Consider the following 228,625-nt stretch of genomic DNA (forward strand, 5'->3'; position numbering starts at 1 on the left):
CTCGTCAGCGGCATATGCTCCATCTGAATGGATTGTCGTAAATTTCGAGATATTATCTTATTTTTCGGGTATCTCCTTGCAGGGGCGCCTCTGGGACTGGCGTGCGTTCAGAGGTCCGTATTCGCACGTACGGGGCTTTCACGCCCCCGCCGGGTTCTTAAAAACAGGCGAGGTGTGACATTCACACAGCAGAAGGGTTCCTTCATGGGTGAGGCCGCCTACAAGGAGAGGTACCACACACTGATCATCGGCAGCGGCCCGGTCGGGTGCACATTCGCCCGCAAGCTGGTACAAGCCGGCAAGAACGTCCTGATGATCGATGCCGGCGCTCAGCTCTCCGGGCGCTATGGCGAGCACCTCAAGAACAGCTACCTCTACCAGAAGAACATCGACCTGTTCGTCAACGTGATCAAGGGGCATCTGCTCCCGGCGTCGGTGGCGACCAACAAAGAGCCGGTGGTGACGCTGGACCCGTCCGCGTTCTCCTACGACCCGGATCTGTACGACGGGTTCTCGATGCGCAACCAGAACCCCGAGCAGAAGAAGCACGACAACCTCGCGGCGACCGCCTCCACCTACGCCGTCGGCGGCATGGCGACGCACTGGACCTGCGCAGTACCCCGCTTCCACGAGTCGGTGGAGCTGCGGCACAACGGCAAGCCGTACCCGCTCCCGGTAAACAGGCTAGAGGAACTGTACGGGGAAGCCGAGGCGCTGTTGGGCATGAAAACCTCGGTGTTCACTAACTCTGCCCGGCACATCCTGGTCCGGGAGGTGCTGAAGTCTGGTGGCCAGGACGTCGGAAACGTCGAGGAGTTGCCGCTCGCGGTCTCCGACCGGGACGACGGGGCGCAGAGCGCCGCAGTCCACTGGAACGCGTCCGACACAGTGCTGGGAGAGCTCGCGGATCCCGACTACAACAACAAGCGGTCGGCGGAGTGGGGGACGTTCACCCTGCTCCCGGAGCATCAGTGCACTCACCTGAAGGTGTCCGGCACGGACCGGAACCGCAGGGTGGACGGCGCGGTTGTCCGCGCCCTGCGCGATGTGCGGCAGGAAATCGAGCTGCACGCTGACAACTATGTCGTCGCCTGTAACGCGGTGCTCACCCCGCAGCTGCTCTACAACTCCGGCATCCGGCCGGCCGCGCTCGGCCGCTACCTCACCGAACAGCCGATGGCGTTCTGTCAGATCGTGCTGGATCAGAAGATCGTCGACGAGGCCGAGACGTACCTGGCGAACTTCCCGGACGTGCGCAACCGGGTGCACGACTACCGGATGGAGCAGCAGAAGAAGGTGGCCAACGGGGACCGGACCGCCGACCCCGTGCCGATTCCGCCGCTGGAACGCGACCCCAACCTCTGGCTCCGGGTGACGGAGGATCGTCCCTGGCACTGCCAGATCCACCGGGACGCGTTCACCTACGGTGAGGTGCCGCCCGACATCGACCCGCGGCTCATCGTCGACCTGCGGTGGTTCGGGATCACTCGGCCCCGCTTCGAGAACAGGGTGGTCTTCTCGGACAAGATCAAGGACACCTTCGGCATGCCGCAGCCGACCTTCCACTTCAAGCTCGACGGCGCCGAGCGCGAGGCCGCGGACAGGATGAACGAGCACATGCTGCGCACCGCAGCGGCTCTGGGCGGCTTCATGCCCGGCTCCGAGCCCGTCTTCCTCACCCCCGGCCTGCCGCAGCACATCGCGGGCACCACACGGATGGGGACCAATGCGGCCGACAGCGTCGTGGACCGGCACTCCCGCGTCTGGGGCTTCACGAACCTACAGCTCGGCGGCAACGGTTTGCACCCCTACGGCAATGCCGCCAACCCCACCCTGACCAGCGTGGCCACTGCCCTGCATGCGGTCGAGTCCACCATCCAGAACAACACCGGAGCGTGAAGGAGAGCCTCGCATGACATCCGCAACTCCGACCACCACGCCGGATATTCGACTCGGTATCACCCCGACGTGCTGGACCAACGACGATTTCCCGTTGATGGGAGACGACATCGCGTTCGAGCAGTCGCTCAGCGAGATCGCTTTCGCCGGCTTCCAGGGATGCAGCATCGGCCACAAGTTCCCGAAGACCGTTCGCGAGCTGGCCGCTGCGCTGGAGCTGCGCGACCTCAGTATCACCGAGCCGTGGACCAGCACCTTTTTCACGGTGCCCGACGGGGAGGACCGGACGTACCGGGAGTTCCAGGAGCGGCTGGATTTCCTCAGCAAGCTCAACGACTTCGCTGACGCCGGGAAGCTCAGAGTCAGATGTGACACCATCGGCGTGGCCGAATTCGGCAACTCCGTCCATCTGCAGACCCTGAGCCTGAAGAGCAACAGGCGTACCTTCTCCAAGGAGCAGTGGGACGCGCTGGGGACCGGGCTCAACGCGCTGGGTGAGCTTGCCGCGGAGCGGGATTTCAAGGTTGCGTACCACCCGCACATGGGCACGGGTGTCCAGACGCAGGAGGAACTGGTCACCCTCATGCAGAACACCGACGAGCGGTATGTTCACCTGCTGCTCGATGTCGGTCACCTCACGTGGGCCGGCGGGAACCCCGTCGAAGTGATCGAGGGAGACCACGGCCACCGGATCAAGCATGTGCATTTGAAGAACATCCGGCGTGACGTGTTCAATCGACCTTCGATGGCCGCTGGGTCATTCAGAGACTATGTCGAGGCGGGAATCTTCACCGTTCCCGGCGACAAAGAGGGCATGGTCGACTTCCCTTCGATCATCAACGCCCTGAAGCGGCGGAATTACCAGGGATGGCTGGTTGTCGAGGCCGAGCAGGAATTCCAGCGGGACGGGCTCCAGCCCCTGCACTACGCCAGGCTGGCCCGCGGTTATCTGGCGGAGCTGGGCGTTGGGGCGGAATACACCGGTCGGCCGTACAGCGAGCTTGTGGGCCTGCAGCCCTGCGAGTGAGAGGAGCGGGAGCCCATGGTCACCCACACCGAGCCGAAGCTCAACCCTGGGTATTCAGCGGAATTGGGTGATCTGACGGTCTGGTAGCAGAAAGGTGCCGCTGACCTGCAAGGATGCGAGTGTTGAGGTCGTATCCGCTGCGAGAGTCAGGGCAGGGCCCCGGCGAGTGCCTGGATCGTCCGGTTTGATCATGTGATGCCGTAGAGGGCTAGGACGCGGGGGCGCTCGGTGTGGGCTCGTCGTCCGGTGGCGATGTTGACGTAGCCGGCGAGCTTGAGCGCGCTGCGGATCAGGTCGCGGAGGGCAGCGAGTACGGCGGGCGCGTTGTGGGTCCTGACCTGGGACTTGTCCTCGTTGAAGGTGACATCTCGACACCAGTGGACGGTATTTTCCACGGTCCAGTGCCCGCGAGCCCAGGACGCGATCTCGGCTGCGTTCGCTTCCTCGGCGGGCAGGTCGGTGATGGCGTAGACGGTCTCGCTGGACCATTTTTTCGCCCCGTAGAGACGGCGACGGCGCTGGATCCGCAGGACCTGGGCCGCGTGCGGGAAGAGCAGGCCCTCGACGGTGACGACCTGCACGAGCCGCTGCTCGTGACGGCCGTGGCCCCGGGCGTCGTCGCGGTGGATCACGGGGATCTCCTTCCAGGGCAGGGCGTGGAGTTGACGGGCCTGGCCGCGCTGGTTGTTCTTGATGGTCAGCAGGTAGTGAGCGCCGCGTTCGCGCAGGTAGATGGCGTGGTCGCGTTGGGCGTGGAGGGCATCGGCGGTAACGACCACCCCCGCGAGATCCGCGTCGTCGATTCTGTCGAGGAGAGGTGCGAACTCGGGGATTTCGTTGGTCTTCGCGCCGATCTCGCGGGAGGCGAGAGTGACACCGTCGCCGTGACGGACGGCGGACAGGACGAAGACCCGGCTGCAGTCCGGGCGCCTCGCGCCGCGCAGGCACTTGCCGTCCACCGCGATCGCCCGCCGCCGGAGCCGTACCGGCTCGGCGCGGGCGGCCGCCCGGTGGGCCCGGCGCTGTTCACGCTCAGCCCCACCGTCGGGCATTACCGGCTCCGGCCGGTGGGGCTGTGCGGACAGCAGAGGCCGAAGGTAGTCGTAGCTGGCCGCGCCGATCTCACCGGGATCGAGCCGCCCCAGGACGCTGCGCAGGGTCTTCTCGCTCGGCACCCGGTAGCGGCCAAGGAGTGGGTGGTAGGGCAAGCCGAAGGCGGCCAGTTCCTCCGACGTCGCACGTCGGCACCACTCCGCCGCCGCGGTGATCGAGTCGTGGCCGGACGGGGTCATCGCGCAGACCACCAGGGCCAGCAGCGAGGAGAGCCGGTACCGCACTCCGCAAGCCCCTCTCGGATCAGTGACCGATTCGAACTCGGCTACCAGGCAGCGGACTTGCTCCTTGGCGGCGCTCTCGCCGAGGGCTTCCAGGCGGGGCGCATGAGGCACGGGGGCAGCGACAGGGAATGATGGAGGAACGAACACGGCACCTTCGTGGATCTTGCAGCGTAGAGAACTACATGATCCACAGGTGCCGTGTTCACCTGCTTCCCGGGGCCACCACCGAGATCAACACCCCAGGCCGGGACGATCCAGGCACTCGCCGGGGCCCTGAGAGTCAGGGCACCAGTCTGGTGAGCGAGCCTACAGGGTGGGACCGGCGGTTTGTCCGTGGTCGCCGACGGCGAGGGGCTGATCGGGCATGCCGGAGCGGTGCTGCTGCGCCGGCTGGCCGACCGTACGGGGTTGACGAGTGCGCTGGCGGCCGTGCTGCCCGCCGGGACGGGGGCCGGCTGGAGGGATCGGGCGGTGGTGGTGGTCGTGCAGCTTGCCGTGGCGATCGTGTTGGGGGCGGCGAACCTGTCGGACGCTGAGCAGTTGCAGGCCCACCGCCAGGGCTTGTTCGGACCGGCGGTGTCCGACTCGACGACCCGGCGGACGCTGGTGGCGATGGACGAGGAGGTCCTGGCGAAGATCGCTTGGGTGCGGGCCCGGGTGCGACGGCACATCTGGAGCCTGCTGCACCTGCGGCCGGGCGGGTTTCCGTGGCTGACGATCGCCGGGAAGCACCTGCACCGCTGGGTGGTGATCGACATGTTCGCCACGATCATCACGGCGGCATCGAAGAAGGAAGGGCGCCGGGGCGACCTGGAAGAAGTCGTTCGGCTTCCATCCGCTGGCTGCGTGGTGTGCGAACACCGGCGAGTGTCTGGCGATGCTGCTGCGTGCGGGCAACGCCGGCTCGAACACGGTGGCCGACCGCATCCGGGTGCTGCGTGAGGCGCTCGCGCAGGTCCCCGGGGCCTCGACGGCGAAGATCCTGGTGCGCGTGGACGGCGCGGGCGCCACCCATGGCCTGCACGAGCACCTGCGGGATCTGAACACCATGCGGCGCACGGTCCGCTTCACCACCGGCTGGACCATCACCGACGAGGACGAGAAGGCCATCGCCCGCCTGCCCGAGAGGGCCTGGGAGACCTCCCTCAAACAGGACGGCAGCCTTCAGGAAGGCTACTTCGTCGCCGAGTTGACCGGGCTGAACCGCCGGGAGGGCTGGATCAAGGGGATGCGGCTGATCGTCCGCCGGGTCAAGCCGTCCGGCCGGCACACGAAGGACCTCACCACTTTCGAGAAGAAGACCGGCTGGAAGTACTCGATCACCGCCACCAACATCTGCTCACCCTGCACGATCACCCCGGCCTGGCCGACACCGAGCCGGACACCATGCGGTTCCGGCTCTACCACCTCCCGGCCCGCCTCTTGAGGCACGCCCGCCGCCGATGGCTACGGATCGAGCACACCTGGCCCTGGGCGAACGCGTTCACCACCGCCTGGCGACGGCTGACCGATCTCCCGGCCGTCACCTGACATCCATCCGCACCCGCCCCAACGAGAACCGGGGAGGAGAGGACCGCACCACCCCGGGAGACGTGGAACCCCGGCGCACCCCGCAGCGTCACGCGACGGCCCACCCTCGAACGGCAGAGGACATTACGGGCGAACCGCCGAGACGAAAAACGACAAGCCCCAGCTGACGGATCGAGGCCAGACACCATGCGCTTCCGCCTCTACCACCTGCCCGCCCGCCCGGCCCGGCATGCCCGCCGCCGGTGGCTCCGGATCGAGACCACCTCGCCTTGGGCCAGCGCGTTCGCCACCGCCTGGAGCCGGATCTCCAGCCTTCCGACCGCCACCTGACGGCCGGCCCCACCCCGACGAAGACCAGAACGGAGGGCACCAGAACCACCCGGGCCTGTGGAACCCGGCGCAGCCGCAGCGACACGCGACGCACCCCTGACCTCCCCCATGAGGACAAACCAGGGTGAACCGATCACCTCACGGAGGCCCCGTCACGGCTGACGAATCGAAGCCAACTCAGGCGTGAAGGTCCGCGACAGCACCCCCATCCGGATCCGCTCCGGTACGTCTCACCAGCTATGTGATCCCTCGGCACAAGATCGAGATCTTAGACGATCTTTGAACTGGCCGAGCGACGTTGCGCAGCAGTCCTGTCCCCCGTCACGTACGAAAGTCGTCGCCCAGTTAGATGACACAGTCATCACCCACCTGATCTACGGTGGCGGTTTGACGCCGGGCCAGACATTCGGCGGCTCGCGGAGTCCGGCGGGTATCCAGTCATTGCGTGCAGCCCCTGACCTGCACCTGTTTTGGCCCGAGGATTGGAAAGTTGCCGCGCGTAATTGTTCGCGCACGCTTAGCTGTGATTGGAGTGTGGCGCTGTGGCGCCGTATGCGCTTGTGCTGGCAGTCACCCGAACGGCTGACCTGGCTTAGTCCTATCTGTAGCGAAACGACCGATGCCCACAATCCGAATACCCGAGTGAAGTGGGAGATGCGGACCAATCCAGCGACCGGAGAGCGAGTCCCTTCGGTTCTCGCATTGGCTGACGCCGCGCTGAATCCGGAAGCAACACGGCCCGACAGGCCGTGCTCTCACACGCAACCACCGCGCACGTACTCCTGGTGCGGCACCACGGAAAGGTCTACCAGATGTCCTACAAGGTGTTCAGTCTTGCCGATCGTCCCGAGCTCTCTCAGGAGCTCAACTTTGTCAGCGATTGGCCAGAGTTTATCCTTCATGATCCAGTGGACGCAGCTCTCTGCGATCGGCTTCCCTGCGTTTTCCCAGACTTCACGATTGTCGCGGTCGACGAGCAGGACGAGGTGGTGGCCCGAGGGTACAGCGTGCCGTTCCAGCTGAAGGTAGCGAATCGGGGCACCTTGCCGGAGCGGGGCTGGGACGAAGTCGTGCTCTGGGCGTTCTCCGACCATAGTCAGGGTCTCGAACCGGACACGGAGTGCGCCGTGGGCATCACGGTTCGCCGTGACCATCAGGGATGTGGTCTGTCCGGGATCATGCTCGACGCAATGCGGAGCAGGGCGCTCGACCGAGGTTTCTCGGAGTTGGTCGCACCAGTTCGGCCCACCAGGAAGCCGCATGAACCGAGGACTCCTATGGCGGACTACATCAACCGCACCCGGAATGATGGGCTGCCTAGTGACCCATGGCTGAGAACCCATATCCGTGCCGGTGGAGTGATCGACTCGATAGCACCTGCCTCTATGGTGGTCACTGGTTCTCTCGCGGAGTGGCGGAAGTGGACGGGGCTCCCGTTCGACTCCGACGGCCTGATAGATGTACCTGGGGGACTTGCGCCCGCTCGTTGCTCCCTGGATTGCGACTACGCAGTCTATGTCGAACCGAATGTATGGATCCGACACCGCTTGAATGATAGCCATGGTCACCCCACTCCTTCACGAGAAGCCGAATACAGATCACATGACACGGCAAACGCTTGATCCGGAAGATCCCAGACGGCCGGAAACGGAGAAATTTTCCGATCGCACTCGAAAATTTCTAGCACGGAATAGGTGGAGAGTAATCTTCACCGTTGCGATTTCAAGCATTCTCGCGACCCTTGCACTGAACCCGCTCGGTGAATTGAAGCACAAGGCCATTGAAGCCGCTCCATGGGTCGGCATAGGAATCCTGGTCGGCGAGATCATGTTTCTTGGCGGCCTTGTCATGATGGCATCCGGAGTCGGGATCAAAGCCGGTAACCCGTTCAGACTCAAGTCGAATTTCGCCAGAATCTGCCAGTTGGCAAACCACAGTCATCTCTTCATGGCAGGGTTCTGGGTCAATTCACTGGGTGCCGTCGGCTCCGCGGTGGCGATCGTTTTCGGCGTCGTCCTCCATCTTCCTTGGGAATCCTACGGAATCCTGACCTTCGCTGCGGTGGACTTGATGCTGACCATTGCCATCCGGAAGGCAATTCTGGACGGTTTGAAGAAGAGCGGCGAGGAATCTGGCGTTACCCTCGATTCTTCGGTGGCGTGACGGCGTCGCCGTGTGCGGCTGGCTGCCCGGTATGTCCCGTGCCGTGTCGGGACTGGCCGTCGCGTGACGCTGCGGGGCGTCGGGTTCCACGGGCCCCGGGGGTGCTGCGGTCCTCTCCTCTCCGGTGTCGTCGGGGTGGTGGCCGGTCGTCAGGTACGGGCCGGGAGTTCGGTGGCTCGCTTCCAGGCGGCGGTGAACGCTGCCGCCCAGGGCCAGGTGCGGTCAAGGTGGAGGGTGCGGCGGCGGGCGTGGGAGGTGAGGCGGGCGGGCAGGTGGTAGAGCTTCCTGCGGATCGTCTCCGGTTCGGCGGCGGCGAGTTCGGGCTCGTCGTGCAGGAGGAGGAGCCGGGTCCAGGCGTCGAGGTCGGCGGCGAGCGTGGCGGCCAGCACCCAGGCGGCGTTGAACTGCCAGGATTTCGAGGGCAGCAGCCCGAGGCCGACCCGCTTGATCGCTTTGACGCGGTCCTCGACCTCGGCGTGATCGCGGTACAGGGCGTCGACGAACCAGACCTGGCCGGAGCCGGGTACCCCGGAAAGTCCCTGGTGGGAGGGGATGTTCGTGGCGACGATCTGGTAGCGCCAGCCGGTGCGTTTCTCGAAGGCGGTCAGCTTCTTCGCATCCCGGCGCGAGGGCTTGACCCGGCGCACGATCAACCGCATCCCCTCGGGCCAGCCGGTCAGGTCACGGACCCCGGTCAGCTCAGCGACCTGGTAGGACAGCCATTCGCCGTCGGGGCCCTTGATCTCGTGCAGTTGGCCGTCTTGCCGCAGCGCCGCCGTCCACACCTTCTCCGGCAGCCGGGCGATGGCCTTCTCGTCGGCGTCGTTGATGGCCCAGCCGGTCACCCAGCGCACCCGGCGCCGGCTGGTGGTCAGGCTCTGGAGGTGGCCGAGGACGTCGTGGCTGAAGGCCGCGCCGTCGATCCGTATCAGCAGCTTCGACCACAGCGGCAGCGGGAGCTGCCGAAACGCCGAGGCCAGGACACTCTTGTGGTCGTCGACATCGTTCGGCGGCGCGTTGCCGGGTCGCAGCAGCATGGCGACACACTCGCGGGTGTTGGCCACCCACGCTCCCAGCGGCATGCGGCCGAAGCTGCCCTTGAAGGTGCCGGCCGCACCCTCCTTCTTGCTGCTACAGGTCACGATGGTGGCGTCGAGGTCGAGGACGTACCAGCCGGTGAGTTCTCTGCCGCACACCGCGATCCAAGGGAAGCCGCCGGGGCGCAGGGCGAGCAGGGTCCACACCATGCGCCGGACCACGGCGCGCACGCGCTCGATCCGCGCCGCCACCGGACCGTCGATCGCCTCCAGAGTGCGGCGCAGGGTGCTGTCCGAGACCGGCCGCGGGAACAGGCTCTTCCAGTGGTGCTGTAGTTGCTCGGCTTCCAGGATGTTCGTCGCGCCGAGCACGATCGCACAGGCCAGCTGGACCAGCGCCATGCCCCGGTCACGCCAGCCAGGCCCAGTGCCCTTCGGCAGCGCCGCGCTGAGCACGGTGGCCAGGCCGACGCGGTCGGCGACCTTCCGCAGCAGCACCACGCCCGCGTGGCCGGTCAGGTTCTTGCCATCGGCCCGCACGGCAAGCCGGTGATCCCATTCGGTAGCCTGCACCTGTTGGGTGTCTCTTCTCTGCGACGGTTTTGATCTAGGAAATCCAGATCATCGCAGGTGGGAGGCACCCTTCTTCTGTCGGGGCATCAAGTCACGGCCGTAGCTGAATACATGAGGTCAAGGGAAGAAGCCCCGACGGATGGAGCACGATGCGGCAAGCCCGTCAAGCCCCGCGTCCTGGTACCCACGCTGAAGGTCACGCATGACGCGTTCGGGGTGATCGCGCGGGCGACCTGTCTGCCGGGCGGCGGCCTGGCGCAATATCAGAAAGCGGCCCCCTACCTGGCTGATGCCTGGCGTATGACCCGCGTGTCAGCACTGCCGGGAGACAAGCCCGGACACGTCATGCTGCGCGGGGTGCGCGTAGACCCGCTGATCACGCCAACGACTCACGTGCCCACCGACGCCGGGAGTGTCTAATATCAACGACACACCCACTACGGCCAACCGCCCTGGGGAGGTGGCCAATCTCCGGGAAGAAGACTTCACCTTGTCCGAAGAGGGCTGGGGAGAAGTGCTGCTGTCCACGAGCACACCCCGCGTCGGCTCCGGGTGGACCGACACAGGCGAGTCGTTCGATACGCGCGGCCTGAAGAAGCGGGCCCGCAAGCGGCTTGGCCCGGGCCGCTGCGGCTGCTGTTCGACCGGGTCGCCGGGGCGAGCAGGACACCGGCCACGCCGGGGGCGTTCTGGCGCGGCCTGCGGCCGGCCTCCCTGGACGGCACGCTGTTCGACGTGCCCGCCAGCGAGGCCAATGCCGCGGCCTACGGCCGGGTGGCCAACGGGGGTCTTCGAACTTGAGCGGTGCGGGTCGGTGCCTGCACTGACTGTCTGTCACGGTCTGTCATCGGCGGGCTGGTTGCACCCTGAATGCAGGACGCCCGTGGTCCTGGTTGATCATTTCTGTTCTCTACGCAGAAGGATCACCGGGGAGCCACGGGCTTGGTCAACGATACGACGTTGCTGCTGGACCTGGACGGGGTGTCCGTCATCCGGGTCGAGCGGCTTGCGGACGGTACGCGCCGGGTCCATCTGGCCACGGCGGACACCTCGGCCAGGGCATGCCCGGCCTGCGGGGTCTTCGCATCCCGGGTCAAGGGGGCGGCGACCACCCGGCCGCGAGATCTCCCGTACGGAGAGCACGGGTTGGAGTTCTTGTGGCACAAACGCCGCTGGCGGTGCCGGGAGGCGTCCTGTCCGCGGAAGTCGTTCACCGAGCAGATCCCCCAGATACCAGCCGGGGCCCGGCTGACCGAGCGGCTGCGGTGCGCGGCCGGACGCCGGGTCCGCGATGCCGGCTCCACCGTCGTGCAGGCGGCCCGCGACCTCAATCTGTCCTGGCCGGTGGTGATGGATGCCTTCCGCACCGCCGCCGCGGGGGTGATCGAGGCAGAGCTGCCCGAGGTTTCAGTCTTGGGCATCGACGAGACCCGGCGCGGCCGCACCCGCTGGGAGCAGGATCCCGACACCGGGAAGTGGCAACTGACGCGGGACCGCTGGCACACCGGGTTCGTCGACGCGCTCGGCACCGGCGGGCTGCTCGGCCAGGTCGAGGGCCGCACCGTCGCCGACGTCCTGGCCTGGCTCGCCACCACGCCCCTGACCTGGAAACAGCACATCCGCTACGTCGCCATCGACATGTCAGCCACCTACCGGGCCGCGATCCGCACCGGTCTCCCGGACGCCATCGTGGTCGTCGACCACTTCCACGTCGTCCAACTCGCCAACAAGATGCTCTCCCTGGTACGGCGCCGCACCACCGCCCAGGTCCGCGGGCGGCGCGGACGCGCCACCGATCCGGAGTGGAAGGCCAGACGACGTCTGCTACGCAACCGGGAAGACCTCACCGACGAGCAGTTCGCGAAGATGTGGAACCCCCTGCTCGACGAAGGGAAGATCGGACAGATCCTGCTGACCGCGTGGATCGCCAAGGAGAACCTGCGCACCCTCCTCGCCCTGGCCCGCACCGGCGCCGACCGCCACCGCATCGGCCATGCCCGATGGAAGTTCCTGACCTGGTGCGCGGACTCCGACATCCCCGAAGTCCGCACCCTCGCCGCCACCGTCGACCGCTGGTGGCCCGAGATCGCCGCGTTCATCGACACCGGTCACAGCAACGCCAAGAGCGAGGGCATCAACCGCGTGATCAAGCTGGTCGCCCGCAACGCGTTCGGGTTCCGCAACGCCGACAGCCAGCGTCTACGGACACGCTGCGTCACGACACGACGGACCCGCGGACACCTCCGCAGTTGAGTAGGCCCGGGGCGCGGTTCCGGGATTGCTCCCGGTCCGTTTCCCCGAGCCCCTCGCCGAACCCGCCGTACGGATCTCTCCGTAACGGGCTCTCCACGGTCTCTGCCGTCAGGCGTGGTTGGGGATCCAGGGGTTGGGGATCGTGCTACTGCGGTAGCGATACCGGGTGATGGGGATCGCGGCGATCTTCCGCAGTTCGACCTGTCCGCCGGTGACTGGCTTCCAGCGCCCGGTGGGCGTGGTGAGCCGTCGGCGGACGTCCTTCCATCTCCAGTGGTGCCGCTCCATCAGCATGCGGATGATTCGCCACCAGGCGAAGTTGTCCAGCATACTGAAGGTGCTTTTCGCGACAGCGTGCCTGAAGTAGTTGGCCCAGCCGTGCATGACCTGGTTGATTCTGGTCAGCACGTGTTCCAGATCCTGCTGCGACGTCCTGTGTGTCAGGGCACGGATCTTGGCCTTCAGCGACCGGATGGGCCGGTCGGCGATGAAGGTGTAGACGTGCCACTTGTTCGTTCCCCGCTTGCGGCGCCACTGGATGTGGAACCCCAGGAAGTCGAACCCGTCGCTCATGTGCACCACCTGGGTCTTGGCCTGCGAGAGGCGAAGGCCCATGGGGGCGAGCACAGCGGCGACGTCTTCGCGCAGCGCCAGCACGTCGTTGCGGTCGCCGTGGACGACAACGACGAAGTCATCGCAGTAGCGGACCAGCCGCCACGTCGGTGACCCCTTGCGGCGCCGGTAGGCGCGTCGGCTCTCGGTCGACATGCTCCCGCCGTCCTTCCACGGTCCGTGCAGGTGCTCATCGAGCACCGACATCACCACGTTGAAGATCAGCGGGGAGAGGATGCCGCCTTGCGGCGTGCCGGTGTGGGTGTCCTCGAAGTCGCCGAGTTCGGTGAGGATCCCGGCCTTGAGGAACGCCTTGACCAGCGCCAGCACGCGTTTGTCCTTCACCCGCAGCCGCACCCGGCCCATCAGGGCCGCATGCGAGACGTTGTCGAAGGCCGCCTCGATGTCCGCATCCAGCACCCAGCGGTAGCCGCGGGTGCCGAAGTAGTGGATCTCAGCGATCGCGTCCTGGGCCCGCCGCTTGGGCCGAAACCCATAGGAGACCGGCTCGAAGTCGGCCTCGAAGATGGGTTCCAGCACCAGCTTCAGCGCCGCCTGGACGATCCGGTCAGCCACGGTGGGAATGCCGAGGCTGCGGATCTTTCCCGACCCGCCCGGCTTGGGGATCTTGCGTTCCCGCACCGGCAGCGGCCGGAACGTCCCCTCCTTCAGGGACGTCCGCAGGTCGTCCAGGAACCCCGGGACGCCAACACTGTCCTCGACGTCGGTGACCGTGAGGCCGTCGACGCCGGGAGTGCGCGCCCCCTTGTTTCCCGCGACCCGGTCGAACGCCACCAGCAGCGTCGCCGGGTCGTGCACGAAGTTGAACAGGTCGTCGAACCTGCGGCCGGGATCGGCCGCCGCCCAACGGTGAAGCTTGGCCTGCATCCCCGATACCCGCGACCAGGCCCCCTGCGGGATCTGGTCGGGAGCGCCGCTGTTCAGCGGCGCATCTTCCGGCATTGCAGTCTCCTTCCCTTCTCGAAACCGCTGCCGCCCTTCCCCATGCGCACGGGCTCTCCCCGGCTCGGAGTACTACGGCGGCTCCGCCCCACCCCGCCCGTTCGGCAGTCGGTGTGCCTATCCCGGCCGGCGGGCCGGATGCCCGCCACCGGGAACCAGGACAGGGTGGTTCCCACGTTCACTGTGTTTCGCTCGGCGGAGGAGGAGCCCGACTTTGTCCCAGCGGCATCGCCACGGGTACGCCGCAGTCCTTCCCCGTGGCCTTCCAGGCAGCAAGCAGAAACCACCCCAGAAGTTCCCCGCCGCTACCGCGACGGGTACGCACCGCGCCCGGCCCAGATCCACCAGGTTCGAGCCGGTCCAAAGGCTGAAGGACGTATCAACGCCGGTTCCTCGCGTACTCCTTTCCGCCACGCTCGCCGGACCCGCACCATCTGGCAGTACTGGCACGTCCCGACTTTGTCAGGGCTGCTGACTCTGTTGCGCAATTCGTGGCGGGTCATGCGGTGAGCTGGTAGGCGAGGCGTTCGAGTCGGCTGGAGCGGGTGCGCCGGAGAGGGCTGTCGGTCCAGTACGCGTCGAGTCGGATCACGTTGATCGCGGTGGCGGAGAAGGCGTGCTGGAGGCGGACTTTCGGCAGGCCGCGGTAGCGGGCCTGGCGGATGTCGGTGATGTCGAGGGCCTGGTTGATGGTGCCCTCGACGCCTGCCCGCAGGGCGTATTTGTTCTTCCAGGTGTTGGTCTGCTGCTCGGCGCGGGCCCGGGCGAGGTTCTCGTGAAGTTCCTGGGGTCTGAGGGTGAGCATGCGGCGCCCGGGTTTCGAGGTGGTGCACTGCTGTTGGAAGGGGCAGTCGCGGCAGGTCAGGACGCTGAAGGTGATGACGATGGCGTCCTTGCCGTGCTGTTTGACGGGGTTCCAGTGGGAGCTGGTCTTCCCGGCGGGGCAGCGGACCTGGCGGGTCTTCCAGTCGATGGTGAAGGCGTTCTTGGCGAAGCCTTCCGCGGCCTTGGCCTGCGCGGAGTGGTCCAGAAGGACCGGGGTGACCATGCGGATACCGTCCTTCATGGCCTTGGTGATCAGGTCGGCCGACGGGTAGCCGGAATCGAGGTAGTGCTCGGCCGGCTTCACGCCGTGCCCGGCGAGCTTGCGCTGGATCGGCGCGGTCGCCTTCACGTCCGGCACGGTCGCGTCGGTCGTGTGCACGTCGGTAATCAGATTCGGCTGCACCCCTGCTACCGCTTCGGCTTCGGCTTCGGCTTCGGGGAGTGTGCCGCATGTTTCGGTGAGGTGGACCTTGTAGCCCAGCCAAAACAGGTCCTCGCCTTTGGCAGCCCAGCGTGCGTCGGTGTCGTAGGGGGAGGCCAGGCGGAGTTGGCCGGGCGGGACGCCGTCGTCGGCGTCCCGCTTCCTGATCACCTGCCGTCCCCGCGTGTCGCTGCGGATGGTGTAGGTCTGCACGAGGACCTGCCGCAGCAGGCCCACGGCCTCGATCTCACGGATCCATACCGGGGTATCGGCGGCCCAGGCCGCCCGGCATAAAGCGAGGGCGTCCTGACCGAAGACCTGGGCGAGGCGGTCGCGCTTGGTCTGCGAGGACGGCATCCGCCAGCCATCCACCCGGGGCCCGTACCGCTGGGCGAACTCCGCCACATCGATCCGGCCGGCCAGCCACGACGGCGCCGCAGTCGCGAGGGCCTCCAGGGCCGCCCGCACGCTCTCCCCTGCCAGCTCAAGACGGTTCAAGTCCCGCACCGCACTGATCACATGGGTGGAATCAGTACGCTGCCTGCCTCCGTCCCCCACCAGGCCGGCGTCCTTGCAGTGCTCAAGGAGCCGGTCGAAGACCACCCGTTCCATGCCGTTGTCCGCGAGCCGGGCCCGGAACCTGGACAGCACACTCGCGTCGAAACCGGTGTCCGTCAGCTCCATCCCGAGCGCGTACTTCCAGTCGATCGCCCGCACCATCATCGCCGCGGCCTGCCGGTCGGTGAGGTCCTCGCAGTACTGCAGCACCGTGACCAGCGACAACACCCCCGGCGACAGCCCCGGAGCACCCCGCACCCCGAACGCCCCCGCGAACGGCTCATCAGCGAAAATCCCCGCCAGACGGTCCCGGGCCCGTATCGCCAGGCTCCCCTTCGGGAACGCCGCCCGAGCCACCCTCACCGTCTGCTCCGGGATCTCCGGCAGCCCCACCGGCCGCATCGACACCCGCCCCACCTCCACGGCCGCACGGCACGAAAGCGACCCAGAGACGATCATCACCGACCCGGCCCCACCCCCGCAGCGAATTGCGCAGCAGAGTCGCTGCTCCCGCCCTCCCCGGCACCACCCGGATCAGGCTGCCCCCAGCTTCAACGCCCTGCTGCGACAGGACGAAGGCGAAGGTCTCTCACCTCCACTCGAAACAACAGCGCCTCGTGGCGCACCCGCTTAACTTCGAAGACCCGCCAACGGGAGCCGTCCCGGGCCGTTCCCGCAGGTGCGGCTGCTGGCGCTGGTGGAGTGCGGTACCAAGGCGGTGATCGGCGCGGTCTTCGACTCTTTCGCGGTGGGTGAGCGGACCCTGGCCTGGCGCCTGCTGGTGCACCTGCACACCGGGATGCTGCTGATGGCCGACCGGGGCTTTCCCGCCTTCGACCTGTGACAGGCCGCCGCGGACCGGGGGGCCCAACTCCTGTGGCGCGCCTCTGACTCCTTCACGCTGCCAGTGGACCAGGTGCTGGCCGACGGCACCTATCTCTCCCACCTCAACGGTGCGCGCGGGAAGCGGACCACGGTGCGGGTGATCGAATACACGGTGATGACCACAACCCTGGACGCCGACGGCGTCAGCGAAGAGACCTCCGAGCTGTTCCGTCTGAACACTACGCTGCTCGACCCGGCCTCGGCGCCCGCCCGCGAGCTGGCGGAGCTGTACACGGCGCGCTGGACCAGCGAAACGGTCTTCAAGCACATCAAGATCGAGCAGCGTGGTGGGCGCACCGCCACCCTGCGCTCGATGAGCCCCGCCATGGTCGAGCAGGAACTGTGGGCCATGCGCTGCGTCTACCAGGCCGTCCACCTGGCCGCCGAGTCCGCCGACCGCGCGCACCTGCCCGTCTCGCACATCAGCTTCAAGCAGACCCTCGCCGCCGCCCGACGCTCCGTCGGCGCGGACTTCCCCCCTCGGCAGCTGGCCGCCAAGGTCCGTGACGTCCAGGCCGACCTGGTCCGCGAGGCCGTCAAGCCCCGCCCCGGACGCGCCGCACCCCGCGCCACCAAGCGCAGCGGTACCGGCTACCGCACCCTGCGACCCGACGAGCCGGCGACCAGCCACGTCGCACCCACACCGCCAATCTCCAGCTCTTCCCCGAAGACCAACGCCCCGCACCACCGAACAGCACAGCCATCCTTCAGATCAAGGCATCCGGCCAGACGTCATCCCTGTCGCCACAGATGGCATCAGCTGCCTGATCAAGCGACGTTGGGGCCCGGCCCGCGCCACGACCGGCTTTCGGGCAATAACGAATGCTGTCACGCAACACAGTCGTGGGTGGCCGCTCAGATGCGGAGCACCGCTTTGGAGATGGCGAATCCCGTTTCTCCTTCTGCAAGACAAGGGCGGGCTCGAACGCCGACCTCGTAGCCCCAGGCAGTAGCCGGGGCTCCTCGCCAGAGAGCTTGCCCCGAGCGGCCTCCGAGTGAGTGCTGAGTGAGAGCCGGGCGAGGCCGGCTCCGGAACAGGATGCGCGCAGGTCAGAGGCACTGTAGATCCATATGGCGGCATGCACTCCGGAGCCGTGTGCGCAGATTCGAATCCTGCCGGGGGCACCCTGTACGTGGGTGCCCAAAGACCCCGCCATCAGCGGCAAGCTGACCGCGCCGTCCTCAGCCCGGGCAGGTCGACGGTCTCGAAGACCACTCCCCGGCCCCTGAGCTCGGTGACGGCCGTCGATGTCGTCGACCTCGAAGGCCATCTGCGTGAAGGTGCCCGGCGAGGCGCCCGCGGACCGGAAGAGCGCGAAGTCCGAACCGCCGCACCGGTACAGCAGGCCGCCGGGGCGTTCGTCTACGGGGTCGAGGCCGAGCTTCTCGGAATAGAACCGCCGGGCCCTGTCGAGGTCCTGGGCGGGGAGCCTGGTGGCGATGCGGGCGCCGGCGAGTGCGCTCATGTCCTTCGGCCTTCCCTCCGGTCCGTCGTCCGGCGTGCTCCTGCCGGGGAGTGTCCTGAGGCGGTTTCACGGGGTTTCGCGGCGGGGCGGTTCGGGCGGCTCGTGTGGGGCCGGACCTCGGTCGGGCACCCCCCCGGGGCCGGTCACCCGGCAGGTGTCCATCGGGCGGCACCTGCCCCCCGGCCGACCTCGCGACACGCCCGGCGGCGTCTGCGACGCGCGTGTCGCCACCCGATCGCCACGCCGTTTCGATATTCCGTCCTTGAGCCTATTGCAGGCGCCGCGACCTGTGGGAATGGCACGACACGAGAACCACGCGGAATCGTCGGGCCATTTCGCTGCGGTCGTTTGATCACAAGAGCTGGTTGCCTGTCCCCCTGAAGCGCGGCGTCCTCGTCGGGGCAACGAGTCCTGGCCCGCGCCACTCGGAGGGTGGTGAAAATGCGTACCGCACGTCTTCTCGCCGGAAGTGCCCTGGCCCTGGCCGCACTTGGCATCCCGGCTCCCGCGGCAGTCGCCGAAGGGTCCGAGGTCACGGTCAGTCCCGAGGTGGGATATCCCGGATCGACCATCACCGTCAGTACGTCGGGGGTGTGCGACCCGGCAGCGACCTACGCCAAGGGACAGGCGGAGATCGGAGGTCAGATCAACCTGACCGAGAGCGGCAGCGAAGGGGAACTGAAGGGCACGTTCACCGTTCCCGACAACGCGAAGGAAGGCACGTACAGCGTCACGGTCAAGTGCCCTCCCGGGGTCCGGATCGAGTCCGAATTCGAGGTCGCCGGGCGCCCGAACGGTGCGGTGAGCGGTGGATTCGGCGGTGGCGGCGGGATGAACAGCACGGAGATGGCCATCGGGGCCGCGCTCGTTCTCACCGCGACGGCGGGCGGCGTCCTGACACTGCGGCGTCGTCACGGCAACGGCTCGGCGGCCTGAGCGTCCCCCGGCGCCGGCCGACGGGACCCACCGCCTCCGCAACCGAGACCGGAGCCCGGAGCACTATGGGACGCAAGCCCCCCTCCCCCTTCACGTCGACCGGGGTCTTCGGCGTCATGCTGCTGGTCGGCGTCGGCTTGCTGATTCACGGGCTGCGCGGCGAGACGGCTCCCCAGCCGTCCGCCGCCCAGGCCTTCACCGCACCGGTGCCGGGCCCGGCGGTCTCCCACGGGCCGGCCGTCCCGCCCCTTCTGGCCGTCCCGCCTGCCGCCAGGGCGGCCAAGACGCCGCCCGGGTCCCGGCAGCGTTCCGTACCGGTGAGGCTGCGCATCCCCGCCATCCGTGTGGATACCCCGGTGATGAACCTCGCCCTGGGCAAGAACGGCGTGCTGGAGGTGCCGCCGGTGGACAAGGCGCAGATCGCGGGCTGGTACTCCAGAGGGCCGGCGCCGGGCGAGGTCGGCGCGGCCGTCGTGGCCGGGCATGTCGACACCCCCACCGGCCGTGCCGTCTTCTACCGGCTGGGTGCGCTCACCAAAGGCAGCGCCATCCAGGTCACCCGGCTCGACGGGCGCACGGCGCACTTCTCCGTGGACGCCGTCGAGGTGTACTCGAAGCACTCCTTCCCCAGCAAGAAGGTGTACGCCAGCACCACCGTCCCCCAGTTGCGGGTGATCACGTGCGGCGGGGGCTACACCAAGAAGACGGGCTACCTCGGCAATCTCGTCGTCTACGCGACGCTCAAGCGCATGAGCTAGTGCCGCATCGGGCAACGTTCGCCCCGTCGCGGCGCCCGGCACGGCGACTCGAGGCGTTGCCGGATCAACCGAGTAGGCTCACCACGAGGTCGATCCGGCGCCTTGCGATCTTCCCCTCGGCCCGGAGGGCCCGGGGCAGACCCCACCCCCTCGACCGGAGGGCCCGGGGCAGACCCCGTGCACCGGACGCCGCGCCTTGACGGGCAAACCCTGCCTGACGCGGCACCAGCCTTCCGCCCCCGGGAGCCCGGTGGCCGTGGCCGTGGCCGTGGCCGTGGCCGCATGATGGTGTCCTCACACCGCAAGGGCGCACCGGAGGGGCCGCCGTGATCGTCGTACCGATGACAGCCGCGCATGCGGAGGAGGTCCTCGCCGTCTACCGGCTCGGCATCGACGAGGGCGACGCGACCTTCGAGACCCGCGCTCCGGCCTGGGCCGAGTTCGACACGACCAGACTGACGGAGCATCGGTTCGTCGCCCTGCGGGACTCCGTACCGACGCCGGCCGCACCCCGGGCACGCCCGGCGGCCACGGGCGCCGCGGACACCAAGGGGGTCGCCGCCGACCGTGTCGGCCACGTGCTCGGCTGGGTCGCGGCGTCGGCCGTCTCCGACCGCTGCGCCTACGCGGGAGTCGTCGAGCACTCGGTGTACGTCCACCCCGCCGCCCGCGGCCGGGGGGTGGCCCGCGCCCTGCTGCAGCGGCTCGTCGCCTCGACCGAGGCGGCCGGCATCTGGACGATCCAGTCCGGCGTCTTCCCCGAGAACGAGGCCAGCCTCGCCCTCCACCGGAGCGTGGGCTTCCGGGTCATCGGCACCCGCGAACGGATCGGCCGCCACCACGGCGTGTGGCGGGACGTGGTCCTTCTGGAACGCCGCAGTCCCGTCATCCCCTGACCGGACGCGTCGCAGCAGGACGGGTGCGCGGGGCCTGCGGCGCAACTCCTTCGGCCCACCGCCGGCGGCGGCCTCGCCCCGGTCGGGAGGGGTTGGTGGGTACATGTCGCGGAGGTTGTCCACAGGCTGGGGGCGGGGCGAACGGATTGTGGGCGCGGCGGCGCAGAATGGTGGGCATGACTGAGATCACCGAATCCACGGCGTCCGTCGCGCCCGCCGCCGTTCCCATGGCCCCCGCCGGGGAGCGCACGGCGGCGTCCGCGGGCGGGCCCGCGGACATGCCGGCCTGGGAGCAGCGATTCCGCGCGCCCCGGGTCTCGCTGCCCGACTGGGCGGAGGACGCCCCGGACCACGCCCTCTTCGTCTCGAACGCGACGGGGACGTACGAGCTGTACGCCTGGGACCGCGCCACCGGCGGACAGCGCCAGGCGACGCACCGGCCGAACGGGACGACGGACGGGATACTCACCCCGGACGGCGCATGGATCTGGTGGTTCTCGGACACGGACGGCGATGAGTTCGGCGTCTGGATGCGGCAGCCCTTCGGCGGCGGGCCGGACGAACCCGCCGCGCCGGGCCTCGCACCCTCGTACAGCGCGGGCGTCGCCCTCGGCCGGGACGGCACGGCCGTGGTGGGCCGGTCCACGGACGAGGACGGGACGACGATCCACGTCGTGCGGCCCGGCGGGGCACCGGTGGAGATCTACCGGCACCGGGAGTCGGCGGGCGTCGGCGATCTGTCGCACGACGGGACGCTGCTCGCGCTGGAGCACACCGAGCACGGCGACGCGATGCACTCGGCGCTGCGGGTCGTCCGGCTGGACGGCACGACGGTGTGCGAGCTGGACGACACCGAGGGCGGCTCGGAGGAGCTGGGGCTGGAGGTGCTCGGTTTCGCCCCGGTCCAAGGGGACACCCGGCTGCTGGTCGGCCACCAGCGGCGGGGGCGCTGGGAACCCATGCTGTGGGACGTGGCGACGGGCGAGGAGACCGACCTCGCGATCGATCTGCCGGGCGATCTGAGCGCCGAGTGGTATCCGGACGGCTCCGCACTGCTCGTCGCTCACAGCTTCGAGGCGCGCAGCGATCTGTGGCGGTTCGACCCGGCCACGCGCGAGCTGACCCGGGTGGAGACCCCGGCGGGGACGGTCTCGGGCGCGACGGCAAGGCCGGACGGGACGGTGGAGTACGTGTGGTCGTGCGCGGCACAGCCGCCGAAGGTCCGCTCCACGACGGGCCGGGAAGTACTGGATCCGCCGGGTATGAAGGCGCCGGGCTCGGTCGCTGTGGAGGACGTGTGGGTGGAGGGCCCCGGCGGCCGGGTCCACGCGCTGGTGCAGCGGCCCGAGGGCGAGGGGCCGTTCCCCACCGTCTTCGACATACACGGCGGCCCGACCTGGCACGACAGCGACGCCTTCGCGGCCGCCCCGGCGGCGTGGGTGGACCACGGCTATGCGGTGATCCGGGTCAACTACCGGGGCTCGACCGGTTACGGGCGGGCGTGGACCGACGCCCTGAAGCACCGCGTCGGTCTGATCGAGCTGGAGGACATCGCGGCGGTCCGCGAATGGGCCGTGGCCTCCGGCGTGGCCGACCCGGCGAGGCTGGTGCTGTCGGGCGGCTCGTGGGGCGGCTACCTCACCCTGCTCGGACTCGGCACACAGCCCGGTTCCTGGGCCCTGGGCCTGGCTGCGGTGCCCGTCGCGGACTACGTCACGGCGTACCACGACGAGATGGAGGCCCTGAAGGCGATGGACCGCACACTGCTGGGCGGCACACCGGAGGAGGTCCCCGAGCGCTACGAGGCCTCGTCCCCGCTGACGTACGTGGACGCGGTCACGGCTCCGGTGTACATCTCGGCCGGGGTCAACGACCCGCGCTGCCCGATCCGCCAGGTGGAGAACTACGTGGACCGCCTCGCGGCTCGCGGCGCGGTCCACGAGGTGTACCGGTACGACGCGGGTCACGGCTCGCTGGTGGTGGAGGAGCGGATCAAGCAGGTCCGGCTGGAGTTGGCCTTCGCCGAGCGGCACCTGCGGTAGCGGTGGCGCTTCACGGCCGCCACGGGTCCCTGCCGCCCACGGATCCCGGAGGCTGCCCGTTCGGGCAGCCTCCGGGGGCGGCCGGGCACGGCGTCAAACGGGACCCGGGAGAGGGGGAAAGCGGGGCGTTCCGTACCGTGGAGGCGTGTACCGGTTCCTGCTGACGCCCCGCTGGTGGGGGATCAATGTCTTCGTCGCGCTGGCGATCCCTTTCTGCATCTTCATGGGGACCTGGCAGCTCGGCCGGTTCGAGGACCGCGTCGACACCCACCGGGCCGCCGAGCAGGGCCCGGAGCCGGGCGAACGGGCCCCGGCACCGCTCGCGGAGCTGCTGCCCGTGGACAAGAACACCTCTGGGCGGCTCGCCACGGCCGCCGGCCGGTACGGCGAGCAGTTCCTCGTGCCGGGCCGGGAACTGGACGGCCGGCGCGGCTCGTACGTCCTGACGCTGCTCCACACCGACGACGGCAGGGCGCTGCCGGTGGTGCGGGGCTGGCTGCCCACCGGGGCGACGGCACCGCCCGCTCCCGCCGGTGAGGTGACGGTCACGGGAGCGTTGCAGGCCTCGGAGACGCAGGGCAGCGACGGGGTGCGCACTGCGGGCGGCCTGCCGAGCGGGCAGCTCGGCATGATCAGTGCCGCCTCGCTGGTGAACCTCGTCCCGGACGATGTGTACGACGCGTGGATCACGCTCACCACGGCGCCGAACGGGATGCGCCCGGTGCCCGCGGCCGCGCCGCAGGGCAGCGGGCTCGACCTCAAGGCGTTCCAGAACCTCGGCTACACGCTGGAGTGGTTCGCCTTCGCAGGCTTCGTGCTGTTCATGTGGTTCCGCTTCGTGCGCCGCGAGGCGGAGGCGGCCAAGGACCAGGCGCTCGGTCTCGACCCGGTGTGACGCGGCTTCACAGCACGGCGTGACCCGGCCTCCACGGGAGGAAGCGATGCGGTCCGGATGCGTCCCGGCCCACCCGGCGGCACGGCCGGGTGAGCCGCCGGGTACCACCACGCCCCGCAAGGCGGAAGGCTCTCCCGCCCGGCACGCGCCGGTGCACCGTGCATCGCGCATGCCGGTGGCCGGTCAGCGCATCCACGCCGGTGGACCGTCACCGGCGCACGCCAGGTCTCGACCCGGGTGCGGTCAGGACGGGATGAGGACGCCGGTGCGGTGGATCGTGCCGGCGCACGCGTCGGAGATCGTGGCCTCCGCGTTCGGGCCGCCGGGCTCGGGGGTGTGGACCACCGAGATGCTGCCGTCCGCGACGGTCCCGTCGTCGAGCTGGGGCTCGGTGTTCGGAGCCGTGCCCGCGCCGTCGGTCGTGCCCGAAGTGCCGTCCGTGGGCGTGGGGTCGGGCGAGGCACCGGTCGTCGGACAGGTCTCCGAGGGGACGAAGGCGAACTTCACCTCGTACGACGCCTCGGGCTCGAGCACCACGGCGCTGACCTCCTGGGACGGGTCGGGCAGTCCGCTCGCCGCGTCCCCGGTGGTGTGCGTGACCACATTGATCTTCGTGGCGTCCGCGGCGCCCGCCGTACGGAAGCCCACCGCGCCCGCGGCCCCGATCGAGCACTCGCTCGGGGAGACGTTGGAGATGCGGAACGTGCCGTACACCTTGCCGTCGGCCTCGGCGGCACCGGCCTGCGCCGCGCTCACACCGAGCTGACCGGCTTCACAGGCGGGCGTGGAGGCGACGGCGCTGTCGGTCGGGGTGGTCCCCGTGCCACCCGGGGTGCCCTCGGTCGCGGCCGCACCCGGGGTCGGCGACTGCTGGGGGGCGCTCGGCGCACCGGGGACGCTCGGCTGCCGCCCGGCGGGGTCGCCGTTCGCCGCCTGCCCGCCGTCGAGGCGGTCCTGCTCGCCGGTGCCGCCCTGGGCCTGCTCACCGTGCCCGGCGTTCACCGGGTGGTCGTCGAGACCGCCCGAGCTCGCCACGTGCACGAAGGCCGGGACGGCAGTGCCGAGCAGGATCACGGACGCCGCAAGGCCGACCAGGGCCTGGCGCTTGCGCGCGCGCCGCGCCGGCACGGCCCGGCGCAGATGCTCCAGGGCACCGTCGGTGGGTTCGAGGGCGCCGACGGTGTCGTGGAGGAGTCGGCGCAGGGCCGGTTCCTCCCGGTCCTCCGGGGCCTCGTGGCCGGTCCCGGCCGACGTCGGGCCGTCCTGGCCCGGTCCGCCCAGCAGGTCACGGAGCAGGCGGTCCCGGCCCGGCAGGTCGCCGGCGGGAGTGTCCGCGCCGGCGGGCCGGTCGCCCCGGGGTGTGTCACCCCCGAGCCCCTGCTCGCCCGTTCCGTTCCTCGGCCCGTCGTTCACAGTCTCTTTCCCAGTCCGGTCGTTCAACGGCCCGTCCGGCCCGTAAAGCTCAGTCGTGTGCTTCCCGGCCGGTGCTTCACCACCGGACGGGCCCTGCGTGGCACCCTTCCCCGGGAGGTCGTCCCGCGGGGCGCCCTCGCGGCCGTGCTCGTGCCCGCGTCCGTGCCTGGTCATGCCGTGGCCTCCATGGCAACGCGCAAGGCCGCGATGCCTCGTGAGCCGTAGGCCTTCACCGAGCCCAACGATATGCCGAGCGTCTCGGCGACCTGGGCCTCCGTCATGTCGGCGAAGTAGCGCAGCACCAGCACCTCGCGCTGCCGCCGCTGAAGGCCCTTCATGGCCTTGATGAGCGCGTCCCGCTCCAGCTGGTCGTACGCGCCCTCCTCCGCGCTCGCCATGTCGGGCATCGGCTTGGAGAGCAGCTTCAGCCCGAGGATCCGCCGGCGCAGCGCGGACCGGGACAGATTGACGACCGTCTGCCGCAGATAGGCGAGGGTCTTCTCCGGGTCGCGGACGCGGCGGCGCGCCGAGTGGACGCGGATGAACGCCTCCTGGACGACGTCCTCGCAGGACGCGGTGTCGTCCAGCAGCAGGGCCGCGAGACCGAGCAGCGACCGGTAGTGGGCGCGGTAGGTCTCGGTGAGATGGTCGACCGTGGTGCCCGCGGCCACCGCCTCCTCGGCGCTGTCGCGCTGGGACGGTATGGGGGCAGAGTGTGCAGCCGGCATGGGAGCGATCACCGGCATCCCGCCGCCGGTGCCCCTGCCGGGGACCGGCGAAGGGCGGGGACCCCGGAGCGGGAGCACCGTGATGCCGCGTGCCGGAGCCCTGCCGGCGCCCCGGATCGGAGGCGGGCCCGGGGGCCGCGCCGGAGCGAACGCCCTGCCGCGGACCGGGGCCACCGCGGTGATGTCGAGTACTTCTGCCACGCCGGTTGGACTTGCCGACCCCCCTCAGGGTTGTACGCGCACACCACTGCTCGTGACGACGCACCGTATGCCCTCATGCGCTCCCGATCTTCCCCAATGCCCCATTTGTCATGGCTTATCGCGGCACCGCGAAGGGACGACCGCATAGACGCTCCCCGCACAGCAACCGGTTGCACAGTGGCGCAAATGCATCGTCGGACATGCGATCTCCCCGGTTCAAGGGGCACGTCCCGGTTGTTTGATCACAGGGGGTTCACAGATCCTACAAAGAGGCACCGACACTCTGCTCAGAATTCGCGGGCGATCGCCTCTGCCAGTTGAGCGGTGTTCAGGGCCGCGCCCTTGCGGAGGTTGTCCCCGCACACGAAGAGATCCAGGGCCCTCGGGTCGTCCATGGCCCGCCGGACGCGCCCGACCCAGGTCGGATCGGTGCCCACCACATCGGTGGGCGTGGGGAATTCACCGGCCTCGGGGTCGTCGAAGAGCACCACGCCCGGCGCCGTGGCGAGGATGTCGTGGGCTCGCTCGACGGAGACCTCGTGCTCGAAACGCGCGTGCACCGAGACCGAGTGGACTGTGACGACCGGCACACGCACACAGGTCGCGGAGACCCTGAGTTCGGGCAGATCCAGGAGCTTGCGGGTCTCGGCCCGGATCGCGAGTTCCTCGGAGGACCAGCCGTCGCCCTCCAGCGCCCCGGACCAGGGGACCACGTTCAGCGCCGTGGGCGCGGGGAACGGGCCGAGTCCGTCGCCGACCGCCCGGCGCACATCGCCGGGACCGGTGCCCAGTTCGGTGTCCGCGACCAGCGCGAGCTGGGTGCGGAGCGCCTCGACGCCGCACTGTCCGGCACCGCTGACCGCCTGGAGGGCGGAGACCACGAGTTCGTCCACGCAGAACTCGGCGTGCAGCGCGCCCACGGTGACGATCATCGCCAGGGTGGTGCAGCCCGGACTCGCGACGATGCCGCGCGGCCGGAGCCGCACGGCATGCGGATTGATCTCGGGTACGACGAGAGGGACGTCGGGGTCCAGCCGGAACGCGGCCGAGTTGTCCACGACCACCGCCCCCTTGGCGACGGCGACCGGCGCCCACTGGGCGGCGACCGGGGCCGGCACCAGGAACAACGCCACGTCGACCCCCGTCAGCGCCGCCTCGGAAAGGGCGACGACCTCGGTCTCCTCGCCGCGGACGGCCAGCTTGCGGCCGGCCGAACGCGGTGAGGCGACCAGGCGTATCTCGCCCCAGACGTCCGCGCGCTGGGACACGATCTGGAGCATCACCGCGCCGACGGCTCCGGTCGCACCCACGACCGCCAGCGTCGGCTTGCGGTTCATCGCGCGACCGCCGTCGCGCGCCGAGCTGTCACCGGCCGGTGCCTCCGTAGACGACGGCCTCGTCGGAGTCGCTGTCGAGACCGAAGGCGGTGTGGACGGCCCGGACGGCCTCCTTGACGTCGTCGGCGCGGGTCACGACCGAGATCCGGATCTCGGAGGTGGAGATCAGCTCGATGTTCACGCCGGCGTCGGACAGCGCCTCGAAGAAGGAGGCGGTGACACCCGGGTTGGTCTTCATGCCCGCGCCGACGAGCGAGATCTTGGCGATCTGGTCGTCGTAGCGCAGCGATTCGAAACCGATGGCGCTCTTGGTCTTCTCGAGCGCGTCGATCGCCTTGCGGCCCTCGGTCTTCGGGAGGGTGAAGGAGATGTCGGTGAGGCCCGTGGACGCGGCGGAGACGTTCTGCACCACCATGTCGATGTTGATCTCGTTGTCCGCGATGGTGCGGAAGATCGCGGCGGCCTCGCCCGGCTTGTCAGGAACGCCGACGACGGTGATCTTCGCCTCGGAGGTGTCGTGGGCGACTCCGGAGATGATGGCCTGCTCCACCTTGCGGGCTCCTTGCTCGGCGTGCGGTTCGTTGCTGACCCAGGTGCCCCGCAGCCCCGAGAAGGACGAGCGGACGTGGATCGGGATGTTGTAGCGGCGTGCGTACTCGACGCACCGGTGCAGGAGCACCTTGGAACCGGAGCTCGCGAGCTCCAGCATGTCCTCGAACGAGATCCAGTCGATCTTGCGGGCCTTCTTCACCACGCGCGGGTCGGCGGTGAAGACGCCGTCGACGTCGGTGTAGATCTCGCAGACCTCGGCGTCCAGCGCCGCGGCGAGCGCGACGGCGGTGGTGTCCGAGCCGCCGCGACCGAGGGTGGTGATGTCCTTCTTGTCCTGGGACACGCCCTGGAAGCCGGCGACGATCGCGATGTTGCCCTCGTCCAGCGCCGTCCGGATCCGGCCCGGCGTGACGTCGATGATGCGGGCTTTGTTGTGGACCGAGTCGGTGATCACGCCGGCCTGGCTGCCGGTGAACGACTGGGCCTCGTGGCCCAGGTTTTTGATCGCCATCGCCAGCAGGGCCATGGAGATCCGCTCTCCGGCGGTCAGCAGCATGTCGAACTCACGGCCGGCAGGGATCGGGGATACCTGCTCGGCGAGATCGATCAACTCGTCCGTCGTGTCACCCATCGCCGAGACCACGACGACCACCTGGTGGCCGTTCCTCTTGGCATCGACGATCCGCTTGGCGACCCGCTTGATGCCCTCGGCATCGGCAACGGAGGAGCCTCCGTACTTCTGCACGACAAGGCCCACGTGCGCTCCTCGCTCGGTCTCTGGCCGCAGTCATCACTGCGGTCTGCGTCAGTTTAACGAGCAGCCCGGAATCGCCGCCGCCGTATCACATCGCGAGATGTCCCGCTCACGTCGTGATCACCGGCAAGGCCGGGCTGCCCGAGGATGCATCTGCCCAAGGCCTCACGGGGTACGCGGTTCTGTGGGCGGCGTCACATGTTCGCGTGTGCTCCGGCGGTGCCTGCCGCGGGTCCGCGCAGGTGCCGGCCGGGGGTCGGCGCAGGCCTCGGGGAGGGAGGTAGGTGCCGACCGGCCCCCGGTGGCGACGGTGCACACCCCGTACCGGCCGGCGGGTGCCCGCCCCCTCGCGAGGGGAGGCGGGGAAGGGGACGGATCACTGCGCCGCGGGAGCCCTCCGCAACCCGAGCGGTCCCGCGATCTCCTCCGCCATCACGCGCCCCGCCTCCTCGGCGAGGTCGTCCTCGGCGAGGTCCTCGTCGGTGTCCAGCCCGTCCAGTTCCTGCAACGGCTGGTCGAGGCGCACATGGGAGACCAGTGACTGCAGCGCGCGCAGCGTCGCCGAGGCGGTCGGGCCCCAGTTGGAGAAGTAGGAGAACTGCCACCACCACAGCGCCTCGGTCGTGCGGCCCGCGCGGTAGTGGGCGAGGCCGTGGCGCAGGTCGGTGACGATGTCCGCGAGGTTGTCGGAGATCCGGAACGGCACCGGTGCCTTGCGGGGCTCGTAGGGGTCGAAGACCTCGGAGAAGACGTCGACCGGGTCGAGAAGCCGGGCGAACCGCTCGCGCAGGTCGTCCACGTCCACGTCCGGTCCGGTGTCCGTTTCGTAGCGCTCCTCGGGGACGATGTCCGCGTGGGCGCCCAGCCGGCCGCCCGCGAGCAGCAACTGGGAGACCTCCAGCAGCAGGAACGGCACGGCGCTGTCCGGCTCGTCACCCCGCGCCACCTCGGTGGTGGCCACGATGAAGCTCTCGATCGAGTCGGCGATCTGGACCGCGAAGTCGTCCGGGTCCTGCGTGACGGAGTGCAGCGTTGCGTCAGACATCGAGAAGTCGTCTCCCCTCGAAGGCACGCCCGAGCGTGACCTCGTCGGCGTATTCCAGATCGCCGCCAACGGGAAGCCCGCTGGCGAGACGCGTCACCTTCAGCCCCATGGGCTTGACCATGCGCGCCAGGTACGTGGCGGTCGCCTCGCCCTCGAGATTCGGGTCGGTCGCCAGGATCAGCTCGGTGACCGTGCCGTCCGCGAGCCTCGCGAGAAGCTCGCGGATGCGCAGGTCGTCCGGGCCGACGCCTTCGATCGGGCTGATCGCGCCGCCCAGTACGTGGTAGCGACCGCGGAACTCCCGGGTCCGCTCGATCGCGACGACGTCCTTGGGCTCCTCGACCACGCAGATGACCGCCGGTTCGCGGCGCGCGTCCCGACAGATGGTGCACTGCTCCTGCTGCGCGACGTTCCCGCACACCGCGCAGAAGCGGACCTTGTCCTTCACCTCGAGCAGCGCGTGCGCGAGGCGCCGGACGTCGGCCGGCTCGGCCTGGAGGATGTGGAAGGCGATCCGCTGCGCGCTCTTGGGACCGACGCCGGGCAGCCTGCCCAGTTCGTCGATGAGGTCCTGAACCACGCCTTCGTACAACGGAACGCCTCTCTCGGAATTGCTTCGGTGGTTACGGTAGTTGGTCTGGTCCGACCAGGGTCAAGACCGGCGCGGAAAGGGCGTCAGAAGGGGAGTCCGGGGATCCCGCCGCCGCCGAGCCCCTGGGCGAGCGGGCCCAGCTTCTGCTGCTGCAGCTGCTGTGCGTTCTCGTTCGCGGCCTGGACGGCGGCGACCACGAGATCGGCGAGGGTCTCGGTGTCGTCCGGGTCGACTGCCTTGGGGTCGATGACGAGGCCGCGCAGCTCGCCGGAGCCGGTGACGGTCGCCGTCACGAGACCGCCGCCCGCCTGGCCTTCGACCTCCATCACCGCCAGCTCCTCCTGCGCGCGGGCGAGGTCCTGCTGCATCTTCTGGGCCTGCTGAAGCAACTGCTGCATATTGGGCTGGCCACCACCGGGAATCACGGTCACTCCTGGCATTTCGACGTCGATTGTTCGGTAAACCGAGCCTACGTGGTCGGGGGACGGCGCGCCCCGCCCACTGGGCACCAACTCTTTCGAGTGACTTCCGCGCGGGAAGGCGCATCCTTCCCCTACCGGATCAGGACGCTCGTGCGGGCGGAATTACCGGCATTCCGCTCCCCCGGCCCACCGTTCGGCGGTAGGAAGAAGCCTGCACACCAGAACCCCACGTACACCGCACGTCACGCAGGGTTGGCAGGACTGCGCCGACGCCGCGTACCGACGTTGTCCGCAGTCGCCGCCGCAGTCACGCACAGCCGCAGTCACGCACCCGTAGTAACGCAGAGCGCAGAGGAGTGCCCCGGTGAGTCAGCCGGAGATGCAGCCTGGGGGGTCGGCCCGGGAGGAGGACGGGGCCGGGGTCCCGGAGACCGGCGGCGCCCCGGACTCCGGAAGCATCCCGGGTCGCGACCGCGGCCGCGACCTGGCCGGCCGGCCGTTTCCGCTCGGCGACTGGGGCGAGCCGGCGGAACGCCTCGACGAGCTGTACCGCTGGGTGGAGGCCAACGCGCTGCGGACCGCGGACTGGTATCTGGCCGACCGGGTACGCAAACGCCGCGCGGCTCGTGCGCTGCGCGTCGGCACGGCTCTGGGGGTGATCGCGGGGGCGGCGCTGCCCCTGCTGGACCTGACGGGAGTGCTGGCCGACGCTGCGGGTTGGGGGTATCTGTCGTTGCTGCTGGGCGCCGCCTGTGTGGCCTGCGACCGGTACTTCGGCCTGACCTCGGGCTGGACGAGGGACATGGCCGCGGCGCAGGCGGTGCACCGCAGACTCCAGGGCCTTCAGTTCGACTGGGCCTCCGAGAGCGTCCGCGAGGTGCTCGGCCCCACGGAGGGCACGGCGAGCGAGGCGGCGGAGCGCTGTCTCACCGTGCTGCGCCGCTTCTCGGAGGACCTGACGGAACTGGTCCGCGCCGAGACGGCCGACTGGATGCTCGAATTCCGGGCCGGTCCGGCCCCGCTGCTGATGCAGTCGGCACCGGTGCCGTCGCGCCCCGACCACAGCCACCCGTCGGGCCGCTTCCCCCTGCCGCACCCGCCCACCCGGCCGAACATGCCGAGGCAGCGCCCGCCGGAGGCGCGCTAGCCAGTCCGGTTCCTGGGACGGGCACAGGCGTACTGGCCTCCCCATCGAATGCCTCTACTCCCTCAAGGAGCACAAGCAACACCAGGACAAGGAGCGCGAGACCACAGAATCAACCTGGCAAGACGGCGGCCTCGTCTTCACCACCCCTACCGGCCGGCCTCTCGACCCGGCCAACCTCACCCGCCGCTTCCGCAGCTTCCTCAACCGGGCCGGCCTCCGCCGCATCCGCTTCCACGACCTCCGCCACTCGACCGCCACCCTGCTCCTGGAACAGGGCGTCGAACTCGTCGTGATCAAGGAACTCCTCGGCCACGCCCACATCGGCGTCACCGCCGGCGTCTACGCCCACGCCCGACTCCGACTCCAACGCCAAGCCATCGGCACCCTCGGCAACGCCCTCGGCACAACCGACGACGACCCCGACGATCCGCCCTCGACAGCAGTCGGGCGCTGGCGTTGCCGTCAATCCACGCCCTCCGCCAGCGCCCGACCGAGCGATCGTCACCCGCAACGCCCGGGCGAACTCCGCCGTCGTCCCGCCGCGCTCAAACCGCTCGGCCGCCTCCAGCCTCAACCGCTCACGCGCCGCCTGCTCCTGCGGCGTGTACCCACCCACCTGCGCATACCTCATCCCCACGGCATACCGCAGGGATCACGAACCGTCAGCAGTCATGACGGGTCTTCGAATTTAGTGGGGGGTGCGGCGGTGACGGGCGCGCTCGCCGGTCACGCTGTGTGAGGTGGTTGGGGTGCGGGCGCCCTGGACGCAAGGAGCCCGCGGGCCTTCGTGATCATGGTTGTTGTCTAGGCAACCGATCATGAAACCCCACGGGCTTGAACAGCGACGATACCGGCATCAACGAAGCGGCAACGCGACTTCTGGGGCTGGAGGGGGTGAGTGTGACGCAGGTCAAGGACGACGGGGCGGGCGGTTCGACGGTGTACGTGGTCACGAGCGAGGACTCCGCCCGGGCCTGCCCCTCGTGCGGGGTCTTCGCCACCCGGCTGAAGGACTACCGCACCACCCGGCCCCGGCACCTGCCCTGCGGTGGACGCCCTGTGAGTATCCGGTGGCGCAAGGCACGCTGGTACTGCGCCGAACCCGCGTGCGAGCGCGGCTCGTTCACCGAGGCGATCCACGCGGTGCCCGCCGGGATGCGCACCACCACCGCCCTGCGCCGGGCGGCGGGGGCCGCGGTCTGCGACGGATCCCGCACCGTCGTGCAGGCCGGCCGCGACCTGTCCTTGAGCTGGCCCATCGTGCAGCGATGCTTTGAGGACTACGCCGCGACGGTCCTGCCCGAGACGCCGCCCGCGACCGAGGCGGTCGGGATCGACGAGACCCGGCGGGGCAAGCCGGTCTGGGCCCAGAACCCGGCCACGCAGAAGTGGGAACTGGTCGCGGACGCCTGGCACATCGGCTTCGTCGACGCGATCGGCGGGCAAGGACTGTTCGGGCAGGTCGAAGGCCGCAACGCCACCTCGGTCGCCGACTGGCTCAGCTCCCAGCCCGCATCCTGGCGGGCACAGGTGCGCTACGTCGCCATCGACCTGTGTTCCACCTTCCGCGCCGCCGTCCACCGTGCCCTGCCGCACGCGACCGTGGTCGTCGACTGCTTCCACATCGTGCAACTCGCCCAGCGCCACCTCGCCGACCTGCGCCGACGCCTCACCTGGCGGCAGCACGGCCGCCGGGCCCGCAAGGGCGACGGCATCTACACCGTCCGCAAACTCCTGCGCCGCAACAAAGAAGACCTCACCGAAGACCAACGCCTCCTCCTGAAGACCGAGTTGGAGTACATGGGTACCTACGGCCGGCAGATCCACGCGGCCTGGCAGGCCAAGGAACTCCTGCGCGACCTCCTCGGCCTGGCCGTCAGCCGCACCCACCACGCCCCCGACCGCTCCGCGATCTCCGCCGCCCGCCACCGCTTCTTCACCCACGTCGCCGACCACGCCCACCTGCACGAACTCCTCACCCTCGCCGAGACCATCGAGCAGTGGTGGGACGGCATCGAGACCTACCTGACCACCGGCATCACCAACGCCGCCTCCGAAGGCAACAACCGCCTCATCAAGCTCGAAGCGCGTAACGCCTTCGGCTTCCGCAACCGCGCCAACCAGCGCCTACGCTCACGCTGTGCGACCACCCGCCGGAGCCGACGGCAGGCGCACCCCCACTAAATTCGAAGACCCGTCATGACAGCACTACGAGTTCAACCTGAGTAAAGGATCGAGGTCAAGCTCACCAATTCGCGACACACCCGCACGACAGGCATTCCGTATCGCTTTGACAGTCAGAATTGACCATATGGAGGAAGAAGCCGCCCCCCTGATGACGAAACGCCAGAAGATGACTGTCGCGGCGACGGGACTCGGAATTTTCATGGTGTTCACGGACGTCAATATCGTCAATGTGGCGCTGCCCAGCATCCAGGAGGCGTTCACAACAGGCGAGGAGGGAATTCAGTGGGTTGTCGCTGGGTACAGCCTCGGCATGGTCGCCATGCTGATGAGCACCGCCTCGCTGGGTGACCGCTATGGCCGCCGGCGCGGATTTCTCGCCGGGGTTACGGTGTTCACCGTGTCCTCTGCACTCTGTGCACTGGCGACGAGCCTTACGGCACTCACCGCGTTGCGGGTCGTCCAGGGCGTGGGAGCAGCGTTCGTCACCTCCTTGTCGCTCGCCCTACTGAGCGCGGCGTTCCCTGATCCGAAGGAAAAGACGAAGGCGATCGCCGCATGGATGGCCGTGGGGATGGTCGGTGCATCCGCGGCTCCGACGCTGGGCGGTGTCCTGGTCCAGTTCTTCGACTGGGGGAGTGTGTTCGCCGTGAACGTTCCCGTGGGTGCGGCTGTCATCGTGCTCACGGTGATCTACGTCACGGAGTCGCGGGATCCACAGGCGCCCCGGCTGGACTGGTCCGGACAGGTCACTTTCATCCCGGCGGTCGCCTTGCTGGCACTCGCGATCATCCAAGCACCGCGGGCCGGGTGGACGTCTGCGGCGATCTGGGCAGCGTTGCTGGGCGCATCGGCGTGCATGGGGTTGTTCGTCCACTTCGAGCGCCGGACCGCGGTCCCGCTGATCGATCTCAGCCTGTTCGGCGACCCCGTGTACAGGTCGGCCTTGGTGGTCTACTTCCTCGTGATGTCCTGCTTCTTCGGGGTGCTGATCCTGACCACGCAGTACCTCCAGGATGTGCACGACTTCTCCCCACTGCTGGCAGGGATGTTGATCTTCCCCGTCCCGGTGGCCTTCGGGTCAGCCTCGCTGCTCGCGGGCGCGGCCGTGAACAAGTGGGGTCCCCGCCGGCCGACACTGGCCTGTCTGGGAGCCGTAATCGCGGGACTGCTGGTGACCGCCGCGGGCTTGGGGAGCATGCTGCCCGTGGTGGTGGCCGGTCTGGCACTCTTCGGCGCGGGATCTGGCGGTTGTGCCACACCACTGCTGGTCCTCGGCATGACGCATGTCCCCCAGCATCGTGCCGGCATGGCAGCGGGCCTCGTCAATCTACAGCGGTCAATGGGGAGCATTTTCGGTGTTGCCTTCCTGGGGTCGATTCTCGCAGCCTGGCTGAGCCTGTCGCTCCCGGGCAGCCTCACGGCCTACGTGCCTGATCGCGCGGTACGCCAGGCGGTTGCGTCAGCGATCATTGACAGCGCGAACCCGCACGCCCATCCGGCCTTCATCGGGCCTGGCCGCCCGCTGAAGCACCTCCTTCCCGGTCAGGCTCGTGCGATCGTCCGGGCTGCCGACGAGGACTTCATCGGCGGCATCCGGATTGCTCTGGGAACCGCCGTGGTGCTTCTGGCAGGAGCATTCGCCCTCAGTTGGAGGCGCTTCCCCACACAAGGCAGGGCTGATTCAGAGTCCTGATGATCATGTGTCGCTGCAGGTTAACCCGGATGGCTCGTCGTCCAACAGCAGCACGAGGGGCGTCGCTCGTCGAAGTCGACCCACCAGACTTCGCCGCGTTGCATGTGTCCTCCTGGCACGAGACGGCGGGCGAACGCTGCGTGCCCCGAGCGGGGCACGGAAGGGATGCGGCCCCGTCTACACACGTCGTGACCGAGGGGGTGGTGAAGACGGGTGCGGATCCGGATCCGGCCGACGCTGTGGCTGCTGAGCCTGAGGCGGTGCCGGTGCCGGTGGAGCGGGGTGGGCCGGTGGAGTTCGAGCGGGTGGTGCCTGCAAGTGGGAATCTACAGGTCGCGGGCAAGCAGGTCTGGCTCGGTCCGGCCCGGTCGGGGCTGACGGTGACGTTCTGGGCCGACACGCGGGTGATCCACCTGCTGATCGCCGGGTCGAGGGTCAAGTCGGTGCGGTCACACCTGTCGGTTGCCGATCTGGCTCGGCTGGCGACCCGGGGAAGGCGTGCGGCGGGTCCGTCGCCGCTGCCGACGGGTGACGGTGCCGCGTTCGAGGTGGATCGGACGGTGAACAGCCACGAGCTGGTGGGCCTGGGAGGGCGGCAGGTGCTGGCGGCGGAGATCCTCGGTGGTCGCCGGGTGAACGTCCGTATCGACGTGGCCACGTTGTCGTTCTTCGATCCGTCCTCGAGGGAGCTGCTGCGGGTGCGGCCCAACCCGCTCACCAGCGAAGAGGTGCAGCGGTTGAACGGTCTGCGGCCTGCGGGCCTGCCGCCTCGGCCCCGGGTGGAGCCGGTGCGGGTGCAGCGACGGGTCAGCGCGGTCGGCACGGTCATGGTCTGCCGGCAGAGGCTTTCCCTCGGCCTCCCGTACGCAGGCCGGAACATCACCGTGCACGCGGCGGAGTCGACTCTCACGGTCGAGCTGGACGGCCAGGTCCGGGTCATTCGACGCACCACCGACATCCCCGTCCGCCACGTGAAGGCGAACAAGGACTCTGTTGCTTAATTCGGGTTCAGGCGGTGAGTTTGTAGGCGAGGCGCTCGAGGCGACTGGTGCGGACCCGGCGGAGGGGATGGTCGGTCCAGTGGGCGTCGAGCCGGATGATGTTGATCGCGGTGGCAGAGAAGGCGTGCTGGAGGCGGACTTTCTGCAGGCCGCGGTAGCGGGCCCGGCGCAGGCCGGTGATGTCCAGGGCCTGGTTGACGGTGCCCTCGATGCCCGCTATGAGCGCGTACTTGTCCTTCCAGGTCTTGGTCTTCTGCTCCGTGCGGGCTCGCGCGAGGGCCTCGTGGGCTTCCTTCGGGCGGAGGGTGAGCATGCGGGAGCCACGAACTGAGGTGGTGCAGCGTTTCTGCGAGGGGCATGCCCGGCAGTCCCACCGGTCGAACTCGACGACGATGGCGTCCAGTCCGTGCTGGGTGACGGGATGCCAGCCGATGCTGGTGGATCCTTCGGGGCAGCGGACGGTTCGGGTCGTCCAGTCGATGCGGAAGCTGCTCTTGTCGAAGCCTTCGGCGGCTCTGGCCTGCGGGGAGTGGTCGGCCATCAGCGGGGTGACCATGGTGATGCCGTCCTTCGTTGTCCCCTTCGACGGTGACGTACGTGCACTCGGTCCTCAAGTCCGCCCTCGAACACGCTGTCCGCGAAGACGAACTGCCCCGCAACATCGCCCGGAACGTCAAGGCCACCGCACCCCGGCCCAGGCGCTTCCGGCCCCTCACTGCGACAGAAGCCCGCCGGTTCCTCGACGTAGACCGCGGCGACCGGCTCCACGCCCTGCATGAACTCGCCCTCCGCACCGCTCCGCAAGGGCGAACTGCTCGGCTTCCACTGGGAAGACCTCGACCTCACCACCCGAACGGCCAGCATCCGCCGCTCGCTCCAGCGCACCCGCACCTGCGGCCTCACTCATCTGCCCACCAAGACCCGGGCCTCCGAGCGCCGTATCGCGCTCCCGACCGAATGCATCCGTTCCCTCAAGAGGCACCAGGAGCGCCAGGACAAGGAGCGAGAGACCAGCAGGGACGGACTGGAGCGACAGCGGGCTCGTATTCACCACGCCGACTGGCCGGCCTCTCGACCCTGCCAACCTCACCCGCCGCTTCCGCAGCTTCCTCATCCGGGCCGGCTTCCGCCGCATCCGCTTCCACGACCTCCGGCACTCGACCGCCACTCTGCTCCTGGAACAGGGAGTCGACCTCGTCGTGATCAAGGAACTCCTCGGCCACGCCCGCATCGGCGTCACCGCCGGCGCCTACGCCCACGTACGCCTCCGCCTCCAACGCCAGGCGATCGACACCCTGGGCGACGCACTCGGCCTTACCGACGACGACCTCCACGACCCACCCGCCGCAGCCGTCGTCCGCTGACGTTGCCGTCAAACACCCCTGACGCCCCACCGGAAAGTAATCCGGCGGGGCGTCAGACTTACTGATGAAATCCTAGGGCTGCCATCGAATTCTCTTCATTTCAACAGCCACAATCGGGTCACGATGGCGATTTGATTCGCTCGACCTCTCGACGGATCGGGCCAATCCGGGGAACTCGATCCCACCACCATTCCCCATTCGATCGCTCACCGCCATCGAGACGACGAACAGTTTCAGATTCATCAATTTCAGTGAACTGCATGAATCTGGAGTCGACATCATCGAGCGCCCGCCTGAATCCCCCAAGGAAATCCGAGTCGATGTTTTTCATGCCACGAGAGACGAAGCTCCTGAGCACGAGGGCGGCAATCAAGTCATAGACACCCCACACCGTCCTGTCCGAATCGGGTAGCCCAATCTCCGCCTCAATCCTGAGAACGTGATTGCGCCAGCTCTCCAGCAGCTCAACCAGCCCTAGGGCCCGCTCCGGGGCGACTGGAACTGAGACGCCCTCCAGTCGACGGATATCCATATCCGTCAGGAAGCATCCGAGCCATTCGCCTCGTTCGCTTGCATTCATCATTCACCTGCCAGGGTAATACGACGTGAACTTCCACGGCATATCCCAGTTGATAATTACGCGGACGCCATTGTGGTCAAACCTTGACGATTTCTGCCCGTCCAATTGGCGCGGGCCGGCCTGCCGAAGTGTCGTCTCAATTTCGGCAGCGGACGGACGCCCCATCGCCGGGTTCCCGTCACCCGTATGTCCGTTCACGAACTCAACCATCTCGTCGAGACTGTAGTCACTCCCATGGAAGTCCTCGCCACCGAGACGGTCTCCATTCCTGCCGCCGGTTGGAACTCCACAATTTGGACCGGAATTGTGCACCAGGACCGGAGTCTGGCCCGCCAGCACATAGTACGTGTGCTACGCGGCACCGCTCTACCTGCTTCTTCGCAGGTCAGTGCGTGATTTGCGTTCCGCTGGTGTCCGTGGATGTGCGGGGAAATCCGTGGGTGTTGCCGTCGCTACTGCCGTCAGGAGTCGGGCGGCTGGCGCTGGTGCCATTTCTCGCCTCGCCGGTCACCGCGGAGTTTGTCGGGCCACTGTGTACGCGGTGGGGCCGGTAAGCCCTGTCCCTGTGCCGTCGAGCATGTCCAGGACCTCGAAGCCGACGCCCTCCGCGTAGCGTTCAAGCTCCTGGGGGAACAGGACGCGCCTGCGGATCTCGTCTCGGGCCTCGTCGCCCGAGGGGAGCATCCAGTGCCGGTGCATGGTGTTGATCTGGGTCCGCAGGTCCCACGTGTGGCGGATGGTGACGGTCGCGGGTCCCGTCGGGGTGTCGACCGTGGCGGTGGTCGGCTCGGTCCGGGTGATCGGGGCGACGGGGGAACACAACACGAGCAGCGCTCCTGGCCGGGCGTGGGCGGCGAAGGTGGCGAAGACCTGGCTGATCGCCTCGTTGTCGTGCGCGTAGGCGAGGCTGTTGCCCATGCAGGTCACCACATCCATGCGGCTGCCGAGTCGTGCGGTGCGCATGTCGCCGGTGCGGATGTCCAGCCCGGGCCGGGCCTGGTGGGCGTAGTCGACCATGCCGGGCTGGACGTCCACGCCGATGCACTCGAAGCGCTTGGCCAGGATCTCCAGGTCGCGGCCGGTACCGCATCCGAAGTCGACCAGGGTCCGGGCGTCCGGCCGGTGCAGATCGATCAGGGTCTGGCACATTCCGGCGCTCGTGCTGTCGGACTGGACCACGTCGTAGAGTGCCGGATCGCGGTACAGGAGGTTGGTGGCTTCCACGTGCTCGGCTTCCGTGTCGGGCTGGTCACATGAGGCTTCGCAGTCCGACCTCCAGGGCGAGCACATCGCACAGCAGATCGGGGACGACCGGCGCGGAGTCGGCGTTCCTCCCCGCCTCGGCAAGAGCCTTGCCGTCAACGTAGCCAAGGTCCACCAGGATGGACTCCTTCAGCATGTCGTCCAAGACCGGCAAGCCGTAGGAACGTAAACCCTTTTCCAGGACAGCCAGGAAGTTCTCCGGTTCAGCCGGCGCGGCCACCCACTCGGGCAACCCGGCCCGCCGGATCCGCTCGCGGAACAACGCCTTGCCGCGCTTGTGCTCGTGCGGTAGCTGCTCCATGAACCGCACGGTCCGCGGGTGCGCGAGCGGGCTCACCGGCCAGATTCCGGCCCGGAGGAATCCGGGGTTGTGCATCCCGAACGCCATCAGGGTCGGTACGGGCAGCACCGGAATGGGGGCCAGGTGCTCGTTGACTTCGGCGAGCGCTCGGACTGCTTTGTCGCCGAGCCACGGCACGGGGTGCGGCGTCGGCAGTTCGGCCTGTGTCCTGGAGTGGTGGGCATTGATCTCGTCCCCGCCGCTGCCCGTGAACATGACCTCGCACCGCCGGGCGGCTGCCTGCTCGCGCACGACATCGAACGCCTCCTGATAGAAGGCTCCCGCCGGATCGTGCGGCTTGCACAGATCGCGCACGCCTCCGGCACAGAAGGGTGGGTGCTGCATAGCGGGGGTGGCCGTGTCCCGGAAGCCGCAGTGCTCCACAAGAGCCCGACGCCGCTCGTGCTGCTGCCTGCCGGTGCTCCCTCCCACCAGCAGGCCGAAGCTGTACACCTCGGGGAAGCTGGATGCTTTCACGGCCAGGACGACGTTCCCGGAGTCCGCGCCGCCGGACAGCTCAACACCCACACGCCCGGTTGCCGTCGGCGCCTGGCGGATCACGTCGGTCAGCAACTCGTCCAGAGCCATGAGTGGATCAACGCCGGGCCGCAGCGTACGCGGCTCAAGTACGTGTTCGGTGGGGTCGGGGTAGTGGATGCTGAGTCCCGAACGGGTGAACGTGGCCGCAGCCCGTTCAGTGAGGCGGTAGACACCTTCGAAGAGCGTCTCGGACGTGTAGCGGTGCTGCCTCGTCAGCGTGCGGGCGACGACACGCGGCACCAGGCGGTCTGCCCGCAGATGCGGTCGCAGCAGTGTCAGGTCCCACGAGGCGTACAGTTCGCCCGCCTTCTTTGTCAGATAGAGGGGGGCTGTGCCGAAGACGCCCACCGCCAGGCGGGCTTGTCCGGGCTCCATGGTGAGTTCGACGAAGTCGGCGTCGCCCCGCTTGCACTCCTTCACGCGGATCCGTACGCGCGGTGCCTGGTCGTCGTTGACCTCCATGACCAACGTGGACACGTTCGCGGGTTCGATCCAGCTCTGCCCGTTGATCCTACGGCCGCCTTCTGATAGCCACTTGGGCTCCTGGAGATCGTCCAGGCGCAGACGCATCGACAGCATGTCGTCCCTTTCCGATGTCGTGCGGCGGGGCGGGGCCGCGTATGGCCCCGCCCCGCCTGGCGTCAGCCCTGGATCACTTGCTGCAGTGGTCGCCGTTGTTGTCGCCGCCGCCCGGCATCTTGTCGAGCAGCGCGGCCTCGATGGCCGGGACGCCGGTGATCAGGTCTCCGGTGAACAACTCGTCCACGTTCATCGTGTTCTCCCTTACGGTTTTCAGTGGACTCCGCAGCTGGTGCTGCGGAGTTGGACCCGTTCGGCTGCCGGACCCTTGCGAAGAAGGCCGCCGGACGGGGTGCCCACCGCTTCCGGCGGCAGGCCCTCCCTCGTCACAGGTGGGGAGCCTGGATGTGTGACGGGGAGGAGTCAGGTGGGTGTGGATGCGGCGGCCACGCCCAGGACGAAGCCGACCGATCCCGAGATGATGATGATCAGGAGCGGTCCGGCGTAACGGCCGACGACTGCGGCCAACCGATTCACAGCCGCTCTCCACGGCTGCGCTCGTTGACCTCGCGTACTGCGGCGCTCAGCCTTGCAGCCCCGTCCTCCGACGGCGTTGAGCGGTGCTGCGGGCAGAGACACGGCGAGAACCGGTTCGAACCCGGCGGCAGGTCCGCGCCCTCGTAGGTGTCGATCCTCAACACCCCGTCCATGCCCCGCGCCTCGGTCATCCGGGCCAGACGGGCCCGTGCTTCGCTTCTCATCCCTCAGCCCCTCAGACGACGGATACGGCGAGGTCTCGCCGTTCCCTGCTGTCTCTACGCAACCGCACGACCACGCTCAGCGGTACCGTTGCCGCAGCGCCAGGACTTGAAAGCCTTGAAAGTTCGTGAAAGCACGGGGAGTTGAGGGCATGGCCAAGCGTGAACCGAACGCGGCGCTCGGGCGCATGCTCGCCGAAAGCCGTTGGACTCACCGCCAGTTCGCGCGGGCGGTGAACCGCATCGGCACCGAGACCGGAACTCCCCTGCGTTATGACGAGTCGGGGGTGAGCCACTGGCTCGGAGGCACCATCCCTCGCGGTGCGGTGCGTGCATGCATCCTCGAAGCCCTTTCCCGCCGCCTCGGCCGCCCCGTCACCCATGCCGAGGCCGGGCTGCCCGTTCCACGCGATCGCTCCTCCGCAACTGCGGATACCGTGGAAGGAGTGATCGACCTGGGGAGGCTGGATATGGACCCGTCCCGCCGCAGTGTCCTGGGGGCCGGCCTGTTCTCCGTGGCCGTCACCATTCCCGGCTGGCCTGATGTGGTCGGGTGTGCCGATGCCGTCCAGTCCGGCCGCACGACTCGCATCGGCATGAACGAAGTGGACATGGTCATCGCCATGACCGAGCGGGTGTCGGACCTGGACGACGAGTTCGGCGGCCGTCACGCCCGCCCCATGGCGGCCTCCTTCATGGTCAACACCGTGGCCTCCTACCTGCGCGCCGACGCGTCCGAGGACGTACGCAAGGCGATGCTGTCCGCCGCCTCGGACCTGCTCTACCTGACGGGCTACATGGCCGTGGACGAAGGGCTGCACGGTCTCGCGCAGCGCTACTACGTCAAGGCTCTGGAGCTGGCGGGCGCTGCCGAGGACCACCTGACGTACTGCACCACCCTGCGGGGCATGAGCGTCCAGGCAGTCGACCTCGGCCACGGGGCGAAGGCCATGGAACTGGCCGACGCCGCTGCCGCCGCCTCCCCGAAAGCCGGCCCTCGGATGCTGGCCTTCCTCGTCGGCCAGCAGGCGCATGCCGCCGCGCAGACCGGCGACCGTGCGGGCGCGCTTCGCTACATCCGCGAAGCCGAGGCGGCCATGGACCGTGCCGAGTCACGCGGCAAGGCGTTCGGCTCGTACGACCCCTCTTCGCTCAACTACCACGTCAGCCAGGTGCGTTACGAACTCGGTGACAAGGCCGGAGCCGTCGAAGCCATGCAGCAGGCGGACCGGCTCCGCCCCAGCACGTACCAGCGCACACGCGTACACCGCCGCGGCCTGCTGGCCGAACGGCAACTGGAACTCGGCCACCTGGAAGCGGCGTGTGCCACCTGGCACCAGGCCCTCGACGACTATCCCAAGGTGCAGTCCGGCCGCGCCGACGACCGCGTGAAGGCGATGCTCGGTCTCTTGCGCCCTCATCTGAAGAACGCGGCAGCCAGCGGCCTGTACGACCGGGCACGGACGCTCGCGTCACCGCCGCTGGTCACCTGACCCCCGTCGCACCTTCAAGCTCAGCCGCAGAGAGTCAGCCACGACGGCGGGCGCATTGAGGGGCTCCTGGAACAGGGCGTCGAACTCGTCGTGATCAAGGAACTCCTCGGCCACGCCCACATCGGCGTCACCGCCACCGTATACGCGCACGTACGCCTCCGCCTCCAGCGAGACGCCATCGACACCCTCGGCACCGCACTCCACGGCCCGGCGATCACCGAGGCCGTCGGTGTTGACAGTGAAGAACCACCATCCCGTGCCCCCGCGTCCGCTGACGTTGCCGTCAACTACTGCCGCCACCCATCGCAGAAGCCCCGCCCGGACACACCTGACGAGGCTTCAGATTTGTGCAAGCGTACTGCTGTACGGGGCTCAGCACCTGGGCCGGATCGACTCCGGCGGGCCGCTCCGTGACGTTACGGCCGCCTACCGCTCTGAGGTCCATAGTTGGCGGTCAGAGCTGCGGCGTACACGTCCGGAACAGACCGCCCGCCGAAAGCCATCGGAAGATACGACTCCAACGCGCCTGACACGTCCAGGAAGGGTCCAAACTGAGCGCACCATTCACTGCGCGCGGCCGCGTCGGGAAACCCCTGGAACACCGCCACCTCGGGGTCCCTTTCACTCCAGCACCCCCACTTTGCGGATGCTCCGGTCAGCGCGACGACATTCGCCGAGATCGAGATCGACCCCAGGGCGTCGCCGTCCGGCTCGAAGCCGATCGCAGCCCAGTAGTCGTCCTCACTGGCCTCGACGGACAGGGACACCGCCGGGTATCCCAGCCCCTCGGGGACATAGAATTCGTCACAGTCCGGCTCGAGAACTAGCAGATCGATATGGTCGTCTCCGTGCCAACGGGCCATCATGCAGAGCGCTGGCCAGATTTCCGGAGCGAGAACCACATCGAACTCACAGAACAACGAGTCTCCCGCACTCTCCCTGAAAACCTGGTCAGGGAACCTGGCATCAAGATTGAAGGTCACCGCGCTACGGGAGCGGATGGCAAGATACTCGTCACGGTCCGACATGAGCGAACTCTCGCCTAGCATCAGTAGTCCCCCAGTCTGATCTTGATGTCGGCCTTCTTCGATCCCGGCCTGTAGTAGTCCGCTGTCCATCCTTCGACAGTCTTGGCCTTGCCTCGCAGGAAGTACCGTGCCCCATCCTTCTGATATTCAATGTTCGGCCCCCTTTCGAGGCAGGTCCATCCGTTAGCCTCAAGGTTCTCTCCGAATTCCGTAGGACCGACATCCGTCCGCACATTCTTCATGCGGGCCTTGGATTCTGTGATGTCCTCGTATTTCGATGTGGTCCGGCAATTGCTGTTGTGAACCAGGACCGGAGCCTCACCCGCCAGCACATAGTACGTGCGCTCGCCGGGCGGTCGTCACCTGCATTTTCGCTGGTCAGCGAATTCTTGCCGGTCCGTGGGTGTGCGTGGAAGTGCCGTGCTGTGCGCCCGTGTTGCCGTCGGCGTTGCCGTCAGACGGCTACGTGCGTGAGGGCGGTGGAGTGGGCTTTGGCCGGTGTCCTGCCCGGGTTGGGGTCGGGCATGGTCAGGGGCCGTAGGCTCGCCAGTTCCTCGACGCCGCCCGCACGGACGGGCTCCACGCGCTGTACGAACTCGCGCTGCGCACCGGACTCCGCAAGGGCGAACTCCTGGGCCTCCTCTGGGAAGACCTCGACCTCACAACCGGAACGGCCAGCATCCGCCGCTCGCTCCAGCGCACCCGCACCGGCGGCCTCACGTATCTGCCCACCAAGACCCGGGCGTCTGAGCGCCGTATCGCGCTCCCGACCGAATGCCTCTACTCCCTCAAGGAGCACAAACAGCAGCAGGACAAGGAGCGCGGGACAGCAGGGTCAGCCTGGCAGGACAGCGGCCTCGTCTTCACCACCCCTACCGGCCGGCCTCTCGACCCGGCCAACCTCACCCGCCGCTTCCGCAGCTTCCTCGACCGGGCCGGACTCCGACGCATCCGCTTCCACGACCTCCGGCACTCGACCGCCACCCTGCTCCTGGAACAGGGCGTCGACCTCGTCGTGATCAAGGAACTCCTCGGCCACGCCCACATCGGCGTCACCGCCACCGTCTACGCCCACGTAAGGCTCCGCCTCCAGCGAGACGCCATCGACACCCTCAGCACCGCGCTCGACAGCCCGGAGATCACCATGACGGCCAACGGCGACGGCGACGAACCGCCCCCTTGCGCCGCCCTCGTCCGCTGACGTTGCCGTCAACTACTGCCGTCACCCCACGCAGAAGCCCCGCCAGAAACGATCTGGCGGGGCTTCATATTTGCGCCTGTGTTCCCTCATAGGCCCCAGGTGGACTCACGGAACTGCCGCACCTCGGGCGCGCCCGTCACCCACTCGGAGATGCGATTCCCGTCCTCGTCGATTTCACGGTGAGGCTCTACGTACCGCCACGGCTCTTGCGGGTCGAACGGTTCATCGAGCTCATCCAGGAAGATGAGCGAATTCTGGACGTGGATCACATCCCCGTCTCGATACATTGGCCAGCAGGAGATGAAATTACTGGCCGCCGGATCAGTGATCGAAGCAATGAGGCAAGAGGTCACCTTCTCGGAGCGTTCGATTTCCCTCAGCGCACTCTCCCAGCTTCGACAGTATTCATCCACTGACCAGAAGCTCAGGTCCATCAGGAATGTCTCCGTGAAGCTGCCGACCCAGATCCTGCCGACAGCCTCAGATGGTGACGGGGTCGCACCCTCCGAAACCGAATCATCGATCACCTCGATCGAGAATCCACTATTCCTTGAGGTAGTTGAGATCTGGGTCATAGGTTCCGATCCGTTGCCCTCTGCGGTTGAACATCTTCCAGCCGTCCGTCACGTTATGGCCATCGACATCAGGCGTGATGTAGTTCTTCCCGTTGGAGAAGACGACCTGGCCATGGGAATTGAACGGCGCCTTCTGCGCGGGAATTCTTGTTCTGTACCCGAGTGCACCTGCCCTATCGGCCACGGTCCCGGCATACAGCTCTCGATTCTGCCGACTGCGCTCAGCCACCGAGTCCGGGTGGTAGGGGTCGCCCTTGAGTGCAGGGGAAGAGGTATATCCCTCCGGAAGGTCACAGTTGCTGTTGTGAACGAGTACCGGCGTGGCGCCCGCCAGCACATAGTACGTGTGGAAGCGGGGTCGCCGTCAGCTGCAACTTCGCTGGTCAGGCTCCGGTTTGACAGCCGTTCCACGTCCGTGCGTGTGCACTGAAGTCCGCCGGTGTTGCCGTCACTACTGCCGTCAGTGGTCTACACCGCCTGGGGAATTCCAGGAATTCCGAATGCGTGTCAAGCGGCTTTGTCGTGCGGGGTGAGGCTGATGGTCAGGTCGGCGCCGAGAGCCTGAGCCAGGCGGCGCAGGAGGGGAAGCGTTGGAACGGTCCCGCCGCCTTCGAAGCGGGAGATCTGCGGCTGTTTCATCCCGCACCGCTCGGCCAGCTCGGCTTGGGACAGCCCGAGCTCGATGCGCCGGTCGTGGACGAGTTGCCCGAGCTCACGGGCGAGCGCGGTAGGCGGGTCCTGCATGGTTCCTCCCCGCCTCAGGCCGCTGGGGCGACGATGGTGACGGTGGGCTCGTCTCCGCCAGCGAGGTGCACGTCCACCGTGAGGTCCAGCGCGCGGGCCAGGCGCATGATGACCGCGATGGGCGGCAGCTCGGTGGCCGTCTCGATGCCTTCGATGTCATCGACATCGACGTGCATGCGCTCGGCGAGGTCGGCCTCGCTCAGACCCAGCTGCTTACGCCGGTCGTAGACGGCCTTGCCCAACGTCATGGCGAGACCGGCCTCTTCGTAGACCCGGTCGTACTCGGGGTCAGCGTCCAGGTGCTCGCCCAGCAGCTGGCGGTGGCGACGGGTCCTCCATTCGCTGTGGTTCATCGGCTCTCCTTGAGGTTGCGGCTGTAGAGGTCGTGCTCGGCGGCGGCTTCATGCTCTGCCTCGCACCATCGCTGTGCGGCGTGGGCGCGGTCCACTTCGGCCTGCTCACGCATCTTGGTCTTGCGGAACACGGTGAGCAGCACGACGCGTCGGCCGGGCGCCAGCCAGTAGGTGATCCGCTGATGAGCATCGCCGAGGCGGAAGCGCAGCTCGCGGAGCTTGCCGCCCAGGTGGCGGGAGTGCGGTTCGTCGAGCGTGGTGGGCTGCTCGGCGAGCAGGTCGGCGACGCGTTCGGCCTGCTTGTAGTGATGGGCGGGAATGCTCTCCAGCCACAGCCGTACCTCCGGCTCGATCTCGATCGAGTAGCGCCCGCCGTCCATAGCGCCGATGATATATGGCACGGAGTGCGAGAGCGCGACTTCGTAGCTCAGGTCATGTGCCGTTGCCGCGATCGCAGCCACTCCGGCGTCGCACGCCCCCATGGTCCCCCTCATCCTGATGCGGCGGCGGTGCCGCAAACCAGCGGCAACCGGCCGGGGCGGCGCAGGGCCGGCTCCTTCCGGCGGGATCGGGCCCGAGCGGGAGAGGCAGCGTGCGGCCGGGCTGGTGCGTCGCCCAGTCTGGCGGCGCGGGGACCGGGGCGGAGGGGTCGGTCTGCCACGGGCGGCCGGGAGCTCGCTCCCCGCCGGGGGCGACGCCGGCCGCCGCCCTCGGTGACCGGCGAGGGATGTTGAGGGTCGGCCCCCTGGTCGGCCCTTGCCTGCGATCCGGCCGTAGGACGGTCGTAGGCGATAGCTTGCTGCGCGAGGAGCCCGGCTCGTTCGTCCCGGCGATCTGGCCGGTTGCCGCTCCCGCAGCCCGGCTGCCGCGTCGGCTCGGTGCGCGCCCAGTAGCACCTGATCGCGGGAGTCAACGGTGGGGTTTGTCGGCGACGGCAGCCAGCCTTGGCAGGCGGGGGCCGCCTTGAACCTCGTAGAGCTCCCGTACCCCGCAATCGTTCCGACCGCCTCGCGCCCGTCGCAGGCGTTCACCACGCCGAGCGGCTCGGCGGACGTCACCGCCCCGGCGGCCGGGCGGTCGGCGCTGGAGCGCCGCGCGAGGCTGACCGGCAGGCTGGCGAAGCTCGCCGCCGCCGGACACCTCGCACCCCTCGCACAGCAGATCGGCACGCTCGGCGGCTGCGCGCATCCGATCCGCCTCACCGGACACCGCACCCGACTCGACAGCGCGACGGGCGAGATCCTCGACCACATCGATTCCGGGCAGCTCCCGGCGGGCGAGCTGCTGGTCCGCTGCGGCAACCGCCGCGCCACCCGCTGTCCGGCCTGCTCGACCGTCTACCGGTACGACACCTACCAGCTCATCGCCGCCGGACTGCGCGGGGGCAGGACGGTCCCGGCGAGCGTGGCCGCGCACCCGCGCGTGTTCGCCACCCTGACCGCGCCCGGCTTCGGGCCCGTCCACAACCAGCCCGACTCCGGCCGCTGCCACTGCGGCCACACCCACCCCGACGACAACCCGCTCCTCGGCACCCCGCTCGACCCAGAGCGCTACGACTACGCGGGCGCGGTCCTGTGGAACGCGCACGCCCCGGCCCTGTGGGCACGCTTCACCACCCACCTGCGACGCGAGATCGCCAAAGCCTCCGGGCTCACCCAGCGCAGCCTGCGCTACCACGCGACGCTGTCGTACGCCAAGGTCGCCGAGTACCAGAAACGCGGCCAAGTCCACTTCCACGCCGTCATCCGCCTCGACGGACCCACCGGCCCCACCAGCACACCACCCGCCTGGGCAACCACCGAGCTCCTCAACCAGGCCGTCCGTGCCGCCGCCGCGCGCACCCGCGTCCACCACGCAGGTAAGCCCCAGGACGAAGGCCGCAGTGGGTGGTTGGTGTTCCGGTTCGGGCGGCAGGTCGATGTCCGGGCGATCCACGGCACCGACTTCACCGGAGACGGCCCAGTCACAGAGCGGCACGTCGCCGCCTACATCGCCAAGTACGCCACCAAGGGCGCCGAGACCACCACCGGCACCCTCGACCGCCGCCTCCGCCTCCTCGCCGAACTCGTCACCCACGACATCACCGACCACGCCCGCCGCATGATCCACACCGCCTGGCACCTCGCCACCAGGCCCCAGCACGCCCACCTCCGCCTGCGGCAATGGGCCCACATGCTCGGCTTCCGAGGCCACGTCTCCACCCGCACCCGCCACTACTCCACCGCCCTCGCCCACCTCCGAGCCGAACGCGCCGCCTGGCGAACGGGCCAGCCCGACGCCCAAACCCCCGCCCAGGCGTCGGCGTCGGCGGAGACGCAGGCCGGCCAGACAGGCGGCAGTCCAGTCAGCGACCGCGCCGGACACTCCACTGACCTGGCCGCCGGTCACCGACCCGGTCACGGTCATTCCACCGGTCACCGTCCCGGTCGCCGCGATATCGCCGCACGGCCCGACGGTTCGGACACCACGCTCGTCATCTCCCACTGGCAGTACGCCGGAACCGGCCTCCTGCCCGAACTCGAACACCTCGCCGACCTCCTGGCCGCGAAACGGCAGACCCGACCCGAGCAACCGACCCGAACCCGACGCTCGAAGCGCTCCGGCGACCGCGCCGGTCACCCGGTCGGTCACTCCACTGATCGGCTGACCAGTGCTGTCCGGGCGGGGGCCGTCGCGTGACCGCCGGCACGGAACTCCTCACCGTCCCCCAGGTCATGGCTCGCCTCCAGCTCGGCTGCTCTGCCGTCTACGACCTCGTCCGCACCCGGCAGCTCGCCTCCATCACCCTCGGCCGCGCCCGCCGCATCCCCACACACGCGCTCACCGACTTCATCCGCACCCGCCTCGACCAGGAAGCCGCCTGATGACCACGCCCCGAGACAGCAGCCCCTCCCGCCGCGTGCGCGCCAACGGCGATGGAACCGTCTACCAGCGCAAGGACGGCCGCTGGGAAGCCGCCGGATACGTCCTCGCCCCCGGCAACACCCGCAAGCGCATCCGCGTCTACGGCACCACCCGCAAAGACGCACTCGCCAAGCTCACCGAGAAGACCGCCTCCAGCAACCGCGGCCTCCCCGTCCTCTCCGCGCAGGGCAGCGTGGCCGCGTACCTGACGTACTGGCTGGAGAACGTCGCCCTCCACCACCTGCGCGAAACCACCCACACCCGCTACACCACCTGCGTCGACCGGTACCTCGTCCCCGGCCTGGGCAAGAAGAAGCTGGCCAAGCTCACCGCCAAGGACGTCCGCACCTGGCTCAACCAGCTCCGCACCATCTGCCAGTGCTGCACGCGCGGCATCGACGCCCGCCGGGACCAGCCCCGCTGCTGCGCCGCCGGCCAGTGCTGCCACAAGCCGCTCTCCCCGCTGACGCTCACCTACATCCACTCGGTGCTCAAGTCCGCCCTGGAGCACGCCGTCCGTGAAGAAGAGATCCCGCGCAACGTCGCCCGCAACGTCCGCACCGGCACCCCACGACCCCGCCGCTTCGAACCCCTCACCGCCGACGAAGCCCGCCACCTCCTCACCGCAGCGCGCGGACACAGGCTGCACGCGCTGTTCGAACTCGCCCTCCACACCGGACTCCGCAAGGGCGAACTCCTCGGCCTGCGCTGGGAAGACCTCGACCTCGACGCCGGCACCGCCGCAATCCGCCGAACCTTGCAGCGCACCAGCGCAGGCGGGCTCACCACGCTGCCCACCAAGACCCGGGCCTCCGAGCGCCGCATCGCCCTCCCCACCCGCTGCGTCCAGTCACTGAAGCTCCACGACGAACAGCAGAAGACCGAGCGTGAGGCCGCGGGCACCGCGTGGCAGCACGACGGGTACGCGTTCACCACTGCGCAGGGCCGACCGATCGACCCGACCAACCTCACCCGCACCTTCACCACGCTCCTCCGCAAGGCCGGCCTCCGCCGCATACGCTTCCACGACCTCCGACACTCCACCGCCACCCTGCTCCTGGAACAGGGAGTCGAACTCGTCGTGATCAAGGAACTCCTCGGCCACGCCCACATCGGCGTCGCCGCCACCGTCTACGCCCACATACGCCTCCGCCTCCAGCGCCAGGCCATAGACACCCTCGGCACCGCCCTTGACACCTGGCATCGACGAGTCGACCTGCGACAACGGCGATGACCCGCCGATGTGCGGAGCCACCGTCCGCTGACGTTGCCGTCAACTACTGCCGTCACCCCACTCACAACCCCCGCCAAGACGCATCCGGCGGGGGTTCGAGTTTGCTAACGCCATTCACCACAAAGGCTTCGGCATGAGCATCACTCACCCAGCAACCAATGTACCAGTGGCGCAACCTCAGATAGTTTCAGAATTGGCCAAATTCGACCTTTCCAGACAAAACCATGAACTACGTCGCCCTGGATGAGAAGGTAACAATGGGACCATCTTCGGAACCGATAACCCGAACATCGAAACTCCGGTGAGGAAATTCGGCAGACAACGCAGCACTCCACGTTTTTGCAACACATGCGGCAAAGAATTCCTGCGCCCGCCAGTCCTCTTCAACATCATCCGAATCGACAATCTGCCAGACTCGCAACTGATTCAGCGTCGCCTCAATTTTTCGGATGTTACCGGAGAGGCTCTCACGCCAGGATTTAAAATTCGACTCTTCGTAAGCACGATCCCACAGCACACATCCCTCCACTTCGACAAAACGCGGCCAGAAGATCCGAGAGAATGCCACCATCACCCCTAGATCGCCATGACCTTTCACATAGTCTAGGTAATCAACTCCCCCTCCCCATTCCTCCACCCAGGACTTAATTCCGGGGTAATCCATCGGGTCATTCAAGGTTAGCTCCTCGCGTCACTTGCATAGAGGGTCAGTCATTCGAACCACGCAGAGAGATGGTGGCAACCAACAGAGATCCAGAAATTCAGAGACCTCAGGCGCCCGCCATGTTACTGCGAGCGCCTGAGGTGGTGCACTTCTACCAGTATTCAATTATCTATGGTCGGCTTGTATTTCAGCCATCCATATCTGACTTGGCCTACCGGCAGCCGCATAGCTCTTCCTCGGGGCGTAGAGGCCGCGGCATCTTCTCCCAGTTGCGAAAAACCTGGCCCGTTTTTGGATTGACATGCTTTGCCATATCGAGAATATGCGGGGCCGGTATTCCGGCATGCGATGCCGAGTTAGGATCAAGGTCCGCGCGCTGAGAAATTATACCTTCCTCATCATAACGCGCATACGCAGTAACCGTCCCATCCTCTTTCTGACGGAAAAGCGTTTCCCCGGGGTTAGCAGTCTTGGGAAAGCGACCGCTGACCTGCCGCGCACCCGAGAGGCTCAATCCCCCTGTATTGCAGTTGTGAACGAGTACCGGAGTCTCGCCCGCCAGCACATAGTACGTGTGAACGTCCGCAACAGTGAGGTTGTACGTGTCCTGATAAGCACCGTAAGTGCGGGTCGCCGTTATGGAGACCGTGGCGCCGTCGTCGGTGCGCAGCGTCATGCCCGGCTCGAGGTCCCCGGCGTCGAGCCAGGCCTGCTCCGATTCGGACCAGAAGGGGTGGTGGTCCGTCGTGGCGACGATCTCTGCGCCGTCTTCCGTGGAGACCGTCAGGTCCACGTAGGACTTGTCGTCCTCCGTCAGGATCGTGGCGGTGACCGTCTTGAGTGCCGTCTGCCCTGATACGGGGTCGGTGGCAACAACCTTGTCGCCGACTTCCAGATCCTCGATGGGCTTGGTCTCGCCATCCTCCATCAGGACTTCGGTGCCCGCGACGAAGCTGTGCTTGCGAGCGCTGCAGGGAGGCGCGGACATGATCCAGTCAAGGAACTTGCCGCCCTTACGGCTGGCAGCAATGCCGTCCCCGAGCACGGGGACCAGGGCGACCAGGCTCCAGCCGGCCTCGCTCCAGTTGCCCTCCGTGGCATAGAGGACGGCGTTGCCGACGTCAGCGGCGGCTCCGAGCCCGGGAGTGAAGCCGGCCGCGTCGAGGGCGCGATGGGCCTCGGCCCTGTTCCAGTCCCTCTCCTGCTTCGGAACCCACTGGCAGCCGACGCCGTCCTTTCGGCTGGCGCACTTCATCTGCTCCTGCTGGATCCTGACGTGTCTCTCGTTGACGCCGCCGCCGTACCTGGTCTTGACCGTGACCGTGGTGCGCCTGTTGTTGCCCGTCGAGATCTGCGTCTTCGTGGAGTTGTAGATCCATGTGCCGTTGGGGCCCATGGTCATGTAGTCCCTGGTGTAGCCGCCCTTTCCATCGCTGCAGCCGCGCTCACAGTCAGTGATCGGACGCAATCCCGTTGGGTCGGAGTACGACACCGGGCTGCCGTTGGCGTACGTGTATCCGTTCATCTGCATCGGGTCGGTCATGTCGATGAGCGGGTCGGCGCTGATGAAGCGGCCGGTGGTGGAGTCGTACTCGCGGGCGCCGATGTGGGTCAGGCCCGTGGCGGGGTCGTCGATGCCGACTCCCAGGTAGGTGCGGCGGTCGGGCCAGTCGGCGGGCTCGGTGCCGCGGGGGTTGCCGTACGGGTCGTACTTGCGGCGCAGGATTCCCTGGCCGGCTGTCTGGTCGACGGAGTTCGTGGCCGTGTTGTGGTGGTCGGCGAGCAGGACGGTCAGCTTGTGGCCCGTGGTCTTGCCGCCCGTGCTGCGGACCGTGGTCGGGGCGCCCGGGTGGCTGTAGTAGCGGCGGGCGTCCATGGCCTGGCCGGAGGCGTTGACGGTGATCTCGGCTTCGCCGAGGTAGAGGGTGCGGGTGGTGCCGTCGTCCTCGATCAGGCGGTTGCCCGAGGCGTCGTACAGGTAGGTGACGTTGGGTGTGCCGTTGTCGTCCGTGTCGACCGACGTGAGCTTGTTGCGGCGGTCCCACGTCAGGGCCTGGGTGTCGCCGCCGATCACCCGCTGGGTGGTGTTGCCGAAGCTGTCGTAGGCGTAGGTCTGCTGCGAGTTCACCGTCGAGCCGGGCTCGCGCACGGTCGACTCGACCTTGGTGAGGGTGTGGGGCTGGACCGTGGGTGCGGGCTGGGAGCCGCCGATGGTGGTGCCGTGGGTGTAGGTGTGGATGTCGTCCAGGTCCGGGTCGGCGAGGTCGTGGACGGTCATCCGCGTGCGGTTGCCGATCGCGTCGAACGCGTACGACTGCCAGTAGCCGCCGCCGTCGATGCCCGGGGACACCTCGGCGCGGTCGGGGCCCGAGCCCTGGGCGCCCGACGCGGTCGGGCAGCCCGTGGTGCCCGTCCAGGCGTGGACCAGGCGGCCCATCGGATCGTAGGCGAAGCACTGGCGGTCCACGCGTGACGACGACTGGGTGTCGGTGATCGAGGTGATGTTGCCGACGGTGTCGTAGCCGTACGTCAGTGCCGAGATCCGGGACGGGTTGAGCGTCTCGCGGTCCGTGACCGACTGGTGGATGCGGCCGGTGTTGGCGTTGTAGATGTTGGTCGTCCACACACGCCGCGGCGCCTCCCCGGAGACCGTGCGCAGCACCTCTCCGTAGGGGCTGTAGCGGGTGTCGGCCGTGTACCAGGCGAGTCCCGACGTGGTGACCGGTGCACCCTCGCCGTCGTAGCGGGTGATCACCTTCTCCGCCGCCAGACCACCGGGCGTCGCCGGGAGCTGGACCGACTGGAGCCTGCCCGTCTCGGTGTAGGAGTGGGTGTAGGCGTAGGTGCCCGCCAGGCCCGTCGTCACCGACGTCGACGGGATCGTGGTCTTCGAGCCCGTCGGCCGGTACTCGCTGTCGTAACCGGTCACCTCGCTCGTGAACGCGGCACCGTTGTGATAGCGGGTGGAGGCGACCGGGTGGCCCTTGGCTCCCGGCAGCGAGTCGAACGTCCACTTGGCCACGAGGGACCCGGTCGGTGAATCGTCGCGGAGCTCGGTCTGCCGGCCGAGGACGTCGTAGAGCGTGTGCTGCTCGCGGCCCTGGCCGTCCTTCGACCAGACCCGCTGGTCGAGGGCGTTGTAGCCGAACGTCGCCGATCCCATGTCCGGGTCCGTCGACGCCGTCAGCCGGCCGCGCGCGTCGTAGGTGTACGTCCAGTCGTTGCCCTCGGCGTCCGTGACCTGGGCGAGCTTGCCGCGCGGGTCGTACACGTACGAGGTGTCGGTCTCGGTCGTGAGGTCGGTCGCGGTGAAGTGCTGGATCAGGGAGGTCCGGCCCAGCGCGTCCGTCCAGGTCTTCGCCGCGCGGCTGCCTGACAGCGGCGTCGTGCCGTCGGCCGACATGCCCGTGCGGGTCAGCGTCCAGTCACCGGAGTACTGGACCGTGGCCGAGTGCTGCGGCACGTCCTCGTGGAGCGTCGTCGTGCGGATCGCCCGGCCGAGGCCGTCGTACGCCGTCTCCGTGGAGTTCGGCACCTCGAACACGGTTTCCGGGAAGAAGAGCAGCGCCTCCGGCTCGCCCTCCGCGAGGTAGCCGTTGTTGGTCTGGCGGACCGTGCCGCCCGCGTTGTACAGGGTGTCGGTGACGATCCGGCCGCCGCCGAGCGCCTCCGCCTGGGTCTGGCGCGGCCGCAGCAGACCGTCGTAGATCGCGACCGTGTCCTCGTAGGTGCCGTTGTCGCGCAGGGTGCGGGTGGTGACGGTCGGCGGCTTGTTGTCCGCGATCTGGTACGTGAAGAGTGCCGACGCGCTGTCCGTGCCCTGGGTGCGCGACGGGGACCAGACACCGGTGACTCGACCGAGGTTGTCGTAACTGCTGCTGGTCTTGCGGCCGTTGGGGTCGGTGACGGACAGCACGGTGCCGCGGGCGGGGTCCGAGTCCGAAGTGGAGGTGTGTCCCAACGCGTTGGTCGCCGTGACCTCGAAGGCCGGCCCGGTGACGGGGCTGTAGGCGGTGGTGGTGGAGTTGCCCGCGGCATCGGTGACCTTGGTGACGCGGCCCAGCGCGTCGTACGTCGTCCGCTGGGAGGTGACCCAGCCGGTTCCGGCGGCGTCGACCGTGTCGGCCTGGAACGGCAGGCCCTTGACCGGGTTGGTGCCGAAGGCACCCAGCGCGTCGTACGAGGTGCGGACGTCGGAGACGACCTGGTCGCCGGTCGCGGAAGCGGCCGCGGCGCAGTCGCCCACTGTCGTGCGGGACCGCTCGGGCAGACCGATCAGGTGCTTGCCGATGTTGTGGACGTACGAGGTCGTCGCGCATGTCCGGTCGCCCGTGGTCCAGCCGCCCGAGCCGTCGGGGGTGAGGCTGCGGGTGTACGTGGTGACCGGGAGGTCGTGGGTGGACTCGTACGTCGTCGTCGCCCGTACCGTCCGGGTGGCACCACCGCTGACCGTCTGGATCGAGTCCGTCCGGGTCGTGCCCGTGCGGTACGCCTCCAGCGCGGGCAGGCCCTCCCGTGCCCGGGAGGCGGTCTTCCTGCTGTACGGCCAGGTCAGTTCGCGCGCGACGACGCTGCCGCCAGCCTTGGTGTAGGTGATGGTCTCCGCGACCCGGCCCTGGTGGGCCGGCAGATCCTCGCCCAGGGTCTCGGTGCCCGTGGAGTCCTTCACGGTGACCGCGGTGCGGCCGGCGTCGCCGGACATGCCGCGGAAGTAGCGGGTACGGGTCTGGGACTGCTCGGTCGCGTCGGACTGGCCCGCGTTGGCGGTGACGCCCTTTTTCACGACCACGCCGGCGTAGCCGCGCCACTGGTCGTACGTGCGCAGCTCCGACTTGGTGAACTCGTCGGTGCCCTTGGCCCAGGCGGCGCCGCCCTCGTAGGTGTAGTCGGTGACCACGTCGGGCTGCCGCGCGACCCGGTCCTTCTCGGTGACGCTGTCGACGACGTACTTGTTGAACCACTCCAGCGGCGGTGTCTCCAGGTCCGGGTCGGGCGACCAGTGGACCGGGAAGCAACGGGAGGTATTGGCGGAGGGTGCGGGGTGGGTCGTGCCGACGGGGCACGGGTCGGAGTAGTCGACGTGTATCTCGGCACCCGTCTCCGTGCGGATGGTCTCCACCCGCAGTCGGTCGAAGTCCGGGGTCTGGTCGGTGGTTCCCTTCGCGACACGGTTGGGCATGTCGACGACGTTCGCCAGGAACGAGACCGGCGGGAGCGAGCTGCTCAGCTGATTGCCGTCCTCGTCCCGGGCGGTGCCGTAGCCGGTGCGGGTGATCGACTCCAGCCAGAGCGGCGGATGGGTGTCGGTGCGCTGCTTGGGGAACGACTGGTGCAGGTTCCAGCGGTCGACCAGGGACATCGACGTCGTGCCGGGAGTGCGCTGGCCGTAGGTGGTCACCGCCGTCAGCCGCATCCGGCTCCAGAAGGTGGGGGCGGAGACGTAGCAGTTGGCGGCGCCGGCCTTGCAGTGCAGCGTGGAGGGGGTGTCCCACCACGGCTGCTTGTCCTCGTAGTTCTTGGACTCGAACTCGGTGTCCGAGCAGTCCGTGGCGCCTTCCCTGGTGCAGCGCTCGTCGGCGGTGAAGACGACCTTGCCGGCGGGGGTGCCGGTCAGGTTGTCGGAGCGCAGTCCGTAGAGGATCTGGGTCGGATGGCCGCCGCGGACGTAGGGGACCGCCTGCTTGAACTTCTCGTTCTTGGCGTAGCGGTTGGTCTCCTGCTTCCAGTCGACGACCATGGCGTTGCCGTGGACGTCCTCGACGTAGTCGAGGTTCCAGCGCCAGGCCTGGGTGCAGGAGGAGTCGGCGTACGCGGTGGCGTGGCACGGTTCGCCGTCGTGGTTGCCGAAGACCGGCACGGTGAAGGCGGAGTTGGTGGCCGTGGCCCGCCCCGGCAGGGCGTTGCGGCCGAACCAGTAGCGGGTGCCGTCGCGGGTCGTGACGACCCAGTACTCACCGTCGTACTCGCCGGTCTGGGACGCCTTCGCGCTGCCGTCCTTGGCCTTGTACTCGACCCTGGCGCCGTCGTCGTTGGCGGCGACCCATGCACCGCTGGCATCGTCGTGGACCAGCTCGGTCGACGAGCCGCCCAGCGACATCACGAGGTTCTCGCTCGCCCAGCACAGGTCGGACTTCTTCTTGTCGGCGGTGTTGTCGTTGTTCGGGCTGTTCTTCCGGTCTTCCGGGCTTCTCTGCACTTCACTCTCATGGGTGAAGGCGGGTATGTGGCTCGTCAAAGGGCCTCCGAGATGGATGGGATGGGTCAGGGGTGGTGGCGGCGCCGGCGGCCGCCGGGCAGATCCCCCGGCGTCGGTAAGATCAGCGCTCTCATGGGGGGTGCGATGCGAACATCGGGGCTGGGCGGCAAGGGGCAGAAGTACGCGCTGGCCTCGGATGAGGTCGACAGCGATTTCTGGGGTTTCGCTCACGAGGCCGAGGGGCTGTTCACGCCCCTGCCGGATGAGGAAAAAGCGCGCCGAGTGCACCTCGCGGGTTGCCTCCCGCAGGGTGGCCTACTGAGGTGCGTTGACCACGTCGGCAGTCGTCGTGCCGTGGCGGGAAACGCCTGGGTCGAGCTCCTCGACGGCGACGGTGCCACCATGGGGTCCTACTTCGTCAACGACGTCACCGTCATCGACGTCAAGCCCTCCGCCAGCGGTGTCGGCCTCGTCGACCTCACGGTGACGCTTTGGTGTGAGAACGCCCTGCCCGGAGCGGAACGACTGTGGGAGCTGGTCCGCACCGGGCACCTGAACCACACCGGAATGTGGCACGAACTCGCACCCGAGGACCGACACGCGTGGCTGTCGGTGGCCCTGTGGTCCCGGGAGTACCAATGCCAGGGGAAGCCCGATGCGCCTGCGGGCCAGGTGTTCACCTTGGACGGCCGACACATCGTTGGCAGGGACACCTTCTACTGCGCGATCGGTGAGGCCATCAACGGACCCGGTGGATACTTCGGCTGGAACCTGGACGCTCTGGACGACTGTCTGAGAGGCGGCTGGGGCGCGACCTCTCCGTTCACCTTGCACTGGGAGTTCTCGGCCGAGGCTCGGACGCGGTTGGCAGAGCGCGTGCCCGCCGGTGATCGCGAGCTTGCGCTGTTCGACCTCCTCCTGGAGATCTTCGAGGAACGGGGCGTGCGCGTGATCCTTCGATGACGTCTGGCCGCTTCCAGGCATCGGTCTGGGGAAGGCTGAGCGTTCTCACCGAAGATTGGTGACTGTGAGGGTTTCGCGCCGACGAGTGAGTACCGAATTTCTCCTCATGTACCCGATCCGCGACCATAGAGGACATGGAACACTTTGCGCCGGTGAGCGTCCTTGCCCTTCGTCACGTCCTTCCGCATCCGCAGGCGCTGAAGAAGGGGGCGGGTATACGTCCGTTGATCGATGGCCGTGATGTGTTGCAGGAGATCCACCCGGACGGCGATTCGAGCTGCTACCAGGAGACGTGGTTCGGTTCGCCCGAGACATGGCCTCTGTGGGCCGGCGACGAGCCTCGCCGTGTCGAACTTTCGAACAACGACTGCGACACCGGTTGCTGCGGAGGAGTGTTCGTCACCATCCAACGCTTCGGCGATCTCGTCGAGTGGACGAACTGGGAGAACACCAACGACAACCGCGTCCCCGTCCCGCCTGAGATCCACTTCGACGCCACGCAGTACGACGCCGAACTGGCCCGGGCCGTGGCGGACCACAGATGGGAGGAGCCCGTCGACACCGCAGCACGCCTGCTGGCCCACCGGATCGCCGCCTCCGACTGGTTCGAGCGGTGGAACTGCCAGCCGTTCTCGCACGGCATCCGTGTTAGTGACCGCGGAGAGTCTCCTGAAGTGATCATGCCCTTCGTGACCGATGGTTTTGGTCCGGGCAAGGGGCTCCGCTGGTACGCAATGCCGGTGTCCATGCAGGAGCCCGTCGGAGACCAGGTGCGGCGCTTCGTTGAACGGATCACGGCCACCGACCCCCGCGAGAGCGCAAAAGGCCCATGAGAGGGTAGGAATCTGCCCGCCGATGGAGGGCGCTAGGTCACAGTCACTCAGACTTCGATCAGAACGCTCAACCTTCACTGCGAGCGAAACGAAGGTCATTCGGCCTCCTTCGGACGGCGCCGTGTGGGGATGCCGAGGTGGACAGATGGTCGCTGGGCTCGGCGTCGGGTCTCGTCGCGCTTGGCGCGGAGGAAGGTGAGTGTGAGGTCGATGCCTTCGATCTCGCCGATCCAACCCTCGGCTTCTGCTTGTGCCCGGCGGTGCAGCAGGTCGGCTTCCAGCTCGGTGAGCCGGGCGAGCATCTTGGGGTTGACGTGGAGCATCGGGCAGCGGATGCACGCGTGCTCGTGCTGGCAGGGGGTGCCGTAGGGGCGTCCGCATGAGCCGAGCTCGACCTTGCGGCGGTCGAAGTGCTCCTGGAACTCGGTCCACTCCTGCTCGGTGGCGTCCCGGTACTCCTCCGAAGGCCGGACCTGACGCCTCTGATGGAGGTGGGCCTGGTAGTGGCGGATCACGTCCTCGTCGAAGACGGCTACGTAGCCGCGGGTGGTCTGGATGCTGAGGTGGCCCAGCAAGGCGGCGCCGATGTGGATGGGCAGGCCGCTGTTGACGAGCTCGGTGGCGAAGATCCTGCGGAAGTCGTGCGGGGTGAACTTCAGCCCGCGGAACCCGGGGTGCGTCTCGGCCAGGTCCTCACAGCGTCGGCTGATCATCTTCTGGATGGTGCCGGGGTTGAAGATCTTCGAGCCGATCGCTCCGTTCTGGCGTTGGAAGAGGAAGGGCATCGGCGCACTCCAGAGCTTGTCGTGCGGGTCGTAGCGACTGACCAGGGGAATTGGCCTTCCCCGCCGGCCGTGGCGCCGGATGATCGAGGCGATGACGTGGAACAACTCGGCCGACATCGGGATGACGCGCTCGCGGTCGGTCTTGGACGGTGCGATGACCAGCAGGGCGATGACCTCGCCATTCGCGCGCTGATACTGGCGGATGCTGAGGTGGGTGAGTTCGCACATCTCCTCGATGCGGACGCCGGAGTGCCGCAGGGTCTCCACCGCTGACCAGTCCCAGAAGGCGGCCTCCTCGTCTGCCTCGATGTTCACCAGTTCGCCGGTGTCAAGGTTCAGCACGCGGGTGGGAACGGCGTCGCCGTGCCGCAGCAGCTTCTGGTCCGATTCGCTGATCACTCGGCGATATGCCGTGCCGGCGTGGGTGAACTCCTCGCCGTCGGCAGCGTGGTCGGCGTGTTCGAGCAGGAGCCGGGCTTGGTCGTAGCGGGATTCGACGTGCTCGACCAGGACGGGCAGGAGCGGCTGGCGTTGCCGAGTGCGGTCCGCGGAGCGTTCGGTCCCCTTCCGCCGGCGGACTCCCAGGCCATGGAATTCACCGGGCGGGACGGGACACGGTGCCACCCAGGCCCCCCAGCGTTCGGGTTCGTCAGCAGCCCAGGTGTGCAGGTCGTAGTAGAAACTGCGGACCGAGATGACGATGTCGTCCTGGCCCATCCGGTGGGTGCCGTCGTCCTTGAGCCGGATCGTCTCGCGCCAGCGTGTGTAGAGGTCCGGGGCGATCCGCAGGCCCTGCTGGCCAGGGTTGAGCTGTTCGATCCTCACCCAGAAGTGCTTGACCAGCAGGATCGCGAGCTGCTTCAGGCTGGAGTAGTCGAGATCAGCTCGCCGCCGACCGAAGTAGTCGATCAGCAGACCACGGACGGCCTGATCGCGGACCCCGTACTGGTCGACGAGCTCCTCGATGGTCCGCTGGCCGCGCATCATCGCCGCCCGCATGGTCGTCGGCGTGGAGGGCGGGAACCGGCCCATGGCGATCAGCGCCGTCCACATTCCGTGCCCGAACAGGCGGTTGGAGGCAGGCTGACCGGGCTGAAGTCGGCAGCGGGCCAGCCGGTTGTCGTGCGCGTACTGGAGGATCGACGCCGGCGTGACGTCGGCCAGCGCGACGCCCTGATAGGTCAGGAGGGTGCACATGTCGAGCACTGCCTCCCGCTGGTGCTTGAGCCGTAGCTCCTGTGCGGCGATGTGCTCCTCGAAGGTGACCAGCAGCGGGTCGTTCTGCGCGGAGACGAACAGAGGCGTGAAATTGTTCAGCTGGTTCTGGCGGAAGGCGAGCATCGTGGGCTGGACGACGCGGAGACAGAACAGCGTGCGGACCCCAGGGGTGATCGCGAGCCCGGTCGTCCTGCGGGCACCGAGACTGTTCGCCTTGATCAGTCCCTTGCCCAGAGGGCTGGCATCCCACCGCTCCTGCCAGGTCTGGCCCGGGTGGGTGGACAGGTACTGAAGGATCCCGCGTGTGGCCTGGGCGCGCTGGTGGCGCGTGACGGTGGAAGCGTCCTCCCAGACGTCGAAGGCCAGCTTGGAGATGTGGTTGATCGAGACACTGGACAACTCTCCGTGCGGTCGCGGCGGGGGATCCGAGATCGCAGGCTGCGGTTTCATCGGGCCGCCCACGAACCGGCTGGGAAAGGTGAGACCCTCCACGATGGGCCCGTGCCGGCGGCTGACACCGGTGGTCGGGCTGGCCTGTGCCCTAGGCACCGAACACCGCCTTGATGTCGTCCGCGGAGTACCCGGTGGGGTAGCTCGTCGCGGGCCGGGGCGTGCTGTAGTGCTCGGCGAGCTTGTCGAACATCTCCTCCACCCGGGCGGTCAGGTAGCGGCTGGTGGTCTGGATGTTGGCGTGCCGCATGATCGCCTGGACCTCGACCGGCGTGAGCTTCCCGCCGTTCGCCATCCGGGACGCCGCCGTGTGACGGAGGTCGTGCAGGGTCCAGTTCGTGCCCAGCAGCTCGTTCGCCCGCTGCATGATCCGGCGCATCGCCCAGTAGGACAGGGGCCGATCGCTCCCGCTCCGGGTCCGCCAGACTGGCTCGTCCCGTGACGGCGTTCCCACTTCGTCGAGGTAGCGGGCCAGCCGGACGAACGCCTGCGGCGAGGCCGGCACTGCTTCCCGCTCCCGGGTTCCCTTGGAGATCACGTAGATCCGCTGGCCGGCCCAGTCGATGTCGTTCACCCCGACTCCGAGCAGCTCGACCGCGCGGGCGCCGCTGGAGACGTAGAACTCCAGCAGGGCGCGGTCGCGCTCGCATCCCATGCGATCGAACAGCTCATCCCAGAGCAGGTCAGGAATCGAGCGGGGCGGACGGTCGGAGACCTTCTGCCGAAGCCGAGCCCGACCCACGACCGCCCTCGGCTCCAACGGGCTGCGGTGCGCGAGGGCCCGCCGGCGCTGCGGCGACACGGGTACAGGGTTGACCACCGGCCCGTTGCCCTTATGGGCGTGGTACCCGTAGAAGCCGCTGATCACCGACAACGCGTGGTTGATCGTCCTGGGCGCATAGCCGGCACGGAGGGTCGGCTTGCCGGTCCTCAGGTTCACCGATCCCGGCGCGTCTCCACCCGCCCGCGTCCGCTGCCGCTGCGGATTTGAGGCCGTGCGTAGCCACCCTGCCAGCACCGCGACCTCAGCCTCAGTCGCCCTCTCCCACGCCACCCCCAGCAGCCACAGCAGTCGAAACCACCGCAGCAGGCCGTACCCGTAGCTGCGTACTGTCAGCGGACTGCAGTCGTTCAGCGCCAGGTCCCGCAGGTAGGGGGTAGCCGCCTCGATCTCGTCGTCGTACGCGTTCACGACGACGTACGGAGGATGGACGCCCCGAGCGGGGACAACGGCCCCAACCCGGGGCAGCTCGGCCCGACCCTCGATCAGTTCATGTCGCAGTTCCAAAGGGTTCCTCCTCGTCGATCGCACTGACCATCACGTCGATCAACGAGGGGAGTTGGTGCAGATAACTGTGCAGGACCGATAGCGGCGCTCGACGAAACCGGGGTGGTAGTCCCAGCCGTCACCGATCCAGGAGGCCTGACCGTTGGCGACCGAGGTGCGGCCGTCGACCGACTGCGAGGAGTACGTGAACGCGACCTTGGGCGCGGGGCCGGCCGGCGGCGACGGGACGGTGAGCGGGTACGTCCAGGAGAACCCGCCGCCGCTGCCGCCCGCGGTCCAGGTGCCGGTCGCGGACAGCGGGGTCGCCTTGTACGTGCCGCCCGCGCCCGAGGCGGAGTCGGTGGCCGCGAGGACGACGGGGCCGCCGCCGGCCTGGGGGGACAGGCCCTGTGCCTGGCTCGCGGCGGGATCGACGGTGGCGCGGACGGTCTCGGCGGAGGGGTCGTTCTCGCTCGGGACGACGACCGCGGTGGTGCACTCCTCCAACTCGGGTGTGGTGAGGAAGCACTCGGGGAGCTGGGTGAGCCGGAGGCGGGAGGACCACTCGGTGCCGTACAGGTCCTCGAAGGTGCCGTAGTCCAGCTCGATGTCGACGGGCGTGGAGCCGGTACCGGGGGGCGTGACGGTGATGATCGCGCCGTCGACGTCGGCCGCTTCCGTGGTGGTGCGGGGTTCGACCTCGACGTCCCAGGTGCCGCTGGGGGCGGGCGGGTCGGGCTCGGTCTCGGTCGGGGACGCCTGGCCGATGCGGACGGGCAGCGTGCCGGCCTGGACGAGCTCTCCGCCCGCGTCGTCGAGGGGAACGGCGGCGTTTCCGCCGGCCGGGGGCGCGACATCGGTCGGGTTGTACTCGGCCGGGGGCTCGACGGGGTCGCCGGACCAGGCCGCGTTCTCGTCGATCCTCACCGCGTCCGGGTCCGCGGGGGCGTCCTGCTGGAGTGCGACCAGGTTGGGGCCGTTGCGGGGGTCACCGGGCGGGATGGCCCAGGCCTGGGCCGGCAGCAGCGTCGCGACGAGCACGGCCGAGAGGACGATTCCGGTGCCGCGGGGGGCGGAGGTGCGGCGGCGGTGTGCCGAGCGCCTTCGATTGAGGGGCGAGACACGCGTACGAGGCAGGCTCCCTCGTCCGGGCAGGCGAAGCGTACGTCCCGAATCGGACGAGGACATGGAACCCCCCACTTCCACTGCGCGCCGGAACGGACAGCACGGGCACAGGGAATCGACAAATAGCCCGGCGATTGTGCAGGTGGACCGCACACAAAATCCACAACAGCAGGTCGCCTGTGACGTCAATCACGATCACGAAAGGACGGATTGTCGACTGAAGGGAATTGACGGCGCATCAACCATCGAATCAGCGGGATCCGACAGCAGGACGTCATTCGAGATATGCCGGCGAAAGCATTCCAAAGATCACCCGAGGGTCGTGAACAATATCCCGGGATGCCCTCTTTTCAAGGCTGCCGGATCGGGCGGGACAGCTGCTCACCGGCGCACCTCTCACCGAGTGGACGCATTCGGCGGGCCTGCGGTTCCGCTGGCCCGGGCACCGGCCGGGCGGTGACGAAAACGTGAGGATGAGTCATGCTCTGCTGCGCACGCATCTGCACAGAGCAGGAGTTCCGAGGGCAGCTCAGCCATCCAGGCGCCCGCGGGGGGAAAGGAAACGATGGACGCCTCGAAGAACGTGGAGAGTACGGAGAATTCTCCACCACAGGAGGAAGCGCGGACCGAGGAAAAACGCACGGAGCCCGCGCCTGGCGATGACACGAATTCCATCGAACCACCCCTTGGCCGCGCCGAATTGAAGCAGCGTCGCAAGCGGCGCGGATTCGCCGTACTGGCCGCCGTGCTCGCCGCCGCCATCGCCCTCCCCGTGGGTGTGCACCTCACCGGCGAACGCGGGCAGCAGCCCTCGCCGCGCGCCGGGCGTGACGCCGCCCGTCAGCACCCGGTCGAAGCCGCCGAGGCGGCCCGGGAGGCGCGGCGCACCGGCAAGGACGTCGAGGTCACCGCCCGGCACACCCCGGACTCCACCACCTGGGCCCGGCCCGACGGGCTGCTCAGGACCCGAACGTACAGCGACACGATCCGGGCCAGGGTCGGCGGCGAGTGGAAGCCGGTCGACACGACCCTGCACCGCGTGGACGGTGGCTACGCGCCCCGGACCGTCAACGATCCGCTGCTGTTCAGCGCGGGCAGCGCGGACGGCCCCAAGGGCGGCGCAGGAGAAGAGGACGACGGCGGGCGGGCCTCCCGCTCGACCGTGCGGACGTCTCTGGCCGGGGTGGGAGCGGTCGGAACCGCGCCCTCGGACGGCACCTGGACCGACCTGGTCCGCATGAGCACCGGCGGCCACGACCTCGTCGTGCGCTGGCCCGGTCCGCTGCCCGAGCCCCTGGTGAACGGGTCCCGTGCGCTGTACCGGAACGTGCGCCCCGGCATCGACCTGCTGCTCACGGCGCGGGACGGCGGCTACTCGCACGTCCTCGTCGTCCACACCCGTCAGGCCGCGCAGGACCCGCTGCTGGACCGGCTCGACTACCGGCTCTCCTCCCCCAGCCTGAGCTTCACGCTCGACGACGCCACGGACGTCGTCAGTGCCCGTGACAGCGCGGGCGAGGAGATCGCGTCCTCCCCGACCCCGTACGTGTGGGACTCCGCCGGGGCCGTCAGGGCCACCATCGGCGAGCCCGTACCGGCGCCCGATCCGGCCGTGCGCTCCACGGCACTCGCCCTGCCGGGTCTCGCCGGGCCGCAGCCCGGGAGCCACGACGGTGTCCTCGACGCGAGCCTCGGCGACGGCGGCGTGCTCGGCCTCGACGTGGACGAGAAGCTGCTCACCGATCCGGAGACGGTCTACCCGGTGTTCATCGACCCCTCCTTCAAGGGGCGGAAGAAGAACTGGACGCTGCTGTACGCGAAGTACCCCAGCTCCAGCTTCTACAACGGGCAGAACTTCAACGACGGCACCAACGACGCGCGCGTCGGCTACGAGTCGACCACGGGCGGGCTCTCCCGCTCCGTCTTCACCTTCGAGTACGGCTCGACCCTGCACGGGACGAAGGTCCAGTCGGCGACCTTCCGCGCGCTGCAGACGTACTCCTGGGGCTGCTCGTCCCGTCAGTACAACCTCTATCTCACCGGTGCGATCTCCAGCTCCAGCACCTGGAACAAGCAACCGAGCTGGACGCGCGTGCTGTCGAGCCAGACCAACGGGCACGGCTACAAGTCGGGCTCCTGCCCGGACAAGTGGGTCGCCATGGACATCAAGTCCGCAGCCCAGGAGGCGTCCGACAAGAAGTGGACGGCGCTCACCCTGGGGCTGCGTGCCGCGAACGAGAACGACACCAACGCCTGGAAGAAGTTCCAGGCCAACGGGGAGAGTTCCCCGTACGTCGAGGTCGTCTACAACCGGGCCCCGAACGAGCCGACGGGTTCGCTCATGAAGACCTCCCCGGGCGGCACGTGTGACACCGCCTCGCCCTACCTGTCGATCGGGAAGCAGGACATCACGTTCAGCTCCTCGGCCTCCGACGCCGACGGAAACCTCAAGTACCTGCACCTGAAGGTCTGGCGCACGGGATACCCGAGCAGCCCGCTGCACGACGCGGACCATGCCACGAACAGCACCGGCGCCATGACGCCGTACACCATCCCGTGGTCCAGTTTCACGCACGGCGCGACGTACACGTGGTCGGTGTACTAGAAGGACGCCGAGGGGGCCACCTCCGCATGGGGGCCTCCGTACACGACCGCGCTCTGCCAGTTCACCGTCGACCACTCGGCACCGAACAGCCCGGGCGTCTCGTCCGCGGCCTTCCCACCCCCCGGCGACGACGGCAGCACCTGGAGCACGGCCGCCTTCGGCACGGCGGGGCAGTTCGTCTTCACGCCCAACGGGCCGGCGACCAGCGTGAAGGAGTACCAGTACAGCTTCAACACGGCCTTCGACAAGAAGGCTCTGCCCGACGCGGCCAACGGCGGCCAGGCGGTCGTCACGCTCCAGCCGCCGCACGCCGGCCCCAGCGTGCTCTACGTACGCAGCGCCGACAGCGTCGGTAACATCTCCGGGGTCACGAAGTACCTGTTCAACGTGCGGCCGAGCCCTCAACTGGACGCCGCCGGGGACGTCACCGGCGACCAGGTGCCGGACGTCTACACCATCGACCCGTCGGGCAATCTCCTCCTGTACGCCAAGACCCAGGGCACCGACCGCCTCCACTTCTCCATGGCGGCCGCGTACTCGGCGGCCGGGGATTCCGCCGCACTGCTCGACGACGGGTACTGGACGGATGCACTGATCACGCACAACGGGGACTGGCTGCCCGGCGACGGCGTCCAGGATCTCGTCGCCCGGATGCCGGACGGGAAGCTCTACGTCTACCCCGGTGACGGATACGGCGGCTTCGACGTCGGGCAACGCCGGGAGATGCTGCTGCCGGGCGGCGCCCCGGCCCCCGGGACGCTCACCCAGATCCTGTCCGTCGGTGACGCCACCGGCGACGGACGCCCCGACCTGCTCGCCACGGCCGGCAGCGGCCTGTGGGCCTTCACCGGGTACACGGGGTCGAGTTTCAGCGCCGTCACCCAGCTCAGCGGGGACGACTGGTCGCAGCGGGATCTCGTGCAGGTCGACGACGTGAGGGGAGGCTCCGGGCTGGATCTCGTCTACCGGACCGACAGCACCGGCAGGATCTACCTCCGGCAGGGCAAGCTCGCCGGCGCCGGTACCGATCTGTCCTCGTTCGCCGTGCAGACGGCCGCCGAGGGCGGGGTCGACTTCCTCTACGGCAGCGCGGGATGGCACTCGGACGACGTGCCGTTCGTCCTGGGCACACCCGATGTGACCGGCGACGGAGTACCCGACGTCTGGGCCGTACGGTCGGACGGCAACGCCTCGGTGTATCTCGGGAGCGGCACCGTCCGGCTCAGTTCCACCGCGATGTTCAACGTCATCAACACCAGTGTCGGGACCAGCTGGAACGGTCACACCGCCATCGGCTGACCCGCCGTACGCGAAGAGGGCGGCCCGCACACGGTGCGCGGGCCGCCCTCACGTGCGCGGGGGCGCCGTCGCAACGCGGGCCGCGGTCACGGTCGCGGTCGCGGTCGCGGTCGCGGTCGCGGTCGCGGTCGCGGTCACAGTCGCGGTCACGGTCGCCGGAGCGGACGCGCGGTCAGCTGAAGATGATCATCGAGCCCTGTCCCAGGCTCCGGGTCGCCGCCGCGTGCAGCCCCAGCCAGACATGGCGTTCACGGGCGAACGGGCTGTCGTCGTAGGGGATGGGACCCGCCGGCTCCTCCAGGGAGGTGGGGCGGGTGGGCGGGGCCGGGGCGGACGGGGGGTTGGCGGGGTCGATGCCGATGGACGAGGCCACGTACTCGAGTTCGCGCAGCAGGCCCTGGGAGGAGCCCAGCGGGCCGCCGCCGGCGAGGAGTTCCTCGTTGGACAGGGGCTCGGGGAAGTCGACGGGAACGTAGGCGCCGGCGTGGTCGTAGTGCCACACCAGATGGGACTGCTGGGCCGTGGACTCGAACATCTCCAGCAACTGCTCGTAGTCGCCGCCCAGTTCGTCGACGGGCGTCACCGCCAGCCCGCAGAGCTGGAGGAGGTACGCCCGGCGCAGGAAGTGCAGGGCGTCGTAGTCGAAGCCGGCGACCGGGGCGACGTCGCCCGAGAGGCCCGGCATGTAGGCGAAGACGGGAACGTTGGGCAGACCGGCCTCGGTGAGGGCCTTGTCGTACGAGGCGATCTCCTCGGCGAAGGGGTTGTCGGGGCTGTGGCACAGCACATCGACGAGGGGGACCAGCCAGAGGTCACAGGCCAAGACGGGCTCGCTCTCCATCGGAGTCGTAGCAGGTTGTGCGATGGTCGGGACAGCGTAGTGCTACTAGCACATCGCGCACAGTCAGCCGTCGCCGGACGGCCCGGCCCGGGTGGCGGCACCGGTCCGGGGGTCTGCAGGTCACATACCCATCCTCGGCCGGTCCGCGCGGTCCCGGGGCCCGCGAGTTCCCGCCGGTGCTCGGCCCCCGGACGGCGGGTGCTCCGAGGGCGGGTCCTCCGAGGGCGCCGCTGCCGCCGCCGGGAGTACCCCGCCGGTGCCGCTTCCGGCCGCTCGGAGCCCTCCACCCGCGCCCGTACCGCCGGTCCGGGTCGCCTGTGCGTTCCGCCGTCCTCACCGGGGCCGCGATCCCCGCCGGTTCCGCCGTTCTCACTCCGCACGCCGCTCCAGACGCTCCGCCCAGCGCAGGGCGAGGTCGTCGTCCACCGCGACCAGTGCCCGGGCGCCCGTGGCGTCGCCGCCGGTGATCGCGTCGACGAGCTGCTCGTGGCCGCTCCACAGCCAGTCCCCGAACTCGGGATCGGCCCGGAGCCGGGGCACGGCGAAGACCCAGGACTGCACGCGGAGCCGGTCGAGGAAGTCGGCGATGTAGCGGTTGGTGACGAGGGCGCCCAGCTCACGCCAGAACCGCAGGTCGTAGCCGATGAGGACGGTCAGGTCCCCGCAGCGGGCGGCCCGTGCCGCCTCCTCCGCCCGGCGGCGGACGGAGACCTGGGCCGCGCCCGTCGCCTGCCGGGCACCGGGGGCGCCGCCCTCGCGGAAGATGCCGTCCATGATGAGCGAGCGGGCCTCGATCATGCCGCGGAAGTCCTCGACGGAGAAGCGGTGCACCTGGAAGCCGCGGTGCTGGTTGGAGTCGAGCAGGCCCTGTCCCGCGAGGTCGACGAGGGCCTCGCGAACGGGCGTGGCGGAGACGCCGTACTGCTCGGCGATCTGCTTGACCGTGAACTCCTGTCCGGGAAGCAGCCGTCCGGCCAGCACTTCGTCCCGCAACGCGCCGGCGATCTGCTGCCGCAGGGTGTTGCGGGTGACAGCTCCGCTCGCGGGCATGATGTCGGTCCCCTCCGTCCGGTTGCGGACACCCTAAGCCCCGCGACGGCCCAGCTCCGGCCCGCCCCGCATCGTCCCGGGGCCCGCCCCGGCCCGCCCCACATCGTCCCGGGGCCCGTCCCGGACGCACCGCGTCATCCCGGGGCCCAGCTCCGGCCCGCCCCACATCGTCCCGGGCCCCGCTCCGGCCCGCCCCACGTCGTCCCGAGCCCCGCACGAGCCCGGCAGCTCGGGCGCGGCCCCGAGTCCTGGGCCCGTCCACCCCGGACGGGCCGCCCGGTGCCCGCCGCCCCGGCCCCGGCCCCGGCCCCGGAGGAAGGTAGGAGGAAGGTAAGGGCACCCCGACCCCGGTCCCGGCGCGGGCAGAAGGGCCGAGACCCGCGGTCCCGGCCCGTGACGGGGCGCACGGGCCCCGGCTGCGTCGGACGGCGTGTTCCGTCGGCCGCCGCGTCAGACGGTGTGTTCGTCGGCGACGGTGAGGGCGGCGTCGAGGGCGGCGAGGCCCTCCTTGGCCTCGGCCTCGGTGATGTTGCAGGCGGGGACGGCGTGGGTGCGGTTCATGTTGATGAAGGGCCACAGGCCGTTCTTCTTGCAGGCGGCGCCGAAGGCGGCCATCGGGGCGGCCGCTGCGCCGGTCGCGTTGTAGGGCACCAGCGGTTCCCGGGTGTCCCGGTTGCGCACCAGGTCCAGGGCCCAGAACGCGCCGAGGCCGCGCACCTCGCCGACGGAGGGATGGCGTTCGGCGAGTTCGCGCAGGCCGGGGCCGAGGACGTGCTCGCCGATGCGGGCGGCGTGCTCGACGACCTGCTCGTCCTCCATCACCCGGATCGTGGCGACGGCGGCGGCGCAGGCGAGCGGGTGGCCGGAGTAGGTGAGGCCGCCGGGGTAGGGGCGCTTGTCGAAGGTCGCCGCGATCTCGGCGGAGATGGCGACGCCGCCGAGCGGCACATAGCCGGAGTTCACGCCCTTGGCGAAGGTCATCAGGTCGGGCACGACGTCGTAGTGCTGGGCGGCGAACCAGGCGCCGGTGCGTCCGAAGCCCGCCATGACCTCGTCGAGGACGAACACGATGCCGTACCGGTCGCAGATCTCGCGGACGCCCGCGAGGTAGCCGGGCGGCGGGGTCATGATGCCCGCGGTACCGGGGATCGTCTCCAGCACGATCGCCGCGACGGTCTGCGGGCCCTCGAAGGCGATCGTGTCCTCCAGGTGCTGCAGCGCCCGCGCGCACTCCTCCGCCTCGGTGGTGGCGTAGAAGGGCGACCGGTACAGGAACGGCGCCCAGAAGTGGACGACACCGGCGGAGGCGGTGTCGGAGGCCCAGCGGCGCGGGTCCCCGGTGAGGTTGATCGCGGTGGAGGTGGCGCCGTGGTAGGAGCGGTACGCGGCGAGGACCTTCGCCCGGCCGGTGTGCAGCCGGGCCATGCGCACCGCGTTCTCGACCGCCTCGGCGCCACCGCTGGTGAAGAAGATCTTGTCCAGGTCGCCCGGGGTGCGCTCGGCTATCAGGCGGGCGGCTTCGGACCGGACGTCGACGGCGAACGCCGGGGCGAAGGTGGCCAGCCGGCCGGCCTGTTCCTGGATCGCCTCGACGACCCTCGGGTGCTGGTAGCCGATGTTGGTGTAGACGAGGCCGCTGGTGAAGTCGAGGTAGCGGTTGCCGTCGTAGTCCCAGAAGTACGAACCCTCCGCGCCGGCCACGGCGAGCGGGTCGATCAGGCCCTGGGCGGACCACGAATGGAAGACGTGGGCACGGTCGGCAGCCTTCACGGCCGCGCCGGCCTGCGGGTCGGGTTCGACATGAGGGGTCATACAGCCAGGTTAGGGAGGGGCGGCTCGGAGCCGACATGGCCACCTTGTATGGCCTCGGCCACTTTCATGGGCAAGGTGTCGCGGCATGGGAACACGACCCGGGTATTTGACAGCACGCTGTCGTTATGACAGTCTACTGTCATCGGGGAGAACTTCTATCGCAGGGCCAGGGAGGCCGGCATGACCGCCGACACGTCATCCGCCAGCAGCACCACCGCCGTCGCCGATACCGCGCCGGCCGGGCGGGCGGTCCACGTCGCCGTCTACGACACGTTCGCCGACTGGGAGACGGGGCACGCGACCGCCTGGCTCGCCCGCACCGGCCACACCGTGCGCACCGTCGGCCCCGACACGGACAGGCCGGTCACCACGATCGGCGGTCTGCGCATCCAGCCCGACCTGGGCCTCGACACCCTGCGGCCCGAGGACAGCGAGCTGCTCATCCTCACCGGGGCCGACCTGTGGGACACGGACGACGAGCTGGCGCCGTTCGCCCGCAAGGCGCGGGAGTTCCTGGACGCGGGGGTGCCCGTCGCCGCGATCTGCGGGGCCACGGCCGGGCTGGCCCGCGAGGGACTGCTGGACGACCGGAAGCACACCAGCGCCGTCCCGTTCTACCTGGCCGCCACGGGCTACGAGGGCGGCGAGTACTACGTCGACTCCGACGCCGTGACCGACGGCGACCTGATCACCGCCGGCCCGACCGAACCGGTGGCATTCGCCCGTGAAGTGCTCGGCAGGCTCGGGGCGTTCGAGGACGGCAAGCTCGACGCCTGGTACCGGCTGTTCCACGACTCCGACCCGGAGGCGTTCGAGGAGCTCAACGCATGACGGGCGGCAGACGCGACGGTGCGGGCCGCGGCCCGCACCGCGCACCGGCCCGGACGGACCACGAGCGGATCCGGGCGCCTCGGGGCCCCGGCGCCGCCCCGGCACCCGGGCCGGCACAGGGACCGGGCGGCAGCCCGGACCATGGCCCGCGCAACGGGCCGGACCACGAAACGGCCGTCGCACCCGCCCGGGAGCCGGCTGCGAAGCGGTCGGCCCGGGAGAGGCAGGAGATGCTCAGCACCGCCGCCATCAGCGTCTTCCGGCTCAACGGACAGTTCCTGGGCGTCGCGGAGGAGTTGGCCCGCCCGGCCGGGCTGACCTCCGCCTGGTGGCAGGTCCTCGGTGCCGTGCTGCCCGAGCCGCTTTCGGTCGCCGGTATCGCCCGCGCCATGGGCATCACCCGGCAGAGCGTGCAGCGGATCGCGGACCTGCTCGTCGGCAAGGGCCTCGCCGAGTACGTGCCGAACCCGGCGCACCGCCGCGCCAAGCTGCTCCGGCCCACCGACGAGGGCAGGGCCGCGATCGACAGGATCAACCCGGGGCACGCCGAGTTCGCCGGGCGTCTCGCGGACCGGCTCGGCGACGAGCAGTTCACGGAGGCGGTACGGGTGCTGGAGCGGCTCTCCGCCGCGATGGAGGCGCTGGCATCCGACGGGCGGCAGGAGACCGCGGACGGGGACGGGCCCGCGGGGGCGAGCCGCTGACGCGCCCTCCACGCCCCGGCGGGCGGCGGCCCAAGCCCCCGGCGGCTCCCTCCTGGTGTGGACGGGGTCGCAACAGGCCGGAACGCGGGTGCGATCCAGCCTGATCCCGGCGGGAACGCGGTTGCCTGTGGGCGCCGGCTCGGGGCGCACTATTCTCGTGCGATCGGGCACGCGCACAGATCCGTACGCGCGCACACGTACACGCACACGTGCGTGTACGTCCACGTATGTCGCACGTATGTCGGGGGAGGGGCGCTCGGCCATGGAGCAGCTGGCATCCGGAGATCCGCGCCGCATCGGAGCGTACCGACTACTGGCCCGCCTGGGCGCCGGCGGCATGGGACAGGTCTATCTGGCCCGCTCCGACCGGGGCCGTACGGTCGCCGTCAAACTGGTACGGCGGGAGCTCGCCGAGCAGGAGGAGTTCCGCAGCCGGTTCCGGCAGGAGGTCGCGGCCGCCCGCCGGGTCGGCGGAGCCTGGACGGCTCCGGTGCTGGACGCGGACACCGAGGCCGAGGTGCCGTGGGTGGCGACGGGCTATGTCGCCGGGCCGTCCCTCCACTCGGTGGTCTCCGGTGGACGGAGCGGCCCGGCCCACGGGCCGCTGCCCGAGCACTCCGTACGCACCCTCGCCGCCGGACTGGCCCGTGCGCTGACGGACATCCACAGCGCGGGCATCGTGCACCGCGACCTGAAGCCGTCCAATGTCCTGATCACCATCGACGGGCCCCGGGTCATCGACTTCGGCATCGCCCGCGCCCTGGAGACCGTCGCCGACGGCGGACTGACCCGCACCGGGGCGCTGGTCGGCTCGCCCGGGTTCATGGCCCCTGAACAGGTCCGGGGCGACCGGATCACCCCGGCCTGCGACGTGTTCTGCCTCGGCTCGGTCCTGGCGTACGCGGCGGGCGGGCGGCTGCCGTTCGGCTCCGCGGACAGCGGCGTCCACGCGCAGATGTTCCGCATCGCCGAGGAGGAGCCGGATCTGTCCGGGGTCCCGGAGTCGCTGCGGGAGCTGATACGGGACTGCCTGCGCAAGGAGCCCGGAGCCCGGCCCACGCTGGAGCGGATCCGGGAGCGGGCGGGGGGCGTGTCGGAGGACTCCAGCGTGCCGTGGCTCCCGGGCGCCCTCATCGCCCAACTCGGCAGCCACGCGGTGAAACTGCTGGAGGTCGAGCACCCGGAGAGCTTCACGGACGCCACGGGGGCAGGCCCTGCGGCAGGGGCGCCGGCGCCCGGATTCGGTCAGCGCTCCCCGGACGCCGTGCAAGGCCCGCCGGCGCCGGGTCATGCAGCGCACGATGCCGCGGCACAGGGCTCCCCGGCGCAGTTCCCCGTCGACGGCGCGCGGGCCGCCGCGGGCGGCAATCCACCGCCCGGTGACCTGCCCTCCGCGCCGGGACACCCGGGCGGCGCCCAGGGCGCGGCGGGTGTGCCGGGTGTGCACGCCCTTCCCACGATGGCCGGCCCTCCGACTCCTCCCCCGGGCCCGGCGCCCACCCCCACACCGTCCCCGCCTCCCGGATGGGCGGCGCACCATCCGGCGCCCGCCCCGCACACCCCGCACACCCCGCACTCCGCAGCCCCTCCGTACGGCACCCATCCGCAGTACGGCCCGCCGTCCGTGCCCGGGGCGCAGCGCAGTGACAGACGGGGCACGGTGGCTCTCGTCGCCGTGGCGGTGGTGGTCGCGGTGGCGGCCGGCAGCTCGGTCTACGCGCTCATGAACGGCGAGCACACGCGTTCCCCCGCCGCACCGGGCCCGTCGACGTCAGCGCCCCGCTCGCCCGGCGCCTCCGGGGGACAGGACGGGCCGACCGCCGACGACACGCCCGCGACGACGGAGCCCTCCTCCACCGCACGCGCCGGGATCGTGCCGGAGGAGTACAGGGGCACCTGGCAGGCAGAGTTCACCACCGCGGACGGCAACACCAACACGCGGATCATGACCATCACCAGCGGCTCCGCCGGCGACACCGTCATGACGCTGAGCGGGCGGGGAGCCAACTACGACTGCCGCTGGTCCGCCACCCTGCGCGCCTCCGGCCCGCCCCTCGAACTCGGCCCGACGCAGGTCACCTTCGGCGACCGCCGGAGCTGCTCGCCGGGCCAGTGGAGCCGTCTCGACATGCCCGACGACCGGACGATCGTGCGCGAGCTGGTCGGCTCGGGGGGAGAGCCGCTGACGTACACGAAGGTGGGCTGAGCCCGAGGTGGGCCGGGCCGGCCGACACGGGCGGAGCACGGCTGACCGGGACGGGCGGGTGCTGCCGACAGGGGCGGAGCACGGCTGAGCAGACCTGGACGTACCGGAGGGGCCGGGTACGGCCGACACAAGCGGGGCACGGCTGAAGCACACCGGGACGGGCCGGGGGTGGGTCGGGCTCAGCGGCGGTTCCAGCGGAGGGCGAGCGTCCCGTCCCCGCCGAGCTCGGGCTCCACCTGGGTGCCGAACGCGCGCCCGGCCCTGCTCAGCACCTCGCACAGCCAGCCGGAGTCCGACGGCGACGCATGGTGGAGGGTCATCCGCCGCGCCTGCATGGGCACGATCCGCAGGGCCGCCAGCTCGCCGGTCGCCGCGTCCAGCGTGGGGAAGTAGAGCAGTCGCAGGTCGTCGCGGTAACGCTCGTAGCCCGTGATGCCCTCGTAGTCGTCGATGAGGTCGCCGCAGCCGTACAGGATGAGCTTTCCGCGGTGCACCTGGAGCGGCCGGGGATGGTGGGAGGAGTGCCCGTGGACGAGGTCCACGCCGCCCTCGACGAGCCGGTGGGCGAAACCGCTCTGGCTCTGCGACACCCCGTACCCCCAGTTCGAGCCCCAGTGGATCGACACGACTGCGAGGTCGCCGGGCTCGCGCACCTCGCGCAGCCGCCGGACGAGCACGTCGGCGCTGCGGACCGACAGGTCGGGGACGTAGTCGACGCCCGGCCTTTCCTCGGCCGCCGCCCAGCGCGAGGGGACCCCGGCCGACGCCATCCCGCACGACAGGACCAGCACCCGGCCCCCGCTCCTGGTGGGAACCGCGACCGGCCGCTGTGCCTCGGCCCGGTCCCGTCCGGCCCCGGCCGGCCCGAGACCGGCGCGGCCGAGCACGTCCACGGTCTCCTCCAGGCCGCGCAGTCCGAAGTCCAGCACGTGGTTGTTGGCGAGCGCGCACACGTCGGGCCGCGCGGCCGCCAGGAACGGCAGGTTGTCCGGGTGCATCCGGTACGTCACCGCCTTGCCCGAGGCGAAGTCGTCGCTGGTCGTGACGCTGCTCTCCAGGTCGATCACACGGACGTCCGGGTCGAACCGGTCCAGCACGCCGAGCGCCGCACCCCAGGGCCAGGTGTAGTCGACGGGGCGCGGGATCGCCCCGTTCACCGCCTCCGCGAGCGCCACGTAGTCCCGGGCGTCCCGGATGTAGCTCTCCCGCAGCGCGGGATCACCGGGGTGCGGAAGGATCTGGTCGACACCCCGGCCCGGCATGACGTCGCCGCAGACGAACAGCGTCACGAGATCCCGGCCGTTCATGCGGCAATCTTCCCACGCATGACCGTTTTGTACGGGTGTACGGACACTCGGGCACGGGGCGCTCAGGGTGCACGGGGCGCACGGGAAGGGCCGCCGGCGCCAGTCCCGTCACACTCCGCAGCCGGGACGGCCCGCCGGTCCGAGCGCCGGAGAGCCCCACGGCGCTCCCCGGCCACCAGGCCGACGCCGCGGAGACGCTGTCAGCCCAGCAGCTCGCAGGCCGCCGTGCACAGCAGCAGCGGGTGCACGAAGCGGTCGTTCGCGACGGGCGGGACACGCCAGGCCAGAGGCCAGGTCGGCCCGTCGAGCGCCGGGACGGGTACGTAACCGACGCCTCCGGCACCCGAGTTGTAACGGGTCACCCCGCGCGGCCACGAGCGGTGGGCCGTACTGGCCGCCGGGAGCAGGAAGTAGACGCCGCGGCAGCCGTTCGCCTCGGTGACGATGGGACCGGGGTCGCCGCCCGTCATACGGTCCAGCAGATCGGCCAGCCGGCGTCCGTCGTCGCCGTCGACGCGTACGGCGTCGAAATGCACGCCCGCCTTGCGGAGCCGGAATCCGGAGACCGGGATCCAGTCCACGTCCACTCGTCGATTATCCGTATTCACGGCGACAGTGTGATGCCGCCCGGATAGCGTTCTCCATAGCCTTGCGAGGCAGGTCGGACACTCTTTGACCTGCGCGAACCTGCCTTGATCAAGGTCGAATTCGGCGGGGACGGATGGAGACCGGTTGAGTCCGGTTGAGTCGAATGGTGATCGCAATGGCGCGAGCGGAGAACAAACAACTGGCGGGTCCTACGGCACGGCTCGTGGCGGACGTCGCCCGCAAGTTGCGCGTACGGAAAGGCTGGACGCAGGAGCAGCTCGGGAAGGAGATCGGCTTCACGGGTTCGGCGGTGAGCGCGATGGAGACGGGCGCACAGCCGGCGAGCGACGCGATGCTGGTGCAGCTGGAGCGGGTGCTCGGCGACGGGATGGACATCTTCGAGCAGGCGAGGACGTACGTACGGCTGGAGAAGTACCCGGCGCAGTTCAAGGACTACGCGCTGCTGGAGCAGAAGGCGGTCGGGCTCCATCTGTACGCGACGCTCGTGGTCCACGGACTGTTCCAGACGGAGGAGTACGCGCGGGCGCTGATCGGCGGCGGGTATCCGCCGCTGCCGGAGCAGCGGGTGGAGGAACTGGTCGACGCGCGGTTGGCGCGGCGGGCACTCTTCGAGCGGGAGCCGGTGGCGCTGATCGAGGTGGTGCTGGAGGAATCGGTGTTACGGCGGACGATCGGCACCCATGAGGTCATGCGTGGCCAGATGCGGCACCTTGCGCAGTGCGCGCGGCGGCGTAACGTGACGTTGCAGGTGCTGCCGTTGGAGGCGGGGATGGGTGGGGAGTACGCCGGCGATCGCGGCGCGATGGAGCTGGTGGAGACGCCGGAGCACGACCACCTGGTCTTCCTGGAGATCCAGGGTGAGAGCCTGCTGATCAAGGAGCCCGCAAAGGTGAGTACGTTGACTCAGCGGTATGCGAAGATCCGGGCACAGGCCCTGGGCCCTCGTGAATCGCTTGGCCTCATCGAGCAGTTGGCAGGAGAGCAGAGATGAGCAGCACCCTGCGCTGGTTCAAGTCCAGCTACAGCGACAGCGGCGGCGGCAGCTGCGTCGAAGTGGCCTTCGACTGGCGCAAGTCGTCCTACAGCAGCGACTGCACCGGCGCCTGCGTCGAGGTCGCCGCCTGCCCCCACGCCGTCCACGTCCGCGACTCCAAGGACCCCGAGGGCCCGGTCTTCACCGTGGCCCCCGGGGCCTGGGCGGCGTTCGTCGGCCACGCCGCCGGGGCGTAGCCGACAGGCCCGGGAGCCGGTCAGTCCTGGGCCGGCATCACCCGGGTCACCTTGCCCTTCAGATCGGCCTCCAGATAGCCGGCGACATGGTCGTCCACGCGATAGACGGCCAGCCCCAGCGGGGTGCCGAAGGTGTCGTCTGGAGGGCGGACCAGGACGTAACGCATGGTCGGCTGCTTCACGTTGAGGTCCTTCTCCGCCCGCTTCAGCAGGGCGGGGAGGACGTCCCAGTCGAAGTCGTCCAGGCTGAACGGGCGGTCGCCGCCGATCAGGGAGCCGCTGATGATGCCCTTCTGCACGCCCTGTCCCGGGCGGTAGGTGTAGCTGTCGTACTTGGTGTCGCTGCCCTTGAGCATGATCTCCGCTGACACGTAGTCCGGGTAGACGCTGAAGTCGCCCGCGCGGTCCGTCCCGGTCGCGGCCTTGATCTCCTTCACCGCCGTCCGGATGCCGTCCGGGGTCAGCAGATCGGTCTTCGCGTCGACCTGGGACGCCGACGCCGACGCCGAAGGGGCCGCCTCGGGCGGAGCGGGCGTGGCGCCCTTCGTCGCGGTCGAGGCGGGGCCGGGTGAACTCGCCGCCGTCTCGCCGCCCTTGCCGCCACCGTCCGGCAGCAGGGTCCACACCAGGACGCCTGCCAGTACGGTCGCGACGGCGGACGCGGCGATCGCGACCCGGCCCTTCGCACGGCCGCCCGGACCCGGCGGCGTCTGCCGTGTGGGGCCCGCCGGGTAGGGGGTCGGCGGGCCGACCGGACCCGGCACGGCGTCGTGCGGAGCCGACGGCCCGAAGCCCATCGGCGGCCCGAAGCCCATCGGCGGTCCGAACCCGCCCGGAGCTGCGGTCGGTGCGGCCGTCTGCCCCGGCGGAGCTGACAGCCGGTACGACGTGGTGCCGCCCGCCCCGCCAGGAGCAGTCGGAACACTCGGCGGACTCGGCGCGCCGGGAGCCGGGTTCCGGCCCTCGGCCGCTTCCGCGAGCATCCGGTCGGCGGTCTCCGCGTCCGCCCGGCCGGCCGGGTCCTTGACGAGCACGGCGCTCAGGAAACCGGTCAGCGATCCGGCCTGGACGGGCGGCGGAAGCTCCTCGCTGAGGAGGGCCGCCAGCGTCGCGAGGGTGCTGCCCCTGCGCAGCGGGTGACGCCCCTCGACGGCGACGTACAGCATCATCGCCAGCGACCACAGATCGGAGCCAGGGCCGCCCTCGCCACCGGAGATGCGCTCGGGCGCCATGTAGTCGGGCGTGCCGATGACGGACCCGGTCGCGGTCAGCGCCGTGGACTCCCTGATGGCCGCGATACCGAAGTCGGTGAGGACGGGACGGCCGTCGGGGCGCATCAGGACGTTGGCGGGCTTCACGTCCCGGTGCTGGATGCCGACGTCGTGCGCGGCGCGCAGCGCTGCCAGCACCTCGCGGCCGAGACGGGCGGCCTCGGCGGGCGCCAGCGGCCCCTTCTCCAGCCGGTCATGAAGTGATCCGCCGGTCACCAGCTCCATGACGAGCCACGGGTAGGTGTGCTCCCCGCCGTCCACCACGTGGTGGATGGTCACCACATTGGGATGGTCGACGCGGGCGAGCGCCCGTGCCTCGCGCAGTACCCGGGCCCGGAGCATCGCCGCGCCCTGCGGGTCGTACTCGGCGAGACCCGGATCGGGCGGCCGTACCTCCTTGAGCGCCACGGCCCGGTCCAGGACCAGATCGCGCGCCCGCCACACCATGCCCATACCGCCGCCGCCGAGCCGCGCCTCCAGCTCGAAGCGCCCGTCTATGACCCGTCTGCCGGATTCCCCGTCGCTCATGGCCGGGAGCCTACGAGATGCGGGCGACACGGCCCCGCGCAGGTGGCTCCGACGCCTCCGGCCCGGAGCGTCCTACGCCGCCGTCGCGCGCGGATCCCACCCAGGAGCTCGCCGAAGGCGCCACCCCGCGGGCCAGGTACGACGGAGCGGGCGGCGCGGGCCGCCCGCTCCCGCCGATCCGCCGAACGCGTCAGCAGTACAGGTTGCCGCCCGTCGGCACGCCCAGGATCCGGGTGAAGCGCTGGTAGTTGTTCACACGGCTCTGGACCTGCGCCGGGTTCTTGCCGTCGCACTCCAGGGAGCCGTTGATCGAGCGGATCGAGTGGCCGAACCCGGCCTGGTTGACCATGGCGTTGTGGCCGGTCATCGTGCCGGGCCCGCTCTGGGTGTTCCAGTACCAGAGGCCGGTCTTCCAGGCGACGGCGGACTCCCGCTCGACGCGCCAGGGGTTGCCCAGCAGGTCGATGCCGAGGGCGTCACCGGCGGCCTTGTAGTTGAAGTTCCAGCTGAGCTGGATCGGGCCGCGGCCGTAGTACGCGGCCTGGCCCGCCGGGCAGCCGTAGGGCTGGCTGCGGTCGCAGTAGTGCGGGTAGTTGGCGGTGTTCTGCTCCACGATGTGGACCAGGCCGCCCGTCTCATGCGCCACGTTGGCGAGGAAGGCGGCGGCCTCCTGCTTCCGCACCGTGTCGCTGCCGGTCTTGGCGAAGGCCGGGTACGCGCTCATGGCAGTGGTCAGCCCGCTGTACGTGTAGAAGGAATTCCGGTTCGGGAACATCTGGTTGAACTGCGCCTCGCTGACGACGAAGCCCGAGGGATCCGGGTTCGGGTTGCCGCCACCGCCGCCGCAGGCGCCCTGGTCGGCCCAGACCTCGGCGGAGCCGGGGGCCTCGTTCTGGGTCCACCACTTGGCCTGCCAGTTGCGGCCGTTGTGGGAAGCGGTCATTCCGCCGGTGTAGACGGACGAGGAGTTCCAAGCCGCGGCGCACGCGGCCGCGGACGCGGTCGAGGGGACGAGGACCGTGAGTCCGAGCACCGCCACGAAGGCGGCGAGCAGGGTGGTGATCCGACGCGACAACGTTATCGTCCTTTCCCTGTGGGTGCTGTGGGTGCTGTGGGGGATGCGGGGTGTGGGGAGGAACGCGGGACGGGATTCCCAAGTCGTGTCGCCCTATGGCGTGTTGAGCACTGAACAGGCAATGGTCTGAACCTGTCAAGGTCTAGACCAAGACTGAACCCCGAATGGCCTGAACCCCGCTGCCCCGCTGCCGCGGCGGGCACCGGAGGCCTGTCGAAACAGGTTCGGCGTCGAGGCGCCGGTCCGTGCGCCGCCGCCCCGTCTCGCACGGGCACGGTTCCGCAGAACGGGGGCCCCGCGCGGTGCGCGGGGGCCTTCCGGTCGTGTGTCATCGCCCGCCGGGGCGGGTCGGCCGGCCGGTCGAGGCCCGGAAACCCCGGGCCGCGCAGCGCCGTCCTGTGCCAGACTCGGGCGCATGAGCCGACGACATTGACGCACGGCAGCAGGTCCTGGAACGGGCAGTCGCGGACCGCCGCGGCGGGTGAGCACCCGGCGTCCCCGTCCGTTCCGCAGAAGGACCACCACCCATGCCTGTCATTTCGTCCTGCCCGCCCCCGCTCCGGCCCGGTGTGCGCCGGCTCGAGCGAACGCTCTACCTCTACGCGGGACTCGAGGACTTCGTCCTGCTCTACCCCGTCTACGCACTGCTCTTCGCCGGGCACGGCCTGGACACCGCCCGGATCTCGTCCCTGTTCGCCCTCTGGTCCCTGACCGGACTGCTGGTCGAGGTCCCGTCGGGTGTCTGGGCCGACGCCGTGTCCCGCAGGCTGATGACCGTCACCGGGCCGCTGCTCACGGCTGCCGGGTTCGCCCTGTGGGTCCTGTTCCCCTCGTACGGCGCGTACGCCGCCGGGTTCGTGCTGTGGGGTGCCGGAGGGTCGCTCCGCTCCGGTGCCATGGAGGCCCTGGTGCACGACGAGCTCGAACGACTCGGTGCCGCTTCACGCTACGGCCGGATCATGGGGCGCACCGCCGCCGTCAGCATGGCCGCGACCGCCGCGGCCACCGCGCTGGCGGCACCGGCCTTCGCCCGGGGCGGCGAGCTGCTGATCGGTGCGGCCAGCGTCGCCGCCTGTCTGCTGTGCGCCGCCGTGGGCGCGGCGCTGCCCGAACACCGCGGGCCCACCGACCGGGGTGCTCAACGGCGCACTCGCCGCGGGGCGCACACGGCGGCCCTGCGGGCGGGGTTCACCGAGGTGCGCGGCAGCCGTCGGGTGCGGCACGCCCTGCTGCTGTCCGTCGTCGTCACCTCGGTCTGGGGCGCGCTCGACGAGTACGTACCACTGCTGGCCGCAGCCACCGGTGTCGCGACGGCGACGGTCCCGCTGCTGGTCCTGGTGGTCTGGGTCGGGGTGACGGTCGGCTCGCTGCTGGTGGGGCCGGGCGAGCGGCTCTCCGGGCGGGCGCTCGGGGCCGCCGTCGCGGCGGGCGCCGCGGTGCTCGCCGCGGGAGCGCTGAACGGTGGCCCCGGCGGGTTCGTCCTGGTGGGGGTGGCGTTCCTGGTCTTCCAGCTGACCGATGTGCTGGTCGACGCCCGGCTGCAGGAGGCGATCACCGGCCCGAGCCGGGCCACCGTGACGTCCCTCGCGGGTCTCGGGACGGGACTCACCACACTGCTGGTCTACGGGACGTACGCGGGGCTGTCCGCGCACGCGCCGCACGGCACCGTGTTCGCCCTGCTCGCCCTGCCGTACCTGGCGGTCGCAGCGGCACTCGGCAGGACACACGGACGTGAGGCGGGGAACGGACGCCGGTCGGGGAAACGAACGTGAGACCAAGAAAGAATGCCGACCGGGGAAACGGACGTGGGCCCAAGGGGGAGCGGGCCGGGAGAGCAGACGCGGAAGCCGCGGGCCGGTCTCAGCCGCGGGTCCTGGGAGAGGCCGAGGGCCGGGCGGAAGCCGCGTGAGCGGCGAACAGGCCGGTGGCCGGCGAGCACTCGGCTCACCGGCCACCGGCCGTGGGAACGGCGACGTGCCGCGAGGGATCCTGCGGCCCCGCGGACCTACAGGAACGAGTTGATCTCGATCGTCTCGTCACGGCCCGGCCCGACGCCGATCGCGGAGATCGGCGCCCCGGACATCTCCTCCAGCGCCTTCACATAACCCTGCGCGTTCTTCGGCAGGTCGGCGAAGGACTTGGCCTTGGTGATGTCCTCGGACCAGCCCGGCAGGTACTCGTAGACCGGCTTGGCGTGGTGGAAGTCGGTCTGCGAGTACGGCAGCTCCTCGACGCGCCTGCCGTCGATCTCGTACGCGACGCAGACCGGGATCTGCTCCCAGCCGGTCAGCACGTCGAGCTTGGTGAGGAAGAAGTCGGTCAGTCCGTTGACGCGGGTCGCGTAGCGGGCGATGACCGCGTCGAACCAGCCGCAGCGGCGGTCGCGGCCGGTGGTGACACCGCGCTCGCCGCCGATGCGGCGCAGCGCCTCGCCGTCCTCGTCGAACAGCTCGGTCGGGAACGGGCCGGCGCCGACACGGGTCGTGTAGGCCTTGAGGATGCCGATGACCCGGCTGATCTTCGTCGGGCCCACGCCCGCGCCCGTGCAGGCGCCGCCCGCCGTCGGGTTCGAGGAGGTGACGAAGGGATACGTGCCGTGGTCCACGTCGAGGAGCGTGCCCTGGCCGCCCTCGAAGAGGACGACCTTGCCGTCGTCGAGGGCGTTGTTCAGGATCAGCGTGGTGTCGGCGACGTACGGCCGGATCTGGTCGGCGAAGCCGAGCATCTCCTCGACGACGCGGCCCGTCTCGATGGCACGGCGGTTGAAGACCTTGGCCAGGAGCTGGTTCTTCTGCTCCAGCGCCGCCTCGACCTTCTGCGTCAGGATCGACTCGTCGTACAGGTCCTGGACCCGGATGCCGACTCGGTTGATCTTGTCGGCGTATGTCGGGCCGATGCCGCGGCCGGTGGTACCGATCTTGCGCTTGCCGAGGAAGCGTTCCGTCACCTTGTCGAGCGTGACGTTGTACGAGGTGATCAGATGGGCGTTTCCGCTGACCAGAAGCTTGGACGTGTCGACGCCACGCTCGTTCAGCCCGCTCAGCTCGGAGAGCAGGACCGCCGGGTCGACGACGACTCCGTTGCCGATGACCGGGGTGCATCCCGGCGAGAGGATTCCGGAAGGGAGGAGGTGGAGCGCATACTTCTGGTCACCGACCACCACGGTGTGGCCGGCGTTGTTACCACCCTGGTAACGCACCACGTAATCCACGGATCCACCGAGGAGGTCGGTGGCCTTTCCCTTGCCTTCGTCACCCCACTGAGCACCGAGCAGCACAAGTGCGGGCACAGGCGTACACCCCTTCCGGGCGGGGCATGTCCATGGTCGGGGGCCTGAGCCGCCAACCGGTGTGCCCCGGAATAGACGAAGCCCCTGGCGCAATAGCGCAAGGGGCTCTTGCACAAAGATGCTACCCGAGGAAGGACCGAGGTGTCGGCTCCCGACCAGCTCCTGGTGGTCATCGACCCGGTCGCCCGCCGTTTCGACGGCGAGTCCGTTCGTATCGCGAAGGATGTGCTGTGTGCCGGATCGGCGGCGAAAATCTGCCTGCCCGATGGTCCCGAGGAATTTTCCCGTGCCCTCGCCCGCAGGGGTTCCCGGCGCCCTGTCGTGATCGGTGACGACCGCGCGCTGCTGCGCACCGTGGGCCAGCTGCACCGGGCGCGGGAGCTCGCCGGCGAGGCCCTGTCGCTGGTCCCGGTCGGGGGCGGCGCGTCCGTGGCGGTGGCCCGGTCGCTGGGCGTGCCGACCGGCGCGGTGGCGGCCGCCCGGGCGGTCCTCGACGGAGCCGCTCACCCGCTGGACCTGCTCGCCGACGACAGCGACGGGGTGGTGCTGGCCGATCTGCACATCCCGGCGGGTCCTGCCACCGCGGGGGCACCGGGGCGGACCGGCTCGGTGTGGCACACCTGCCGCTCCCTGCTGCGCACGTTCGCCCGTCCCGTTCCACCGGCGCCTCCGGGTGTACGGACGCACCGGCTGCGGGTGGAGGCGGACGGAGTGCTGCTGAGCGATCTGGACGAGCCGGTCGAGGACGTACGCGTCCGCGCGGCCGAAGGAGCCGCGGAGGTGACCGTGCACCGCAGTTCCGACCCGGGCCCCGTGCGGAGCCTGGCCAAGGTCGTCACCGTCTCGGGCGCCGACTTCCGCTACCGCGCAGACGCCCTCGTCGGCGGGCCGGTCCGGCGACGCACCTGGACCCTGCGGCCCCGGGCCTGGTCGCTGACCCTGCCGGGGCCGCGGACCGCCGGGGAGTGACGAGACCGTCCGCCGGCGCCCGCCACCGGATCCTGCGGCGGGCGCCGTACCGGTGCCGTCGTACGCGCGCGCCGTACGGACGGGCGGCGGGTGTTGTGGCAGGGGCATTGCATGAAGCGGATCCGTCCGGTTCATGCAATGCCCCTGGGTGTTGTGGGGCGGCCGGTTCTCTCAGCCTTCCAGGCGCACCGGCATCAGGAGCGAGAAGGCGTGCTCGTCGTCGGGACGGCGGACCGCAAGCGGCGAGGTCGGGCCGCCGAGTTCCAGGACGAGCCGGTCGCCTCCCGCGGCCGAGAGGGCCTGGAGCAGGAACGCGCGGTTGACCGCGACATGGCCGGGTCCGGGGGCGGTGTCGCCGGTGACGGCGAGGGTGCCGTCGGCGGCGGGGGCGAGCACCGTGAGATCGAGCCGTTCGCCGTCCGCGCCGCCCGCCTCCCCTTCCCTCACCGGGCCGTTCTCCACCGCGTCCCGCAGCGCCGGGACGTCGACGGCGACGCGCTGCCCGGCGGGAAGCCGCGTCAGCCGGCGGTAGTCGGGGAAGTCGTGGCCGAGCCCGGTACCGCCCGCCCTGCGCCCTCCGGCCTCCAGGGTGATGTCGTCTCCCTCCACGGTGAGCCGCGCGGGGCCGCCGTCGCAGAGCAGCGCACGCATCGCGTCGGCGAGCGCCGCCGGGACGGTGATCCGGACGGCCGGTCCGTCATGGCCGTCGGCGGCCGTCCTCGCCACCGCCATCCGGTAGCGGTCGGTGGCCACCAGATGCAGCTCTCCCCCGTCGAGCTCGAACAGCACTCCGGCGAGCATCGGCAGGTCGCCGCCGGCGCCCACGGCGAACCGGACGGAGTCCAGGGCGGCGGCGAGTCCCGCGGAGGAGAGGGTGGTGTGGGCGGCGGACGTGCTCGGAGCAGTGGTCATGGTCAGGTTCTCCCTGCGTTCGATGCGTTCGACCAGCGTTCGGATCGTGGAGAACGCGTCGCGGGCGTCGGCCAGCCCCCGTTCGAGGCGGCGCAGATGCGCCTCCATCAGTTCGCACACGAGGGCCGCGTCCTCGCCGGCCCACGCGGCCATGACCAGACGGATGTCGGTCAGCGGCATGCCCGCCCGACGCAACCGGGCGAGCAGCCGGGCCTCGTCCAGCTGGGCGGGGTCGTACCACCGGTAGCCGTTCAGTGGGTCCACCTGGGCGGGGACCAGCACCCCCGCGCCGTCGTAGAACCTCAGGGCGGTCACCGTCAGGCCGCTGTCCCGGGCCAGCTCGCCGATACTGCGCATCTCGCTCTCCACATCCGGGACTCTGGGGCCTGAACAAGGTCGAGGGTCAAGCGGCACGGACCAGGCGGGACGGGCGCCTCGCGCGGCCGTCGCGTCGCCCCGGGCCGGCGGGGCGGCCGGCAGGTCGGCCCCGCACACTCGCCCGCCACCGGCCGTCCTGCCCCGCCACGGGGTGCGGGGGCGAGGGACCGGTCGCGGACCGGCGGGCGGCGACCGGCCACCGGGTTGGGTGGGCGACCGCCCCTGCGGACCGGGCGTGGACCGGAACCGCCCCGGGCGGGACCGGCCGCCCCTGACCTGCCGCGGGCCCGGGGCGGGTGCGGCCCGGGAACAGATCCGCCGGCGGCCCGGGCCCGGAGACCGGGGCACCGCCCGGCGCGGTGTGCCGGAGTCGACCCGGGCCGGGGAGCACCGCACCGTCGTGGAGCCGGGAAACCCGTTTCAGGGCCGGTCGGGCATCCGCTCGCGATGCTCCCGCCAGCGCTCCATCATCGCCGTGAGCTCGTCCCGGATGAAGTCGAAGAACGCGACGGTCTCCTCGAGCCGGCGGCCCGCCGGCGTCTCGGCGCCGAGGCTCGTCACCCCTTCTCGCAGGGATTCCGCCCAGCGCTTCAGAACGGCGTCGCGGTTGGTGAGCGCCTCGTACCACTGGTCGCTGTGGACCCGGTAGCGCTCGCGGCGGGAACCTGGCTCGCGTTCCCGCGAGACCATGTGCTGCTGAGCCAGATAGCGCACGGCGCCGGACACCGCCGCAGGGCTGACCTGCAGTTGCTCTCCGAGCTCGGCGGAGGTCAGCGCGCCGGAGTCGGAGGAGAGCAGCGCGGCGAAGACCCTGGCGGGCATGCGCGTCATGCCGGCCTCGACGAGCTGGGCCGCGAAGCGTTCCACGAAGCGCGAGACCGCCTCTGCGTCTCTGGCCTTCTCCGTCATCGGCGTCATCCCCGGATCATCTCCCCTGTTCACGGACCCGGATCCGAGTTTATACGCTTCCTTAACTTCACAAATTTCTGAAGATAGCTTAGCTTCTGAACCATGACGAAGGCCATCAGTGTCGCCGGACTGCACAAGTCGTTCGGCCGGGCACTCGCACTGGACGGTCTCGACCTGTCGGTCGAGACCGGTGAGGTCCACGGCTTCCTCGGGCCCAACGGCGCCGGGAAGTCCACCACCATCCGCGTCCTCCTGGGACTGCTGCGCGCCGACTCCGGCGCAGCCCGGCTGCTGGGCATGGATCCCTGGCGGGACGCCGTCGAACTGCACCGCCGGATCGCGTACGTCCCCGGGGACGTGACGCTCTGGCGCAACCTGTCCGGCGGCGAGGTCATCGACCTCTACGGCCGGCTGCGCGGCGGACTCGACAGGGCACGCCGGAACCGGCTGACCGAGCGGTTCGAACTCGACCCCACCAAGAAGGGGCGTACGTACTCCAAGGGCAACCGTCAGAAGGTGGCCCTGGTAGCCGCGTTCGCCTCCGAGGTCGACGTGCTGATCCTGGACGAACCGACGAGCGGGCTCGACCCGCTGATGGAGGAGGTCTTCCAGAGCTGCGTCGCCGAGGAGCGCGACCGCGGCCGGACGGTCCTGCTCTCGAGCCATGTGCTCAGCGAGGTCGAGGCGCTGTGCGACCGTGTCAGCATCATCCGCAAGGGGCGGACGGTGGAGAGCGGTTCGCTCGCCGACCTGCGGCACCTCACCCGCACCAGCGTCAGCGCCGATCTCGCGGGCCCGCCCGACGGGCTCGCACGGCTGCCCGGTGTGCACGACCTCGACGTCCAGGGCCCTGCCGTCTCCTCCGAAGGCGCCGGATGCCGGGTTCGGTTCCAGGTCGACACGGACAAGCTGGATCCGGTGCTGCGCTCGCTCACCGAGTCGGGCGTGCGGTCGCTGACCAGCACCCCGCCCACGCTGGAGGAGCTGTTCCTCCGTCACTACCAAACCGATGCACGCGGCACGGGCGCGGAAGAGGCGATGTCACGATGACCGCCGTCGCACAGACCACGGCACTCGCCTCGAGCAGGCGCGGAGCACGGCCGCTGGCGGGCACGGGGACACTGGTCAGGCTCGCCCTGCGCCGCGACCGGCTCATGCTGCCCATCTGGGTGGTGGTGATCGGCGCGATGGTCGTCAGCGGTGTCGGATCGCTCCAGACGCTGTACGACACCGCCGCCAAGCGCGCGCAGCTCGCCGAGTCGATGTCCGCGAACAGCTCACTGCGCAGCCTGTACGGGCCGGTGTTCGACGACAGCATCGGAGGGCTGGTCGCCTGGCGGTTCGCCACCTTCGCCGCCGTGCTCGCGGCGGTGATGAGCCTGATCATCGTGGTCCGCCACACCCGGGAGGAGGAGGAAACAGGACGTCAGGAACTGATCTCGTCGGCGATGGTGGGGCGGCGGGCGCCGCTCACCGCGGCCCTTCTCACCGCGGTGATCGCCAACACGGCGGTCGCACTGCTGATCACCGCCGGGCTGTCAGGGCAGGGAGTCTCGGGGGCGCTCGCCCTCGGACTCGCGGTGGGTGGGACCGGCGTGCTGTTCGCCACGACGGCGGCGATCGTCGCCCAGCTGACCGAGAGCGCGAGGACCGCCAAGGGAATGACGGCCGGCGTGCTGGGGCTGGCGTTCGTGCTGCGTGCGGCGGGTGACGCGAGCACCGTCGACGGATCGTCCGTGCTGACCTGGCTCTCGCCGATCGGCTGGGCGGAGAACGTCCGGGCCTTCGGCGGTGAGCGCTGGTGGGTGATCCTGCTGATCGCCGCCGCCGGAGGGGTCCAGGGTGTCATCGCGTACACGCTGGCCGGGCGACGCGACGTCGGCATGAGCTTCCTGCCGACCCGTCCCGGCCCGACCGAGGGGAAGCTCACCACCGCGGGCGGGCTCGCCTGGCGGCTGCAACGCGGCACCCTGCTCGGCTGGGCGGGGGGATTCCTGCTCGCCGGGATCGTCTTCGGCGGAATGGCGAGCGGCGCGGCCGACATGGTCGGCGACAACGAGCAGGCCACGGAGATCTTCCGGCGGATGGGCGGGCAGTCGGCGCTCACCGACGCCTTCCTCGCCGCGATGGTCGGCATGTTCGGGCTGATCGCCGCCCTGTACGCGGTCGGGTCCGTCCTGCGCATGCACGGCGAGGAGACCTCCCAGCGCGCGGAACCGGTCCTCGCGAACGCGGTCGGCAGGACCGCCTGGGCCGCCGGTCATCTGGCCGTCGCCTTCGGCGGCACCGTACTGGTCATGCTGCTCGCCGGGGCGGGCCTGGCCCTCGGCCACGGCGGGGACCTGCCCGCGATCACGGGCGCCGCGCTCTCCCAGGTGCCGGCCGTGTGGACGCTCGCGGGCGTGGCGCTGCTGCTGTACGGGGCCGTCCCCAGGGCCGCGGCGGCGGGCTGGGCCGTGGCGGGTCTGTGCCTCGCGCTCGGCTGGGTCGGCCCGGCACTCGACCTCCCCCGGGCCGTGCTGGACCTCTCGCCCTTCGGTCATCTGCCGAAGCTCCCGGGGCCACGGATGGACTGGCCGCCGGTGCTGCTGCTGACGGCGCTGGCGGTGGCCCTGGTGGCCGCCGGACTCGCGGCCTTCCGCCGCCGGGACCTGCAGACCTGACCACCGCCCTCCCGGGCACCCGGCGTCCCGACTGTCGTGGAGCGGGGCGCCTGTTGTGGAGCGGGGCGCCGAGGCCCTCCCCGCCGGCCCCCGGAACCACCGGGGACGCTCCCGCGTCCGTGGCAGTCATGAGGGAAGAGACCAAGGGCTCCGCGGGATGCCTGCTCGCGGCCGGGGGCGCGGCCACCGCGCTGCTCGCCTGGGCACCGCTGGCCAGGACCAGCATCGACGGAGGCTTCGAGCAGTGGCACCGGGACCTGAGCGTGCTCTACGTCGACCTTCCCCTGATCGCCCTGGGCGGAGCGCTGCTGCCGCTCGCCGTCTGGGCCGCCGGACTGCGGTGGCTGCACCGCCCCTGGCTCGCCGCGGTGGCCGCGGTGGCCGTGCTCGCCCTCGGTGTCTGGGGCCTGACCAGCTGGTGGATGCCGTACGAGCGACCGGAGTTCGTCTACTGAGACCGCACGCACGGAAGCGCCTCACAGCTCCACGCGCAGCTCCCGCAGCCCTCTGATCACATAGCCCGGCTTCCACTCCGGCTCCGCCGCGAGCCGCATCGTCGGTGCCTGCCGAAGCAGTTCGCCGAAGGAGGCGGTCAGTTCGACCCTGGCGAGGGGAGCGCCCAGGCAGTAGTGGATTCCGGCTCCGAACGTGATGTGCGGGTTGTCGGCGCGGCCGAGGTCGAGGTCGCCGGGGCGCTCGAAGCGGGCCGGGTCACGGTTGGCCGAGCCGAAGAGCAGGGCCAGTTCTGAGCCGCGCGGGACGACCGTGCCGCCGATCTCGATGTCGTCGAGCACCCAGCGCTCGAACATCTGGAGCGGGGTGTCGTACCGCATCAGCTCTTCCACGGCCGTGGACAGCAGCGCGTGGTCCGCCCCCAGCCGCGCCAGTTCGCCCGGGTGGCGGAACAGCGTCCACCAGCCGTTGGCGGTGGTGTTGACGGTCGCCTCATGACCCGCGTTGAGCAGCAGCACGCAGGTGGACACCAGCTCCTGCTCACTCAGCGTCTCTCCCTTGTCGTGCGCCGAGATCAGCGCCGAGACCAGGTCCCCGCCCGGCTCGGCACGGCGCGCGGCGATCAGCCCCCGCAGATACGCGGAGAACTCCACCGAGGCCCGTACGGCACGCGCCGCGGTCTCCTCGGACGGGTTCAGCTCGAACATCCCGCAGATGTCCGCGGACCAGGGCCGTAGCAGGCCGCGGTCGGACTCCGGTATCCCCAGCATCTCCGCGATGACCGCGACCGGCAGCGGCTCGGCGACCTCCGCCAGCAGGTCGCCGCCGCCGTTCTTCACCAGCCCGGCCACCAGCTCGGCGGCCAGCCGGCGCACGGTCGGCTCCAGCGCCTGCACGGTGCGGGGGGTGAACGCCTTGGTCACCAGCCGCCGGATCCGCGTGTGGTCGGGCGCCTCCAGGTCCAGCAGCCCGTTGTCGTTCAGCGTGTGGAAGGGCTCGTGCCCCGGCGGCGGGGGCGTGCGCCCGAACTCCTCGTGCGTGAAGCGGTGCAGATACGTACGGCCGAGCCGGCGGTCCCGCAGCAGCGCGGACACATCGGCGTGGTGCGGTACGAGCCACTGCCGCGTGGGCTCGAACCAGTGCACCCGCCCCCGGGCGCGGAGTTCGGCGTATGCCGGATACGGGTCCGCGGTGAAGGCGGGCGACCAGGGAGCGAAAACAGCGGCATCCATACGCGGACGCTAGCCGCCCGCGGCGCGGTTCGGGAGGGGTCCCCGGGTGGTTCGACGAGGGTCGTCACCGTGCGTGCCGCCCCGACCGCACCGGGCCACCACCGCGCCGTCCTGGAGGCACCGACCCTGTCCACCCCTCTCGCGGAGGCACTGTCCGTCCTCTGCCGCCGGCACCACCACGCCCCCCCGAACCCCCGCCGCACAAGCCCGAACCGCCGCCCGGGCCACCCCCGCACGCACCGCCACACACACCGGGACCACCCAGCGCACCACCACGGCCCCCCGAGCCTCCGCCGCACAAGCCGCGCTGAGCCGCCGCACCCGCCCGAACCGCGGCCGCCTGCCGCGACGTGCGCAGGCCTCCCGTGGAGTACGCCCGCCGGCAACGGCCGTCAGCCCGGCGTGACCAGCCTCGCCTCGTAGGCGAACACCGCCGCCTGCGTCCGGTCACGCAACCCCAGCTTCACCAGGATCCTGCTGACGTGGGTCTTGATCGTGGACTCCGCGACGACGAGGTGCGAGGCGATCTCCGCGTTCGACAGGCCCTGCGCGATCAGGACGAGTACCTCCGTCTCACGTTCGGTCAGATCGCCGATCCGGGCGAGGGCGGGCGTCCTGGGCGCCGCCGAGATCCGGGAGAACTCCGTGATCAGCCTGCGGGTGACGGTCGGCGCGAGCAGGGCCTCGCCGGCCGCCACCACTCTTACCCCGTCAGCCAGTTGGCGGGCGGAGGCGTCCTTCAGCAGGAAGCCGGAGGCACCGGCGCGCAGCGCCTGGTACACGTACTCGTCCAGGTCGAAGGTCGTCAGCACCAGCACCTTCGCATCGCTGTCGGCCGCGACGATCTCCCGGGTGGCCTCGATGCCGTTGAGCTCGGGCATGCGGATGTCCATCAGGACCACGTCGGGACGCAGCGCGTCGACCTGCGCGACCGCCTCCCGGCCGTTGACCGCCTCGCCGATCACCTCGATGTCGGGCATGGCGTTCAGCAGGACGGAGAAGCCCTCGCGGACCATCGCCTGGTCGTCGACGATAAGGACGCGGATGGTCATGCGGTCTCGTCCTTCGCGACGGGGAGGAACACGGCGACCTCGTAGCCGCCGTCCTCCGTGGGGCCGGTGGTCATCTCGCCGTTCAGCATGGAGACGCGCTCGCGCATCCCCGTGAGCCCGTGGCCGGTTCCGGTGGAGAGGGGCGGGCGGAGCCCTCGTTCGGAGGAGCCGGCGGGGTGATGTGCGGGTTTCACCAGCCCGCGGGCCGGTTCGTTGACGACGCGGACGCCGAGCCCGCCGAGGACGTACGACACCTCGACCTTCGCGGACGCGCCCGGCGCATGGCGCAGAGCGTTGCTCAGGGCCTCCTGGACGATGCGGTACGCCGAGAGCTCGACGCCCGGGGGGAGCGGCCGGACCGCTCCGGTGACCGCGAGGCCGACCTCGAGGCCGGCGTCCCGGACGTTCGCCAGCAGCCCGTCGAGATCGGCGAGGGTCGGCTGGGGCGCGTCGGGGGCCTCGTAGTCCTCCGCCCGTACGACACCGAGGACGCGGCGCAGTTCGGCGAGCGCGGCCACGGCGTTCTCCCTGATCGTCGCGAACGCCTGCTCGAGCTCGGGCGGCGGGTTCTCCACGCGGTAGGGAGCGGCCTCCGCCTGGATGGCGACGACCGACATGTGGTGGGCGACCACGTCGTGCAGTTCGCGGGCGATGGTGGTGCGCTCCTCCAGCAGGGTGCGCCGGTCGCGCTCGACGGCGGTGACGCTCTGCTGGGCCGCGACCTCGCGCTCCGCGTCCCTGCGGACCTGCGCCAGTGCCACGACGAGCAGCGCGACGGCGGCGGCGAACATCAGCGGTGCGGTGGCGCCGGGATAGCCGTGGCCGAGGACGGACTCGGCGAACAGGCCGTACGTCCCGGTCAGCAGCCACATCCAGAAGGCGGCCCGCGGCCGCGTCCGTGCCGCGACGACGGTGAGCACGGCGAGATGGGAGGCCATGGTGGCCGGTGCCCACGGCCATTCCTCCCATGTTCCGGCGAGCACCGCGAGGAACGGCGTCGTGGCGAGCGAGACCCAGAAGGCCAGCACCGGACGGACCAGCGTCATCAGCACCGTGGCCGCGGGAACCGCTGTGAGGACGAGGAGGGCGAGGCCGAAGGTAGCGGAGATGGTGGAGGCGCCGATGGGCAGCACCAGCAGGGCGCCGCCCGCGACGACCGCGTGCGGGGTCCAGGCGGCGTACCGGCGGATCCGCGCCGGCAGCCGCCGGATCACCGGTCCGTCGCCCGCCAGCGGAGCCAGCGGCCGGTACGCGAAGGCGTCGTGGATGAGGTCCTGCCGCAGCCCGCCGAGCGCGCCCATGGCCAGGCGGAACTCGGGGCTGCGGCTGTCGGCTTCGGTGCGCGGTATGCGCTGCGTGGTCGGCGTGTCGGTCACGTCAGCAAAGGTACGGCCGGAGTACGGACGCGGTCGTCACCTGTGGTGGGGATCCTTCCGCGTCCGTCCCAGGTACTACTCGGGGTACTACTCGGGTCCTCCCAGGTCAGGCACGGAACGCGGGCGCGTGCTCGGCGGCCCACTCGGCGAAGGTCCGCGCCGGGCGGCCGGTGACCCTCCGCACGGTGTCGACGACGGTCCGGCCCTCGGGCGGGGTGTTGCCGTACACGTCGAGCAGGAAGTCGACCACGTCCTGCGGCAGACCGGCGGCCCGCCACCTGGAGACCGCCTCGTCCGGGGTGAGTTCCGTCAGGGCGATGTCCCGGCCCCGGGCCTTCGCGAGCGTGTCCACCTTGTCCTGCAGGCTCAGCACCTCGGGCCCGGTGATCAGGTACTTCTCCCGGTCGTGGCCGTCCTCGGTGAGGGCGACCGCGGCGACGGCTCCGATGTCGGCCTCGTGGACCATGGCGCTGAGCCGGTCGGTGAACGGCTCGCCGACCGTGTCCTCGGCGCGGATCCCGTCGGCCCACTCCAGTGCGTTCGCCATGAACTCGACCGGCATCAGCACCGTCCAGGCGAGACCGCTCTCCTGCACGGCGTCCTGGAGCGGGGTGTCACCGCCGCCGTTCAGCACGGTGATCCGCCGCACCCCGGCCTCACGGGCGAGTGCGACGATCTCCGGTCCGGTCTCCAGCGGAGCCTTGTACTCCCCGCCGAAGGTGATGAGGTGCAGTCCGGTGACGCCCTCCAGGGCCGGTGCCAGGCCCGCCGGATCGGTGAGGTCTCCGCGGACCACCTCGGTGCCCGCAGGCAGCGAGGCGCGGGCCCGGCCGGGGTCGCGGGTCAGGGCGCGGACCGTGTGCCCGCGGTCGAGCAGTTCGGCGACGACCTGGCGGCCGACGGTCCCGGTGGCTCCGGCGACGAGGATCTTCTGGGGGTGCGCGGGGTTCGTCATGCGCTCACCGTAGGAAGGCTTGCGGACACCTTCCGTCCGCGTCTCTGCCCTGCACCACACCCGGTGGCGACCGCCGCGCCCGCCGGGGGCGGGGCGGAAGCCGTCACCAGGCGAGCTGCGCGATCTCCTCCGCCACCACCGCACAGGCGTCCGCCGACGGGTCGATCAGCGGGAAGTGACCGACGTCGCCGAGCAGGGTGAGACCGACCGTCTCGCCCGCCTTCGCGGCCGCGTCGACGAAGGACTCGGCGACGGCGTGCGGGACGACGGTGTCCTCGCGGCCCTGGACGACGGCAGTGGCGATCCCGGTGGGCAGCAGGACGGCAGGATCCGCGGAGCCCGCGCGCGCCTCGAACTCCGCCTCCCCGCCGAGGAGCTGGTGCACCGCCCCGCCGCAGACGTCCAGCTCGGCCGCCCGCCCCAGGTCGGCGATCGGCGCCAGTGCGACGACCCCGCGCAACCGCGGCGCGGCCGGGAGCCGCCAGGGCGAACCCGCCGGCAGCACGTGCCGGGCTGCCGCCCACAGTGCGAGATGTCCGCCCGCCGAATGGCCGGTGAGGACCGTGCGCCGCGGGTCGGCCTGCGGCAGCACCGTGCGGACCAGTTCCGGCAGCGCGTCCATCGCTGCCGCGACGTCGTCGAACGTCTCCGGCCAGCGCCCGGCGACCGGCCCGCCGCCGCCCTCCTCGCCGCGCTGCTGGGGCAGCGACGCGCCCCTGCGGTACTCCACGTTCGCCACGGCGAAGCCGCGCCGCGCCAGGAAGTCGGCGAACGGGGTGACGTGCTGCCGGTCGTACGGCGCCCGCCACGCCCCGCCGTGCAGCACGACCACGAGCGGCGCCGGCTCCCGGCCGTCACGCGGCGCGTAGAAGTCGACGACCTGGTCCGGGTGTTCGCCGTAGGCCCCCGAGGCGTCCGGTGCGACGGCCGGGTGCGACAGGGCCGAGGCCTCCTCGGCGGCGTCGCGAGCGGCGGGGTCCGGCATGCTGCTCCAACCTTTCGGTGAGGGGGCCGAGTCGGCCTGGCCCGCCGGGACGGTACCAGGCCGGCTCGGCCCCCGTGATCAGCCGCCGGCCGGGGAGTCCGCCGCGGCCAGGACCTCGGCGAGGACCCGTGCCGCGCGCTCGGTGTCCACGAAGCCGACGTACAACGGGGTGAAGCCGAAGCGCAGCACGTCGGGGCGGCGCAGATCGCCGACCACACCGCGTGCGATCAGGGACTCCATGACCGCGGGTGCGTCGGGGCAGGCCAGCGCCACCTGGCTGCCCCGCTCCGCGTGCGCGGCGGGGGTGAGCGAGGTGACCCTGCCGCGCGGCACGTACGCCTCGACGCACTCGAGGAAGAAGTCGGTGAGGGCGAGGCTCTTGGCCCGCACCGCCTCCACCGTGACGCCGTCCCACACGTCGAGCGCCGCCTCCAGCGCCAGCATCGAGAGGATGTCGGGCGTGCCGACCCGGCCGCGCACCGCACCCTCGGCCGGTGTGTAGCCGCGGGTCATCCCGAAGGGGTCGGCGTGCGAGTTCCAGCCGGGCAGCGGCGAGTCGAAGCGGTCCTGGTGACGCTCGGCCACGTACAGGTACGCGGGCGAACCGGGCCCGCCGTTGAGGTACTTGTAGGTGCAGCCGACCGCGAGGTCCACCCCGTGCTCGTCGAGGCCGACGGGCAGCGCGCCCGCGCTGTGGCACAGGTCCCAGACGGCGAGGGCGCCCCGCTCGTGCAGTGCGGCCGTGATCCCCGGCAGGTCGTGGAGGCGACCGGTGCGGTAGTCGACGTGGTTCACCAGCGCGGCGGCCGTGCGCGGGCCCACCGCGTCCGGAACGTCGGCGGGGTCGACGACGACCGTCCGGTGGCCGGTGAGCCGGGCGGCCGACTCGGCGATGTACCCGTCGGTGGGGAAGGTCGTGGCGTCGACGAGGATCTCGTCACGGCCTTCGGGCGCCATCCGCACCGCCGCGACCACGGCCTTGAAGACGTTCACGCTCGTGGAGTCGCCGACGACGACCTGGCCGGGGGCGGCCCCGACGAGTGGGGCTATCCGCTCGCCGATCCGCTCCGGCGCCGTCCACCAGCCGCTCTCGTCCCAGGAGCGGATGCGCAGTTCGCCCCACTGCCTGCCGATGACGTCGGCCATCCGGTCCCGGACGTGGCGCGGCAGGGCGCCGAGCGAGTTCCCGTCCAGGTAGACCGTGCCGTCGTCGAGCGCGAACAGCTCACGCCGCTTGGCCAGTCCGTCCGCCGCGTCCAGCTCCGCGGCCCGCTCCGTCATACGCGTCTCAGACATGGCTGCGCGCCGTCCACAGCTCGGGGAACACGTTCTTGGCGGCCCGCTTCTCCAGCCAGGCGACGCCGGCGGAGCCCCCGGTGCCCGCCTTGGCACCCATGGCGCGCCGGGTGGCGACGAGGTGGTCGTTGCGCCAGCGCCACACCAGTTCACCGACGTCGGTCAGCGCCTCGCCGAGGCGGACGAGCTCGGCGTCCTGGTCCTCGCTCGCGTACACCTCCGCCCACACCCGCTCGACCTCGGGCGAAGACTCGTAGCGCTGCGACAGGTCGCGGTCGAGGACGGACCGCGGAACGGGCAGGCCGCGGCGGGCGAGCAGCCGGAGCACCTCGTCGTAGAGGCTCGGCTCGTGCAGCGCCTTCTCCAGCTCGGCGTGGACGCGCGGGGCGCCGCGGTGCGGCACCAGCATGGACGCGGACTTCTCGCCGAGCAGGAACTCCATCCGCCGGTACATCGCGGACTGGAAGCCGGAGCCCTCGCCGAGGGCGCTGCGGTAGGCGTTGAACTGCACGGGGGTGAGCTGCGCGAGCGGCCGCCAGGAGGCGTTGAGAGCGTCCAGCTCCCGCACGGAGCGCTTCAGCGCGTCCATCGCGACGGGCACCTCGTCGCGGCGCAGCGCCCGGGAGGCGGTCTCCCACTCGTGGACGATGACGGTGAACCAGAGCTCCATCACCTGGGTGGTCACCAGGAACACCATCTCGCCGGGATCGTCGGAGAGGGGGTGCTGGAGGTGGGTGAGGACGTCCGCCTGGACGTAGTCCTCGTACGGGGTCGTGCCCGCGAAGTCGAGGTTCGGGGTGACCGAACCCGCTCCGGAGGCATCGGGAAATTGCGACATTCGCCGTCTCCTGACACATGTGTCCGGGTAGCGGTCCGCTCCTTCCGTAGGTGGTCTCGGAGCCCCGGTCCCCTGCGCGCATCATAAACACGGGTCCCGCCGGTGACGCGAGGGGCGGGTGCCCGGTCGGGGCACCCGCCCTCGTGCGGATCGGACCGGCGGGGGTCAGCCGAGGGTGTCGGCCGCCGTCTCGGACGAGTCGCGCAGGAACGTGCTGCACCGCTCGTACTCTTCCTGCTCGCCGATCGCCTGCGCGGCGCGGGCGAGCGCGTGCAGGGCACGCAGGAAGCCGCGGTTCGGCTCGTGCTCCCACGGCACCGGGCCGTGGCCCTTCCAGCCGCTGCGGCGCAGCGCGTCCAGGCCCCGGTGGTATCCCGTACGCGCGTACGCGTACGACTCGACGACCCGCCCGGCCTCGAACGCCTCGTCGGCGAGCTGGGCCCAGGCGAGCGAGGAGGTCGGGTACTTCGCGGCGACATCAGCGGGGGCCGTGCCGTTCGCGAGCATCTCCCGCGGCTCGGGATCGTCGGGCAGGTGGGTGGGGGGCGGTCCCCCCAGCAGGTTCTCGTGGATGGCCATGGGTTCAGTGTCACAGGTCGTCGGCGGAACCGTGGAGCCGGTGCCCGCCCGTGCCGGGACGGGCGTCGTCCTCTCCGGCCGGATGTGGGACGCGCCGGGACGGGGACCGTGACGTACGGCGGAGCAGCGCCGCAGCGCCGCAGCGGCGACGCGGGGACACGGCGGGCGGAGGCACCGTCACGCGGCAGAACAGCGCCACGGGGGTGGCGCAGCGGCGGCCGGCCGGGGCCGGGCCGGTCGTCCCGGGGCCGTGACCCCCGCCACGGCGTCATCCAGGTCGTCGATCCGTCCGGCCGCCCCCGGTGTCCCCGCGCACCGGCTCGGGCACCGGCTCCAGAGGTGGCGCGCCCACTCCGCAGTGCACCCTGCATGCGGCATGGCCGGGCACCTCCGCCGGCCGCCGCACCATGGCCCACGCCAGCACCGCGCCCACCACGAGGATCAGCGCGCACAGGGGCATCGCCCGGGCGAAGGCCGCCGCGAACTGCTCCGGGATCCGGTACGCCTCCGGTCCCATCCCGGCCAGCATCGGCAGCGCGGCCACGGCGAGCAACCCCGCGGCCCGGGCCGCCGCGTTGTTGACGCCGCTGGCGATCCCGGCCCGCGCGGTGTCCACGGACGCCAGCACGGTCGCGGTCAGCGGGGCGACCAGGATCACCATCCCCAGGCCCAGCACCAGCAGCGCGGGCAGCACATCGGCGGCGTAGGCGGCGTCAGGGCCGACGCGCAGCATCAGCAGCATCCCGGCCGCGCACAGCAGCGGCCCGACGGTGAGCGGGATACGCGGTCCGATCCGCTCGCCCAGCTGGCCGGCCTCCGCGGAGAGCAGCAGCATCAGCACGGTGGTGGGCAGCAGCGCGGTACCGGCGGCCAGGGCCGAGTAGCCCGAGACGACCTGGAGTTGCAGGGCGGTGAGGAAGAAGAAGCCGCTGAACCCCGCGTACACGCACACGGTCACCAGATTCACCGCCGTGAACAGCCGGGAGCGGAAGATGGACACCGGCAGCATCGGATCCTTCCGGCGCTGTTCCAGCCGTACGAACACGGCGCCCGTGAGCACGCCGGCGACCCCTGTCCACCACGAGCCGTCGATCAGCGCGTACGTCACCAGCGCGAGGCTCAGCGCCCCCAGCGCCGCGCCCAGCACATCGAAACGGCCGTGCGCCGCGGGGTCCTTCGACTCGGGGACGCGGCGCATCGCCACGGGCACGCACAGGGCGGCCAGCGGCACGTTCAGCAGGAAGACCCACCGCCAGCCGGGGCCGTCGACGAGCCATCCGCCGACGAACGGTCCGACCGCCGCGCCGACCCCGCCGAAGCCGGACCACAGGCCCACGGCCCTGGCCCGGTCGTCCGGGTGGAAGCTCGCCTGGATCAGCGCGAGCGACCCCGGGGTGAGCAGCGCCCCGCCGACGCCCTGCAGCGCCCGGGCGACGATCAGCACACCGGCGTTCGGCGCCAGTCCGCAGGCGAGCGACGCCAGCGCGAACCACACCACCCCGACGAGGAACACCCGCCGGCGCCCGTACCGGTCCCCCAGCGCCCCGCCCAGGAGGATCAGCCCCGCGAGGGTGAGCATGTAGGCGTTGACGGTCCACTGGAGTTGGGCGAGATCGGCGTCGAGGTCCTCACCGATGTGGGGCAGGGCGACATTGACGACGGTGGAGTCGAGCATGGCCATGCTGGACCCGAGGACGGTCGTCAGGACGATCCAGCGCCCGGTGGCCGACGCGAGCCTGATGTCCATAGGGCGAATCATTCCGCCCCGCGGTGCTCCCGGCGACCCGGCTGCGGGTCGTGGAACCGCGGCCGGGGCGGCTCGATACAGGGCCCGCGCGGGGCGGGCTGGAGACCAGGGCCGGGCCGGGGCCTCGGCTCGCTCCGGTCCCGGCCGGGCCCGCGGCCGGGGGAACGAGCCGGTCGGCCCCGTGCGGCGCGGCGTCAGACCAGCCGGGACAGGGCCCGCACGATCAGACGGACCCCCCGGTCCACAACCGCTCCCGCTCAACCCCGAGCGGCGCAGCGTCAGACCAGCCGGGACAGGGCCCGCACGATCAGACGGACCCCCCGGTCCACAACCGCTCCCGCTCAACCCCGAGCGGCGCAGCGTCAGACCAGCCGGGACAGGGCCCGCACGATCAGACGGACCCCCCGGTCCACAACCGCTCCCGCTCAACCCCGGGCGGCGCAGCGTCAGACAAGCCGGGACAGGGCCCGCACCAGCGCGTCTGCTCCCGCCTCCGCCTTGGACCGGGGACACCCCAGATTGAGGCGGACGAAGCCGTGGGCCCCGTACACCGCGCCCGGCATGATCGCGACGCGTTCCCGCTCGACCAGCTCCCGCTGCAGCGCCTCATCGTCCACGCCCAGCGCCCGGAGGTCGATCCATGCCAGGTACCCCGCCTGCGGCGGCTCCCAGCCGAGGGCGGGGAAGGCCGACCGCAGCCGCTCCTCCAGCATCGCCAGGTTGCCCGCCACATAGCCGCGGGCTGCGTCCAGCCACCCGGCCCCGTCCCGGTACGCGGCGACGTGCGCCGTCAGCGAGAGCACGGCCGGGGAGGCGAGCCCCTCACCCGTCTCCATCCGCCGGACGAACGCCTCACGCTCCCCGGGGTCGCCGATGATCCCGTAGGAGCCGGTCAGCGCCGGGAAGTTGAACGCCTTCGACGCCGAGGTGACCAGGGCCCACCGGCCCCGGTCGTCCGCGAACCGGGTCCACGGCAGGTGCCGGTGCCCGTGGTGCACGAAGTCCGCGTGGATCTCGTCCGAGATCACGGCGACCCCGTACGCCTCCGCCAGCAGGGAGAACCCCTTCAGGTCGTCCTCGGTCCACACCCGTCCGGTGGGGTTGTGGGGCGAGCAGAGGATCAGCACCTTCGCGTCCGCCCGGGCCAGCTCCCGCTCCAGCCCCGCCCCGTCGCCCATCGCGACCCCCCGGAGCTGCCGCCCGAGGCCCGTCACCACCTTGCGGAAGCCGTCGTACGTGGGGGTGTGGACGACGACCCCGTCCCCCGGCTCCGTCCACATCCGCAGCAGTTGCGACACCTGGCTGAGGACCGACGGCGCGTACACGATCCGCTCCGGATCGAGCGGGGTGTCGTGCCGCCGGGCGTACCAGCCGCGTATCGCCTCGCGGAACGCGCCGAGTCGCCAGTCGGTGTAGCCGAAGACCCCGTGTGCGAGGCGCTCGCGCAGCGCGTCCAGGACCTGCGGCGGCGACGCGAAGTCCATGTCGGAGATGGTGAACGGCAGCAGTCCGTCCACGCCGAACCGGTCGGCGGCACCGTCCCACTGCACGCTGGCGGTGCCCCGCCGGTCGACGGGGGTGTCGAAGTCGTACGGAGCGTGGTGCGTCAACGTCGGATCCCTCCGGACAGGACGAAGGCCCGGCACCGTTCGCCGGTACCGGGCCTCACGTCGGCTGGGTCTCGTCCCGCTCGCTTCGGCCTGCCGCCGGTTACTTCATCTTGTTGCCGGCGGCGCGCAGCACCTGGCAGGCCTCGAGGACACGCTTCGACATGCCGGCCTCGGCCGCCTTGCCCCAGGTGCGCGGGTCGTAGGTCTTCTTGGAGCCGACCTCGCCGTCGACCTTCAGCACACCGTCGTAGTTCCTGAACATGTGGTCCGCGACGGGGCGGGTGAAGGCGTACTGGGTGTCGGTGTCGAGGTTCATCTTGACGACGCCGTTCTCCAGCGCGACCGCGATCTCCTCGGCCGTGGAGCCGGAGCCGCCGTGGAAGACGAAGTCGAACGGCTCGGACTTGCCGTACTTGGCGCCGACGCCCTCCTGGAGCTCCTTCAGCAGCTCGGGGCGGAGCACGACGTTGCCCGGCTTGTAGACGCCGTGGACGTTGCCGAAGGACGCGGCCAGCAGGTAGCGGCCCTTCTCGCCCAGGCCGAGCGCCTCGGCGGTGCGGATGGCGTCCTCGACGGTGGTGTACAGCTCGTCGTTGATCTCGTGCGAGACGCCGTCCTCCTCGCCGCCGGTCGGGGTGATCTCGACCTCGAGGATGATCTTGGCGGCGGCCGCACTGGCCAGCAGCTCCTGGGCGACGGACAGGTTGTCGGCGAGGGTCTCGGCCGAGCCGTCCCACATGTGCGACTGGAAGAGCGGGTTCTGCCCCTGGGCGACACGCTGCTCGGAGATGGCCAGGAGCGGGCGGACGTAGCCGTCCAGCTTGTCCTTCGGGCAGTGGTCGGTGTGCAGGGCGATGTTGACCGGGTACTTGTCGGCCACGATGTGCGCGAACTCGGCGAGGGCGACGGCGCCGGTCACCATGTCCTTGTTGTACTGGCCACCCAGGAACTCCGCACCACCGGTGGAGATCTGGACGATGCCGTCGCTCTCGGCCTCCGCGAAACCGCGCAGCGCAGCGTGCAGGGTCTGGGACGAGGTGACATTGATGGCCGGGTAGGCGAACTTGCCTGCCTTCGCCCGGTCGAGCATCTCGTTGTAGACCTCGGGGGTTGCGATGGGCATCTGTCCGCTCCTTGTGATGTGCGGTTTGCGTTGCTTGGCACCCTGACCTGGGGGCGACGTCATCGTCGCACCTATCTTCCCAGACGCCCATGGGGGCTCAGAGAACAAGGGGCGGGACGTTTCACGTGAAACGCCCGCCCTTTGCGATAAGCGCAGGTCAGATCCTGCCGCCGGAATCAGGCGAGACCGAGGTCCGGCAGTTCGAATCCGGTCAGATAGGGCAACCCCGCCTCGGCGATCGCCCCTGCGGCGCCGCGGTCCACGATCGTGGCCACGGCGACGACCTCGCCGCCGGCCTCACGAACGGCCTCCACCGCGGTGAGCGGCGAACCGCCGGTCGTGGAGGTGTCCTCGACGACGAGGCAGCGGCGGCCGTTGACGTCCGCGCCCTCGATACGCCGCTGCATCCCGTGCGTCTTCTGGGCCTTCCGCACGACGAACGCGTCAAGACGCCCGCCGCGGGCGGCGGAGGCGTGCAGCATCGCGGACGCGACGGGGTCGGCGCCCAGCGTCAGACCGCCGACGCAGTCGAAGTCCAGGTCCTTGGTCAGATCAAGCATGACCTGGCCGACCATGGGCGCGGCCTCACCGTCCAGCGTGATCCGGCGGAGGTCGATGTAGTAGTCGGCCTCACGCCCCGAGGAGAGGGTCACCCTGCCGTGCACCACGGCCTTGTCCTTGATCTGCTGGAGCAGCTCAGCACGTACGTCAGTCATGGCCATGAGCTTAGGCCCTGCTCTGCGGCCCCGGCCGGGACCGCCTCCGGCGCCCGCCGCCGAATCTCGGCGGCCACCGCGCTCGGAGCCCCCGCGCGCCGCGGGGCCACGCGCCGGTATCGCCTCCCAGGCCGGGCCGCCCGGCGCCGGAGGGCGGCGCATCAGGCGGCGTTCGCCCCGTCGCGGCGCCCGGCACGGCGACTCGCGGCGTTGCCGAATCAACGGAGTGGGCCTACTACGAGGTCGATCCGGCGCCTTGCGATCTTCCCCTCGGCCCGGGGGGCTCGGGGGCCGGGGGGCTCGGGGGCCGGGGGGAGACCCTGTGCACCAGACGCCGCTCCTTGACGGGCGAACCCTGCCTGACGCGGCACTAGGCAAGCCGCCGCCACGACCATGTCGTCGCGATCTCGAGCGGCTCGATGGGCGTGACCAGGCGCGGGTGCGTGTTGAGGCCGTTCGGCGGGCCGGACTGCGGCTCGACGCAGACCGCTTCCTCCTGCTCGTCGTAGACGACCACCCACTCGGTTCGGCTCTTCACCGTCAGCTCCAGCTGTTCCGGCCAGGTGAGGGTGACGTCGACACCGTCCTCCATGCCGAAGCAGTCGTCCCAGGGGCCGGGCGTCGGCCCGATCCGCCGGCCGGTGGGCAGGTGGTCGGAACCGCGCTCCTCCTGCCAGTCGGCGATGAAGTCGAGCCGGACCCCCTTGGCGTCGGGGAAGGCGTGGCGCTGGAACCACGGGTGCCAGCCCGCCTGGGCGGGGAACGAGTCGTCGTACGTCTCCACGCCGAGCTGGAGCGTCAGTGAGTCCTCGCTCAGCTCGAACGTCTGGGTGACGAGCCCCGTGTACGGCCAGGGTTCGCCGAGTTCATAGGTGAAGACGGCCTCGCGGGGGCCGGTGCGGGCGGTCCGCCACGCGGTGTCCCGACCGGTGCCGTGGATGGCGTGCGGCGGGCTGTTGACGGGCAGCTGGTGCTCCACACCGCCGTTGCGGAAGCGGCCGTTCTCGGTACGGCCGCACCAAGGAACCATCGGGAAGCAGCCGTATCGCTCGCCCTGCCGCAGCAGCTCGGTGCCCGCGATGCGCAGGCTGCCGATGCGGCAGCCGTTGCGCGGAGTGACGGTCAACTCGACGTCGCCGGCGGTGAGCCGGACGTTCTGTTCGCTACTCACACCCCGACCCTACTGGCGGACGGCCGGGCGCGCCCGAGTCGCATCGGCCGGTTGGGCGCCCCTCGGCTACCTGCGGCGGCGCAGTGCCCGTCCGACGACGACGGCGGAGGCGATGGCGAGCGCGGCGGCGGGGGCGACCCAGCGCAGGGTGTTTCCGGCGGAGGTGGGCTGGGGTGCCGGGACGGGTGCGTACCGGCCGCGCGGCGGTGCGTGGTCCACCTCCTCCGCACTGCGACCGATCATCGTCCGGCGGGCGTGGGCCGCTTCGGCGGGCGGTTCGTCGTCCTCGCCGAACACCTCGTCGGCCAGGGGGTCCAGCGACGAGGGGGGCACATCGGCCCCGAACAGGGGCGCGTTCTCGTCCTGGTCGTCCGCCGCGTCCTCGATCGCCCCGCTCCCGTCCGCCGAAGCCCCCGCGGGGTCACCGCCCGGGGCGGGGGACGCGCTACCGGCCGTCGCGTCCGGCTGCCCTGCCGCATCGGCCCCGCCGACCGCCGCGTCGGCGTCGGAGACCGGGGCGGTTTCGTCGGCCGTTCCGGAGTCGCTCACGGGTGCGGCTCCGGCCGCGGAAGCACTGCCGGACTCGTCCGGACCGGCAGGTGCGCCCGCGTCCTCGTCCGCGGCGGCCGCCCCGCGCGTGTCGTCCCCCGCCGTGGCACTCAGGGACGACGCGAAGCGGTCGAGCAGCCGGATCGCGGCCTGTTCGGCCGTTCCGGGGGCCGCCTCGGCGAGGCGGCCGTCCGCATGGGCCGTTCCGGTGAAGACGAGCGCGGTGCCGCCCTCCGCCTCGGTGAGCCGGAGGGTCAGTGCCAGCTTGGCCGAGCCGTGGCCACGGGCCTCCGTGCCCTCGCCTTCGACGGCGAAGTCGCCGTCCCGTTCGGAGATCCGGAGCGCACCGCGGTAGGTGATCGTGTGACCGCCCACACGGACCTTCAGGCGGCCCACGAGCGGGCCCGCCGACGCGTCGGCGTCCTGCTGGAGTCCCGGGACGCACCGGGCGACCCGCGCGGGGTCGGCCAGCGTCCGCCGAAGCCTGTCTGCCGGTACCGGAACGAACACCTCATGCTCCATGGGAACCGAGCCTACTCAGCCCCGGCCCGACGGGGGCCCTTCTGCGCGGAACCGGCACAGTCCACGGCCCTCACTCGGCGTACCGCGGGCGCAGCAGCGTCGACGGCGGGACGTCCCGGGGGCGCTCGTCCTCGACACCGAGCACCCCGGGGCCGAGGGGCGGCGGGGCGCCCCGCGCTGCGGGGACCGCGAGGATGAAGCCGCGGTCGGGCCGGCCAGGCGCGCGGTACGGCCGGGTCGTGAAGCCCGCGGCACGGATCGTGGACTCGACCGTCCAGTACGCGTGCGGGCGCGCCCCCACCGCTCCGGCGTGCACGGCGAGCCGTCCGCCGTCCGCGAGGACGCCGGCGGCGAGCCCGTAGAACTCCTGCGAGTACAGCTTGGTGCTGGGCGTGACGCCCGGGTCCGGCAGGTCCGAGACCACCACGTCGTAGGCGTGGCGGGGTGCCGACGCGCCCCGCAGCCAGCGGAACGCGTCCGCGTACACGACCTTCAGCCGCGGGTCCCGGTACACCTGCCCGTTCAGCGCGGACAGCGCCGGATCGGTGCGCGCCAGGTGCACCATCCCCGGGTCCAGTTCGACCACGGTGACCGAGCGCACCCCCGGGTGGCGCAGGACCTCACGCGCCGCCATTCCGTCACCGCCGCCGAGGACCAGCACCCGCGCGTGCGGGCCCCGGCGCATAGCCGGATGTACCAGCGCCCGGTGGTGCCGGTCCTCGGCGCCACCGCTCATCTGCAGCCGGCCGTCAAGGAACAGATCGACCGGCCCGTCCTCCGCACCGGTCAGGACGACCTCCTGCACCCCGGTGTGCACGGCCACCCGCACCGGCTCGCCGTACACGGCCCGCCGCGCCGCCGCCTCGAAGTCGGCGACCAGCGCCGTGGCGGTGGCCAGCACGGCCAGGACGGTCAGATTCGCCCCGAGCAGCCACCACCTCGACCGTGCCGAGATGTCCCGCCGGAACAGCCACAGCACCAGCGCCCCGCCCGCCACCGCGTTCACCGCGCCCGTGAGCAGCGCACCGGTCAGCTGGCCGAGCCACGGCAGCAGCAGGAAGGGGAAGGCGAGACCGCCGACGAGCGCGCCCACGTAGTCGGCCGCGAAGAGGTCGGCGACCGTGCCCGCGGCGTCCTCCTCGCTCCGGCCGCCGCGCCGGGACGCCCGCTGGATCAGACTCATCAGCAACGGGATCTCGGCGCCGATCAGCACCCCGATCGCGAGAGAGAAGGCCACCAACGCGTACCGGGCCTCACCGAGCCAGGCGAACGCCGCGTACAGCACGAGGGCCGAGCAGCCGCCGATCAGCGCGAGCGCCGCCTCCACCAGTCCGAAGCCGACGGCGGCGTGGCAGCGCAGCCGCTTGGCGAGGAGCGAGCCGACGCCCATCGCGAAGACCATGACGGAGAGGACGACGGAAGCCTGGGTGACGGAGTCGCCGATCAAGTACGAGGCAAGGGCGACGAGTTCCAGCTCGTACACCAGACCGCAGGCAGCGCAGACGAAGACCACGAGGAGGACGAGGAACCGGCCCGCGTCCGGACGGACGGGCGGTGGCCGCATCCCGCCCTCCACCGGTGCTGACACAGGCTGGTCGATCATGCCGTAACGCTACGTCACCCATCCACACCGAAGCGTCACCCACACGGGTGCAACTGCCCAGAAATGCCGTGGCGACGGCTGGGGTCAGCGGGGGGCGGGCACGCGCGCGCCGACGTGGGTGCGGGTCACGACCAACTGACCCTCCTGCGGGTACGCGTGCCAGGTCCGCCACCGCATCTGGCCGTCCACCTGCTGGGCGACCATCGCCGTGAACGCGTGCGGCGAGCCGGGGAACGTGCCGGCCAGCCCGTGCGGATGGTCCGCCACCAGCGCCAGCAACTCCTGCGCGCGCCCCGCGAAAGAGCCCTCGGACAGCGTCTCCACGCGCGCGGCGAACTCGTACTCCCAGTGCCCGAGACGCCGCGCCACGCCCAAGGGCAGCGGCGTGCTGCGGCCGGGCATGCACGCCACCGTCTCGGAGCAGGTGCCGTGCTCCCCTTCGAGCAGCACCTGGTGCGAGGCGCCCAGAAGTCTCAACTGCAGTTTTGTATCGCCCAGTTCCAGATCGAGCTCGGCGAGCGCTGGCAGCGGCTCCCGACCCAGTGCCCAGGCCAGGTCGGCCGCGCGGGTGTCGGTATAGGAGGTCTTCAGGGTCGTGAGCATGGGTCGGCTCCGCAAACACGCGTGACGGGTGGACCGGGGCGCCCCGGAGGCAGCACAGGGAGGGTGGGGGGATCTGCCGACTCGGGTCCGCAGACGGTCCGAGGGCTGGATGTTCTCAACAGCGAGGGAACCATGAAGTACGCGGCGTCCACAGCGCTTTTACCCAACTTGACGTGCATTCCATCCCCTGGGGGGCCTTACGGTTCAACTGTTCAACAGAAACCCATGGCGGAGGTGCACAACGACGGCGGATAAGTGCATCGCCCGTCAACAGGAAGGCGCCCGGCGGGAGTTCGCCCCGCCCGGGCGCCCCGGTTCCGGCGGGCCGGCTGCCCCGTGTCAGCCGCCCCGCCGTCGTGCGGGTCGTGGTCAGTCGCCGCCTCCGCAACCACCGCCACCGCCACCGCCACCGCCACCGCACGAGGATCCTCCGCCGCAGGAGGAACCGCCGTGTCCGCCGGCCCACCAGCTGCCGCCGCCGCTGCTGCGGCGCGAGCGCCCCCCGCGCCTGCCGTTCGACGCCGCCACCACGAGCCCGATGACGACGATCACCCCGATGGCGATCACGATTCCGATCATTTGACCTCACCCTCCTTCGCCCCCCGAAGCGAGGTTGCTTCCGGCGTGCCTGGGGGATGCCCGCGGCCCGCACGGCCCAAAGCGGACTTGAGCTAGGGAGCGTATGTGGTTGTGATCATCAGGTGGTCCGGGTGAGCTCTCTGAGCCAGATCATCGAGGCGCGGAGGTGGAGGCCGGCGAGGTAGCTGTCGGGGGTCTTGTCGTACCGCGTGGCGATGCCTCGCCAGGCCTTCAGCTTGTTGATCAGCCGCTCGACGGTGTTCCGCTCCTTGTAAAGGTCGGCATCGTGGCTGACGGGCCGGCCGCCTCTGGAGCCCTTCTTCTTCCGGTTGGCGGCCTGGTCCTTCTTCTCCGGGATGACCGCCTTGATACGGCGTTTGCGCAGGTGGGCGCGGTTGCCGCGGGACGAGTACGCCTTGTCCCCGGCGACTGCGCCGGGCCGGGTGCGCGGACGGCCGACGGGCATGCGCACCCGCACCTTCCCCAATACGGGGATGAACTGCGGGCTGTCGGCGGCCTGGCCCGCGGTCAGTATGAACGCCAGCGGGCGGCACTTCCGGTCGCCGACGACATGGATCTTGCTGGTCTGCCCTCCCCTGGAACGCCCGAGCAGGGCGGCCTTCAGCCGGAGTTTTCGTCGGCGCCGGATGCGCCGCCGCTCTTCCCGCACGGGATCGCCTTCGGCCTCCTGTCCGGTTTGTTCGTCGCAGTCGCCCCTTTTGACCTGGCCTTCTCGGTCTCGGCGGCAGCCTTCTCCAAAGCGGTGAGGACGTCTTCGTCCATGTGCATCCCGGCAGCGTCGTGGTGGGCCCGGGCGGTGGTGGAATCGATGCTGACCAGGGACAGGTCCACCTCGCCGCGCTTCGCGGCTTCCGTGACCAGGCCCTCCATGATGGCTTCGAAGACGCCGGAGTCACGCCACTGCCGGAAGCGGTTGTGGACGGTCGACCAGGCGCCGAACTCCGTCGGCATCTCCCGCCACTGCCCGCCTGTCTTGAACCTCCAGATCACGCCCTCGAACTGCTGCCGCAGCCGCTCGGGGTACGGGCCGTACTCGCCGATCGGCAGGTACGGCTCGATCAACTCCCACTCCACATCCGTCAGTTGCGCTCGCGTCACCCAAAGAGGTCTACCGGTCCAAACCCTGCCGCGCAGGCAGATCTCGCAGATTGATCACGACGCAATACGCCCCCTAGTCCAGAGGTTCCGCGCAGGATGGCCGGCATGACAGCTCCAGGACGTGCACCGGGCCCCCGGCCGCTGCTCAACCGCCGCCTCGCCGAGTTCGGGACGACGATCTTCGCCGAGATGTCCGCGCTGGCCGTGCGCACCGGGTCCATCAACCTCGGCCAGGGCTTCCCGGACGCCGACGGCCCCGAGGAGGTGCGGGAGGCGGCGGTGCGCGCACTGCGCAACGGCCGCGGCAACCAGTACCCGCCCGGCCCCGGCGTGCCCGAGCTGCGCACCGCGATCGCCGCCCACCAGCGGGACCGGTACGGCCTCGGGTACGACCCCGACACCGAGGTGCTGGTCACCGCCGGCGCCACCGAGGCGATCGCGGCCTCGCTGCTGGCCCTCGTCGAGCCCGGCGACGAGGTGATCGCCCTGGAGCCGTACTACGACTCGTACGCCGCCTGCATCGCCATGGCCGGGGGTACCCGCGTACCGGTCACCCTCCGGCCCCGGGACGGGGCCTACGCGCTGGACCTGGACGAGCTGCGCGACGCCGTCACCGACCGCACCCGCGTCATCCTGCTGAACACCCCGCACAACCCGACCGGCACCGTCCTCACCCGGGACGAACTCGCGGCCGTCGCGGAGCTGGCGGTCGAACGCGATCTGCTGGTCGTCACAGACGAGGTGTACGAGCACCTGGTCTTCGACGGCGAGCACACGCCGGTCGCGACCTTCCCGGGGATGCGCGGGCGCACCGTGACCATCGGCTCGGCGGGCAAGACGTTCTCGTTCACGGGCTGGAAGGTCGGTTGGGTCACCAGTACCGCAGAACTCGTCACCGCCGTTCGCTCCGCGAAGCAGTACCTGACGTACGTGGCCTCCGGCCCCTTCCAGTACGCGGTCGCGGAGGCCCTGCGCCTGCCGGACAGCTACTTCGAGGAGTTCCGCGCCGATATGCGGGGCAAGAGGGAGCTGCTCGCGGACGGTCTGGAGCAAGCGGGCTTCAAGGTGTTCCGGCCGGCAGGCACCTACTTCATCACCACCGACATCCGCCCCCTCGGTGAGAGCGACGGCTTCGCCTTCTGCCGCGCCCTCCCCGAGCGGGCGGGTGTCGTCGCCATCCCGAACGCGGTCTTCTACGACCACAAAGAGACGGGGGCACCCTACGTCCGGTTCGCATTCTGCAAGCGCGTCGACGTACTGGCCGACGCGACGAAACGGCTCCACAAGGCATTCGCGCGCTGACCACCGCCGGTGGCTACCACTCGGTGTCCTTCGGGTGTCGCGGGGAGGCATACACCAGGATCACAGTCGAGGTGTCCGGGCTGACCGATTGACGCTCTCCCCCGTGAACGGGGGAGATTCCCACCGGGCCGCCGTTGTTGGACGGCGGTCGCGGGTGGTTCCTGTTTCATCACCCGCTGCCCGGCGTGCCGGGTCTTACGTGGGCTCCGCAGGCGTTTTGCGTGTCCGGGCGTCCCTCGGCCACGATGCGCCGTCCTTCACGGCGGAGGTTGAGTTCTGCGTTCTCGTCCCGGTTGTGGGCTGCCCCGCAGGAGCACACCCAGTTCCGGACCTTGAGTCCTTCCAGTCCCTTCGGCCCCTCGATCGACCCGCAGGCGGAGCACAGTTGCGTGCTGGGGAACCAGCGGGAGGCCTTGGCGAAGGTGCGTCCGTACCGTGCGCATTTGGCTTCGAGGGTGCGGGCGAACATGCTGAGCGACTGGTCGTGGACGGACTTGCCGCGCTTGCCCTTGGCGGTCCCCATGCCCTTCACGTTCAGGTCTTCCAGGTACACGGCTTGGCTCTCGCGCGTGATCTTGGTGGTTTCCTGCTCGATGAAGTCGCGTCGCTGGTCGGCGATGCGTGCGTGGATCTTCGCTACGGCGAGCTTGGCCTTGCGACGGTTGTTCGAGCCTTTCCGGGCTCGGGACAGCTTGCGCTGAGCCCGCTTGAGCTTCTTGGCCTGGCGGCGGAAGAACTTCGGCGAGCTGATCTTCCGGCCGCGCAGGACCGCGTAGGTCGACAGGCCCAGGTCGATACCGGTCTCGGTGTCGTCCAGGTCCAGCTCCGGCAGCGGCTTGTCCTCGGCCTCCACGACGAAGCTGGCGAAGTACCTGCCGGCTGCGTCCTTGATGATCGTCACGGACGACGGAGCGGAGGGAAGGTCTCGGGACCAGCGGACTTCCACGTCACCGATCTTCGGCAGGCGGAGCTTGCCGTCAGCGGTCACGGAGAAGCGAGCGTTCGTGGTGAACCGGATCGCCTGGCGGCTGGTCTTCTTCTTGAACTTCGGCGGCCCCGTCTTCGGACCCTTGCGGGTGCCGTTCTTCGACGCGAAGAAGTTGGAGTAGGCGGTCTCCAGGTCCCGCAGGGACTGCTGGAGGACCACGGCCGACACCTCGGACAGCCAGGCCCGTTCCTCGGTCTTCTTCGCCTCGGTGACCAACCGCTTCGACAGCTCCGCCGCCTTCGGCCGCTCGGCGCCCTGCTTGTAGGCGTCCTGGCGCAGACACAGCCCGTCGTTCCAGACCACGCGGGCACACCCGAACGCCTTCGCCAACGCCGTGCGCTGAGGAGCGTTCGGGTACACGCGGAAGGAGTACCTGAGCCGCATGCCAACGATCGTACTACAGTTGGTTTATGGCTGACTATCAGAACATCCGCACTGGTAGACACTGCACGTTCGTCATGCACGTGCACTTGGTTTTCGTGACGAAGTACCGGCACAACGTCTTCACCAACGCCCACTTGAAGCGCATGGAGGAGATCATGCGCAGCGTCTGCGAGGACTTCGAAACCGAGCTGGTCGAGTTCAACGGCGAGACCAACCACGTGCACCTACTGGTGAACTTCCCACCCAAGGTCGCCATCTCCAAGCTGGTCAACAGCCTCAAGGGCGTCAGCTCACGCAGGCTCCGCCAGGAGTACCCAGAGCTGATCCGGCACTACTGGCGGGCACAGCGCCTGTGGTCCGGCTCCTACTTCGCCGGGTCAGTCGACGGGGCTCCACCGTCGATTGTCCGTCAGTACATCGAGCAGCAGAATCGTCCGCTCTAGTCCGCGCGTCAGAACAGCACTGAGAATCGCTTCACCCCCCCCCGTAAACGGGGAAGCACTGCGATTAGCCCCGGTAGCGGACCCGGCCGCCGCCGCCCATCCCCAGCGAGTGCGGTCCGTCATCGCCGCCAGATGCTGGTCCGCGACCCTGTCGACCGCAGGCACTCGGCGTGCACGATCGCATCGACGCTCATGGACGGCTCCTTCCCGTGTGCGGTCGGAATACGACGGACAGTGCCGCGTCCCCGAGCCCAGCGGTGCGGCCCCATCAGGACGTCTTCGGACCGAGGCCTTCGTGACCCGCCCCGGAGGACCGTCCCCGCATTCCCCGGGAGCAGCCCCAGGGGGTGCTTCAAAAGCATGGCCGTCCGCCCGCAGGGCGGGGCGGGGGCCTCTGGTGCATAGGGTCTCCCCAGGCCCTCCGGCCGAGGGGGTGGGGTCTCCCCAGGCCCTCCGGCCGAGGGGGTGGGGTCTCCCCAGGCCCTCCGGCCGAGGGGGTGGGGTCTCCCCAGGCCCTCCGGGCCGAGGGGAAGATCGCAAGGCGGAGGGAGGAGAGCGCAGCGGGCTGCGCCGACGACCGGCAGCACCGCGAGGGTGCGTCTCCGAGGCCCCGCCCAGACGGGACCTTCGGAACACGGCCCTGGCGTCCGGGCCTCCGCTGTCACGGCGACACGCGTGTCCGGCCCGCCGGTGCGGGCGATCCACCCGGGCGGCTGCCAGCGGTCGCGCAGCGCGCGCGCACCGCCGAAGGTCGGGGTGACCGCACCCGCGCGTGCACGGAGGTGCCCCCTGTTCGCCGAGACCTTCGACAAGGCAACGTCCGCCGACGACCGGTCCCTCGCCCGCCCGCGCGCGGCGCTCCACCGGGCGGCGCCCGCCCTGGGACTGTTCGCGGCCGAACGGCTGACCGGCATGGTCGTGGCGGCCCTGTGGGCGTGGCACATCGGCCGGTCGCCGCGGGCGCTGCTCGCCACCTCGTGGGACTCCAAGTGGTACGTCGGCATCGCCGCGAACGGCTACGGCCGCACGGTGTACTGGCCGGACGGGGCCGTCCAGTCCGATCTCGCCTTCTTCCCGCTCTACCCGGGACTGATCCGGGCCGTCACGTCCGTGCTGCCGGTCACCGGAGGCACCGCGGGACTGGCGCTCTCGTGGGCCGCGGCGGGCGTGGCGGCATGGGGCATCTACGCGGTCGTCGAGCGGCTCCACGGCCGCGGGCTCGCGACCCTCGTCGTGCTGCTGTGGGGGCTGCTGCCGCACGCGGTCGTCCTGTCCATGGCCTACACCGAGCCGCTGCTCACGGCGTTCGCCGCCTGGTCGCTGTACGCGCTGGCGACCGGCCGTTGGCTGTGGGCCGGAACGCTCGCCGGGCTCGCCGGGCTGACCCGGCCCAACGGCATCGCGGTCGCCGCGGCCGTCAGCGTGGTGGCCGGCTGCGAGCTGTGGAGACGGCGGGGCGCGAAGGGCGCCCGGGCACCCGTCTGGGCCGCCGCCGCGCTGGCGCCCGCCGGCTGGCTGGGCTACGTGCTCTGGGTCGGGGTCCGCAAGGGCGATGTGCTCGGCGGCTACTTCGCCGTGCAGAGCGGCTGGACCTCGCGCTTCGACCTGGGAATCGGGTCGCTGAAGGTCATCCGCAGCATGGTGACCGCACCGACGTTCTTCGGCTTCCCGATGGCGCTGGTGATCGCGGGGGCCGGCGTCCTGCTCTTCGCCCTCTTCGTGCTGGACCGGCCGCCCATGTCGCTGCTGGTGTACACGGGGGTGCTGGTGCTGATCACGATCGGCGGTTCCGGTTTCTTCGAGTCCAAGCCGCGTTTCCTGCTGCCGGCGTTCCCGCTGCTGCTGCCGCTGGCCGCCGCACTGGCGAGAGCCCGGCCCAGGGCGGCGATCACGGTGATCGCCGCACTGGCCGGGCTCTCGTTCTGCTACGGGACGTACCTGACCGTCGCCCCGACCGCGCTGTGAGCCCCCGCGGGGGTGTGCTCACCGCCCGGCGCCCCTTGGGGCCGGGGCGCTCGGACCGCCGGTCCGCTCAGGCGTCGTCGGCGGGCTTCTCGTCCGCCGGCTCCCCGGCCGGGGTGAGGCCGAGATGCTCCACCAGCCACTTGTCGAACTCGATGGCCGCGCGCACCCAGCTGACCGTCGACGAGACGAAGTGCTCGAGGCTCACGCCCGTGCCGATCAGCATCTGGGCCTCGCCGATGAGGCGGACGGTCGTGGGCTGTCCCTCCTCCTCGTGGGTGTGCGTGTAGACCTTCGGCCACAGCGTGCGGCGGTTCCAGTCGTCGACGGCATCGAGGACCTGGGCCTTGTCCTCGAGCGCGTGGGGGCGGTCGTAGAACGTCCGCACCGAGAAGACCTGCTGCTCGTTCTCGCCGCGGAACATGAAGTACGTGCGGAACTCCTCCCACGGCGCCGCGAGGTCACCCTCGTCGTCGACGACGTATTTCAGCTCCATCTGGTCGAGGAGCTGCTTGACCAGGTCCTGGTCGGGGACGACCGGGCCCGCCGGTCCTGACGCGGCCTGAGGCTGGGGCTGGCCCCCGAAGTTCGGAATCGAGGACGGGTCGATACTCACCGGGTGTTTCCCTTCGTACGGATGCGGCCATCCTCCCGCATCCCGGGCGGGGGCTGGCAACCCCCACCCGGGCGTGGCTCACTGCGCCGGACCCACGATCAGGCCGCCGTCGGCGCGGTCGACGCGGACCGTGTCGCCGTCCTCCACCTCGCCGGCGAGGATCTCCTTGGCGAGCCGGTCGCCGATCGCCGTCTGGACCAGCCGGCGCAGCGGCCGCGCGCCGTAGGCCGGGTCGTTGCCCTCGTCGGCCAGCCACTCCAGGGCCTCCGGGGTGACGTCCAGGGTGAGCCGGCGTTCGGCGAGCCGCTTGGCGAGCCGTGCGATCTGGAGCTCGGCGATGTGGGCCAGCTCTTCCTTGTCCAGGGCCGAGAAGACGACGAGATCGTCCAGCCGGTTCAGGAACTCCGGCTTGAACGAGGCCCGTACGGTCTCCAGGACCTGCTGCTTCTTCTCCTCCGCTCCGGTCAGCGGCTCCACCAGGAACTGGCTGCCGAGGTTGGACGTCAGGATCAGGATGGTGTTGCGGAAGTCCACCGTCCGGCCCTGCCCGTCGGTCAGCCGGCCGTCGTCGAGGACCTGCAGCAGGACGTCGAAGACCTCGGGGTGGGCCTTCTCCACCTCGTCGAGCAGCACCACGCTGTACGGGCGGCGGCGGACCGCCTCGGTGAGCTGGCCGCCCTCCTCGTAGCCCACGTACCCGGGCGGGGCGCCGACGAGCCGCGCCACGCTGTGCTTCTCGCCGTACTCCGACATGTCGATGCGGACCATGGCCCGCTCGTCGTCGAAGAGGAAGTCCGCGAGGGCCTTGGCCAGCTCGGTCTTGCCGACGCCGGTCGGACCGAGGAAGAGGAACGAGCCCGTGGGACGATCGGGATCGGCGATCCCGGCCCGGGAGCGGCGCACGGCGTCGGACACGGCCTGCACGGCCTCGGTCTGGCCGATCAGCCGCCTGCCGAGTTCCGCCTCCATGCGCAGCAGCTTCTGGGTCTCGCCCTCCAGTAGCCGTCCGGCCGGGATGCCCGTCCAGGAGGCGACGACGTCGGCGATGTCGTCCGGGCCGACCTCCTCCTTGACCATGGTGTCCTTGGCGGCCTCCTGCCGGGCCTCGGCCTCGCTGGCGGCCTCCAGCTCCCGCTCCAGCGTCGGGATCTCCCCGTACAGCAGCTTGGACGCGGTGTCGAAGTCGCCGTCGCGCTGGGCCCGCTCGGCCTGGCCGCGGAGTTCGTCGAGCTTCTCCTTGAGCTCACCGACGCGGTTGAGGGACTGCTTCTCCTTCTCCCAGCGCGCCGTCAGCCCGCGCAGTTCCTCCTCCTTGTCGGCGAGGTCTCGGCGGAGCTTCTCCAGGCGCTGGATGCTCGCCTCGTCGGTCTCCTTGGAGAGTGCGAGCTCCTCCATCCGCAGCCGGTCGACGGAGCGCTGCAGCTCGTCGATCTCGACCGGGGAGGAGTCGATCTCCATCCGGAGCCGGGACGCGGACTCGTCGACGAGGTCGATGGCCTTGTCGGGCAGGAAGCGGGAGGTGATGTAGCGGTCGGAGAGCGTCGCGGCGGCCACCAGGGCGCTGTCCGCGATCTGCACCTTGTGGTGGGCCTCGTAGCGGCCCTTGAGGCCGCGGAGGATGGCGATCGTGTCCTCGACCGTGGGCTCGGCGACCAGCACCTGCTGGAAGCGGCGCTCCAGCGCCGGGTCCTTCTCGATCCGCTCGCGGTACTCGTCGAGGGTCGTGGCGCCGACCATGCGCAGCTCGCCGCGGGCGAGCATCGGCTTCAGCATGTTGCCGGCGTCCATGGCGGAGTCGCCGCCGGCGCCCGCGCCCACGACGGTGTGCAGCTCGTCGATGAAGGTGATGATCTGGCCCTCGCTCTCCTTGATCTCGGAGAGGACGGTCTTGAGCCGCTCCTCGAACTCGCCGCGGTACTTGGCGCCGGCGACCATGGCGCCGAGGTCGAGGGCGACCAGCCGTTTGTCGCGGAGGGACTCCGGTACGTCGCCCTTCACGATGCGCTGCGCGAGGCCCTCGACGACGGCCGTCTTGCCGACGCCGGGCTCGCCGATCAGCACGGGGTTGTTCTTGGTGCGGCGGGAGAGCACCTGGACGACCCGGCGGATCTCCTGGTCGCGGCCGATGACGGGATCGAGCTTGCCCTCCCTGGCCGCGGCCGTGAGGTCGGTGCCGAACTTCTCCAGGGCCTTGTACCGGCCTTCGGGGTCGGGCGTGGTCACCCGGCGCCCTCCTCGTGCCTTCTCGAACGCTTCCTGCAGCCTCCTCGCGGTGGCGCCCTCTCCGGAGAGCACCTCGGCGGCCCGTCCGCCCTTGGCGGCGACGCCGATGAGGAGATGCTCGGTCGAGAGGTAGTCGTCCCCGAGCTCCTTGGCCCTCCGGTCGGCGTCGGCGATGACGGCGAGCAGCTCACGGTTGGGCTGCGGGGGCGCGACGGTCGACCCCGTCACGCTGGGCAGGTCCGCGAGGACCCGCTCCGCTCCCGACCGCACCGCGGCCTGGTCGGCGTCGGCGGCCGCCAGCAGGTCGGTGATGTTCTCGTTGTCCTGGCCCGCGAGCAGCGCCAGCAGCAGATGCGCGGGGGTCAGATCGGCGTGTCCCTCGGACACGGCCCGGGTGGTCGCGGCGCTCAGCGCGTCCCGGCTCCTGTTGGTCAGCTCGGCGTCCACGTGCGGCTTCTCCTCCTCGCCTTGGCTGCGTATCGCCCTGACTCTTCTACGGTACACAAAGTTGAGCCGGTTCCGCTCAACTATCCGCATCTCCCCTTCTTCGGATTCGTCGACGGGCACTCCCGCGGGTAGGTTCCGGGCATGGCCATCGACCCCAGCCGCCCCCACGAGTCCTTTCTCGGCTTCTGGCGCGAGTACCACATGTGCACGCTCACCACTCCCCGCCCCGACGGCACTCCGCACGTCGTGGCGGTGGGTGTGACGTACGACCCGGAGGGCGGGGAGAAGGGCGTCGCCCGGGTGATCACCAACAAGAACAGCCGCAAGGTCGCCAACGTGCTGGCCGCCGGGCCCGAGGGGGCGGCGGTCGCGGTCTGCCAGGTGGACAAGGGCCGCTGGGCGACGCTCGAGGGCCGGGCAACGGTCCGCACGGACCCGGAGGCCGTCGCCGACGCGGTCGCCCGCTACGCGGAGCGCTACGGCCGCACGCCGTCGCCGAACCCGGACCGCGTGGTCATCGAGATCGCGCTGACCCGCGCGATGGGCCGGGCGTAGCGGACGCGCACGGCATGGCGGGATGCCGGGCCGGCCCCGCTCCCAGCGCGCAGGCGCCCGCCGCAGGCGCACGGCCCGCGGCACCGTCGTGTTCCGCGCACAGCACAGCGGCGCCATCGTGTTCCGCGCACAGCACAGCGGCGCCATCGTGTTTCAGGTCCACGATGGCGCCGCTGTGTGGGGGAAGCGCCTGAGCGATCTTGAACGACGGGGGAATCGCTCAGGCACTGCGGGGGGTGGCGGTGGTGGTCTCGCGTTCGACCAGCTGGTGGTCGCGCTGGTCGAGATTGACGAAGATCATGCCGTACCGGATGGCACAGCGGACGGGGCGTGGGGCCCCGCGGGGCCGGCGAAGGCACCGGTAGGCGCGGACGTCCTCGTCGTCCTCGCGGGCGACGACGATCGGTTCCCCGAAGAGAGTGACCATCAGCGAGTCGCCACGGTGGGGGATTGCCGTGACGAGGTCGATGAAATGCCACCCGGATCGGTACGCGGTCGCCATCTCCCGCCGGAAGACGCGATCGTCCGGGGGCATGCTCACGCGTCTGCGTCCGCCGGCGCGCTCTCCCAAGTGGGTTCGCCCGGGATCGCGCTCACCGTCATGGGCACCGACTCCCACGTCGGCTCACCGCTCACCGCGAGACCGCCGAGAGCAGCCGCAACGGCTATAGCGCACAGTGCACGAACCATCCTGGTCATGGCCGATCTCCACCTCTATTAATCACTACCTCCCCCCGCGTCTAGAACGATGGCTCACTCCGAACGCCTTCACCAGCGCGGCCAGGCATCATGTTCCTGCAATTCAGGACCCTGAGGGGGGTGCATATGGAGACGAAACAGGGCGATGGGGGAGATAAGCACAGTCACGACGAGCTGTGCGAGGCCGGTAAGAACCTGTATGCGTCCGCTCTGCGCAGTGGCCGCATAGCCCGGTCGGAGGTGACCGACGCGCCGTGCCTCATGGATCTGGGCATGTTGCGCCCCGACCCCGACGACACCGAGTGGCTTCGTCCGGTTCCGCCGTCCGTCGCCCTGCACCAGCTGATGCACCCCATAGAGCGGGAGATCCAGGAGCGCAGACGACTCACCATCTCACTGGCGGAGTCGTTCGAGCCATTCATGACACTGAACGCGCACGATCCGTCCACGACACACGCGATCACCGTCCTCGAGGGACTCCACCTCATCAACGCGACGCTGGACCGGGTCATCGCCGAGTGCCGGGAGGAACTGCTGACGGTGCAGCCGGGCAGCGGCCGCCGGCCGGCGACCCTCCAGGAGGGGCTGCGACGCGTGGGGATGCTTGTCGACCGGGGCGTCTCCATGCGCACGCTGTACCAGCACACGGCACGTCACCACCCGGCCACCATGGCCTACGTGGAGCGGGTCGCCGCGTACGGCGCGGAGTTCCGCACCCTCGAGGAGATCATCGACCGGCTCATCATCGTCGACCGCAAGGTGGCCTTCATCCCGGCACGCAGCGACCGCAGGGTCGCCCTGGAGCTGCGCCACGAGGGTCTGGTGCAGTATCTCGTCGGTGTCTTCGAGCAGTTCTGGCTCCACGGCGTCGCCTGGGACGACCAGGTCGTCGCGTACGCCCCCGAACCGGACGGTGTCAGCGGCGTCCAGCGCTCCATCGCGAAACTCCTCGTCGAAGGCCACGTGGACGAGGCCATCGCCCGCCGTCTCGGGATGAACGTCCGCACGTGCCGGGCCCACATCGCCAAGCTCGCCTCCGCCCTCGGCAGTGGCTCGCGGGCCCAACTCGGCTATCTCATCGCCCAGTCCGGGATCCTGGAGCAGGATCACTGACCACGGACCAGACCGGCTCCGACCCGCCGTCCGTCGCGACCACACCGCGGGTGTCGTCGAAGTCGCCTGATCCGGCCTGCCGTTGGTGCGCATCGCCTGCTCCCCGCGCGGAACCGCAGCCGCGCACCCCGATCGGCACCCGTGACCGGGCTCCCTGGGGCTCGCCGTAGAGCTCAGCCTGTCGCCGGTGCACATCGCGTCGCGGTCCGGGGACGCCGGTAGGGCCGGGGGGACGACCACGGCGAGACGGCACGGATCGCGCCCGGCAGGGGACGGCTGCCGCGCGGCTCCTCCCGCGTCGACACCTTCGCCGGGGAGGCCTTCACCGGGGACACCCGCCACCACCCGGCGCCCTGCTCACAGAAGACCGGTCGCCCCGGTGGGCGAGTCGACGCCTCGACCGGCCCGCAGCGGTCCGCGAGGGCGTACGGGCCGCCGGGTCCCCGGCCCAGAGCGCGTGAGGAGGGACCGCGAGGTCCACACCTCCCGGTCCCTCCTCCGCCTTCCCTGCGCCACGGACCGGCGGGAGCGCTCAGCCGTCCCGCTTCGGCCGCCACACCACCAACGCGCTCGTCTGCTGCACGTCCTGGTAGGGCACCAGGTCGCGCCGGTACGACGCGTGCACCTGGGCCTCGCGCTGCTGCATGGCCAGCGCCGCGCCCTCGACCGCCGCGGACAGTTCCGCGACCTTGGCCTGCAGGGCCGTCACCTGGTTCTCCAGCTCGATGATGCGCTTGATTCCGGCCAGGTTGATGCCCTCGTCCTGGGACAGGGACTGGACCTGGCGGAGCAGTTCGATGTCCCGGGCCGAGTAGCGCCTGCCGCGCCCCGCCGTGCGGTCCGGGGAGACCAGACCGAGGCGGTCGTACTGCCGAAGGGTCTGCGGGTGCAGTCCGGACAGCTGAGCCGCCACCGAGATGACGTACACCGGCGTCTCCTCGGTCAGTTCATAGGCCCTGCCACCGAATCCGGGCTGTCGACGTCGGCCGTCCATCGCGTCATGCTCCCTTCGCAGCCTGGAACAGTTCTGCCCGCGGGTCGTGACCCTCAGTCGCCTTGCGGTACGCCTCCAGTGCCTCACGTGCCTCGTCGCCGAGTTCCGTGGGCACCGAGACCTCCACGGTGACCAGCAGATCGCCCCGGGTGCCGTCCTTGCGGACTGCGCCCTTGCCGCGGGCCCGCATCGTACGGCCGTTCGGCGTACCCGCGGGCAGTTTCAGGGTGACCGGAGGCCCGCCGAGGGTCGGGACCTTCACCTCGCCGCCCAGCGCGGCCTCCGTGAAGGAGACCGGCACCGTGACGGTGAGGTTGTCGCCCCTGCGCCCGAAGACCGGGTGCTCCCCGACGTGGACCACCACGTACAGATCGCCGGCCGGTCCGCCGCGCTCACCCGGTGCGCCCTTGCCGCGCAGCCGGATCCGCTGGCCGTCGCTCACCCCGGCGGGGATGCGGACCTGCATGGTCCGGGACGACTTGGCGCGGCCGCTGCCGTGGCAGACCTCGCAGGGGTTCTCGGCGATCAGCCCGCGGCCCTTGCAGTCCACGCAGGGGTCGGTCAGCGAGAAGGACCCGCTGCCGCCGCGCGAGACCTGGCCGGTGCCGACGCAGGTCGGGCACACCCGGGGCGTGCCGTTCTTGTCGCCGGTGCCCGAACAGGCCTTGCAGGGCTGCTGGCTGGACATCCGCAGCGGGACCGTGGCCCCGTCCACCGCCTCGGTGAAGCTGAGCGTCACCTCCGACTCGATGTCCTGGCCGCGGCGCGGCTGGGTACGGGGCCCCGTGCCGGCCCCGCGGTTGAACAGGCCGCCGAAGACGTCCCCGAGTCCGCCGCCGAAGCCGCCGGCGCCGCCGGCGCCGGCGCCCGCGCCCCCGGTCTGGGCGCCCCCGAAGAGGTCGCCCAGGTCGAAGTTGAACGTTCCTCCGGCTCCGGGACCGGCCCGGAAGCCACCGTTGCCGAAGAGCGCCCGCGCCTCGTCGTACTCCTTGCGCCGCTTGGGGTCGCCGAGCACGTCGTTGGCCTCGGAGATCTCCTTGAAGCGCTCCTCGGCCTTCGCGTCGCCCTTGTTGGCGTCCGGGTGGTTCTCGCGGGCGAGCTTCCGGTACGCCTTCTTGATCTCCGCGTCGGTGGCGTCCTTGGGGACGCCGAGGACCTTGTAGTAGTCCTTCTCGACGAAGTCCTTCGTGCTCATCGACGTCCCTCCTTCCGGTGCCTGCCGCCTGCGTCAGCCCTCGTCCGGGCCACCGCTCTCCTCGTCCGTCGCCTGCTCGGCCGCCTGCTCCTTCGGCTGGGCACCCGGCTGCGGCTCGGCCACCGCGACCCGCGCCGGCCGGATGGTCCGCTCGCCGATCCGGTAGCCCGGCTGCAGGATCGCCACACAGGTCGTCTCGGTGACGTCCGGCGCGTAGCTGTGCATCAGGGCCTCGTGGACCGTCGGGTCGAAGGGCTCGCCCTCCTTGCCGAACTGCTGCAGCCCCATCTTGGCGGCGACGGTCTCCAGCGATTCCGCCACCGACTTGAAGCCGCCGACCAGTTCGCCGTGCTCGCGGGCCCGGCCGATGTCGTCGAGCACGGGCAGGAGCTCGGTCAGGAGCTGCGCGACCGCGATCTCCTTGACCGTGATCCGGTCCCGCTCCACCCGACGGCGGTAGTTCTGGTACTCGGCCTGCAGCCGCTGCAGGTCCAGCGTGCGCTCGTTGAGCGCGGTCCGGACCTGGTCCAGCTGGGCCGTCAGCCCCGCGTCGGCAGCCGTGCGGGCCGTCTGTGCTGCGTCCCCGGCCTGGGCCGCCCCCTCGTCCGCGGAGGAGGCGGCGGCCTGCGCCGCGTCATCGGGAGTGGCGCCGGAGGGGACGTCGGGCTTCTCCTCGAAACCCGGGGTCTCCTCCGTCATCAGGCAGCGCCACCCTTCTGGTCCTTGTGGTCCTTCTCGTCGTCCACGATCTCGGCGTCGACGACGTCGTCGTCGGCCTTCGCCTGGGAGGCCCCGGCGTCCGCGCCGCCCGCGGCCTGCTGGCCCTGGGCGTCGGCGTACATGGCCTGGCCGAGCTTCTGGGAGACCGCCGCGACCTTCTCGGTGGCGGTACGGATCTCCGCCGTGTTGTCGCCCTCGGCGGACTCGCCCTTCAGCTTCTCCTTGAGCTCGTTCACCGCCGTCTCGACCTCGGTCTTGATCTCACCGGGGACCTTGTCCTCGTTGTCCTTGAGGAACTTCTCGGTCTGGTAGACGAGCTGCTCGGCCTGGTTCCGGGTCTCGGCGGCCTCACGGCGGCGGTGGTCCTCCTCCGCGTACTGCTCGGCCTCCTGGCGCATCCGGTCGACCTCGTCCTTCGGCAGCGAGGAGCCGCCGGTGACGGTCATCTTCTGCTCCTTGCCCGTGCCCAGGTCCTTGGCGGTCACGTGCATGATGCCGTTGGCGTCGATGTCGAAGGAGACCTCGATCTGCGGGACGCCGCGCGGGGCCGGCGGGAGGCCGGTGAGCTCGAACATGCCGAGCTTCTTGTTGTACGCCGCGATCTCGCGCTCGCCCTGGTAGACCTGGATCTGCACGGACGGCTGGTTGTCCTCGGCCGTCGTGAAGATCTCCGAGCGCTTCGTCGGAATCGTCGTGTTGCGCTCGATGAGCTTGGTCATGATGCCGCCCTTGGTCTCGATGCCGAGGGACAGCGGGGTCACGTCGAGGAGCAGGACGTCCTTGACCTCGCCCTTGAGGACACCGGCCTGGAGGGTGGCGCCGATCGCCACGACCTCGTCCGGGTTCACGCCCTTGTTGGCCTCCTTGCCGCCGGTCAGCTCCTTTACGAGCTCGGCGACGGCCGGCATGCGGGTCGAGCCGCCGACGAGGACCACGTGGTCGATCTCGGAGAGCTGGATGCCCGCGTCCTTGATCACGTTGTGGAACGGGGTCTTGCAGCGCTCCAGCAGGTCCGCGGTCAGCTGCTGGAACTGGGCGCGCGTGAGCTTCTCGTCCAGGTGCAGCGGGCCCTCGGCGGACGCCGTGATGTAGGGGAGGTTGATCGTCGTCTCGGTGGAGGACGACAGCTCGATCTTCGCCTTCTCCGCGGCCTCGCGGAGACGCTGGAGAGCCATCTTGTCCTTGGACAGGTCGACGCCGTGCCCGCTGGCGAACTGCTTCACCAGGTAGTCGACGACGCGCTGGTCCCAGTCGTCACCACCGAGGTGGTTGTCGCCGTTGGTGGCCTTCACCTCGACGACGCCGTCGCCGATCTCCAGCAGCGAGACGTCGAAGGTACCGCCACCGAGGTCGAAGACGAGGATCGTCTGGTCGTCCTTGTCGAGGCCGTACGCCAGCGCGGCGGCGGTCGGCTCGTTGACGATGCGCAGGACGTTCAGACCCGCGATCTCACCGGCCTCCTTGGTGGCCTGGCGCTCGGAGTCGTTGAAGTACGCGGGGACGGTGATGACGGCGTCCGTGACCTTCTCGCCCAGGTACGACTCGGCGTCCCGCTTCAGCTTCTGCAGGATGAACGCGGAGATCTGCTGCGGGTTGAAGTTCTTCCCGTCCAGCTCGATCGCCCAGTCGGTGCCCATGTGGCGCTTCACCGAGCGGATCGTCCGGTCCACGTTGGTCACCGCCTGACGCTTCGCGACCTCGCCGACGAGCACCTCACCGTTCTTGGCGAAGGCGACGACGGACGGCGTGGTCCTGGCGCCCTCGGCGTTGGTGATGACGGTGGGCTCACCGCCCTCCAGAACGCTGACGACGGAGTTAGTCGTGCCCAGGTCGATGCCGACCGCACGTGCCATTTCGATTCCTCCAGTGGACTTGAGTGGAACTGGCTCAAGGATGCACCAACCGCCTCACGGCGTCAACAGACCTGAGTCGAGTCGACTCAACTATAGTGCCGCCCCTCTTCGCCTGCCCGCCCGGCGCGGCCTGCACACACCCCCAAGCCCACCGTGCCATCGTTCTGCAAAGCACGCGAAAGGTTCATAGACGCGTCTTACTGGACAGAAACCACCAGGTATCGACTGAGAAAAGACAGAACGGTCAGGTGAGTGCCTTGCGTCCCGTGCAGTCGGCGCGATCGGCGGGACCGGCCCCATGGGCCCCGACCGCGCGGCCCCCGGACCCCAAGCGTCTCCTCGACCTGACCCTCGGCACACTGCTGCTGATCCTCGCCGCACCACTGCTGGCCACCGCGGCCTGCTCCCTCGCCCTGCGCCGCCCACCCGGTGGGATCGTCGCGCGGGAGCTGAAGACGGGGCTCCGCGGGTATCCCTTCACCGTCCGCTCACTGCGCACCCGCCGCTGGCGGCTGGATCTGCTCTCCAGACTGCCCCATGTGGTCACCGGCGAGATGTCCCTGGTCGGCCCGGCGGCCCTGGCTCCGGAGGACCCCCGCGCAGCCGCCCCCTGGCGGCAGACCGTCCGCCCCGGCCTCACCGGCCCCGCCCAGCTGCACAGGCGCTCGACGCTGCCCTGGGACGAACCGGAGCTGCTCGACCAGCACTACGTGGAGCACCATTGGATCGGGCTGGATCTGGCCGTCCTGGCGCGCACGCTTCCGGCCCTGCTCCCGCCCCGCACTCAGGGTGCCCTGAGCGACGCAGATCACCGCCCACCTGGCTACAGTGCGACGGAATAAGTGGGTACGCTCGGCACGGACTGGATAAGTTACCGCTTAGTAAGTGCTGATTCCCCACCCTCGCAGGCCCGAGGAGCCCCCAAATGCAACTCGCCGCGATCATCGTGTCGCTGGTCCTGACCGTGGTCGGCGTTGCGCTCATCGCCCGAGCCGTCGCGCAGATCTACCGGTTCGTGAAGCTCGGTCAGCCCGTGCCTGCGGGCAGCCGTACCGACGATCCCAAGGCCCGTACGGTCACCCTGGTCAAGGAGTTCCTCGGCCATACCCGGATGAACCGCTGGGGGATCGTGGGCTTCGCCCACTGGTTCGTCGCGATCGGCTTCCTGACGCTGCCGCCGACGCTCGCACAGGCGTACGGCCAGCTGTTCGAGGCCGACTGGACCCTGCCGGTCCTGGGCGGGTTCCTGCCCTTCGAGATGTACATCGAGTTCATCGGCCTGATGACCGTCGTCGGCATCCTCGCGCTCATCGCGATCCGGCTGCTGAACCTGCCGTCCCGCGCGGGCCGCAAGTCGCGCTTCGCCGGCTCCAAGGCATGGCAGGCGTACTTCGTCGAGTACGTCATCCTGACCATCGGCCTCGCGATCCTCGCCCTCCGCGGACTGGAGGGCGCGATCCATCACGTGGACCACTACGAGGCCGCGTACTTCGTCTCGTACCCGCTCGTCCTGGCCTTCGACGGGCTGAGCGTCCCCACCCTGCAGACGCTGGTCTACTTCACCGCCATGATCAAGATCGGCGTCTCGCTGATCTGGATGATCACGGTGTCGCTGAACACCAACATGGGTGTGGCCTGGCACCGCTTCCTGGGCTTCCCCAACATCTGGTTCAAGCGCAACGCCACCGGCGAGACCGCGCTGGGCGCCCTGCAGCCGATGACCTCGGGCGGCAAGGAGATCGACTTCGAGGACCCGGGCGAGGACGACGTCTTCGGCGTCTCCCAGGTCGAGCAGTTCTCCTGGAAGGGCATCCTCGACTTCTCCACCTGCACCGAGTGCGGCCGCTGCCAGTCGCAGTGCCCCGCCTGGAACACCGGCAAGCCGCTCTCCCCGAAGCTGCTGATCATGTCGCTGCGCGACCACGCGCACGCCAAGACCCCGTACCTGCTGGCCGGCGGCGGCAAGACCATGGAGGGCGAGGAGAAGGCGTCCGAGGAGCAGCTCAAGGACGTCCCGGCCGCCGCGCTGGCCGAGGCCGAGCGCCCGCTGATCGGCACCGCCGAGGAGAACGGCGTCATCGACCCGGACGTGCTGTGGTCGTGCACCACCTGCGGCGCGTGTGTGGAGCAGTGCCCGGTCGACATCGAGCACATCGACCACATCGTCGACATGCGCCGCTACCAGGTGATGATCGAGTCCTCGTTCCCGTCCGAGGCGGGCACGATGCTCAAGAACCTGGAGAAGAAGGGCAACCCCTGGGGCCTGGCCAAGAAGCAGCGCGTCGAGTGGACCAAGGAGGTCGACTTCGAGGTCCCGATCGTCGGCAAGGACGTCGAGGACCTCACCGAGGTCGACTACCTGTACTGGGTCGGCTGCGCCGGCGCCCTGGAGGACCGGGCCAAGAAGACCACCAAGGCCTTCGCCGAGCTGCTGCACATGGCGGGCGTCAAGTTCGCGATCATGGGCGGGGACGAGAAGTGCACCGGTGACTCCGCCCGCCGCCTCGGCAACGAACCCCTGTTCCAGCAACTCGGCCAGGAGAACGTGGCCATGCTGAACATGGCCTTCGGCGAGTCCCTCGGCGAGGACGGGGAGGTGGACGAGTCCACGAAGAAGCCGAAGGCCGCCAAGAAGATCGTCGCCACCTGCCCGCACTGCTTCAACACCATCGCCAACGAGTACCCTCAGCTCGGCGGTGAGTTCGAGGTCATCCACCACACCCAGCTGCTCCAGCACCTCATCGACGAGGGCAAGCTGATCCCGGTGACCCCGGTCGAGGGCCTGATCACCTACCACGACCCCTGCTACCTGGGCCGCCACAACAAGGTCTACACGCCCCCGCGCGAGATCATGGACAAGGTGCCCGGCCTGCGCCAGCAGGAGATGCACCGCCACAAGGAGCGCGGCTTCTGCTGCGGCGCCGGCGGCGCCCGCATGTGGATGGAGGAGCGGATCGGCAAGCGCATCAACACCGAGCGCGTCGACGAGGCCCTGTCCCTCAACCCGGACATCGTCTCCACCGCCTGCCCGTTCTGCCTGGTGATGCTGTCCGACTCGGTCAACGGCAAGAAGGGCGAGGGCAAGGCCAAGGAGTCCCTCCAGGTCGTCGACGTGGCCCAGCTGCTGCTCGACTCGGTGAAGACCCCGGCCGGCCCGGGTGACGACGGCGACGCGGACGACACGGCACCGGCGGACTCGCCGGACCCGGAACCGGAACCCGTGAAGTAGTCGTCCGCAAGGACGAGCGGCAAGCGGCCGGATCTGCCTCGGGGGCAGGACCGGCCGCTTCTGCGTGTGCGGCGACGTGGCACCGGGCCGCTCCCGGGCCCGGCGAACTGCCGGCCATCCGGCCATTGGCTGATGCATCTGACAGGGGCATGATGATGCGGCCCGGGGTTCCGCTTCCCGGGCCCGGCAAAGCGGATGGACGAACGGGAGTGGTGCCGTCGTGGTGCGTCTACTGCGCAAGGCCGCGCTGACGGGCGCGGTCGCGCTGCTGCTGGCGCCGCTGGCCGGCTGCGGCCTCGTCCCGCCCTCCCGCTCCGGGCCCGAACGCCAAGCCGCACCCCGCTCGGCCCCGCCGCGGGCCCTCGCGGACCAGGCGGCGCCCCCGGCCCTCCCGGTCCCGCGCGGCGGCGGCAGCCGTGTACCGGAGGACTTCAACGGCGACGGCCACCGGGACCTCGTCCTCAACGACCTGGTCAAGGCGCCCGGAGCGGGCCACGACGACGACGCGGGCATCGGCATCGTGTACGGCACCGGCGGCGGCACCGCGACCGCCTCCGCCACGAAGGGCCCCGTCTCCCCGGCCGTCCGCCAGCTCCTGTCGCCGCGCGCCAACGGCGCACCCGTCGCCGGCACCCTGCCCGCCGCCTTCGACGCCGCCGCCGCGTGCGACCTGGACGGGGACGGCTTCAGCGACCTGGTCGTCGCCACGGACCCCCCGTACGACGGCACCGGACGCCCGCCCGTCCCGCTGCAGCTGCTCTTCGGCAGCCCGTCCGGACTCACCGGGAGGGCGGTCGTCCTGCGGATCCCCGAGCAGGCCCGGTACGGCAACGAGTGGCCCGACCACCCCGTCTGCGGCGACTTCGACGGCGACGGCGCCCAGGACCTCGCGGTGACCGCGAGCGAGGGCCGGGTGAGCTTCCTGCGCGGCCCCTTCGGACGCACCGGCGCGCCGCGCGGCGCCACAGCCGCAGCGCCGGGTGCGGGCCCCGTGCTCGCCGCCCCCACACCGCGGCCGGACACGGACGGCGACGGCTACGACGACCTGGTCCACGCCACCGGCCCCCTGGTCCCCGGCGCACAGGCGGAGGGCGCGCTCCTGCGCGGCGGCCCCGACGGCCCCGGCCGGCCCGGCGGCCGGTACACGTTCCAGGCCGTGCCACTACCACCCGCGCCCCCGCTCCCGGCCGGCGAGACCGCCCCCGTCACCGAGTTGCTCCGCCGCGCGGACTTCGACGGGGACGGGCGCGCGGACATCGTGACCCGTACGCACCGGGGCGAGAACGCGGACGTCATCGCCGTCCACCCGGGCGCGGGGGACCGGCACCGGCCCCTGGTCACGTTCAGCACCTCGGTGTTCCTCGGCTGAGGCGGGGCGACGGGCGGCCGAGTGGAGACACGGCCGGCGCAGCCCCCGGGCCGAAGGCCCGGGACAGCCCCGGCAGCCGCAGGCCGCACATGGCCCGGAACAACCCCGGCACCGCAGGCCGCACATGGCCCGGAACGGAGGTCCCCGGCACTCGGAGAGCCGAGGCCGCCGCTCGGGAGCCGCAGGCCGCACATGGCCCGGAACAACCCCGGCACCGCAGGCCGCACATGGCCCGGGACGGAGGTCCCCGGCGCTCGGAGAGCCGAGGCCGCCGCTCGGGAGCCGAGTCACCGGCGCCCCGGGAGAGAGTCACCGGCGGTCGCGAGGGCCGCCGGGTCCGTGGCCCCCTGTGCGGACCTCCGCCGGACCCCCGGGATCCCCCTAGGGGATGTCACAGCTCGGCCGCAAAGGTCCCCCGGTTACCCGGCTCCGGACACCGGACACAGCGGGACCGGGTACGTTCGAATGCGTGGCTGGATTCAGGATCGGACGCGGCCGGGACAACAACCGCACCCCGCAACAACAACCGCAGCAGGCCCCTCCGGGGCCGTACGGACAGCAGTACGGCCCCGGAGGAGGCCAGGCGGCGCCGTCGCACCCCCCGCAGCAGTGGCCCCGCGGAGGCGGCGGACACGGCGGACAGGGATACGCACACGGGCACGGCAACAGGCACGGGCACGGGCACGGGCAACCGTACGGCGAGCCCGAGTACTTCGGCGACCCCTACCAGCAGCACCAGCAGGGCGGTCACCAGGGCGGCGGCCACGGCGCCGACCCGTACGCCGACAACCCCGGCCACACCCGGGCCTTCAGCGTCGGCGAGGACCCGTACGGCGACGGCTCGACGTACCACGCCGGCGCCGCACCCGTCCCCTCCGGCCCGCGCCTGCACTGGAAGGAACTGCTGAGCGGGATCGTGCTGCGCCCCGGCCCGACCTTCCTCCAGATGCGGGACTACCCGGTCTGGGGCCCGGCGCTGAGCGTCACGTTCCTCTACGGCCTGCTCGCAATCTTCGGATTCGACCAGACGCGCGACGAGGCGATCAACGCGCCGTTCGCGAGCGCGCTGACGTCCGTGATCATCACGGGTGTGGGTTTCGTGCTCGGCGGTCTGGTCCTCGGCGCGGTCACCCACACCCTGGCCCGCCAACTCGGCGGCGACGGGGCGTGGCAGCCGACGGTGGGCCTCTCCATGCTGATCATGTCCCTCACGGACGCCCCGAGGCTTCTCGTCGCCCTCTTCCTCGGCGGTGAGAACTCGCTGGTGCAGGTGGTGGGCTGGGCGACCTGGCTGGCGGCGGCCGCGCTGTTCACCTCCATGGTGAGCAAGTCGCACGACCTGCCGTGGCCGAAGGCGCTCGGCGCCTCGGCGCTCCAGCTGATCGCGCTGCTCGCGATCATCAAGCTCGGCACGATCTGACCGGCGTCCCGGCCACGGGACGGACCACGACCGAGGCCCCTGCCACACGCGGCAGGGGCCTCGTCGGTGCACTCGGGGGTACGCGGCCGCGGGGCGGTCAGGCGTCCAGGACCTGGCCGCTGCGCCGCACGACGGGCTTCTCGACGCTCCAAGCGGACTTGACTGTATGGGGGTTCTACACCCGGATCTCTCGGGACGACGAGGGCGACGCGCTGGGTGTGGCCCGCCAGCAGCAGGACTGCGAGCGTCTGGCCGATCTTCGGTCCTGGCAGGCAGTGAAGACCTACGAGGACAACGACGTCTCAGCGTTTCAAGCGGAACTTCGTCCGTGACGGGTTCGAGCTGATGGTGAAGGACCTGAGCGCCGGCCTGATCGACGGCATCGTCGCTTACGACCTGGACCGCCTTGCCAGACGGCCGCGCGACCCGGAACGGCTGATCGAGACCTTCGACGAGCGCCCCAAGCTGGAGTTCGCGACGGTCACCAACGATGTGAACCTGGGAACGCGGGACGGCCGGACCATGGCCCGCATCATGGTCGCGTTCGCCAACAAGTCCTCGCATGACGCGTCCCGCCGGATCAAGCGCAAGCACCTGGAGCTGGCCCAGCAGGGCGAGGACAGCGGCGGCCCGGCACCGTACGGATGGCGCAAGGACGATCGGACGAAGGTCGACCCCGAGGCCGCGCGAGCGATCCGCGAAGCACAGCAAGAGATCCTTGCCGGGGGTCCGCATCGGCATGATCCGCGCCCGTCGGTGGGAACAGGGACTCGGCAACCCGCGTGCCGGCACCAAGCGCATGGCACACCACCACGTCGAGCACATCCTGACCAACCCTCGGCTTGTCGGGTACCGCACGTACCACGGCGAGATCCTGACCGGGGACGGCGGAGAACCCATCAAGGGCTAATGGGAGCCGATCAACACCGTCGCCGAGTGGGAGGCGGTGTGTGCTGCCATTGCGGAGCGCAAGCAACAACAGCGCCCGGGATAGCTCCTGGCCCGCAAGTACCTGCTGTCAGGCATCGCCCGGTGCGGACTCTGCAGGACCAAGATTCGGGGACAGGTCAACCAGCGCTGGAAGCCAGGCTCACAGGCAGCCCGGTACACGTATCAGTGCTCGGTGGTCAACGGCGGGTGCGGCAAGGTCGGGCGCGTGGGTGAGCCCGTCGACAGACTGATCGCGGAACTGGTGCTGGAGGAGCAGCGCGAGAAGGCGGCCGCACGAAGGGTGCCGGTCGAGCAGCAGTGGCCCCGGGAAGCCGAGTTGGAACCGAAGCGGACGGTTCGACATTCAGCCTTTGACTCCGCTCAGGTAGATGGTGACCTGGCGTACGCCGCCGGAGGACGGGCCGAACTGCATGTCGCCCGAAGCGTTCCTGAACCGCTGCGTGCCCCCGGTCACCTCAGCAGGGAAGGTCTGGAAGTTCACTTCCGTGATGGCCTTGTACCCGATCTGACCGTCGGGCGTTCTGAACCCCCCCATGCACATCAGTCTGCGGGGAGTTGCAGACTCAACCTGGCAGGCGTTGACGAAGCTTCCGTACGACTTGTCATCCTTTTCCACGGTTCCTGTCGAACCGAAGAAACTACCGGGCGTATTGTCGGTGTTGCTGCCGTACGAGTTCTCGTTTGTCAGGATCAGCGTCAGGACCACGGTCTTGTTGTGCCCGTCCGCCTGAGCCGGCGATCCCACAGCAGCCAGTCCCCCGAGAGCGAGAACCGCCGCGACGACCGTTCGTGACAACTTTGCCTTGTGCATGATCAGACTCTTTCGCTTCTGGACTGGTGGCTGCCCGAGGGATGCCGGGCGATGGCCTCATTCTCAGTAGCAGGACCGAGGGCTGCCACCGCAGGAGCGCAACCGTTGGGCCATTCAGCCTCCGGCGGCATCGACCGTGACGAAGGGGTACTACGACTCCCTCAGCGTCGCAGCTTGCTGTAGCCGTTCATCCACGAGTGGGAGCGCTCGACCACCCACCCCTTGCCTGCCTGGATCGGTGCGGGCACGCCCTTGCGGGTGATCTCGCCGGTGAATCCAGTGAGCCGTGGCGGTTGGCGCCTGTGAAGACGATCCCCAGAGGGACTCCGGCCGCGTCGGCGGACACCGATCGCCTCAGGCCCTGCTTGCCCCGGTCAACCGGGGAGCGTACGGCTCCCTCACCGCCCAGGGGAGCTTTCGGATGCAGCCTTCCACGGAGATCTCGGCCAGTACCAGACCGATCATCCCCAAGCACGGCCATCACCGCAGCGAGGCGTCCAGGGGCGGGATGAGCGGGCGCTGAGCAGTCAGCACCCACTCAGAAGCCATCCGCTTTCCGATCAGTGGGTTTGTCGGTCGAACAAGGGTCTTGATCGGGTGATCGCGGTGGGGTCGGTGCATGAAGGCAGGGCCTCGCGGTAGCTCGGGGTTGTCGAAGCCAACGAGCACCGGGAGGCCCTGTTGCTGCAGTCTGTCGCGCTTGCGTCTGTGGAGTCCAACGAGCCGTCTCCGGCGTGTGACTGTCTCGCGCACAGGTTCGGCAACGCGGCGGACGGACCGGACCGCGTCCCGTGTTACGGCTCCGACCTGACGGAGGCGGAATGGCAGGTCATCCGGCCGCTGCTGCCGGTCCCCGCGTGGCTTCAGGGGCGGGGCGGCAGACCGGAGGGCTATTGCCACCGCGTCATGCTTGATGCGGTCCGCTATGTCGTCGACAACGGCGTCAAGTGGGTCAACCTGCCCTGTGACTTCCCGCCGTACCGACGAGTGCACGCGTTCGCCCGACGCTGGCAGGTGACGGGCCTGCTCACCGAGCTCCACGACCGGCTGCGCGACAAGGTCCGCCAGAAGGAAGGCCGTTCGTCGGACCCGACGGCCGCCATCGTGGACTCGCAGTCACTGCGGGCGGCGACGAACATCCCGCGCTCGACGTCCGGGTGGGACGGCGGGAAGAAGGTGGGCGGCCGCAAGCGGCACCTGGTCGTGGACTGCCTCGGCCTGGTCCTGGCCGTTGCGGTGACCGCGGCAAGCGTGCAGGACCGCGACGCCGCCGTCCCGCTGCTCGAGCGGCTGCGCACCATGTACTTCTCCATCCGCCTCGTCTGGGCGGACGGCGGTTATGCGGGTCGGCTCGTCGGCTGGGCAGCCGAGAAACTCCAGCTCACCCTTGAGATCGTCAAACGCACCGACGACACCAGCGGGTTCGTGGTGCTGCCGCGCAGGTGGGTCGTGGAGCGCACCCTGAGCTGGCTGATGCGCTCGCGCCGCCTGGTGCGTGACTACGAGACACTGCCCGCCATGCACGAGGCCATAGTGCTGTGGTCCATGACCATGCTCATGGGCAGCCGCCTGGCCGGGCGCCGGCCAGGCGCCTTCAGCCGGCCGACGCCGCGAGCGAGGTGAACACCCCCGGCCGCACCTGGAGCGCCCACCCCCGCTCCACCAGGCGTTTCGCCTTCGACCGCAGCCCCTCGACCTTCGCCGGGACCGCCTGAAGGCCCAGGGCCGCGGCCAGCTGCTGGCACCGCACACCCTCCCGGGCCGCATCCGACTCCAGCACGGACATGATCCGCTGGTAGTCCGCAGGCAGGACCGCCGCCGTCATGCCCTCGGTCCGTCTGGGCACCACCGCACTCACCACCGGCTCCGCGACCACGACGGGCGGCTCGGCCAGCACCTCGGCCACCGTCACGCGGGCATCCGCCAGACGCTGAAGTGCCCGTTCCGCCTCGCCAAGGGCAGCCTCCACCCGCTCAGCCTCCTCCCGCAGCCGTGCCACCTCTTCCCGCACCTTCTTCTCCCGAGCCTCCAGCAGACCGAGCACCGACGGCACCAGCCACCTCCACAAGCGAGACGAGCAGACGAACCACGCCCATCTCTCCCGCCGCCAGCCGGAGTTCATGCCCACCCAGCCCGAACCAAACGATCACGTTCGGAAAGCGGATGGCTTCTCAGCACACAGACCATGATCAGCGATGATCAATGCAAACGAACGGCAAGATCAGCCAAGTCCTGCAGGCCACTTCATCTGCCCGTTCGCCAAGGCCAGACACTGAGTGCTAAGCAGCCAGCTTCAAGCACTCCACGTTGACCAGGTGGATGTTCTTGCAGTCCAAGGCGTACGCCAGCCCACCGGCGACGAAGACACCGCCGCGCGCGATCGACAGGACCAGGTCCGGCTCGAAGCCGTCGTCGGCGATCGTCTGCGCGAGCTCACGGACCGCGACGCCGAACTTCTCGTACGTCAGGTTCTCGCGTATCCCACTCATCGTGTACCGGCCCTCACACCTGCGTCCGATGGAAGTTCATGAACGACCGCGAGGCCGTCGGCCCCCGCTGCCCCTGGTAGCGGGACCCGTACTTCGCGGAGCCGTACGAGTGCTCCGCCGGCGAGCTCAGCCGGAACATGCACAGCTGCCCGATCTTCATGCCCGGCCAGAGCTTGATGGGCAGGGTGGCCAGGTTCGACAGTTCCAGCGTGACGTGCCCGGAGAACCCGGGATCGATGAAGCCGGCCGTGGAGTGCGTGACCAGACCGAGCCGGCCGAGCGAGCTCTTGCCCTCCAGCCGGGAGGCGATGTCGTCGGGCAGGCTGACGACCTCGTACGTCGATGCCAGCACGAACTCGCCGGGGTGCAGGATGAACGCCTCATCGCCCTCCGGCTCCACCAGCCGCGTCAGGTCCGCCTGCTCGACGGCGGGGTCGATGTGGGGGTAGCGGTGGTTCTCGAACACCCGGAAGAAGCGGTCGAGCCGCACGTCGATGCTCGAGGGCTGCACCATCGAATCGTCGAACGGGTCGATGCGCACCCGTCCCGCGTCGATCTCGGCCCGGATGTCCTTGTCTGAGAGAAGCACGCCCCGAGGATACGCAGAGCGCGCGGGGCCGCCCCAATCGGGCCGAGCCCGCGCGCCATGCTCGCTCTCGCGTCGCGCCGCTCCACGCCGGCCGGGTCGGCGTCCCGTCCAGCGGGACCGCCCCGGCGTGCCACCGCCGGAACACCTCCGGCGTTCCGCCGATGCGCGCGGGTGACACCGCCTGCACCGGGCGGGTGGCCTGGTTCCCACCGCGCGCCCGTCAGCGGTTCTGCAGCACCACGGGGACGGCTTGCCGCAACCGTGCACACCGGGGGCAGCGGATGAGCCGCCCGGGCCCGATCCGGCCGGCACCGAGCTGCTGCATCGGGAACGACGAGGTGGTGAAGACATGCCCTTCGGCACAGCGGACGACGGTGCGCGAGAGTGAATCGCCTTGATCCATCGAGTACTTCGAGTCCATCGGCTGCATCAAGTCCCTTCCCCGGCAAGCTGGATGAGACAGCCACATTAGGGGATCAACAGGACAGCACTCCACGCGGCACTCCGCCGCCAAAGGTACGCCCCAACGCCTCCACGTCGCAGCCGCATCGGGCACCGCACGGAAGGCCGCGGCCCCAGCCTGCGGACGTCCCGCCCGACCGACGACCGCGGGGACCGCGGGGGCGGTCAGCAGCGGACGACCGGCGGGCGCGGCCGACGGCCGAACTGCCGGAAATGCACGGAAGCCCCTCGGCGCAATACACCGGGGGCCTTCGATGGGGTACAGTGTGCAACGCTGCGACTTTGATCAACCAAGCCGCTTCGCGGGTGTAGTTTAATGGTAGAACATGAGCTTCCCAAGCTCAGAGCGCGGGTTCGATTCCCGTCACCCGCTCCAGACAGAAGCCCCAGGCCATCGGGCCCGGGGCTTCTTTGTTGTCTAGACCTGTCTAAGCGCCTTGCACCAGATCCGCACCAGAAGGCTTCTCCTTGCCCTTCTGGCGGGCGGCCCGCACCAGCTGATCCAGCCCGCTTGCAACTTCCTGCTGCCGGTCCAAGTCGGAGTGCTGATAGATCAGCGCGGCCTTCTCCGAGGACTGCCCGGCACGGACCATCGTGTCCTTGAGCGTGGCCCCCGAGCGGGTCGCGAGGGTGTGGCCGGTGTGACGAAGATCGTAGAAGCTGAAGCCGTCCGGCATGCCGACGAGGGACCGAGCCCAGCCCGCATCCTCCAGGACCCCGCCTGGGACGCCCTCGCCACCGTCCTCGCCGACGCCGAAACAGCCGGCCACAACCCGACCACCCTCCTCGACCAAGCCCTCGGCCAACGCCATACACCCAGCCCCCGCGCCCAGGCAGCCATGGCCCGCAGCACCACACGACTCCCCAACACCCCGATCCACTCCGCGACAGGCACGCCGACCGCTTTTCAGCAGCCGCCACACGTGCGGCGGCGTTGATCGGCCGACGTGTTCCCCGAGGGAACAAGATGGTTCCCCAAGGGAACGGAGAGATTGCTCCGTCCCGGAACCCGCCCTCCGTTCCGCGAGGGGAGCACCTCCGATCACCTTCCGGAGGATCCTGCGATCTTGCCGTCCAGCAGCTCCAGCGCCTCCTCCCACCGGAAGCGGTCCGCTCCTCCGCCCGCCTTCGGTCGGTGCGGCTCGTACGACCCGAACAGCACGCCCATCTTCCGCAGTTGGTCCAGGCTCCGGCCGTACGCCGGGTGTGCGGCCATGGCGGTGTTCACGTACGGCAGGACCACGGTCGGGATCTCCATCCCATACGCCTCGCACAGGATGCCGAGGGCGAGGGTGTCGGCGATGCCTGCCGCCCACTTGTTGACCGTGTTGAAGGTGGCCGGGGCAACGGCTATGGCGTCGGCCGGCGGGAGCGGGCGTGGTTCGCCGGGGCTGCGCCAGGCCGAGCGGATCGGGTAGCCCGTCTGGGCCTCGATCGCCTCGGCGTCGAGGAAGCCGAGCCCCTGGGGTGTGGCTATGACGCCGACGCCCCAGCCCTGCTCCTGCGCGGCGGTGATCAGCTTGTGGGTCTCGCCCGCGATGCCGGCGGCGCAGACGACGACGTACAAGAACGGCTGTGCGGTCACGCGGGGACTCCCAGTCGGCGGCTGAAGTGGTGAAGCTCGGGCAGCGTACGCCGCCGGTCACGGGCGGCCATGTCGGCGACCAGGTCGCGGACGGCAGGACGGCGTACGTCCTGGGCGGCACAGGTCTCGGCGATACGAAGGGCCTGGTAGCCCTCGGCCAGGCGGCCCTGCTGGTTGTAGGCGCGGGCTGCTTCGACCCACAAGGCCGCCCGGCGTTCGGGGACGGGGATGTGGCGGCGCATCAGGGGCGCGGCGGTGTTCAGGGCGATGCCGGCGTCACCGAAGGCGACCGCGGCGCTCACCGCGTGAAGGGCGAGGTTGGTGGGGCTGAAGTTCGCCCAGGCGTCGGGCCGGTCGAGCGCGACGTAGCGGGCGACGTCCTGGGCCTCGTCGAGAAACTCGCGGGTAGCGGCGCGGTCGCCGGCGGTGCTAGCGGCCGTGACCCCCCGCAGGAGGAGCAGGCCCACAGCGGCGGGGTAGCGCGGTGAGCGCTGGTCGTAAGCGCCGGCGAGCTGTCCCGCCGTGTTGTGGACGAGAGTGACGGCCTGGGTGGTGTGCTTCTCGCGGGTCAGGACGTGGGCGTGCACACGGACGCTGGAAGCGAGGACGACGGGGTCGCCGGAGTGCTCGGCTTCGGCCAAGGCGCGGCCCACCGCGAGCCAGGCGTTGCCGTGGTCTCCCTGCTTGAGCAGCAGGCTGGTCGAGGTCTGGTACGCGGTGGCCAGGAGTCCGGCCATCTCGGCCTCGTTGCGGTGGTCGCCTGCGGCTTCCCGCAAGTCGGCGAGGAGGCTGGGCAGGGTGGTCTCCAGCTCCGCGTATTCGCAGGTGCAGAACAGACGCCGGACGGCTGCGACGCGGGTTCCCAGGGAGCCCGTATCTGAGGCACCTCCCTGACCGGAGGCTGTCCGCGGACTGGGGAGGAGGGCGCGGGGGGAGGAAGGCCCCACCACGCCTCGATGTGAATGTGGCCAGTGATCGGCCACCCAGCAGCGAGAACGCGACGAACTTATGACCGAAACACAACTCATCATTGATCAATGCGCTGACCGCTACGTCAACACCGTTGCGTTAGCGCTGTGAGCGGCTGTTGAGGCCGTGGGCGAAGAACGCGACGGTGGTGTGGACGGTGTAGTTCTGGGCCTTCTGGGGGTGCTGTCCGGCGTTCGGTCCGTACTTGCTGGTGGGGTTCTTGCGGGTGCGGGCCTTCACTCGTTGCCGTCGGTGGGCGGGCAGGAGGTCGCTCAGGGCGGCGTGGCCGATCGTGCCGACCAGGTCGATGGGGGTGCCGGGGAAGATTCCATGGCCGGCGGTGACGGTGTCGGTTGCGGCGGCCAGCAGGACGGTGAAACTGATCCGTTCCCTGGGTACTTCCGGCCGCCTGGTCAGGGCGTCGTCGCCGGCGCGGATCAGAGCCTGGTAGGCGGTGAGCAGGGCGTAGACCTCCTGGTCGAGGCCGTCGGTGCTGCGGGAGCGCAGGACACGGCCGTCGAGCATCGTGGCCTTGATCGAAAAATACGTGGTTTCCGCCTGCCACCTGCGGTGATAGAGCTCAACGAGCTCGGCGGACGGATAACGGACGGGGTCCAGCAGGTTGGTGATCAGCCGCCATTGCTCGGTGCGGACGGTGCCATCGGCCAGGGTGACGGTGAGGGCCGCCTCGATTATGCGCACCGGCAGCAGCACCGGCAGGACGCCGTAGCCGATGCGGGCGATGTAGGAGCCGTCGCCCAGGTGCTCGGCGGGGGTGGGGACGCGGCGGGCCCCGGAGCGCACCAGGAACCGGGCCCCGCTCTGATGGACGGCATCAAGGAACTCGTTGCCGTCGAAGGCCGTGTCGGCGAGTAGGAGCATTGTCTGGTCCAGGGAGGTCAGAAGCCGCTTGGCGTAGGGGAGTTCGCCCTGGGACTCCGGTCCGAAGGCGGCGGCTATGAGCGCGCGGGTGCCGCACTCGACCAGGGTCAGCAGCCGCAGGAGCGGATAGCCGAACTCCAGACCCTCCCCGGCCCGTTTGGGGTAGTGCCAGGTGAGCGTCTCGTCGTCGGGGGTGTGCAGCAGGGTCCCGTCGACGGCCACCGTGCGCAGGCCCCGGTAGAAGGACCCCTCCTGCCCGGGGCGGGCGACGGGCCCGGCAAGCGTCTCGAACAGACGCCGCAGAGGTGCGGCCCCCACCCTGCGCCTGGCCCGCGTCAGCGAGGAGACCGCAGGACGCACCAGGGCCAGCGGGGTCAGGGCGGCAGTCAGTTGGGACCACACCGTGCGGTACGAGCGGTGTTCGAACAGCGCGAGAGCGAGCACGAAGTACACCACCACCCGAGAAGGCAGCAGCCGCAGGCGCTTCTCGCGCCGGCCGGTCTCCTCCAGCACCGCGTCCACCAGCGCGAAGTCCACGACCTGGGTCAACTCCCCCAGATGACCCGGCGCGAACACACCCCGGGCTGTCTCGATCGTGGACGTGATGACAGACTTCTCCTGCAACGGGACCCCTGACCTTGATCGACTCTCTTCGCCGATCGTTGATCTATCAGGTGGTCCCGTCGCGCTGTTCAGCAGGGCTTGACTTACAACTCAAAGACCAAACGCAACGGTGTTGACCGCTACGTACGTTCCTGATCGTCTCTGTCAAATTCCCAAGGGGGGATATCCGTGAGATCTACACGTCTCACCGCTCTGCGTGAGTCTGGCCGGCGAATAGGCACCGTCGCCCTCGGTGCAGCCGCTGTGCTCGGCCTCCTCACCACGCCCGCCCAGGCATCGAGTTGGTCCAGCTATCTGTCGGGGGTCGGTCCCGGCTACGAATCCCGCCGCTGGTACGACACCGGCGGCGCCACCACGATCAAGTTCACAGGCTGCAGTGGCGGCAGCGGCGCTGAAGTCCGCCTCCGCAAGGACACCTTCGGGCCCGACCCCGCCTACTCGACGGCACTGTTCACAAACTGCTTCGCCAGCAGCACCTCGACCTCGACCGGAAACTGGTCCGACCACGGCTCCGGCGACTACTACTTCGCGGTCAACGAGGCTGCGGTCAGCCTGAAGCTCTCGGTCAAGTCGCTCACCGTCTCCTACTGACGATCCCGTCCCTCCGGCCCCACACCTCCCGTGCGAGTGGGGCCGGAGGTACCTCTCTCCAGCGCCGAGGTACCACCTATGCCCTTGCAGTACCAGTCCTGCACGTTCCGCTACGCCCGCACGTCAGGTCCCGTGCTTGACCGGCTCGATCTGGAGTTCTCGCCTGGCCACACGGTTCTCCTCGGGCCCAACGGCGCAGGCAAGAGCACGCTGCTCTCCCTCGGCGCCAGCGCCTCAATGACGCAGTCGGGACTCGTCCGGTTCGGGCGGCTCGACCCGGCGAACCGCAGGCAGGTGCAGGCTTACCGACGGAAGGTGTCCTGGTTGCCGCAGCGCCCCGGTTTCCTTCCGGGACTGACGTGCAGAGAGCATGTGGCGTACGTCGGGTGGCTCAAGGGAATGCGTGGGCGTGACGCATGGCTCGCGGCGCCGGAGGCGATCGAGAGGGTCGGCCTCACCGACAAGATGAACAACAAGGTCAAGACTCTGTCCGGGGGTCAGCAACAGCGGATCGCGATTGCCCAAGCGCTCGTTCATGAAGCGGAATTGCTGCTTCTCGACGAGCCGACTGTAGGGCTGGACCCGCACCAGCGGCGCCGATTCCTCGATTTGCTGATCTCGCTGCGCGGCATGGTCAACGTGATCGTCTCCACCCATGACATCGGCGACCTCGACGAGGCGTTCGACGAGGTCGTCGTCCTCGAGTCGGGCCGGGTGAGGTTCATGGGGGCGGTCGAAGAATTCGCCGCACATGCCCAACCCGACTGCGCGCCGGGTCGACGGCTGGAGAGCGCCTACGCCTCGCTGCTGGAGGCGACCGAGTGATCACCTGGGCGAACCTCCGCTCCTCGGCTGCACTGTGGCTGGCTCTGCCCGCCTTGTTCTACGCCGGTCTGTACATCGACGACGTCACTTACACCGCGCCGTCGAGATACGGGGTGGAGTCCGGTGAGCTGGCGGCCTACGGCATGGCGATCATCGCCCCGGCGGTGGCCGGGGCCGCCGCGTGGGAAGCGGGCCGCCACCGTCTGTTGGGAGCCCTGCGAATCGTCGGCGCACGCCGCCTTCCTCATCAGCTCTTCCGGGCTGTCACGCCCGTATTGATCCTGCACCTCCTCCTCATCGTGGGTGCCCTCGTGATGGCCCGCAGGGCTGTGGGAGTGTGGCCGGGCGATGCCGGGTGGCTCGCCGTGGCGCATCTGGTCGTGCTCCCCCTCGGCTGGATGATCATCGGCTGGTGCCTGGGAGAGGTGCTGCCCAGGAGTATCGCGGCGCCCATCGCCGGGATTGGTTGCTGGGCCTGGCTCTCCGTACCGCACACATTGGCCACCGCTTGGGTGCGCCACCTCGGTGGTTTCATAGACGGGACGTCGACCGTCACCGATGTCCGCTTGCCTGCCGCGTATGCCGTGCCGTGGGCCGTCGTCGCCGGCATGGGCCTTGCCCTCTGGCTCTTCGTCCATATGCGTCGGCGCGCCTGGGGTGCAGCCGTCGGCGTCCTCGTGCTGGCAATCACGTTCGTCACCGGTCGCATCATGGTCGCCGACTGGGGCTACCAACGCCCGACGAGCCCACGAAGCGTCGCCATGACCTGCGTAGGAGACGCCCCAAGAGTGTGCGTTCCGCCGGAATACAAGCAGTACGCCGAGCAGCTGCGACGCGATGCGCTGGTCCCCCTGGCACGGCTCAAGGCCGCCGGCCTCACCTCGCCTCAAGAACTGCGCATCACCTCCGATACGGTCCCGCTCAAACCGGGCACGTGGCCGCTGTTCTGGTCGCTCCCGCCGCTCCATTCCCAGGCCGACCCTGACCAGTACGCGGTGAGTCTGGCCCAGTCGGCAGTAGTCGGCACAGCCGCGCGCGCGGGGACCGACTGCCGGCAAGGCAGCGCTGTCCCATCCGCCTGGGCAGCCCTGGTGATCGGTGTGGACGAACCGGCCATGCGGCAGGCGATGCTCGACACCGACTGGGCCGCTCTCCAAGAGGTCCGTCGCCTTCCTGCCAAGGAACAGCTCGACTGGTTCGGCAAGGCAGCGGCAAGCGGAGAGCCCTGCTCCCGGGGCGTCTCATGAACCGCTACGTGGTCGTCGTGCGCCGCTGGTGGACCGTGCCCTTGGCCCTCCTCCTCCTCATCCTGGTGAGCGGGACGGTGGGGACCAGCGAGGTTCCCGTTCCGAGTCTGACCGGCGGCATGGCCGGCGCCCGCGTCGCCTATTTCACCCCCGTCGTGATCGTCATCGCCGTCATGTACTGCCTGGAACGGCGGCTCCCGTCAGCGGAGAGCACAGCGGTCGTCCCCATCCGCCGGTTCGACCAAGGCGCCGTGGTCCTCACCGTGGTGCTCGCACACGGGGCGGGACTGGTGGTGGGAATGGATGTCGCCCGCAACATCACCCTCATCCTCGCCCTCGCCCTCCTCACATGGCGACTCGCCAACGAGGCAACCGCAGCAGTGGCCGGACTGCTGTTCCTCATCCTCAACCTCATGCTCGGCCGTGCCTACGACGCCAATGGCCACGCATCCCACACGTGGTGGGCCCTCGCTCTCTACCCGGCTCGGAGCGTGGGTGCATGGCTGACGGCAGCCGTCCTCTTCGCCCTCGCGCTGCAGTTGTCGGCGTCAAAACGCCGCGGTATCTGAATGAGGCAGGCATTGCCCCGAGCGCAGCGCGCTCGACGACCCGTGCCACTACGTGCCAGTCCGAGCGGTAAACAGCGGTCAGGAAGGGACTTCAGGGCCTCTCGGGACTGTAGCCGGATCAGGTGTTTCCGCAGGTCAGACGCCATGCATGGGCTCAAGTACCGGGTGATTCCCAAGCTCAGAGCGCGGGTTCGATTCCCGTCACCCGCTCTTGAACGAAGGCCCTGGTCAGAGACCAGGACCTTCGTCGTTGTCTAGACCTCTCGGGGCCTGTCGTGCCCTCCGCGTGCCCCAACTCAGCTATACGCCCTGCCCATGGCGCTACACCCACACCATTTAGGTGGTGCGGGGGTAGCGCCGTCTCAATATGCGGGCGGGTAGCTCTGTGATCCACACCACTTCCGGCTGAGAGAACGTTCCTCCGCAGGCGCAAATGCGAGTGTCAACGCACGACGGAGAGTTGCGACCTGCGGGAGGCGGCCGCACCACGGGCACCACCGCGCCCGCCCTCCTGGGCCATGACCGGGAGTGTCTAATCAACGGGTCTGGCCCGTAGTCGGTGGTGACGGCCAGTAGCCATCAGCGCAGGAGGATGCGGTGGCGGAGGAGGTCGAATCCGGCGCGGCCGTGCATCTGTCTCATGATCCGTTTCGTTCTGGTGTTGACGCCTTCGGTGCGGCCGTTGTGGTAGGGCAGGGTGAGGCCGGCGTCGATGGCTGAGCGGTCGAGTTCGAGTCCGTTGGCGAAGCTGTGCAGGTGGGGCAGCGCCGCGGCGCGGGTGGCGATGATCCACCCCGTGAGCTTCACATCGTTGTCCAGGAGCGGCGTGAGCAGGGCCGCGAAGTCGCGTACGAGGTTGGCGAGTTCGGTCATCTCAGGGCAGGCTGCGGTGATCTTCTCCAGCAGGGCGGTCTGTTTCGGGCGCAGGTGGTCTGGGTCGGTGAGGAGGAGCCGCGCGGCGCGGCGTGGGGTGGGGTGGTGACGGGCCGGTCGCCGTCGGCGCGGCCCTGGTTGAGGTATTTGTGCAGGCCGTTGAGGCTGCCGGTGTATCCGAGTTCCTTGATCTCGTGGAAGAGGTGGAGGACCGGGACGCCCGGCTCCTCGGTGCGGCGTCGGCGCAGGTGCTCGCGGTAGGCGTCAACGAGAGTGGGCCGGTAGGCCGGTGCGATGCGCAGGCCCGTGGGCTCGGGCATGCGGGCGTAGCGCTTGACGGTATTCAGCGCCAGGCCGAGGCGGCGGGAACAGTCCAGCAGCCCGACGCCCTGGCCGAGCAGGGTGTGGATCTTGTTCCAGCGTTCACGGGTGGTCTGCTCGCGTACTCCGCCGGGCAGCGGCGGGTTGAGGGCCGCGGCCCAGCAGTCGGCGTGGGCGCGGATTTCGAGCTGGACCTTGTCGCACAGGTTGCGCCAGATGTGCCAGCGGTCGCTGACCTGCACCGCGTCGGGCAGGGCGCGGCGGATGGCTTCGGCGTAGGTGGCTGAGCCGTCCCGGCAAACCGTCGTGATGCCGGGGTGTTTGCGTAGCCAGGCTTCCAGGGGACCGGCGTCCCGGCCGGGCAGGACCTCGATGCGCCGGCCGGTGATGGCATCGGTGATGATCGTGGCGTATCGGTGACGGCGCCGCAGCGCGAAGTCGTCCACTCCGATCACCGCGGGGACCGGCGCTTCGGGCGTCGGCAGGCGCCACAGCCACCTGAGCATGGTGGTACGGGAGGCCGGCACGGTGAGCCGGCCGGCCAGACGTGCGGCCGCCCGGCCGCATAACTCCCGTGCCACTTCGGCAATCTGCCTGGTCAGCCGCACCGTCCGACGCTGGTGGCGCTCCAGCAGCCCGGGAACCTGCTCACGGAAGGTCTGCCGTGCACAGCCCAGAACCGGACAGACCAGCCGCCGCGCCCGCAAGCGGACGACGACCTGCCGACCGTCGACCGGCACGTCCGCCACCGTCCGGCGGTGATACCCGTGCACCCTCGCAGTCAGCGCCCCGCACGCTGGACACGGCACCGCCGCGTCCAGCGTGCGAGCTGTGACCACGACTGCGTCCCCGCCGTCCGCCACGTCCTCGACGAGCAATGCCGACAATCCCGAAAACACTGTGCTCACAAGCGAGTTGACATCCACCACAAGATCATGATCGCTGATGGCTACTGGCCGTCACCACCGACTACGGGCCAGACCCGTTAATTTGACACACCCCCCCCCAAGAACGTCGAACGCGTTCCCTTGGGGAACAGACGTCCTGTTCCCCAAGGGAACGGAGAGAGTGCTCCGTCCCGGAACCGGCCCTCCGTTCACGAGGAGAGCACCTCCGATCACCTTCCGGAGGATCCTGCGATCTTGCCGTCCAGCAGCTCCAGCGCCTCCTCCCACCGGAAGCGGTCCGCTCCACCGCCTGCCTTGGGGCGGTGCGGCTCGTACGACCCGGCCAGCACGCCCATCTTCCGCAGTTGGTCCAGGCTCCGGCCGTACGCCGGGTGTGCGGCCATGGCGGTGTTCACGTACGGCAGGACCACGGTCGGGATCTCCATCCCGTACGCCTCGCACAGGATGCCGAGGGCGAGGGTGTCGGCGATGCCGGCCGCCCACTTGTTGATCGTGTTGAACGTGGCCGGCGCCACGGCGATGGCGTCGGCAGGCGGGAGCGGGCGTGGTTCGCCGGGGCTGCGCCAGGCCGAGCGGATCGGGTAGCCGGTCTGGGCCTCGATGGCCTCGGTGTCGAGGAAGCCGAGCCCTTGAGGGGTGGCTATGACGCCGACGCCCCAGCCCTGCTCCTGCGCGGCGCTGATCAGCTTGTGGACGTCGCCCGCGATGCCGGCGGCGCAGACGACGACGTACAGGAACGGCTGTGCGGTCACGCGGGGACTCCCAGTCGGCGGCTGAAGTGGTGGAGCTCGGGCAGCGTACGCCGCCGGTCACGGGCGGCCATGTCGGCGACCAGGTCTCGGACGGCAGGACGGCGTACGTCCTGGGCGGCGCAGGTCTCGGCGATACGAAGGGCCTGGTAGCCCTCGGCCAGGCGGCCCTGCTGGTTGTAGGCGCGGGCTGCTTCGACCCACAAGGCCGCCCGGCGTTCGGGGACGGGGATGTGGCGGCGCATGAGGGGCGCGGCGGTGTTCAGGGCGATGCCGGCGTCACCGAAGGCGACCGCGGCGCTCACCGCGTGAAGGGCGAGGTTGGTGGGGCTGAAGTTCGCCCAGGCGTCGGGCCGGTCGAGGGCAACGTAGCGGGCGACGTCCTGGGCCTCGTCGAGAAACTCGCGGGTAGCGGCGCGGTCGCCGGCGGTGCTAGCGGCCGTGACCCCCCGCAGGAGGAGCAGGCCCACGGCGGCGAGGTAGCGAGGGGAACGTCGCTCATAGGAACCGGCGAGCTGTCCCGCCGTGTGCCGGACGAGAGTGACGGCCTGGGTGGTGTGCTTCTCGCGGGTCAGGACGTGGGCGTGCACACGGACGCTGGAAGCGAGGACGACGGGGTCGCCGGAGCGCTCGGCTTCGGCCAGGGCGCGGCCCACCGCGAGCCAGGCGTTGCCGTGGTCCCCTTGCTTGAGCAGCAGGCTGGTCGAGGTCTGGTACGCGGTGGCCAGGAGTCCGGCCATCTCGGCCTCGTTGCGGTGGTCGCCTGCGGCTTCCCGCAAGTCGGCGAGGAGGCTGGGCAGGGTGGTCTCCAGCTCCGCGTAGTCACAGGTGCAGAACAGACGCCGGGCGGCGGCGACGCGGGTCTCCAGCGAGCTCGTATCCGAGGCACCTCCCTGACCGGAGATCGGCCGCGGACCGGGGAGGAGGGCTCGGACGAGGTCGTCGTGGGTAGCCGTGGCGGGGGTGGTGGGGGCCGTGAGGGAGGCGATGCTCGCGGCGAGGAAAGTGCGGCGGCGCATGTCTTCTGTCTCGGGATCGTCGGGTGGTCCTGCTGCTGACGGGGCGGGGTCGCTCAGGCCGAGGATGTGGAGCGGGATGCCGAGTTCGGCGGCGACGGCGCGTAAGACCCGGGTGTCTTCCGTACCCCGTCCGCTCTCCAGGCGGCTGAGCTTCGACTGGTGGTAGCCCAGGGCGGTGGCGACGTTCGTCTGCGAGCGGCCGGCGCGCTGTCGGGCGTGCTTGATCGTCTCGCCGATCTTCTCGGCTTCGGTCTTCACGTCTGCCATCCATGCCCTTCCGTCCGCGTCGAGCATGCCCCTGCGGTCGAGCGTAGGCGAGCGATGCAGGCGCTTCATGCAGCTTCTGCATAGGCGATGCGGGACAGGCACACGGCGTCGCGAACGGGGCTGACCGCGCGGTTCCTTGGGGTGGTCGATCCGACTCCTGGAGGCCGCTCGTGGAAGCGCAGCAGCTCACCTTGACTCTCCCGCCAACACCGGTCGCCGTGCCCACGGCGCGACGCCGGGTGCGGGAGGCCATAACCGTCTGGCCGACGGTGCCCGCGACGTCGGAAGCCATCCACACGGCCGAACTGGTCGTCAGCGAGCTCGTCACCAATGCGGTCCGGTACGCCGGTCATCAGCCGATCAGCGTCGTAGCCCAGCTCTCCGACACGGTTCTGCGCGTGGAGGTCAGCGACGCGAGCCGCACGCTGCCGACACCGGCGCTGCCTGACGAGGAGAGCGAGGGCGGACGCGGTCTCTTCCTCGTCGACGTCCTCTCGGACCGCTTCGGCACGGCGCCGACTGACTCCGGCAAGTGCTGCTGGGCCGAGATCGACATGGCTGGCCCGCCTCCGGCCGGTGCTGCCGTCGCCTTGTCCCTTCCTACGCAGAGGAGTTGTACGTGAGTACCCGCGTCCCCGCCGTCACGTCCCAGGTCATCGCGATCCGGCCCGGCCGGCCCCTCGCCGGCGCCGTGACGGTCGACGGTTCGAAGAACGCCGCGCTCCCGCTCGTAGCCGCTGCGGCAGCCCTCCTTCGCCCCGTCCGTCTGGACAACGTGCCCGCCAGCTCGGACGTCCAGACCCTGCTGGATCTGCTGCGTCACGCGGGCTGGAACACCGAACATCCGGTCGGTGACGACCACACCGTCCTCGTCCTTCCCCGCGAGACGGCTCCGGCGCCCGACGGCCTGGGCGAGGCCGCGTCCAGCATTCGGGCCTCGTACTACCTCGTCCCCTCTCTGATCGCCCTGTGCGGCCGGGCCCGGCTTCCCTGGCCGGGCGGTTGCCGGATCGGCGACCGCGGGATGGAGCAGCACTTCAAGGTGTACGAAGCCTTCGGCGACCGCGTCCGCGTAGATGACAACGGGTACGCCGTCGAAGCAGGCAAGGCGGTTCGTGGCACGGTGTCGTTGGTCCTGCCGTTCCGCTCGCGCGGGGCGACGATCGCCGCGGTCCTACGCGCTGTGGTCGCCAGCACGCCGCTGCGGCTCGGGCAGCCGAACCTCTCCCCGGAGGTCCTCGGCGTCCTGAACGCCCTGACGGCCGTGGGGTACCCATGCCGTGCCGGCGATCGCGTCCTCACCCTCGTGCCGCCGTCTTCCGTCCTGGAAGAGGACGTACCCGTCTGGAAGGTTCCGGGAGACAAGATCGAGGCCGGGACCTTGGCCTGCGCCGTGGCCGCAACCGGCGGCACCGCGCGGATCGACGGCGTCCACGGACCCGATGTCACACCGCTGGTCGGCGCCCTCCACCGGATGGGCATCCCCACGACCAACGAACCGGAGACCCTGGTCATTCACGGACGGGACACCCAACCGACCGGCCGCCCCCTGCGGGCCATGGCCACACTGGCTCCCGGTGGCCTCGACGCCGACTTCGAGCCGCCTCTCCTCGGCCTCGCCCTGGGCTTCCCCGGCACCCACCTGTTCTCGGACCCGATCAACCCCGGGCGCCACAGCAACCTCATCCCGCAGCTCGTCCGCATGGGCGGCGAGATCACCGAACTGTCCTCCACCGAGTGCCGGTTCACTGGCCCCCAGAGGCTGACGGGTGCGGGAGTGGAGGCGACCGACATCCGCACGGGTTCGGCACTGATGGTCGCCGGCCTCACTGCTCGTGGCGTCACGACCCTCGGCGGGGTCGACCAGATCCGTCGCGGCCATGCCGACCTGCCCGGGAAGCTTCTCACCCTCGGAGCCGACATCTGCGAGGTCACCCCATGACCGCAACCAGGCGCTTCCAGCGAATCATCGCCACCACCGACATCCACTCGGCCTTCGACGACGCCCTCCCGATGCTCGCGCACCTGCACGCCATGAGGCACGACAGCCTCGTCGTCGACTGCGGGGACTTCTTCGAGGGCACGGGCTACTACCGACTGGGCAAGGGCGCCGTCGAGCGGGACATTCTCACGACGCTGTACGACGTGCTGGCGCCCGGCAACCACGGCTGGCCACACTACTTCGAGCCCGGCCTGCGGGAGATGACGGTCTGCGCCAACGCCGTCGACGACGCCACCGGACGACCGCTGCTCGACCGTCTCCGTGTCGTAGAGGTGCACGGCCGCCAAGTCGCCGTCACAGCGGTCATCGGCGTCAGCGCGTTCCACACCATCCCCGCCGACGAGCGGGCGGGGCACCTCGTCACCGACCCCGTGACTGCGCTACGCGAGCTGATGCTGGAACACCACCACCACGTGGACTCGTGGATCGTGCTGTCCCACTCCGGTTTCGACGAGGACCTCAAGCTCGCCGACGCCTGCCCGTTCGTGGACGTCGTCTTCGCCGGCCATTGCCACAGCGACACCTACGGGCCGGTGCACGTCGGTGACACCCTCGTCGTCAAGGGCCGTGAGCTGGCCGACGGATACGCCGCCGCCGAACCGGTCGGCTCCGGGTGGGCCGCCCGGACGACCGTCTTCCCCGCCCCTGCGACGGTCTCGGACGAGCTCGCCGTCCTGGACAAGCAGCTCGACTCCACCTGCCGGATGCTCGCCACTCCTCTCGGCGCCGTCAACGAGCCCTACTGCAACGCCGTCCTCAACCGCCACCGGCTCCTCCAGGACATCGCTGCCCGGCTGCACACCGGCCTCGGCGCCGACGCGGTCGTCCTCAACGACACCACCCTTCGCCCCACCCTCCTCGGCGACATCCTGACGCTCGGCGACCTGCTGGCCATCGAGCCGTTCGACAACCAGCTCGTCCACGCCTTCCTCCCCGACAAGTACGCGGAGGATCCGAACGTCCTGCTCAAGCACCTGACCAAGCAGACCGGCCCCCTGGCCGTCGTTCCCTGGCCGCTGCCCCAGGGCACCCGGTCCGTCCTGACGACCGACTACCTCGCCGACACGCACCTCGGCGGACGCACCCACCAGGCCGGCCTCCGCCTCGGCGAGGCCGTCCGTCGCACCCTCGCCACTCCGCCGCCCGACCAGGAGGAAGGCGCACGATGATCCTCACCGGCCCCGAGATCACCGCCGCCGCCCACGACGGCCGTCTGACGATCAGCCCATTCGAATCCGGGCAGGTCAACCCCAACAGCTACAACGTCCGCCTCGGCCCCAGTCTGCTGACCTACACGACCGCGGTCATCGACGCCCACCGGGCGAACCCGACCACCACGGTCAAGATCGGCGAGGACGGGTACGTGCTTCAGCCCGGCGAGCTCTACCTCGGCCACACCCTCGAACAGGTCGGCTCCGACACCTTCGTCCCGCTGCTGTTCGGCCGCTCCTCCGTCGGCCGACTCGGCCTGTTCGTCGAGATCACCGCCCCCATCGGCGACATCGGCTTTCACGGCCAGTGGACCCTGATGCTCTCCCCGATCCGCCCCCTGCGCGTGTACGCCGGCATGAAGATCGGGCAGATCATGTTCTTCGTCTCCACCGGCGACATCGACCTGTACGCGGGTAAGTACCAGGCGGCCGACGGCCCCCAGCCCTCTCGCTGCTGGCGGGATGTCACTCGCGTGGGGGCGGTCGCGCCGTGATCCTCACCGGGCCTGCGATCACAGCCTCCATCCGTGCCGGCGAGATCATCATCGACCCGTACGACCCCGCCCGCGTCTCCACGAACGCCTACGACTGGCGCCTCGGCAACGCTCTCCGGGTCTGCGCCGGTGACCTCGACGCCGCTGTCCCACCGCCTACACCGAGCAGACGATCCCCAGCACCGGCCTGGTCCTCCGGCCCGGGCTGCTCTACCTCGGCGTCACCCACGAGCGGACCGGATCGGAGGCGTACGCGCAGATGCTGAACGGCGACCGCACCGTCGGCGCCCTCGGCATCTGGGTCCACGTCTCTGCCCCGCTTGGACACCAGGGCCACGCGATCCGCTGGACCCTGGAGATCCGGGCTGCGCGGCCCGTCCGCGTCTACCCGGGCATGACGTTCGGCAAGCTGGTCTTCCTGGCCGCCCAGGGCACACCGGCCAGCTACCAGCAGCAGCTCGCGAAGTACGCCTCCACCGAGGGCATCGACATCTCCCGCCTTTACGAGGAGATCGGCGGAGACAGTCGATGAACTCCCCCGCCAATCCCTCTCCAGGGCCGATGACCGCCACGTTCCTGGACATGCCCGCCGGCAGCCCAGGCGGCAGCGTCGAACTCTTCCTCGACCTCTACACCGGCGAGAAGTCCCTCATCCCCGCGAGGGCCTTCATGCTCGCCCCGGCCGGACCCCGTCCCCGGACTCCGACCGGCCTCGACCTGCTCAGCGCAGGCGGCAAGTGCTTGGAGGGACCGGCCTTCGGCCGCTACGTCGCCGCCCTGCACAGGGCGCTGACGGCCGCGATCAACCCTTCCGAGATCGACGTCCTGCACCTGCACCACCTTGCCTTCGGCGCCACCCCCGCCCTGATGAGGGCCCTACCCACGCACCCCCGCATCGCCCTGGTCCACGGCACCGATCTACTCTTCGCCGAAGCCCACCGCGACCAGCTCCAGGTCCTGAGGGCAACCGCCCGGGCCGCCGACGCCATCGTCGTCCCCACCGGCGCCATGGCCGACCGCCTCCTCAAGCTCGCCCCGCAGACCGATCGCCGCAAGATCACCCACATCCCCTGGGGCATCCCCGACCGGCTCCTCAGCTGCCCGTTAGTCCGCACCACCCACCCGCTGAGGAGCCACCTGCGGCTGCTGTACGCGGGCCGGCTGACGGCGGAGAAGGGCGTCGAGGCCCTGCTCCGGAGCGTGGCTCTGCTCCAGGGCGTCGAGTTGTCGATCGCCGCCCCCAGCACCCAGTTCCGTGTTCTGGCCCCACGGCTGCAGCGGGCCGGGGTGAGAACCCGCTACCTCGGCTGGCTCCGCCGTCCCCAGCTGTGGAAAACGTTCACCGAGCACGACGTGCTCGTCATGCCCTCCACGACCCTGGAGGCCATGGGCCTGGTCGCCCTGGAAGCCCAAGCCTGCGGCCTCCCCGTCCTCTACCAGCCCATTCCCGGCCTCAGTGAAGCGCCCGCTCCGGTATGGCCACCGACTTCACCCAGCCCGCCGCCCTCGTCCGAGACCTGGACCGCCTGCGAACCGAACCCGGTCTCCTCCCCGCCCTCCGGCAAGCCGGGTACGCCAACGCCGCCCGGTACCTCCTGTCGAAGACCGCCCGAGAACTGGCCGACCTCGGCCGCCAGCTCACCTGAGACCAGCCGGGCCGGGCAACGCCCGCGACCACCGGCACGCCAATCGCCCGGCCCGACCGGCCCACCTCACTACGCTGGCCGCTGGGATGCCCACACGAAGAGGGAGACCATGCCGTACCGCACCGAACGCATCGAGAACCTGCTGAGCGAAGGCGTCCGCGACAAGGTCTACCCGGGCGCGGTGTGGGCCGTCGGCGACCCCGGCGGAGTCCGGGCGACGGGTGCCACGGGCGTCCTGGACCCCGACGAACCGGACGTGAGGATGCGGCCGGACACCGTCTTCGACGCCGCCAGCCTCACCAAGATCCTCGCTGTCTGGGCCTCCATCGGAGCCCTGTGGGAGGACAGCGTCCTCGACCTCGACGCCCCGCTCGGCACCTTCTGGGACGAGGTCACCGGCCACCCCCTCGGGGCCGTGACCGCCCGCCAGCTCCTGACCCACACCGCCGGCCTCCCCCTCCGGGCCCAGCTGGAGAACCTCTACGGAACCGACCCCGTCGGCATCCGCCGCGGAGTCCTGCACGAAGCCCTCAACCGGCCGCCCGGCGAAACCGTCGAGTACACCGACCGGGCCGCCCTCATCCTCGGCTACCTCGCCCAGCACCTCTCCGGCCTGCCGCTCGACCAGCTCTGCGAGGCGAGGACGTGGCGCCCGCTGGGCATGGACTCCACCCGCTTCGGCCCGCTACCCGCCGACATCGCGTTCCGATGCGCCCCCACCGAGCTCGACCAGGACACCGGCACCCACCTCAAGGGCACCGCGCACGACTTCTCCGCCCGGCTCCTCGGCGGAGTATGCGGCATCGCCGGCACCTTCACCGCCCTCGACGACCTGGCCGTCTTCCTGCGCTACATGCTCGACCACACCACCGCCCCCGCCGAGGCCGGCTTCGGCGCCGAGTGGACCGCCCACTCCCTCACCGTGCAGACCGGCGGCCTCCAGCCCGAGCGCGGCTTGTTCTGGCACGCCGCCCCGGGCACCACCGACGAGCAGGATGTCTGGGTCCACTACGGCTTCACCGGCACCGGCATGTGGATCTCGCCCGCCCAGGACCGGTGGGCGGTACTGCTGACCAACAAGCTCTACTACACCCGCGACCGCCAGCCGCTGACCGATGTCCGCAACGCCTTCCGAGAGATGACGTTCAACTGAGGTGGCCCTGCCATGTTCCCCAAGGGAACAGGAGCGTGCTCCTCGAAGAGTCCGACGGCTGAACACCAGCACGTCCCTGCCGTCGCTTCCCCCGTCGCGCCGCAGACCATGCACTGACGTGCCAGTAGCCAACGGTGAGAAGCGGTCGACAAGGGAACAGGATGCGCCGGGGCGAGATGAGGTCACCTGCTCCGGTGACGCCCGGGCTTGTGGTGAGGGTTCGGTTCCAGTCCTCCGCTTTACAGCGAAGCCTCGGGTCAGCGACGAGGACTGTTGCTTTCAGCGGGATCCTTCCCGGCTACCGCGCGCTGCGGACGGGAACGGCGTAGCGGATACGCGTGGGCGCATACTGGCAGCAATGACAAAGCCCAGTGCACCGAAGCGCTTCTTGCCCACCAGCCCCTTCAAAGCCCCGGTCACGCTGCCTCCCAAGCGGTTCGCCGTAGGCGACCAGGTCACACACGACGTGCACGGTCTCGGCCGGGTCACCGGCATCGAGGACGGGATAGCGGCGGTCGTGGATTTCGGCTCGACGCAAGAGCGAATCTTGAGTCCGTACGCCAAGATGAGCAAGCTGTAGGACCGCCGTGCCGGTCACGGCACACCAGATCCGTTCACGGACCCACAAGGAAGAGGACCCCTCTCATCAACCTGACCTCGCCGTTCTCCGCTCCGGTAGAGACGTCCCCCTGCGCTGCCGCAGCATCGCCGCATCCCACCACACATCCCTTCCAGGCGCCCGGCTTCGGGGAGATCGAAGCCTGCCTGCTCGACGAAGACGCGCAAGCGTCCGCCTCTGGCGCGAGCGCGGCTCGACGCGAGGCATGCTAGCTCCCACCCCTGACGACGGCTTCGGCATCGGGCGACGAGGCGTATCCGTTTCGGTCTCCCTCCACGGCGTGGTCCCTCCACACGGGGGGCGGGTTCGACACCGATAGCGTCGCCTGCCTACGCGAGCGCTCGGTGATGCCCGCCGGGGCGCCGCCGAGCGGATTCCGCTCGATGTCTCGGTTTCGGAGGCTCCGCCTTTCTCCGCTCGCTGGTCGAGGCTGCGTCGCGGGCTCGCCCAGCTGGTCCTCGTCGGCCCGCTTCCCTTCCAGATCCGGCTCATGTTCGAGATCACTGGCACCTTGCGACTGTTCCACCTCGCGGCGGACCGCAGCGACTCCCGCTTCGTCCGAGCCTTGCCCATCTCTGATCAGGCCGGCTCCTGCGCCGGGCCCGCCGACCGGGGCGGCCCGGCGAGGAGGATCTCAGCGGCCTGACTGGCGTTGCCGGGTACGACGGCTCGGACCATGGCCTGGCGGGCGGCCTCCGGTGGTGTGTCCGGCGGGACGACCATGAGGGAGAAGTGGTCGCTGTCGCCGCGGGTGATCAGCACAGTGTCGTCGCCGACGGGGAAGGAGTCGAGGTGCACGACCTGGTCGTCGACGACCAGGCGGGTCGGGATGCCATTCCAGGCCGAGGCGTCCAGGCCCACCCGGGTGATGGGCCCGAGATGCTCGGACAGGGCGCTGATCAGCGGCGGGATTTCCCGCTCGACGTCACGCGAGCGCGGCCACCAGGCGCCGTCGAGGAGGCTCTGCCGGGACCCCGTCGTCTCCAGCCGGAGCAGCGCGGTGCCCAGGCCGACGGCCTGATGGACCTCGTCCGGCAGGAGACGCGGAGGCGTGGGGACGTGGTGGGGGGAAGTGCCTGCGTCGGTCATGATCAGTCCGTCCGTCCACGGGTGGCGCCGCTGCCGCCCGGACCGGTGCCACGGCGGACGCTGAGCTGGCGGGCGGGGCGACGGCCCCGCTCTTTCACCGTACTCCGGGAGGCCGCGGGGATGAGCCGCTCCCCGCTGCGGAGCCGTTCGGCACCGGCGGCTTCGGACGTACCGTGGAGGGAAGGAGGCCCCGGTCCGCTCCTGTCGTTCGCGGCCGGGCCTCCGATGGGAAAGGGCGGTGCCGCCTTGGATCGCAACGCGTCGGAAGCCCTGCCGCCGCCGGGGCACGCCGAAGTCCGCATCGTCGCCGCCACCCCGGACGCCGCCCGGATGGTGGCCGACGTCCTCCGCCACTGCTTCGCTGGCGGCGAGCAGCGCAGCTACCCGACCCCGGGCGGGGGCACCCGCCTCCACCTCACCGTCGACACCGCACAACCCGCCGAACCGGCCCGGTCCTGGCTGGCCACCAGCAGACCCTCGAGCGGCACCGGGCCCCACTCCGAGGAACCCTGACCGGGCAGGCGGAGCCGATGGCGCGCGTGGCGGCCCCGGCTGCCGCGGAGCATCCTGGAAGCCGCACGCTGTCGGATCCGGCTCCTCGGCACCGGTCCAGGACGTCGCCGCGCCGCCCGCCAGGAGGCCCCGGATGACCGTCGGACGGTACGAGGACCGGAACCCCGACCGCTCGGAGAGCTTCGGGGAGATGCTGCTGGGCCGGCTCCTGGACCACGCCCACGCGCTACCGCCTGAACGGGTGGGGCCGGCTCTGGCCGACGCGGTCGCCCTGATCGGCGGGCGGGAGGTGCAGGTCCTTCTCCAGGACTACGAGCAGGAGCACTTGGTCCCCCTGCCCGGGGACGGGCTGGAGGACGGCCGTCCCCTGCCCATCGACGATTCGACGGTCGGACGGTGCTTCCTCACCTCGCACCCGGTCGAGGTGCCGCTGGCCAACGGGGTGCGGGTCCACGTCCCGCTGCTGGACGGCGGCGACCAGGCCGGCGTCCTGGCCGTCACCCTGGACGCGGTCGACGACGACGACCGCCGCATCCTGCGCAGGCTGGCGCACCTGGTCGCCGATGTCTTGCAGACCAAGAACGGCTACACCGACTTCTTCTTCCGCACCCGCCGCGGCGAACCGATGAGCGTCGCCGCCGAGATCCAGTGGTCGCTCCTGCCACCGCTCGCCATGACGATGCCCCGCATCGCGGTCGCCGGAGTCCTGGAACCCGCGTACGACGTGGCTGGCGACAGCTTCGATTACGCCCTGAACGGCGACGTCCTCCACCTCGCCATGATCGACGCCATGGGCCATGGTCTGGACGCGGCCACGATGGCGACCGTGGCCATCGGCGCGTACCGGCACGCCCGCCGCACCAGCGTCGAGCTGTCCGAGATCTACCTCTTCATGGACCGGGCCATCGCCGAGCAGTTCGCCCCTGACCACTTCGTCACCGCGCAGATGCTGCGGCTCGGCACCGGCACCGGCCGCCTCCAGTGGGTCAACGCCGGACACCCCGCCCCCATGCTGATCCGCGACCACCGTGTCGTACGCCGTCTTAACAGCCCCACTACCCTCCCCGTCGGCTTCGGCGGAGACCAGCCGCAGGTCAGCGAAGTGACCCTCGTGCCCGGAGACCGGATCCTCTGCTTCACCGACGGGCTGGTCGAAGAACACGAGAGCAGACAGGAGGAATTCGGCGAGGACCAGCTGATCGACTGGGTCCATCGGCTGGACCGGGCCGACCGGGGCGTACGGGCCGTGGCACGCGACCTGTCCCACACGCTCAGACGGGCCCGCGGCGAGACCACCACCGACGACGCCACTCTCGTCCTCCTGGAGTGGCGCGGATGACGGAGGGAGGTCGTGTCCGGCGCCCCGGCCGCTGCCGGAGAACGGACACGACCGGACGCCCTCGCCCGGTCCCCGCGCGGAGTACGGCGCAGTACGTTGGGAGCACCGGAAGCAACTCGTACACCCGCCTCCACGCGGACGTCGTTCCCGGCGATCGCCACGCCGGGCCGGTCACGGGCGACTCGGGGACAGGTCCCTGTCTCATGACCAGCACGACCGCGCCCACCAGCCAGGCGCGCCTGGCGCTGACGCCGAACACCTCCCTGGCCGGCTTGCTGGACGGGGCCTGGTGGCCGTACTCGCGCGACCTCACCGCCGAACTGCCGCCCCTGGTGGACGCGCTGGAGGAACGCCGGGGACGCATCACGCGCATCACGGCGAACCCCGCGCCCTGGCCCGTCGCCTCCTACAAGGTCCCTGTCGGCGGATACACCGTGCACGTCGGCTGGCTCACCGACCAGGACCGCGACACGATGATGCTGCTCTCGCACGCCCTCGGCCGCTGCGACCTGCTGGTGATTCCGCCCGAGACCGAACCCGCCCTTGCCGCCCTGCTGATGGCCGTCGCATCCGCCCCCGGCAACCTTCAACACCACCGACACCCTCATGTCCGACGAGAGCGCGATCGACCACCGTGTGCGGGAGACCCGAGGCAGTGAGGCCGCCTGGGAGACGGAAGGAGGGGCCTCCGCCCGCCCCGCCCCCCCCGACCCGTGATGGGAGCGCGCCTGATCCCTCTGCCACGAAGCATGTGGAGGTGACGCCGGCCGTCCCGCGACCGCGCCGTTCCCCGTGGGGGAGACGTCCCGGCCGGTCGCCCTGTCTTCCGGAACGCTCCGTTCGGAGTGAACGAATACCTGCATTCGCGACCTGAGGGTTTACTCGTCCTCACTCGGAGACTTTTTGCCGGCAACGCGTAGAGGAAAATTTCGGTCGCGCACAGGCCGCAGTGACGTGCTACTGTCGATATCAGTTGCAGTTTTGGTACCCAAAGACTCCAGGCGCCTCCTGCCGGCCGCGTGCCGCATGGAAGCGCTTTGTATTTCCGGTCATTTTCCGGACAGGGCATCATCGCGGCGACACGGCGTCCGTAGGGTACGGATTCCGGCGTACTGCCCCAAAGGAGATATGACATGGCTACTGGCACCGTGAAGTGGTTCAACGCGGAAAAGGGATTCGGCTTCATCGAGCAGGACGGTGGCGGCGCCGATGTGTTCGCCCACTACTCGAACATCGCCACCCAGGGCTTCCGTGAACTCCAGGAGGGCCAGAAGGTCTCCTTCGACATCGCGCAGGGCCAGAAGGGCCCGACGGCCGAGAACATCGTTTCCGCCTGACGCCGACGCGTAACACGTAGCTGGGGCCCGCATCCCTCGGGGTGCGGGCCCCAGCTGCCTGCATTCGCAGGGATTTCGCGTACACCTGCACCTCTCACTTTTCCTTGCTCGCCCAGTTGCACCGAAAACCTCGCCCTGGGCCACGCCGCCTGCCGGTCGCATTTCATTCGGCCTGTGTCTGTGATTCCCGACGCCGCTTATCCGCTGCCGGAATTCCTTGATACGCGCCGCACCAAGGAAGGTTCTGAATGAACCCCACACGCACGAACGGCCGTTCCTCCCAGGGCCCCGGCGAGTGCCTGGATCGTCCCGGCCTGGGGTGTTGATCTCGGTGGTGGCCCCGGGAAGCAGGTGAACACGGCACCTGTGGATCATGTAGTTCTCTACGCTGCAAGATCCACGAAGGTGCCGTGTTCGTTCCTCCATCATTCCCTGTCGCTGCCCCCGTGCCTCATGCGCCCCGCCTGGAAGCCCTCGGCGAGAGCGCCGCCAAGGAGCAAGTCCGCTGCCTGGTAGCCGAGTTCGAATCGGTCACTGATCCGAGAGGGGCTTGCGGAGTGCGGTACCGGCTCTCCTCGCTGCTGGCCCTGGTGGTCTGCGCGATGACCCCGTCCGGCCACGACTCGATCACCGCGGCGGCGGAGTGGTGCCGACGTGCGACGTCGGAGGAACTGGCCGCCTTCGGCTTGCCCTACCACCCACTCCTTGGCCGCTACCGGGTGCCGAGCGAGAAGACCCTGCGCAGCGTCCTGGGGCGGCTCGATCCCGGTGAGATCGGCGCGGCCAGCTACGACTACCTTCGGCCTCTGCTGTCCGCACAGCCCCACCGGCCGGAGCCGGTAATGCCCGACGGTGGGGCTGAGCGTGAACAGCGCCGGGCCCACCGGGCGGCCGCCCGCGCCGAGCCGGTACGGCTCCGGCGGCGGGCGATCGCGGTGGACGGCAAGTGCCTGCGCGGCGCGAGGCGCCCGGACTGCAGCCGGGTCTTCGTCCTGTCCGCCGTCCGTCACGGCGACGGTGTCACTCTCGCCTCCCGCGAGATCGGCGCGAAGACCAACGAAATCCCCGAGTTCGCACCTCTCCTCGACAGAATCGACGACGCGGATCTCGCGGGGGTGGTCGTTACCGCCGATGCCCTCCACGCCCAACGCGACCACGCCATCTACCTGCGCGAACGCGGCGCTCACTACCTGCTGACCATCAAGAACAACCAGCGCGGCCAGGCCCGTCAACTCCACGCCCTGCCCTGGAAGGAGATCCCCGTGATCCACCGCGACGACGCCCGGGGCCACGGCCGTCACGAGCAGCGGCTCGTGCAGGTCGTCACCGTCGAGGGCCTGCTCTTCCCGCACGCGGCCCAGGTCCTGCGGATCCAGCGCCGTCGCCGTCTCTACGGGGCGAAAAAATGGTCCAGCGAGACCGTCTACGCCATCACCGACCTGCCCGCCGAGGAAGCGAACGCAGCCGAGATCGCGTCCTGGGCTCGCGGGCACTGGACCGTGGAAAATACCGTCCACTGGTGTCGAGATGTCACCTTCAACGAGGACAAGTCCCAGGTCAGGACCCACAACGCGCCCGCCGTACTCGCTGCCCTCCGCGACCTGATCCGCAGCGCGCTCAAGCTCGCCGGCTACGTCAACATCGCCACCGGACGACGAGCCCACACCGAGCGCCCCCGCGTCCTAGCCCTCTACGGCATCACATGATCAAACCGGACGATCCAGGCACTCGCCGGGGCCCTGGGTGCGGCCCGGGTAGGTTCCGGGACCGCACCCCCTGTGCGTCACCTCCGCCGGGCCGTTCCGGCAGGACCCACGAGCGGTGGAACGATCCCGCGGACGGTGGCGGTCGCGCTGGTGCCCGGCCCCCGATCCGCCGACGCGAGCTGGCTGCGGACGGTGGCGTCGATGTCACCGGCGAGCTTGCGCTGGTGCTCCCACTCCGCCACCACGTGCTGCACGCCATGCTCCACCGCACGCTCGGCGACGACGCCCGCCAACACGGCTCCCTCGTCGACGTCGGCCGCCTCCGCTTCGATTTCGCCCACTTCTCCGCCGTCGACCGCCCCCAGTTCGCCGCCATCGAGACGTCAGTTCCGTGACCGAGTCCCCCTCGGCGAACGGCCGGACCACGACTCGTCCACGGCTGCTGAGTCGCGTCGGCCTGCCGACTGATGATCCGCCCATCTCCCCCATTGCCGACCGAAGTGAAGATGTTCCGCCCGCTGGGCTGGGCGTATGCCGCCGACAGCGCGCAGGCGGCTCGTCCCGACGCGGGAGCCCCGTATGCGCAGACGGCCCGTTGCGCGCACGGGTGCCATCCGCGCGCGTACACCCGGGGCCTGGTCCCGGGGAGAGACACATGGCCCTGCGGCAGGCCGAACGGCCCATCGTGATCCTCTGCGAAGGCTCACACACTGGGAGGAGGAACCCTTCGAGGAGGTGAGCCAGTGATGTACTGGCATGACGGCGGAGGCTGGGCATGGATGGCTTTCATGCCGTTGCTGTGGATCCTGCTCATCGGCCTGGTCATATGGGCGGTGGTCCGACTCACCCAGCGCCCCTCCTCCCACAGTGGTGCCACCGACCGCGAGAGAGCGCCGAGTGAGACCCCTGAGGAGATCCTCGACCGACGCTTTGCCTCCGGGGAGATCGACGCCGCCGCTTACTCCGAGGCGCGCAAGAAGCTCGCCGAGCACAGGCCGAGATCCCGATGAGAACCGTGCCACGTGGTCGGGGAGTGCCGCTGGTGGTGCTGGTCGTCGCGGTGTCGGCGCTGATCGCGTCGTTGGTGTGGGTGGTCGGCGCCGACACCTGGCGGCCCGGGCCATGGGCGATGACGGGGGCGGTCTCCCGGGAAGGCCCGGTCCGCGACTTCTCCGACGCCGAACAGGCGGCCCAGCGGTTCGCCGACCGCTGGAACCTGCGCGTCGGGGAGGTCATGCGGTTCAGTGACGGCTACTACGCACAGCTTCTCGACTCGCGCGGCAGGGGCGCCACGGAAGTGCTGATCGACCCGGGGGGCGGCACCGTCCACAGGGAGTTCGGCCCGGCCATGATGTGGAACACCGCGTACGGCATGATGGCGCGGCCCGTCGAGACCGGCTCCCGCACGATCGAGCCCGGTCGGGCCGTGCGGATCGCCGACCAATGGCTGGGGGAGCACCGGCCCGGCCTGCGCGCCGCCGAACCGACGGCGTTCCCGGGCTACTACACGCTGCACACCCTGCGCGGTGACCGGATCACGGGCATGCTGTCGGTCAACTCGTCCACGGGACAGGTGTGGTACCACACCTGGCACGGCGAGTTCCTGGGTACGAGCGAGCACCCTCCCACCCCTCTGACGCCATGAGGGCCGCACCGCGGTCTCCGGTTCACGGCTCGTGCTCGTGCTCGTGGCGGAGTCGAAGCCGGCCCCTGCAGACGGTGCGCGCGGCGCTGGGGCATGGACCATCCTGCCTTCGACTCGTCGGGAGATGAGGGCACATGTCCCACCCGCCGGAGAGGAACGGTCCCCGGATCCCGGAGGCCGGGGGCAAGGGGCGCAGCACGGCGGTACTCGATGTGAGGGGGCTGAACTGGGCCTCTCAGCAGAGCACCGTCGCCGCCGTGCTGGGTCGCCGACCGGGTGTACTGGACGTCGAGGTGAACCCCGTCGCCCAGGAGGCCACGGTGGTGTTCGACCCGCGCAGTACGTCGCTGGCCCAGCTGCGCCGCTGGGTGACGGAGTGCGGCTACCACTGTGCCGGGCAGTCGGTGCCCGGGCACATCTGCGACCCCATGGCCGAGCCGGATCCGCCCCCGCCGGCCCGGCCGGCGCCCGCCGGACCTACAGCGCCCGTCGAGCGCCCCGCTCATCCGCCCGCGGCCCCCTCGGAGGTTCTCACGCCTGGGGAGGCACTACCGCCGCACGAGGCCATGGGCCATGGCGGGCATGCCGGTATGTCGATGGCGGCGATGGTCGCCGACATGCGCAACCGCTTCCTCGTCGCGGTGTCCTTCTCCGTCCCGATCGTGATCTGGTCGCCGATCGGTGAGGACGTCCTCGGCCTCCACGCCCCCGTACCCTTCGGTCTCCGGCAGGACGTGTGGGCGCTGCTCCTGAGCCTGCCGGTGATCTTCTACTCGTGCACGATCTTCTTCACCGGCGCGGTACGGGCCCTGCGGGCGCGCACCCTGGACATGATGGTGCTGGTCGCCGTCGCCGTCGGCGCCGGCTGGGTGTACTCGCTGGTCGTCACCCTCACCGGGGGCGGAGAAGTCTTCTACGAAGCGGCTACCGTCCTGGCTTCGTTCGTCCTGCTCGGACATTGGTTCGAAATGCGTGCCCGGGGCGGGGCCAACGATGCCATCCGCGCGCTCCTGGATCTCGCTCCGCCCAGGGCGCTGGTGCTGCGCGACGGCGAGCCGGTCGAGATCCCCACGGCCGAGGTCGCCGTCGGTGATCTGCTCCTGGTGCGCCCCGGCACGAAAATCGCCGCCGATGGCGTGGTCGAGGAGGGCGAGAGCGACGTCGACGAGTCGACGGTGACTGGTGAGAGCCTCCCCGTCCACAAGGCGCCGGGGGACGAAGTGGTCGGCGCGACCGTCAACGCCAACGGCACGCTGCGCGTCAGGGCCGTCAGGATCGGCGCGGACACGGCACTGGCCCAGATCGTCAAGCTCGTGCAGGAGGCGCAGAACTCCAAGGCTCCCGGGCAGCGACTGGCCGACCGGGCCGCCTTCTGGCTGGTCTTCGTCGCGTTGATCGGCGGCGCGCTCACCCTGGCCGTGTGGCTGCTGGCCACCGACCGGCCGTTCAGCTCCGCCATGCTCTTCGCCATCACGGTCGTCGTCATCACCTGCCCCGACGCGCTGGGCCTGGCCACCCCGACGGCGATCATGGTGGGTACGGGCCTGGGCGCCCGGCGCGGGGTGCTGTTCAAGAACGCGGCCGCCCTCGAAGCCACCGCCTCCGTCCAGACCGTCGTCATGGACAAGACCGGCACCCTCACCAAGGGCGAGCCGGAGGTCACCGACGTCATCACGGCCCCCGGCACGGACCGGGACGAGGTGCTGAGGCTGGTCGCCGCCGTCGAGCGGCAGTCCGAGCACCCCCTGGCCGAGGCGGTCGTCCGTCACGCCGACGGCCGCGGTGTGCCGCGGGCCGACGCACGCCACTTCGAGAACGTACCGGGCCACGGCGCGACCGCCGTGGTCGACGGTCACCGCGTCGCCGTGGGGAACCGGCGCCTGGCGGCACGCGAAGGCGTCGACCTCGGTCCGCTCGCGGAGAGGCGCGACGAACTGGCCGCCACCGGCCGCACCGTCGTCATCGCCTCCGTCGACAGCCGGGCGGCGGCGATCATCGGCATCGCCGACGCGGCACGGGACACCTCCGCGACCGCCGTCGCGGAACTCCACTCCCTCGGCGTCGAGGTCGTCATGCTCACCGGCGACAACGAGGCCACCGCCCGGCGCATCGCCGACCAGCTGGGCATCGACACCGTCATCGCCGAGGTGCTCCCGGGCGAGAAGGCCGCGAAGATCGCGGAACTCCAGCGCGGCGGCCCCACCGCCGAGGAAGGCGCGGGCCGCAAGGTCGCCATGGTCGGTGACGGCGTCAACGACGCCCCCGCCCTCGCTCAGGCCGATCTCGGCATCGCGATCGGCGCCGGCACCGACGTCGCCATCGAAACAGCCGACCTCGTCCTCATGCGCTCCGATCCGCTGGACGTGCCCACCGCCCTGCGCATCGGTCGCGGCACCCTGCGGAAGATGCGGCAGAACCTCGGCTGGGCCGTCGGCTACAACGCCATCGCTCTCCCCATCGCCGCGGGTGTCTTCGAACCCGCCACCGGGCTCGTCCTGCGGCCCGAGATCGCCGCCCTGTCCATGTCGGGCTCCAGCGTCATCGTCGCCCTCAACGCCCTCGCCCTCAAACGCCTGCGCCTGCCGCGGCACGCGGCGGACGCCTCCTCCGAGCCCGCGACAGAGACAGGAAAGGCGAGCCTGCCCGAAGGACGGTGACGGACAGGGGCAGGTGCCGCGACAGCCGACTCACACCGCCGCGGCGGACACGTCCGTGCCACAACGTGCCAGTCTCCAGCGGAAACCGTCCCGCCGCATGACTTCCGGGTCCAGGAACCCGTGGCGACGGCCGTCCAAGAGGCAGAAGTACTCCGCCCTCCAGTCGATCTTCATGCCGCGAGGTTAGACACCATGGGCGAGGACGGACGGTCCCGCCCGGCTCAGCGCGTTCGCCAGGGCCCGGCAGTGGACCTCTCCGTGCGGAACGGCCCTGAGCGCGAGAACCGATCGACGACCCTGAGCCGGTCGGACCCGGTCAGTGGAATGAAGGCGCTTGCCGTCGCTTTCCGCCCCTCACCAGGTCCCTCCAGAAGGTGATCCGGGTCACTTCCTGTCACAGGGGGCGATGGTCCGGTGTCTTGTGCCCGACCCCTTGAGACAGAGGAGGAAGCCATGCCTGACAGGAACGGCACGAAGCACCGCGTCGTCGTCCTCGGCGCCGGTTACGCCGGGGCCTACGTCGCCGGGACCCTGGCGCGGCGGCTGGCACCGTCGGATGCCGAGATCACCGTGGTGAACGCCGAGCCGGACTTCGTGCAGCGGCTGCGGCTGCACCAGCTCGCGGCCGGCCAGGAGATCGAGGCCCCACGGCTCGCCGACGTCTTCGCGGGAACCGGGATCCGGCTGCGGCTGGCCCAGGTCACCGACATCGAACCCGAGCGCCGGGTCGTCGCCGTGGCCGGCACCGACGGTGGCGGTGAGGTCGGCTACGACACGCTCGTCTACGCGCTGGGCAGTCACGGCGCCGACCACGGTGTCCCCGGAGTCGCCGAGCACGCCTTCGACGTCGCAGGCCGGCCCTCCGCGCTGCGGCTGCGTGACCGCCTGGACGGTCTGGAGGCGCGGAGCGAGGGCGGGAAGGTGGTGGTCGTCGGCGACGGGCTGACCGGGATCGAGACCGCCGCCGAGGTCGCCGAGTCCCGGCCCGGCTTGTCGGTGACGCTCATCGCCCGAGGCGCATTGGCCACTGCGCTCTCCGCCGGGGCCCGCGACCACCTGCGTCGGGCCTGCGACCGGTTCGGCATCACCGTCCTGGAGCACGCCGGCGTGGAAAGCGTCGAAGCGAAGCGGGTGCTCTGCGCGGACGGCACCGCCCTGCCGTCCGACGCGACCGTGTGGACGGCCGGGTTCGCGGTCGCCCCGATCGCCGCCGGCGCCGGCCTCGAGGTCACCGACGGCGGCCGGATCGTCGTCGACCGCACCATGCGCTCGGTGTCACACCCGAACGTGTACGCCGTCGGCGACAGCGCCCACACCCTCGGCGACAACGGCCTTCCCCTGCCGATGTCCTGCGCCTCGGCCGGCTACACCGGACGACAGGCGACGGCCGCGATCGTGGCCCGCCTGACCGGCGGCAAGGTCAAGCAGACCGGGCTGGAGTACGTGGGCAACCACATCAGCCTCGGGCGGCGCGACGGCATCCTGCAGATGGTCGGCCATGACGCCCAGGCGAAGCCGAAGTACCTGGGCGGCCGGAAAGCCGCGCGGATCAAGGCCGGCATCCTCAGCATGTCGCTGTGGACCACCTCCCACCCCACCTTCGGCCTCCCCACTCGAAGGCAGCGCCTGACCGACACGCCGGAATCGAACGACGAGACAGCGACCCGCCCGGTCGGAAGCGGAGAAGCCGCCCGTGGCTGAGCCGTCCCGCCGTCCATGCCAGAAGTGAGGCCCTGAGATGACCGACGACACCACCGGCCTGGCGACGGAGGCGTTCATCGCCCACCGGAACCTGCTGTTCACCGTCGCCTACGAGATGCTCGGCTCGGCGGCCGACGCCGAGGACGTACTTCAGGAGACCTGGCTGCGCTGGGCCACCGTAGACCTCGCGCGGGTGAGCGACGAGCGGGCGTACCTGGTGCGGATCACGACGCGCCAGGCGCTCAACCGGCTGCGCACCGTGAAGCGACGCCGCGAGGCCTATGTCGGCCAGTGGCTGCCCGAGCCGCTGATCACCACATCGGACGTGACCGAGGACGTCGAACTCGCCGAGAGCATGTCGATGGCGATGATGCTCGTCATGGAAAGCCTTGCTCCGATCGAGCGGGCGGTGTTCGTGCTGCGCGAGGTCTTCGAGGTTGGCTATGACGAGATCGCGGAGGCCGTCGACAAAAGCCCCGCCGCGGTCCGCCAGATCGCGCACCGCGCCCGCAAGCACGTCGGAGCCCGCCGCCCCCGCACCACGGCATCGCTCAGCGAGGCTCAGGCAGCCTTGGAGTCGTTCCGGCGCGCCATCGACACCGGCAACCCACAGGACCTACTCGACGTCCTCGCCCCCGACGTCGTACTGCTCAGCGACGGCGGCGGCCTCAAGAAGGCGGCCCTGCACCCGGTCGTCGGCGCCGAGAAGATCGTCCGCTTCTACCTCGCCGGCACCACCAAGCTTCAGGCCACCGTCACTTGGGAACCCACCGTCGTCAACGGCAGCCCCGCGCTCGCCGCCTACGTGGACGGCGCACTCGACGGCGTCATGGCCGTCCGCGTCGAGAACACCCGCATCACCGGCCTCTACTTCGTCCGCAACCCCGAAAAGCTCACCCACCTCGACTCCGAGACCACGCTCACCCGCTAGTGCCGCATCAGGCGACGTTCGCCCCGTCGCGGCGCCCGGCACGGCGACTCGAGGCGTTGCCGAATCAACCGAGTAGGCCCACCACGAGGTCGATCCGGCGCCTTGCGATCTTCCCCTCGGCCCGGGAGGGCCTGGGAAGACCCCACCCCCTCGACCGGAGGGCCCGGGGCAGACCCCACCCCCTCGACCGGAGGGCCCGGGGCAGACCCCACCCCTCGACCGGAGGGCCCGGGGCAGACCCCACCCCCTCGACCGGAGGGCCCGGGGCAGACCCCACCCCTCGACCGGAGGGCCCGGGGGAGGCCCCGCGCACCGGACGCCGCTCCTTGACGGGCAAACCCTGCCTGACGCGGCGCTAGGACCGAACACCGGCGCCTCGCCGACCGCAGCACACGACGAAAGGAAAAACCGCACCATGCCCAGACAGGCGACGACCACCACGGCTCGCGGCGGCAGCTTCCTCAGGACCGCGGTAGTCCTGCAGACCCTGGCCCTGTTCTTCCAGGCATGCACCGCCGGCCTGCTGCTGACCTCGTCCCGCGCCTACGCGCTGCACGACCACGGATCGAAGGTGATGTACGGGGCCGCCATGCTCTACGTGCTCGCCACGATCCTGGCCTGGCGCCCGGGCGGCGGATCCCCCCGCCCCGTCCTGTACTCCACCGGCTTCCTCCTCCTCGCCTCCGCGCAGGTCGCACTCGGCATCGCCCACGTGGCATCGCTGCACGTCCCCCTGGGCGTGCTGATGTTCGCCCTCAGCGTCCTCGCCCTCGTCCACGCGCTCTCCCCCCGCTCGCCGCTACGCCCGGCCACCGGTTCGTAGCCGCCCGAGGAGACGTGAGCTTGCGGCGAACTCGCCCGGCAGGCCCGACTTGGACGCCGCCTTTTGTCTCGCCAGAGGGCCCGTATGGCCCTCTGGCGTGCACCTACGCCGTCATTACCACCGCTGCAGCCCGGTGGAAGTCTGAGCCGGGGGACCCCTGTACCGGAATCACCCGGCCGCCTCCCGCTCCTGCGGGTAGTCAAGGCATGGCAGCCACGTCCAGCGTCCCCGAGCTCCGCCGCACCGGATTCGCCCGGCGGCTTCCCGCCGAGCTCTCGGAGCTCGCCGGCCCCGCCCACGGCCACGTCGACCTTCCACCGCACCTCGTGTGGTCCGGCCTGTCCCGGTTCGATCTCGACCAGCCCCGATTGCGCATGAGCTGTTACCGCATCGTTCTGGCCGAGGGACAACACGATGACCTGGTCTGTTATCTGAACCGAGAACTCCTCGTCACCATGTGGCCTGTCCTCCGGACTCTGATCAGCCGGGACGTCCGTGACGTCTGGGAGAACGCCTTCAGCGATCTGAACCCCGATGCCCAGGCTGCTGCGTGAATCTCACGGAACTGCACCGGCGAGACCGGATCGAGCGTCGCGTGCCCGTTCCATCCCCGATGCCAACTCGTCGGGCAGGTCAGCGGTTCTCTCCAGCCCAGCGCGAACGCGGGCGTCGATTCCGCCGGCTACTTCCCTCTGCCCTGCAGGTCGGAATGCTGGCAGATCCGCGCTGATTGGCGGTACTCGGGCGGCATTGTCACGACACCCTTGCGGCACCTCAGATCTTCCTCAGTTTTCGATCACCGTGTGAAGGGTGCGCCGCGGGGTGTGATTAAGTGATCTTGCTCGGCGCGCAGGGGGAACTGCAGCACGATCGACCAATTGTGCGAGCGCCGTGCGTCCTGACGGGGTGCCAGCCCCGACGGGAACTCCCTGACCAAGGAGAAGAATGAAGAAGTACCGTCGTACGGCGCTCGTGTCCATTGTCTGCGCCGCTGCCGTCACCTTCACCGGCGCCGGCACAACACACGCCGCCGTGCAGGGCCCCGCCGTCTCCGTCGCGGCCACAGCGGAAGCCTCCCCGCAGCAGGTTGACGAACTTGCCAAGTACCTGGAGGCGATCTACAGCGGGGAACTGCGCACCGCCGACGGCAAGTTCAACCACGAGGCCGCCACTGCGAAGTTCGGCTCCGAGTTCGCGGACGCGGTCAAGTCGAAGATTACCGAACAGCGCTTTGCCTCTTCGGGTGCCAAGGCGGCATTCGGCAAGGACAGCTACGGCAAGTGCCTTCTGAAAGCGGTCGGCCTCGGGGGCCTCGGCGGCGCCACCTCCGCCATCATGAACAAGCTCTCCGAGAAGAAGTGGTCCGACGCGGCGCGGCTCATCACCAAGGAAGCAGCCAAGCGCGGCATCAAGATAGCCGTGAAGGGCGGAGTGGTCGGGCTGGCCGCCTCGCTCGCCGCCAGCGCCATCTGGTGTGCCACCCCGTGGGCCTGATCGCCGTCGCGGCATGACCGCAGGTCTCACGATCCGAACGTGAGATTGATGAGGCGGGGTGTCGGCCCCGCCTCATCAGCGCTCTTGGCGCCGAATATCCGGGCTACTTGATCTCTGATTGCACTACCTTGCGCAACTCGTCGAGGTAGACCTCGAACCTCTCACGCCCAGCCGGGGAAAGCCGAAGGCGTGTGACGGCATGCCGACGCTCGCGGAACTTGGCGATCTCGATCAGACCGTCCCGCTCCAGAATTCCCAGCTGCCGTGACAGTTCCGAAGTCGACAACTCCAAGGACTCCTGCAAGTCGGCGAAGTTGATCTGCTGGACATGACGGAGGGCTCCCAGGATCGCAAGTCGGTTCGGGGAGTGCATCACCGTCGACAGGTGTGTGCGCGGCTGCGGAGACACGCTAGCGCCTCCATCGCAGCATGAGGTAGCAGGCGAGGACGGCGGTGGGCACTGCGGCCGACATCAGCCCACCTGCAAGATCAGCAGGGTTGTTCCACAGCAGCCTGAGGCCGGGAATCGCCAGAGCCACCGGAGTGAAGAAGGACAGCCACTCCTCGGTCTTCGTGTGGGGCCTCCTCCCGGGTGCCCGCAAGTGGAACCACCGCCATCGAAGAACGAGAGCCAGGGCCGCCAGCAGGACCACGCATCCCAGTGCCGCAGGGATGCCGACCACCGCTCCTGCCGCGAGCACAACGAACAGCGCGACAATCGACAGCACGCCGAGCGCCCGCTCCGTGCCGCCGGCAGCCCTGCTCAGCACCGGGGCCCCTTCAATGGCCCGAAGTTGCTCTGCAGAGTCTGAGCCACGTTCCATGGTCCACCCCTCTTCGACTCCGTTCATGGTCACGTTTCTAGCAGCTAGTTGCACAATGTGCAACTAGCTTCCATTGAGGCGACATGACCGAGGCCGCAGGCGCCGCGGTCACCGGAACCGGCAGTGGCCGGGAACTCGCCCCGTACCGCCTCACACAGAGGCGCCTGCGGGTGGCACGCCCGGTTTCCTGAGCCGGTCGGATTCGGGCGGGGCAGCCCGCAGCACGGGGAGTTGATCGCGCGTGAGCGAGGAGAAGCGGGTCGGGCTCATGGTGGCCCTGTCACAGCTCGGCTGTCTGGCGGCGGCCGTGATGCGTCCGAGGAAGTTCTGAGTGCCTCTCGGAGGGATGCCTCATGCCGCCCGCTGTCCGGACAGGACGTCCGGGTAGGGTGACCGCCGCCGGTTCGTTGACGGGTTCGACACGCCCCCGGCAGCGGAGCGGTGAGGCGAGGGAGGCCGGCGGGTGGCTGGGCAGCTGACGAGAGTGCGGCGGTCGCTCTTCGCCGTGCACCCGGCCCGGAGCCTGGTCATGGCGTTCGGCGCGGTGATCGTACTGGGGACGTTCCTGCTCATGCTGCCGGTGTCCTCGCAGGAGGGCGGGGCGACCGGGTTCGTGACGGCCCTGTTCACGTCCACCTCGGCGGTGTGTGTGACCGGCCTGGTCGTGGTGGACACCGGCACGTACTGGAGCGGGTTCGGCGAGGGCGTGATCCTCGCGCTGATCCAGATCGGCGGCTTCGGCATCATGACGATGGCCTCGCTCCTCGCGCTGCTCGTCTCGGGCAGGCTTCGGCTGCGGATGCAGCTGACGGCGCAGGCGGAGACGAAGAGCCTGGGGATCGGCGACGTGCGCCGTGTCCTGCTCGGCGTCGCCGGGACCACGCTCGCCGTGGAGCTGGCCGTGGGTGCCTGGCTCGCGCTGCGCTTCCGGTTCGGTTACGACCGGTCCATCGCCGAGTCGGCCTACTCGGGGCTCTTCCACGCGGTGTCGGCGTTCAACAACGCGGGCTTCGGACTCCACGCCGACAGCCTCACCCCGTACGCACAGGACCCCTGGGTCACCGTGCCGATCGCCTTGGCGGTCATCCTCGGCGGGCTCGGCTTCCCCGTCCTCCTCGAGCTACTGCGGCACCGGACCCGCCGCAGACTCACCGGGCGGCGCACCTGGACCCTGCACACTCGGATGACCCTTCTGGCCACGGCGGCCCTGCTGCTGACCGGTACCGTGTTCACCTGCCTGCTGGAGTGGGCCAACCCCGGCACGCTCGGGCCGTTCGACTGGGACGAGAAGCTCCTGAACGGCTTCTTCCACTCCGCGATGAGCCGCACCGCCGGGTTCAACGCCGTCGACATCGGCGCCATGCACGCCTCGACCCTCCTGATGACCTGCACACTGATGTTCATCGGCGGCGGCAGCGCGGGTACGGCCGGCGGCATCAAGGTCACCACCTTCGCGGTCCTGGCCGCCGCGATCTGGGCGGAGGTGCGCGGCGAGCCCAACTCCACCGTCATGGGCCGGCGCCTGGCCCCGCACGTGCTGCGCCAGGCGCTGACCGTGGCCCTGCTGGCGGTGGGACTGGTGATCGCGGCCACCCTCGCCCTGCTGACCGTCTCCTCGGCCCCGATGGAGGCGGTCCTGTTCGAGGCGGTGTCCGCGTTCGGCACCGTCGGGCTGTCCACCGGCATCACGGCGGACTTCCCGGACAGCGGCCGGCTCGTGCTGATCCTGCTCATGTTCGTCGGTCGACTCGGTCCCGTCACCCTGGTCTCCGCGCTCGCCCTGCGCGAGCGGACCCGCCGCTACCAGCTACCCGAGGAGCGACCCGTCATTGGGTAACTATCTGCACAACCTGCGTCTCCGTCGCCGCAAGCGGCTCGCCCAGCAGTACCCGGAGATGAGCGACCAGCGGGTCGCCGTCATCGGCCTGGGACGGTTCGGCAGCTCCCTGGCCCTGGAGCTCACCCGGCGTGGCTGGGACGTGCTCGGGATCGACACCGACCCGCAGCTCGTCCAGCGCCACAGCGACGCCCTCACGCACTCCGCGGTCGCCGACTGCACCGACCCGGAGGTCCTGCGCCAGCTCGGGGTACACGAGTTCACCAGCGCGGTCGTCGGCATCGGCACGGACATAGAGGCCAGCATCCTGATCGCCTCCAACCTCCTTGAGGAGAAAGTCCCCAACATCTGGGCGAAGGCGATCAGCCGTCAGCACGGTCAGATCCTGGAGCGGCTCGGGGTCCACCACGTCGTGCTGCCGGAGCACGAGATGGGCGAGCGGGTGGCCCACCTGGTGACGGGGCGGATGCTCGACTTCATCGAGTTCGACGACGACTACGCCCTGGTGAAGACGGTCACGCCGGACAGCATCACGGACACTCCGCTGGGCCGGAGCGGGGTGCGGACGAAGTACGGGGTGACCGTCGTCGGGATCAAGCGCCCCGGCGAGGACTTCACCCACGCGACCGCCGAGACCGTGGTGATGAAGGGGGACGTCATCATCGTCACCGGCAAGACGCACGCTGTGGAGGCGTTCGCCGAAATGAGCTGACTCAGGCCGGGCGGGCGGCACGGCTCGGGTGTTCCCCTCTTGACCGCGTCCTCGGGGACCTCGGACTCCGGCACGCCGTTGAAGGCGGCCACGGCTCGCTTGGGGTCGCCGACCTGCCTGGTCAGCGTCGCATCGGACGCGCCGAGCTGGCTGGAGCCGGTGGACAGCGGGTCGCAACCGCTGTTGGACGGGCGCGGCTGGAACCACTTCGGGTCCGGCCGCGCGGCCTCGTTCTCGTCGTCCCCCGTCGTTGAATCAGATGCTGCCTTCTTCGGCAGGTCCCAGGTCTGGCCGATGAGCTCGGAGCCGACCTCCTTGCCGTCGGCCTTCACGATCGAGCCGTTCGCCTTGTCGGGGAAGAGGCCCTGGGCGATGCCCGTGACCGCGAGGGGGTAGAGGACGCCGGTCACGACCGTGAGGACGAGCAGGGTAGAGGAACAGCACACTCACCGCGGAGAACGCCAGGACACCGCGCAGGTAGGCGGGCCAGCGCATCTCCGTGTCGGAGTTCGCTCCGACGGCGCGTTGGATCCGCTTCTCCACCCTCAGGTGCTTGCCGGAGGAGAAGACAGCGGCCATGTGGTCGCCGAGGGGGCGGTGCACGAGGGCGAGCGCGCTGATCAGCGCGGTCACCTGGAGCACGTCGGCAAGAACGGGGCTCATATCCGGACTCAGAACCTCTCCGGCTTGACGAGGGCGAGGACGAGATAGCCCAGCAGGGCGCCGGCCATGACGAGACCGATGACGTTCTCGGCGGTCACAGCTTCGCCACCCCCCTGGCGATGAAGACCACCAGCGCGAACACCGCGACCGTGGTGACGACGAAGGCCACGTCGGCCATCGCATGCTCCTGGGAAAGGGTCGGAGAGGAACGGACACCACGAGCGAAGCGCACCCCTGGCGTGAAACCGACCCCCGTTGACGACGCCCTTACGCCGCCGACGACCGCCTTGACGGCATCCATACGCCGCAGTGCCCCGCGTCACGCCCACGGCGGGCGGCGTCGGTCTCGCCGCCTACGAGTTGCTGCGCGCCGCTCACGCTGCGGCTACACGACCGAGACAGGCCGGGCCGTGCTCAGGGCCAGCGAGGCGGGCTACCGGCACGTTGTCCGGCACGTCCGTACAGGCGCACTCGTCAGCGCTTCCTCAACGCCGTTCCTCGAGGCGGGCCACGGCGACGGCCACGGCGCCGGCAGTGAACACCAACGGCACGAAGCCAGGGGCCGCTCGGAGCCAGCCGGGGCCGCGGGACGCCCTGGACGCCGGGGAAGTGGTCGCCCGGCCAGGGGCTGTGTGGGGCCGCCGCGGTTGCATTCGCCCGAGGTCGGTTCTGGACGCCACCCACCGGCGGACCTCGCTGCCTAGCGGAGTGCCCGGGCGGACGGCGTCTCCTCCGGGAGGAGGTGCCTGCTCCCCCACTCCCCCAAGGGCTCCAGGGCCGTGTTGAGGGCGTGGCCCAGCGGGGTCAGGGAGTACTCCACACGCGGCGGGACCTCGTCGTAGGCCCGGCGGTGCACCAGGCCGTCCGTCTCCAGCTCGCGCAACTGGGCGGCCAGCACCTTCTCGGACACCCCGGGGACCAGTCGCCGCAGTTCACCGAAGCGGCGCGGCCGCTGGTCCAGCTCCCACAGGAGCGACACCTTCCATTTGCCGTCGATCACGGACATCGCCGCGGCCACACCGCAGTGGTCCGCCCCGGGCCTTCGCGTCACACCCATCACGCACCCCTCCCCACGTGTTCACTCACCTTGGAGTAACCACCCACTCCAAAGTGCGTACTTGAGGGCCTTTCGGCCCACCACCAGTCTGAACTCCATGACCGACACGAACATCGCACGGCGCTCCCTCACCCTTCTCGGCCTCGGCGACATGGGCACCGCCCTGGCCCGCACCTGGCTCGCCGCCGGCCACTCACTGACCGTCTGGAACCGCACCGCCGCCAAGGCCGAGGCGCTCGCCGGGACTGGCGCCCTCGTCGCATCGAGCCCCGCCGAGGCCGTGGCCGCGAACGACCTCGTCGTGCTCTGCCTGCTGGACGACGCCAGCATCGACTCGGCTCTGGAAGGCACCGGCCTGGACGGCAAGGGCCTGGTCAACCTCACCACCGGCACCCCTGGCGAGGGCCGGGCCCGCGCGGCCTGGGCCGAGGCTCGCGGGGCCCGTTTCGTGGACGCCGGGATCATGGCCACACCCGCGATGATCGGCGCCCCCGAAACCGGCGGCTACGTCCTCTACAGCGGCTCCCGGGCCCTGTTCGACACCCACCGGGCCGTGCTGGAGGTCCCGGCCCCGGCCCGGTTCGTCGGCGAGGACCCGGGCCACGCCGCCCTGCACGACGTGGCACTGCTCAGCGGGATGTACGGGATGTTCGCCGGCATCTCGCACGCCTTCGCGCTCATCGAGGGCGAGGACATCGCCCCGAAGGACCTCGCCCCGCTGCTGTCGGAGTGGCTGGGCGCGATGGGCTTCTTCGTGGGCAACGCGGCCGAGCGGCTGACCTCGGGCGACTTCACCACCGGTGTGGTGTCGAACCTGGCCATGCAGGTGGCGGCCACCGGGACGCTGCTGCGCACCGCGTCGGAGCAGGGGGTCAGCACGGAGCTGATCGACCCGTACTTCGAGCTGATGCGGCGCCGGCTGGCCGCCGACCGGGCCGAACACGCCCATGAGGACACGGCGGGCGCGATCACCCTGCTGCGGCGCTGAGGACGTCCCGCAGGCGAACTCCGGCGAGCCGGGGGACCCGGCATCGGTGACCGAGTCCCCGGCCGGCGGCTGAGACGGTGAGCGACGGGGTCGGTTGACGGCTCCGGCTGCCCTCCGGACGACGCCTTCCGAGGCGGCAGCCGCGGAGGTCCTTTCGGGGCCTTCCGGGGCGCGCCGCATGACGTACGGCGCCCGCTCCGTCCGCAGTGCGGCCGGCTCGTGAAGTCGGGCGCGCCGGTCGTCGGTGCCGGGCGCGCCCGGTGGTGTCAGGGCTGGGTGAGGTTCCTACGCGCCGGCCTCGGCCGCCGCGTCGGCGACTGCGATCTCGATGCTGAGCGCCCGGGCGATGTTGCCGGCTGCCGTCATGACGCGCGCCGTGCCGACGATGGGGGCGATGGCGACCAGGACGTCCTGCAGTTGGTCGGCGGTCAGTCCGGCCTGGAGGGCGGGGTCGATGTGTGCGACGTAGGAGATCGGCGGAGCGTCCGAGGCGGCGAGAGCGGCGATACGGGTGAGCATGAACATGTCCGGGTCCAGTCCGCAACGCTCGATCGAGTCGACCGTCATCGCGGCGAGGGTGTCCAGTACCGGGGTTTCGGATGCTGTGGCCATGGCAGGTCGTCTCCTGATGGTGTCGTGACGAGTATCGGCCGGGCGGAGCCGCGGCAGGGCTCCGCATCTCGGTGCAGCGTCTCCTGCTCGACCGTAAGTCGGTTTGCCGCGGATCGCCCGTCGAGGCGGCCTCGGGGCGGTGCGGGGCAAACCGGGGACGGCGTCGCGGCCGGTGGGCCGGGGGAGCGTCGGCGGGCACCCGCAAGGGCGACCGGGCTCGTACACCCCGGCGGCACGCCGCCCCACCGGCCGGTCCCACCGCCCTGCCCGGTCGGACTCCCGGAAAGGGGTCGTACGCCTGCCGGTCGGCCCGTACGCCTATTGGTCGGCCCGGCGGGCACGGCGCGGTACCGGCTTGTAGCGTCAGCGCACAAGCAGTGATCAATCAGATATTCCCACTGGTACCGGTGGAGGCCCGGAGCGGGCCGGCCGGTGCGGGCGCAGTGCGGTGTCCACACCCGTGAAGCGGTACGGAGAGGAGGCGAGTTGGCACGTCGCAAGGTCACATCGATGGCCGCGTTCGGGGTTGTTGTCCTTGCGATCGCCGTCAACCCCGTGATCCCCGTCGTCCCGAAGGCCGGCCTCCGGCACGCCCCCAGGACGGAGCACGCGACGCAGCGGTTCGAGGGGCGGCCCGTCGAATGCACCTCCGGGAAGCCCAGGCTGGCGCAGTCGCTCGTCCGGCACATGGTGAACTCGCTGGAGAGGCGGTCCAGTCGGGTCTCGATCGCGCTCTACGACCGCACGTCCCGCACCTCGTGCACCTACCGCGCCGATGTGCACTACGACTCCGCCAGCACGGTCAAGCCGATCGTCCTGGGCGCGTTGCTGCTGGCCAAGGGCACCGACCTGTCCAGGAAGGAGAGGTCTTTGGCCAGGGAGATGATCGTGAACTCGGACAACGACGCGACGTACGCCCTGTGGGACCTGCTGGGCCGGGCGAGAATCCAGGACTTCCTCGACGAGGCCGGGCTGGAGGACACCGACCTGAACGACGCCGGCTTCATGGGGCTGACCCAGATCACCGCGCGTGAGCAGGTGAAACTGCTTCAGCTGCTCACGGGGGAGGACGAGTCCGTACTGAGCTCCCGGGAACGCGCCTACGTTCTGCGGCTGATGCGGGAGGTGCAGGACGACCAGCGCTGGGGAACGCCGGCGGGCGCTCCGTCGGACGCCGTCGTCCAGGTCAAGAACGGATGGCTACAGCGTTCCGAGGACGGGGTCAGGAGCTCGTGGGACCGCGGGGACTGGAAGGTCCACAGCATGAGCGCCATCACCGGAAGCTCCTACGACTACGGCCTCGTGATCCTGACCGAGAACAACCGCGTCCCCGAGGGTGCGTCACCCGAGGTGGGCTGCGACTACGGCATGGAGACGATCGAGCGGGTGGCGAAGGCGATCCACCGCGACCTGCACCCGGCGGAGACGCCCGAGGTCCGCCGGGCGTCCCGGCCGCTGGTGAGTACCGCGCGATAGGAAACGGATGGGATGTGTCGGGGCACGGGCACGGGACCGTACTCGGGCGTGTCGGGGCGCGGGCGACGGTCCCGGGATCGTGCTCGGGTGTGTCGGGGGCCGGGCCACGGCCCGCTTCCGGGCGCCGGGCGGCCCGGACCCGTTCGGACCTCCCGGCGAACCCCGGGGCGTCAGCCCCAGTCGCAGCCGATGCCGTCGTTGTCGCGGTCGAGGTGGCTGCCGTAACCGGGCTCACCGCGGCGGACGGGCGCGGCACCGGCGGCGCGGGCCGCCGCGCAGTTCTCGTAGTAGACGTCGGCGGACCCTCCCCCGCCACCGCTCGCACTGCTGCCGTCGCCGCCCGATCCGCGGACCTCGACGGTCCTGGTCTTCGTGACGGTGACCGTGGGCCCCGGCTCGGTGACCGTCGCCGAGGGAGCCTCGGGGGTCGCGGTGACCGTCGCCGTGGCCGTCACTGTCGCGGTGACCGTCGGACCGGGACCCGCCTCTGCCGCCGCGGAGGCCGGGCGCCCTTCCTCGGCCCCGTCCGCGGCTCCACCGCAGCCGAAGCCGATCGCCATGAGGAGCAGGCCGCCGGCATAGGTGCGCTTCATCCTCCACAGCGGCCGGTGCGCTCCCGCGGGCTGCGGTCCGGGCTGCGGAGCGATGGTGTACGGATTGCTCAAGGCCCCCCCTGTGCAGATTCAGTGAACGATGTGTGGGGACACGGTAATCCCAAGTACCGGACCTGGGGAGGGAAATGACAGACATTCCGCTTCCGGGCCGGGACCACCCCGCGTCCCCTTCGGCCGTCGGCTCACCCGGCCGCGTTCACGTCGTTCCGGTCCGCGCGCGCACGCGCCCCGGAGACGTTCCTGCGCGTACGGCGCTCCGCACCCCCCTCGCCCGCGCGGCGCCGACGTGCTGGACGACGGCGGAGACGTCCGCCGCGCCGGAGACGCCCCAGACTCCCGGGCCGGGGCGGCAGTGGACGGGGAGGCGACCGGGCCGGACGGACCAGCGACCGTCCCGCGCCGGGAACGAGAGCGTGCAGAGCGCCGGTGCGTCGAGGCGCCAGAAGGCACGCGCCGGTGCCGACAGTGCATGCACGAGCAGGGCCCTGACGGTCGTTGGTTCGGCGATCACCAGGGCGCGGCCGGTGTCCGGCGGGAGGCCGTCCAGCCACTCGGCGGTACGGCGGCACAGTCGGCGTACGGACTCACCGCCGTGGGGCGTGGCGTCCGGATCCCTCAGCCAGGCCGTGAAGCCGTCGGGGTCGGCCGCCGCGACCTCCTCGACCGTACGGCCCCGCCAGACGCCGTAGTCGATGTCGCGGAGCGCGGACTCGACCGCGGGTTCCAGTCCGAGGGCGGTGGCCACGGTCGCACAGCGCGCCGAAGGCGCCCGGAGGGAGGGCAGGTACGAGGGCAGGGCCGCCCTGGCCGCACCCGCGTCCCGCAGGACACGCTCGCTCGGGGGCCCGTCACCGAAAACCGTGCTCCGGGTACCTCGGGTGCCGTCCCACGCGACCGCACAGAGAAACGTCAGGCGGACCGTCATGACGACCGACCTCCTTCCGGGTCCGGCGAGTGCGCCGGACTCCTGCCGCCGGTCAGCTGATCAGCGGACGGGTGTGGTGCCGCGTGCAGCAGGGTCCGAGCGGCCTGGGCGGGCCCGCCTTGGGCGCGGGCATGCCGAGGATCGCCGGTTCGCGGACACGGCCCGGCCGCGCGAGGACGCTCCCGGCGGGCCGGACCGTCGGGGGTGCCGGCGGCACGGTAGGCGTCCGCCGGAAGCGCGGCAGCCGCCGGAGCTGCCGCGGACCTCACGACCTGCTGTACGTCGGGCCTCATGTGCTCCAGCGTCGGCCACGGCTGCCGGGGCCGACCATCCGGCAGGTGTCCGGACCGCCCCCGCCGAATGGCCGGTGGGCTGCGGCGGGGTGGGTGGTCGAACCACCGGGGGCGGGTACCCACGGGGGGGGCAGCCACAGGCCGTACCGGGCCCCTGCACCGTGGTGCCGTGCACGAACGTAGCGTGCCCTCGCCCGTACCCGATCCTGCCGAACCCGTGCATGCCCGTACCGTGCCGTGCATGCCCGTACCGTGCCGGACGGGCGTGGCCGTACCCGTCCATGGCCGCGCATGGTGGTGCGCCCGAAGCCGCGGACCGGCCGGGGAAGGGGCGGTCGTGATGCCAGCGCCCGGCGGCACCGGCGCTTGAACCGAATCCGACGGCGGGCCGTACAGGTAGTCGCGGGCGTGGCGGCCCCTGTCGTCATGCCGATCACCAGCCCTGCGCGGAAGGACCTACGGGTGGCGCTCTGGACACGCTCACGCCGGCTGCCGGCCCAGGCCTCGGCTCAGGCCTCGGAAACCGGGACGGACGTCGGCACGGACACCGGCGAACGGCCCGTTCCCGACGGCTCCCGGGACCGCTCCTCGGCCGACCGCCCGGACGGCGGCACCGAGGCGGAGGGGTGCAGCATGCACCGGGCGGGCGACGGTCAGGACGTCCTCGGCACAGACGACGGGGACGCCTCTGCCCGCACCGACGTGGAAACCAACACCCGTACCGCCTCCGACACCGGCACTGCCTCCACCTCCACCTCCACCTCCGGCACCGGAACCGGAACCAGGACCAGGACCGGGGCCGACACCAACGCCCGTACCGCCTCAAACACCGGAACCGCCTCCACCTCCGACACCGGCACTGCCTCCACCTCCGGCACCGGCACCGGCACCCGTACCGACGGAGATCTGGTCTCCCCGGTGGCGCCCGGCACAGGCGGCCGTCGTGTCGTTCACCCCGTCGCGGCGCGCGTGGCCCACCACGGCGCCACCGCCGTGGCCGCCCTGGTCGTCCTCGCCGCGCTCCTCCTGCCGAACAAGCTCGGGCATCTCACGGCGCCCATGTTCCTCCGCATACCGGTGGAGGGGATCTTCGGCGTCGCCGTGCTGCTGCTCCTCGGACCGGGCCGGCGCGGCCGGGTGAGGCGCCTCGTCCCGGCGTTCGCCGGCACGGCGCTCGGCCTGATGGTCGTGCTCAAGCTGCTCGACATCGGGTTCGACGCCGTCTACAAGCGACCGTTCGACCTCGTGCTCGACTGGATCCTCCTCGACGACGGCCAGTCGTTCCTCCGCGACTCCATGGGCCCGGCGGGCGCGATCGGCGTCGTGGTCGGAGTCCTCGTGCTCGTGTTCCTGCTGCTCGTCCTCCTGACGTGGGCCGCCGTACGGCTGAACCGGGTCCTGGCCCGTCACGGGGCGGCGGCGGCGGGAGGCACGCTCGTGCTCGGGACCGTGTGGGTCGTGTGCGCCGCGCTGGGGGTGCGCAACACGGCGGTGCCCGTCGCGGCGGGCGGTTCGGCCGAGTTCCTGCAGGACCGGGTGCAGCAGGTACGCGCCGGCCTGCGGGACAAGGAGGAGTTCGCCCGCGAGTCCGCCGACGACGACTTCGCCGGTGTACCCGCCGACCGGTTGCTCACCGGACTGCGCGGCAAGGACGTCCTCTTCGCCTTCATCGAGAGCTACGGACGCAGCGCGGTCCAGGACCCGGAGATGGGACCGCGGGTCTCGGCCCTCCTCGCGGACGCGGACCGCCGGCTGCGCGCGGCCGGCTGGTCCTCCCGGAGCGCGTTCCTCACCTCCCCGACATACGGTGGCGGGAGCTGGCTGGCGCACTCCACGTTCAACTCGGGCCTGTGGATCAAGAACCAGCAGCGGTACCGCAACCTCACCTCCGGCGACCGCATGACGCTGACCAGTGCCTTCCAGAAGACGGGGGCCTGGCGGACGGTCGGCATCATGCCCGGCGTCACACGGTCCTGGCCGGAAGGGAAGTTCTACGGCCTCGACCACGTCTACGACTCGCGCGGCATGGGCTACAAGGGCCCGAAGTTCAGCTGGACGCCGGTGCCCGACCAGTACAGCCTCTCCGCGTTCGAGCGCCTGGAGCACGGAAGGCCGGGCCGGGGGCCCATGATGGCGGAGATCATCCTCGCGTCGAGCCACAACCCGTGGGCGCCGATACCGAGGACACTCGGCTGGGACGAGATCGGGGACGGCTCCGTGTACGACGCCATCGCGGAGGAGGGCAAGGACCCCCAGGAGGTATGGGAGGACCCGGCGCGGATCCGCACCGAGTACCGTCGTGCGATCGAGTACTCGCTGACGAGCCTCATCACGTACGTGGAGAAGTACGGCGACGAGAACACCGTGCTCGTGTTCCTCGGCGACCACCAGCCCGTGTCCACGGTCACCGAGGACAAGCTCGGCCGGGACGTGCCCGTCACGATCCTCGCCCGCGATCCGGCCGTGCTGGACCGGGTCTCCGGCTGGGGCTGGCAGCCGGGCCTCAAGCCCGGTCCGGATGCCCCGGTCTGGCGCATGGACGCCTTCCGCGACCGGTTCCTCTCCGCGTACGGGGACCGGCCGGGGGCGGCGCCGTCGACGGGGCGCTGAGCGGACCCGCACGTACGGGCGAGCGGGGCCCTCCCCCGCGGGCCTCGCCATCCGCCGGACCGCGGTGCCCGCCCGGCCGGAAGCACACACGTCACCTGCCGGGAGCACGTAGGCCGGAAGTACGCAGGCCCCGCCCCCGCGAGTAACGCCGGCCCCGCCCCGCGGGCACCTCGGCGCGCTCCCGGCGGGGCGTCGGCCCCGCCCGGCGGCGCTTGGAACCCCCGTCCGGACGGACTACCCGTACGCCGCCTGCCGGCGAGTACGCCGGCCCCGCCCCGCGAGCACCCCAGCGCGCTCCCGGCAGGGCGCAGGCCCCGCCCGGCGGCGCTTGGAACCCCCGTCCGGACGGACTACCCGTACGCCGCCTGCCGGCGAGTACGCCGGCCCCGCCCCGCGAGCACCCCAGCGCGCTCCCGGCAGGGCGCAGGCCCGCCCACCGGATACGCCGGCTCTCCCTCCGCCTCCCCCGCCTCGCGTCCGTCGACCCCGCGCGAGCCGTCGTCAGCGGCCAGCCCGGGTTCCCCGCCAGTCCTGCCTTCCCACCCGCCGGCGCCCGCGCACGCCCCGGACACGTTCACCGGTCCGGCACCCCGTCCGCACTCCCGCGCCCGCGTACGCGCCGCCGGACGTTCCGCGGCACACCGGCCCGGCCCGGCCGCCCACCGCGCAACACCGTCCCCGGACCGCCCCATGCGAAGGCCCCGACCGTGCTCGGACGCTGCGTCCGAGCACGGTCGGGGCCCCCGCCGCACCGGCCGGGACGGTGGCGGGCCCCCCGTGCCCGCCGCCCGTGGCCCGGCCGGCGGGTCAGACCCGCTCGCGCGCCCGCTCCCGTACCGCCGCCGCGCGGGGCCGGGACCTACCCGCGAACGGAACGCCGTCGCGGGCCCTGACGCACCAGAGGCCCCTGATGTCGCGGCCGAAGGACCAGACGAGGGACGCCAACGCGCCGAGGACGAGCAGCCAGGCGGCCGTGAACGGCAGAAGGCCGGCCGCGGCGAGCAGCAGGACCACGCCCTGGAGCGCGGCCACGGTCTTGCGGGCCATGCTCGGCGGCAGCGGGCCGTTCAGCCACGGCAGTATCCGCGCGGCGGCGACGAACACGTACCGCATCGCACCGATCAGCAGCACCCATGCGCCCAGCGAGGCGGCCACGTGGACGCTGAGCACCAGGATGAGGAACGCGTCGGCCTCCATGTCGAAGCGCGCGCCCAGCGCGGACTCCGTCCCGGTGCGCCGGGCGACCTGGCCGTCGACCGCGTCGAGTACCAGCGCCACCGTGGTCAGCACGACCAGTGCGGTGATGCGGGGTCCGCTCGCGAAGGACTCGGCGACCAGCGCGGTCACCCCGCCGACGAGCGTCGTGCGGACCAGTGTGACGGCGTTCGCGGGACCGAACGGCCTCGGCGGCCACGACCGGTGCAGGGCGCGTGTGAGCAGCACCCACGTCGCGACCGTGAACGCCGCGCCCGTCAGCCAGCCGGCCGCGCCGAGTCCGGTCACCGCGTCCAGCAGGACCAGCAGGACCGTCTGCGCGCCGGCCCCTGCCGCCGTCTCCGGGCGCAGCAGCCGAGTCTCGTAGGTGCCGATCAGGGCCACCGCGGTACCACCCTCCGGACGTGTGACAGAGTCGACGAGTGCCGCGTACGGTGTGCGCGGTCTCATGATTTTCAGAACGTAAACCGTCGCGGGAGTGTTCAGCGGGAGGTCGTGGATGGAGCGCGCCGCACGCGCCTTTTGGCTCAATTCCCCAGGTCAGGGCGAGATTCGGGATGTTCGTCTGGAGCAACCCGACCAGGGTGACGTGGTCGTGCGCAGCCTCTGCTCCGGGGTGAGCCGCGGCACGGAGAGCCTCGTCTTCCGGGGCGGGGTGCCGGAGAGCCAGTATGCGGCGATGCGGGCGCCGTTCCAGGAGGGCGAGTTCCCCGGACCGGTCAAGTACGGCTATCTCAGCGTCGGCGTCGTCGAGGAGGGCCCGTCGCACCTCCTCGACCGGACGGTGTTCTGCCTCCACCCGCACCAGAGCCGTTACGTCGTTCCGGCGAGTGCGGTCACCCCGGTGCCGGACACGGTGCCCGCCGGACGGGCGGTGCTGGCGGGGACGGTGGAGACCGCGGTGAACGCCCTGTGGGACGCCGCCCCCCTGGTGGGCGACCGGATCGCGGTCGTCGGCGCCGGGATGGTCGGCGGCTCCGTCGCCGCGCTGCTGGCCGGATACCCGGGCGTACGGGTGCAGTTGGTCGACGCGAACCCGGAGCGGGCCGCCCTGGCCGCGGCGCTGGGCGTCGACTTCGCCCTCCCGGAGGAGGCCCTCGGCGACTGCGACCTCGCCGTTCACGCCAGCGCCACCGAGGCCGGTCTGACCCGCTCGCTGGAACTCCTCGCGCCGGAGGGCACGGTGCTGGAGCTGAGCTGGTACGGCGACCGGCGGATCAGCGTGCCGCTGGGCGAGGCGTTCCACTCCGGCCGGCTGGTCCTGCGCGGCAGCCAGGTGGGGCGGGTGGCGGAGGCCCGGCGTTCGCGCCGCAGCTACGCGGACCGGCTGGCGCTCTCCCTGGACCTGCTCGCCGACCCGGTGTTCGACGCGCTGATCACCGGTGAGTGCGCCTTCGAGGAACTGCCGTCGGTGATGCCGCGGATCGCCTCGGGTGAACTCCCGGGCCTGTGCCACCGGGTGGTGTACGACGCTTCGTAGCGGGCGCCGAGTCGCCGCTTCCGCGGCCCCACTTCGGGTCCCCGCCGCGCGGACGTCCCCCGGTCCGGCACGTACCGCACCCGTGAGGCACCGCTCCGACGTGCCCGATCCCCGCGGAAATCCGAACGACCTGCGTCTTTGAACACGCAGTACTCTCCGGCCGTACTGATGGACACGGCCGCCCGCCGGCGGCCGAGCCGTACGACCGGGAGGTCACAGCCGTTGTTCAGCGTCACCGTCCGTGAGCACCTCATGATCGCTCACAGCTTCCACGGCGAGGTCTTCGGGCCCGCGCAACGTCTGCACGGAGCGACGTACCTTGTGGACGCCACCTTCCGCCGTGCCGAGTTGGACGCCGACGGCCTCGTCGTCGACATCGGCCTCGCCACCGCCGAACTGGGCAAGGTGGTCGGCGAGTTCAACTACCGCAACCTCGACGAGGTGCCCGAGTTCGCCGGGACCAACACGTCCACGGAGTTCCTGGCCAAGGTCATCGCCGACCGACTGGCGGACCGGGTCCACTCCGGAGCGCTCGGCGAGGGGGCTCGCGGACTGTCCGGCCTCTCCGTCACGCTGCACGAGTCACACATCGCGTGGGCGAGCTACGAGCGGGATCTGTGAGAGCGGGCTCCGTGAGCACGCGTCCCGAGGAGTACGGCGCCGCAGCCGCGCCCGAGCGCACCGTCCGGTTCGTCATGCCGGGGGGCGTGGACGACCCGGCGGCGCCGAGCGGCGGCAACGTCTACGACCGCCGGGTGTGCCGTGAACTGCCCAGGATCGGCTGGCAGGTTCACGAGCACGCCGTCCCGGGCGAGTGGCCGCGGCCCGGTGCCGGGCCGCGGTCCGAACTGGCGCGGGTGCTGCGCGAGTCGCCCGACGGCAGCCTGGTCCTCCTCGACGGACTCGTCGCGTGCGGGGTCCCCGACCTCGTCGTGCCCGAGGCGGCACGGCTGCGGCTGGCGGTGCTGGTGCATCTGCCGCTGGGCGACGAGACCGGGCTCGCTCCGGCGGTCGCCGCGGAACTGGACGCCGCGGAGCGCATGACGCTGCGGTCCGCGGCGGCGGTCGTGGCGCCCAGCGAGTGGGCTGCGGGACGGCTGGTGGAACACCACGGGCTCGACCCGGACCGGGTCCGTGCCGCCGCCCCCGGCGCGGATGTCGCGCCGCTCGCGCCCGGCACCGCGACCGGGGCGCCCGCCCTCCCCGGGCGGGGTGCCGCGCCGGACGTCGTGGGTCCCCGGCTGCTGTGCGTGGCCTCCGTGACCCCGCGCAAGGGGCAGCACCTCCTGGTCGAGGCCCTGGCGTCCGTCGCGGGACTGCCGTGGACCTGCGAGCTCGTGGGCGGAATCGGCCATGACCCCGGCTACGTCGCCCGGCTCCGGGAGCTGATCGCGGAGCACGGCCTGGACGGCCGGGTGCGCCTCGCCGGACCCCGGTCCGGTCCCGACCTGAACGCGAGCTACGCGGCCGCCGATCTGCTGGTGCTCGCCTCGCACACCGAGACGTACGGGATGGTCGTCACCGAGGCGCTCGCACGCGGTGTCCCCGTCCTGGCGACGGCCGCCGGCGGGCTCCCGGAGGCGGTCGGGCAGGCGCCCGACGGGAGTGTGCCCGGCACGCTCGTGCCGCCGGGGGACCCGGCGGCGCTCGCCGCGGCACTGCGCCGCTGGCTCTCCGAGCCCGGCGAGCGGCACCGCTCGAAGACGGCCGCGCGACGGCGGCGCACCGCACTGGCCGGCTGGGAGGCGACCTCCCGGAGCCTGGCCAAGGCGCTGGAACAACTCCGGCAGAACCCCCTGGAGGCCGTGTGAGTACGACCGATGTCACGCGTTACGCACCGGAGTGGCTGGCGCTGCGGGAGGCCGCCGACGCGGCGGCCCGCGCGCCCGAACTCCTGGAGCCGCTGCGGCTCCGGCTGCCCGGCTCCGGCCCGGACCCGACGGACCTGCACGGCCCGGTCGCCCCGCTGGTGATCCGGGACCTCGGGTGCGGCACCGGTTCGATGGGGCGCTGGCTGGCGCCCCGGCTGAGCGGCCGCCAGCACTGGATCCTGCACGACCACGACCCGCGGCTGCTCGAACTGGCCGCCACCCGGTTGCCGCGGAGGGCGGCGGACGGCAGCCCCGTCACGGTCGCGACGGAGCGCGGTGACGTCTCCCGGCTGACGGCGGAACGGCTCAAGGGCACCTCGCTGGTGACGGCGTCCGCGCTGCTGGACCTGTTCACCCGGGAGGAGCTGGACGGGCTGGTCGCGGCCTGCGCCGGGGCCGGCTGCCCGGCACTGCTGGCGCTGTCGGTGGTGGGGCGGGTGGACCTGTCCCCCGCGGACCCGATGGACGCCGAGGTCACCGATGCCTTCAACGCCCACCAGCGGCGTGAGGAACACGGCCGCCGGTTGCTCGGGCCCGACGCGGTCGCGGCGGCCTCCGTCGCCTTCGCCCGCCGGGGCATGACCGTGCGGGTGCAGACCAGCCCGTGGCGGCTCGGCGCCGGGGCGGTGGGCTTCCCTGACACCGCGGCGGTCCCGGGCTCCGTCGGCGGTGACGGCCACGCGCAGGACGGGCGGTTGTCGCGGCAGCTGGCGGCGGAGTGGCTGCGGGGCTGGGTCGGCGCGGCGCGGGAGCAGCGGCCGGGAATCGCCTCACGCGCCGAGGCGTATCTGCGGCGCCGTCTGGAGGCGTGCGAGGCAGGCGAGTTGAGCGTGGTGGTCCATCACAGCGATGTGCTGGCGCTGCCCGGGCGGACGGGCGGCGCCTCGTGATCAGGGCGATCCGGGGGCGTCTCCGGCTGCTCGCCGGGACGGCGCGCAGGGCGGTCCGGGGGCGTCTCGGCCTGCTCGCCGGTGCGGCGCTGGTCGCGGCGACGCTGTGGTGGCAGGGCACCGGCGCCTTCGTGGACGGGCTGCGCGGTGTCGACGCGCCCGCGCTCCTGGCCGCCCTGGGCATCGGCCTGTTCACGACGGTGCTGAGCGCGTGGCGCTGGTGCCTGGTGGCACGGGCGCTGGACATCCGGCTGGCGCTCGGGCCGGCCGTCGCCGACTACTACCGCTCCCTGTTCCTGAACGCCGCGCTGCCCGGCGGGGTGGCCGGTGATGTGCACCGCGCGGTGCGGCACGGTCGGAGCGCCGGCGCCGTGGGCCGGGGGGTGCGCGCGGTCGTCCTCGAACGCGTGGCGGGGCAGGCGGTCCTGGTGGCCGTCGGTGCCGTCCTGCTGGTGGCACATCCGTCGCGGCCGCTGGAGCGGGCCGGCGGGGCTCTCCGGGAGTTCGTGCTGACGCCCGGTGCTGCCGTGTTCGTCACCGTGGTGGCCGGGCTGGTGGCCGTGGCCGCCGTGCGGCGGCCGGGCGGCTCGCGGTGGGGCCGCGCGGTCCGCGGCACGCTGGCCGAGGCGCGGGTGGCGTTCCTCGGCCGGCGCCACGGTCCCGGGGTACTGCTCTCGTCCGTCGCGGTGCTGGCCGGGCATCTCGCGATGTTCCTCCTCGCCGCCCGGGCCGCCGGATCGACGGCCGCCGCCGTGGAGTTGCTGCCCCTGATGGTGCTGGCGCTGCTCGCGATGGCGCTGCCGCTGAACGTGGGCGGCTGGGGTCCCAGGGAGGGCGTCACCGCCTGGGCCTTCGGAGCCGCGGGCCTGGGCAGTGCCCAGGGACTGAGCACTGCCGTGGCCTACGGGCTACTGGCCTTCGCCGCCGCCCTCCCCGGTGCCGCCGTGCTCGCCGTCCAGTGGTTCGCCGGACCGCGGCGCACGCAGGTCGAGTTCGAAGAGGGTGTCCTCGCCGAGGAAGGCGCGGCGCACGGGCGGCCGGAGCGCGTCCCGCATCACGTCGGGTCCGGGGAAGGCCAGGCCCGGCACACCGTCGCCGATCAGCACCGGCGCCACGGTGACGTACAGCCGGTCGAGGGCGCCCTCGTGGAGGAAGCGGGACACGGTCACGCCGCCGCCCTCGACGAGTACCCGGCCCAGTCCCCGGCGCGCGAGCTCGTGCACCAGGCGGCGGGGGGTGAACGCGGCGGTGTCGGGGAGGACCAGTACGTCCGCTCCGGTGCCCGCCGTGCCGTCCGCCGCGGCCCGCGCCGGCTCGCTGCCGGCACCGACCACCCACAGGGTGGGGGCCGCGCCGTCGGTGAACACCTGCCGGGTCAGCGGGACCCTGCCGTGCGGGTCGAGGACGACGCGCACCGGGTGCGGGCCGGGGCAGGCTCGGACCGTCAGCCGGGGGTCGTCCGCGACGGCGGTCCCGGCGCCGACGACCACCGCGTCGGAGAGCGCGCGCAGCCGGTGCAGGTGTTCGCGGTCCTCGGGGCCGGTGACGTAGTCGGCGTCGCCCTTGCGGGTCGCGATGAACCCGTCGAGGCTCTGGCCGAGTTGGGCGAAGGTGAAGCGGGGGCCGGCCAGGCAGAGCGGCAGATAGCGCTCGGCGAGGAGCTCCGCCCCGGCGGAGGCGTCGTCCGTCCACCGGTACCGCCCGTGCGCGTCGCGGCGCAGTCCGGCTGCCTCGGCGTCCGCTTCGGTCCTTACGTCGAGCAGGCGCTTCCAGGCGCTGGGCGCGTCGAGCACCCCGGCCGACCGCCCGGGGGGAAGGCCGTTCACCGGGCTCCCTCCCCGGACGGCGCGGCGGAACGTTCCGCCACCAGCAACGAGAAATACGCGTCGAAGGAATCGACGAGAGCGGCCAGCAATTCCTTACCCTTCTCCGCCGATGCCAGGGAAGGCCGGCCGACCACACCGGTCTCCGTGTAAGGGCGCAGACCCAGGGTGAGCAGATGCTCCCGGTCGTCGGCGAGGAAATCGGAGGTCATATGACCGGGGCGTACGAGTTCGGGATGGTCATGCAGCAGAATCGAAGTCTCCACTTCACCCGCGTGCATATCACTGTGGGACGGGGTCTCCACACCCGCGCGTTCGCGCGCCGCACTCCAGTCGGCCGAACCGGGGAAAAGCGCCATGCGGGTGCCGGTGCCCAGGGACTCCTGAACCACGTTGCGCAGCACATAGTTTCCGCCGTGCCCATTGATGAGCACGAGATTGCGGACGCCGGAGCGCCGAAGCGATTCGGCGATGTCCCGCACCACGGCGACGAGCGTCGTGGCGGAAACACTGACGGTACCCGGCCAGGCCGAGTGCTCGTGCGAACAGGAGAACGTCAGCGGCGGCAGCCGGTGGACCGGGTACGCGGCTGCGACCTCCCGCGCGACGGCACAGGCGATCAACGTGTCGGTGACCAGGGGGAGATACGGTCCGTGCTGCTCGAAGCTGCCGATCGGCAGGACCGCGACCTCCGCCCGTCCCGCACCCGCGTCCCGGGTCGTGTCCAACGGCAACAGGCCGAGTTCCGGCGGCCGTACCCGCGGGTCGGTCATCTTCCCGCCCCTTTCCTTACGCGCACTTTCTGCGTTCCATGAGATGCGGCCGATCGGAACCGGTGCAATAGCCCGGTCAGTCGAGATCTCCACACCGAAGACAACTCCCGCCAGAGGCTACCCGATAGGATCCGGCCATGACAGACAGCGATGGCACTCTCCGCATGGACGCTCGCGCCAAGAACACCGAGCGCATGGCAACTGTCCAACTGTCCACCAAATACGGCATTTTCCGCGCCATCGGCTATCTGGATCGTATTCGCGGTGACGAACAAATCGCGCTGGTATACGGCGACATCACGGGAGAGGATGTTCTCGCCCGGCTGCATTCGGAGTGCCTGACCGGCGATGCCTTCGGTTCACGCCACTGCGAGTGCGGCGACCAACTGGCCGCGGCACTCCGGGCGATCGTCAGCGAGGGTCGCGGAGTCCTCGTGTACCTCCAGGGGCACGAGGGGCGCGGTATCGGTCTGCTCGCCAAACTCCAGGCGATGCAGCTCCAGGCGGAGGGCATGGACACGGTCGAGGCCAATCTCGCCCTCGGCCTCCCCGTCGACTCCCGCGACTACGGCGTGGCGGCGGACATGCTGCACGACCTCGGCGTCCGGTCGGTGCGGCTGATGTCGAACAACCCGCTCAAGCGGGAGGCGTTGCTGCGGCACGGCATCGAGGTCAGCGAGCAGGTGCCGCTGCTCACGCAGCCCCGCGAGGAGAACATCTTCTACCTGCGGGCCAAGCGGGAGCGCATGGGCCATCTGCTCCCCCACCTCGACCGCCCCCCGCTGGACCGCACGGCGGACCAGCCCTGAGCACGCGCCGCACGACCGACCAGCCCTGAGCACGCGCCGCACGACCGACCAGCCCTGAGCACGCGCCGCACGGCGGACCAGCTCTGAGCACGCGCCGCACGACCGACCGGCCCTGAGCACGCGCCGCACGGCGGACCAGCCCTGAGGACGGACGCCACGGCGAACCGGGCTCGAAGCCGACGGCACGGCGGGCCGCGTCCCGAGAGGCCCCTCACCCGACCGGTGAGGGGCCTCTCGCACGCCCCACCCCCGAGGCGTCCCTGAGATCTCCCCCCTTCGACCCTGAGATGTGTCAGTTCTCTTTGACAGGCACTCCGGGGGGTGTCAGCTTTGACTGACAGGTAACCGCGAGAGGGACGTGATGACCGGAGGCCCGGCCCCGCACCCGACCGGGGACGAGCTGCTGCGGATCCTCGCGGCGCTCGGCAACCCGCACCGGCTGCGGATCGTCGCCGTGCTCACCGGGGGCGGCCGCAACTACGTCAGCAGGCTCGCCCGTGAGCTGGGCATCGGACGGCCTCTGCTGCACATGCACCTGCAGCGGCTCGAGGCGGCCGGACTCGTCACGGGCTCCCTGGAACAGGCGGCGGACGGAAAGGCCGTGAAGTACTTCGAGGTCACCCCGTTCGCCGTCGCCCTGACCCCGGAAGCGGTCGCCCGAGCGGCCCTGACGATCACCCAGGAGGAGAAGGAAAACGTGAAGGAGAAGGCGAAATGAACTCAGCGGACTGGGCCGGAGCCATCGGTGCCGGCGGTGTCTTCCTCTTCCTGATGGTCGTCGTGTGGCAGGTCGCCGCGACCTGGCGGGCCAGGATGCTCGCGTCCCGCGAGGAGCAGTACAAGCGGCTCGCGGCCAGGTACGCCGAACTGCTGGAGGACAACGTCGAGCTGCACCGGCGCACGCTGGAGGAACTGACGCAGGCCCGCGCCTCGATCACGTCGATGGAGAAGATGATGCGCTCCGTCGAGTAGCGCGGACCCGGCGGACCGGCGCCCCCGCGGACGGCCGGGCACCACAAACCCACGACGAACGGGCGTACTGGCGGGGCCGACCGGCACCGGAGGCGTCCCCACCTCGGCCGGTTCGGTGCTCGCCGCGGCCCTCGCGGTGTTCGCGGCGGTGCCGCCGGTGACGACCCGGGGCTGCTCTTCGGCATCGGGTCCTGCCCGGAGACGTTCCTCGTCCGTGCGGCCCCGGCGCCCTGCCTCGCCCCGGACCTCGGCCGCCGGTTCCGGTGGCCCAGCCGCCTCTTCCGGGGGATCGACGGGCGGCCCGGGCCGCCCCGGCCGGGCGGGGACCGGGCGCGCCCCCGTCCGGACTCCGTGGCGGTCCGGCCGGGCCGGCCGGACCGCCACGGAGTCCGGATGCGGCGCCCCTTGCCGGACCTCGGTCACCCGGCCGGACTCCCGTGGGGTGACGCGGCCCTCGGCCCGTCCCGAGGGCCGTGGTCACCAGCGCCGGCCGCGGCAGCCCCCTCCTCCCGGCACCTGCACCTCCGGTCGCCCCAGCCGGCGGTCGCCCCAGCCGGCGGTCCGCCTCCCCACCGGTCCGCTTCCCCACCGGTCCGCCCCCCTGGCCGTGCTCACCCTCGTCGGTCGCGCTCACCACCGGCCGTTCGTAACCTTATGAGGTACTTTGTCGCTTATGCGGCCGACAAGCGTGCTCCGGCACCGACGGCCGGCGAGTGCGCAGACGAGGATCGAGAGCCGACGTGAACATCCCCCGTTCCCCTCGCCGGGCCACGGCGCGCCTGACCCTGGCCGCCGCCGTCGTCGTGGCCGCGGGCGCCTGCGGAGGTGCCGACGCCGGCTCCGGGGACGGCGGGGACGGGGAGCTCTCCGGCACGATCCGGGTGGACGGCTCCAGCACGGTGGCCCCGCTCTCCACGGCGGCGGCCCAGCTCTTCCAGCAACGCAACCCCGGCGTGCGGATCACGGTCGGCACGTCCGGCACCGGCGGCGGGTTCGAGAAGTTCTGCAACGGCGAGACGGACATCGCCGACGCCTCACGGCGCATCACCGCCGAGGAGCAGGCCCGGTGCGCTGAGAAGGGCGTGAAGTACGAGGAGTTGCGGATCGCCAACGACGGCATGTCCGTCGTGGTGAACAAGGACAACGACTTCACCGACTGCCTCACCGTCGAACAGCTGAGGAAGATCTGGGAACCCGGCTCCCGGGTCGACAACTGGAACCAGGTCGACCCGGACTTCCCGGACGTCGAACTGGAGCTGTTCGGCCCCGGTACCGACTCCGGCACCTTCGACTACTTCACCCAGGCCGTCAACGGCGAGGAGGGCCGGTCCCGCACCGACTACTCCCCCAGCGAGGACGACAACGTCACCGTGCAGGGCGTCTCCGGCTCCAAGGGCGGCCTGGGCTACTTCGGGCTGTCGTACTACGAGGAGAACAAGGACAGGCTCAAGCTCCTCAAGATCGACGGGGGGAACGGCTGTGTCGCGCCGACGCAGACCACCGTCCAGAACGGCACCTACCGGCCCCTGTCGCGCCCCCTGCTCATCTATCCGAACGCCGCCGCACTCGACCGGAGGGACGTCGAGGCGTTCGTCGAGTACTACGTCGAGAACAGCGCCGACATCGCCAGGGCCGCCCAGTTCGTCCCGCTCGGCTCCCGCCAGGAGGACGAACTGCGGCAGGACCTGACGAGGCTGCGCGAACGGCACGCGCCATGACCCCGCGGGCAGTGCGCCGACGGGCCGCTCCGGGAAGTCCCGGCTTCCTGAAGCGGTCGCAGCCGCGCTGGACCGAGCGGTCGGTCAAGGTCCTGCTCGTGGCCGCCGCACTGGTCTCGGTGCTGACCACGGTCGGCATCGTCGTCGCCCTGATCCCGCCGGTCGTGGAGTTCTTCGGCAAGGTGGACTTCGGGGAGTTCATCACCGGCACCGACTGGTCACCTCTGTTCGAACCGCCGCACTTCGGTGTCCTGCCGCTGGTGACGGCCACCCTGGTGGTCACGGTCATCGCGCTGTTCGTGGCCGTCCCGCTCGGTCTCGGCGCGGCCGTCTATCTGAGCGAGTACGCGGGTCACCGCGTCCGCGGAATCTTCAAGCCGGTGCTGGAGGTCCTCGCCGGCATCCCGACGGTGGTCTACGGCTTCTTCGCACTCAAGGCGATCACCCCGGCGCTCCAGCGGTTCTGGCCCGGGGACGACCCGCCGGAGGTCTTCAACGCCCTCTCGGCGGGGTTCGTCATGGGCATCATGATCATCCCTACGATCGCGTCGCTGGCCGAGGACTCCATGGCCGCCGTGCCCCGCTCGCTGCGCGACGGCGCCTACGCCCTCGGCTCGTCGCGGATGCAGGTCTCCACCAGGGTCGTGTTCCCGGCGGCCCTGTCCGGCATCGTCGCCGCCGTCGTCCTCGGAGTCTCCCGCGCCATCGGGGAGACGATGATCGTGGCGATCGCGGCCGGCGGACGTCCGAACCTCACCTTCAACCCGCTCGAGGGCATGCAGACGATGACCGCGTTCATCGCCGCGGCCGGCATCGGCGACCTGCCCACCGGGTCCACCGGCTACCAGACGATCTTCGCCGTCGGCCTGCTGCTCTTCGCCATCACGCTGGTGATGAACCTGATCAGCATCCGCCTGGTGCGCCGCTACCGCGAGGTGTACGAATGATCCCCACCGCGGTCACCTCCGACCCGCCCGAGGCCCCCCGCCTCAAGGGGCGGGGCACGCCGCTGCGCGAGCAGTTCTTCCGGCTCAGTCTGTGGGCCTCGCTGGCCATCGGAGTGGTGTTCCTGGCCGGCCTGCTCACATACGTGGTCATCGAGGGCTGGCCCCGGCTGAACTCGAAGCTGTGGACCAACTTCCCGGACATCATCGACCCGTCCAACGCCGGCGCCCAGTCGGCGATCACGGGCACGATCTGGGTCATCTCCTTCACCGCCCTGTACTGCCTGCCGACCGGCGTGCTCACCGCGATCTACCTGGAGGAGTACGCGGACCGCGACCGGTGGTGGAACCGGGCGGTCGAGATCAACATCCAGAACCTGGCGGCCGTCCCCTCCATCGTCTACGGCATCCTCGGCCTGGGCGTGATCTCCCGCGGCCTGGGCTTCGGCCAGACCGTGCTCACCGCCGCGCTCACGCTGTCCCTGCTGGTCCTGCCCATCGTGATCATCTCGTCCCGGGAGGCGATCCGGGCGGTGCCCCAGTCGATCCGCCAGGCCTCCCTCTCGCTGGGCGCCACCCAGTGGCAGACCATCTGGCGCCAGGTGCTGCCCGCAGCCGTGCCCGGCATGGCGACCGGCTCGATCCTCGCGCTGTCCCGCGCCATCGGGGAGGCCGCGCCGCTGCTGCTGCTCGGCGGGCTGACGTTCATCACGTTCAACCCGACCGGTGTGCACAGCCAGTTCACGGTGCTGCCGATCCAGATCTTCAACTGGATCAGTCAGTCCCGCGCCGAGTTCACCGCACTCGCCTCCGCCGCGATCGTCGTCCTGCTGGTGATCCTGCTGGTCATGAACTCGCTGGCGATCTGGCTGCGCAACCACTTCACCCGCAGATGGTGACTGCCGTGCCACCGAAGACCCCGTGTGAGGAAGCACCATGACCACCCCTCCCGGCCACGGACCCGGCGGCACCAGGCCGCCCCAGCCGACCCGCAGCGTCACCCCGCAACCGTCCGAGACGGTCTTCGAGGTCGGCGGCCTGTCCGTGTTCTACGGCGACCACGAGGCCGTACGCGACGTCAACATGACCATCGGAGCCCGCCAGATCACGGCGATGATCGGCCCGTCGGGCTGTGGCAAGTCCACCGTGCTGCGCTGCTTCAACCGCATGAACGACCTGCTGCCGGACGCCCGTGTGGTCGGCAAGGTCCGCTACCACAACGAGGACCTCTACAGCCGCGAGGTCGACCCCATCGAGGTCCGCCGCCGCATCGGCATGGTCTTCCAGAAGCCCAACCCGTTCCCCAAGTCCATCTACGACAACATCGCCTACGGCCCCCGGGTCGGCGGCTACAAGGGGAGCCTGGACGACCTGGTGGAGGAGACCCTGACCCACGCGGCGCTGTGGGACGAGGTCAAGAACAAGCTCAAGACCTCCGCGCTGGCACTCTCCGGCGGACAGCAGCAGCGGCTGTGCATCGCCCGGACCATCGCGGTCGAGCCGGAGGTGATCCTGATGGACGAGCCGTGCTCCTCCCTGGACCCGATCGCCACGGCCAAGATCGAGGACCTCATGGAGCACCTGGCCCAGGAGTTCACCATCATCGTCGTCACGCACAACATGCAGCAGGCGGCCCGGGTGTCGGAGCGGACCGCGTTCTTCAGCTCGGAGATCGACCGGGACGGCGTGCGCCACGGCCGGCTGATCGAGTTCGACGAGACGGGCACGCTCTTCAGCAATCCGTCCGACCAGCGCACGGAGGACTACATCTCCGGCCGCTTCGGCTGAGCTCCGGCACGTCGGCGGTCGCGGTGGAGACGGCCGGTACGCGAATGCACACGGCGTCGGGCGTCAGGCGTCAGACATCGGGCGTCGGGCGTCGGGCGTCAGACATCAGGCGTCAGACATCAGGCGAGTGTGGCGATGGTCTTCCGTACCCGGGTGGCCACGGATCTGCGCCCGCCCCCTTTTCCTCCTGGGATCGTCGTCGATCCCGTCCCGGAGTGGGTGACGTCCGGGCGAACATCAGTCGGCGCCCGGCCGGCCCCGGGTGCGGCCCCGTGCCGGCGGCGGGTCCTCCGGACACCGGGCCGGGCGTTCCGGCCCCCTCTCCGGGGGCGGAGCCCGGCCGGAGACGGCGCGTCCGCCGTCCGGGGACGGCGGCTGCACACTCCCCGGCCCCACCGCCCCGAGCCCCCGGACCCGCGTACGGGTGCCCGCCGCGCGCGGGCGGTACGTCCGGGCGCGAGCCGGGCACGGATTGCTCCATGCCCATGCTCGTCGGAACCTCGGGGTGGCAGTACAAGGACTGGCGCGGCGGCCTCTACCCGCCCGGGGTGCCGCAGCGGCTGTGGCTGGAGGAGTACGCCCGGCGGTTCGCCACGGTGGAGAACAACAACGCCTTCTACCGCCTCCCCACCCGGGACGTCTTCGCCTCCTGGCGGGAACGCACGCCCGGGGACTTCGTCATGGCGGTGAAGGCGAGCCGCTATCTGACACATCTGAAGCGGCTGCACGAACCCGGGGAGCCGGTGGCGCGGCTGCTGGACCGGGCCGAGGCACTCGGCGGCCGACTGGGGCCCGTCCTGCTGCAGCTTCCGCCGAACTTCCGTGAGGACACCGCGGCGCTGGACGCCTGCCTGCGCTGCTTCCCCCGTCGTGTCCGGGTCGCCGTCGAGCTGCGCCACCCCTCGTGGTGGGACGCCGAGCGGGAACTCCGGACGGTGCTGGAGCGGCACGGCAGCGCGCTGTGCTGGGCGGACCGGGGGTCACGTCCCGTCACCCCGCTGTGGCGCACGACGGACTGGGGCTATCTGCGTCTCCACGGCGGGCTCGCCCAGCCCCCGCCGCGCTACGGCCGCCAGGCGATGACGGCCTGGGTACGGCGTCTGACCGGCTGCTGGCGGGACGAGGACGACGTGTACGTGTACTTCAACAACGACACGGGAGGCGCTGCCGTCGTGGACGCCGCGCGGTTCGCACGGTCCGCCGCGGCGTCGGGCCGGACCGTGACCCGTACGCCCGACCTCACGGGCTGACCCGACCGGCCCCGGACCAGCCGGGATGCGTCCCGAAGGCCCGCTGTACAGTGCGAAGGTCGTGCCACGACGACGTGACGAGTTCGATGGGTGGGGGTCTCTCATGGCGCTGTTCGGAAACGCGCACACGGTCGATCCGGCCAAGGCGCAGCAGGACTACGCACGGCTGCTGGGGCAGGGGGAGCAGGTGCACGCCGCGTTCCTGCTGATCCGCGACACCATCCTGTTCACCGACCGCCGGCTGCTGCTGGTCGACAAGCAGGGCATCACCGGCAAGAAGGTGGAGTACCACTCCGTCCCCTACCGCAGCATCACGCACTTCGCGGTGGAGACGGCCGGCACGTTCGACCTGGACGCGGAGTTGAAGATCTGGATATCGGGGAGCGCAGCGCCTGTCCAGAAGACGTTCACCAAGGGCGTCGACATCTACGAGGTGCAGGCGATCCTCACCCAGTTCGTCACCCGGTAGGCAGGGCCGCGAGGGCGCCCCGGCGGTTCTGACGCTGCCGGTCGTTCGCGTCGGTCCTGCCGGGGCGCCTGCGGTTCGGGCGGGTCAGGCGGCCGTTCCGTCTCCGTCAGCGGCCGACGCGCTCCATGACGGTGCCGAGGTCCACGAACTTGAAGCCCGTGGCCTCGCGGTCGCCGTCGCCCGGGGTGTCGTGCCCGTCCTGCACGACGAGCAGGCCCTCCGGGTACCTGGCGCCGAGCGGCGCGTTCAGCACGGCCGCGCCGTCGCACTCCTCGGAGCCGTCGAGAGCCGACGAGGCCGCGGTGACGCGGAAGCCGCCCTCGTACTCGTTGCGGTCGCGCACCTCACGGTCGTACAGGGCGAAGGTGTCGTCGCCCTGGCTCGACGCCAGTACGTATCCGTCGCCGTCGGGCTCGGTGAGCAGGGCCAGCCCCTCGACGTCGGCGGACAGGTGCTCGCCGCCGAAGCCGGGGTCCGCGCCCGCGACGCACTCCTCGGTCACCTCGTCGTAGACGGCGGGGACGCCGAACTCCCGGACCTTGTCGACGAGCCGGGGCGTGCCGGTGAGATCGGCCCGGACGCGCCAGATGCCGACGTCCTCCTGGCCCGCGTAGAGCATCCCGTTCGCCGGGTCGACGACCATGCCCTCGACCTGCGGCGCGTCCCCGGGCTCACCGCACGGCGTCCAGGCGGTGCCGTCGGGCAGGCGGAAGGAGGACGGCAGCTCCAGGGTGCGCACCGTGGGGTAGGTGACCGTCCCCGAGGAGGTCGGGCGCAGCTCCAGCAGCGCGACCTCAGTGCTCGCACGCCGGCTGACCAGGGCGTACGACCGGCCGCCGACCCGGTCGGTCCAGGTGGCGAGGCCGTAGGCGGTCCGCTGGGCGTTGATCTCGTCCTGGTTCCGGGAGAAGACCGGCGGCGCGGCGGGGTCGGTGACGTCGGTGAGGGGGCCTCCGGGGCGTGCCCGGTCGATGCGGTGGATGCGCAGCCTGTCGTGGCCCCGGTCGGTGGTCACGGCGAGGTCGGCGCGTCCGGACGGCAGCCGCAGCCCGTGCACGAGGTCCACGTTGTTGAAGCGGCCGGGAGCGTCGCCCGGGCGGGCGGGGCCGGGCGCCGCGATCGACTGAACCGGACGGGCGTCGAGGTCGTACACCCGCAGTCCGCCCTCCTTGGCCGTCGCTATCACCAGGCTGCGCCCGGGGTCGGCGGTGTTGCGCCAGATCGCGGGGTCGTCCGCGTTCGCGTCGCCGCCGGCCTCGTCGTCGTACAGCGTGGGCGCCTCTGCCGCGGGGGTGACGGCCGGCAGGGCGGAGGCGGTGGGTCCGGCCGGGTGGTCCGGGGACGCCGCGGCGGCCGGGAGGGCGGACGCCACGAGCACCAGGCCCAGTACGGCGGTGGCCTGCCGGAAGAGCCGGAAGGGAAGGGGTCTGCTCACGAAGCACTCCTCCATGTCGGGAACATGACGACTTCCCGGTCGAGGGTGGAAGCGGCGGATGACGGCCCGGCGTCCGGGACACGGTGCCCGCGTGTGCACGCCGTGAACTTGGCCGACCTCCGCCGGGAAGCGCAGTATCGAATGGTGAGGCGCGATCCACCGGCGTGTGCGCCCGACCACCACTTCTCCGCCTGACCGCGCCGACGGCCCGCCCCGGACACCGCACTCCGGCGGCCCCGGGGACCTGCGGCATCGGCGCAGGAGGTGACACCACCATGAAACTCCCGACCGAGCGTGCCCGACACTCCGCGGGCCCCGTCGCGGTCGGCGCGGCCGACGCGGGCGTGCTGCTGCTCCGGCTGGCCGTCGGACTGATCCTGGCGGGGCACGGGGCCCAGAAGCTGTTCGGCTGGTTCGGCGGCCCCGGCCTGGAGACCACGGGCAAGGGCTTCTCGCAGCTCGGCTGGGACCCGGGCGTCTTCTACGCCGGACTGGCCGGGGTCTCCGAGTTCCTGGGCGGCCTGGGCCTGGCCATCGGCATGCTCACCCCCCTCGCCGCCGCGGCCTGCATCGGCGTCATGGTCGACGCCATGGCGATCGCCCCCGAGATCGACCTGTGGTCCGCCGCCGGCACCGCCTTCGTCTACCCGATGCTCCTCGCCGTCGGCGCGCTCGCCGTCGCCGCGGTGGGACCGCTCCGGCTCTCCCTCGACGCGCGTCTCCCGTGGCGGGACGGCGGCTGGCTCCCGGCGGGGTTCGCCCTGGTCCTGGGTGTCGTCGGGGCGTTCATCATCCTGGCGCTGAAGTAGCCGGGCGGCCACGGTCGGACCGCAGTGATCGCGGCCGCGGCGATCGCGAAATAGTCTGGTCCGTGCCGGGTTCTTCGGAAGTACGGCGATCGAGCGACCCCGCCAGACGAGGTGCAGGCGATGTCCGACAGGCGTCCACGCGCGGTACGGGCGGGCAGGTGGCCGCTCCGGGCCTCAGGTCACGGCCGGCAGCCGGCCGCCCCCGCCCCCGAGCACTCCATGGACCCGCGGGCGGAGCACGAGTCGCAGGAGCCGGCACCGCTGGAACGCAGCATCGTGGACGCCGCGCTCTACCGCGGCGGGCGCCGGATGGAGACGCCCGTCTCGCTGGCGGAGATCTACCACCGCCTCCCCGGAGAGCCGGGCACGATGGCCTGGATCGGGCTGTTCCGGCCCTCCCCCGCCCAGCTGTGGGAGGCGGCGGAGCAGTTCGGGCTGCACGAACTGGCCGTCGAGGACGCGATCGTCGCCCATCAGCGCCCCAAGCTGGAGCGGTACGGGAAGACGCTCTTCGTCGTGCTGCGCCCGGCCCGGTACCTGGACGAGGCCGAGGAGGTGGACTTCGGCGAGATCCACGTCTTCGTCGGCCCCGAGTTCGTCCTCACCGTGCGGCACAGCCAGACCCCGGACCTCGCGGTCGTCCGCAGCCGGCTGGAAGCCGACCCGGATCTGCTGGCCCTCGGCCCCGAGGCGGTGCTGTACGCCATCCTGGACGCGGTCGTCGACGGCTACGCCCCGGTGATCGCGGGCCTCCAGCACGACATCGACGAGATCGAGACCGAGGTCTTCCGCGGCGACCCGAAGGTATCCCGGCGGATCTACGAGCTGTCCCGCGAGGTCGTCGACTTCCAGCGGGCCACCCGGCCGCTGCTGGCCATCATGAACGGGCTCCAGGCCGGCTTCCAGAAGTACGGCACGAACGAGGAGCTCCAGCGCTACCTGCGGGACGTGGCCGACCACGCCACCACCGTCGCCGAGCGGGTCAACGGCTTCCGGCAGGCACTCGGCGACATCCTCACCGTCAACGCCACGCTCGTCTCACAGGCGCAGAACGAGGAGATGAAGATGCTCGCGGAGGCCGGCCACGCCCAGAACAACGAGATCAAGAAGATCTCCAGCTGGGCCGCCATCCTCTTCGCGCCCACCCTCATCGGCACCGTGTACGGCATGAATTTCGTCCACATGCCCGAGCTCGACTGGCGCTTCGGCTACCCGTTCGCCGTCGCGCTGATGCTGCTGGTGTGCATCAGCCTGTACCTCGTCTTCAAACGCCGCGACTGGCTCTGACCCGGCCGCACCGGCCGCCCGGTGCCCGCCACCGGACCCCGCGACGGCCTTCGCGTCACAATGGGTGGTGAGGACATGCCGTCCACAGCGGTGAGGCGGGACCGAGGATGCCCTACATAGCCGTGACCGCCCTGAGCGACGTCGGGCTGATCCGGGAGCACAACGAGGACAGTCTCGTCGCCGGCCCCTGGACCCTGTGCGGCACCGTGACGGAGAACCCGCAGACGCTGCTCTTCCCGCTGGGCACCCCGCTCGTCGCCGCCGTCGCCGACGGGCTCGGCGGTCAGCCCGCCGGTGAGGTGGCCAGCGCGCTCGTCGTACGGCAGCTCGCCGCGCTCGGTCCCGCACTGGACGACCAGGACGCCGTCAACGAGGCGCTGAACATGTGCAACCACATGGTGTACTCGGCCGCCGACGACAACCCCGACCTGCTCACGATGGGCACCACGATCGCGGGCGTCGTCGTCCTGCCCGGCTCGGTGACGGTGTTCAACGTCGGCGACAGCAGGGTCTACGCCGCGGCCGAGGACGGACTGCGGCAGCTGAGCGTGGACGACAGCCCACCGGCGGCGCCGGGACGGCGCGTCACGACGGCGGTCACCCAGACGCTCGGCGGCGGCCCCTCCTACACTCCCGTCACTCCCCATGTCACGACCACCTCACTGTCCCCGGGCGGCCGCTGCCTGGTGTGCACCGACGGTCTGACCGACCCGGTGCCGGACGAGGAACTCCACGCCCTGCTGCGGGTGCACGACGACGGCAGGGCCGCCTACGAACTGTGGAAGGCCGCCATCGAGGCGGGCGGGCCGGACAACATCACGCTGGCGCTGGTCCGCATCGGCGAGTAGCGGTGACCCACCCGCGGCGAGGACCGAGGCGGTCGCCCTCCCCCCGGTGGCGGGACCCGTGCCGACGGACACCGGCGCGCCGTCCTCGACGTCGATGGCGACGGGGTCGCTGCTGTCGTAGCCGCCGCCGATGGCGATGTCGTTGCCCAAGGGCTGTCGAGGTGACGTCCAAGTCCACGTCGTCGGTCGCGACCGGGCCTGTCACGACGCAGGTGTCGAACTCACCCTCGGGGCCGGCCGGCCCGGGAAGGCCCTGCGGACCCTGCGGGCCACGCTCGCCGCGCTCGCCACGGCGGAACGAAATATTTGCCCATCACACGAGTACCGGCCGCCCGTTGATCGGGCCCGCCTCAGCACTCCATCAGATCCAGCGCGTGCTTGACCGAGAGGGCGCACAGAAAGAGCCGCCGGGAAATCTCGGCGGCAATCAGATCGCGTACCGGGGAGGACGGGTGGACCAGGACGATGTTCCGGTCGTGGCGGTTCCAGGAGAGAAAGAGCTCCAGCAACTCGTTGTCGCACTCGGTGATTTCCGCGCAGTCGACGACGAGCCGCGAGTACCCGGACTTCACGGCGACGGTCAGCATCAGCCGCAGGGGGTAGACGCTTTCGCGGTCGACCACCCCCCGGAGGGCGATGACCAGCGTGCGGTCGATGGTCCGGCAGTAGGAGATGGCCGGTGGGTCGTTCCGCCGCCCGGGAGTGCCGCAGGGGCCAGGGTCCGCGGTATCCGAATGCACCGCGACCGACGCTGCGACTGTCATGCTGCTGTACCCCTTCGCGGTGTGCCGCCCGAATGCCGCTCTACAACTACCGTAAAAGTGCCGGGAACTGCATCCGGGGAACGATCCATACGGGTGACGGCGGCCGGTTCCATTCGGCCGCGGCGGAGATCTGCTTTCCGTATCAACTGGCCTCTCCGGCGCACCGCCCGGCTCGCACCCCGGGCGTCGACGTGTCCATCGGCGCGGGAAATCGTTTTGTCATCGATGAATTCTTCCAACACTTCGCCGCCTTCCGGCTCTTCGGACTCCCTGGCCCCACCGGCCCCCCACACCGGGGTCCTGGCGTGGGAGCGCCGTCCCGGTTCCGAGCGGTCCGGCCCTCGTCACCGCGGCACGGGCGAACTCGCCCAGACACCGGTGTACGGGCAACTGGTGTCCGAGTGGCGGGCGCGCGGGGCGATGCTGCCGGGCGCCCGTGATCCGCAGTGGGACCGGCTGGTCTCCCTCCGCGCCTTCGAGGAGGACACCCAGCGGACGCTCCGCATGCTCCGGCTGGAGCGGGATCCGCTGCCGCTCCTGCCCGACGCGGAGGCGCGGCTGGCCAACGGGGACGCCGACCACCCGGTCGCGGGTGCGGTCGCGCACCTGGCGGGGTCCCTCAGGACCGGCTCCGCCCCGCCGCACCGGCGCTACCCGTCCCCGTAGCCACGACCGTGCATCGTGAAAACTTGAGCCATTGGAGCTCATCGTGTGAATTCTCGGGCGAGTGCGAGTCCCGGACCCGCGTGAAGCGTTTGTGCGTATGTGGAACCGCGAGAGTTGTGGGAAAGAAATACAGTCCTTGCGAATGCCTTCTGCACCAGCGACGACCGGGTGCGGCTGGCCCAGAGCGCACTCGACGAGGCCCAGGCCGACCGTACGAGGATGCTGGCCGCATTCGCGGTGGTGGTCGGCGACGACGGCACCGTCGCCGGCATGATGGGCCTGCCGGAACGCGAGGTCAGGGTTGCCCGCAGGACCGTCGGCCGGGAAGGCGCGCGTACCGTCGCGGCAAATCTACTGACACGAATGTCGGACCAGTCGGCCGACACGGACGGGGAACCCGTGCAGACGGCCGGGGAGACCACGGCGTCTTTTCCCCGGGCGGAGCCGGCCGCGGTGCCGGCCTCGGCTCCGCCCGTGTCCCCGTACGCCACCGCACAGCCGTCGCAGCCGACCGGTACCTATTCGGTTCCGGTGGTCGAGGAACAGATCTGGGCCGAACCCGTCCAGCCCGTTCCGTCCACGCAGCCCGCGAGTCCCGTCTGGTCTCCCTCGATGGATTCCGTTCTGGTGTGGAGCTGGCACTCCGGGCTGGATCTCCAGGTCGTCGCGAACGAACTCGGTCTGGAACTGCGAACGGTTCTCCAGCGCGTACAGACCCTCGCCGCGGACGGCCAACTCGTGAAAGCCGACCAGGTCGCACCGCGGGACTACTCGAGTGGCTCACGGGACCATTCGGTCCCGTCGCGGGACTACGGGAACGGTTCGAGGGAGTACGCGACCGGTTCGAGGGAGTACGCGACCGGTTCGAGGGAGTACTCGGGCCGGCACCGGCGGCACGAGGAGCCGATCGACTTCTCCGACACCGGATCGTTCGGACTGGGCGGACTGTTCTCCAGCGCTTCCTGGTCCTGAGCGCCTACTGCCGGTCGCGTGTGCTGCCGCCCGACGGCGGGCGGCGCACGATGGAGGCATGGACCGCGACCTCGCGGCCGTCAGCCTTCCCGGGCGGGTCGCCGGACCCGGCGAGGGGATCAGCCCTGAGGAGCTGGCCCTCGCCGCCCGCAACCACGGAATGCCGCTGGAGGCACTCCGGTACCGGCTGACGCCACCGGGGCTGCACTACGTCCTCGTCCACTACGACATCCCCGCCGCCGAGGCCGCCGACTGGCGGATCGGCGTCGGCGGGCTGGTGCGGACACCACTGCGGCTGACCCTGGCGGACCTCAGGTCGTACCCGTCCGTCACGCTCCGCGTCACGATGGAGTGCGCGGGGAACGGGCGGGCCCGGCTCACTCCCCGGCCGGTGAGCCAGCCGTGGCTGGTGGAGGCGGTGGGCACCGCCGAGTGGACGGGCGTACCGCTGCGCACGCTGCTGCGGGAGGCCCGGGTGGAGTCCGGCGCCGTCGAGGCGGTGTTCACCGGCGCCGACCACGGTGTGGAACGCGGCGTCGAACAGGACTACCGCCGCAGCCTGCCGCTGGGCGTGGCCGTGGGCGACGACCCGGAGGTACTGGTCGCGTACGCGATGAACGGGGGTCCGCTGCCGCCGCAGCACGGCCACCCCGTGCGGCTCGTCGTGCCCGGCTGGTACGGCATGGCCCAGGTGAAGTGGCTGTGCGACATCACCCTGACCGACACCCCCTTCACCGGCTTCCAGCAGTCCGTCGCGTACCGCTACCGGCAGTCCGCGGACGAGCCCGGCGAGCCGGTCACCCGCATCGCCCCCCGGGCCCTGATGATCCCGCCGGGCTTCCCCGACTTCATGTCCCGCACCAGGGTGCTGCGCCCCGGCCGGACCGGGCTGGAGGGCCGGGCCTGGTCCGGCCACGCCCCGGTCGTACGGGTGGAGGTCAGCAGCGACGACGGGCGGACCTGGCACGACGCGGCGCTGGACGTGCCGGAGGGCGGCGGCTGGGCCTGGCGCCACTGGCACACGGCCTGGACGGCCACCCCCGGCAGTCATGTGCTCGTCACCCGCGCCACCGACGCCGACGGCCGCACCCAGCCCCTCGACCAGCCGTGGAACCGGGGCGGCTTCGGGAACAACCTGGTGCAGCGGATCCCCGTCGTGTGCCTGCCGGACGGCACGTGAGGCGCGCTCCGGCCCGACTTGCGAAGCGGCCCCCCATGGGGTTGGTTCGAAAGGAGAACCCCTGTTGGGGGTGAGCCACTGTGCTGTTCACCGATCGCGTCGACGCGGGGCAGCGCCTCGCCGGGGCACTCGGACATCTGCGGGAGGCCGATCCCGTCGTGCTCGGGCTGCCCAGGGGCGGGGTGCCGGTGGCCTTCCAGGTGGCACGGGCGCTGGGCGCGCCGCTGGACGTGATCGTCGTACGCAAACTGGGTGTGCCGTACCACCGGGAGCTCGGATTCGGGGCCATCGGCGAGGGCGGCGTCCGGGTCATCAGCGACGACATCGTCCGCCGGGGCCATGTCTCCGAGCAGGACGTCGCGTCGGTGGAACGGGCCGAGACCGCCGAGCTGACCCGGCAGGCGGAACGGTTCAGGGCCGACCGGCCGCGCGTCGGCATCAGGGGCCGGACCGTGATCGTCGTGGACGACGGGATCGCGACCGGGGCCACGGCCGCCGCGGCCTGCGAGGTCGTGCGTGCGCAGGGAGCGGCCAGGGTCGTGCTCGCCGCCCCCGTCGCGCCGCCGGACGCGGTGTCCTGGCTCCGCACCGAGGCGGACGAGGTGGTGTGCCTGTCGACACCGCGGGCGTTCTCGGCAGTGGGTGAGTGGTACCAGGACTTCTCGCAGACCCCTGACGAGGAGGTCGTCGCGCTGCTGGCGCAGTCGGCCGCCGACCCGCCGCAACCCGCCAAGCCCGAGGACGTCGAGGTGGAGGCGGGCCCGGTGCGGCTCGCCGGCGAACTCGCCCTGCCGGAGGGCGCCGCCGCGGTGGTGATGTTCGCCCACGGCTCCGGGAGCAGTCGGCACAGCCCGCGCAACCGGGCCGTGGCGACTGCCCTGAACGCCGCCGGCCTCGGCACCCTGCTGTTCGACCTCCTCACCGAGCCGGAGGCCGCCGACCGCAGGAACGTCTTCGACATCGAGGTGCTGGCCGACCGCCTCACGGGGGCCACCGCGTGGCTGCGCACCCGCACCCCCGTCCCCATCGGCTACTTCGGTGCGTCGACCGGTGCCGCCGCGGCGCTCTGGGCGGCGTCGAGCGCAGGCACCGAGGTCGGTGCCGTCGTCTCTCGCGGCGGCCGGCCCGACCTGGCCGGGTCACGGCTGCCCGGGGTGCGCGCCCCGACGCTGCTGATCGTCGGGGGCCGTGACACGACGGTCCTCGACCTCAACCGCCAGGCGGAGTCGGCGCTGCGCTGCGAGTGCCGTCTGGTGGTCGTCCCTGGTGCGACGCATCTCTTCGAGGAGCCCGGGGCGCTCGACGAGGTGTCCGATCTGGCCCGCGACTGGTTCACGCTGCACCTGACCCCGCAGGAGCCGTAGGGCCGCGAACGCCCCGGCGCCTCCGTCCCCGTTCCTCCGTACCTGCTCTCCGCTCCCGGCCGGCCACCGGGACGGGGCCGGTGTCGGCTCGCGGCGCGGTCAGCGGGGCAGCAGACCCGTGTGGTTCTCGGCCGGTTCCGCCGCCACGTGCGGCACGGCCGGCGGGATCCGCGCCGCACGGCACCTGGAGGTGGAGCCACGTCACCTCTCCAGGACCAGGGCCAGTCCCTGCCCGACGCCGATGCACAGCGTCGCGAGGCCCGTGCCCGAGCCCGCGGCCGCGAGCTGGTGGGCGACGGCCCCGGTGAGCCTGGCCCCGGAGGCGCCGAGCGGGTGACCGATGGCGATGGCGCCGCCGCGCGGGTTGACGCGGGCCGGATCGAGGTCCGGCCACTGGCCCAGGCAGGCCAGCGCCTGCGCGGCGAAGGCCTCGTTGAGCTCCACCGTGTGCAGTTCGCCGAACTCGCGGCCGGCCTTCTTCAGCGCACGCCGGGCGGCCTCGACCGGGCCCGCGCCGAAGTACTGCGGCTCGATACCGGTGACGGCCGAGGCGCCGACGCGGGCGAGCGGCTCCCGGCCGGTGGCGCGCAGCCCGTCCTCGTCCACGAGCAACAGCGCGGCGGCGCCGTCGTTGAGCGGCGAGGAGTTGCCCGCGGTGACCGTGCCGTCCTTGCGGAAGACCGGCTTCAGCGCGGCCAGGGCCTCGGTGGAGGTGGCGTCGCGAATGCACTCGTCCCGGGTCAGGTCCACGCCGTCGACGGGGACCACCTCGCCGTCGTACAACCCGTCGGCCCAGGCGCGGGCGGCGTTGCGGTGGCTGGCGAGGGCGAACGCGTCCTGTTCGTCGCGGCCGATGCCGTACCGGTCGGCCAGCAGCTCGGCGCCCTCGCCCAAGCCCACCGTCCACTCCTGCGGCATCCGCGGATTGACCATCCGCCAGCCCAGCGTGGTCGAGTGCAGCTGCTGGTGGGCGGCGGGGAAGCCGCGATCGGGCTTCTGCAGCACCCAGGGGGCGCGGCTCATGGACTCGACGCCGCCCGCGACGGCGATGGACGCGTCGCCGACGGCGACGGCGCGCGCGGCCTGGATGACGGCCTCCATGCCGGAGCCGCACAACCGGTTCACGGTCGTGCCGGGCACGGTGACCGGCAGGCCGGCGAGCAGCACGGCCATCCGCGCCACGTCCCGGTTGTCCTCGCCGGCACCGTTGGCGTCGCCGAAGAAGACGTCGTCGATCCGTGCCGGGTCGAGCTCGGGCGAACGGGAGACGAGGGCGCCGAGCACCCCGGCGGCCAGGTCGTCGGGCCGCACCCCGGCGAGGGCGCCGCCGTACTTGCCGATGGGGGTGCGGACGGCGTCCACGACGTAGACGTCACGGAGGCGGTCGGTCATGACGGCTCAGCTCCTGCCTTGTCTCGTACCTCGTCGGGGGTGGGCCCGGGGGCGCCGCTCCCGTCCGTGCCGGGGTTGTCGGAGACGATGCCCGGCCCGTGCACCCCGCGGGCGTGCAGCGCGGCTACCAGCGCGTTCGGCACTCCGTCGAGGCCGAAGCCGCCGACGGCGAGCGACGCGTGGTCCGCGCTGTCGCCCACCGCCTCTGCGGCGGACCGATTGACCTTGTCCATGGAGGCTTCCACTCGTCCCGTTCGCCAGGTGAACTAGAGTTCATCTGAGGCTCGCCCTGAGTCTGCGTGCACCCGGCACACATGTCAACGCCCTGGAGAACCGATGCCAGCCGCTCCCCCCGCTGAGGCCGTGGCTCCGCTGATGCGCGGTATCGCCGTGCTGCGCGCCCTCAGCGACGCGGGCGGCCGGATGGACCTCAGCGACCTGGCGCGCTCCACTGGGCTGGCCCGCTCGACCGCCGACCGCGTCGCGGCGACGCTGGCGCGGATGGGGTACGTACGCCTCCGGGCCCATCAGGTCCGGCTGGCTCCACGGCTCATGGAACTGGGCAACGCCTACCTCGCCGCGCTGTCCCTGCCGCGCCGGCTCGGCCCGCTCGCCGAGCGCCTCGCCGACGAGCTCGACGAGCCGGTCTCGCTCGCCGTCCCCGACCGCGACGGCATCCGCTTCGTCCACCAGACCACCCGGCGGCGGGCCATGTCGCCCACCTTCCGGATCGGCGACCTGCTGCCGTATGAACGCACCGCCGCGGGCGCGGTGTTCGCGGCCGTATGGACCGAGCGCACCTGGGCGTCCCGGATCGGTGACGCCCCCGGGGCCGACGACGGAGGCACGCCGTTCGGGGCCGGAAGGTCCACCGCCGGGGAGGAGGCGTTCCGGCGACGGGCAGCGGGCGCCGGCGAGGCCGGCTGGGCCCTGGACGACCAGCTCATCGAGCCGGGACTGGTCGCCGTCGCCCTGCCCGTGCACGACCGCGAGGGCTCCGTCGTCTGCGCGGTGAACGTGGTCAGCCACACCAGCCGGCACACCGCGGACTCGCTCGGCCGCGCCGTGCTGCCGGCGGTGCGGGAGACCGTCGCCGCGATGGAGGAGGAGCTGCGGCGGGACCGCCCGGCCGCGGGGGCACCCGCGCCGGACGGCCTCGCCCACTGGACCACGGCCTCCAAGCAGGAACTCGGCGCGGAGTTCGTGGAGTCGCTGGCCAGGGGACTCACCGTGATCACCGCTTTCGGCGAGGGCCGCCCCGAACTGTCCCTCACCGCGGTCGCCGAGGCCACCGGCCTGGCCCGGGCCACCGCCCGCCGCGCGCTCATCACCCTGGAGCACCTCGGCTACGTCTGCTCCGGGGACCGCGTCTTCCGGCTCACTCCGCGCGTGCTGTCCCTCGGCTGCCCCGCGCTGTCCCGGACGACGCTCCCCGACATCGCCGTCCCGCACATGGCGGAACTGGTTCGCCGCGTGCACGACTCCGCGTCCCTCGCGGTCCTCGACGGGGACGACATCCGCTACACCGCGCGCGTCGCCACCGAGCGGATCACGAGTGTCGACATCACCGTCGGCACCCGCTTCCCCGCGTACGCCGCCTCCATGGGGCGGGTCCTGCTGGCCGGACTCCCCGCCCGGGAGCGTGCGGACCGTCTCGCCCGCACCGCACTGCGCCCGCTGACCTCACATACCGTCACCGATCCGGCACGCCTGCTCGGCCTCCTCGACCGCGTCCGTGACGAGGGGTTCGCACTGGTCGACGAGGAGCTGGAGGAGGGGCTCCGTTCGCTCGCCGTCCCCGTGCGCGACCACACGGACCGCATCGTCGCCGCGCTGAACGTCGCCATGCACACGGCCCGCCGCACGACCGACGAGTGCCTCGCCGGGGTCCTCCCCCCTCTCCGCGCCACGGCCGCCGCGATCGAATCCGACCTCCACATCGCGGGCCGATTCGCCCGCGTCCCCGAGGTCTGACCCCGGTCGGCGCCCCGGCCGCGGGATGCCCGGCCGAGCCTGGACCCCGGCGGACTCAGCCGGTCCAGAAGTCCCACCAGCGGGTGAGCACCAGCATGCCGATGATCCCCGTCCACGCGACCGGCGGCAGCCAGCCGAACTCCCGCAGCCCGTCCCGCAGACCGGCCGGTGCCGGCAGCATCCGGTGCCCGACGGTGTGCCGCGTCACCCGGCAGAACAGGACGATCGTGGCGACCCAGGCGAGACAGCACCACAGGCAGAGGGCGCCGATCCGGTACAGCGACTGGAACTGCAGCCACGTGCAGAAGACGACCCCGAAGAGCGCTCCCCCGTTGAGCGCGAGCCAGAACCAGCGCCGGTACCGGGCCCCCGCCAGCAGCCCGGCCCCGACCGCGATCACCACGGCGTACGAGACGAGCCCCAGCATCGGGTTGGGGAAGCCGAAGACGGCCGCCTGCTCGCTCTTCATGATGCTGCCGCACGACACGACGGGGTTGAGGCTGCACCCCGGGGTGAAGCCCGGGTCCTCCAGCAGCCGGAACTTGTCGAGCGTGATGACCCAGGAGGCGAGCAGCCCCGCCGCGCCCGTGACCACGAGCATCAGGGCGAAGCCCCGGCTCGCGCCCACCCCGGTCGCGGGGGCGTCATCCGGCGCCGTCACGGGACGCGGGACGCGCGTCCTGGCTCGTGTCCCCATGTCTCTCCAGACTCCCTCTCCGGCCGGATCCGTCCGGCCGACTCCCCGGCCCTTCGTCACCTGGGCCGATGCGCACACGCAGTAATCGCCGCCCCGCTCGACACGACGGATCGTCAGATCCGGACTAGCGTCGCGGGTGTCCGCAACCCCCCTCTGACAGGAGGCCACCGTGAAGCTGACGCTTCCTCACCCGGCGGCGGCCGCCGCCGCGGGCACCGGAATACGATTCAGGCTCGCCGGGACAGCCCGGGAGGGCGCGCACCGCGCGCCCTCCCGCCCGGCGAGCGGTGTCCGGCAGCTCTGACCAGCAAGGTGTGAACCAGGCCCGGCCGGCGGTCCTACCGCCGTCAGCCGGGCCTCTTGCCGCCCGGTGACGGCTCAGCCACGCAGCTGACGGACCGGCAGCAGACAGTGTGCCGCTGTCGACAGCACGGACTCGTCGCCGACGAACTCCCGCAGCCCGTCCTCTGTGACCGGAATCCCCGGCGCGGCGTCCGGCCAGGGCCGCGTCGCGAAGATGAAGTACACGTGCCCCCGGTCCCGTACCGCGGCCAGCCACTCCTGCGGCACCGTGCACTGCGCGGTGAGGTGGGGCATCGTCAGCACCGCCTGGCCCGCCTCCACCAGCAGCGTGACGGGAAGCCCGACGGACTCGGCGGCGTCCACGAACTCGGTCCCGACCGGCAGACCCACGTCGTCGAGCAGCTGCCGGGCCGCGTCCTCGGCCCCCTCCGGTCCGCCGTCGCCGTCCCCGAGTGCGTAGGCCAGCAGGAAGGGCATGTCGCGCTCGTCGTCGGGGTGCTCCCCGCTCCAAGCGATGACGACGAGGGTGCCCAGTCGGGCCGGGCGGAAGGCGCGTACCGCGCCGGGGGTTGAGGTCACGTTCGGGACCATAGCGACTTACCTGAACTCTCCGGGCACCCTTGTCACACGCGCGGGGGAGCCCACCGCCCGATTAGCCCGAAGGGGTCGCGCTCGCTCATCCGTGCGCAGACCCGCCACGCCCGCCGCGCCCGACGGACCGGCGGCAGGGGCGCCGGACGTGGGGAAGCCCGGCGGAGTCCTTCCGCCGGGCCTTCCGGACCGTGCCGGGGACGCCGCTCAGGCGCCCAGGGGGAGCCCACCGAGCAGCTGCTGCGGAGCGGCGGCCTTGCTCCTGTTCAGGTCGTCGGCGGTGCCCTGGACCGTGTTCAGCAGCGAGCCGTCCTGCTCCGTGTCCAGCGTCCTGTTCGTGAGGGGCTCCACGGCGCCCGTGGTCTCGCTCGCGACGGTACCCAGCGCGCCGTTCAGACTGGTCGGAGCGAGCTCGGAAGCGGCGAAAGCCGGGGCCGAGGCACCCGCGGCGACCAGCGAACCGGCGACGACCGCAGCGACCTTCATGGGCTTCATCAGTGAATCTCTCCTTCGGCAACGCGTGTCGCGCGCACAAGTGGCGGAGGCTTCAGGCACATTGCGGGTGCCCGGCATGCCCCGTCGTGCTGTTCTGTGCTGTTACGTGTTCTGTAACGATCCGTCACCCGGGCCGGAAACCCCGAATGCCGGGGATTCCCCCAGCCCACCCGAATGAAGCTCCCCGTTCGGATGTTCCTATCGGATTGCCCTCACCCGGCCACGGGCGGGAAAGGCGACCGGTCCGGGCCCCGGTGACGCACTCGGCACGAAAAGGCCGCCCTTCCCGCCGGGGCGGGAGGGGCGGCCCGAGGCGCCCGTGCAGGCGATCAGTCGTTGACGCAGGCGTTGCCGAAGGCCGGGTTCAGCAGACCGACGACATCGGCGGTGTTGCCGCAGGCGTTGACCGGCACGTGGACCGGGAGCTGGACGACGTTGCCGGAGAGCACGCCCGGCGAAGCCGCCGCTGCGGCCTGCGCGCCGCTGTCGGCGGCGGCGATGCCGGTGGAACCCGCAACAGCGGCGGCGGCGAGGGTGGACAGGACGAAAGCCTTCGCGGTACGCGACATGGAGAAGCACTCCTTGGTCAAAATGTTCAGTGGCCGTGCGTGACTGCCCGGTCCGATGGTTCAACGGCGGCGAGGTCTGCCAGGTTGTGCGGCCGAAGGAGTGAACAACCGGTCGGCGCACAGGGTTGCGGGCGTCCGGCGGCGTGCGCCGCCGGACGCCCGAACGCGTCAGTCGTTGGCGCAGACGTTGCCGAAGGCCGGGTTCAGCAGACCGACGACGTCGACGGTGTTGCCGCAGACGCCCACCGGGACGTGGACCGGGAGCTGGGCCACGTTGCCGGACGCGACGCCGGGCGAGCCCTCGGCGGCACCGGCCGCGCCGCTGTCCGCGACGGCCATGCCCGCACCGCCCATGATCAGGGCGACGCCCGTGCCCGCAAACACGACCGACTTCGCGATTCGCTTCATTATTTCTTCCTTCCGGGGGGTTAGTGATGCGGCGCAAGCAACAACGAGGGCACCCGAAGTCCGGACACGGAGGAACTCCAAAAGGATTAATCCGCACTCCGGCGCTCCGGCCAAGGGCTGTCCGGCGCCGGAAAGAAATAGGGCTAGAGTCACCTCTCGCGCCGGCTCCGCGAAGAGCGCACGAAGCCGCCCCCCACCGGCCCGCTCATGTGAATAGCCTTGGATATGAATCGGAATCGACGATCCGCGCAGCGTGCTGAGTCCCGGCAGCAGCCGGATCACTTTCCGATGCCCCGTGCACCGGAACTCCCGCCGGCCCTTCCGTCCGGAGAGGGCCCCGACCGGGTCCGGCGCACCGTCCAGCGCCCGCCGTCCGGACCGGGCGCGGGCCCACGTGCGGACCGGACGGTCGTGCTCCACGTCGTCCAGCAGGCCGACGGCGGGATGGCCCGGGTCGTCCTGGACCTGGTGGCCCATCAGGTCCGCGGAGGAACTCCGGTGGCGGTGGCATGCCCGGGCGGCGGCATGCTCGCGGACGCCGTGCTCGCGCTCGGCGCCGGTGTCCACCGGTGGCGTGCCGGGAAGAAACCCGGCCCGCTGCTGCCCCACGAGGTGGGGCAACTCTCCAGGATCGTCGGCGCCGCCGGCCCACGGCTCGTGCACGCGCACGGGCCCAAGGCCGGGCTCGCCGCCCGGCTCGCGCTGCGCGGCCGGATCCCCACCGTCTTCCAGCCGCACGTCTGGTCGTTCGGTGCGGCCGGCACCCTCCTGGCCGGCCCGGCCCGCCGATGGGAGCGCTACGGGGCTCGCTGGGCCGACCGCATCGTCTGCGTCAGCGAGACGGAGCGGCGCAAGGGTGCGGCGGCCGGCGTCGAGGCGCTGTGGACCGTCGTCCCCAACGGCGTGGACACCGAGCGGTTCCGGCCCGCCGCGGACGGAGCGCGGCGGAACCTTCCGCCACTGGTCGCCGACCTGCCCGCGTCCGCGCCCCTCGTGGTGTGCGTGGGACGGCTGTGTCGGCAGAAGGGGCAGGACGTACTGCTGGCGGCATGGGAGCAGGTCCTGCGCAGACTGCCGAACGCCCGCCTCGTGCTGGTCGGGGACGGCCCCGGGGCCGACGCCCTGCGCGCGTCGGCCCCGGCGTCCGTCCGGTTCGCGGGCGACCAGCCGGACTCCGCGCCCTGGTACCGGGCGGCTGATCTGGTCGTCGTCCCGTCGCGCTGGGAGAGCATGGCCCTGACGCCCCTGGAGGCGATGGCCTGCGGCCGGCCGGTCGTGGTCACGGATGTCGCGGGAACGCGGGAGAGCCTGCCACCGGGGCACGCACTGTTCTGCACGACGCCCCCGCAGGATCCGTACGCCCTTGCCACGGCCGTGGGCGACCTGCTGCTCAACGGCCCGCTGCGCAGGACACTGGGCAGCCAGGGCCGCCAGCACGTCCTCGCCACGCACGACGTACGGCACAGCGCCTCCGCGATCGCGAACGTCTACCGCGAGGTCTCGGCCGCCCGGCCCACGGGCGGCGGCTCGACGGGGGACTGACCGGCCGCGCTCGAGCGCGCCGGCCCGCCGATGAGGCCGTTCCGGACCGCGCCCGCCCGGCGAGGACGACCCCGGGTCCGTCGCCGGCCGGACGGCCCGCCCTGACACGCCACGGCCGGGAGAGTCCGATGAGGGACTCTCCCGGCCAGGTTCACACGGGGAGCGCGGCCGTTCAGCGACGCGCGGCGGCCGTCCCGCGGCGGTACAGCAGGGCGCCGCCGGCCAGCAGGCCGACCGCGGCGGCACCGGCCGCCAGGGTGCCGGCGTTGCCGCCGGTCTGGGCCAGCTGCTCCGTCGTCGAGGAGTCGACGACCCGGTCGTCGACAGGGGTGTCCACCACAGGAACCAGGACCTCGGGAACCTCGGGAACCTCGGGAACCTCCGGCATCTCGGGGGTGACCGGGCTCTCCGGCGTCACCGGGGTCACCGGGGTCTCCGGGGTCTCCGGGGTCTCGGGCATCTCCGGCGTCACCGGGGTCTCGGGCATCTCCGGCGTCACCGGGGTCTCGGGCATCTCCGGGATCACCGGGGTCTCGGGCATCTCGGGGGTGACCGGGCTCTCCGGCGTCAGCGGCGTCTCGGCCGTGCCGCTGCCGCAGTTGTTGCCGCCGGCCGGGTTCAGGGCGCCGATGACGTCGATGGTGTTCCCGCAGGCGTTGACCGGGACGTCCACCGGCACCTGGACGTTGTTGCCGGAGGCGACGCCCGGGGAGCCCACAGTGGCACCCTCCGCGGACGCTCCGCCCGCGCCCCCGTCGGAGGCGTTGACGCAGGCATTGCCGAACGCGGGGTTGAGGACCCCGACCACGTTCAGGGAATTGCCGCAGACGTTGACCGGCACGTGCACGGGGGCCTGGACGTTGTTGCCCGACAGTACGCCGGGCGAGTTCGCTGCCTCGGCGTCGGCCTGGGAGTCGGCGCTGGCGTACACACTGGTCAAGGACAGAATCCCGGTGGCCGCCGCGGCCGTCAGAATTCCCTTGCTGATGACCTGTCGCATGTTGTTGTTCTTCCCGCTTTCGCTTCGCGAGCCGATCCCGGGGCGGTGCCGCAGGGCACGCCCCAGGACCGACGGAAAACGACCTTAAGGGCTGTATGCGAGGACTGGATGTCAGTCGTTCACACAGAGGTTGCCGAACGCAGGGTTCAGCACGGCAATGAGATTGACGGAGTTGCCGCAGGAATTCACCGGAATGTGTACGGGAATCTGGATGACGTTCCCGGAAAGCACTCCCGGCGAGCCGGTCGCGACACCGGTGGCACCGGAGTCCGCAAGCGCGGGCGAAGCCATTCCCATGGCCATCACGAGTCCCGCCAGCACCGTCGTTGTCCTTCTGAACTTCATATCGGATCTCCTTCTGTTCGGCGGTCGGAGTGACGTGGAAACGCACGGGCAATGCCCACGACGCCCTGCCAACGAGCCGCGCCGACCGAGGAAACCCTTCTGCGGCCCGGGACTCCGCTCAATTCACTCGAATGCCCGGACGGCCGAACCCGACAACCGGGCCGGATCGGGGGCTCAGCTGTTGCCCTCGCCGTTGCCGGAGAGCACCGGGATGTCGGAGAGAATGTGCGACAGGGCCTCGTCACCCTTGGCCTGGGTCGAGTTCTCCGTGCACTGCTGGTTCTGCGGGCTGGACAGGACGTTGAGGTCCTGGACGCCGACCGGCACCAGACCGACGAGCGAACCGGCGTTGGCCTTGGCCGGCAGACCGACGCAGGGCTTGTTCAGCGAACCCTGGACCAGGGCGAGCTGCGGGCTCTGGGCACCGTAGGTGGCCGAGTTGCCGAACACCTGCGAGGCACCGACGCCACTGGCGGACGTCGTACCGGTGTCGTCGCCGATGGCCAGGGCCTGGGGGGCGGCGGCGGCCGAGGCACCGATTACGGAGGCCGTGACCGCAGCCGCAGCCATAACCTTCTTGATCATCACTTGCTTGCCTTTCTGCAGGAACACTCCAGCTCGTCTGCGCACCGACTCAAACTGAACGGAGGACGTTTGGTTGCGTTACTTCACCCGAACAGCCCTCATGGCGGGTTCGTTCGCGACGCGCACGGGAAGCCGCCGGCGGATCAGGGAAACGCTCTGGCCGAACGGCACACCGGTCGCCGTCGGCACCGTCCTTTGGAGTGAAGCGGAAGAACCAAGTCCGCTGGTCCGAGTTGGTCAGGAGGCTCCGGGAAACGGGCGCCCAAGTCCGCTCTCAGAAACCCGGGAACCCGGCACCCCAAGGAACCCAGGAAAGGGATCAACTCGTGCTGAAGAAGGCTATGGCGGCTGCAGCCGTCACCGCGTCGGTCGTCGGCGCCTCGGCCGCGGCGGCGCCGCAGGCCCTGGCCGTCGGCAATGACACGGGCACCACGTCGGCCAGTGGCGTCGGCGCATCGCAGGTGTTCGGCAACTCCGCCACGTACGGCAACATGAGCCCGCAGATGGCTCTCGTCCAGGGTTCGCTGAACAAGCCCTGCGTGGGACTGCCGGCCAAGCTGAACGCCGGTTCGCTCGTCGGTCTGGTGCCGGTCGGCGTCCAGGACCTCAACGTCCTGTCCAGCCCGCAGGCCCAGCAGTGCACGGAGAACTCGACCCAGGCCAAGGGTGACGAGGCCCTGTCGCACATCCTCTCCGACATCCCGGTGCTCTCGGCCAACGGTCAGGGCAACGGCTGACCGTCGCCCACACCGGCCGGGCCGGACCGTTCGCGGTGCTCCGCGGCGGCCCGGCCCGTTCGCGTGGGTGCCTGGTTGACCTCCCGGAGGCGTGTCGCCACGCCGCCGTACCGCGCCCGCCCGTGGGAGCGACGGGCGCGGCGCCCGCTCACCAGCGGGGCCAGGACCAGGAGACGAGGTCGGACCACTCTCGGTCATGGACGCCGGGAACGGTCCTCCCCTGGGCGTACCAACTGGCCATGAGGGATGCGTAGATGGGCTCCACCGAGCGGTCCGCGACCGGCCGGACCGCCGGCCTGACCCGGTCCACCGGCTCCCTATCGCCTTCCGATTCCGTGCGACTCGCCGGAATCAGCCCCTGCCGTTCCCAACGGCCCTTGTGCTCCGCCATGCCCCCAATATCCCGTACCGCCCGGGCTCGTTGGTGCGAAAGAACCGAACGTCCCGAACAGCGCCGTCCGCGCTGGGCCGATCGGGTTACAGGCCGCAACCGGGGCACGGAGGCCGGTGTTGATCACTGCGTACATCACTCACCGGTGGAGTGCGCATCCCGACGCCCCGAACATCGCGAACCTCCCCGAAGGGAACCACCATGAAGAAGCTGTGGGCAGCAGCAGCCGTGACCGCGTCCGTGGCCGGAGCCGCGCTGACCGCCGCCCCGCAGGCAATGGCCATCGGCGACGACGGCGGCACGACGTCGCTGAGCGGCAATGACGCCGCGCAGATCTACGGCAACTCGGCCACCTACGGCGCCCAGAGCCCGCAGCTCAGCGCCGTTCAGGGTTCGCTGAACAAGCTGTGCGTGGGTCTGCCCGCTAAGGCCAACGCCGGTTCGCTCGTCGGTCTGGTGCCGGTCGGCGTCCAGGACATCGGTGTCCTGGCCAACCCGCAGGCCCAGCAGTGCGCCGAGAACTCGACCCAGGCCAAGGGCGACGAGCCGCTGTCGCACGTCCTGGACGACGTCCCGGTGCTCTCCGGCAACGGCGTCAACAACCACTGATCCCGTACACGCCACGGTTCAGGGCCCAGGGGCCCGGCTCGGCGGACCGCTTCACGCGGCTCGGCCGGCCGGGCCCCTGTGCGTCGGGTCCGGACCGGCTCCCGGCTTCCGGCTCGACGCCCCGCCCGTCAGCCGCGCTTCACCGCGCGCAGGACCACGAACTTCGGGTTGCTCGCGACTGTCCCGCAGTTCCCGAAGATCCGGCGCAGTTTGACGTGGTAGCCGAGGTGCCGGTTGCCGATCACCCACAGCTCGCCGCCGGGGCGCAGGGCCCTGCGGGCGCCGGTGAACATGCGCCACGAGGTGCTGTCGGTCAGCGCTCGGTGGGTGTGGAAGGGCGGATTGTTCAGCACGAGGTCGACGGACCCGCGCTCCGTCCCGGACAGCGCGTCGCCGACGGCGAAGGCGGCACGGGCGGACGGTCCGGTGTTCGCCCGGAAGGTGGCCTCCGCCGAGGCGACGGCCTGGAACGACTCGTCCGTGAACACCACCTCGGCCTCCGGGTTGGCGACCGCCACGGCCGTACCGACCACGCCGTTGCCGCAGCCCAGGTCCACGACGCGCAGCGGACCGCGGCGGTCGGGGAGGTGTTCGAGGAAGAAGCGGGTACCGACGTCCAGGCGGTCGGCGCAGAAGATCCCCGCGTGATTGGTCACCGGGCGTCCAGACATCACGCCGATGCCGGCCGGCAGCGTGTAGCTGCGAGGCCAGAGGTCTTCCGGGACGGCCGCGGGTCCGGTGCGGTCCGGTGCGGGGGCGCAGTGGATGAGCCTGGCCTTCTTGACCGCGAGTGACGTTCGGGTGGGGCCGATGATCCGCTCGAAGAGCTTCAGCGTCGAGGTGTGGATCTCCGTCACCATGCCGGTGCCGACCACGAGCGTGTCGGCGGTCAGCCGGGGCGCGAGCCGCTGGAGCTGGTCCTCGAGCAGCGCGAGGCTCTTGGGGACGCGGACCAGCAGGACGTCGATCCGGTCCGGCGGGGTGTCCTGGGTCGACAGCAGACGCACGCCGTCGGCCTCCTCGACGGAGCGGTTGCGGACGAGGTTGGCGCGGGTCGCCTGCTGGGTGAGCCAGGAGTCGGTGATCTGCACGGGCCGCTGTGCCGCGAGTGCCGTGACCAGCGCTCCCCAGCGGTCGCCCACCACGACCACGGTGCCGTCGAGCGTCTCGCCCTCCAGATGGCGCAGCAGGTACTCGTCCGAGGCGTCCCAGGCGCGGAGCGGGTCACGGGGGTCCTCGGGGAAGCGGGTGAGCCCGAGGTCGCCCCATGACGTGGTGAAGATGTTCATCGTGCTCTCAGGCTACGCGGCCGCCTTGCCGAGCTCCGCGGCGCCGAAGGAGACGTCGAAGCGGTCGCACCAGATGGTGACGCTGGTCAGGCGGTTGAGATCGGCGTCGGCGGGCAGCGCGTAGTTCTGGTCGCCCTTGTTGCCCTTCAGCTTGCCGAGGCTGACGTACTGCCCGTCGTCGAAGACGTGCCAGCCGTCCTTGCCCTCCTTCACCGGTGCGTCGGTGATCCAGACGCGCAGGTCGGGGCCGCTGCTGGTGTCCAGGCCCTCGATCCGGAGGGTGCGGGAGCCGTCGGCGAGTCGGACGATCTTCACACTGCCGGTCGTGTCGTGCTCATGGCTGATGAAGCGCCCCGTGGCCAGCACTTCCGGCGCGGACGCGGCCGGCGGCGTCGTGTCCGCGGACGCCCCCGGTGCGTCCGGCGAGGCCGCGTCGGCCGGGGCGGCCGCGGGCAGTTCCTCGCGCACGGTCTCGTCCACCCAGAGCTTCCAGGGCTGGAACCAGTACAGCCCGGCGACGGCCACCACCGCGACCACCACCAGCCCCACGATCACCACGGGTCTGCGTATCACCGAAGTCCTCATGGCTCCATTCAAGTCGTACGGGACGGCGAAAGGAACGTTCCCGGTGGTGACGGAAGTCTTACGCCCGCCGTCCGCTCCGGCGGTCGAGCTGGGTCACCACGCCGGCGTGGAAGCGGTCGACGGCCTGGTCGACGCTGCGGATGAACCCGGACTCCGCAGTGCCGCGGGTGTCGCCCATGCTCCTGAACAGCGAGCGCCCGAAGCCGGTGGTCTGCGCGTCGTCCAGGGGGAGGATGTCGCCCGGCTCCGGACGCAGGCGTTCCAGGGGCCGCGCGGGCCTCCCGCCGATCCGTCGGTCAGCGTCTCGACACGGAGGTCGGGGGGTGCCTCTCCCAGTTCTCGACGACCTCCACGGCGCGCCGGTCGCCCTGGCAGAGAGTCTCCTCGTCGATGCCCCGTCGTACGGGCACCCAGGTGGGCCCCGTGTTCTGGAAGCCGTGGCAACCGGAGTTCTCGTGCTGGAGGTAGTGCGGCAGCTCCTGCAGGAGCCAGGCGTGGGCGGCGTCGCCCACGCCTTCGTGCCGGATCAGCATCTGCACCTGGTGGGCGACTCAGGCCCAGGAGTGGTGCCACAGCGCGGCCTTGTTCCTGCGACACCCGTCGATCTTCACGTCGACGAGAGGGCCGGACAAAAGCGGAAGCACTCCGGCCGTTGCGGGTCCGGTCCCGACATCGCCGGGCGGTGACCGGGTACGGGCCGGAGTGCTTCCGGGGTGGGGCCCTGGTCAGCCGTCGCCCTCCAGGTCGCCCTCCGTCTCGAGGAAGACCTGGCGCAGCGCGTCGACGACCGCCGGGTCGGGCTTCTCCCACATGCCGCGGGACTCCGCTTCCAGCAGGCGTTCCGCGATGCCGTGGAGGGCCCAGGGGTTGGCCTGCTGGAGGAACTCGCGGTTCTCCGGGTCCAGGACGTACGCCTGGGCGAGCTTGTCGTACATCCAGTCGGCGATCACGCCGGTCGTGGCGTCGTAGCCGAACAGGTAGTCCACGGTGGCGGCGAGTTCGAAGGCGCCCTTGTAGCCGTGGCGGCGCATCGCCTCGATCCACCTGGGGTTGACGACGCGGGCCCGGAAGACGCGGGAGGTCTCCTCGACGAGGGTGCGGGTGCGGACCGTCTCCGGGCGGGTGGAGTCGCCGATGTACGCCTCGGGCGCGGTGCCGCGCAGGGCGCGCACGGTGGCGACCATGCCGCCGTGGTACTGGAAGTAGTCGTCGGAGTCGGCGATGTCGTGCTCACGGGTGTCGGTGTTCTTCGCCGCGACCGCGATCCGCCTGTACGCCGTCTCCATCTCCTCGCGCGCCGCCCGGCCTTCGAGGCCGCGGCCGTACGCGTAGCCGCCCCACACCGTGTAGACCTCGGCGAGGTCGGCGTCGGTGCGCCAGTCGCGGGAGTCGATCAGCTGGAGCAGTCCGGCGCCGTACGTACCCGGGCGGGAGCCGAAGATGCGGGTGGTGGCGCGCCGTTCGTCGCCGTGCTCCGCGAGGTCGGCCTGGGCGTGGGCGCGTACGAAGTTCTCGTCGACGGGCTCGTCGAGCGAGGCGGCGAGCCGGACCGCGTCGTCGAGGAGGCCGATGACGTGCGGGAACGCATCGCGGAAGAAGCCCGAGATACGCAGCGTCACATCGACGCGGGGGCGGCCGAGCTCGGCGAGCGGCACCGGTTCGAGGCCGTTGACGCGGCGGGAGGCGTCGTCCCAGACGGGGCGGACGCCGAGCAGCGCCAGTGCCTCGGCCACGTCGTCGCCGGCGGTGCGCATCGCGCTCGTGCCCCACAGGGACAGTCCGACGGACGTCGGCCAGGAGCCGTTGTCCGTGCGGTAGCGCTCCAGGAGGGATTCGGCGAGGGCCTGGCCGGTCTCCCAGGCGAGGCGGGAGGGCACGGCCTTGGGGTCGACGGAGTAGAAGTTCCGGCCCGTCGGAAGGACGTTGACCAGGCCGCGCAGCGGCGAGCCGGACGGTCCGGCCGGGACGAAGCCGCCGTTCAGCGCGTGGACGGTGTGGTCGAGTTCGTCGGTGGTGGCGGCGAGGCGCGGCACGACCTCCCGGGCGGCGAAGTCGAGGATGTCGGCGACCGCCTCGCCCTGGCCCTCGGCCACGGCGGCGACGGCGGCCGGGTCCCAGCCGGCGTCCTCCATGGCCTCGACCAGGGCGCGGGCCCGGGACTCGGCCTCGTCGGCGGTGGTCCGGGTCGCGGCGGACTCGTCGAGTCCGAGCGCCTCGCGCAGCCCGGGCAGGGCGGTCGTGCCGCCCCAGATCTGCCGGGCACGCAGGATCGACAGGACGAGGTTGACCCGCTCCGGGCCGGTGGGCGCGCCGCCGAGGACGTGCAGTCCGTCGCGGATCTGGGCGTCCTTGACCTCGCAGAGCCAGCCGTCGACGTGCAGCAGGAAGTCGTCGAAGCCGTCGTCGTCGGGGCGGTCCTCCATACCGAGGTCGTGGTCGAGCTTCGCCGCCTGGATGAGGGTCCAGATCTGGGCGCGGATCGCGGGAAGCTTCGCCGGGTCCATGGAGGAGATCTGGGCGTACTCGTCGAGCAGTTGCTCCAGGCGCGCGATGTCGCCGTAGGAGTCGGCACGGGCCATCGGCGGGACGAGGTGGTCGATGAGGGTGGCGTGGACGCGGCGCTTGGCCTGGGTGCCCTCTCCCGGGTCGTTGACCAGGAACGGGTAGACCAGCGGCAGATCGCCGAGCGCGGCGTCGGGCGCGCAGGCGGCGGACAGCCCGGCGTTCTTGCCGGGCAGCCACTCCAGGTTGCCGTGCTTGCCCAGGTGGATCATCGCGTCGGCGCCGAAACCCCCTCCCCCGGAGCCTTCGGCCTGGGGAGTACCCCCGGCCGACTGCGGGGACGCGATCCAGCGGTAGGCGGCGAGGTAGTGGTGCGAGGGCGGCAGATCGGGGTCGTGGTAGATCGCGATCGGGTTCTCGCCGAATCCGCGTGGCGGCTGGATGACGACCAGCAGGTTGCCGCGGCGCAGGGCGGCCAGGACGATGTCGCCCTCCGGGTTGCGGGAGCGGTCCACGAACATCTCGCCGGGCGCCGGGCCCCAGTGCTCCTCGACCGCCTCGCGCAGTTCGGAGGGCAGGGTCGCGTACCAGCGCCGGTAGTCGGCGGCCGGGATGCGGACCGGGTTCCGGGCGAGCTGCTCCTCGGTGAGCCAGTCCTGGTCGTGGCCGCCGGCCTCGATGAGCGCGCGGATCAGCTCGTCGCCGTCGCCGGACGCCAGGCCGGGGATCTCCTCGGTGCCGAAGTCGTAGCCCTCGTCGAGGAGCCGGCGCAGCAGGGCGACGGCGGAGGCGGGGGTGTCGAGGCCGACGGCGTTACCGATGCGGGAGTGCTTCGTCGGGTACGCGGAGAGGACGAGCGCGAGGCGCTTCTCGGCGTTCGGGATGTGCCGCAGCCGGGCGTGGCGCACGGCGATGCCGGCGACGCGGGCGGCGCGCTCGGGGTCGGCGACGTACGCGGGGAGGCCGTCCTCGTCGATCTCCTTGAACGAGAACGGCACGGTGATGAGGCGGCCGTCGAACTCGGGGACGGCGACCTGGCTGGCGGCGTCCAGCGGGGACAGCCCCTCGTCGTTCTCCTCCCAGGCGACGCGCGGCCCGGTCAGGCACAGGGCCTGCAGCACGGGCACGTCGAGCGAGGCGAGCGCGCCCGCGTCCCACGCCTCGTCGTCCCCTCCGGCCTGGGCCTCGGCGGGCCGGGTACCGCCGGCGGCGAGGACGGTGGTGACGACGGCGTCGGCGTCGCGGAGCCGTTCCAGCAGCTCCGGCTCGGGGGCGCGCAGTGAGGCGACGTACAGCGGCAGGGCCCGGCCGCCCGCGTCCTCGACGGCGTCGCACAGCGCGCCGACGAAGGCGGTGTTGCCGCTCATGTGGTGGGCCCGGTAGTAGAGCACGGCGACGAGCGGGCCGCTGTCGCGACGCGGGGTGCGCTCCAGCTCGCCCCACGTGGGGGCGGGGGCGGGCGGCGCGAAGCCGTGGCCGGTGAGCAGGACGGTGTCCGAGAGGAACCGGGCGAGCTGCTCCAGGTTGTCCGGGCCGCCGTGGGCGAGGTAGGCGTGGGCCTCCGCCGCGATGCCGATGGGAACGGTGGACGTCTCCATCAGCTGGGCGTCCGGGGCCTGTTCGCCGGTGAGGACGACCACCGGCCGGCCCTGGGCCAGCAGCGCGTCGAGGCCCTCCTGCCAGGCGCGGACGCCGCCGAGGAGGCGCACGACGACCAGATCGGTGCCGTCGACGAGCTCGGGCAGCCGGTCGAGGGGGAGGCGGGAAGGGTTCGCGAAGCGGTACCGGACCGGGCCCTCGGCGGCGCGGGCGCTGAGCAGGTCGGTGTCGGAGGTCGACAGCAGCAGGATCGTCGCGTGCGTCATCGCGTGCGCAGGCCTTCCTCGGGGTTTCCGCGCCCCGGGTGGTCGTGGTCGGCGGGAGTTCCTGACTCACCGGACCCCGTCGCCGGGACCCGGTTCACAGTGGCGGGACCGCGCCGGATTCCCACCGGGCTTCCTCCCTGGAGCCCTGGGACCCCGTGCCTTTCTGCATAGTAGAGGCTGCGGCCCGCCGGCAGGGCGGCCACCTGGAAGGACGTGGGTATGCTCGCCGCCATGCCGCCCACACCGACAACACCCCCGGACCGGGGCGAACCCCGCATACGGGACCGGGGTGACGCCTGCCCGGGCGCGCTGCGGCTGCATGCGGCGGACGACGGGTGGCTGGCCCGACTCCGCCTCCCCGCCGGGTTGTTGACGGAACATCAGGTCCGTGTGCTGGCCACCGCGGCCGATCGGCTGGGGGACGGGGCGCTGAGCGTCACCTCCCGGGGGAACGCCGAGCTGCGCGGCCTGGCGGACGGCTGCGGGGCGGAGCTGGCGGAACTCCTGCGTGACGCCGGGCTGCTGCCCGCCGAGACCCATGAGCGGGTGCGCAACGTCGTGGCCTCGCCGCTGGCCGGACTGGACGGACTCGGCCGTGCCGACGTGCAGTTGTGGGCCCGGGAGCTGGACGCGCTGCTGTGCGCCGCCGACTGGGCGACGGAGCTCTCGGGCCGGTTCCTGTTCGCCCTGGACGACGGCCGGGGTGACGTCGCCGGACTCGGGGCGGATGTGAC

At 70.6% G+C, this 228,625-nt stretch carries 202 protein-coding genes, 1 tRNA gene, 21 pseudogenes and 1 riboswitch (1 of these 225 running past the window's edge); of the genes and pseudogenes, 110 read left to right on the top strand and 114 right to left on the bottom strand.

Going from position 1 to position 228,625, the window contains the following annotated elements; translation table 11 throughout:
* Positions 1-174 precede the first annotated feature (174 nt).
* On the top strand, positions 175-1,899 hold the full coding sequence (locus FEF34_RS16985) for a GMC oxidoreductase (RefSeq protein WP_234042423.1): 1,725 nt from the start codon (positions 175-177) through the stop codon (positions 1,897-1,899).
* Positions 1,900-1,912: 13 nt separating this feature from the next.
* Positions 1,913-2,926 (top strand): myo-inosose-2 dehydratase, encoded by a 1,014-nt coding sequence (gene iolE / locus FEF34_RS16990; protein ID WP_138053946.1) that lies wholly within the window; start codon positions 1,913-1,915, stop codon positions 2,924-2,926.
* 188 nt (positions 2,927-3,114) lie between these two features.
* Here iolE and FEF34_RS16995 read toward each other — a convergent pair whose 3' ends face one another.
* A complete protein-coding gene (locus FEF34_RS16995; RefSeq protein WP_138053947.1) occupies positions 3,115-4,410 on the bottom strand; it encodes an ISAs1 family transposase in 1,296 nt (431 codons plus the stop codon).
* Positions 4,411-4,590: 180 nt separating this feature from the next.
* Between FEF34_RS16995 and FEF34_RS43675 the strand changes: the two genes are divergently transcribed.
* The 3 genes from FEF34_RS43675 (at position 4,591) to FEF34_RS17005 (ending at position 6,123) form a co-directional block, all read left to right on the top strand.
* Positions 4,591-5,205 (top strand): hypothetical protein, encoded by a 615-nt coding sequence (locus FEF34_RS43675; protein WP_325063633.1) that lies wholly within the window; start codon positions 4,591-4,593, stop codon positions 5,203-5,205.
* Positions 5,102-5,689, top strand: a complete 588-nt coding sequence (locus tag FEF34_RS43680; RefSeq protein WP_267905288.1) for a transposase — start codon at positions 5,102-5,104, stop codon at positions 5,687-5,689. Before FEF34_RS43675 ends, FEF34_RS43680 begins: the two co-directional genes overlap by 104 nt.
* Before the next feature lie 290 nt (positions 5,690-5,979).
* Complete coding sequence (locus FEF34_RS17005) at positions 5,980-6,123, top strand: hypothetical protein (protein WP_234042424.1); 144 nt, start codon at positions 5,980-5,982, stop codon at positions 6,121-6,123.
* Between the two features lie 755 nt (positions 6,124-6,878).
* Here FEF34_RS17005 and FEF34_RS43915 read toward each other — a convergent pair.
* Positions 6,879-7,277 (bottom strand): hypothetical protein, encoded by a 399-nt coding sequence (locus tag FEF34_RS43915; RefSeq protein WP_171052980.1) that lies wholly within the window; start codon positions 7,275-7,277, stop codon positions 6,879-6,881.
* A 406-nt stretch (positions 7,278-7,683) separates the two neighbouring features.
* Here FEF34_RS43915 and FEF34_RS17015 point away from each other — a divergent pair, with 406 nt between their 5' ends.
* Positions 7,684-8,286: a hypothetical protein gene (locus tag FEF34_RS17015; RefSeq protein WP_171052981.1), complete on the top strand. Its 603-nt coding sequence runs from the start codon at positions 7,684-7,686 to the stop codon at positions 8,284-8,286.
* Positions 8,287-8,435: 149 nt separating this feature from the next.
* Here the strand turns inward: FEF34_RS17015 and FEF34_RS17020 are convergent, their stop codons facing one another.
* Positions 8,436-9,896: an IS1380 family transposase gene (locus tag FEF34_RS17020; protein WP_234042425.1), complete on the bottom strand. Its 1,461-nt coding sequence runs from the start codon at positions 9,894-9,896 to the stop codon at positions 8,436-8,438.
* A 942-nt stretch (positions 9,897-10,838) separates the two neighbouring features.
* On the opposite strand from FEF34_RS17020, the gene FEF34_RS17035 reads away from it, so the two are divergent.
* The gene (locus tag FEF34_RS17035) at positions 10,839-12,149 is read left to right on the top strand and encodes an ISL3 family transposase (protein WP_138053949.1); all 1,311 of its coding nucleotides are present in this window, start codon (positions 10,839-10,841) and stop codon (positions 12,147-12,149) included.
* A gap of 108 nt (positions 12,150-12,257) precedes the next feature.
* On the opposite strand, the gene ltrA is transcribed toward FEF34_RS17035, so the two are convergent.
* Both ltrA and FEF34_RS17045 read right to left on the bottom strand, forming a co-directional pair.
* A complete protein-coding gene (gene ltrA, locus FEF34_RS17040; protein ID WP_138053950.1) occupies positions 12,258-13,724 on the bottom strand; it encodes a group II intron reverse transcriptase/maturase in 1,467 nt (488 codons plus the stop codon).
* A gap of 499 nt (positions 13,725-14,223) precedes the next feature.
* Positions 14,224-15,930 (bottom strand): IS1182 family transposase, encoded by a 1,707-nt coding sequence (locus tag FEF34_RS17045; RefSeq protein ID WP_138057288.1) that lies wholly within the window; start codon positions 15,928-15,930, stop codon positions 14,224-14,226.
* Between the two features lie 277 nt (positions 15,931-16,207).
* On the opposite strand from FEF34_RS17045, the gene FEF34_RS41280 reads away from it, so the two are divergent.
* Positions 16,208-16,372, top strand: a complete 165-nt coding sequence (locus tag FEF34_RS41280) for a hypothetical protein (protein ID WP_171052982.1) — start codon at positions 16,208-16,210, stop codon at positions 16,370-16,372.
* 63 nt (positions 16,373-16,435) lie between these two features.
* Entirely contained in the window at positions 16,436-17,353 is a 918-nt protein-coding gene (locus FEF34_RS17050; protein WP_138053951.1) for a transposase, read from the top strand.
* Between the two features lie 237 nt (positions 17,354-17,590).
* On the opposite strand, the pseudogene FEF34_RS42895 reads toward FEF34_RS17050, so the two are convergent.
* Positions 17,591-17,879 (bottom strand): annotated as a pseudogene (locus tag FEF34_RS42895) (VOC family protein); the annotation flags it as partial.
* A 441-nt stretch (positions 17,880-18,320) separates the two neighbouring features.
* Between FEF34_RS42895 and FEF34_RS17060 the strand changes: the two are divergent.
* The 5 genes from FEF34_RS17060 to FEF34_RS17080 all read left to right on the top strand — a co-directional run bounded on the left by FEF34_RS17060 (position 18,321) and on the right by FEF34_RS17080 (position 23,406).
* Positions 18,321-18,815 (top strand): ML domain-containing protein, encoded by a 495-nt coding sequence (locus FEF34_RS17060; protein WP_138053952.1) that lies wholly within the window; start codon positions 18,321-18,323, stop codon positions 18,813-18,815.
* Between the two features lie 65 nt (positions 18,816-18,880).
* Positions 18,881-19,573 carry a class F sortase gene (locus FEF34_RS17065; protein WP_138053953.1) on the top strand — a complete coding sequence of 231 codons (693 nt, stop codon included), beginning with the start codon at positions 18,881-18,883 and terminating at the stop codon, positions 19,571-19,573.
* 341 nt (positions 19,574-19,914) lie between these two features.
* The gene (locus tag FEF34_RS17070) at positions 19,915-20,469 is read left to right on the top strand and encodes a GNAT family N-acetyltransferase (protein WP_138053954.1); all 555 of its coding nucleotides are present in this window, start codon (positions 19,915-19,917) and stop codon (positions 20,467-20,469) included.
* 227 nt (positions 20,470-20,696) lie between these two features.
* A complete protein-coding gene (locus FEF34_RS17075) occupies positions 20,697-22,511 on the top strand; it encodes a S9 family peptidase (RefSeq protein WP_171053302.1) in 1,815 nt (604 codons plus the stop codon).
* Positions 22,512-22,656: 145 nt separating this feature from the next.
* A complete protein-coding gene (locus tag FEF34_RS17080) occupies positions 22,657-23,406 on the top strand; it encodes an SURF1 family protein (protein ID WP_138053956.1) in 750 nt (249 codons plus the stop codon).
* 243 nt (positions 23,407-23,649) lie between these two features.
* Here FEF34_RS17080 and FEF34_RS17085 read toward each other — a convergent pair whose 3' ends face one another.
* The 7 genes from FEF34_RS17085 to FEF34_RS17115 form a co-directional block, all read right to left on the bottom strand.
* A complete protein-coding gene (locus tag FEF34_RS17085) occupies positions 23,650-24,819 on the bottom strand; it encodes a hypothetical protein (protein WP_234042426.1) in 1,170 nt (389 codons plus the stop codon).
* Between the two features lie 170 nt (positions 24,820-24,989).
* Positions 24,990-25,748 carry a SigE family RNA polymerase sigma factor gene (locus FEF34_RS17090; protein ID WP_171052983.1) on the bottom strand — a complete coding sequence of 253 codons (759 nt, stop codon included), beginning with the start codon at positions 25,746-25,748 and terminating at the stop codon, positions 24,990-24,992.
* A 287-nt stretch (positions 25,749-26,035) separates the two neighbouring features.
* Positions 26,036-27,085, bottom strand: coding sequence for an aspartate-semialdehyde dehydrogenase (locus tag FEF34_RS17095; RefSeq protein ID WP_138053959.1), 1,050 nt, complete (start codon positions 27,083-27,085; stop codon positions 26,036-26,038).
* A gap of 28 nt (positions 27,086-27,113) precedes the next feature.
* Entirely contained in the window at positions 27,114-28,394 is a 1,281-nt protein-coding gene (locus FEF34_RS17100; protein WP_138053960.1) for an aspartate kinase, read from the bottom strand.
* 373 nt (positions 28,395-28,767) lie between these two features.
* Positions 28,768-29,436: a DUF5063 domain-containing protein gene (locus FEF34_RS17105; protein WP_138053961.1), complete on the bottom strand. Its 669-nt coding sequence runs from the start codon at positions 29,434-29,436 to the stop codon at positions 28,768-28,770.
* Positions 29,429-30,028, bottom strand: coding sequence for a recombination mediator RecR (recR, locus tag FEF34_RS17110; protein WP_138053962.1), 600 nt, complete (start codon positions 30,026-30,028; stop codon positions 29,429-29,431). Before recR ends, FEF34_RS17105 begins: the two co-directional genes overlap by 8 nt.
* Positions 30,029-30,111: 83 nt before the next feature.
* Entirely contained in the window at positions 30,112-30,453 is a 342-nt protein-coding gene (locus FEF34_RS17115) for a YbaB/EbfC family nucleoid-associated protein (protein WP_138057533.1), read from the bottom strand.
* A gap of 361 nt (positions 30,454-30,814) precedes the next feature.
* Between FEF34_RS17115 and FEF34_RS17120 the strand changes: the two genes are divergently transcribed.
* The 4 genes and pseudogenes from FEF34_RS17120 (at position 30,815) to FEF34_RS17135 (ending at position 35,477) form a co-directional block, all read left to right on the top strand.
* Positions 30,815-31,597: an SLATT domain-containing protein gene (locus tag FEF34_RS17120; protein WP_138053963.1), complete on the top strand. Its 783-nt coding sequence runs from the start codon at positions 30,815-30,817 to the stop codon at positions 31,595-31,597.
* Positions 31,598-31,622: 25 nt separating this feature from the next.
* Positions 31,623-32,048: pseudogene (locus FEF34_RS17125) on the top strand (tyrosine-type recombinase/integrase); the annotation flags it as partial.
* 383 nt (positions 32,049-32,431) lie between these two features.
* Positions 32,432-33,781 carry an ISL3 family transposase gene (locus FEF34_RS17130; protein ID WP_199800618.1) on the top strand — a complete coding sequence of 450 codons (1,350 nt, stop codon included), beginning with the start codon at positions 32,432-32,434 and terminating at the stop codon, positions 33,779-33,781.
* Between the two features lie 127 nt (positions 33,782-33,908).
* Complete coding sequence (locus FEF34_RS17135) at positions 33,909-35,477, top strand: MFS transporter (protein WP_325063634.1); 1,569 nt, start codon at positions 33,909-33,911, stop codon at positions 35,475-35,477.
* Positions 35,478-35,501: 24 nt separating this feature from the next.
* On the opposite strand, the pseudogene FEF34_RS42900 reads toward FEF34_RS17135, so the two are convergent.
* Positions 35,502-35,596: pseudogene (locus FEF34_RS42900) on the bottom strand (type II toxin-antitoxin system PemK/MazF family toxin); the annotation flags it as partial.
* Positions 35,597-35,695: 99 nt separating this feature from the next.
* Between FEF34_RS42900 and FEF34_RS17145 the strand changes: the two are divergent.
* Positions 35,696-36,478: pseudogene (locus FEF34_RS17145) on the top strand (IS481 family transposase); the annotation flags it as partial.
* Between the two features lie 7 nt (positions 36,479-36,485).
* Here FEF34_RS17145 and FEF34_RS17150 read toward each other — a convergent pair.
* Positions 36,486-37,034, bottom strand: a complete 549-nt coding sequence (locus FEF34_RS17150) for a transposase (protein WP_138053964.1) — start codon at positions 37,032-37,034, stop codon at positions 36,486-36,488.
* Positions 37,035-37,039: 5 nt separating this feature from the next.
* Between FEF34_RS17150 and FEF34_RS17155 the strand changes: the two are divergent.
* Positions 37,040-37,842, top strand: a pseudogene (locus FEF34_RS17155) (tyrosine-type recombinase/integrase); the annotation flags it as partial.
* Between the two features lie 118 nt (positions 37,843-37,960).
* On the opposite strand, the gene FEF34_RS17160 reads toward FEF34_RS17155, so the two are convergent.
* The 4 genes from FEF34_RS17160 to FEF34_RS17175 form a co-directional block, all read right to left on the bottom strand.
* Complete coding sequence (locus tag FEF34_RS17160) at positions 37,961-38,425, bottom strand: hypothetical protein (RefSeq protein ID WP_138053965.1); 465 nt, start codon at positions 38,423-38,425, stop codon at positions 37,961-37,963.
* A gap of 504 nt (positions 38,426-38,929) precedes the next feature.
* Positions 38,930-39,646, bottom strand: coding sequence for a class I SAM-dependent methyltransferase (locus tag FEF34_RS17165; protein WP_138053966.1), 717 nt, complete (start codon positions 39,644-39,646; stop codon positions 38,930-38,932).
* Between the two features lie 25 nt (positions 39,647-39,671).
* Complete coding sequence (locus tag FEF34_RS17170) at positions 39,672-41,144, bottom strand: asparagine synthase-related protein (RefSeq protein WP_171052984.1); 1,473 nt, start codon at positions 41,142-41,144, stop codon at positions 39,672-39,674.
* 473 nt (positions 41,145-41,617) lie between these two features.
* Complete coding sequence (locus FEF34_RS17175) at positions 41,618-41,845, bottom strand: hypothetical protein (protein WP_234042428.1); 228 nt, start codon at positions 41,843-41,845, stop codon at positions 41,618-41,620.
* A 149-nt stretch (positions 41,846-41,994) separates the two neighbouring features.
* Between FEF34_RS17175 and FEF34_RS17180 the strand changes: the two genes are divergently transcribed.
* Together FEF34_RS17180 and FEF34_RS43685 are read left to right on the top strand one after the other, a co-directional pair.
* Positions 41,995-43,335, top strand: a complete 1,341-nt coding sequence (locus FEF34_RS17180; protein ID WP_171052985.1) for a tetratricopeptide repeat protein — start codon at positions 41,995-41,997, stop codon at positions 43,333-43,335.
* Positions 43,336-43,398: 63 nt separating this feature from the next.
* A pseudogene (locus FEF34_RS43685) lies at positions 43,399-43,587 on the top strand (site-specific integrase); the annotation flags it as partial.
* A 164-nt stretch (positions 43,588-43,751) separates the two neighbouring features.
* On the opposite strand, the gene FEF34_RS17190 reads toward FEF34_RS43685, so the two are convergent.
* On the bottom strand, positions 43,752-44,363 hold the full coding sequence (locus tag FEF34_RS17190; protein WP_234042429.1) for a hypothetical protein: 612 nt from the start codon (positions 44,361-44,363) through the stop codon (positions 43,752-43,754).
* Between the two features lie 20 nt (positions 44,364-44,383).
* Positions 44,384-44,605 carry a hypothetical protein gene (locus tag FEF34_RS17195; protein ID WP_199800764.1) on the bottom strand — a complete coding sequence of 74 codons (222 nt, stop codon included), beginning with the start codon at positions 44,603-44,605 and terminating at the stop codon, positions 44,384-44,386.
* Between the two features lie 299 nt (positions 44,606-44,904).
* Between FEF34_RS17195 and FEF34_RS17200 the strand changes: the two are divergent.
* Positions 44,905-45,564 (top strand): annotated as a pseudogene (locus FEF34_RS17200) (site-specific integrase); the annotation flags it as partial.
* 86 nt (positions 45,565-45,650) lie between these two features.
* On the opposite strand, the gene FEF34_RS17205 reads toward FEF34_RS17200, so the two are convergent.
* The 5 genes and pseudogenes from FEF34_RS17205 to FEF34_RS17225 all read right to left on the bottom strand — a co-directional run bounded on the left by FEF34_RS17205 (position 45,651) and on the right by FEF34_RS17225 (position 47,616).
* The gene (locus tag FEF34_RS17205) at positions 45,651-46,139 is read right to left on the bottom strand and encodes a hypothetical protein (RefSeq protein WP_234042430.1); all 489 of its coding nucleotides are present in this window, start codon (positions 46,137-46,139) and stop codon (positions 45,651-45,653) included.
* Positions 46,108-46,476, bottom strand: coding sequence for a toxin C-terminal domain-containing protein (locus FEF34_RS17210; RefSeq protein WP_093552097.1), 369 nt, complete (start codon positions 46,474-46,476; stop codon positions 46,108-46,110). The genes FEF34_RS17205 and FEF34_RS17210 overlap by 32 nt, the downstream gene beginning before the upstream one ends.
* A 170-nt stretch (positions 46,477-46,646) precedes the next feature.
* Positions 46,647-46,862, bottom strand: a pseudogene (locus tag FEF34_RS17215) (helix-turn-helix domain-containing protein); the annotation flags it as partial.
* Between the two features lie 35 nt (positions 46,863-46,897).
* Positions 46,898-47,236 carry a helix-turn-helix domain-containing protein gene (locus FEF34_RS17220; RefSeq protein WP_103815984.1) on the bottom strand — a complete coding sequence of 113 codons (339 nt, stop codon included), beginning with the start codon at positions 47,234-47,236 and terminating at the stop codon, positions 46,898-46,900.
* Entirely contained in the window at positions 47,233-47,616 is a 384-nt protein-coding gene (locus FEF34_RS17225; RefSeq protein ID WP_138053969.1) for a type II toxin-antitoxin system RelE/ParE family toxin, read from the bottom strand. Before FEF34_RS17225 ends, FEF34_RS17220 begins: the two co-directional genes overlap by 4 nt.
* Positions 47,617-48,199: 583 nt before the next feature.
* On the opposite strand from FEF34_RS17225, the gene FEF34_RS17230 reads away from it, so the two are divergent.
* The 3 genes from FEF34_RS17230 to FEF34_RS17240 are packed head-to-tail and all read left to right on the top strand — an operon-like array spanning position 48,200 to position 51,374.
* Entirely contained in the window at positions 48,200-49,915 is a 1,716-nt protein-coding gene (locus FEF34_RS17230) for a replication initiator (RefSeq protein ID WP_138053970.1), read from the top strand.
* Positions 49,912-50,100 (top strand): helix-turn-helix domain-containing protein, encoded by a 189-nt coding sequence (locus tag FEF34_RS17235; protein ID WP_138053971.1) that lies wholly within the window; start codon positions 49,912-49,914, stop codon positions 50,098-50,100. Before FEF34_RS17230 ends, FEF34_RS17235 begins: the two co-directional genes overlap by 4 nt.
* Positions 50,100-51,374: a tyrosine-type recombinase/integrase gene (locus tag FEF34_RS17240; RefSeq protein WP_138053972.1), complete on the top strand. Its 1,275-nt coding sequence runs from the start codon at positions 50,100-50,102 to the stop codon at positions 51,372-51,374. Before FEF34_RS17235 ends, FEF34_RS17240 begins: the two co-directional genes overlap by 1 nt.
* Positions 51,375-51,603: 229 nt before the next feature.
* Here FEF34_RS17240 and FEF34_RS17245 read toward each other — a convergent pair whose 3' ends face one another.
* Positions 51,604-52,050 (bottom strand): hypothetical protein, encoded by a 447-nt coding sequence (locus tag FEF34_RS17245; RefSeq protein WP_138053973.1) that lies wholly within the window; start codon positions 52,048-52,050, stop codon positions 51,604-51,606.
* Between the two features lie 199 nt (positions 52,051-52,249).
* Positions 52,250-58,234 (bottom strand): polymorphic toxin-type HINT domain-containing protein, encoded by a 5,985-nt coding sequence (locus FEF34_RS17250; protein WP_138053974.1) that lies wholly within the window; start codon positions 58,232-58,234, stop codon positions 52,250-52,252.
* 144 nt (positions 58,235-58,378) lie between these two features.
* Between FEF34_RS17250 and FEF34_RS17255 the strand changes: the two genes are divergently transcribed.
* Positions 58,379-59,197 carry a barstar family protein gene (locus FEF34_RS17255; protein ID WP_138053975.1) on the top strand — a complete coding sequence of 273 codons (819 nt, stop codon included), beginning with the start codon at positions 58,379-58,381 and terminating at the stop codon, positions 59,195-59,197.
* A 134-nt stretch (positions 59,198-59,331) separates the two neighbouring features.
* Entirely contained in the window at positions 59,332-60,030 is a 699-nt protein-coding gene (locus FEF34_RS17260; RefSeq protein WP_138053976.1) for a hypothetical protein, read from the top strand.
* A gap of 95 nt (positions 60,031-60,125) precedes the next feature.
* Here the strand turns inward: FEF34_RS17260 and FEF34_RS17265 are convergent, their stop codons facing one another.
* The 3 genes from FEF34_RS17265 to FEF34_RS43690 all read right to left on the bottom strand — a co-directional run bounded on the left by FEF34_RS17265 (position 60,126) and on the right by FEF34_RS43690 (position 64,791).
* Positions 60,126-62,432: a tyrosine-type recombinase/integrase gene (locus tag FEF34_RS17265; RefSeq protein WP_325063635.1), complete on the bottom strand. Its 2,307-nt coding sequence runs from the start codon at positions 62,430-62,432 to the stop codon at positions 60,126-60,128.
* Between the two features lie 142 nt (positions 62,433-62,574).
* Complete coding sequence (locus FEF34_RS17270) at positions 62,575-63,771, bottom strand: tyrosine-type recombinase/integrase (protein WP_138053978.1); 1,197 nt, start codon at positions 63,769-63,771, stop codon at positions 62,575-62,577.
* 39 nt (positions 63,772-63,810) lie between these two features.
* Positions 63,811-64,791: a hypothetical protein gene (locus FEF34_RS43690; RefSeq protein ID WP_199800673.1), complete on the bottom strand. Its 981-nt coding sequence runs from the start codon at positions 64,789-64,791 to the stop codon at positions 63,811-63,813.
* Between the two features lie 784 nt (positions 64,792-65,575).
* On the opposite strand from FEF34_RS43690, the gene FEF34_RS17280 reads away from it, so the two are divergent.
* Positions 65,576-67,480, top strand: a complete 1,905-nt coding sequence (locus tag FEF34_RS17280; protein WP_171052987.1) for a DNRLRE domain-containing protein — start codon at positions 65,576-65,578, stop codon at positions 67,478-67,480.
* On the opposite strand, the gene FEF34_RS17285 is transcribed toward FEF34_RS17280, so the two are convergent.
* Positions 67,477-67,716: a hypothetical protein gene (locus tag FEF34_RS17285; RefSeq protein ID WP_138053980.1), complete on the bottom strand. Its 240-nt coding sequence runs from the start codon at positions 67,714-67,716 to the stop codon at positions 67,477-67,479. The genes FEF34_RS17280 and FEF34_RS17285 overlap by 4 nt on opposite strands.
* Between FEF34_RS17285 and FEF34_RS17290 the strand changes: the two genes are divergently transcribed.
* Positions 67,688-68,779, top strand: a complete 1,092-nt coding sequence (locus FEF34_RS17290; protein WP_138053981.1) for a hypothetical protein — start codon at positions 67,688-67,690, stop codon at positions 68,777-68,779. The genes FEF34_RS17285 and FEF34_RS17290 overlap by 29 nt on opposite strands.
* A gap of 172 nt (positions 68,780-68,951) precedes the next feature.
* Here the strand turns inward: FEF34_RS17290 and FEF34_RS17300 are convergent, their stop codons facing one another.
* The 3 genes from FEF34_RS17300 to FEF34_RS17310 all read right to left on the bottom strand — a co-directional run bounded on the left by FEF34_RS17300 (position 68,952) and on the right by FEF34_RS17310 (position 72,482).
* Entirely contained in the window at positions 68,952-69,602 is a 651-nt protein-coding gene (locus FEF34_RS17300) for a hypothetical protein (protein ID WP_138053982.1), read from the bottom strand.
* Between the two features lie 387 nt (positions 69,603-69,989).
* Complete coding sequence (locus FEF34_RS17305; RefSeq protein ID WP_138053983.1) at positions 69,990-70,670, bottom strand: GntR family transcriptional regulator; 681 nt, start codon at positions 70,668-70,670, stop codon at positions 69,990-69,992.
* 450 nt (positions 70,671-71,120) lie between these two features.
* On the bottom strand, positions 71,121-72,482 hold the full coding sequence (locus FEF34_RS17310; RefSeq protein ID WP_138053984.1) for an aspartate aminotransferase family protein: 1,362 nt from the start codon (positions 72,480-72,482) through the stop codon (positions 71,121-71,123).
* Between the two features lie 180 nt (positions 72,483-72,662).
* Here FEF34_RS17310 and FEF34_RS17315 point away from each other — a divergent pair, with 180 nt between their 5' ends.
* The 3 genes from FEF34_RS17315 to FEF34_RS17325 all read left to right on the top strand — a co-directional run bounded on the left by FEF34_RS17315 (position 72,663) and on the right by FEF34_RS17325 (position 76,223).
* A complete protein-coding gene (locus FEF34_RS17315) occupies positions 72,663-73,313 on the top strand; it encodes a type 1 glutamine amidotransferase family protein (RefSeq protein WP_138053985.1) in 651 nt (216 codons plus the stop codon).
* 230 nt (positions 73,314-73,543) lie between these two features.
* Entirely contained in the window at positions 73,544-74,017 is a 474-nt protein-coding gene (locus FEF34_RS17320; RefSeq protein WP_138053986.1) for a MarR family winged helix-turn-helix transcriptional regulator, read from the top strand.
* Between the two features lie 262 nt (positions 74,018-74,279).
* The gene (locus tag FEF34_RS17325) at positions 74,280-76,223 is read left to right on the top strand and encodes a serine/threonine-protein kinase (protein WP_138053987.1); all 1,944 of its coding nucleotides are present in this window, start codon (positions 74,280-74,282) and stop codon (positions 76,221-76,223) included.
* 179 nt (positions 76,224-76,402) lie between these two features.
* Here the strand turns inward: FEF34_RS17325 and FEF34_RS17330 are convergent, their stop codons facing one another.
* Both FEF34_RS17330 and FEF34_RS17335 read right to left on the bottom strand, forming a co-directional pair.
* Positions 76,403-77,530 carry a CapA family protein gene (locus FEF34_RS17330; RefSeq protein WP_138053988.1) on the bottom strand — a complete coding sequence of 376 codons (1,128 nt, stop codon included), beginning with the start codon at positions 77,528-77,530 and terminating at the stop codon, positions 76,403-76,405.
* Positions 77,531-77,730: 200 nt separating this feature from the next.
* Positions 77,731-78,138, bottom strand: coding sequence for a hypothetical protein (locus tag FEF34_RS17335; protein WP_234042431.1), 408 nt, complete (start codon positions 78,136-78,138; stop codon positions 77,731-77,733).
* A gap of 155 nt (positions 78,139-78,293) precedes the next feature.
* Between FEF34_RS17335 and FEF34_RS17340 the strand changes: the two genes are divergently transcribed.
* Both FEF34_RS17340 and FEF34_RS17345 read left to right on the top strand, forming a co-directional pair.
* Complete coding sequence (locus FEF34_RS17340; protein WP_138053989.1) at positions 78,294-79,130, top strand: helix-turn-helix domain-containing protein; 837 nt, start codon at positions 78,294-78,296, stop codon at positions 79,128-79,130.
* A complete protein-coding gene (locus FEF34_RS17345) occupies positions 79,127-79,369 on the top strand; it encodes a DUF397 domain-containing protein (protein ID WP_138053990.1) in 243 nt (80 codons plus the stop codon). Before FEF34_RS17340 ends, FEF34_RS17345 begins: the two co-directional genes overlap by 4 nt.
* 20 nt (positions 79,370-79,389) lie before the next feature.
* Here FEF34_RS17345 and FEF34_RS17350 read toward each other — a convergent pair whose 3' ends face one another.
* A complete protein-coding gene (locus tag FEF34_RS17350) occupies positions 79,390-81,168 on the bottom strand; it encodes a serine/threonine-protein kinase (RefSeq protein ID WP_138053991.1) in 1,779 nt (592 codons plus the stop codon).
* A gap of 190 nt (positions 81,169-81,358) precedes the next feature.
* On the bottom strand, positions 81,359-82,243 hold the full coding sequence (locus tag FEF34_RS17355) for a glycoside hydrolase family 19 protein (RefSeq protein WP_138053992.1): 885 nt from the start codon (positions 82,241-82,243) through the stop codon (positions 81,359-81,361).
* A gap of 527 nt (positions 82,244-82,770) precedes the next feature.
* Here FEF34_RS17355 and FEF34_RS17360 point away from each other — a divergent pair.
* A complete protein-coding gene (locus FEF34_RS17360; protein ID WP_138053993.1) occupies positions 82,771-84,015 on the top strand; it encodes an MFS transporter in 1,245 nt (414 codons plus the stop codon).
* A gap of 233 nt (positions 84,016-84,248) precedes the next feature.
* On the opposite strand, the gene FEF34_RS17365 is transcribed toward FEF34_RS17360, so the two are convergent.
* Positions 84,249-85,532, bottom strand: coding sequence for an adenylosuccinate synthase (locus tag FEF34_RS17365; protein ID WP_138053994.1), 1,284 nt, complete (start codon positions 85,530-85,532; stop codon positions 84,249-84,251).
* A gap of 141 nt (positions 85,533-85,673) precedes the next feature.
* On the opposite strand from FEF34_RS17365, the gene FEF34_RS17370 reads away from it, so the two are divergent.
* Entirely contained in the window at positions 85,674-86,501 is an 828-nt protein-coding gene (locus FEF34_RS17370; RefSeq protein WP_138053995.1) for a serine/threonine-protein kinase, read from the top strand.
* Between the two features lie 171 nt (positions 86,502-86,672).
* Here FEF34_RS17370 and FEF34_RS17375 read toward each other — a convergent pair whose 3' ends face one another.
* Positions 86,673-87,770 (bottom strand): DNA polymerase III subunit beta family protein, encoded by a 1,098-nt coding sequence (locus tag FEF34_RS17375; protein WP_138053996.1) that lies wholly within the window; start codon positions 87,768-87,770, stop codon positions 86,673-86,675.
* 441 nt (positions 87,771-88,211) lie between these two features.
* Complete coding sequence (locus tag FEF34_RS17380; protein ID WP_407698284.1) at positions 88,212-88,709, bottom strand: GbsR/MarR family transcriptional regulator; 498 nt, start codon at positions 88,707-88,709, stop codon at positions 88,212-88,214.
* 93 nt (positions 88,710-88,802) lie between these two features.
* On the opposite strand from FEF34_RS17380, the gene FEF34_RS17385 reads away from it, so the two are divergent.
* From FEF34_RS17385 to FEF34_RS17395, 3 genes are all read left to right on the top strand, one after another.
* Positions 88,803-89,750, top strand: coding sequence for an ABC transporter ATP-binding protein (locus FEF34_RS17385; protein ID WP_138053997.1), 948 nt, complete (start codon positions 88,803-88,805; stop codon positions 89,748-89,750).
* Positions 89,747-91,363 (top strand): ABC transporter permease, encoded by a 1,617-nt coding sequence (locus FEF34_RS17390; RefSeq protein WP_138053998.1) that lies wholly within the window; start codon positions 89,747-89,749, stop codon positions 91,361-91,363. The genes FEF34_RS17385 and FEF34_RS17390 overlap by 4 nt, the downstream gene beginning before the upstream one ends.
* A 128-nt stretch (positions 91,364-91,491) precedes the next feature.
* Positions 91,492-91,818, top strand: coding sequence for a hypothetical protein (locus FEF34_RS17395; RefSeq protein ID WP_138053999.1), 327 nt, complete (start codon positions 91,492-91,494; stop codon positions 91,816-91,818).
* A gap of 21 nt (positions 91,819-91,839) precedes the next feature.
* Here FEF34_RS17395 and FEF34_RS17400 read toward each other — a convergent pair whose 3' ends face one another.
* From FEF34_RS17400 to FEF34_RS17490, 18 genes and pseudogenes are all read right to left on the bottom strand, one after another.
* Positions 91,840-93,048, bottom strand: coding sequence for a cytochrome P450 (locus FEF34_RS17400; RefSeq protein ID WP_138054000.1), 1,209 nt, complete (start codon positions 93,046-93,048; stop codon positions 91,840-91,842).
* 392 nt (positions 93,049-93,440) lie between these two features.
* Positions 93,441-94,100 carry a response regulator gene (locus tag FEF34_RS17410; protein ID WP_138054001.1) on the bottom strand — a complete coding sequence of 220 codons (660 nt, stop codon included), beginning with the start codon at positions 94,098-94,100 and terminating at the stop codon, positions 93,441-93,443.
* A complete protein-coding gene (locus tag FEF34_RS17415) occupies positions 94,097-95,476 on the bottom strand; it encodes a sensor histidine kinase (protein ID WP_138054002.1) in 1,380 nt (459 codons plus the stop codon). The genes FEF34_RS17410 and FEF34_RS17415 overlap by 4 nt, the downstream gene beginning before the upstream one ends.
* Before the next feature lie 106 nt (positions 95,477-95,582).
* On the bottom strand, positions 95,583-96,431 hold the full coding sequence (locus FEF34_RS17420) for an NmrA family NAD(P)-binding protein (protein WP_138054003.1): 849 nt from the start codon (positions 96,429-96,431) through the stop codon (positions 95,583-95,585).
* A 103-nt stretch (positions 96,432-96,534) separates the two neighbouring features.
* A complete protein-coding gene (locus tag FEF34_RS17425) occupies positions 96,535-97,416 on the bottom strand; it encodes an alpha/beta hydrolase family protein (protein ID WP_138054004.1) in 882 nt (293 codons plus the stop codon).
* A gap of 78 nt (positions 97,417-97,494) precedes the next feature.
* Positions 97,495-98,712 carry a kynureninase gene (gene kynU, locus FEF34_RS17430; protein WP_138054005.1) on the bottom strand — a complete coding sequence of 406 codons (1,218 nt, stop codon included), beginning with the start codon at positions 98,710-98,712 and terminating at the stop codon, positions 97,495-97,497.
* Positions 98,705-99,550, bottom strand: coding sequence for a tryptophan 2,3-dioxygenase (gene kynA / locus FEF34_RS17435; protein WP_138054006.1), 846 nt, complete (start codon positions 99,548-99,550; stop codon positions 98,705-98,707). Before kynA ends, kynU begins: the two co-directional genes overlap by 8 nt.
* A 165-nt stretch (positions 99,551-99,715) precedes the next feature.
* A complete protein-coding gene (locus tag FEF34_RS17440; protein ID WP_138054007.1) occupies positions 99,716-100,129 on the bottom strand; it encodes a DUF3151 domain-containing protein in 414 nt (137 codons plus the stop codon).
* A 268-nt stretch (positions 100,130-100,397) separates the two neighbouring features.
* Complete coding sequence (locus FEF34_RS17445) at positions 100,398-101,876, bottom strand: MFS transporter (protein WP_138054008.1); 1,479 nt, start codon at positions 101,874-101,876, stop codon at positions 100,398-100,400.
* A 446-nt stretch (positions 101,877-102,322) separates the two neighbouring features.
* On the bottom strand, positions 102,323-103,486 hold the full coding sequence (locus tag FEF34_RS17450; protein ID WP_138054009.1) for a MalY/PatB family protein: 1,164 nt from the start codon (positions 103,484-103,486) through the stop codon (positions 102,323-102,325).
* 100 nt (positions 103,487-103,586) lie between these two features.
* The gene (gene fbaA, locus FEF34_RS17455; RefSeq protein ID WP_138054010.1) at positions 103,587-104,609 is read right to left on the bottom strand and encodes a class II fructose-bisphosphate aldolase; all 1,023 of its coding nucleotides are present in this window, start codon (positions 104,607-104,609) and stop codon (positions 103,587-103,589) included.
* Between the two features lie 176 nt (positions 104,610-104,785).
* A complete protein-coding gene (gene pyrE, locus FEF34_RS17460; protein ID WP_138054011.1) occupies positions 104,786-105,325 on the bottom strand; it encodes an orotate phosphoribosyltransferase in 540 nt (179 codons plus the stop codon).
* A 370-nt stretch (positions 105,326-105,695) separates the two neighbouring features.
* On the bottom strand, positions 105,696-106,496 hold the full coding sequence (locus tag FEF34_RS17465) for an aldose epimerase family protein (protein ID WP_138054012.1): 801 nt from the start codon (positions 106,494-106,496) through the stop codon (positions 105,696-105,698).
* Positions 106,497-106,562: 66 nt separating this feature from the next.
* The gene (locus FEF34_RS17470; RefSeq protein ID WP_171052988.1) at positions 106,563-107,567 is read right to left on the bottom strand and encodes an SRPBCC domain-containing protein; all 1,005 of its coding nucleotides are present in this window, start codon (positions 107,565-107,567) and stop codon (positions 106,563-106,565) included.
* A gap of 70 nt (positions 107,568-107,637) precedes the next feature.
* On the bottom strand, positions 107,638-109,170 hold the full coding sequence (locus FEF34_RS17475) for a polyamine aminopropyltransferase (RefSeq protein ID WP_171052989.1): 1,533 nt from the start codon (positions 109,168-109,170) through the stop codon (positions 107,638-107,640).
* 84 nt (positions 109,171-109,254) lie between these two features.
* Complete coding sequence (locus FEF34_RS17480; RefSeq protein ID WP_138054013.1) at positions 109,255-109,773, bottom strand: DUF2617 family protein; 519 nt, start codon at positions 109,771-109,773, stop codon at positions 109,255-109,257.
* A gap of 369 nt (positions 109,774-110,142) precedes the next feature.
* On the bottom strand, positions 110,143-110,352 hold the full coding sequence (locus tag FEF34_RS17485) for a hypothetical protein (protein WP_138054014.1): 210 nt from the start codon (positions 110,350-110,352) through the stop codon (positions 110,143-110,145).
* A gap of 118 nt (positions 110,353-110,470) precedes the next feature.
* A pseudogene (locus FEF34_RS17490) lies at positions 110,471-111,471 on the bottom strand (IS5 family transposase).
* A 105-nt stretch (positions 111,472-111,576) separates the two neighbouring features.
* Between FEF34_RS17490 and FEF34_RS17495 the strand changes: the two are divergent.
* Positions 111,577-112,773, top strand: coding sequence for a pyridoxal phosphate-dependent aminotransferase (locus FEF34_RS17495; RefSeq protein WP_138054015.1), 1,197 nt, complete (start codon positions 111,577-111,579; stop codon positions 112,771-112,773).
* Between the two features lie 169 nt (positions 112,774-112,942).
* Here FEF34_RS17495 and FEF34_RS17500 read toward each other — a convergent pair whose 3' ends face one another.
* Positions 112,943-114,145: an RNA-guided endonuclease InsQ/TnpB family protein gene (locus FEF34_RS17500; protein WP_138054016.1), complete on the bottom strand. Its 1,203-nt coding sequence runs from the start codon at positions 114,143-114,145 to the stop codon at positions 112,943-112,945.
* A gap of 26 nt (positions 114,146-114,171) precedes the next feature.
* Between FEF34_RS17500 and tnpA the strand changes: the two genes are divergently transcribed.
* A complete protein-coding gene (gene tnpA, locus FEF34_RS17505) occupies positions 114,172-114,588 on the top strand; it encodes an IS200/IS605 family transposase (RefSeq protein ID WP_138054017.1) in 417 nt (138 codons plus the stop codon).
* A 675-nt stretch (positions 114,589-115,263) separates the two neighbouring features.
* Positions 115,264-116,553: a glycosyltransferase family protein gene (locus FEF34_RS17510; protein WP_234042432.1), complete on the top strand. Its 1,290-nt coding sequence runs from the start codon at positions 115,264-115,266 to the stop codon at positions 116,551-116,553.
* 67 nt (positions 116,554-116,620) lie between these two features.
* Here FEF34_RS17510 and FEF34_RS17515 read toward each other — a convergent pair whose 3' ends face one another.
* A complete protein-coding gene (locus FEF34_RS17515; RefSeq protein WP_138054018.1) occupies positions 116,621-117,166 on the bottom strand; it encodes a type III secretion system chaperone family protein in 546 nt (181 codons plus the stop codon).
* A gap of 78 nt (positions 117,167-117,244) precedes the next feature.
* Entirely contained in the window at positions 117,245-119,836 is a 2,592-nt protein-coding gene (clpB, locus tag FEF34_RS17520) for an ATP-dependent chaperone ClpB (RefSeq protein WP_138054019.1), read from the bottom strand.
* A 141-nt stretch (positions 119,837-119,977) separates the two neighbouring features.
* On the opposite strand from clpB, the gene FEF34_RS17525 reads away from it, so the two are divergent.
* Positions 119,978-120,391, top strand: a complete 414-nt coding sequence (locus FEF34_RS17525) for a pyridoxamine 5'-phosphate oxidase family protein (RefSeq protein WP_138054020.1) — start codon at positions 119,978-119,980, stop codon at positions 120,389-120,391.
* 220 nt (positions 120,392-120,611) lie between these two features.
* Here the strand turns inward: FEF34_RS17525 and FEF34_RS17530 are convergent, their stop codons facing one another.
* The gene (locus tag FEF34_RS17530; protein ID WP_138054021.1) at positions 120,612-120,932 is read right to left on the bottom strand and encodes a Rieske (2Fe-2S) protein; all 321 of its coding nucleotides are present in this window, start codon (positions 120,930-120,932) and stop codon (positions 120,612-120,614) included.
* 284 nt (positions 120,933-121,216) lie between these two features.
* Between FEF34_RS17530 and FEF34_RS17535 the strand changes: the two genes are divergently transcribed.
* Complete coding sequence (locus FEF34_RS17535; protein ID WP_234042433.1) at positions 121,217-122,203, top strand: helix-turn-helix domain-containing protein; 987 nt, start codon at positions 121,217-121,219, stop codon at positions 122,201-122,203.
* A gap of 532 nt (positions 122,204-122,735) precedes the next feature.
* On the opposite strand, the gene FEF34_RS17540 is transcribed toward FEF34_RS17535, so the two are convergent.
* Genes FEF34_RS17540 through dnaK form a run of 4 tightly spaced genes read right to left on the bottom strand, consistent with a single transcriptional unit; the run spans position 122,736 to position 126,965 of the window.
* Positions 122,736-123,197, bottom strand: a complete 462-nt coding sequence (locus tag FEF34_RS17540; RefSeq protein ID WP_138054022.1) for a heat shock protein transcriptional repressor HspR — start codon at positions 123,195-123,197, stop codon at positions 122,736-122,738.
* Between the two features lie 4 nt (positions 123,198-123,201).
* A complete protein-coding gene (gene dnaJ, locus FEF34_RS17545; protein ID WP_138054023.1) occupies positions 123,202-124,392 on the bottom strand; it encodes a molecular chaperone DnaJ in 1,191 nt (396 codons plus the stop codon).
* A gap of 33 nt (positions 124,393-124,425) precedes the next feature.
* The gene (grpE, locus tag FEF34_RS17550; protein WP_138054024.1) at positions 124,426-125,091 is read right to left on the bottom strand and encodes a nucleotide exchange factor GrpE; all 666 of its coding nucleotides are present in this window, start codon (positions 125,089-125,091) and stop codon (positions 124,426-124,428) included.
* Positions 125,091-126,965, bottom strand: a complete 1,875-nt coding sequence (dnaK, locus tag FEF34_RS17555) for a molecular chaperone DnaK (protein WP_138054025.1) — start codon at positions 126,963-126,965, stop codon at positions 125,091-125,093. The genes grpE and dnaK overlap by 1 nt, the downstream gene beginning before the upstream one ends.
* A gap of 248 nt (positions 126,966-127,213) precedes the next feature.
* On the opposite strand from dnaK, the gene FEF34_RS17560 reads away from it, so the two are divergent.
* From FEF34_RS17560 to FEF34_RS42915, 6 genes and pseudogenes are all read left to right on the top strand, one after another.
* Positions 127,214-127,807, top strand: coding sequence for a sugar transferase (locus tag FEF34_RS17560; RefSeq protein ID WP_234042434.1), 594 nt, complete (start codon positions 127,214-127,216; stop codon positions 127,805-127,807).
* 83 nt (positions 127,808-127,890) lie between these two features.
* Positions 127,891-130,194, top strand: coding sequence for a (Fe-S)-binding protein (locus FEF34_RS17565; protein ID WP_138054026.1), 2,304 nt, complete (start codon positions 127,891-127,893; stop codon positions 130,192-130,194).
* 223 nt (positions 130,195-130,417) lie between these two features.
* Complete coding sequence (locus FEF34_RS17570; protein WP_138057545.1) at positions 130,418-131,563, top strand: FG-GAP repeat domain-containing protein; 1,146 nt, start codon at positions 130,418-130,420, stop codon at positions 131,561-131,563.
* A gap of 469 nt (positions 131,564-132,032) precedes the next feature.
* On the top strand, positions 132,033-132,983 hold the full coding sequence (locus FEF34_RS17580) for a Yip1 family protein (protein WP_138054028.1): 951 nt from the start codon (positions 132,033-132,035) through the stop codon (positions 132,981-132,983).
* Positions 132,984-133,201: 218 nt separating this feature from the next.
* Positions 133,202-133,541: pseudogene (locus FEF34_RS42910) on the top strand (recombinase family protein); the annotation flags it as partial.
* 181 nt (positions 133,542-133,722) lie between these two features.
* A complete protein-coding gene (locus FEF34_RS42915; protein ID WP_234043298.1) occupies positions 133,723-133,893 on the top strand; it encodes a recombinase family protein in 171 nt (56 codons plus the stop codon).
* Positions 133,894-134,277: 384 nt separating this feature from the next.
* Here FEF34_RS42915 and FEF34_RS41290 read toward each other — a convergent pair whose 3' ends face one another.
* Both FEF34_RS41290 and FEF34_RS17590 read right to left on the bottom strand, forming a co-directional pair.
* A complete protein-coding gene (locus tag FEF34_RS41290; RefSeq protein WP_171052740.1) occupies positions 134,278-134,745 on the bottom strand; it encodes a hypothetical protein in 468 nt (155 codons plus the stop codon).
* Between the two features lie 164 nt (positions 134,746-134,909).
* Positions 134,910-135,210: pseudogene (locus FEF34_RS17590) on the bottom strand (IS5/IS1182 family transposase); the annotation flags it as partial.
* Positions 135,211-135,453: 243 nt separating this feature from the next.
* On the opposite strand from FEF34_RS17590, the gene FEF34_RS17595 reads away from it, so the two are divergent.
* On the top strand, positions 135,454-136,368 hold the full coding sequence (locus FEF34_RS17595; RefSeq protein ID WP_234043095.1) for an IS5 family transposase: 915 nt from the start codon (positions 135,454-135,456) through the stop codon (positions 136,366-136,368).
* Here FEF34_RS17595 and FEF34_RS17600 read toward each other — a convergent pair.
* From FEF34_RS17600 to FEF34_RS17615, 4 genes and pseudogenes are all read right to left on the bottom strand, one after another.
* On the bottom strand, positions 136,340-136,798 hold the full coding sequence (locus FEF34_RS17600) for a hypothetical protein (protein WP_138051335.1): 459 nt from the start codon (positions 136,796-136,798) through the stop codon (positions 136,340-136,342). The genes FEF34_RS17595 and FEF34_RS17600 overlap by 29 nt on opposite strands.
* A 247-nt stretch (positions 136,799-137,045) precedes the next feature.
* Positions 137,046-137,234 (bottom strand): annotated as a pseudogene (locus FEF34_RS17605) (phosphoribosyltransferase); the annotation flags it as partial.
* Positions 137,235-137,247: 13 nt separating this feature from the next.
* The gene (dcd, locus tag FEF34_RS17610) at positions 137,248-137,823 is read right to left on the bottom strand and encodes a dCTP deaminase (RefSeq protein WP_138054029.1); all 576 of its coding nucleotides are present in this window, start codon (positions 137,821-137,823) and stop codon (positions 137,248-137,250) included.
* A 220-nt stretch (positions 137,824-138,043) separates the two neighbouring features.
* Positions 138,044-138,253: a hypothetical protein gene (locus FEF34_RS17615; RefSeq protein ID WP_171052990.1), complete on the bottom strand. Its 210-nt coding sequence runs from the start codon at positions 138,251-138,253 to the stop codon at positions 138,044-138,046.
* A gap of 334 nt (positions 138,254-138,587) precedes the next feature.
* On the opposite strand from FEF34_RS17615, the gene FEF34_RS17620 reads away from it, so the two are divergent.
* Positions 138,588-138,661: transfer RNA gene (locus tag FEF34_RS17620), tRNA-Gly, on the top strand.
* A gap of 52 nt (positions 138,662-138,713) precedes the next feature.
* Here the strand turns inward: FEF34_RS17620 and FEF34_RS17625 are convergent.
* The 4 genes and pseudogenes from FEF34_RS17625 to FEF34_RS17645 all read right to left on the bottom strand — a co-directional run.
* A pseudogene (locus tag FEF34_RS17625) lies at positions 138,714-138,980 on the bottom strand (tyrosine-type recombinase/integrase); the annotation flags it as partial.
* Between the two features lie 347 nt (positions 138,981-139,327).
* Complete coding sequence (locus FEF34_RS17635; protein ID WP_138054030.1) at positions 139,328-139,870, bottom strand: flavoprotein; 543 nt, start codon at positions 139,868-139,870, stop codon at positions 139,328-139,330.
* Positions 139,867-140,799 (bottom strand): annotated as a pseudogene (locus FEF34_RS17640) (helix-turn-helix domain-containing protein); the annotation flags it as partial. The gene FEF34_RS17635 and the pseudogene FEF34_RS17640, both read right to left, overlap by 4 nt.
* A gap of 139 nt (positions 140,800-140,938) precedes the next feature.
* Complete coding sequence (locus FEF34_RS17645) at positions 140,939-142,345, bottom strand: IS4 family transposase (RefSeq protein ID WP_138052000.1); 1,407 nt, start codon at positions 142,343-142,345, stop codon at positions 140,939-140,941.
* Between the two features lie 168 nt (positions 142,346-142,513).
* Between FEF34_RS17645 and FEF34_RS17650 the strand changes: the two genes are divergently transcribed.
* From FEF34_RS17650 to FEF34_RS17665, 4 genes are all read left to right on the top strand, one after another.
* On the top strand, positions 142,514-142,936 hold the full coding sequence (locus FEF34_RS17650; protein ID WP_138054031.1) for a hypothetical protein: 423 nt from the start codon (positions 142,514-142,516) through the stop codon (positions 142,934-142,936).
* Between the two features lie 78 nt (positions 142,937-143,014).
* A complete protein-coding gene (locus FEF34_RS17655) occupies positions 143,015-143,761 on the top strand; it encodes an ABC transporter ATP-binding protein (protein WP_138054032.1) in 747 nt (248 codons plus the stop codon).
* Positions 143,758-145,008: a DUF7224 domain-containing protein gene (locus FEF34_RS17660; protein WP_138054033.1), complete on the top strand. Its 1,251-nt coding sequence runs from the start codon at positions 143,758-143,760 to the stop codon at positions 145,006-145,008. The genes FEF34_RS17655 and FEF34_RS17660 overlap by 4 nt, the downstream gene beginning before the upstream one ends.
* Positions 145,005-145,577: a hypothetical protein gene (locus tag FEF34_RS17665; RefSeq protein ID WP_138054034.1), complete on the top strand. Its 573-nt coding sequence runs from the start codon at positions 145,005-145,007 to the stop codon at positions 145,575-145,577. The genes FEF34_RS17660 and FEF34_RS17665 overlap by 4 nt, the downstream gene beginning before the upstream one ends.
* Before the next feature lie 579 nt (positions 145,578-146,156).
* Here the strand turns inward: FEF34_RS17665 and FEF34_RS17670 are convergent.
* The 3 genes and pseudogenes from FEF34_RS17670 to FEF34_RS17680 all read right to left on the bottom strand — a co-directional run bounded on the left by FEF34_RS17670 (position 146,157) and on the right by FEF34_RS17680 (position 149,714).
* A pseudogene (locus FEF34_RS17670) lies at positions 146,157-147,700 on the bottom strand (ISL3 family transposase).
* A 188-nt stretch (positions 147,701-147,888) separates the two neighbouring features.
* Positions 147,889-148,431: a flavoprotein gene (locus FEF34_RS17675; RefSeq protein WP_138054035.1), complete on the bottom strand. Its 543-nt coding sequence runs from the start codon at positions 148,429-148,431 to the stop codon at positions 147,889-147,891.
* The gene (locus FEF34_RS17680) at positions 148,428-149,714 is read right to left on the bottom strand and encodes a helix-turn-helix domain-containing protein (protein WP_138054036.1); all 1,287 of its coding nucleotides are present in this window, start codon (positions 149,712-149,714) and stop codon (positions 148,428-148,430) included. Before FEF34_RS17680 ends, FEF34_RS17675 begins: the two co-directional genes overlap by 4 nt.
* A gap of 170 nt (positions 149,715-149,884) precedes the next feature.
* On the opposite strand from FEF34_RS17680, the gene FEF34_RS17685 reads away from it, so the two are divergent.
* The 8 genes and pseudogenes from FEF34_RS17685 to FEF34_RS17720 all read left to right on the top strand — a co-directional run bounded on the left by FEF34_RS17685 (position 149,885) and on the right by FEF34_RS17720 (position 156,800).
* Complete coding sequence (locus FEF34_RS17685; RefSeq protein WP_171052991.1) at positions 149,885-150,337, top strand: ATP-binding protein; 453 nt, start codon at positions 149,885-149,887, stop codon at positions 150,335-150,337.
* Positions 150,334-151,656, top strand: a complete 1,323-nt coding sequence (locus tag FEF34_RS17690; protein WP_138054037.1) for a UDP-N-acetylglucosamine 1-carboxyvinyltransferase — start codon at positions 150,334-150,336, stop codon at positions 151,654-151,656. The genes FEF34_RS17685 and FEF34_RS17690 overlap by 4 nt, the downstream gene beginning before the upstream one ends.
* Positions 151,653-152,885 (top strand): metallophosphoesterase, encoded by a 1,233-nt coding sequence (locus FEF34_RS17695; RefSeq protein WP_138054038.1) that lies wholly within the window; start codon positions 151,653-151,655, stop codon positions 152,883-152,885. Before FEF34_RS17690 ends, FEF34_RS17695 begins: the two co-directional genes overlap by 4 nt.
* Positions 152,882-153,421 carry a dCTP deaminase gene (gene dcd, locus FEF34_RS17700; RefSeq protein ID WP_138054039.1) on the top strand — a complete coding sequence of 180 codons (540 nt, stop codon included), beginning with the start codon at positions 152,882-152,884 and terminating at the stop codon, positions 153,419-153,421. The genes FEF34_RS17695 and dcd (FEF34_RS17700) overlap by 4 nt, the downstream gene beginning before the upstream one ends.
* Positions 153,418-153,953, top strand: a pseudogene (locus FEF34_RS17705) (dCTP deaminase). The gene dcd (FEF34_RS17700) and the pseudogene FEF34_RS17705 overlap by 4 nt, the downstream one beginning before the upstream one ends.
* 29 nt (positions 153,954-153,982) lie before the next feature.
* A pseudogene (locus tag FEF34_RS17710) lies at positions 153,983-155,067 on the top strand (glycosyltransferase family 4 protein).
* Between the two features lie 109 nt (positions 155,068-155,176).
* Positions 155,177-156,220, top strand: coding sequence for a serine hydrolase domain-containing protein (locus tag FEF34_RS17715; RefSeq protein WP_138054040.1), 1,044 nt, complete (start codon positions 155,177-155,179; stop codon positions 156,218-156,220).
* A 358-nt stretch (positions 156,221-156,578) separates the two neighbouring features.
* Positions 156,579-156,800, top strand: coding sequence for a hypothetical protein (locus FEF34_RS17720; RefSeq protein WP_138054041.1), 222 nt, complete (start codon positions 156,579-156,581; stop codon positions 156,798-156,800).
* A 618-nt stretch (positions 156,801-157,418) separates the two neighbouring features.
* Here the strand turns inward: FEF34_RS17720 and FEF34_RS17730 are convergent.
* Positions 157,419-157,928, bottom strand: a complete 510-nt coding sequence (locus FEF34_RS17730; protein WP_138054042.1) for a DUF5994 family protein — start codon at positions 157,926-157,928, stop codon at positions 157,419-157,421.
* A gap of 246 nt (positions 157,929-158,174) precedes the next feature.
* Between FEF34_RS17730 and FEF34_RS17735 the strand changes: the two genes are divergently transcribed.
* The 5 genes from FEF34_RS17735 to FEF34_RS17755 all read left to right on the top strand — a co-directional run bounded on the left by FEF34_RS17735 (position 158,175) and on the right by FEF34_RS17755 (position 162,823).
* Positions 158,175-158,441, top strand: coding sequence for a hypothetical protein (locus FEF34_RS17735; RefSeq protein WP_234042435.1), 267 nt, complete (start codon positions 158,175-158,177; stop codon positions 158,439-158,441).
* Between the two features lie 133 nt (positions 158,442-158,574).
* Positions 158,575-159,780 carry a PP2C family protein-serine/threonine phosphatase gene (locus FEF34_RS17740; protein ID WP_138054043.1) on the top strand — a complete coding sequence of 402 codons (1,206 nt, stop codon included), beginning with the start codon at positions 158,575-158,577 and terminating at the stop codon, positions 159,778-159,780.
* A 203-nt stretch (positions 159,781-159,983) separates the two neighbouring features.
* The gene (locus tag FEF34_RS17745) at positions 159,984-160,439 is read left to right on the top strand and encodes a DUF5994 family protein (RefSeq protein WP_234042436.1); all 456 of its coding nucleotides are present in this window, start codon (positions 159,984-159,986) and stop codon (positions 160,437-160,439) included.
* Between the two features lie 474 nt (positions 160,440-160,913).
* Positions 160,914-161,117, top strand: coding sequence for a cold-shock protein (locus FEF34_RS17750; RefSeq protein WP_138054044.1), 204 nt, complete (start codon positions 160,914-160,916; stop codon positions 161,115-161,117).
* Between the two features lie 410 nt (positions 161,118-161,527).
* Positions 161,528-162,823 carry an ISAs1 family transposase gene (locus tag FEF34_RS17755; protein ID WP_138053947.1) on the top strand — a complete coding sequence of 432 codons (1,296 nt, stop codon included), beginning with the start codon at positions 161,528-161,530 and terminating at the stop codon, positions 162,821-162,823.
* A 77-nt stretch (positions 162,824-162,900) separates the two neighbouring features.
* Here the strand turns inward: FEF34_RS17755 and FEF34_RS17760 are convergent, their stop codons facing one another.
* Entirely contained in the window at positions 162,901-163,164 is a 264-nt protein-coding gene (locus FEF34_RS17760) for a hypothetical protein (protein ID WP_138054045.1), read from the bottom strand.
* 405 nt (positions 163,165-163,569) lie between these two features.
* Between FEF34_RS17760 and FEF34_RS17765 the strand changes: the two genes are divergently transcribed.
* The 3 genes from FEF34_RS17765 to FEF34_RS17775 all read left to right on the top strand — a co-directional run bounded on the left by FEF34_RS17765 (position 163,570) and on the right by FEF34_RS17775 (position 167,125).
* Positions 163,570-163,833, top strand: a complete 264-nt coding sequence (locus FEF34_RS17765; protein ID WP_171052992.1) for an SHOCT domain-containing protein — start codon at positions 163,570-163,572, stop codon at positions 163,831-163,833.
* 5 nt (positions 163,834-163,838) lie between these two features.
* Positions 163,839-164,468, top strand: coding sequence for a hypothetical protein (locus FEF34_RS17770; RefSeq protein WP_199800675.1), 630 nt, complete (start codon positions 163,839-163,841; stop codon positions 164,466-164,468).
* A gap of 134 nt (positions 164,469-164,602) precedes the next feature.
* Complete coding sequence (locus FEF34_RS17775) at positions 164,603-167,125, top strand: heavy metal translocating P-type ATPase (RefSeq protein ID WP_138054048.1); 2,523 nt, start codon at positions 164,603-164,605, stop codon at positions 167,123-167,125.
* A gap of 30 nt (positions 167,126-167,155) precedes the next feature.
* Here the strand turns inward: FEF34_RS17775 and FEF34_RS41295 are convergent, their stop codons facing one another.
* Positions 167,156-167,299 (bottom strand): hypothetical protein, encoded by a 144-nt coding sequence (locus FEF34_RS41295; RefSeq protein ID WP_171052993.1) that lies wholly within the window; start codon positions 167,297-167,299, stop codon positions 167,156-167,158.
* A gap of 279 nt (positions 167,300-167,578) precedes the next feature.
* Between FEF34_RS41295 and FEF34_RS17780 the strand changes: the two genes are divergently transcribed.
* From FEF34_RS17780 to FEF34_RS17800, 5 genes are all read left to right on the top strand, one after another.
* Entirely contained in the window at positions 167,579-168,826 is a 1,248-nt protein-coding gene (locus FEF34_RS17780; protein ID WP_138054049.1) for an NAD(P)/FAD-dependent oxidoreductase, read from the top strand.
* A 37-nt stretch (positions 168,827-168,863) separates the two neighbouring features.
* The gene (locus FEF34_RS17785) at positions 168,864-169,757 is read left to right on the top strand and encodes an RNA polymerase sigma-70 factor (RefSeq protein WP_138054050.1); all 894 of its coding nucleotides are present in this window, start codon (positions 168,864-168,866) and stop codon (positions 169,755-169,757) included.
* A 415-nt stretch (positions 169,758-170,172) separates the two neighbouring features.
* Positions 170,173-170,580 carry a hypothetical protein gene (locus FEF34_RS17790; protein ID WP_138054051.1) on the top strand — a complete coding sequence of 136 codons (408 nt, stop codon included), beginning with the start codon at positions 170,173-170,175 and terminating at the stop codon, positions 170,578-170,580.
* A 206-nt stretch (positions 170,581-170,786) separates the two neighbouring features.
* Entirely contained in the window at positions 170,787-171,134 is a 348-nt protein-coding gene (locus FEF34_RS17795) for a transcriptional regulator (RefSeq protein WP_138054052.1), read from the top strand.
* A gap of 391 nt (positions 171,135-171,525) precedes the next feature.
* Complete coding sequence (locus FEF34_RS17800; protein ID WP_138054053.1) at positions 171,526-172,074, top strand: hypothetical protein; 549 nt, start codon at positions 171,526-171,528, stop codon at positions 172,072-172,074.
* Positions 172,075-172,177: 103 nt separating this feature from the next.
* On the opposite strand, the gene FEF34_RS17805 is transcribed toward FEF34_RS17800, so the two are convergent.
* On the bottom strand, positions 172,178-172,483 hold the full coding sequence (locus FEF34_RS17805) for a transcriptional regulator (protein ID WP_234042437.1): 306 nt from the start codon (positions 172,481-172,483) through the stop codon (positions 172,178-172,180).
* Position 172,484: 1 nt separating this feature from the next.
* Positions 172,485-172,844 carry a hypothetical protein gene (locus FEF34_RS17810; RefSeq protein WP_234042438.1) on the bottom strand — a complete coding sequence of 120 codons (360 nt, stop codon included), beginning with the start codon at positions 172,842-172,844 and terminating at the stop codon, positions 172,485-172,487.
* Between the two features lie 295 nt (positions 172,845-173,139).
* Here FEF34_RS17810 and FEF34_RS17815 point away from each other — a divergent pair, with 295 nt between their 5' ends.
* From FEF34_RS17815 to FEF34_RS17825, 3 genes are all read left to right on the top strand, one after another.
* Complete coding sequence (locus FEF34_RS17815; RefSeq protein ID WP_138054054.1) at positions 173,140-173,229, top strand: potassium-transporting ATPase subunit F; 90 nt, start codon at positions 173,140-173,142, stop codon at positions 173,227-173,229.
* Between the two features lie 132 nt (positions 173,230-173,361).
* A complete protein-coding gene (locus tag FEF34_RS17820) occupies positions 173,362-174,735 on the top strand; it encodes a TrkH family potassium uptake protein (RefSeq protein ID WP_138054055.1) in 1,374 nt (457 codons plus the stop codon).
* Positions 174,728-175,447 (top strand): potassium channel family protein, encoded by a 720-nt coding sequence (locus tag FEF34_RS17825; RefSeq protein ID WP_199800676.1) that lies wholly within the window; start codon positions 174,728-174,730, stop codon positions 175,445-175,447. Before FEF34_RS17820 ends, FEF34_RS17825 begins: the two co-directional genes overlap by 8 nt.
* A 41-nt stretch (positions 175,448-175,488) precedes the next feature.
* Here FEF34_RS17825 and FEF34_RS17830 read toward each other — a convergent pair.
* The 5 genes and pseudogenes from FEF34_RS17830 to FEF34_RS17850 form a co-directional block, all read right to left on the bottom strand.
* A pseudogene (locus FEF34_RS17830) lies at positions 175,489-175,893 on the bottom strand (potassium-transporting ATPase subunit C); the annotation flags it as partial.
* A pseudogene (locus FEF34_RS17835) lies at positions 175,877-176,110 on the bottom strand (potassium-transporting ATPase subunit KdpA); the annotation flags it as partial. The pseudogenes FEF34_RS17835 and FEF34_RS17830, both read right to left, overlap by 17 nt.
* Positions 176,111-176,118: 8 nt before the next feature.
* Positions 176,119-176,208 (bottom strand): K(+)-transporting ATPase subunit F, encoded by a 90-nt coding sequence (gene kdpF / locus FEF34_RS17840; RefSeq protein WP_138054056.1) that lies wholly within the window; start codon positions 176,206-176,208, stop codon positions 176,119-176,121.
* Positions 176,205-176,411, bottom strand: coding sequence for a hypothetical protein (locus tag FEF34_RS17845; protein WP_138054057.1), 207 nt, complete (start codon positions 176,409-176,411; stop codon positions 176,205-176,207). The genes kdpF and FEF34_RS17845 overlap by 4 nt, the downstream gene beginning before the upstream one ends.
* Positions 176,412-176,810: 399 nt before the next feature.
* Positions 176,811-177,167: a winged helix-turn-helix transcriptional regulator gene (locus tag FEF34_RS17850; RefSeq protein ID WP_138054058.1), complete on the bottom strand. Its 357-nt coding sequence runs from the start codon at positions 177,165-177,167 to the stop codon at positions 176,811-176,813.
* Positions 177,168-177,264: 97 nt separating this feature from the next.
* On the opposite strand from FEF34_RS17850, the gene FEF34_RS17855 reads away from it, so the two are divergent.
* Positions 177,265-178,155 carry an NAD(P)-dependent oxidoreductase gene (locus tag FEF34_RS17855; protein WP_138054059.1) on the top strand — a complete coding sequence of 297 codons (891 nt, stop codon included), beginning with the start codon at positions 177,265-177,267 and terminating at the stop codon, positions 178,153-178,155.
* A 285-nt stretch (positions 178,156-178,440) separates the two neighbouring features.
* Here FEF34_RS17855 and FEF34_RS17860 read toward each other — a convergent pair whose 3' ends face one another.
* Positions 178,441-178,767: a carboxymuconolactone decarboxylase family protein gene (locus FEF34_RS17860; RefSeq protein WP_138054060.1), complete on the bottom strand. Its 327-nt coding sequence runs from the start codon at positions 178,765-178,767 to the stop codon at positions 178,441-178,443.
* Positions 178,768-179,253: 486 nt separating this feature from the next.
* On the opposite strand from FEF34_RS17860, the gene FEF34_RS17865 reads away from it, so the two are divergent.
* Positions 179,254-180,243 (top strand): serine hydrolase, encoded by a 990-nt coding sequence (locus FEF34_RS17865; protein WP_234042439.1) that lies wholly within the window; start codon positions 179,254-179,256, stop codon positions 180,241-180,243.
* A gap of 170 nt (positions 180,244-180,413) precedes the next feature.
* Here the strand turns inward: FEF34_RS17865 and FEF34_RS17870 are convergent, their stop codons facing one another.
* Both FEF34_RS17870 and FEF34_RS17875 read right to left on the bottom strand, forming a co-directional pair.
* Positions 180,414-180,908, bottom strand: coding sequence for an excalibur calcium-binding domain-containing protein (locus FEF34_RS17870; RefSeq protein WP_234042440.1), 495 nt, complete (start codon positions 180,906-180,908; stop codon positions 180,414-180,416).
* Positions 180,909-181,053: 145 nt separating this feature from the next.
* On the bottom strand, positions 181,054-181,782 hold the full coding sequence (locus tag FEF34_RS17875) for a histidine phosphatase family protein (RefSeq protein ID WP_234042441.1): 729 nt from the start codon (positions 181,780-181,782) through the stop codon (positions 181,054-181,056).
* Between the two features lie 719 nt (positions 181,783-182,501).
* Between FEF34_RS17875 and FEF34_RS17880 the strand changes: the two genes are divergently transcribed.
* On the top strand, positions 182,502-184,685 hold the full coding sequence (locus tag FEF34_RS17880) for an alkaline phosphatase family protein (RefSeq protein ID WP_234042442.1): 2,184 nt from the start codon (positions 182,502-182,504) through the stop codon (positions 184,683-184,685).
* 807 nt (positions 184,686-185,492) lie between these two features.
* On the opposite strand, the gene FEF34_RS17885 is transcribed toward FEF34_RS17880, so the two are convergent.
* Positions 185,493-186,284 (bottom strand): CDP-alcohol phosphatidyltransferase family protein, encoded by a 792-nt coding sequence (locus FEF34_RS17885; protein WP_138057556.1) that lies wholly within the window; start codon positions 186,282-186,284, stop codon positions 185,493-185,495.
* 115 nt (positions 186,285-186,399) lie between these two features.
* On the opposite strand from FEF34_RS17885, the gene FEF34_RS17890 reads away from it, so the two are divergent.
* From FEF34_RS17890 to FEF34_RS42050, 5 genes and pseudogenes are all read left to right on the top strand, one after another.
* A complete protein-coding gene (locus tag FEF34_RS17890) occupies positions 186,400-187,380 on the top strand; it encodes a zinc-dependent alcohol dehydrogenase (protein WP_138054061.1) in 981 nt (326 codons plus the stop codon).
* A gap of 222 nt (positions 187,381-187,602) precedes the next feature.
* The gene (locus FEF34_RS17895; protein WP_138057557.1) at positions 187,603-188,001 is read left to right on the top strand and encodes a 6-pyruvoyl trahydropterin synthase family protein; all 399 of its coding nucleotides are present in this window, start codon (positions 187,603-187,605) and stop codon (positions 187,999-188,001) included.
* Positions 187,998-189,191: a glycosyltransferase family 4 protein gene (locus tag FEF34_RS17900; protein ID WP_138054062.1), complete on the top strand. Its 1,194-nt coding sequence runs from the start codon at positions 187,998-188,000 to the stop codon at positions 189,189-189,191. The genes FEF34_RS17895 and FEF34_RS17900 overlap by 4 nt, the downstream gene beginning before the upstream one ends.
* Positions 189,188-190,141 (top strand): methyltransferase domain-containing protein, encoded by a 954-nt coding sequence (locus FEF34_RS17905; protein ID WP_138054063.1) that lies wholly within the window; start codon positions 189,188-189,190, stop codon positions 190,139-190,141. Before FEF34_RS17900 ends, FEF34_RS17905 begins: the two co-directional genes overlap by 4 nt.
* Before the next feature lie 131 nt (positions 190,142-190,272).
* Positions 190,273-191,013: pseudogene (locus tag FEF34_RS42050) on the top strand (lysylphosphatidylglycerol synthase transmembrane domain-containing protein); the annotation flags it as partial.
* A 36-nt stretch (positions 191,014-191,049) separates the two neighbouring features.
* Here FEF34_RS42050 and FEF34_RS42925 read toward each other — a convergent pair.
* Positions 191,050-191,967 (bottom strand): RibD family protein, encoded by a 918-nt coding sequence (locus tag FEF34_RS42925; protein WP_138054064.1) that lies wholly within the window; start codon positions 191,965-191,967, stop codon positions 191,050-191,052.
* Positions 191,964-192,737 (bottom strand): creatininase family protein, encoded by a 774-nt coding sequence (locus FEF34_RS17920; protein ID WP_138054065.1) that lies wholly within the window; start codon positions 192,735-192,737, stop codon positions 191,964-191,966. Before FEF34_RS17920 ends, FEF34_RS42925 begins: the two co-directional genes overlap by 4 nt.
* Before the next feature lie 137 nt (positions 192,738-192,874).
* Here FEF34_RS17920 and ribA point away from each other — a divergent pair, with 137 nt between their 5' ends.
* The 9 genes from ribA (at position 192,875) to FEF34_RS17965 (ending at position 200,687) form a co-directional block, all read left to right on the top strand.
* Positions 192,875-193,546: a GTP cyclohydrolase II gene (gene ribA, locus FEF34_RS17925; RefSeq protein ID WP_171052995.1), complete on the top strand. Its 672-nt coding sequence runs from the start codon at positions 192,875-192,877 to the stop codon at positions 193,544-193,546.
* 361 nt (positions 193,547-193,907) lie between these two features.
* Positions 193,908-194,264, top strand: a complete 357-nt coding sequence (locus tag FEF34_RS17930) for an ArsR/SmtB family transcription factor (protein ID WP_138054066.1) — start codon at positions 193,908-193,910, stop codon at positions 194,262-194,264.
* On the top strand, positions 194,261-194,518 hold the full coding sequence (locus tag FEF34_RS17935; RefSeq protein ID WP_138054067.1) for a hypothetical protein: 258 nt from the start codon (positions 194,261-194,263) through the stop codon (positions 194,516-194,518). Before FEF34_RS17930 ends, FEF34_RS17935 begins: the two co-directional genes overlap by 4 nt.
* Before the next feature lie 740 nt (positions 194,519-195,258).
* Positions 195,259-196,236: a PstS family phosphate ABC transporter substrate-binding protein gene (locus FEF34_RS17940; protein ID WP_138054068.1), complete on the top strand. Its 978-nt coding sequence runs from the start codon at positions 195,259-195,261 to the stop codon at positions 196,234-196,236.
* Positions 196,233-197,183: a phosphate ABC transporter permease subunit PstC gene (gene pstC / locus FEF34_RS17945; RefSeq protein ID WP_138054069.1), complete on the top strand. Its 951-nt coding sequence runs from the start codon at positions 196,233-196,235 to the stop codon at positions 197,181-197,183. The genes FEF34_RS17940 and pstC overlap by 4 nt, the downstream gene beginning before the upstream one ends.
* On the top strand, positions 197,180-198,079 hold the full coding sequence (gene pstA, locus FEF34_RS17950) for a phosphate ABC transporter permease PstA (RefSeq protein WP_138054070.1): 900 nt from the start codon (positions 197,180-197,182) through the stop codon (positions 198,077-198,079). Before pstC ends, pstA begins: the two co-directional genes overlap by 4 nt.
* Positions 198,080-198,116: 37 nt before the next feature.
* Positions 198,117-198,968 carry a phosphate ABC transporter ATP-binding protein PstB gene (gene pstB / locus FEF34_RS17955; RefSeq protein ID WP_138054071.1) on the top strand — a complete coding sequence of 284 codons (852 nt, stop codon included), beginning with the start codon at positions 198,117-198,119 and terminating at the stop codon, positions 198,966-198,968.
* A 479-nt stretch (positions 198,969-199,447) separates the two neighbouring features.
* On the top strand, positions 199,448-200,218 hold the full coding sequence (locus FEF34_RS17960; protein WP_138054072.1) for a DUF72 domain-containing protein: 771 nt from the start codon (positions 199,448-199,450) through the stop codon (positions 200,216-200,218).
* A gap of 103 nt (positions 200,219-200,321) precedes the next feature.
* Positions 200,322-200,687, top strand: a complete 366-nt coding sequence (locus FEF34_RS17965) for a PH domain-containing protein (RefSeq protein WP_138054073.1) — start codon at positions 200,322-200,324, stop codon at positions 200,685-200,687.
* Between the two features lie 106 nt (positions 200,688-200,793).
* Here FEF34_RS17965 and FEF34_RS17970 read toward each other — a convergent pair whose 3' ends face one another.
* The gene (locus FEF34_RS17970) at positions 200,794-202,122 is read right to left on the bottom strand and encodes a phytase (protein ID WP_138054074.1); all 1,329 of its coding nucleotides are present in this window, start codon (positions 202,120-202,122) and stop codon (positions 200,794-200,796) included.
* 275 nt (positions 202,123-202,397) lie between these two features.
* Between FEF34_RS17970 and FEF34_RS17975 the strand changes: the two genes are divergently transcribed.
* The 3 genes from FEF34_RS17975 (at position 202,398) to FEF34_RS17985 (ending at position 205,066) form a co-directional block, all read left to right on the top strand.
* The gene (locus FEF34_RS17975; protein WP_138054075.1) at positions 202,398-202,931 is read left to right on the top strand and encodes a DoxX family protein; all 534 of its coding nucleotides are present in this window, start codon (positions 202,398-202,400) and stop codon (positions 202,929-202,931) included.
* 120 nt (positions 202,932-203,051) lie between these two features.
* Positions 203,052-204,218 (top strand): magnesium and cobalt transport protein CorA, encoded by a 1,167-nt coding sequence (locus FEF34_RS17980; protein WP_138054076.1) that lies wholly within the window; start codon positions 203,052-203,054, stop codon positions 204,216-204,218.
* Between the two features lie 107 nt (positions 204,219-204,325).
* On the top strand, positions 204,326-205,066 hold the full coding sequence (locus FEF34_RS17985; RefSeq protein WP_138054077.1) for a PP2C family protein-serine/threonine phosphatase: 741 nt from the start codon (positions 204,326-204,328) through the stop codon (positions 205,064-205,066).
* Between the two features lie 350 nt (positions 205,067-205,416).
* Here the strand turns inward: FEF34_RS17985 and FEF34_RS17990 are convergent, their stop codons facing one another.
* Positions 205,417-205,830 carry an STAS domain-containing protein gene (locus tag FEF34_RS17990; protein ID WP_138054078.1) on the bottom strand — a complete coding sequence of 138 codons (414 nt, stop codon included), beginning with the start codon at positions 205,828-205,830 and terminating at the stop codon, positions 205,417-205,419.
* Positions 205,831-206,055: 225 nt separating this feature from the next.
* Between FEF34_RS17990 and FEF34_RS17995 the strand changes: the two genes are divergently transcribed.
* The 4 genes from FEF34_RS17995 (at position 206,056) to FEF34_RS18010 (ending at position 210,012) form a co-directional block, all read left to right on the top strand.
* Positions 206,056-206,496 carry a hypothetical protein gene (locus FEF34_RS17995; protein ID WP_234042443.1) on the top strand — a complete coding sequence of 147 codons (441 nt, stop codon included), beginning with the start codon at positions 206,056-206,058 and terminating at the stop codon, positions 206,494-206,496.
* A 168-nt stretch (positions 206,497-206,664) separates the two neighbouring features.
* On the top strand, positions 206,665-207,468 hold the full coding sequence (locus tag FEF34_RS18000) for a hypothetical protein (RefSeq protein WP_138054079.1): 804 nt from the start codon (positions 206,665-206,667) through the stop codon (positions 207,466-207,468).
* Positions 207,469-207,526: 58 nt separating this feature from the next.
* Positions 207,527-208,648: a sulfite oxidase gene (locus FEF34_RS18005; RefSeq protein WP_138054080.1), complete on the top strand. Its 1,122-nt coding sequence runs from the start codon at positions 207,527-207,529 to the stop codon at positions 208,646-208,648.
* 80 nt (positions 208,649-208,728) lie between these two features.
* Entirely contained in the window at positions 208,729-210,012 is a 1,284-nt protein-coding gene (locus FEF34_RS18010; protein ID WP_138054081.1) for a phosphoribosyltransferase family protein, read from the top strand.
* A 201-nt stretch (positions 210,013-210,213) separates the two neighbouring features.
* Here FEF34_RS18010 and FEF34_RS18015 read toward each other — a convergent pair whose 3' ends face one another.
* A complete protein-coding gene (locus FEF34_RS18015) occupies positions 210,214-211,404 on the bottom strand; it encodes a thiolase family protein (RefSeq protein ID WP_138054082.1) in 1,191 nt (396 codons plus the stop codon).
* Positions 211,401-211,637, bottom strand: coding sequence for a CoA-transferase (locus FEF34_RS18020; protein ID WP_138054083.1), 237 nt, complete (start codon positions 211,635-211,637; stop codon positions 211,401-211,403). The genes FEF34_RS18015 and FEF34_RS18020 overlap by 4 nt, the downstream gene beginning before the upstream one ends.
* 103 nt (positions 211,638-211,740) lie before the next feature.
* On the opposite strand from FEF34_RS18020, the gene FEF34_RS18025 reads away from it, so the two are divergent.
* The gene (locus FEF34_RS18025) at positions 211,741-213,378 is read left to right on the top strand and encodes an IclR family transcriptional regulator domain-containing protein (RefSeq protein ID WP_138054084.1); all 1,638 of its coding nucleotides are present in this window, start codon (positions 211,741-211,743) and stop codon (positions 213,376-213,378) included.
* Between the two features lie 55 nt (positions 213,379-213,433).
* Here FEF34_RS18025 and FEF34_RS18030 read toward each other — a convergent pair whose 3' ends face one another.
* From FEF34_RS18030 to FEF34_RS18050, 5 genes are all read right to left on the bottom strand, one after another.
* On the bottom strand, positions 213,434-214,075 hold the full coding sequence (locus FEF34_RS18030; RefSeq protein ID WP_138054085.1) for a vitamin K epoxide reductase family protein: 642 nt from the start codon (positions 214,073-214,075) through the stop codon (positions 213,434-213,436).
* A 378-nt stretch (positions 214,076-214,453) separates the two neighbouring features.
* Entirely contained in the window at positions 214,454-214,957 is a 504-nt protein-coding gene (locus FEF34_RS18035; protein ID WP_234042444.1) for a DUF5949 family protein, read from the bottom strand.
* Positions 214,958-215,176: 219 nt separating this feature from the next.
* Positions 215,177-215,464: a hypothetical protein gene (locus tag FEF34_RS18040; RefSeq protein WP_138054087.1), complete on the bottom strand. Its 288-nt coding sequence runs from the start codon at positions 215,462-215,464 to the stop codon at positions 215,177-215,179.
* Between the two features lie 329 nt (positions 215,465-215,793).
* Complete coding sequence (locus FEF34_RS18045; RefSeq protein WP_138054088.1) at positions 215,794-216,033, bottom strand: chaplin; 240 nt, start codon at positions 216,031-216,033, stop codon at positions 215,794-215,796.
* 168 nt (positions 216,034-216,201) lie between these two features.
* Positions 216,202-216,441 carry a chaplin gene (locus FEF34_RS18050; protein WP_138054089.1) on the bottom strand — a complete coding sequence of 80 codons (240 nt, stop codon included), beginning with the start codon at positions 216,439-216,441 and terminating at the stop codon, positions 216,202-216,204.
* Between the two features lie 288 nt (positions 216,442-216,729).
* Between FEF34_RS18050 and FEF34_RS18055 the strand changes: the two genes are divergently transcribed.
* Entirely contained in the window at positions 216,730-217,983 is a 1,254-nt protein-coding gene (locus tag FEF34_RS18055) for a glycosyltransferase family 4 protein (RefSeq protein WP_138054090.1), read from the top strand.
* A 172-nt stretch (positions 217,984-218,155) separates the two neighbouring features.
* On the opposite strand, the gene FEF34_RS41305 is transcribed toward FEF34_RS18055, so the two are convergent.
* From FEF34_RS41305 to FEF34_RS18070, 3 genes are all read right to left on the bottom strand, one after another.
* Positions 218,156-218,983, bottom strand: a complete 828-nt coding sequence (locus tag FEF34_RS41305) for a chaplin (protein WP_171052997.1) — start codon at positions 218,981-218,983, stop codon at positions 218,156-218,158.
* A gap of 111 nt (positions 218,984-219,094) precedes the next feature.
* On the bottom strand, positions 219,095-219,328 hold the full coding sequence (locus FEF34_RS18065) for a chaplin (protein WP_138054092.1): 234 nt from the start codon (positions 219,326-219,328) through the stop codon (positions 219,095-219,097).
* Between the two features lie 174 nt (positions 219,329-219,502).
* Positions 219,503-219,913, bottom strand: a complete 411-nt coding sequence (locus FEF34_RS18070) for a rodlin (protein WP_138054093.1) — start codon at positions 219,911-219,913, stop codon at positions 219,503-219,505.
* Positions 219,914-220,239: 326 nt separating this feature from the next.
* Here FEF34_RS18070 and FEF34_RS18075 point away from each other — a divergent pair, with 326 nt between their 5' ends.
* A complete protein-coding gene (locus tag FEF34_RS18075) occupies positions 220,240-220,650 on the top strand; it encodes a rodlin (RefSeq protein ID WP_171052998.1) in 411 nt (136 codons plus the stop codon).
* Positions 220,651-220,798: 148 nt separating this feature from the next.
* Here FEF34_RS18075 and FEF34_RS18080 read toward each other — a convergent pair whose 3' ends face one another.
* Positions 220,799-221,041, bottom strand: coding sequence for a hypothetical protein (locus FEF34_RS18080; RefSeq protein WP_138054094.1), 243 nt, complete (start codon positions 221,039-221,041; stop codon positions 220,799-220,801).
* A 201-nt stretch (positions 221,042-221,242) separates the two neighbouring features.
* Between FEF34_RS18080 and FEF34_RS18085 the strand changes: the two genes are divergently transcribed.
* Positions 221,243-221,650 (top strand): rodlin, encoded by a 408-nt coding sequence (locus FEF34_RS18085; RefSeq protein WP_138054095.1) that lies wholly within the window; start codon positions 221,243-221,245, stop codon positions 221,648-221,650.
* Positions 221,651-221,778: 128 nt separating this feature from the next.
* Here the strand turns inward: FEF34_RS18085 and FEF34_RS18090 are convergent, their stop codons facing one another.
* From FEF34_RS18090 to cobN, 4 genes and pseudogenes are all read right to left on the bottom strand, one after another.
* On the bottom strand, positions 221,779-222,939 hold the full coding sequence (locus tag FEF34_RS18090; RefSeq protein WP_138054096.1) for a methyltransferase: 1,161 nt from the start codon (positions 222,937-222,939) through the stop codon (positions 221,779-221,781).
* A 12-nt stretch (positions 222,940-222,951) separates the two neighbouring features.
* Positions 222,952-223,524 carry a DM13 domain-containing protein gene (locus FEF34_RS18095; protein WP_171052999.1) on the bottom strand — a complete coding sequence of 191 codons (573 nt, stop codon included), beginning with the start codon at positions 223,522-223,524 and terminating at the stop codon, positions 222,952-222,954.
* A gap of 58 nt (positions 223,525-223,582) precedes the next feature.
* Positions 223,583-224,159: pseudogene (locus FEF34_RS18100) on the bottom strand (hypothetical protein); the annotation flags it as partial.
* Between the two features lie 90 nt (positions 224,160-224,249).
* Positions 224,250-227,891: a cobaltochelatase subunit CobN gene (gene cobN, locus FEF34_RS18105; RefSeq protein WP_138054097.1), complete on the bottom strand. Its 3,642-nt coding sequence runs from the start codon at positions 227,889-227,891 to the stop codon at positions 224,250-224,252.
* Between the two features lie 55 nt (positions 227,892-227,946).
* Positions 227,947-228,027, bottom strand: a riboswitch (cobalamin riboswitch).
* 95 nt (positions 228,028-228,122) lie between these two features.
* Between cobN and FEF34_RS18110 the strand changes: the two genes are divergently transcribed.
* On the top strand, positions 228,123-228,625 hold the beginning of the coding sequence (locus tag FEF34_RS18110) for a hypothetical protein (protein WP_407698285.1). Its footprint extends 802 nt past the window's final position; 503 of the gene's 1,305 nt are visible here — the first part of the coding sequence; its start codon is at positions 228,123-228,125; its stop codon lies beyond the right edge, outside the window.

The sequence above is a fragment of the Streptomyces marianii genome, from assembly GCF_005795905.1.
Lineage (GTDB): Bacteria > Actinomycetota > Actinomycetes > Streptomycetales > Streptomycetaceae > Streptomyces > Streptomyces marianii.

What these genes read in the sequence shown, in the direction of transcription:
- fbaA (WP_138054010.1), bottom strand. Translation starts at nt 104,609, where the DNA reads ATGCCCATCGCAACCCCCGAGGTCTACAACGAGATGCTCGACCGGGCG.
- FEF34_RS18015 (WP_138054082.1), bottom strand. Translation starts at nt 211,404, where the DNA reads ATGACCGACCGCCTCCGTGACGTCTACGTCGTGGACGCCGTCCGCACC.
- FEF34_RS18070 (WP_138054093.1), bottom strand. Translation starts at nt 219,913, where the DNA reads ATGATCAAGAAGGTTATGGCTGCGGCTGCGGTCACGGCCTCCGTAATC.
- FEF34_RS17850 (WP_138054058.1), bottom strand. Translation starts at nt 177,167, where the DNA reads ATGGGTGTGACGCGAAGGCCCGGGGCGGACCACTGCGGTGTGGCCGCG.
- FEF34_RS17875 (WP_234042441.1), bottom strand. Translation starts at nt 181,782, where the DNA reads ATGACGGTCCGCCTGACGTTTCTCTGTGCGGTCGCGTGGGACGGCACC.
- FEF34_RS17985 (WP_138054077.1), top strand. Translation starts at nt 204,326, where the DNA reads ATGCCCTACATAGCCGTGACCGCCCTGAGCGACGTCGGGCTGATCCGG.
- FEF34_RS17665 (WP_138054034.1), top strand. Translation starts at nt 145,005, where the DNA reads ATGAACCGCTACGTGGTCGTCGTGCGCCGCTGGTGGACCGTGCCCTTG.
- FEF34_RS17745 (WP_234042436.1), top strand. Translation starts at nt 159,984, where the DNA reads ATGACCAGCACGACCGCGCCCACCAGCCAGGCGCGCCTGGCGCTGACG.
- FEF34_RS17655 (WP_138054032.1), top strand. Translation starts at nt 143,015, where the DNA reads ATGCCCTTGCAGTACCAGTCCTGCACGTTCCGCTACGCCCGCACGTCA.
- FEF34_RS17695 (WP_138054038.1), top strand. Translation starts at nt 151,653, where the DNA reads ATGACCGCAACCAGGCGCTTCCAGCGAATCATCGCCACCACCGACATC.
- ribA (WP_171052995.1), top strand. Translation starts at nt 192,875, where the DNA reads ATGACAGACAGCGATGGCACTCTCCGCATGGACGCTCGCGCCAAGAAC.
- FEF34_RS17420 (WP_138054003.1), bottom strand. Translation starts at nt 96,431, where the DNA reads ATGACGAACCCCGCGCACCCCCAGAAGATCCTCGTCGCCGGAGCCACC.
- FEF34_RS18055 (WP_138054090.1), top strand. Translation starts at nt 216,730, where the DNA reads ATGCCCCGTGCACCGGAACTCCCGCCGGCCCTTCCGTCCGGAGAGGGC.
- FEF34_RS17180 (WP_171052985.1), top strand. Translation starts at nt 41,995, where the DNA reads ATGGCCAAGCGTGAACCGAACGCGGCGCTCGGGCGCATGCTCGCCGAA.
- grpE (WP_138054024.1), bottom strand. Translation starts at nt 125,091, where the DNA reads ATGACGGAGGAGACCCCGGGTTTCGAGGAGAAGCCCGACGTCCCCTCC.
- FEF34_RS17440 (WP_138054007.1), bottom strand. Translation starts at nt 100,129, where the DNA reads ATGGCCATCCACGAGAACCTGCTGGGGGGACCGCCCCCCACCCACCTG.
- FEF34_RS18045 (WP_138054088.1), bottom strand. Translation starts at nt 216,033, where the DNA reads ATGTCGCGTACCGCGAAGGCTTTCGTCCTGTCCACCCTCGCCGCCGCC.
- FEF34_RS17445 (WP_138054008.1), bottom strand. Translation starts at nt 101,876, where the DNA reads ATGGACATCAGGCTCGCGTCGGCCACCGGGCGCTGGATCGTCCTGACG.
- FEF34_RS18030 (WP_138054085.1), bottom strand. Translation starts at nt 214,075, where the DNA reads ATGGGGACACGAGCCAGGACGCGCGTCCCGCGTCCCGTGACGGCGCCG.
- FEF34_RS17860 (WP_138054060.1), bottom strand. Translation starts at nt 178,767, where the DNA reads ATGGCCACAGCATCCGAAACCCCGGTACTGGACACCCTCGCCGCGATG.
- FEF34_RS17920 (WP_138054065.1), bottom strand. Translation starts at nt 192,737, where the DNA reads ATGACCGACCCGCGGGTACGGCCGCCGGAACTCGGCCTGTTGCCGTTG.
- FEF34_RS17935 (WP_138054067.1), top strand. Translation starts at nt 194,261, where the DNA reads ATGAACTCAGCGGACTGGGCCGGAGCCATCGGTGCCGGCGGTGTCTTC.
- FEF34_RS17360 (WP_138053993.1), top strand. Translation starts at nt 82,771, where the DNA reads ATGCCTGTCATTTCGTCCTGCCCGCCCCCGCTCCGGCCCGGTGTGCGC.
- dcd (WP_138054039.1), top strand. Translation starts at nt 152,882, where the DNA reads ATGATCCTCACCGGCCCCGAGATCACCGCCGCCGCCCACGACGGCCGT.
- FEF34_RS17855 (WP_138054059.1), top strand. Translation starts at nt 177,265, where the DNA reads ATGACCGACACGAACATCGCACGGCGCTCCCTCACCCTTCTCGGCCTC.
- FEF34_RS17195 (WP_199800764.1), bottom strand. Translation starts at nt 44,605, where the DNA reads ATGAAGAATGTGCGGACGGATGTCGGTCCTACGGAATTCGGAGAGAAC.
- pstC (WP_138054069.1), top strand. Translation starts at nt 196,233, where the DNA reads ATGACCCCGCGGGCAGTGCGCCGACGGGCCGCTCCGGGAAGTCCCGGC.
- FEF34_RS17170 (WP_171052984.1), bottom strand. Translation starts at nt 41,144, where the DNA reads ATGCTGTCGATGCGTCTGCGCCTGGACGATCTCCAGGAGCCCAAGTGG.
- FEF34_RS43915 (WP_171052980.1), bottom strand. Translation starts at nt 7,277, where the DNA reads ATGGTCACGGCGAACCGTGATGCCCACGGCGCACTCCGTGTCCGGTTC.
- FEF34_RS18005 (WP_138054080.1), top strand. Translation starts at nt 207,527, where the DNA reads ATGGACCGCGACCTCGCGGCCGTCAGCCTTCCCGGGCGGGTCGCCGGA.
- pyrE (WP_138054011.1), bottom strand. Translation starts at nt 105,325, where the DNA reads ATGACTGACGTACGTGCTGAGCTGCTCCAGCAGATCAAGGACAAGGCC.
- FEF34_RS17190 (WP_234042429.1), bottom strand. Translation starts at nt 44,363, where the DNA reads ATGTCGGACCGTGACGAGTATCTTGCCATCCGCTCCCGTAGCGCGGTG.
- FEF34_RS18065 (WP_138054092.1), bottom strand. Translation starts at nt 219,328, where the DNA reads ATGAAGTTCAGAAGGACAACGACGGTGCTGGCGGGACTCGTGATGGCC.
- cobN (WP_138054097.1), bottom strand. Translation starts at nt 227,891, where the DNA reads ATGACGCACGCGACGATCCTGCTGCTGTCGACCTCCGACACCGACCTG.
- FEF34_RS17150 (WP_138053964.1), bottom strand. Translation starts at nt 37,034, where the DNA reads ATGGTCACCCCGCTGATGGCCGACCACTCCCCGCAGGCCAGAGCCGCC.
- FEF34_RS17015 (WP_171052981.1), top strand. Translation starts at nt 7,684, where the DNA reads ATGGTCACCCCACTCCTTCACGAGAAGCCGAATACAGATCACATGACA.
- FEF34_RS17315 (WP_138053985.1), top strand. Translation starts at nt 72,663, where the DNA reads ATGACCGCCGACACGTCATCCGCCAGCAGCACCACCGCCGTCGCCGAT.
- FEF34_RS17005 (WP_234042424.1), top strand. Translation starts at nt 5,980, where the DNA reads ATGCGCTTCCGCCTCTACCACCTGCCCGCCCGCCCGGCCCGGCATGCC.
- FEF34_RS17310 (WP_138053984.1), bottom strand. Translation starts at nt 72,482, where the DNA reads ATGACCCCTCATGTCGAACCCGACCCGCAGGCCGGCGCGGCCGTGAAG.
- FEF34_RS17780 (WP_138054049.1), top strand. Translation starts at nt 167,579, where the DNA reads ATGCCTGACAGGAACGGCACGAAGCACCGCGTCGTCGTCCTCGGCGCC.
- FEF34_RS17410 (WP_138054001.1), bottom strand. Translation starts at nt 94,100, where the DNA reads ATGACCATCCGCGTCCTTATCGTCGACGACCAGGCGATGGTCCGCGAG.
- FEF34_RS17350 (WP_138053991.1), bottom strand. Translation starts at nt 81,168, where the DNA reads ATGAGCGACGGGGAATCCGGCAGACGGGTCATAGACGGGCGCTTCGAG.
- FEF34_RS17720 (WP_138054041.1), top strand. Translation starts at nt 156,579, where the DNA reads ATGACAAAGCCCAGTGCACCGAAGCGCTTCTTGCCCACCAGCCCCTTC.
- FEF34_RS42915 (WP_234043298.1), top strand. Translation starts at nt 133,723, where the DNA reads ATGATCCGCGCCCGTCGGTGGGAACAGGGACTCGGCAACCCGCGTGCC.
- FEF34_RS17205 (WP_234042430.1), bottom strand. Translation starts at nt 46,139, where the DNA reads ATGACCCAGATCTCAACTACCTCAAGGAATAGTGGATTCTCGATCGAG.
- dnaK (WP_138054025.1), bottom strand. Translation starts at nt 126,965, where the DNA reads ATGGCACGTGCGGTCGGCATCGACCTGGGCACGACTAACTCCGTCGTC.
- FEF34_RS17325 (WP_138053987.1), top strand. Translation starts at nt 74,280, where the DNA reads ATGGAGCAGCTGGCATCCGGAGATCCGCGCCGCATCGGAGCGTACCGA.
- FEF34_RS17785 (WP_138054050.1), top strand. Translation starts at nt 168,864, where the DNA reads ATGACCGACGACACCACCGGCCTGGCGACGGAGGCGTTCATCGCCCAC.
- FEF34_RS17990 (WP_138054078.1), bottom strand. Translation starts at nt 205,830, where the DNA reads ATGACAGTCGCAGCGTCGGTCGCGGTGCATTCGGATACCGCGGACCCT.
- FEF34_RS17795 (WP_138054052.1), top strand. Translation starts at nt 170,787, where the DNA reads ATGGCAGCCACGTCCAGCGTCCCCGAGCTCCGCCGCACCGGATTCGCC.
- FEF34_RS17390 (WP_138053998.1), top strand. Translation starts at nt 89,747, where the DNA reads ATGACCGCCGTCGCACAGACCACGGCACTCGCCTCGAGCAGGCGCGGA.
- FEF34_RS17220 (WP_103815984.1), bottom strand. Translation starts at nt 47,236, where the DNA reads ATGAACCACAGCGAATGGAGGACCCGTCGCCACCGCCAGCTGCTGGGC.
- FEF34_RS17075 (WP_171053302.1), top strand. Translation starts at nt 20,697, where the DNA reads ATGGCCCCCGCCGGGGAGCGCACGGCGGCGTCCGCGGGCGGGCCCGCG.
- FEF34_RS17065 (WP_138053953.1), top strand. Translation starts at nt 18,881, where the DNA reads ATGGGACGCAAGCCCCCCTCCCCCTTCACGTCGACCGGGGTCTTCGGC.
- FEF34_RS17715 (WP_138054040.1), top strand. Translation starts at nt 155,177, where the DNA reads ATGCCGTACCGCACCGAACGCATCGAGAACCTGCTGAGCGAAGGCGTC.
- FEF34_RS41290 (WP_171052740.1), bottom strand. Translation starts at nt 134,745, where the DNA reads ATGCACAAGGCAAAGTTGTCACGAACGGTCGTCGCGGCGGTTCTCGCT.
- FEF34_RS17485 (WP_138054014.1), bottom strand. Translation starts at nt 110,352, where the DNA reads ATGATCGGAATCGTGATCGCCATCGGGGTGATCGTCGTCATCGGGCTC.
- kynA (WP_138054006.1), bottom strand. Translation starts at nt 99,550, where the DNA reads ATGTCGCAATTTCCCGATGCCTCCGGAGCGGGTTCGGTCACCCCGAAC.
- FEF34_RS17960 (WP_138054072.1), top strand. Translation starts at nt 199,448, where the DNA reads ATGCCCATGCTCGTCGGAACCTCGGGGTGGCAGTACAAGGACTGGCGC.
- dnaJ (WP_138054023.1), bottom strand. Translation starts at nt 124,392, where the DNA reads ATGAGCACGAAGGACTTCGTCGAGAAGGACTACTACAAGGTCCTCGGC.
- FEF34_RS17475 (WP_171052989.1), bottom strand. Translation starts at nt 109,170, where the DNA reads ATGATCGACCAGCCTGTGTCAGCACCGGTGGAGGGCGGGATGCGGCCA.
- FEF34_RS17740 (WP_138054043.1), top strand. Translation starts at nt 158,575, where the DNA reads ATGACCGTCGGACGGTACGAGGACCGGAACCCCGACCGCTCGGAGAGC.
- FEF34_RS17500 (WP_138054016.1), bottom strand. Translation starts at nt 114,145, where the DNA reads ATGCGGCTCAGGTACTCCTTCCGCGTGTACCCGAACGCTCCTCAGCGC.
- FEF34_RS17765 (WP_171052992.1), top strand. Translation starts at nt 163,570, where the DNA reads ATGTACTGGCATGACGGCGGAGGCTGGGCATGGATGGCTTTCATGCCG.
- FEF34_RS17320 (WP_138053986.1), top strand. Translation starts at nt 73,544, where the DNA reads ATGCTCAGCACCGCCGCCATCAGCGTCTTCCGGCTCAACGGACAGTTC.
- FEF34_RS17790 (WP_138054051.1), top strand. Translation starts at nt 170,173, where the DNA reads ATGCCCAGACAGGCGACGACCACCACGGCTCGCGGCGGCAGCTTCCTC.
- FEF34_RS17225 (WP_138053969.1), bottom strand. Translation starts at nt 47,616, where the DNA reads ATGGACGGCGGGCGCTACTCGATCGAGATCGAGCCGGAGGTACGGCTG.
- FEF34_RS17305 (WP_138053983.1), bottom strand. Translation starts at nt 70,670, where the DNA reads ATGCCCGCGAGCGGAGCTGTCACCCGCAACACCCTGCGGCAGCAGATC.
- FEF34_RS17380 (WP_407698284.1), bottom strand. Translation starts at nt 88,709, where the DNA reads ATGACGCCGATGACGGAGAAGGCCAGAGACGCAGAGGCGGTCTCGCGC.
- FEF34_RS17775 (WP_138054048.1), top strand. Translation starts at nt 164,603, where the DNA reads ATGTCCCACCCGCCGGAGAGGAACGGTCCCCGGATCCCGGAGGCCGGG.
- FEF34_RS17260 (WP_138053976.1), top strand. Translation starts at nt 59,332, where the DNA reads ATGGAACACTTTGCGCCGGTGAGCGTCCTTGCCCTTCGTCACGTCCTT.
- FEF34_RS17480 (WP_138054013.1), bottom strand. Translation starts at nt 109,773, where the DNA reads ATGCTCACGACCCTGAAGACCTCCTATACCGACACCCGCGCGGCCGAC.
- FEF34_RS18085 (WP_138054095.1), top strand. Translation starts at nt 221,243, where the DNA reads ATGAAGAAGCTGTGGGCAGCAGCAGCCGTGACCGCGTCCGTGGCCGGA.
- FEF34_RS17680 (WP_138054036.1), bottom strand. Translation starts at nt 149,714, where the DNA reads ATGGCAGACGTGAAGACCGAAGCCGAGAAGATCGGCGAGACGATCAAG.
- FEF34_RS17845 (WP_138054057.1), bottom strand. Translation starts at nt 176,411, where the DNA reads ATGGATGCCGTCAAGGCGGTCGTCGGCGGCGTAAGGGCGTCGTCAACG.
- FEF34_RS41305 (WP_171052997.1), bottom strand. Translation starts at nt 218,983, where the DNA reads ATGCGACAGGTCATCAGCAAGGGAATTCTGACGGCCGCGGCGGCCACC.
- FEF34_RS17495 (WP_138054015.1), top strand. Translation starts at nt 111,577, where the DNA reads ATGACAGCTCCAGGACGTGCACCGGGCCCCCGGCCGCTGCTCAACCGC.
- FEF34_RS17255 (WP_138053975.1), top strand. Translation starts at nt 58,379, where the DNA reads ATGCGAACATCGGGGCTGGGCGGCAAGGGGCAGAAGTACGCGCTGGCC.
- FEF34_RS18095 (WP_171052999.1), bottom strand. Translation starts at nt 223,524, where the DNA reads ATGAGGACTTCGGTGATACGCAGACCCGTGGTGATCGTGGGGCTGGTG.
- FEF34_RS41295 (WP_171052993.1), bottom strand. Translation starts at nt 167,299, where the DNA reads ATGAAGATCGACTGGAGGGCGGAGTACTTCTGCCTCTTGGACGGCCGT.
- FEF34_RS17540 (WP_138054022.1), bottom strand. Translation starts at nt 123,197, where the DNA reads ATGGACGGCCGACGTCGACAGCCCGGATTCGGTGGCAGGGCCTATGAA.
- FEF34_RS17135 (WP_325063634.1), top strand. Translation starts at nt 33,909, where the DNA reads ATGGAGGAAGAAGCCGCCCCCCTGATGACGAAACGCCAGAAGATGACT.
- FEF34_RS18090 (WP_138054096.1), bottom strand. Translation starts at nt 222,939, where the DNA reads ATGAACATCTTCACCACGTCATGGGGCGACCTCGGGCTCACCCGCTTC.
- FEF34_RS18050 (WP_138054089.1), bottom strand. Translation starts at nt 216,441, where the DNA reads ATGAAGCGAATCGCGAAGTCGGTCGTGTTTGCGGGCACGGGCGTCGCC.
- FEF34_RS17060 (WP_138053952.1), top strand. Translation starts at nt 18,321, where the DNA reads ATGCGTACCGCACGTCTTCTCGCCGGAAGTGCCCTGGCCCTGGCCGCA.
- FEF34_RS17800 (WP_138054053.1), top strand. Translation starts at nt 171,526, where the DNA reads ATGAAGAAGTACCGTCGTACGGCGCTCGTGTCCATTGTCTGCGCCGCT.
- FEF34_RS17730 (WP_138054042.1), bottom strand. Translation starts at nt 157,928, where the DNA reads ATGACCGACGCAGGCACTTCCCCCCACCACGTCCCCACGCCTCCGCGT.
- FEF34_RS17565 (WP_138054026.1), top strand. Translation starts at nt 127,891, where the DNA reads ATGCAACTCGCCGCGATCATCGTGTCGCTGGTCCTGACCGTGGTCGGC.
- FEF34_RS17105 (WP_138053961.1), bottom strand. Translation starts at nt 29,436, where the DNA reads ATGTCTGACGCAACGCTGCACTCCGTCACGCAGGACCCGGACGACTTC.
- FEF34_RS17975 (WP_138054075.1), top strand. Translation starts at nt 202,398, where the DNA reads ATGAAACTCCCGACCGAGCGTGCCCGACACTCCGCGGGCCCCGTCGCG.
- kynU (WP_138054005.1), bottom strand. Translation starts at nt 98,712, where the DNA reads ATGTCTGAGACGCGTATGACGGAGCGGGCCGCGGAGCTGGACGCGGCG.
- FEF34_RS17880 (WP_234042442.1), top strand. Translation starts at nt 182,502, where the DNA reads ATGCCGATCACCAGCCCTGCGCGGAAGGACCTACGGGTGGCGCTCTGG.
- FEF34_RS17995 (WP_234042443.1), top strand. Translation starts at nt 206,056, where the DNA reads ATGAATTCTTCCAACACTTCGCCGCCTTCCGGCTCTTCGGACTCCCTG.
- FEF34_RS17340 (WP_138053989.1), top strand. Translation starts at nt 78,294, where the DNA reads ATGGCGCGAGCGGAGAACAAACAACTGGCGGGTCCTACGGCACGGCTC.
- FEF34_RS17890 (WP_138054061.1), top strand. Translation starts at nt 186,400, where the DNA reads ATGGAGCGCGCCGCACGCGCCTTTTGGCTCAATTCCCCAGGTCAGGGC.
- FEF34_RS18025 (WP_138054084.1), top strand. Translation starts at nt 211,741, where the DNA reads ATGCCAGCCGCTCCCCCCGCTGAGGCCGTGGCTCCGCTGATGCGCGGT.
- FEF34_RS17395 (WP_138053999.1), top strand. Translation starts at nt 91,492, where the DNA reads ATGAGGGAAGAGACCAAGGGCTCCGCGGGATGCCTGCTCGCGGCCGGG.
- FEF34_RS17330 (WP_138053988.1), bottom strand. Translation starts at nt 77,530, where the DNA reads ATGAACGGCCGGGATCTCGTGACGCTGTTCGTCTGCGGCGACGTCATG.
- FEF34_RS17980 (WP_138054076.1), top strand. Translation starts at nt 203,052, where the DNA reads ATGTCCGACAGGCGTCCACGCGCGGTACGGGCGGGCAGGTGGCCGCTC.
- iolE (WP_138053946.1), top strand. Translation starts at nt 1,913, where the DNA reads ATGACATCCGCAACTCCGACCACCACGCCGGATATTCGACTCGGTATC.
- FEF34_RS17175 (WP_234042428.1), bottom strand. Translation starts at nt 41,845, where the DNA reads ATGAGAAGCGAAGCACGGGCCCGTCTGGCCCGGATGACCGAGGCGCGG.
- ltrA (WP_138053950.1), bottom strand. Translation starts at nt 13,724, where the DNA reads ATGCCGGAAGATGCGCCGCTGAACAGCGGCGCTCCCGACCAGATCCCG.
- FEF34_RS17525 (WP_138054020.1), top strand. Translation starts at nt 119,978, where the DNA reads ATGGCCATCGACCCCAGCCGCCCCCACGAGTCCTTTCTCGGCTTCTGG.
- FEF34_RS17535 (WP_234042433.1), top strand. Translation starts at nt 121,217, where the DNA reads ATGGAGACGAAACAGGGCGATGGGGGAGATAAGCACAGTCACGACGAG.
- FEF34_RS18020 (WP_138054083.1), bottom strand. Translation starts at nt 211,637, where the DNA reads ATGGACAAGGTCAATCGGTCCGCCGCAGAGGCGGTGGGCGACAGCGCG.
- FEF34_RS17045 (WP_138057288.1), bottom strand. Translation starts at nt 15,930, where the DNA reads ATGCGGCCGGTGGGGCTGCCGGAGATCCCGGAGCAGACGGTGAGGGTG.
- FEF34_RS17425 (WP_138054004.1), bottom strand. Translation starts at nt 97,416, where the DNA reads ATGCCGGACCCCGCCGCTCGCGACGCCGCCGAGGAGGCCTCGGCCCTG.
- FEF34_RS17615 (WP_171052990.1), bottom strand. Translation starts at nt 138,253, where the DNA reads ATGCAGCCGATGGACTCGAAGTACTCGATGGATCAAGGCGATTCACTC.
- FEF34_RS17750 (WP_138054044.1), top strand. Translation starts at nt 160,914, where the DNA reads ATGGCTACTGGCACCGTGAAGTGGTTCAACGCGGAAAAGGGATTCGGC.
- FEF34_RS17385 (WP_138053997.1), top strand. Translation starts at nt 88,803, where the DNA reads ATGACGAAGGCCATCAGTGTCGCCGGACTGCACAAGTCGTTCGGCCGG.
- FEF34_RS17345 (WP_138053990.1), top strand. Translation starts at nt 79,127, where the DNA reads ATGAGCAGCACCCTGCGCTGGTTCAAGTCCAGCTACAGCGACAGCGGC.
- tnpA (WP_138054017.1), top strand. Translation starts at nt 114,172, where the DNA reads ATGGCTGACTATCAGAACATCCGCACTGGTAGACACTGCACGTTCGTC.
- FEF34_RS18040 (WP_138054087.1), bottom strand. Translation starts at nt 215,464, where the DNA reads ATGAAGCCCATGAAGGTCGCTGCGGTCGTCGCCGGTTCGCTGGTCGCC.
- pstB (WP_138054071.1), top strand. Translation starts at nt 198,117, where the DNA reads ATGACCACCCCTCCCGGCCACGGACCCGGCGGCACCAGGCCGCCCCAG.
- FEF34_RS18080 (WP_138054094.1), bottom strand. Translation starts at nt 221,041, where the DNA reads ATGGCGGAGCACAAGGGCCGTTGGGAACGGCAGGGGCTGATTCCGGCG.
- pstA (WP_138054070.1), top strand. Translation starts at nt 197,180, where the DNA reads ATGATCCCCACCGCGGTCACCTCCGACCCGCCCGAGGCCCCCCGCCTC.
- FEF34_RS17160 (WP_138053965.1), bottom strand. Translation starts at nt 38,425, where the DNA reads ATGATGAATGCAAGCGAACGAGGCGAATGGCTCGGATGCTTCCTGACG.
- FEF34_RS17400 (WP_138054000.1), bottom strand. Translation starts at nt 93,048, where the DNA reads ATGGATGCCGCTGTTTTCGCTCCCTGGTCGCCCGCCTTCACCGCGGAC.
- FEF34_RS17240 (WP_138053972.1), top strand. Translation starts at nt 50,100, where the DNA reads ATGACCACGCCCCGAGACAGCAGCCCCTCCCGCCGCGTGCGCGCCAAC.
- FEF34_RS17375 (WP_138053996.1), bottom strand. Translation starts at nt 87,770, where the DNA reads ATGCGCAGTATCGGCGAGCTGGCCCGGGACAGCGGCCTGACGGTGACC.
- FEF34_RS17965 (WP_138054073.1), top strand. Translation starts at nt 200,322, where the DNA reads ATGGCGCTGTTCGGAAACGCGCACACGGTCGATCCGGCCAAGGCGCAG.
- FEF34_RS17930 (WP_138054066.1), top strand. Translation starts at nt 193,908, where the DNA reads ATGACCGGAGGCCCGGCCCCGCACCCGACCGGGGACGAGCTGCTGCGG.
- FEF34_RS17470 (WP_171052988.1), bottom strand. Translation starts at nt 107,567, where the DNA reads ATGGAGCATGAGGTGTTCGTTCCGGTACCGGCAGACAGGCTTCGGCGG.
- FEF34_RS17095 (WP_138053959.1), bottom strand. Translation starts at nt 27,085, where the DNA reads ATGAACCGCAAGCCGACGCTGGCGGTCGTGGGTGCGACCGGAGCCGTC.
- FEF34_RS17070 (WP_138053954.1), top strand. Translation starts at nt 19,915, where the DNA reads ATGACAGCCGCGCATGCGGAGGAGGTCCTCGCCGTCTACCGGCTCGGC.